Source organism: Pseudomonas frederiksbergensis (assembly GCF_001952935.1).
Classification (GTDB): Bacteria; Pseudomonadota; Gammaproteobacteria; order Pseudomonadales; family Pseudomonadaceae; genus Aquipseudomonas; species Aquipseudomonas frederiksbergensis.
In genome coordinates, this window is the sequence record NZ_CP018319.1 from 4220664 (window position 1) to 4451349 (window position 230686).

The 230686-nt window shown below is 58.3% G+C and carries 189 protein-coding genes, 1 tRNA gene, 7 pseudogenes and 1 riboswitch (2 of these 198 only partly in view); of the genes and pseudogenes, 126 read left to right on the forward strand and 71 right to left on the reverse strand.

Going from position 1 to position 230686, the window contains the following annotated elements; genetic code table 11:
• The 4 genes from hda to PFAS1_RS19755 all read left to right on the forward strand — a co-directional run.
• Positions 1 to 491, forward strand: partial view of a DnaA regulatory inactivator Hda gene (hda, locus tag PFAS1_RS19740; RefSeq protein WP_008148645.1) — the 3' portion only. Its footprint begins 214 nt before the window's first position; the window shows 491 of its 705 coding nt (coding positions 215–705); the start codon falls outside the window, past its left edge; the stop codon is at positions 489 to 491.
• A 214-nt stretch (positions 492 to 705) separates the two neighbouring features.
• The gene (locus PFAS1_RS19745) at positions 706 to 1353 is read left to right on the forward strand and encodes a C40 family peptidase (RefSeq protein WP_076030219.1); all 648 of its coding nucleotides are present in this window, start codon (positions 706 to 708) and stop codon (positions 1351 to 1353) included.
• A 164-nt stretch (positions 1354 to 1517) separates the two neighbouring features.
• A complete protein-coding gene (locus tag PFAS1_RS19750; protein ID WP_076031556.1) occupies positions 1518 to 2054 on the forward strand; it encodes a C40 family peptidase in 537 nt (178 codons plus the stop codon).
• Between the two features lie 15 nt (positions 2055 to 2069).
• Positions 2070 to 2723 carry an O-methyltransferase gene (locus PFAS1_RS19755; protein ID WP_076030220.1) on the forward strand — a complete coding sequence of 218 codons (654 nt, stop codon included), beginning with the start codon at positions 2070 to 2072 and terminating at the stop codon, positions 2721 to 2723.
• A 118-nt stretch (positions 2724 to 2841) separates the two neighbouring features.
• On the opposite strand, the gene PFAS1_RS19760 is transcribed toward PFAS1_RS19755, so the two are convergent.
• Together PFAS1_RS19760 and PFAS1_RS19765 are read right to left on the reverse strand one after the other, a co-directional pair.
• Positions 2842 to 4149, reverse strand: a complete 1308-nt coding sequence (locus tag PFAS1_RS19760; protein ID WP_074874697.1) for a PQQ-dependent sugar dehydrogenase — start codon at positions 4147 to 4149, stop codon at positions 2842 to 2844.
• Between the two features lie 67 nt (positions 4150 to 4216).
• On the reverse strand, positions 4217 to 4801 hold the full coding sequence (locus tag PFAS1_RS19765; RefSeq protein ID WP_076030221.1) for a hypothetical protein: 585 nt from the start codon (positions 4799 to 4801) through the stop codon (positions 4217 to 4219).
• Between the two features lie 154 nt (positions 4802 to 4955).
• Positions 4956 to 5186, forward strand: a riboswitch (cobalamin riboswitch).
• Between the two features lie 81 nt (positions 5187 to 5267).
• Here PFAS1_RS19765 and cobO point away from each other — a divergent pair.
• From cobO to PFAS1_RS19830, 14 genes are all read left to right on the forward strand, one after another.
• A complete protein-coding gene (gene cobO, locus PFAS1_RS19770; protein WP_074874701.1) occupies positions 5268 to 5879 on the forward strand; it encodes a cob(I)yrinic acid a,c-diamide adenosyltransferase in 612 nt (203 codons plus the stop codon).
• A 10-nt stretch (positions 5880 to 5889) separates the two neighbouring features.
• Positions 5890 to 7290 (forward strand): cobyrinate a,c-diamide synthase, encoded by a 1401-nt coding sequence (locus tag PFAS1_RS19775; protein WP_076030222.1) that lies wholly within the window; start codon positions 5890 to 5892, stop codon positions 7288 to 7290.
• Positions 7287 to 7937, forward strand: a complete 651-nt coding sequence (gene bluB / locus PFAS1_RS19780) for a 5,6-dimethylbenzimidazole synthase (protein ID WP_076030223.1) — start codon at positions 7287 to 7289, stop codon at positions 7935 to 7937. The genes PFAS1_RS19775 and bluB overlap by 4 nt, the downstream gene beginning before the upstream one ends.
• On the forward strand, positions 7934 to 8842 hold the full coding sequence (cbiB, locus tag PFAS1_RS19785) for an adenosylcobinamide-phosphate synthase CbiB (RefSeq protein ID WP_076030224.1): 909 nt from the start codon (positions 7934 to 7936) through the stop codon (positions 8840 to 8842). Before bluB ends, cbiB begins: the two co-directional genes overlap by 4 nt.
• A complete protein-coding gene (gene cobD, locus PFAS1_RS19790; protein WP_076030225.1) occupies positions 8835 to 9827 on the forward strand; it encodes a threonine-phosphate decarboxylase CobD in 993 nt (330 codons plus the stop codon). The genes cbiB and cobD overlap by 8 nt, the downstream gene beginning before the upstream one ends.
• Positions 9824 to 11275, forward strand: a complete 1452-nt coding sequence (locus PFAS1_RS19795) for a cobyric acid synthase (RefSeq protein WP_076030226.1) — start codon at positions 9824 to 9826, stop codon at positions 11273 to 11275. The genes cobD and PFAS1_RS19795 overlap by 4 nt, the downstream gene beginning before the upstream one ends.
• A gap of 135 nt (positions 11276 to 11410) precedes the next feature.
• The gene (gene cobU / locus PFAS1_RS19800; RefSeq protein WP_076030227.1) at positions 11411 to 11932 is read left to right on the forward strand and encodes a bifunctional adenosylcobinamide kinase/adenosylcobinamide-phosphate guanylyltransferase; all 522 of its coding nucleotides are present in this window, start codon (positions 11411 to 11413) and stop codon (positions 11930 to 11932) included.
• Positions 11929 to 12984: a nicotinate-nucleotide--dimethylbenzimidazole phosphoribosyltransferase gene (gene cobT, locus PFAS1_RS19805; protein WP_076030228.1), complete on the forward strand. Its 1056-nt coding sequence runs from the start codon at positions 11929 to 11931 to the stop codon at positions 12982 to 12984. The genes cobU and cobT overlap by 4 nt, the downstream gene beginning before the upstream one ends.
• On the forward strand, positions 12981 to 13556 hold the full coding sequence (gene cobC, locus PFAS1_RS19810) for an alpha-ribazole phosphatase family protein (RefSeq protein WP_076030229.1): 576 nt from the start codon (positions 12981 to 12983) through the stop codon (positions 13554 to 13556). Before cobT ends, cobC begins: the two co-directional genes overlap by 4 nt.
• Positions 13557 to 13558: 2 nt before the next feature.
• Entirely contained in the window at positions 13559 to 14293 is a 735-nt protein-coding gene (locus tag PFAS1_RS19815; protein ID WP_076030230.1) for an adenosylcobinamide-GDP ribazoletransferase, read from the forward strand.
• Positions 14294 to 14431: 138 nt separating this feature from the next.
• Positions 14432 to 14836: a MarR family winged helix-turn-helix transcriptional regulator gene (locus PFAS1_RS19820; protein ID WP_076030231.1), complete on the forward strand. Its 405-nt coding sequence runs from the start codon at positions 14432 to 14434 to the stop codon at positions 14834 to 14836.
• Between the two features lie 52 nt (positions 14837 to 14888).
• On the forward strand, positions 14889 to 16097 hold the full coding sequence (locus PFAS1_RS19825; protein ID WP_076030232.1) for an MFS transporter: 1209 nt from the start codon (positions 14889 to 14891) through the stop codon (positions 16095 to 16097).
• Positions 16094 to 16216 carry a hypothetical protein gene (locus PFAS1_RS30175; RefSeq protein WP_256581131.1) on the forward strand — a complete coding sequence of 41 codons (123 nt, stop codon included), beginning with the start codon at positions 16094 to 16096 and terminating at the stop codon, positions 16214 to 16216. Before PFAS1_RS19825 ends, PFAS1_RS30175 begins: the two co-directional genes overlap by 4 nt.
• Positions 16217 to 16270: 54 nt before the next feature.
• Positions 16271 to 16822 carry a glutathione peroxidase gene (locus tag PFAS1_RS19830; protein WP_074874723.1) on the forward strand — a complete coding sequence of 184 codons (552 nt, stop codon included), beginning with the start codon at positions 16271 to 16273 and terminating at the stop codon, positions 16820 to 16822.
• 89 nt (positions 16823 to 16911) lie between these two features.
• Here PFAS1_RS19830 and PFAS1_RS19835 read toward each other — a convergent pair whose 3' ends face one another.
• The 3 genes from PFAS1_RS19835 to PFAS1_RS19845 form a co-directional block, all read right to left on the reverse strand.
• Complete coding sequence (locus tag PFAS1_RS19835; RefSeq protein WP_076030233.1) at positions 16912 to 18183, reverse strand: OmpP1/FadL family transporter; 1272 nt, start codon at positions 18181 to 18183, stop codon at positions 16912 to 16914.
• 145 nt (positions 18184 to 18328) lie between these two features.
• Complete coding sequence (locus PFAS1_RS19840; protein WP_074874727.1) at positions 18329 to 18811, reverse strand: hypothetical protein; 483 nt, start codon at positions 18809 to 18811, stop codon at positions 18329 to 18331.
• A gap of 273 nt (positions 18812 to 19084) precedes the next feature.
• The gene (locus PFAS1_RS19845; protein WP_007898912.1) at positions 19085 to 19309 is read right to left on the reverse strand and encodes a hypothetical protein; all 225 of its coding nucleotides are present in this window, start codon (positions 19307 to 19309) and stop codon (positions 19085 to 19087) included.
• A 999-nt stretch (positions 19310 to 20308) separates the two neighbouring features.
• Here PFAS1_RS19845 and PFAS1_RS19855 point away from each other — a divergent pair.
• Positions 20309 to 20632 carry an SEL1-like repeat protein gene (locus PFAS1_RS19855; protein ID WP_076030234.1) on the forward strand — a complete coding sequence of 108 codons (324 nt, stop codon included), beginning with the start codon at positions 20309 to 20311 and terminating at the stop codon, positions 20630 to 20632.
• A 175-nt stretch (positions 20633 to 20807) separates the two neighbouring features.
• On the forward strand, positions 20808 to 22172 hold the full coding sequence (locus tag PFAS1_RS19860; protein ID WP_162842870.1) for a DNA recombination protein RmuC: 1365 nt from the start codon (positions 20808 to 20810) through the stop codon (positions 22170 to 22172).
• Positions 22173 to 22301: 129 nt separating this feature from the next.
• Here PFAS1_RS19860 and PFAS1_RS19865 read toward each other — a convergent pair whose 3' ends face one another.
• The gene (locus PFAS1_RS19865) at positions 22302 to 25772 is read right to left on the reverse strand and encodes a hybrid sensor histidine kinase/response regulator (RefSeq protein WP_076030236.1); all 3471 of its coding nucleotides are present in this window, start codon (positions 25770 to 25772) and stop codon (positions 22302 to 22304) included.
• Between the two features lie 232 nt (positions 25773 to 26004).
• Entirely contained in the window at positions 26005 to 26544 is a 540-nt protein-coding gene (locus PFAS1_RS19870) for a TetR/AcrR family transcriptional regulator (protein WP_076030237.1), read from the reverse strand.
• A gap of 90 nt (positions 26545 to 26634) precedes the next feature.
• Here PFAS1_RS19870 and PFAS1_RS19875 point away from each other — a divergent pair, with 90 nt between their 5' ends.
• The 4 genes from PFAS1_RS19875 to PFAS1_RS19890 all read left to right on the forward strand — a co-directional run bounded on the left by PFAS1_RS19875 (position 26635) and on the right by PFAS1_RS19890 (position 31412).
• Positions 26635 to 27828 carry an MFS transporter gene (locus PFAS1_RS19875; RefSeq protein WP_076030238.1) on the forward strand — a complete coding sequence of 398 codons (1194 nt, stop codon included), beginning with the start codon at positions 26635 to 26637 and terminating at the stop codon, positions 27826 to 27828.
• A gap of 42 nt (positions 27829 to 27870) precedes the next feature.
• Complete coding sequence (locus PFAS1_RS19880) at positions 27871 to 28182, forward strand: cupin domain-containing protein (protein ID WP_076030239.1); 312 nt, start codon at positions 27871 to 27873, stop codon at positions 28180 to 28182.
• Between the two features lie 105 nt (positions 28183 to 28287).
• The gene (locus tag PFAS1_RS19885; protein WP_076030240.1) at positions 28288 to 29439 is read left to right on the forward strand and encodes a TDT family transporter; all 1152 of its coding nucleotides are present in this window, start codon (positions 28288 to 28290) and stop codon (positions 29437 to 29439) included.
• 98 nt (positions 29440 to 29537) lie between these two features.
• Positions 29538 to 31412 (forward strand): MFS transporter, encoded by a 1875-nt coding sequence (locus PFAS1_RS19890; RefSeq protein ID WP_076030241.1) that lies wholly within the window; start codon positions 29538 to 29540, stop codon positions 31410 to 31412.
• Between the two features lie 46 nt (positions 31413 to 31458).
• Here the strand turns inward: PFAS1_RS19890 and PFAS1_RS19895 are convergent, their stop codons facing one another.
• The 5 genes from PFAS1_RS19895 to PFAS1_RS19915 form a co-directional block, all read right to left on the reverse strand.
• Positions 31459 to 32385, reverse strand: a complete 927-nt coding sequence (locus tag PFAS1_RS19895; protein WP_076030242.1) for a GGDEF domain-containing protein — start codon at positions 32383 to 32385, stop codon at positions 31459 to 31461.
• A 373-nt stretch (positions 32386 to 32758) separates the two neighbouring features.
• A complete protein-coding gene (locus PFAS1_RS19900) occupies positions 32759 to 33499 on the reverse strand; it encodes a YciK family oxidoreductase (RefSeq protein ID WP_074874751.1) in 741 nt (246 codons plus the stop codon).
• 217 nt (positions 33500 to 33716) lie between these two features.
• Positions 33717 to 34388 carry an N-acetylmuramic acid 6-phosphate phosphatase MupP gene (mupP, locus tag PFAS1_RS19905; RefSeq protein WP_076030243.1) on the reverse strand — a complete coding sequence of 224 codons (672 nt, stop codon included), beginning with the start codon at positions 34386 to 34388 and terminating at the stop codon, positions 33717 to 33719.
• A 4-nt stretch (positions 34389 to 34392) separates the two neighbouring features.
• Positions 34393 to 35091 (reverse strand): bifunctional 2-polyprenyl-6-hydroxyphenol methylase/3-demethylubiquinol 3-O-methyltransferase UbiG, encoded by a 699-nt coding sequence (gene ubiG / locus PFAS1_RS19910; RefSeq protein ID WP_076030244.1) that lies wholly within the window; start codon positions 35089 to 35091, stop codon positions 34393 to 34395.
• A gap of 57 nt (positions 35092 to 35148) precedes the next feature.
• The gene (locus PFAS1_RS19915) at positions 35149 to 36483 is read right to left on the reverse strand and encodes a TRZ/ATZ family hydrolase (RefSeq protein WP_076030245.1); all 1335 of its coding nucleotides are present in this window, start codon (positions 36481 to 36483) and stop codon (positions 35149 to 35151) included.
• A gap of 107 nt (positions 36484 to 36590) precedes the next feature.
• On the opposite strand from PFAS1_RS19915, the gene mtnA reads away from it, so the two are divergent.
• The 23 genes and pseudogenes from mtnA (at position 36591) to PFAS1_RS20025 (ending at position 65143) form a co-directional block, all read left to right on the forward strand.
• Positions 36591 to 37667, forward strand: coding sequence for an S-methyl-5-thioribose-1-phosphate isomerase (gene mtnA / locus PFAS1_RS19920; RefSeq protein WP_076030246.1), 1077 nt, complete (start codon positions 36591 to 36593; stop codon positions 37665 to 37667).
• Positions 37668 to 38085: 418 nt separating this feature from the next.
• The gene (gene gyrA / locus PFAS1_RS19925) at positions 38086 to 40749 is read left to right on the forward strand and encodes a DNA gyrase subunit A (protein ID WP_076030247.1); all 2664 of its coding nucleotides are present in this window, start codon (positions 38086 to 38088) and stop codon (positions 40747 to 40749) included.
• Between the two features lie 303 nt (positions 40750 to 41052).
• Entirely contained in the window at positions 41053 to 42138 is a 1086-nt protein-coding gene (gene serC / locus PFAS1_RS19930) for a 3-phosphoserine/phosphohydroxythreonine transaminase (RefSeq protein WP_076030248.1), read from the forward strand.
• Positions 42138 to 43232, forward strand: coding sequence for a prephenate dehydratase (gene pheA, locus PFAS1_RS19935; RefSeq protein WP_074874765.1), 1095 nt, complete (start codon positions 42138 to 42140; stop codon positions 43230 to 43232). The genes serC and pheA overlap by 1 nt, the downstream gene beginning before the upstream one ends.
• Before the next feature lie 12 nt (positions 43233 to 43244).
• A complete protein-coding gene (gene hisC, locus PFAS1_RS19940; RefSeq protein ID WP_076030249.1) occupies positions 43245 to 44357 on the forward strand; it encodes a histidinol-phosphate transaminase in 1113 nt (370 codons plus the stop codon).
• 28 nt (positions 44358 to 44385) lie between these two features.
• Positions 44386 to 46593, forward strand: coding sequence for a bifunctional prephenate dehydrogenase/3-phosphoshikimate 1-carboxyvinyltransferase (locus PFAS1_RS19945; protein WP_232252272.1), 2208 nt, complete (start codon positions 44386 to 44388; stop codon positions 46591 to 46593).
• Positions 46590 to 47279, forward strand: a complete 690-nt coding sequence (gene cmk / locus PFAS1_RS19950; protein WP_008148720.1) for a (d)CMP kinase — start codon at positions 46590 to 46592, stop codon at positions 47277 to 47279. The genes PFAS1_RS19945 and cmk overlap by 4 nt, the downstream gene beginning before the upstream one ends.
• A gap of 120 nt (positions 47280 to 47399) precedes the next feature.
• Positions 47400 to 49091 (forward strand): 30S ribosomal protein S1, encoded by a 1692-nt coding sequence (rpsA, locus tag PFAS1_RS19955; RefSeq protein ID WP_008148721.1) that lies wholly within the window; start codon positions 47400 to 47402, stop codon positions 49089 to 49091.
• A gap of 218 nt (positions 49092 to 49309) precedes the next feature.
• A complete protein-coding gene (locus PFAS1_RS19960; RefSeq protein WP_076030251.1) occupies positions 49310 to 49588 on the forward strand; it encodes a hypothetical protein in 279 nt (92 codons plus the stop codon).
• Between the two features lie 151 nt (positions 49589 to 49739).
• A complete protein-coding gene (gene ihfB / locus PFAS1_RS19965; protein WP_003369729.1) occupies positions 49740 to 50036 on the forward strand; it encodes an integration host factor subunit beta in 297 nt (98 codons plus the stop codon).
• A 27-nt stretch (positions 50037 to 50063) separates the two neighbouring features.
• Complete coding sequence (locus PFAS1_RS19970) at positions 50064 to 50303, forward strand: LapA family protein (protein WP_076030252.1); 240 nt, start codon at positions 50064 to 50066, stop codon at positions 50301 to 50303.
• A 165-nt stretch (positions 50304 to 50468) separates the two neighbouring features.
• Positions 50469 to 51545: a dTDP-glucose 4,6-dehydratase gene (gene rfbB, locus PFAS1_RS19975; protein ID WP_076030253.1), complete on the forward strand. Its 1077-nt coding sequence runs from the start codon at positions 50469 to 50471 to the stop codon at positions 51543 to 51545.
• Complete coding sequence (gene rfbD / locus PFAS1_RS19980) at positions 51542 to 52435, forward strand: dTDP-4-dehydrorhamnose reductase (protein WP_076030254.1); 894 nt, start codon at positions 51542 to 51544, stop codon at positions 52433 to 52435. The genes rfbB (PFAS1_RS19975) and rfbD (PFAS1_RS19980) overlap by 4 nt, the downstream gene beginning before the upstream one ends.
• A pseudogene (locus PFAS1_RS29310) lies at positions 52432 to 52628 on the forward strand (sugar phosphate nucleotidyltransferase); the annotation flags it as partial. The gene rfbD (PFAS1_RS19980) and the pseudogene PFAS1_RS29310, both read left to right, overlap by 4 nt.
• A gap of 443 nt (positions 52629 to 53071) precedes the next feature.
• The gene (locus tag PFAS1_RS19985; RefSeq protein ID WP_076030255.1) at positions 53072 to 54514 is read left to right on the forward strand and encodes a mannose-1-phosphate guanylyltransferase/mannose-6-phosphate isomerase; all 1443 of its coding nucleotides are present in this window, start codon (positions 53072 to 53074) and stop codon (positions 54512 to 54514) included.
• Between the two features lie 127 nt (positions 54515 to 54641).
• Entirely contained in the window at positions 54642 to 56003 is a 1362-nt protein-coding gene (locus PFAS1_RS19990; RefSeq protein WP_076030256.1) for a phosphohexomutase domain-containing protein, read from the forward strand.
• A gap of 258 nt (positions 56004 to 56261) precedes the next feature.
• Positions 56262 to 57056, forward strand: a complete 795-nt coding sequence (locus PFAS1_RS19995) for an ABC transporter permease (protein WP_076030257.1) — start codon at positions 56262 to 56264, stop codon at positions 57054 to 57056.
• Positions 57053 to 58267: an ABC transporter ATP-binding protein gene (locus PFAS1_RS20000; RefSeq protein WP_076030258.1), complete on the forward strand. Its 1215-nt coding sequence runs from the start codon at positions 57053 to 57055 to the stop codon at positions 58265 to 58267. The genes PFAS1_RS19995 and PFAS1_RS20000 overlap by 4 nt, the downstream gene beginning before the upstream one ends.
• On the forward strand, positions 58267 to 59592 hold the full coding sequence (locus PFAS1_RS20005; protein WP_076030259.1) for a methyltransferase domain-containing protein: 1326 nt from the start codon (positions 58267 to 58269) through the stop codon (positions 59590 to 59592). The genes PFAS1_RS20000 and PFAS1_RS20005 overlap by 1 nt, the downstream gene beginning before the upstream one ends.
• Positions 59592 to 62126 (forward strand): glycosyltransferase family 4 protein, encoded by a 2535-nt coding sequence (locus PFAS1_RS20010; protein WP_076030260.1) that lies wholly within the window; start codon positions 59592 to 59594, stop codon positions 62124 to 62126. The genes PFAS1_RS20005 and PFAS1_RS20010 overlap by 1 nt, the downstream gene beginning before the upstream one ends.
• A 43-nt stretch (positions 62127 to 62169) precedes the next feature.
• Complete coding sequence (locus PFAS1_RS20015) at positions 62170 to 63810, forward strand: DUF6311 domain-containing protein (RefSeq protein ID WP_076030261.1); 1641 nt, start codon at positions 62170 to 62172, stop codon at positions 63808 to 63810.
• Positions 63807 to 64751: a glycosyltransferase family 2 protein gene (locus tag PFAS1_RS20020; protein ID WP_076030262.1), complete on the forward strand. Its 945-nt coding sequence runs from the start codon at positions 63807 to 63809 to the stop codon at positions 64749 to 64751. The genes PFAS1_RS20015 and PFAS1_RS20020 overlap by 4 nt, the downstream gene beginning before the upstream one ends.
• A 5-nt stretch (positions 64752 to 64756) precedes the next feature.
• Positions 64757 to 65143 carry a GtrA family protein gene (locus tag PFAS1_RS20025; protein ID WP_076030263.1) on the forward strand — a complete coding sequence of 129 codons (387 nt, stop codon included), beginning with the start codon at positions 64757 to 64759 and terminating at the stop codon, positions 65141 to 65143.
• 46 nt (positions 65144 to 65189) lie between these two features.
• Here PFAS1_RS20025 and PFAS1_RS20030 read toward each other — a convergent pair whose 3' ends face one another.
• From PFAS1_RS20030 to rfbB (PFAS1_RS20050), 5 genes are all read right to left on the reverse strand, one after another.
• Positions 65190 to 66284 carry an FkbM family methyltransferase gene (locus PFAS1_RS20030; RefSeq protein ID WP_076030264.1) on the reverse strand — a complete coding sequence of 365 codons (1095 nt, stop codon included), beginning with the start codon at positions 66282 to 66284 and terminating at the stop codon, positions 65190 to 65192.
• Between the two features lie 363 nt (positions 66285 to 66647).
• Positions 66648 to 67196 carry a dTDP-4-dehydrorhamnose 3,5-epimerase gene (gene rfbC, locus PFAS1_RS20035; protein ID WP_076030265.1) on the reverse strand — a complete coding sequence of 183 codons (549 nt, stop codon included), beginning with the start codon at positions 67194 to 67196 and terminating at the stop codon, positions 66648 to 66650.
• The gene (gene rfbA, locus PFAS1_RS20040) at positions 67196 to 68077 is read right to left on the reverse strand and encodes a glucose-1-phosphate thymidylyltransferase RfbA (RefSeq protein WP_076030266.1); all 882 of its coding nucleotides are present in this window, start codon (positions 68075 to 68077) and stop codon (positions 67196 to 67198) included. The genes rfbC and rfbA overlap by 1 nt, the downstream gene beginning before the upstream one ends.
• Positions 68078 to 68084: 7 nt before the next feature.
• Positions 68085 to 68990, reverse strand: coding sequence for a dTDP-4-dehydrorhamnose reductase (rfbD, locus tag PFAS1_RS20045; RefSeq protein ID WP_076030267.1), 906 nt, complete (start codon positions 68988 to 68990; stop codon positions 68085 to 68087).
• Entirely contained in the window at positions 68987 to 70087 is a 1101-nt protein-coding gene (gene rfbB / locus PFAS1_RS20050; protein ID WP_076030268.1) for a dTDP-glucose 4,6-dehydratase, read from the reverse strand. The genes rfbD (PFAS1_RS20045) and rfbB (PFAS1_RS20050) overlap by 4 nt, the downstream gene beginning before the upstream one ends.
• Before the next feature lie 499 nt (positions 70088 to 70586).
• Between rfbB (PFAS1_RS20050) and PFAS1_RS20055 the strand changes: the two genes are divergently transcribed.
• The gene (locus PFAS1_RS20055; protein ID WP_076030269.1) at positions 70587 to 71318 is read left to right on the forward strand and encodes an acyltransferase; all 732 of its coding nucleotides are present in this window, start codon (positions 70587 to 70589) and stop codon (positions 71316 to 71318) included.
• Positions 71319 to 71388: 70 nt separating this feature from the next.
• Here PFAS1_RS20055 and PFAS1_RS20060 read toward each other — a convergent pair whose 3' ends face one another.
• From PFAS1_RS20060 to PFAS1_RS20095, 8 genes are all read right to left on the reverse strand, one after another.
• On the reverse strand, positions 71389 to 72555 hold the full coding sequence (locus PFAS1_RS20060) for a nucleotide sugar dehydrogenase (protein ID WP_076030270.1): 1167 nt from the start codon (positions 72553 to 72555) through the stop codon (positions 71389 to 71391).
• A 56-nt stretch (positions 72556 to 72611) separates the two neighbouring features.
• The gene (locus PFAS1_RS20065) at positions 72612 to 73958 is read right to left on the reverse strand and encodes an alginate O-acetyltransferase AlgX-related protein (protein ID WP_083671751.1); all 1347 of its coding nucleotides are present in this window, start codon (positions 73956 to 73958) and stop codon (positions 72612 to 72614) included.
• A complete protein-coding gene (locus PFAS1_RS20070) occupies positions 73949 to 77776 on the reverse strand; it encodes a glycosyltransferase (RefSeq protein WP_076030272.1) in 3828 nt (1275 codons plus the stop codon). Before PFAS1_RS20070 ends, PFAS1_RS20065 begins: the two co-directional genes overlap by 10 nt.
• Positions 77777 to 77905: 129 nt before the next feature.
• Positions 77906 to 79930 (reverse strand): hypothetical protein, encoded by a 2025-nt coding sequence (locus PFAS1_RS20075; protein ID WP_156886734.1) that lies wholly within the window; start codon positions 79928 to 79930, stop codon positions 77906 to 77908.
• 184 nt (positions 79931 to 80114) lie between these two features.
• Positions 80115 to 82532, reverse strand: a complete 2418-nt coding sequence (locus tag PFAS1_RS20080) for a glycosyltransferase family 2 protein (protein WP_076030274.1) — start codon at positions 82530 to 82532, stop codon at positions 80115 to 80117.
• Positions 82532 to 85003: a glycosyltransferase family 2 protein gene (locus PFAS1_RS20085; protein WP_076030275.1), complete on the reverse strand. Its 2472-nt coding sequence runs from the start codon at positions 85001 to 85003 to the stop codon at positions 82532 to 82534. The genes PFAS1_RS20080 and PFAS1_RS20085 overlap by 1 nt, the downstream gene beginning before the upstream one ends.
• A gap of 149 nt (positions 85004 to 85152) precedes the next feature.
• On the reverse strand, positions 85153 to 86559 hold the full coding sequence (locus PFAS1_RS20090; RefSeq protein ID WP_076030276.1) for a DUF4214 domain-containing protein: 1407 nt from the start codon (positions 86557 to 86559) through the stop codon (positions 85153 to 85155).
• Positions 86560 to 86576: 17 nt separating this feature from the next.
• Positions 86577 to 87395, reverse strand: a complete 819-nt coding sequence (locus tag PFAS1_RS20095; RefSeq protein WP_076030277.1) for a hypothetical protein — start codon at positions 87393 to 87395, stop codon at positions 86577 to 86579.
• A 934-nt stretch (positions 87396 to 88329) separates the two neighbouring features.
• On the opposite strand from PFAS1_RS20095, the gene PFAS1_RS20100 reads away from it, so the two are divergent.
• From PFAS1_RS20100 to fabF, 13 genes are all read left to right on the forward strand, one after another.
• On the forward strand, positions 88330 to 90075 hold the full coding sequence (locus PFAS1_RS20100; protein ID WP_076030278.1) for a type I secretion system permease/ATPase: 1746 nt from the start codon (positions 88330 to 88332) through the stop codon (positions 90073 to 90075).
• A gap of 14 nt (positions 90076 to 90089) precedes the next feature.
• Positions 90090 to 91415, forward strand: coding sequence for an HlyD family type I secretion periplasmic adaptor subunit (locus PFAS1_RS20105; protein WP_076030279.1), 1326 nt, complete (start codon positions 90090 to 90092; stop codon positions 91413 to 91415).
• The gene (locus tag PFAS1_RS20110) at positions 91412 to 92812 is read left to right on the forward strand and encodes a TolC family outer membrane protein (RefSeq protein ID WP_076030280.1); all 1401 of its coding nucleotides are present in this window, start codon (positions 91412 to 91414) and stop codon (positions 92810 to 92812) included. Before PFAS1_RS20105 ends, PFAS1_RS20110 begins: the two co-directional genes overlap by 4 nt.
• 466 nt (positions 92813 to 93278) lie before the next feature.
• Positions 93279 to 94310 (forward strand): GDP-mannose 4,6-dehydratase, encoded by a 1032-nt coding sequence (gene gmd / locus PFAS1_RS20115; RefSeq protein ID WP_076030281.1) that lies wholly within the window; start codon positions 93279 to 93281, stop codon positions 94308 to 94310.
• Positions 94310 to 95206, forward strand: coding sequence for a GDP-mannose 4,6-dehydratase (locus PFAS1_RS20120; protein WP_076030282.1), 897 nt, complete (start codon positions 94310 to 94312; stop codon positions 95204 to 95206). The genes gmd and PFAS1_RS20120 overlap by 1 nt, the downstream gene beginning before the upstream one ends.
• A complete protein-coding gene (locus tag PFAS1_RS20125; protein WP_076030283.1) occupies positions 95207 to 96352 on the forward strand; it encodes a glycosyltransferase family 4 protein in 1146 nt (381 codons plus the stop codon).
• The gene (locus PFAS1_RS20130) at positions 96349 to 97458 is read left to right on the forward strand and encodes a glycosyltransferase family 4 protein (protein WP_083671752.1); all 1110 of its coding nucleotides are present in this window, start codon (positions 96349 to 96351) and stop codon (positions 97456 to 97458) included. Before PFAS1_RS20125 ends, PFAS1_RS20130 begins: the two co-directional genes overlap by 4 nt.
• Before the next feature lie 57 nt (positions 97459 to 97515).
• The gene (locus tag PFAS1_RS20135) at positions 97516 to 98487 is read left to right on the forward strand and encodes a UDP-glucose 4-epimerase family protein (protein ID WP_076031558.1); all 972 of its coding nucleotides are present in this window, start codon (positions 97516 to 97518) and stop codon (positions 98485 to 98487) included.
• Positions 98484 to 99512, forward strand: a complete 1029-nt coding sequence (locus PFAS1_RS20140) for an MraY family glycosyltransferase (protein ID WP_076030284.1) — start codon at positions 98484 to 98486, stop codon at positions 99510 to 99512. The genes PFAS1_RS20135 and PFAS1_RS20140 overlap by 4 nt, the downstream gene beginning before the upstream one ends.
• Before the next feature lie 107 nt (positions 99513 to 99619).
• Complete coding sequence (locus PFAS1_RS20145) at positions 99620 to 101614, forward strand: polysaccharide biosynthesis protein (RefSeq protein WP_076031559.1); 1995 nt, start codon at positions 99620 to 99622, stop codon at positions 101612 to 101614.
• Between the two features lie 112 nt (positions 101615 to 101726).
• Positions 101727 to 102062 (forward strand): ComEA family DNA-binding protein, encoded by a 336-nt coding sequence (locus tag PFAS1_RS20150; protein ID WP_076030285.1) that lies wholly within the window; start codon positions 101727 to 101729, stop codon positions 102060 to 102062.
• A gap of 251 nt (positions 102063 to 102313) precedes the next feature.
• Positions 102314 to 103108: an SDR family NAD(P)-dependent oxidoreductase gene (locus tag PFAS1_RS20155; protein ID WP_076030286.1), complete on the forward strand. Its 795-nt coding sequence runs from the start codon at positions 102314 to 102316 to the stop codon at positions 103106 to 103108.
• A 32-nt stretch (positions 103109 to 103140) separates the two neighbouring features.
• Positions 103141 to 104415 carry a beta-ketoacyl-ACP synthase II gene (gene fabF, locus PFAS1_RS20160; protein ID WP_076030287.1) on the forward strand — a complete coding sequence of 425 codons (1275 nt, stop codon included), beginning with the start codon at positions 103141 to 103143 and terminating at the stop codon, positions 104413 to 104415.
• On the opposite strand, the gene PFAS1_RS20165 is transcribed toward fabF, so the two are convergent.
• A complete protein-coding gene (locus PFAS1_RS20165; protein ID WP_076030288.1) occupies positions 104412 to 104969 on the reverse strand; it encodes a TetR/AcrR family transcriptional regulator in 558 nt (185 codons plus the stop codon). The two genes, fabF and PFAS1_RS20165, sit on opposite strands and share 4 nt — an antisense overlap.
• Before the next feature lie 176 nt (positions 104970 to 105145).
• Between PFAS1_RS20165 and PFAS1_RS20170 the strand changes: the two genes are divergently transcribed.
• Complete coding sequence (locus PFAS1_RS20170) at positions 105146 to 105799, forward strand: GntR family transcriptional regulator (protein ID WP_074874825.1); 654 nt, start codon at positions 105146 to 105148, stop codon at positions 105797 to 105799.
• A 15-nt stretch (positions 105800 to 105814) separates the two neighbouring features.
• Entirely contained in the window at positions 105815 to 106666 is an 852-nt protein-coding gene (locus tag PFAS1_RS20175) for an urea carboxylase-associated family protein (RefSeq protein ID WP_076030289.1), read from the forward strand.
• Between the two features lie 46 nt (positions 106667 to 106712).
• Here the strand turns inward: PFAS1_RS20175 and PFAS1_RS20180 are convergent, their stop codons facing one another.
• Positions 106713 to 106880, reverse strand: a complete 168-nt coding sequence (locus tag PFAS1_RS20180) for a DUF2897 family protein (RefSeq protein WP_008006000.1) — start codon at positions 106878 to 106880, stop codon at positions 106713 to 106715.
• A 124-nt stretch (positions 106881 to 107004) separates the two neighbouring features.
• Entirely contained in the window at positions 107005 to 108369 is a 1365-nt protein-coding gene (eat, locus tag PFAS1_RS20185) for an ethanolamine permease (protein WP_033055766.1), read from the reverse strand.
• A gap of 405 nt (positions 108370 to 108774) precedes the next feature.
• On the opposite strand from eat, the gene kdpF reads away from it, so the two are divergent.
• The 6 genes from kdpF to PFAS1_RS20215 all read left to right on the forward strand — a co-directional run bounded on the left by kdpF (position 108775) and on the right by PFAS1_RS20215 (position 116932).
• Entirely contained in the window at positions 108775 to 108864 is a 90-nt protein-coding gene (gene kdpF / locus PFAS1_RS20190) for a K(+)-transporting ATPase subunit F (RefSeq protein ID WP_007899818.1), read from the forward strand.
• A gap of 8 nt (positions 108865 to 108872) precedes the next feature.
• Complete coding sequence (gene kdpA / locus PFAS1_RS20195) at positions 108873 to 110567, forward strand: potassium-transporting ATPase subunit KdpA (protein WP_076030290.1); 1695 nt, start codon at positions 108873 to 108875, stop codon at positions 110565 to 110567.
• A 12-nt stretch (positions 110568 to 110579) separates the two neighbouring features.
• Entirely contained in the window at positions 110580 to 112637 is a 2058-nt protein-coding gene (gene kdpB / locus PFAS1_RS20200; protein ID WP_076030291.1) for a potassium-transporting ATPase subunit KdpB, read from the forward strand.
• A 200-nt stretch (positions 112638 to 112837) separates the two neighbouring features.
• Positions 112838 to 113383, forward strand: a complete 546-nt coding sequence (gene kdpC / locus PFAS1_RS20205; protein ID WP_076030292.1) for a potassium-transporting ATPase subunit KdpC — start codon at positions 112838 to 112840, stop codon at positions 113381 to 113383.
• Positions 113384 to 113519: 136 nt separating this feature from the next.
• Entirely contained in the window at positions 113520 to 116165 is a 2646-nt protein-coding gene (locus PFAS1_RS20210) for a sensor histidine kinase (protein WP_076030293.1), read from the forward strand.
• 68 nt (positions 116166 to 116233) lie between these two features.
• Entirely contained in the window at positions 116234 to 116932 is a 699-nt protein-coding gene (locus tag PFAS1_RS20215) for a response regulator (RefSeq protein WP_076030294.1), read from the forward strand.
• Positions 116933 to 117198: 266 nt separating this feature from the next.
• Here the strand turns inward: PFAS1_RS20215 and PFAS1_RS30440 are convergent.
• Both PFAS1_RS30440 and PFAS1_RS20225 read right to left on the reverse strand, forming a co-directional pair.
• Positions 117199 to 117297: pseudogene (locus PFAS1_RS30440) on the reverse strand (hypothetical protein); the annotation flags it as partial.
• 200 nt (positions 117298 to 117497) lie between these two features.
• Positions 117498 to 118538 (reverse strand): patatin-like phospholipase family protein, encoded by a 1041-nt coding sequence (locus PFAS1_RS20225; RefSeq protein WP_074874839.1) that lies wholly within the window; start codon positions 118536 to 118538, stop codon positions 117498 to 117500.
• A gap of 222 nt (positions 118539 to 118760) precedes the next feature.
• Here PFAS1_RS20225 and PFAS1_RS20230 point away from each other — a divergent pair, with 222 nt between their 5' ends.
• The 3 genes from PFAS1_RS20230 to PFAS1_RS20240 all read left to right on the forward strand — a co-directional run bounded on the left by PFAS1_RS20230 (position 118761) and on the right by PFAS1_RS20240 (position 120923).
• Complete coding sequence (locus PFAS1_RS20230) at positions 118761 to 119039, forward strand: hypothetical protein (protein ID WP_052964059.1); 279 nt, start codon at positions 118761 to 118763, stop codon at positions 119037 to 119039.
• Positions 119040 to 119127: 88 nt separating this feature from the next.
• Positions 119128 to 119886 (forward strand): CHAD domain-containing protein, encoded by a 759-nt coding sequence (locus PFAS1_RS20235; protein ID WP_076030295.1) that lies wholly within the window; start codon positions 119128 to 119130, stop codon positions 119884 to 119886.
• Positions 119887 to 120125: 239 nt separating this feature from the next.
• Positions 120126 to 120923: an acyl-CoA thioesterase gene (locus PFAS1_RS20240; RefSeq protein WP_074874843.1), complete on the forward strand. Its 798-nt coding sequence runs from the start codon at positions 120126 to 120128 to the stop codon at positions 120921 to 120923.
• Here PFAS1_RS20240 and PFAS1_RS20245 read toward each other — a convergent pair whose 3' ends face one another.
• Positions 120924 to 121271, reverse strand: a complete 348-nt coding sequence (locus PFAS1_RS20245) for an Mpo1-like protein (RefSeq protein WP_076030296.1) — start codon at positions 121269 to 121271, stop codon at positions 120924 to 120926.
• Positions 121272 to 121496: 225 nt separating this feature from the next.
• Positions 121497 to 122978, reverse strand: coding sequence for a methyl-accepting chemotaxis protein (locus PFAS1_RS20255; protein ID WP_076030298.1), 1482 nt, complete (start codon positions 122976 to 122978; stop codon positions 121497 to 121499).
• A gap of 178 nt (positions 122979 to 123156) precedes the next feature.
• Between PFAS1_RS20255 and PFAS1_RS20260 the strand changes: the two genes are divergently transcribed.
• The 7 genes from PFAS1_RS20260 to PFAS1_RS20290 all read left to right on the forward strand — a co-directional run bounded on the left by PFAS1_RS20260 (position 123157) and on the right by PFAS1_RS20290 (position 128485).
• Positions 123157 to 123687 carry a hypothetical protein gene (locus PFAS1_RS20260; protein ID WP_076030299.1) on the forward strand — a complete coding sequence of 177 codons (531 nt, stop codon included), beginning with the start codon at positions 123157 to 123159 and terminating at the stop codon, positions 123685 to 123687.
• 64 nt (positions 123688 to 123751) lie between these two features.
• Entirely contained in the window at positions 123752 to 123943 is a 192-nt protein-coding gene (locus tag PFAS1_RS20265) for a PLDc N-terminal domain-containing protein (protein ID WP_008148797.1), read from the forward strand.
• A gap of 172 nt (positions 123944 to 124115) precedes the next feature.
• On the forward strand, positions 124116 to 124349 hold the full coding sequence (locus PFAS1_RS20270) for a hypothetical protein (protein ID WP_008148802.1): 234 nt from the start codon (positions 124116 to 124118) through the stop codon (positions 124347 to 124349).
• A gap of 213 nt (positions 124350 to 124562) precedes the next feature.
• Positions 124563 to 124904 carry a ribonuclease E inhibitor RraB gene (locus tag PFAS1_RS20275; RefSeq protein ID WP_008148805.1) on the forward strand — a complete coding sequence of 114 codons (342 nt, stop codon included), beginning with the start codon at positions 124563 to 124565 and terminating at the stop codon, positions 124902 to 124904.
• A gap of 402 nt (positions 124905 to 125306) precedes the next feature.
• Positions 125307 to 126716, forward strand: a complete 1410-nt coding sequence (locus PFAS1_RS20280; RefSeq protein ID WP_007902187.1) for a circularly permuted type 2 ATP-grasp protein — start codon at positions 125307 to 125309, stop codon at positions 126714 to 126716.
• Positions 126717 to 126728: 12 nt separating this feature from the next.
• On the forward strand, positions 126729 to 127679 hold the full coding sequence (locus PFAS1_RS20285) for an alpha-E domain-containing protein (RefSeq protein WP_033055742.1): 951 nt from the start codon (positions 126729 to 126731) through the stop codon (positions 127677 to 127679).
• On the forward strand, positions 127676 to 128485 hold the full coding sequence (locus PFAS1_RS20290; RefSeq protein WP_074874856.1) for a transglutaminase family protein: 810 nt from the start codon (positions 127676 to 127678) through the stop codon (positions 128483 to 128485). The genes PFAS1_RS20285 and PFAS1_RS20290 overlap by 4 nt, the downstream gene beginning before the upstream one ends.
• 140 nt (positions 128486 to 128625) lie before the next feature.
• Here the strand turns inward: PFAS1_RS20290 and PFAS1_RS20295 are convergent, their stop codons facing one another.
• Positions 128626 to 129447 carry a c-type cytochrome gene (locus tag PFAS1_RS20295; RefSeq protein ID WP_076030300.1) on the reverse strand — a complete coding sequence of 274 codons (822 nt, stop codon included), beginning with the start codon at positions 129445 to 129447 and terminating at the stop codon, positions 128626 to 128628.
• A 599-nt stretch (positions 129448 to 130046) separates the two neighbouring features.
• Here PFAS1_RS20295 and PFAS1_RS20300 point away from each other — a divergent pair.
• From PFAS1_RS20300 to PFAS1_RS20310, 3 genes are all read left to right on the forward strand, one after another.
• Positions 130047 to 131252 (forward strand): acetyl-CoA C-acetyltransferase, encoded by a 1206-nt coding sequence (locus tag PFAS1_RS20300; protein ID WP_076030301.1) that lies wholly within the window; start codon positions 130047 to 130049, stop codon positions 131250 to 131252.
• A 28-nt stretch (positions 131253 to 131280) separates the two neighbouring features.
• Complete coding sequence (locus PFAS1_RS20305) at positions 131281 to 133425, forward strand: 3-hydroxyacyl-CoA dehydrogenase NAD-binding domain-containing protein (RefSeq protein WP_076030302.1); 2145 nt, start codon at positions 131281 to 131283, stop codon at positions 133423 to 133425.
• A 95-nt stretch (positions 133426 to 133520) separates the two neighbouring features.
• Positions 133521 to 134249 carry an amidotransferase gene (locus PFAS1_RS20310; protein WP_076030303.1) on the forward strand — a complete coding sequence of 243 codons (729 nt, stop codon included), beginning with the start codon at positions 133521 to 133523 and terminating at the stop codon, positions 134247 to 134249.
• Positions 134250 to 134367: 118 nt separating this feature from the next.
• Here PFAS1_RS20310 and PFAS1_RS20315 read toward each other — a convergent pair whose 3' ends face one another.
• The 3 genes from PFAS1_RS20315 to PFAS1_RS20325 form a co-directional block, all read right to left on the reverse strand.
• On the reverse strand, positions 134368 to 135339 hold the full coding sequence (locus PFAS1_RS20315; RefSeq protein WP_074874866.1) for a magnesium and cobalt transport protein CorA: 972 nt from the start codon (positions 135337 to 135339) through the stop codon (positions 134368 to 134370).
• A gap of 162 nt (positions 135340 to 135501) precedes the next feature.
• A complete protein-coding gene (locus PFAS1_RS20320) occupies positions 135502 to 136224 on the reverse strand; it encodes a 1-acylglycerol-3-phosphate O-acyltransferase (RefSeq protein ID WP_076030304.1) in 723 nt (240 codons plus the stop codon).
• Between the two features lie 214 nt (positions 136225 to 136438).
• The gene (locus PFAS1_RS20325; RefSeq protein ID WP_074874870.1) at positions 136439 to 137128 is read right to left on the reverse strand and encodes a crotonase/enoyl-CoA hydratase family protein; all 690 of its coding nucleotides are present in this window, start codon (positions 137126 to 137128) and stop codon (positions 136439 to 136441) included.
• Between the two features lie 64 nt (positions 137129 to 137192).
• Here PFAS1_RS20325 and PFAS1_RS29560 point away from each other — a divergent pair, with 64 nt between their 5' ends.
• Both PFAS1_RS29560 and PFAS1_RS20330 read left to right on the forward strand, forming a co-directional pair.
• Positions 137193 to 137342: a hypothetical protein gene (locus PFAS1_RS29560; protein ID WP_156886736.1), complete on the forward strand. Its 150-nt coding sequence runs from the start codon at positions 137193 to 137195 to the stop codon at positions 137340 to 137342.
• Between the two features lie 93 nt (positions 137343 to 137435).
• A tRNA-Ser gene (locus tag PFAS1_RS20330) sits at positions 137436 to 137525 on the forward strand.
• 166 nt (positions 137526 to 137691) lie between these two features.
• On the opposite strand, the pseudogene PFAS1_RS20335 reads toward PFAS1_RS20330, so the two are convergent.
• The 4 genes and pseudogenes from PFAS1_RS20335 to PFAS1_RS20350 form a co-directional block, all read right to left on the reverse strand.
• Positions 137692 to 137892: pseudogene (locus PFAS1_RS20335) on the reverse strand (integrase domain-containing protein); the annotation flags it as partial.
• A gap of 1032 nt (positions 137893 to 138924) precedes the next feature.
• Positions 138925 to 139176, reverse strand: a complete 252-nt coding sequence (locus tag PFAS1_RS29945; RefSeq protein WP_232252145.1) for a type II toxin-antitoxin system Phd/YefM family antitoxin — start codon at positions 139174 to 139176, stop codon at positions 138925 to 138927.
• 49 nt (positions 139177 to 139225) lie between these two features.
• Entirely contained in the window at positions 139226 to 140527 is a 1302-nt protein-coding gene (locus tag PFAS1_RS20345) for an OprD family porin (protein WP_083671754.1), read from the reverse strand.
• A gap of 190 nt (positions 140528 to 140717) precedes the next feature.
• A complete protein-coding gene (locus tag PFAS1_RS20350) occupies positions 140718 to 141440 on the reverse strand; it encodes a pirin family protein (protein ID WP_076030306.1) in 723 nt (240 codons plus the stop codon).
• Between the two features lie 244 nt (positions 141441 to 141684).
• Here PFAS1_RS20350 and PFAS1_RS20355 point away from each other — a divergent pair, with 244 nt between their 5' ends.
• Together PFAS1_RS20355 and PFAS1_RS20360 are read left to right on the forward strand one after the other, a co-directional pair.
• The gene (locus PFAS1_RS20355) at positions 141685 to 142635 is read left to right on the forward strand and encodes a GlxA family transcriptional regulator (protein ID WP_076030307.1); all 951 of its coding nucleotides are present in this window, start codon (positions 141685 to 141687) and stop codon (positions 142633 to 142635) included.
• Positions 142636 to 142806: 171 nt separating this feature from the next.
• Complete coding sequence (locus PFAS1_RS20360; protein WP_076030308.1) at positions 142807 to 144303, forward strand: ATP-binding protein; 1497 nt, start codon at positions 142807 to 142809, stop codon at positions 144301 to 144303.
• Here the strand turns inward: PFAS1_RS20360 and PFAS1_RS20365 are convergent.
• Positions 144250 to 147045: an ATP-binding protein gene (locus tag PFAS1_RS20365; protein ID WP_076030309.1), complete on the reverse strand. Its 2796-nt coding sequence runs from the start codon at positions 147043 to 147045 to the stop codon at positions 144250 to 144252. The two genes, PFAS1_RS20360 and PFAS1_RS20365, sit on opposite strands and share 54 nt — an antisense overlap.
• A 44-nt stretch (positions 147046 to 147089) precedes the next feature.
• Here PFAS1_RS20365 and PFAS1_RS29565 point away from each other — a divergent pair, with 44 nt between their 5' ends.
• The 3 genes from PFAS1_RS29565 to PFAS1_RS20375 all read left to right on the forward strand — a co-directional run bounded on the left by PFAS1_RS29565 (position 147090) and on the right by PFAS1_RS20375 (position 148820).
• Positions 147090 to 147251, forward strand: a complete 162-nt coding sequence (locus PFAS1_RS29565; RefSeq protein WP_156886737.1) for a hypothetical protein — start codon at positions 147090 to 147092, stop codon at positions 147249 to 147251.
• 126 nt (positions 147252 to 147377) lie between these two features.
• Positions 147378 to 147953: a flavodoxin family protein gene (locus tag PFAS1_RS20370; RefSeq protein ID WP_076030310.1), complete on the forward strand. Its 576-nt coding sequence runs from the start codon at positions 147378 to 147380 to the stop codon at positions 147951 to 147953.
• Positions 147954 to 147995: 42 nt separating this feature from the next.
• The gene (locus tag PFAS1_RS20375) at positions 147996 to 148820 is read left to right on the forward strand and encodes an alpha/beta fold hydrolase (RefSeq protein ID WP_076030311.1); all 825 of its coding nucleotides are present in this window, start codon (positions 147996 to 147998) and stop codon (positions 148818 to 148820) included.
• 45 nt (positions 148821 to 148865) lie between these two features.
• Here PFAS1_RS20375 and PFAS1_RS20380 read toward each other — a convergent pair whose 3' ends face one another.
• Entirely contained in the window at positions 148866 to 149321 is a 456-nt protein-coding gene (locus PFAS1_RS20380; protein ID WP_076030312.1) for a helix-turn-helix domain-containing protein, read from the reverse strand.
• 293 nt (positions 149322 to 149614) lie between these two features.
• On the opposite strand from PFAS1_RS20380, the gene PFAS1_RS20385 reads away from it, so the two are divergent.
• From PFAS1_RS20385 to ycaC, 4 genes are all read left to right on the forward strand, one after another.
• Positions 149615 to 150538, forward strand: a complete 924-nt coding sequence (locus PFAS1_RS20385) for a LysR substrate-binding domain-containing protein (RefSeq protein ID WP_076030313.1) — start codon at positions 149615 to 149617, stop codon at positions 150536 to 150538.
• Between the two features lie 155 nt (positions 150539 to 150693).
• Positions 150694 to 151329, forward strand: coding sequence for an antibiotic biosynthesis monooxygenase (locus PFAS1_RS20390; protein ID WP_076030314.1), 636 nt, complete (start codon positions 150694 to 150696; stop codon positions 151327 to 151329).
• The gene (locus PFAS1_RS20395; protein ID WP_076030315.1) at positions 151326 to 153164 is read left to right on the forward strand and encodes an amidohydrolase; all 1839 of its coding nucleotides are present in this window, start codon (positions 151326 to 151328) and stop codon (positions 153162 to 153164) included. Before PFAS1_RS20390 ends, PFAS1_RS20395 begins: the two co-directional genes overlap by 4 nt.
• Positions 153165 to 153232: 68 nt before the next feature.
• A complete protein-coding gene (ycaC, locus tag PFAS1_RS20400; RefSeq protein WP_076030316.1) occupies positions 153233 to 153859 on the forward strand; it encodes an isochorismate family cysteine hydrolase YcaC in 627 nt (208 codons plus the stop codon).
• A gap of 65 nt (positions 153860 to 153924) precedes the next feature.
• Here the strand turns inward: ycaC and PFAS1_RS20405 are convergent, their stop codons facing one another.
• Positions 153925 to 155352: a mechanosensitive ion channel family protein gene (locus PFAS1_RS20405; RefSeq protein ID WP_076030317.1), complete on the reverse strand. Its 1428-nt coding sequence runs from the start codon at positions 155350 to 155352 to the stop codon at positions 153925 to 153927.
• A gap of 72 nt (positions 155353 to 155424) precedes the next feature.
• Positions 155425 to 156444 (reverse strand): alpha/beta hydrolase, encoded by a 1020-nt coding sequence (locus PFAS1_RS20410; RefSeq protein WP_076030318.1) that lies wholly within the window; start codon positions 156442 to 156444, stop codon positions 155425 to 155427.
• A gap of 158 nt (positions 156445 to 156602) precedes the next feature.
• Here PFAS1_RS20410 and PFAS1_RS20415 point away from each other — a divergent pair, with 158 nt between their 5' ends.
• From PFAS1_RS20415 to PFAS1_RS20435, 5 genes and pseudogenes are all read left to right on the forward strand, one after another.
• A complete protein-coding gene (locus tag PFAS1_RS20415) occupies positions 156603 to 157499 on the forward strand; it encodes a LysR family transcriptional regulator (protein ID WP_076030319.1) in 897 nt (298 codons plus the stop codon).
• 108 nt (positions 157500 to 157607) lie between these two features.
• The gene (locus PFAS1_RS20420; protein WP_076030320.1) at positions 157608 to 158261 is read left to right on the forward strand and encodes a hydrolase; all 654 of its coding nucleotides are present in this window, start codon (positions 157608 to 157610) and stop codon (positions 158259 to 158261) included.
• Between the two features lie 63 nt (positions 158262 to 158324).
• Entirely contained in the window at positions 158325 to 158753 is a 429-nt protein-coding gene (locus tag PFAS1_RS20425; RefSeq protein ID WP_076030321.1) for a DoxX family protein, read from the forward strand.
• Between the two features lie 19 nt (positions 158754 to 158772).
• Positions 158773 to 160350: an MFS transporter gene (locus PFAS1_RS20430; protein ID WP_076031561.1), complete on the forward strand. Its 1578-nt coding sequence runs from the start codon at positions 158773 to 158775 to the stop codon at positions 160348 to 160350.
• Positions 160351 to 160693: 343 nt separating this feature from the next.
• Positions 160694 to 161125, forward strand: a pseudogene (locus PFAS1_RS20435) (transposase); the annotation flags it as partial.
• A 20-nt stretch (positions 161126 to 161145) separates the two neighbouring features.
• Here PFAS1_RS20435 and PFAS1_RS29950 read toward each other — a convergent pair.
• The 3 genes and pseudogenes from PFAS1_RS29950 to PFAS1_RS20460 all read right to left on the reverse strand — a co-directional run.
• Positions 161146 to 161415, reverse strand: a pseudogene (locus PFAS1_RS29950) (hypothetical protein); the annotation flags it as partial.
• Positions 161412 to 162372 (reverse strand): annotated as a pseudogene (locus PFAS1_RS29955) (integrase domain-containing protein). The pseudogenes PFAS1_RS29955 and PFAS1_RS29950, both read right to left, overlap by 4 nt.
• Positions 162373 to 163387: 1015 nt before the next feature.
• Positions 163388 to 164632: a tyrosine-type recombinase/integrase gene (locus PFAS1_RS20460; RefSeq protein WP_076030323.1), complete on the reverse strand. Its 1245-nt coding sequence runs from the start codon at positions 164630 to 164632 to the stop codon at positions 163388 to 163390.
• Between the two features lie 400 nt (positions 164633 to 165032).
• On the opposite strand from PFAS1_RS20460, the gene PFAS1_RS20465 reads away from it, so the two are divergent.
• From PFAS1_RS20465 to PFAS1_RS20490, 5 genes are all read left to right on the forward strand, one after another.
• Entirely contained in the window at positions 165033 to 165353 is a 321-nt protein-coding gene (locus PFAS1_RS20465) for a YbjQ family protein (protein WP_076030324.1), read from the forward strand.
• A gap of 666 nt (positions 165354 to 166019) precedes the next feature.
• Complete coding sequence (locus PFAS1_RS20475) at positions 166020 to 166391, forward strand: hypothetical protein (RefSeq protein WP_059404653.1); 372 nt, start codon at positions 166020 to 166022, stop codon at positions 166389 to 166391.
• A 182-nt stretch (positions 166392 to 166573) separates the two neighbouring features.
• Positions 166574 to 167002, forward strand: coding sequence for a glycine zipper domain-containing protein (locus PFAS1_RS20480; protein ID WP_074874968.1), 429 nt, complete (start codon positions 166574 to 166576; stop codon positions 167000 to 167002).
• Positions 167003 to 167130: 128 nt separating this feature from the next.
• Entirely contained in the window at positions 167131 to 167325 is a 195-nt protein-coding gene (locus PFAS1_RS20485) for a hypothetical protein (RefSeq protein WP_076030326.1), read from the forward strand.
• Positions 167326 to 167432: 107 nt separating this feature from the next.
• The gene (locus PFAS1_RS20490; RefSeq protein ID WP_074874971.1) at positions 167433 to 167645 is read left to right on the forward strand and encodes a hypothetical protein; all 213 of its coding nucleotides are present in this window, start codon (positions 167433 to 167435) and stop codon (positions 167643 to 167645) included.
• A gap of 551 nt (positions 167646 to 168196) precedes the next feature.
• On the opposite strand, the gene PFAS1_RS20500 is transcribed toward PFAS1_RS20490, so the two are convergent.
• Both PFAS1_RS20500 and PFAS1_RS20505 read right to left on the reverse strand, forming a co-directional pair.
• Positions 168197 to 168628: a HEAT repeat domain-containing protein gene (locus tag PFAS1_RS20500; RefSeq protein WP_232252146.1), complete on the reverse strand. Its 432-nt coding sequence runs from the start codon at positions 168626 to 168628 to the stop codon at positions 168197 to 168199.
• Positions 168625 to 173511, reverse strand: a complete 4887-nt coding sequence (locus PFAS1_RS20505; RefSeq protein ID WP_076030328.1) for an RHS repeat-associated core domain-containing protein — start codon at positions 173509 to 173511, stop codon at positions 168625 to 168627. Before PFAS1_RS20505 ends, PFAS1_RS20500 begins: the two co-directional genes overlap by 4 nt.
• Before the next feature lie 263 nt (positions 173512 to 173774).
• Here PFAS1_RS20505 and PFAS1_RS20510 point away from each other — a divergent pair, with 263 nt between their 5' ends.
• Positions 173775 to 174470, forward strand: coding sequence for an HAD-IA family hydrolase (locus PFAS1_RS20510; protein ID WP_074874977.1), 696 nt, complete (start codon positions 173775 to 173777; stop codon positions 174468 to 174470).
• Positions 174471 to 174542: 72 nt separating this feature from the next.
• Here PFAS1_RS20510 and PFAS1_RS20515 read toward each other — a convergent pair whose 3' ends face one another.
• Positions 174543 to 175289 (reverse strand): 3-oxoacyl-ACP reductase family protein, encoded by a 747-nt coding sequence (locus tag PFAS1_RS20515; protein WP_076030329.1) that lies wholly within the window; start codon positions 175287 to 175289, stop codon positions 174543 to 174545.
• A gap of 125 nt (positions 175290 to 175414) precedes the next feature.
• Between PFAS1_RS20515 and PFAS1_RS20520 the strand changes: the two genes are divergently transcribed.
• The gene (locus PFAS1_RS20520) at positions 175415 to 176338 is read left to right on the forward strand and encodes a LysR family transcriptional regulator (RefSeq protein WP_076030330.1); all 924 of its coding nucleotides are present in this window, start codon (positions 175415 to 175417) and stop codon (positions 176336 to 176338) included.
• Positions 176339 to 176470: 132 nt separating this feature from the next.
• On the opposite strand, the gene PFAS1_RS20525 is transcribed toward PFAS1_RS20520, so the two are convergent.
• The 3 genes from PFAS1_RS20525 to PFAS1_RS20535 all read right to left on the reverse strand — a co-directional run bounded on the left by PFAS1_RS20525 (position 176471) and on the right by PFAS1_RS20535 (position 180111).
• On the reverse strand, positions 176471 to 177199 hold the full coding sequence (locus PFAS1_RS20525; RefSeq protein WP_074874983.1) for an aspartate/glutamate racemase family protein: 729 nt from the start codon (positions 177197 to 177199) through the stop codon (positions 176471 to 176473).
• A 56-nt stretch (positions 177200 to 177255) separates the two neighbouring features.
• Positions 177256 to 178797, reverse strand: coding sequence for an NCS1 family nucleobase:cation symporter-1 (locus tag PFAS1_RS20530; RefSeq protein ID WP_076030331.1), 1542 nt, complete (start codon positions 178795 to 178797; stop codon positions 177256 to 177258).
• A gap of 573 nt (positions 178798 to 179370) precedes the next feature.
• The gene (locus PFAS1_RS20535; protein ID WP_008145995.1) at positions 179371 to 180111 is read right to left on the reverse strand and encodes a phosphoadenylyl-sulfate reductase; all 741 of its coding nucleotides are present in this window, start codon (positions 180109 to 180111) and stop codon (positions 179371 to 179373) included.
• Positions 180112 to 180284: 173 nt separating this feature from the next.
• Here PFAS1_RS20535 and thrH point away from each other — a divergent pair, with 173 nt between their 5' ends.
• Positions 180285 to 180902: a bifunctional phosphoserine phosphatase/homoserine phosphotransferase ThrH gene (gene thrH / locus PFAS1_RS20540; protein WP_074874987.1), complete on the forward strand. Its 618-nt coding sequence runs from the start codon at positions 180285 to 180287 to the stop codon at positions 180900 to 180902.
• A gap of 133 nt (positions 180903 to 181035) precedes the next feature.
• Here thrH and pabB read toward each other — a convergent pair whose 3' ends face one another.
• The 4 genes from pabB to rloA form a co-directional block, all read right to left on the reverse strand.
• Positions 181036 to 182373 carry an aminodeoxychorismate synthase component I gene (gene pabB, locus PFAS1_RS20545; RefSeq protein ID WP_076030332.1) on the reverse strand — a complete coding sequence of 446 codons (1338 nt, stop codon included), beginning with the start codon at positions 182371 to 182373 and terminating at the stop codon, positions 181036 to 181038.
• Positions 182374 to 182591: 218 nt separating this feature from the next.
• Positions 182592 to 183578 (reverse strand): alpha-L-glutamate ligase-like protein, encoded by a 987-nt coding sequence (locus PFAS1_RS20550; protein WP_074874991.1) that lies wholly within the window; start codon positions 183576 to 183578, stop codon positions 182592 to 182594.
• Positions 183578 to 185113, reverse strand: a complete 1536-nt coding sequence (gene rloB / locus PFAS1_RS20555; RefSeq protein ID WP_074874994.1) for an osmotic stress tolerance membrane protein RloB — start codon at positions 185111 to 185113, stop codon at positions 183578 to 183580. Before rloB ends, PFAS1_RS20550 begins: the two co-directional genes overlap by 1 nt.
• A 5-nt stretch (positions 185114 to 185118) precedes the next feature.
• The gene (gene rloA, locus PFAS1_RS20560; RefSeq protein WP_074874996.1) at positions 185119 to 185655 is read right to left on the reverse strand and encodes a retropepsin-like aspartic peptidase RloA; all 537 of its coding nucleotides are present in this window, start codon (positions 185653 to 185655) and stop codon (positions 185119 to 185121) included.
• A gap of 302 nt (positions 185656 to 185957) precedes the next feature.
• Here rloA and PFAS1_RS20565 point away from each other — a divergent pair, with 302 nt between their 5' ends.
• The 6 genes from PFAS1_RS20565 (at position 185958) to prpD (ending at position 194562) form a co-directional block, all read left to right on the forward strand.
• A complete protein-coding gene (locus tag PFAS1_RS20565; protein WP_173860498.1) occupies positions 185958 to 186677 on the forward strand; it encodes a GntR family transcriptional regulator in 720 nt (239 codons plus the stop codon).
• On the forward strand, positions 186674 to 187564 hold the full coding sequence (gene prpB / locus PFAS1_RS20570; protein ID WP_008146328.1) for a methylisocitrate lyase: 891 nt from the start codon (positions 186674 to 186676) through the stop codon (positions 187562 to 187564). Before PFAS1_RS20565 ends, prpB begins: the two co-directional genes overlap by 4 nt.
• Positions 187565 to 187701: 137 nt before the next feature.
• Positions 187702 to 188829, forward strand: coding sequence for a bifunctional 2-methylcitrate synthase/citrate synthase (gene prpC, locus PFAS1_RS20575; protein WP_076030333.1), 1128 nt, complete (start codon positions 187702 to 187704; stop codon positions 188827 to 188829).
• A 207-nt stretch (positions 188830 to 189036) separates the two neighbouring features.
• A complete protein-coding gene (gene acnD, locus PFAS1_RS20580) occupies positions 189037 to 191631 on the forward strand; it encodes a Fe/S-dependent 2-methylisocitrate dehydratase AcnD (RefSeq protein ID WP_076030334.1) in 2595 nt (864 codons plus the stop codon).
• 54 nt (positions 191632 to 191685) lie between these two features.
• Positions 191686 to 192876 carry a 2-methylaconitate cis-trans isomerase PrpF gene (gene prpF, locus PFAS1_RS20585; protein ID WP_076030335.1) on the forward strand — a complete coding sequence of 397 codons (1191 nt, stop codon included), beginning with the start codon at positions 191686 to 191688 and terminating at the stop codon, positions 192874 to 192876.
• A 201-nt stretch (positions 192877 to 193077) separates the two neighbouring features.
• Positions 193078 to 194562 carry a 2-methylcitrate dehydratase gene (prpD, locus tag PFAS1_RS20590; protein WP_076030336.1) on the forward strand — a complete coding sequence of 495 codons (1485 nt, stop codon included), beginning with the start codon at positions 193078 to 193080 and terminating at the stop codon, positions 194560 to 194562.
• On the opposite strand, the pseudogene PFAS1_RS20595 reads toward prpD, so the two are convergent.
• Positions 194552 to 195439 (reverse strand): annotated as a pseudogene (locus tag PFAS1_RS20595) (DMT family transporter); the annotation flags it as partial. The gene prpD and the pseudogene PFAS1_RS20595 overlap by 11 nt on opposite strands.
• A gap of 137 nt (positions 195440 to 195576) precedes the next feature.
• Here PFAS1_RS20595 and PFAS1_RS20600 point away from each other — a divergent pair.
• Positions 195577 to 196986, forward strand: coding sequence for an aminotransferase-like domain-containing protein (locus tag PFAS1_RS20600; protein WP_076030337.1), 1410 nt, complete (start codon positions 195577 to 195579; stop codon positions 196984 to 196986).
• Between the two features lie 112 nt (positions 196987 to 197098).
• Here the strand turns inward: PFAS1_RS20600 and ppsR are convergent, their stop codons facing one another.
• Positions 197099 to 197917, reverse strand: coding sequence for a posphoenolpyruvate synthetase regulatory kinase/phosphorylase PpsR (gene ppsR / locus PFAS1_RS20605; protein ID WP_074875012.1), 819 nt, complete (start codon positions 197915 to 197917; stop codon positions 197099 to 197101).
• Positions 197918 to 198091: 174 nt separating this feature from the next.
• Between ppsR and ppsA the strand changes: the two genes are divergently transcribed.
• From ppsA to PFAS1_RS20645, 8 genes are all read left to right on the forward strand, one after another.
• Positions 198092 to 200467 (forward strand): phosphoenolpyruvate synthase, encoded by a 2376-nt coding sequence (gene ppsA / locus PFAS1_RS20610; protein WP_074875014.1) that lies wholly within the window; start codon positions 198092 to 198094, stop codon positions 200465 to 200467.
• Positions 200468 to 200631: 164 nt separating this feature from the next.
• Positions 200632 to 201621 (forward strand): alpha/beta fold hydrolase, encoded by a 990-nt coding sequence (locus PFAS1_RS20615; protein ID WP_076030338.1) that lies wholly within the window; start codon positions 200632 to 200634, stop codon positions 201619 to 201621.
• 121 nt (positions 201622 to 201742) lie between these two features.
• The gene (gene rraA, locus PFAS1_RS20620; protein WP_076030339.1) at positions 201743 to 202234 is read left to right on the forward strand and encodes a ribonuclease E activity regulator RraA; all 492 of its coding nucleotides are present in this window, start codon (positions 201743 to 201745) and stop codon (positions 202232 to 202234) included.
• Positions 202235 to 202272: 38 nt separating this feature from the next.
• The gene (locus PFAS1_RS20625; protein WP_076030340.1) at positions 202273 to 203268 is read left to right on the forward strand and encodes a zinc transporter ZntB; all 996 of its coding nucleotides are present in this window, start codon (positions 202273 to 202275) and stop codon (positions 203266 to 203268) included.
• A 63-nt stretch (positions 203269 to 203331) separates the two neighbouring features.
• Positions 203332 to 203580 (forward strand): hypothetical protein, encoded by a 249-nt coding sequence (locus PFAS1_RS20630; RefSeq protein WP_008146303.1) that lies wholly within the window; start codon positions 203332 to 203334, stop codon positions 203578 to 203580.
• A 2-nt stretch (positions 203581 to 203582) separates the two neighbouring features.
• Positions 203583 to 204407 (forward strand): mechanosensitive ion channel family protein, encoded by an 825-nt coding sequence (locus PFAS1_RS20635; RefSeq protein WP_074875022.1) that lies wholly within the window; start codon positions 203583 to 203585, stop codon positions 204405 to 204407.
• 89 nt (positions 204408 to 204496) lie between these two features.
• Entirely contained in the window at positions 204497 to 205087 is a 591-nt protein-coding gene (gene sigX / locus PFAS1_RS20640; RefSeq protein ID WP_008146300.1) for an RNA polymerase sigma factor SigX, read from the forward strand.
• A 107-nt stretch (positions 205088 to 205194) separates the two neighbouring features.
• The gene (locus PFAS1_RS20645; RefSeq protein ID WP_076030341.1) at positions 205195 to 206229 is read left to right on the forward strand and encodes an OmpA family protein; all 1035 of its coding nucleotides are present in this window, start codon (positions 205195 to 205197) and stop codon (positions 206227 to 206229) included.
• Positions 206230 to 206315: 86 nt separating this feature from the next.
• Here PFAS1_RS20645 and cobA read toward each other — a convergent pair whose 3' ends face one another.
• From cobA to PFAS1_RS20685, 8 genes are all read right to left on the reverse strand, one after another.
• Positions 206316 to 207080 (reverse strand): uroporphyrinogen-III C-methyltransferase, encoded by a 765-nt coding sequence (gene cobA / locus PFAS1_RS20650; protein WP_074875027.1) that lies wholly within the window; start codon positions 207078 to 207080, stop codon positions 206316 to 206318.
• A 10-nt stretch (positions 207081 to 207090) separates the two neighbouring features.
• A complete protein-coding gene (locus PFAS1_RS20655) occupies positions 207091 to 209805 on the reverse strand; it encodes a nitrate reductase (RefSeq protein WP_076030342.1) in 2715 nt (904 codons plus the stop codon).
• The gene (nirD, locus tag PFAS1_RS20660; RefSeq protein WP_074875030.1) at positions 209805 to 210122 is read right to left on the reverse strand and encodes a nitrite reductase small subunit NirD; all 318 of its coding nucleotides are present in this window, start codon (positions 210120 to 210122) and stop codon (positions 209805 to 209807) included. Before nirD ends, PFAS1_RS20655 begins: the two co-directional genes overlap by 1 nt.
• Positions 210119 to 212572, reverse strand: coding sequence for a nitrite reductase large subunit NirB (gene nirB / locus PFAS1_RS20665; protein ID WP_074875032.1), 2454 nt, complete (start codon positions 212570 to 212572; stop codon positions 210119 to 210121). The genes nirD and nirB overlap by 4 nt, the downstream gene beginning before the upstream one ends.
• A 400-nt stretch (positions 212573 to 212972) precedes the next feature.
• Complete coding sequence (locus tag PFAS1_RS20670) at positions 212973 to 214643, reverse strand: bifunctional protein-serine/threonine kinase/phosphatase (protein WP_076030343.1); 1671 nt, start codon at positions 214641 to 214643, stop codon at positions 212973 to 212975.
• 7 nt (positions 214644 to 214650) lie between these two features.
• Positions 214651 to 215862 (reverse strand): nitrate/nitrite transporter, encoded by a 1212-nt coding sequence (locus PFAS1_RS20675; protein WP_074875036.1) that lies wholly within the window; start codon positions 215860 to 215862, stop codon positions 214651 to 214653.
• Positions 215863 to 216210: 348 nt separating this feature from the next.
• Positions 216211 to 216786 carry an ANTAR domain-containing response regulator gene (locus PFAS1_RS20680; RefSeq protein ID WP_074875038.1) on the reverse strand — a complete coding sequence of 192 codons (576 nt, stop codon included), beginning with the start codon at positions 216784 to 216786 and terminating at the stop codon, positions 216211 to 216213.
• Between the two features lie 15 nt (positions 216787 to 216801).
• Positions 216802 to 218013 carry a CmpA/NrtA family ABC transporter substrate-binding protein gene (locus tag PFAS1_RS20685; protein WP_074875039.1) on the reverse strand — a complete coding sequence of 404 codons (1212 nt, stop codon included), beginning with the start codon at positions 218011 to 218013 and terminating at the stop codon, positions 216802 to 216804.
• Positions 218014 to 218242: 229 nt separating this feature from the next.
• Here PFAS1_RS20685 and PFAS1_RS20690 point away from each other — a divergent pair, with 229 nt between their 5' ends.
• On the forward strand, positions 218243 to 219262 hold the full coding sequence (locus PFAS1_RS20690; RefSeq protein WP_076030344.1) for a quinone-dependent dihydroorotate dehydrogenase: 1020 nt from the start codon (positions 218243 to 218245) through the stop codon (positions 219260 to 219262).
• Positions 219263 to 219567: 305 nt separating this feature from the next.
• Here PFAS1_RS20690 and rmf read toward each other — a convergent pair whose 3' ends face one another.
• Positions 219568 to 219783, reverse strand: a complete 216-nt coding sequence (gene rmf / locus PFAS1_RS20695) for a ribosome modulation factor (protein WP_003223300.1) — start codon at positions 219781 to 219783, stop codon at positions 219568 to 219570.
• 531 nt (positions 219784 to 220314) lie between these two features.
• Between rmf and rlmKL the strand changes: the two genes are divergently transcribed.
• Positions 220315 to 222585, forward strand: a complete 2271-nt coding sequence (rlmKL, locus tag PFAS1_RS20705; RefSeq protein WP_076030345.1) for a bifunctional 23S rRNA (guanine(2069)-N(7))-methyltransferase RlmK/23S rRNA (guanine(2445)-N(2))-methyltransferase RlmL — start codon at positions 220315 to 220317, stop codon at positions 222583 to 222585.
• Positions 222586 to 222727: 142 nt separating this feature from the next.
• Complete coding sequence (locus PFAS1_RS20710) at positions 222728 to 225121, forward strand: sensor domain-containing diguanylate cyclase (protein ID WP_076030346.1); 2394 nt, start codon at positions 222728 to 222730, stop codon at positions 225119 to 225121.
• 141 nt (positions 225122 to 225262) lie between these two features.
• On the opposite strand, the gene dacB is transcribed toward PFAS1_RS20710, so the two are convergent.
• Positions 225263 to 226723: a D-alanyl-D-alanine carboxypeptidase/D-alanyl-D-alanine endopeptidase gene (dacB, locus tag PFAS1_RS20715; RefSeq protein WP_074875047.1), complete on the reverse strand. Its 1461-nt coding sequence runs from the start codon at positions 226721 to 226723 to the stop codon at positions 225263 to 225265.
• A gap of 232 nt (positions 226724 to 226955) precedes the next feature.
• Here dacB and PFAS1_RS20720 point away from each other — a divergent pair, with 232 nt between their 5' ends.
• On the forward strand, positions 226956 to 227300 hold the full coding sequence (locus PFAS1_RS20720; RefSeq protein ID WP_007896965.1) for a YggL family protein: 345 nt from the start codon (positions 226956 to 226958) through the stop codon (positions 227298 to 227300).
• Positions 227301 to 227338: 38 nt separating this feature from the next.
• On the opposite strand, the gene PFAS1_RS20725 is transcribed toward PFAS1_RS20720, so the two are convergent.
• Positions 227339 to 228529 carry a benzoate/H(+) symporter BenE family transporter gene (locus PFAS1_RS20725; RefSeq protein ID WP_076030347.1) on the reverse strand — a complete coding sequence of 397 codons (1191 nt, stop codon included), beginning with the start codon at positions 228527 to 228529 and terminating at the stop codon, positions 227339 to 227341.
• Positions 228530 to 228874: 345 nt separating this feature from the next.
• Between PFAS1_RS20725 and PFAS1_RS20730 the strand changes: the two genes are divergently transcribed.
• Positions 228875 to 229639: a GntR family transcriptional regulator gene (locus PFAS1_RS20730; protein WP_008146364.1), complete on the forward strand. Its 765-nt coding sequence runs from the start codon at positions 228875 to 228877 to the stop codon at positions 229637 to 229639.
• A gap of 172 nt (positions 229640 to 229811) precedes the next feature.
• Here PFAS1_RS20730 and guaD read toward each other — a convergent pair whose 3' ends face one another.
• Positions 229812 to 230686 carry the 3' portion of a guanine deaminase gene (gene guaD, locus PFAS1_RS20735; RefSeq protein WP_076030348.1) on the reverse strand. 430 nt of this gene lie beyond the right edge of the window, so the window shows 875 of its 1305 coding nt (coding positions 431–1305); the start codon falls outside the window, past its right edge — the gene reads right to left on this strand; the stop codon is at positions 229812 to 229814.

A 230686-nucleotide genomic window follows, 5' to 3' on the forward strand; every position in this document is an offset into this window, starting at 1 on the left:
TGGGAGAGCCGGCGGTGTATTTGCCGTTGGCCGAACTGCTCGATCGCGGTATCGCGATCCTTGACAACCTCGAACAGTACGAACTGGTCTGCCTGGATGATTTGCAGGCGGTGGCTGGTCGGGCGGATTGGGAAGAGGCGTTGTTTCATCTGTTCAATCGTCTGCGTGACAGCGGTCGGCGCCTGCTGATCGCCGCATCGACCTCCCCGCGTGAACTGCCAGTGAAGCTGGCGGACCTCAAATCCCGTCTGACCCTGGCGCTGATCTTTCAGATGCGTCCGCTCTCCGATGAAGACAAATTGCGTGCCTTGCAACTGCGCGCCTCGCGTCGTGGCCTGCACCTGACCGATGAAGTCGGGCATTTCATCTTGACCCGCGGTACGCGCAGCATGAGTGCGCTTTTCGAGCTGCTTGAACGTCTCGATCAGGCTTCCCTCCAGGCTCAACGCAAGCTGACCATCCCGTTCCTGAAAGAAACGCTAGGCTGGTGAAAACCAAGGCCTGTAGCGGGTTTCGGCAAATTTCAGGCGTCAAGAAATCCGCTTTCCTACAGGGTTGCAGGCTGCGCGAACGTCTAAAACGGGCTTAAGCGCTTAGATGTAAACGCGAAACCAAGAAGTCACATAAAGGTCGATTGAATTTGCAAATGAGTTTGATAGTAGGCATAGTCTCGGCTTCTTAGAACTATCAGCCACGGTCGTGCCCATGCTAAATCGCTTTGCACCCCTCGTGCCTCTCGCACTCGTCACCCTGTTGTTCGGTTGCGCTGCTCACTCTCCAGTGTCCCAGCAAGAGCAACAACAGCAGGTCAAAAACTCTGCTACCGCCCAATCTTCCGTTCTTTATCAACAAGCGCTTGAGCAGGAAGAAGCGGCCAGCGAAAAAGAACTGGCAGACTTCGCCGGCGGCAAGTCGTATCAGCTTCCGGTTCTGGCCGACAGCATCCTTGAACGCGGCATGTCCCTGATCGGTACCCGTTACCGTTTCGGCGGCACCTCCGAAGCAGGATTTGATTGCAGCGGCTTCATCGGTTACCTGTTTCGTGAAGAAGCCGGCCTGAACCTGCCACGTTCCACCCGCGAAATGATCAACGTCGACGCTCCGCTGGTTTCTCGCAGCAAACTGGAGCCGGGCGACTTGCTGTTTTTCGCCACCAATGGCCGTCGCGGCCGCGTCAGTCACGCCGGGATCTACCTGGGTGACAACCAGTTCATCCATTCCAGCAGCCGTCGTAGTGGTGGTGTGCGGATCGATAGCCTGGGCGACAGCTACTGGAGCAAGACTTTCATCGAAGCCAAACGCGCGCTCGCGATGGCACCGGCGACGGCCCCGATCGTCACGGCGCGCAAGTAAGCGGACAGTTTGTAAGGTGAACTTAAAGTCTTACTTGAAGTTTGCCCCGTAGCAGCTAGAATCCTGATCTATTATTGATGGCAAACCGCCTGCGTCCTGTGCAGGCGGTTTTCTTTTCTGCGCCCCTGCAGAAAAAGCCGCAGCCAGATCAGGATGTTCTGCCTATGTCGACGTCGGCCCGCCTCGCAATCATGTTCTTCGCAGCGCTGCTCAGTGCCTGCGCCAGCCGTACACCGCCACCTGCACCGGTGGTTCGCGCGCCGATTGTTTTCAGTTCCTCCCAAGCATTCTCCCCAGAGGCAGAAGACGTCTTGTTCCGCGCGCTCGGCCTGGTAGGCACGCCGTATCGCTGGGGTGGCAACACGCCGGATTCGGGTTTCGATTGCAGCGGGCTGATCGGTTATGTCTACCGTGATGTCACCGGCATTTCCCTGCCGCGGACCACGCGCGAGATGATCGGCATGCAGGCGGCCAGCGTGGGCAAGGAAGGCCTGCAAACCGGTGATCTGATCTTCTTCGCCACCAATGGCGGTTCTCAGGTCAGCCACGCCGGGATCTACGTCGGCGAAGGTCGCTTCGTCCATGCGCCAGCCACCGGCGGCACGGTGAAGCTCGACAGCTTGTCCAAAGCTTACTGGCAGAAAGCCTATCTGAGCGCCAAGCGCGTCTTGCAACCTGAGCACTTGGCACGCAATCCCTAAAGGGCAGAGGTTGTCATGACCGCTCGCACACTCAATCTCGACGATTCCCTGTATCAATACCTGCTCGACGTTTCCCTGCGCGAAACGCCGTTGCTCAAGCGTTTGCGTGACGAAACCCAGGCGCTGCCCATGGCTCGCTGGCAGGTGGCGCCGGAGCAGGGGCAATTCCTCGCGCTATTGGTGAAACTCATCGGTGCCAGGCGCCTGCTGGAAATCGGTACTTTCACCGGTTACAGCGCGTTGTGCATGGCGGCTGCGCTGCCGGATGACGGTTCGCTGATCTGCTGTGACATTCCCGGTGACTACAACGCCACCGCGCGCCGTTACTGGCAGGAAGCGGGACTTGCCGCGCGGATCGATCTGCGTTTGGCGCCCGCGCTGGAAACCCTGGCTCAGCTGGATCAGCCAGAGTCATTCGACCTGATCTTTATCGATGCCGACAAAGCCAACTACCCCCTTTACCTGGAGCATGCATTGCGTCTGCTGCGCGTCGGCGGGCTGGCGGTGTTTGATAACACGCTGTGGAGTGGTCGGGTGCTTGAGGACAATCCCGAGAGTGAAGACACCCGAGCCATCCAGGCGCTCAATTGCGCCTTGAAGGATGACTCGCGTGTGGATTTGTCGCTGTTGCCGTTGGGGGATGGGCTCACACTCTGCCGCAAGCGCTGAACGCGGTTCTTGTGGAAGCGGGCTTGCTCGCGAATAGCGGTGGGTCAGGCAAGTTCAATGTCGGGTGTACCGGCCTCATCGCGAGCAGGCTCGCTCCCACAGTTGATGTGTATTGCAGTTATTGAGCCGCCGACACGCGCCACACCTTGTTGCCCACGTCATCCGCCACCAACAAATCCCCCTGCTGATCAATCACTACACCCACCGGCCGGCCCATGGCTTTTTCCTCGTTATTGAGGAAGCCAGTGAGCACATCAATCGGCGGCCCGCTCGGTTTCCCTGCGCTGAACGGTACGAAAATCACTTTGTAGCCACTGTGCGGTTTACGGTTCCATGACCCATGCTGGCCGATGAATGCTCCTTCCTTGAATTGCGCCGGCAGTCTGTTGCCTTCAGCGAACGTCAGGCCCAACGAGGCGGTATGCGGGCCGACCGCGTAGTCCGGCGCAATGGCCTTGGCCACCAGGTCGGGGTTTTGCGGCTTGACGCGAACATCGACATGCTGACCGTAATAACTGTAAGGCCAGCCGTAAAACCCGCCGTCCTTCACTGAAGTGATGTAATCCGGCACCAAATCGCTGCCGATTTCGTCGCGCTCATTGACCGCTGTCCACAATGCGCCGCTGCGAGGTTCCCAGGCCAGGCCGTTTGGATTACGAATCCCCGAGGCGAAGATCCGATGATTACCGGTGGCGCGATCCACTTCCCAGATTGCCGCGCGACCTTCCTCCTGATCCATGCCGTTTTCACCGACGTTGCTGTTCGAGCCCACGGTGACGTACAGCTTGCTGCCGTCCTTGCTGGCGATAACGTTTTTGGTCCAGTGGTGATTCAGCGTCCCGCCCGGCAGGTCGATCACCTTCATCGGCTGTGACTTGATCGCCGTCTCGCCGTTTTCATAGTGGAAGCGCAGCAAGCGGTCCGTGTCGGCGACGTACAGGTCATTGCCGACCAGGGTCATGCCGAAGGGCGAGTTGAGGTTTTCCAGGAACACCGTACGGGTTTCGGCGATGCCGTCGTGGTCCTTGTCCCGCAGCAGCGTGATGCGGTTCGGGCTCGGTACGCCGGCGCCGGCACGGCCCATGACTTTGCCCATGATCCAGCCACGAATGCCGGCATCGGGTTTGGCGGGTGCGTTGGTTTCGGCGACCAGCACGTCGCCGTTGGGCAGCACGTAGAGCCAGCGCGGGTGATCGAGGCCTTCGGCAAAAGCCACCACCTGAGTTCCTGTCGCGGCGATAGGTTTTGCGCCGTCCGGCCAGCCGATCGCCGGGGCGATGTTCACCGTCGGGATCAGGGTCTTGTTCGGTTCTGGCAGCTTGGGCGATGGGCCGGTGCCGTCGGAGACTTGCAGCCTGGCGGTTTCACCACAGGCGGCAAGCCCTCCGGCGAGCACGATGACGAGAGCGAGCTGAGGCTTGCGCATGCTGATCTTCCCTATGAATGCAGTGAGCTAATCAATAGAGAAGTGCAGTGCGCGATGGTTCAACCGGTCAGCCGCGGGCTTCCTTGAACAGCACGGCGATGCCGGGGTGATAGTTGCCGGTTTCGTTGCGCAACTTGCGATAGGCATAGGGGAAGTACCAGGCCACTGCGCAGGTGTGTTCCTTTTGCAGGTCGTCGACCATGTCCTGGAGTTCTTCCGGGGTGGCGCTTTGTTGGGCTTTTTGCGGCGCAACGAACAGGCAGCCGAGTTTCAGGTCGCTGGCGTAACTGATGCGTTTGGCTTCGCTGGTGATGTCCTGCAACGCTTGAGTCAGGTTCAGGTTGTTGACCCGTGGCCAGCGCTGGGTCGCCTGAAGGTAAGTGCGTTCTTCGCTGCCCGAGATAAACAGATCGGCGCGGCTATTGCGTTCGCCTTCTTCGATCTGTTTACGAGTTGGTGTTTGCTGCAGCGTAACCATTTCCGCCATCCAGGCCGCGGCGGACAGCAAGCTCAGATTGGCTTTTTCGTCGAACCAGTAAGGCGTGTCGTTATCGCCGCGCACGGCGTTGTAGCGGTCGATACAGTCAAACCAGCGTTCCAGCACCGGTCGCAGGAATTCCAGCTTCGGATTGCTGATGATCATGCCTTGCATGTGGCTCACCCTTGTTATTGTGTTGTGAGATTGTGGCTCTTTGATATCACTGCTGGGAGTGTGGCACAAGATTGGCGTCAGATAATTGATCGACAGCAGTTATTCGCTCCCAGGCTGCCCGTCTTCAATTGACGCTCCATCCCCAACCCTCTAACCTTCGCGGCTTGTTTCAGGTGCTCTGTGACCTTGGTCGACAGAGTGAAACAGGGAAGCCGGTGAGTGACGCTCTTCAAGCGACGAAGAGCCATGATCCCGGCGCTGCCCCCGCAACGGTAAATGAGTAAAAACTGCGCCTTGAGCCACTGTGTCGTCGACATGGGAAGGCGCGCAGTCAGGCAAATCGCCGCTCATGAGCCCGGAGACCGGCCTGATCCATCCAGCGGCATCACGGTGGGCGATGCCAGGCTTGTTGCCGTCTATTCTTGTGCCTGCCCGCCGTTATCCAGCCTCAACGGAGAGCTCCCCCATGACTGATACCCCCGATCGTGACGAACGTCATCTGGCGCGCATGCTGCGCAAAAAAGCCGTGATCGACGAACGCATCGCCAATTCCCCGAATGAATGCGGCCTGCTGCTGGTGCTGACCGGCAACGGCAAAGGCAAAAGCAGTTCGGCCTTCGGCATGCTCGCCCGGTCCATGGGCCACGGCATGCAGTGTGGCGTGGTGCAGTTCATCAAGGGGCGCAACAGCACCGGCGAGGAGCTGTTCTTCCGGCGCTTCCCGGAGCAGGTGCGTTTTCATGTGATGGGTGAGGGCTTCACCTGGGAAACCCAGGATCGCCAGCGTGACATCGCCGCCGCTGAAGCTGCGTGGGCAGTGTCGCGCGAATTGCTGCGTGATCCGTCGATCGGCCTGGTGGTGCTGGACGAATTGAACATCGCGCTCAAGCACGGTTATCTGGATCTCGATCAGGTGCTCAGCGACTTGCAGGCCCGTCCGCCGATGCAGCATGTGGTGGTGACCGGTCGCGGCGCCAAGCCGGAGATGATCGAACTGGCCGACACCGTCACCGAAATGGGCGTGATCAAGCACGCGTTCCAGGCCGGGATCAAGGCGCAAAAAGGCGTCGAGTTGTGAGCTGCACTTTATGAATAGCCATCGTCAATGCCCGGCGGTATTGATTGCCGCGCCGGCCTCCGGTCAGGGCAAGACCACCGTCACCGCCGCGCTGGCCCGTTTGCATCGCAATCAGGGGCGCAAGGTGCGCGTGTTCAAATGCGGCCCGGACTTTCTCGACCCGATGATTCTCGAGCGCGCCAGCGGTGCGCCGGTGTATCAACTGGACATGTGGATGGTCGGCGAGCAGGAAAGTCGTCGACTGTTGTGGGAAGCGGCCGGCGAAGCCGATCTGATCCTCATCGAAGGCGTCATGGGGCTGTTCGACGGTACGCCGTCCAGCGCTGATCTGGCGCGACACTTCGGTGTGCCAGTGCTCGGCGTGATCGACGGCACTGCCATGGCCCAGACGTTTGGCGCCCTGGCGTTGGGGCTGGCGAAGTATCAACCGGACTTGCCGTTTGCCGGTGTGCTGGCCAATCGCGTCGGCACCGTGCGCCATGCGCAGTTGCTCGAAGGCAGCCTGACTGAAGGCTTGCGCTGGTATGGCGCGCTGTCCCGGGAAACCGGTATCGAATTGCCGAGTCGGCACCTCGGGCTGGTTCAGGCCAGTGAGTTGAACGATCTCGACCTGCGCCTCGATGCAGCCGCCGAGTCATTGGCCAGCAGTTGCGATGTCGCTCTTCCACCGGCTGTAGAATTCGCCGCGCCGGAAATCATCGCAGCAGAACCCTTGCTGGCCGGTGTGCGAATTGCCGTAGCCCGGGACGAAGCTTTCGCGTTTACCTACGGCGCGAGCCTGGATCTGCTGCGGGCCATGGGCGCCGAATTGTCGTTTTTCTCGCCGATCCGTGACACGCAATTGCCGGAGGCAGACAGTCTTTATCTGCCGGGCGGTTATCCCGAATTGCACCATGTGGCGCTGTCACAGAACACCTCGATGCTGGCCGCAATCCGCGCTCACCATGCGGCGGGTAAACCGTTGTTGGCCGAGTGCGGCGGCATGCTGTATCTGCTTGATTCGTTGACCGATGTCGAGGGCACTCGCGCTGAACTGGTCGGCTTGCTGACGGGGGATGCGGTGATGCAAAAGCGTCTGGCCGCGTTGGCGTTGCAGGCAGTCGAATTGCCGGAAGGTTTGTTGCGCGGGCACACGTATCACCACTCGTTGACCAGCACTGCACTTGAGCCGATTGCTCGTGGGCTGAGCCCGAATGGTGGGCGAGGGGCGGAGGCGGTTTATCGTGAGGGGCGGATGACGGCTTCTTATGTGCACTTTTATTTTCCGTCCAATCCTTCGGCGATTGCCGCGCTGTTTGTGCCTGACCATAAGGACGCCATCGCGAGCAGGCTCACTCCCACAGGGGACCGCGTTTCTTCAGATAGCACACCTTCCACTGTGGGAGCGGGCTTGCTCGCGAAGAGGCCATGACCGACAACGCATTTTCCGAAGCCGAACGCGCGGCGGTCTACCGAGCCATCGGCGAACGCCGCGACATGCGTCATTTCAGCGGCGGCACCGTCGAGCCCGAGTTACTGCAGCGCCTGCTCGAAGCCGCACACCAGGCGCCGAGCGTCGGCCTGATGCAGCCCTGGCGGTTCATCCGCATCAGCGATCGAGCCCTGCGCGGCAAGATCCAGTCACTGGTGGAAGAAGAACGCATCCGCACCGCCGAAGCCCTCGGCGAGCGCACCGACGAATTCATGAAGCTGAAAGTCGAAGGCATCAACGACTGCGCCGAGGTGCTGGTCGCCGCGCTGATGGACGATCGCGAGCGTCACATCTTCGGCCGGCGCACGATGCCGGAAATGGACATGGCGTCGCTCTCCTGCGCGATCCAGAACCTGTGGCTGGCCTCCCGCGCTGAAGGATTGGGCATGGGCTGGGTCTCGCTGTTCGAGCCGCAAGCCCTGGCGAACCTGTTGGGTTTTCCCGCGGGTGCCAAACCCTTGGCCGTTCTTTGCCTGGGGCCGGTCACGGAGTTCTATCCGGCGCCGATGCTGGTACTCGAAGGCTGGGCGCAGGCGCGTCCGCTCAGTGAACTGCTGTATGAAAATTATTGGGGAGTGAGTCAATGAGTGTGGCGTTGTTGAGTGTCGCCGCGGTTGCGCTGGATGCGCTGCTGGGTGAACCCAAACGCTGGCATCCGCTGGTGGCGTTCGGCCGTTTTGCCGACCGTATCGAGCAACGTTTCAATGGTGAAGGTCGCGGCTGGCGCAACCATGGCGTCACTGCCTGGGTGATCGCGGTGTTGCCGCTGACCCTGCTGGCCACTGCATTTTCCTGGGCACCCTACATCGGCTGGATCGTCGAGATTCTCCTGCTCTATTGCGCCCTCGGCATGCGCAGCCTCGGTGAACACGTCGAGCCGGTGGCCAAGGCGCTGCGCAGTGATGATCTGGACGAGGCGCGCACACGGGTCAGTTATCTGGTCAGCCGCCAGACCAGCGAACTGGACAAGACCGAAGTCGCCCGCGCCGCCACCGAATCGGTGCTGGAGAACGGCAGCGATGCGGTATTCGCTGCGCTGTTCTGGTTTGCCGTGGCCGGCGCGCCAGGCGTGGTGCTCTACCGTTTGAGCAACACGCTGGATGCGATGTGGGGTTACCGCAATGAACGCTTCGAGCGTTTTGGCTGGGCCGCGGCAAAGATCGACGATGTCCTCAACTATATTCCTGCACGCCTGGTGGCCCTGACCTACGCGCTGCTGGGCAAAACCCGCCTGGCGCTGAAATGCTGGCGCACCCAGGGCCGAACCTGGGACAGCCCGAATGCGGGTCCGGTGATGGCGGCCGGTGCCGGTGCGCTCGGCGTCGAGTTGGGCGGGGCGGCGATTTATCACGGCGAACTGCATCAGCGTCCGCCATTGGGCGAAGGCGAACCGGCAGACGCCGACTCCATCGACCGCGGCTGGCAATTGGTCCAGCGCGGGGTATGGTTATGGTTGCTGATCCTCTGCGTGGGGGCTGAATTTTATGCTTGAACACGGTGGTCGGTTACGCAAGGCGGCGCTCGAGTACGGCATCGCCGAAGCCGATTGGCTCGACCTGTCCAGCGGCCTTGCGCCCTGGCCGTTTCCGGTCCCGCCGATCCCGTTGCGGGCCTGGGCGCGGTTGCCGGAAACCGATGACGGTCTGGAGCAGGCGGCCTGTGAATATTACGGCGCTGCCCAGGTGCTGCCGGTGGCCGGCTCGCAAATGGCGATCCAGTTGCTGCCGCGTTTGCGCCGGGCCGGCAAGGTCGGCGTGCTCTCGCCGTGTTACGCCGAACATGCCGAAGCGTGGCGCCGCAATGGCTACATCGTGCGTGAAGTGCTGGAGCAGGAAGTCGACTTCTTTCTCGACAGCCTTGATGTGCTGGTGGTGGTCAATCCGAACAATCCTACCGGCCTGAGCCTGACACCCAGTCGCTTGCTCGACTGGCACTCGCGGCTGGCCCAGCGCGGTGGCTGGCTGGTGGTGGACGAGGCATTCATGGACAACACGCCGCAGCTGAGCCTGGCACCTTTTGCCAATCAGGTCGGGTTGATCGTGCTGCGTTCCTTCGGCAAGTTTTTCGGCCTGGCCGGTGTGCGCCTGGGTTTCGTTCTGGCTGAGCGCAAGGTGCTCAAGTTGCTGGCCGAGCAAGTGGGGCCTTGGGCGGTCAGCGGGCCAACGCGGGTACTGGGTCAGGCCTGCCTGCTGGATACCGAAGGGCATATCCGGCAACGGGTTCGCACAGAAGAGGCCAGCAAGCGTCTGGCGCTGTTGCTTGAACACCAAGGCTTCGAACCACAGGGCGGCTGCGCCTTGTTCCAATGGCTGATCACCGAACGCGCCGAAGAGCTGCATGCCTTCATGGCCCGGCGCGGCATTCTGCTGCGAATGTTCACGCACAACAGCAGCCTGCGTTTCGGCTTGCCCGCCGATGAAGCCGACTGGACACGTCTCGCGCAAGCGTTCGAAGCCTACGCTGAGGAAACCCAATGACTACCTTGATGGTTCAAGGCACCACTTCCGACGCCGGTAAAAGCACGCTGGTAACGGCGTTGTGCCGCTGGGTCACGCGTCAGGGTGTCAGCGTCGTACCGTTCAAGCCACAGAATATGGCGCTCAACAGTGCCGTGACCGCCGACGGTGGCGAAATCGGTCGTGCGCAAGCCGTGCAGGCCCAGGCCGCCAATCTTGAGCCGCACACCGACATGAACCCGGTGCTGCTCAAGCCCAACAGCGACACCGGCGCCCAAGTGATCATCCATGGCCGCGCGGTCACGACGATGAACGCTGTCGCGTATCACGACTACAAAGCCATCGCCATGCAAGCAGTGCTTGCCTCTCATGAACGACTGAGCGCGGCGTATCCAGTGGTCATGGTCGAAGGCGCGGGCTCGCCAGCCGAGATCAATCTGCGTGCTGGCGACATCGCCAACATGGGCTTTGCCGAAGCGGTGGATTGTCCGGTGGTGTTGATCGCTGACATCAATCGCGGCGGGGTTTTTGCGCATCTGGTGGGTACGCTGGAACTGCTGTCGCCCAGCGAGCAAGCGCGGATCAAAGGCTTCATCATCAATCGGTTTCGCGGCGATATCGCTTTGCTGCAACCGGGGCTGGACTGGCTGGAAGCGCGCACCGGCAAACCGGTGATCGGCGTTCTGCCTTACGTGATGGACTTGCACCTGGAAGCCGAGGACGGCATTGATCAGCGTCAGACCGACAAGGCCGACCACGTCCTGAAAGTAGTGGTGCCGGTGCTGCCGCGCATTAGCAACCACACCGATTTCGATCCGTTGCGCCTGCATCCGCAGGTGGATCTGCAATTTGTCGGCCCCGGTCAGGCGATTCCACCGGCCGACCTGATAATTCTTCCCGGCTCGAAAAGCGTGCGCAATGACCTCGCGTATCTGCGGGCCAACGGCTGGGACACTGCGATCAGTCGTCATCTGCGTTATGGCGGCAAAGTGCTGGGGATTTGCGGCGGTCTGCAAATGCTCGGCGAGCAGGTCCACGACCCGCTGGGCCTCGAAGGCGCCCCGGGTTCCAGCGCCGGTCTGGGCTTGTTGGCATTCGAAACCCGGCTCGAAGAAGAGAAGCAATTGCGCAATGTGCGCGGGCGTCTGGCGCTGGAAGATGCGCCGGTCAGCGGCTATGAAATTCATGCCGGGGTCACCACCGGACCGGCGCTGGAAAACGCCGCGGTGCTGCTGGACGACGGTCGCTGCGACGGTGCGCAAAGTGTGGACGGGCAGATTTTCGGTACCTATTTGCATGGCCTGTTTGAATCGCCTGCGGCGTGCAGTGCGCTGTTGCGCTGGGCCGGTTTGCAGGCGGTGCAGGACGTGGATTATCACGCCTTGCGTGAGCGCGATATCGAGCGGCTGGCGGATCTGGTGGAGAAGCATCTGGATACCCGACTGTTGCGTGAGCTCTGTGGGATTTGAGGGGATTTGATGGCCTCTTCGCGAGCAGGCTCGCTCCCACAGGTGATCGCATTCCAATGTGGGAGCGGCGGTGCGACGATTCGACTTGCTCGCGAAGAGGACAGTGGCCTCACCGATGATTTGAAGGAATGAACCATGCTGCAACTGATCCTCGGCGGCGCCCGCTCCGGCAAAAGCCGCCTGGCTGAAAAACTGGCGACAGACAGTCAGCTCCAAGTCACCTACATCGCCACCAGCCAACCCCTGGACGGTGAAATGAACGAGCGAGTGGCCCATCATCGCGCCCGTCGTCCAGCCGAATGGGCATTGATTGAAGAACCTCTGCAACTCGCCCGCATCCTGCGCGAAACCGCCAGCGCCGAACGTTGCCTGCTGGTGGATTGCCTGACCCTATGGCTGACCAACCTGCTGATGCTCGACGACACCGAGCGACTGTCGGCCGAGCGTGATGCGCTGCTGGACTGCCTGGCGTCGTTGCCGGGTGAAATCATTTTTGTCAGCAACGAGACCGGAATGGGTGTCGTGCCGCTGGGCGAATTGACTCGCCGCTATGTCGATGAAGCCGGTTGGTTGCATCAAGCCTTGGCCGAGCGCTGCCAGCGAGTCGTCCTGACCGTCGCCGGCCTGCCCCTGACTTTGAAAGGAACTGCGTTATGACTCAATCCTGGTGGCTGAACCCGTGCAAGCCGATCGATGCTCAAGCGGTCGAGCAGGCGCAGGCCCGTCAACAGCAGCTGACCAAACCGGCCGGCTCCCTCGGTCGGCTGGAGTCGGTGGCGGTGCAATTGGCCGGGCTGCAAGGGCAGGTCAAGCCGAGTCTGGATCAACTGTGGATTGCCATTTTTGCCGGTGACCATGGCGTGGTCGCTGAAGGGGTGTCGGCATTTCCCCAGGAAGTCACCGGGCAGATGCTGCTCAACTTCGTCAGCGGCGGGGCGGCGATCAGCGTGTTGGCGCGGCAACTCGGGGCCTCTCTGGAAGTCGTCGACCTCGGCACGGTGACGCCGTCGTTGAATTTGCCGGGCGTGCGACACGTGAACATCGGCTTGGGCACGGCGAATTTCGTCGAAGGTCCGGCGATGACGCCGGCTCAGGGCGAACTCGCTTTGCAGGCCGGTCGCGACAGCGTGCAGCGCGCCATCGCGGCGGGTGCGCAGTTGTTTATCGGTGGCGAGATGGGCATCGGCAACACCACCGCGGCCAGCGCATTGGCCTGTGCCTTGCTCGATTGCCCGGTGGTGCATCTGGCCGGGCCGGGCACGGGTTTGAATGCGGCGGGTGTCAGCCATAAAGCGCAGGTGATCGAACGCGCTTTGGCGTTGCACAGCGCTCAACGTGGCGATGCGCTGCAAACCCTGTTCAACCTCGGCGGTTTTGAAATCGCGGCACTGGTCGGCGCGTATCTGGCGTGTGCCCAGGAAGGCGTCGCGGTGCTGGTCGACGGTTTCATTTGCAGCGTCGCGGCGTTGGTCGCGGTGCGCTTGAATCCTGAATGCCGTCAGTGGCTGTTGTTCGGTCACCGCGGCGCCGAGCCGGGCCATCGTCATGTATTGGAAACCCTGAACGCTGAACCGCTGCTGGACCTTGGCCTGCGTCTGGGCGAGGGCAGTGGCGCGGCATTGGCCGTGCCGTTGCTGCGTCTGGCGTGCGAACTTCACGGGCAGATGGCGACGTTCGCCGAGGCCGCCGTGGCGGATCGCCCGGCATGACCTTGCGTCTGGACCTGTTGCGCCACGGTGAAACCGAACTCGGCGGCGGTTTGCGCGGCAGCCTTGACGATGCGCTTACCGACAAGGGCTGGGCGCAGATGCGCGCGGCGGTAATCGAGCAGGGGCCTTGGGATCGTTTGGTCAGTTCGCCACTGCAGCGGTGTGCGCGGTTCGCCGAAGAACTCGGCGCACAGTTGGGTTTGCCGGTGCAGTTGGATAAAGACCTGCAGGAGCTGCACTTCGGCGCCTGGGAAGGGCAGAGCGCCGCCGCGCTGATGGAAACCGATGCCGAGGCGTTGGGATTGTTCTGGGCCGATCCTTACTCATTTACGCCGCCTCAGGGTGAACCGGTGGTGGATTTTTCGACGCGAGTGTTGGCAGCCGTTGAGCGCTTGCAGGCTACCTGCGCAGGCGAGCGGGTGTTGCTGATCAGTCACGGCGGGGTCATGCGCTTGTTGCTGGCTCAGGCGCGGGGATTGCCTCGTGAACAGTTGCTTAACGTCGAAGTCGGGCATGGCGCAGTGTTTTCGCTGACGGTCGAATCCGGCCTGTTGTTAAAGGAAGCGATCTGACCATGTTGCCGTTCTGGATCGCCCTGCAATTTTTGAGCAGTCTGCCGATTCGTCTGCCGGGCATGCCGGAACCACAGGAGCTGGGGCGGTCGCTGCTGTTTTATCCGCTGGTCGGCCTGCTGTTCGGCGGTATTTTATGGGCGTTCAACTGGCTGCTGCTTGGCACCCCGTTGTTGCTTCACGCCGCGCTGCTGCTGACGGTTTGGGTATTGCTCAGCGGCGCCTTGCACCTGGATGGCCTGGCGGACAGCGCCGATGCATGGCTCGGTGGATTCGGCGACCGCGAGCGCACGTTGACGATCATGAAGGACCCGCGCAGCGGACCGATTGCGGTGGTGACGCTGGTATTGGTGTTGCTGCTCAAGTTCGCCGCGTTGCTGGCATTGATCGAGCAGCAACACGCCGTTGTCCTGATCATTGTCCCATTGATCGGGCGCAGCGCGATGTTGGGGTTGTTCCTGACCACGCCTTATGTGCGCGCCGGTGGCTTGGGGCAAGCGCTGGCCGATCATCTGCCACGTCTGTCGGGCAAACAGGTGTTGGCGGTGAGTGCGTTGGCTTGCGTTTTGATTGCCGGTCTCAGCGGCGTATTGGCAGTGGTGCTGGCGGCGCTGGTGTTTGTCTGGCTGCGGCAAGTGATGCTGCGCCGATTGGGCGGCACGACGGGCGATACCGCGGGGGCACTGCTGGAATTGCTGGAAATGATTTTGCTGGTCGGCCTCGCATTGTTCCCGTAGGAGCAAAGCTTGCTCGCGATGGCCGCGAGTGTTCTTTCAGGGAAACCGCGATAACGTTCATCGCGGGCAAGCCTTGCTCCTACGGTAATTTGTATCAAAAAATTTGCATTCATTTAACCGCGGGTATATACACGCACCATGCTCGAATCCCAATGTTTATGCATCAACCTGCGTCGCGCCGCCCGTGGCGTCAGCAGGCACTACGACGGCGCTCTCGATGGCTTCGGGATCAACGTCGCCCAGTATTCTCTGCTGTGTAATCTGCAGCGTCTGGATAAACCGAGTATTTCCACGTTGGCCGAGGCCATGGGGCTGGATCGCAGCACCTTGGGGCGCAATCTGCGGGTGCTGGAAGGCGAAGGCCTGCTGATGCTGGTCGAGGGCGAAGACATGCGTAACCGCATCGTCATGCTCACCGAGGCCGGTGTTGAGCGCCTGAAAGCGGCCTTGCCCGCGTGGGAAGCGGCGCAGCAGCGGTTGATCGACCGCTTGGGCGCCGAAAAACGAGAAACCTTGCTGCGACTGCTGGACGAACTGGCGTGATGCCGGTTTTTCCGATCTTAAGCGGGTATATACCCGCTACCGGAGAACAAGAATGACATCGATGTGGCGTACGTGCGGTTGGGTTTTGTTGGGGAGTGCGCTGATTCTCGCGTTGTCCTTGGGGGTAAGACACGGCTTCGGGCTGTTTCTGGCGCCAATGAGTGCCGAATTCGGCTGGGGGCGTGAAACATTTGCCTTCGCCATTGCCTTGCAAAACCTGATCTGGGGCCTGGCGCAGCCCTTCACCGGCGCGCTGGCCGACCGCTTTGGCGCCGCGAAAGTGGTGTTGGTCGGCGGCGTCCTGTATGCATTGGGCCTGGTGTTCATGGGCCTGTCGGATTCGGCCGTGACCTTGTCCCTGAGTGCCGGCCTGTTGATCGGCATCGGTCTGTCCGGCACTTCGTTCTCGGTGATCCTCGGCGTGGTCGGCCGCGCAGTGCCGCCGGAGAAACGCAGCATGGGCATGGGCATTGCCAGTGCTGCCGGCTCTTTCGGCCAGTTCGCCATGTTGCCCGGCACACTGGGGTTGATCGGCTGGCTTGGCTGGTCCGCGGCATTGCTGGTGCTGGGCCTGCTGGTGGCGCTGATTGTGCCGCTGGTGAGTATGCTCAAGGACAAACCGCTGCCGGTGTTCGGCCATGAACAAACACTGTCCGAAGCCTTGCACGAGGCCTGTTCCCATTCGGGCTTCTGGCTGCTGGCATTCGGCTTTTTTGTCTGCGGTTTTCAGGTGGTATTCATCGGTGTGCATTTGCCGGCGTATCTGGTGGATCAGCACCTCCCGGCGAGCGTCGGCACGACGGTGCTGGCGCTGATCGGGCTGTTCAATATATTCGGGACCTACACGGCGGGCTGGCTCGGCGGCCGGATGTCCAAGCCGCGTTTGCTCACCGGCCTGTATCTGCTGCGCGCAGTGGTGATCGGGTTGTTCCTGTGGGCGCCGGTCACGACGACCACCGCGTACCTGTTCGGCATGGCGATGGGCTTTCTGTGGCTGTCGACGGTGCCCTTGACCAACGGCACCGTGGCGACCTTGTTCGGCGTGCGAAATCTGTCCATGCTCGGTGGGATTGTTTTCCTGTTTCACCAGCTCGGATCGTTCCTCGGCGGCTGGTTGGGCGGGGTGGTGTACGACCGAACCGGGAGCTACGACTTGATCTGGCAAGTGGCGATTCTCTTGAGCCTGTTGGCCGCCGCCCTGAACTGGCCGGTGCGTGAACAGCCGGTGGCGCGCCTGCAAACACAGATGAGTGCGATATGAACAGTCTCTGGCCGCGGATTGCTGTCCTCGCTGTCTGCGCCTTGCTGCTGGCCCTGTCGTGGTGGGGCTGGCATCAGGGCGGGCTGGCGTTGATGCAACTGGGCATGGGTGCTTGCTAGCAGGATGTGAGGGCGAGTAACTTCGGTCTTGACGATTCTCAAGGATGCACCGACATGTTGAAACGTTGGCTGGCAGTTCCCGCGTTACTGGTAGCGTTTGGTGGATTGGCCCAAGCGGCCGAATGCCCGGAGCTTTTGCAAGGTTCGTTGCCCAAGCTGCGCGCCAAGGAATCCATCGACCTGTGCCAGCGCTTCGCTGGCAAACCGCTGGTGGTGGTCAATACCGCGAGCTTCTGTGGTTTCGCCCCGCAGTTCAAAAGCCTTGAGGCGCTGAATCAGCGCTACAAGGATCAGGGGCTGGAAGTAATCGGTGTTCCGTCCAACGACTTCAAGCAAGAGTCCAAGGATGGCGAAGAGACTGCCAAGGTCTGCTACGTGAACTACGGCGTGACGTTCACCATGACGGAACCGCAGAAAGTCCGCGGCAATGACGCGACGCACTTGTTCAAGGTCATCGCCAGGCAGAGCGTCGCGCCGAAGTGGAACTTCTACAAGTACGTGGTCGATCGCCAGGGCAAGGTGATCGCCAGTTTCTCCAGCCTGACCAAGCCCGATGATCCCGAACTCATCGCGGCGGTGGAGAAGGCATTGGCCTCGCAACCCTGATCGGCGCCCATTAAAAAGCCCCGCCTCTGCACAAGAGAGCGGGGCTTTTTCAATTCAGGCGGCCAGAGATTCAGGCTCGCCGTGAATCATCAGAAGCGGTAGGTTGCGCCAACACCGAAGCCGTTCGCATAGTTTTCATACTCTGCGCTGTAGTTCTGACGGCCGTTGCTGTTGTTGACCTTGACCGACTCTTCGCGCAGGTACGAATACGCTACGTCGATGGTCAGGTCGTCGGTCGGGCTCCAGCCAGCGCCCAGGCTGAAAATCTTGCGATCGCCAGTCGGAATGCGTGGTGAGCGGTTTTCGTTATTGGTCGGCGACTGGTCAACCGACAGGCCGGTACGCAGCACCCACTGTTTGTTCAGCTGGTACGAAGCACCGATGGCGTGAGCCCAGGTGTCGTGCCAGTTCTGTTCTTCGGTGATGGTGCCAAAACCGCGGGCAGCCAGGGCGGCAGGAACGCCTTCGTTATCGACGGAGATCTCTTTCAGGCGGCTCCAGCGAGTCCAGGTGCTGCCTGCGTAGAGGGTCCACTGGTCGTTCAACTGGTGAGTGACCGAGAAGTCCACCGACTCAGGCGTAGTGATGTCCAGCGAAGCGTCGAACTTCTGGTTCGGGTTCTGGCCCAGCGCCGCGAGCACGCCGTAGTTGACCTTGGTGTCACCTTCGAGCTTGTACTTCACTTTCGAGTGGTAGGTCAGGCCGAGGCGAGTGCTTTCGAGGGCTTGAACCATGATGCCGATGTTGTAACCCAGCGCGGTGTCGTCACCCTTGATCTTGACGGTGCCGTCTGCCGCGCGCGGGTTCAGCGACAGGTTCGATTCCAGTGTACCGTCGATGCGGTTGATGGTCGGACCGAAACCGATCGACACCTTGTCGTTGAAGGCGTAGCTGACAGTTGGCTGGAGAGTCACGATGGTGACTTCGCTCTTGCTGCCGAAGTATTTGCCGGCGAAGCCGTTCTCGTAGTCGGTCACCAGGCCGAACGGAGCGTAGACGCCGAAACCGACTGCCCACTGGTCATCGATTGGCTTGACGTAGTAACCCATGGGCACGCCCATGAAAGGGACCATGTCACCTTTGTTGGTACCACTATTCGGGCTGGAGCTCGCATCGCTGATATCAGCGTGCGCGTCGATGAATGCAACACCACCGGTTACTTGTTCGCGCTTGAGGCGAGACATGCCGGCAGGGTTGCCAAAAACTGTGGATGCGTCGTCGGCAGCTGAAGATCGCCCGGCAAAACCTGTCCCCATCCCGCTGATGCTTTGTTCGTTGAGGGCAAAACCACTGGCGAAGATTTGGGTGGATGCCATGGCAACGGCGAGGCTAATGGTGGTTTTGAGCATTACTTTTTTCATTATTAGAACTCCTGGTGATCACCGGGGCGAAAATTACCAACATTTTCGTCCCAGCGCCATAGGCTGTATCGCTTGATTTAGAGCGGTTTTGTAGGACAATCCGACCAAAATCGCAGCAGTTGAGCGATCTTGTGGAAACAGCCGATCAGCAGGCGACCTGATTCAGCGGTGAAACACAGGTTTGCCAGGCGCAGGTGAAGTCTCTCAGGCGTCCTTGAGGCTGGAAGGTCTGGCGCCAGATGCGCGCCATTCCCAGTAGGTCGTCTGCTTCGGGGAGGGGGGTGTTCTGTTCTTCTACCAGCAGCCAGGCGATGGCTGTGGCGTAACGCAGGTTGACGGTCAATTCGAGATGCGGACCACTCAGGAACGCATGTTGGCTGGCTAGGCCGCGAACCAGGCTGGCGCGTTCGGGGTCAAGTGCCAGGTAGTGGTCCCAAAGTGCCTGGTGGCGGGGTTCGGCGATTCGGTACAAGCCGTGTCCACGGCGGTCATGCAGGGCAGTTCCAAGGGCTGACTGGCTGGCGGCGACGCCCAGCAGCAGGGATTCGGCAGTTGCGCTATGGCGCCCGAGATAAATCAAGGTCGGGCGGATCACATAACGGCACAGTTCGCTGGCAGCGATACCCATAAAACCCTCGAAACATGAAATGGTCGGCGATACCTGAAGGCCTTGGCAGCGGTGAATCGACTCAGGCTCGCCGGAAGCGGTTCAAGCCGCTTGAGTTGAAGTGTAGTGTCATATTCGCGCCGTAAAGGCCTGTTTTTAAAATATTTCCGGCCGCGAGTTATAACCGTTATATCGGTTTGTACTTAGGCGGCAGCGGCGAAAAGAGAAATATCAGGCAATAAAAAGCCCCGCTTTTTAAGCGAGGCTTTTGAGGTTTTCAGTCTTTCTGGCGTATCAGGCAACCAGTGCCTGACGGGTACGCTCGATCACGGCCTGCAGCGGCTCGGCGCTGGAGTATTGATCGGGGTACAGGCGTTCGCTGTGACGAGCGATGCCGTGTTCGTTGACCAGAGTGAAGCTGAAGCAGCCTTTGCGAGCAGCCATGATCAGGCAGTTCATTGGTGCAAAAGCGTTGGTTAGGGTGCGAATGGCATCCTGGGTGTGGATTTGAGTAGACATAGTCATTGGGTGTTCCTACAAGCGACACGGATAAGAACCGTGCAAAGTTAAAACGTTCCAGTGACGACGACCACCATTGGTCGAACGAAGAACCCGACTGGAACAAAGCAGCCAGTTTGAAGCGCTGATAAATTGGCGCGCTTGGGCTGGCAGGTAGGTACTTAGGAGGGCAGGCAACACATCAAGGGCAAAGGTTCTGGGCCCGGGGTGAAGATCCTGATCAATTTGCAGGTTGGTTCGGTCAGAGTAAGTGAGCTTCGCAACACCCTTTGCTTTCGATTCAAAGGCAGTGTTGACGCAAGGTTTACCTGGAAACCATCGAGGTGGTCGATCCCGCTTTGTCGGTAGAGGCTTCCGTTGGGAAGGCTGACCGGGGGGATTTGTTCGACCAGAATTGACTTTCAGCTTGGTACTAACGCCGCGGATACTAACGGATTGAATGGCTCAAGGGAAGCGTGTTGGCAAAAAAGTTCTTTGAACGCCCCCATTCAACGTTCGGATTGGCGCTCGGACAAGGCTCTTGAATCGTTGACGCGCCCTGTAATAGCACAAATTCCGACCATTGGTAGTCACGGCTCATCGGCCCAGGACCAGTCTGGATCATGGGTTTGCCGAGGTTTATCCCCAGGCGCAGGCAAAAAATGCGCCGAAAAAGCGCATCGATATAACTGCCTCGAAGGGACTTGTGCACATAAGTTGCGAAGAGTGTCACGCCGCTGTCATCTTCCCTTCAAACGCAGTGGGTGCCTGTAACCAAAATTTAAGTCAATGAAAAACATCGCTTTTTTTTACTGGTGAAAAAATCGTCAGTTTGACTGCGAGCCCCATTCCACAGGGCTTTGCGAGAGTTCAAGGGCGGTTGTCCACTGAGTTATCCACAGCTTCTGTGGATTGTCCCGAGCGCTTGCTCTAGGACGGGCGTGCCGGGTTTTTTTGGGCTTTACCTGTAAGAAAAAAAGAGTAGAGTGGCGCGCCTTCCGATCTGCCCCACAGTGCTTTATGAAGTTTCGCTCAGTATCAGTCTCTGCAACCTCCACACCTCCCGGCATCACCCCGCCTAAACGCTTTTCGATGCGTGTGGCCGAGTGGCTGCTGGACAGCCCGCGCCTGGGCGAAAACCCCAACGTCAAACACCTCGCCGGACGTTTGCTCAAGCAGCCAGCCCGTGAGGGAGTGGTGGCTGCGCAAAGCCGTCTCGGTCTGCTGATGTGCCGTGAATGCGGGAATGCCCGGGATCGCCGTATCGGCCAGGATCTTCTACGTTCGGCCGCGCGGGCAGGGGATCGACGCGCCCAGCAGGAACTGGGGCTGATCGAAGACTGAGCTGTCCAAGACCTGACGCCTTGGTTAACCTTCAAGCTTTATTTCATTGGCAGGAGTGGCTATGGCTATGGACTTGACCAGCGCATTGCTCGGTCTGGCGGGCGCTGCGCTGCCGTTACTGGTACTGGCCTGGCAACTTCAGCGGCGAGCGAGTGCCACGCAGTCAGAGGCTGCGCTGCTGGAAGAGCGTCTGGCCATGGCCCTACTGGCTCAAGATGGATTGAACGCCCAACTCGAAGCCTGTCGCGATGAAATCGGTGATCTGGGCCAGGCCAACGCTGCCAAACAAGCAGATCTGGCCGCCGTACGCCGTGAAGTCGAACTGCTGCAGATCGAACGTGACGACGCACGCGACGCCGCCCATGCCTGGAATCTGGAACGCGCCGGCAAAGAGGCTGAGTTGCGCCGTCTGGCCGCCCAGGCCGCTTCGCTCAACGCTGAGCTGCGCGAGCAGCAGGAAAGCCATCAGCAACGCCTCAATGACCTGCAGGGCTCGCGAGACGAGCTGCGAGCGCAGTTCGCGGAGCTGGCTGGCAAGATCTTCGACGAACGCGAGCAGCGCTTTGCCGAAACCAGTCAACAACGCCTCGGTCAGTTGCTCGATCCGTTGAAGGAACGCATCCAGTCCTTCGAAAAACGTGTCGAAGAAAGTTATCAGGCAGAAGCCCGCGAACGTTTTTCCCTGGCCAAGGAACTGGAGCGGCTGCAACAGCTGAACCTGCGCCTGAGCGACGAAGCCACTAACCTGACCCGCGCCTTGAAAGGGCAGAAAACCCAAGGCAACTGGGGTGAGCTGATTCTTGAGCGAGTGCTTGAACACGCGGGGCTGGAGAAGGGGCGCGAGTATCAGACCCAGGTCAACCTCAAGGGGCCGGACGGTGAGCGTTTCCAGCCGGACGTGATCATTTATCTGCCGGGCGACAAGCAGGTGGTGGTCGACTCCAAGGTCAGCCTCACGGCCTATCAGCAATACGTCGCGGCCGAAGACGATGCCATTGGCCAGATCGCCATCAAGCAACACGTGCTGTCCTTGCGCACTCACGTCAAAGGGCTGGCCGGCAAGGATTACAAGCGTCTCGATGGATTGCACAGCCTGGATTTCGTCCTGCTCTTCGTACCGATCGAAGCGGCGTTTTCCGCCGCGTTGCAGGCTGAACCGACACTGTTTCAGGAGGCCTTCGATCGCAACATCGTGATCGTCAGCCCGACCACGTTGCTGGCGACCCTGCGCGTGATCGACAGCCTGTGGAAGCAGGAGCGCCAGAGCCAGAACGCTCGGGAAATCGCCGAGCGGGCCGGGTGGCTGTACGACAAGTTCGTGTTATTCATCCAGGATCTGGATGAAGTCGGCAATCGCTTACAGCAGCTGGATAAAGCCTACAGCTCGGCGCGCAATAAGCTGACAGAAGGCCGCGGCAATCTCGTCAGCCGCGCCGAGCAACTCAAGTTGCTTGGCGCGCGGGCGAGCAAGAGCCTGCCGGCAGACTTGCTGGAACGGGCGATGACCGATGTGGATGGGTTGGCCGAATTGCCGGAGTAAATGATCGTTCCCACGCTCTGCGTGGGAATGTATCCAGTGACGCTCTGCGTCACAGCTACCGAAGCGGACGCGGAGCGTCCGTGGCTGCATTCCCACGCAGAGCGTGGGAACGATCTGAAACCTGCCGCGCTACAACGGCAAATGCCGACTCAACAATGCCCGCAACGCCGCCGGTTTCACCGGTTTAGCCAGGTAATCCAGCCCCGCCGCATGCACCTGGGCCACCGTCTCCGGTCGCCCATCGGCGCTGATCACAACCCCCGGCACAGGCTCACCCAATCGGGTGCGCAGCCATGCCATCAGTTCGGTTCCGGTCTCGCCATCGTCCAGGTGGTAATCCACCAAGGCCAATTGCGGTCGCATCCCGTCGCTGAGCAGCGCCGCACATTCATCGCGGTTGCGCGCGGTCCAGACCTGACAACCCCAGCGCGTCAGCAAACTGTTCATCCCGATCAGGATGCTGTCTTCGTTGTCGATGCACAGCACTTGCGAGCCGCTCAGCAATTTGCCATTGAGCTCGGCGACCTTGGGTGGGATCGCGGTTTGCGCCCGAGCCAACGGCACGCTGACGCTGAACACGCTGCCGCGCCCCGGCCAGGAGCGTACGCGCAAGGTATGACCGAGCACGCGGCACAACCCGTCGGCGATCGCCAGGCCCAGCCCGAGGCCTTTTTCAGCGCGCGTCTGGTGGCTGTCGAGGCGTTTGAATTCTTCGAAAATGACCTGCTGTTTATCCAGCGGAATGCCCGGGCCACGGTCCCAGACTTCCAGGCACAGCTCGCCCTTGCGTCGGCGAACCCCCAGCAGCACTGGGCCTTTGGCATAGCGGAAGGCATTGGTCAGGAAGTTCTGCAGGATTCGTCGCAACAGTTTGATGTCGCTTTCGACGCGCAACGTACTGCCCCTGACCCGGAATTTCAGCCCTTGGTCGTGGGCCAGCGCCTTGAACTCGGCACCGAGTACGTCGAACATCTCATTGAGCACGAACGGCTTGGGATCGGGGTTGATCTTGCCGTTTTCCAGGCGGGAAATGTCCAGCAGGTCGCTGATCAAATCCTCCGCCGAGCGTAGTGACGTGTCCAGATGATGGACCAGTTTTTGCGCCTCGCCGGAGAGACCGTCCTCCTGGTGGGACAGGGCGGCCGAGAACAGTCGCGCAGCGTTCAACGGTTGCATCAAGTCGTGGCTGACCGCCGCCAGGAATCGGGTTTTCGACTGGTTGGCCAGCTCCGCGGTGCCTTTCGCTTCGGTCAGGGCGAGGTTGAGTTGCGACAGTTCGTGGGTCCGCTCGGTGACCCGTCGCTCCAGGCCCTCGTTGGCTTCGGTCAGCGCTTGTTCAGCCTCGCGGAACGCGGTGATGTCGGTGAAACTCATGACAAAACCACCGCCCGGCATCGGGTTGCCGATCAGCTCGATCACACGACCATTGGGGAAAAGTCTTTCAGAGGTGTGGGCGCGGCCCTGACGCATCCAGTGCAGGCGCCGGGCAACGTGCACTTCGGCTTCACCGGGACCGCATAGTCCGCGCTCGGCGTTGTAGCGAATGATGTCGGCAATTGGGCGGCCCAGCCTGATCAGTCCATCGGGGTAGTTGAACAGCTCCAGATAGCGCCGGTTCCAGGCCACCAGTTTCAGCGACTGGTCGACCACGCTGATGCCTTGGGTGATGTTCTCGATCGCGCCTTGCAGCAGCGCGCGGTTGAATTGCAGCACTTCCGAAGCTTCGTCGGCGATTCGCACGACGTCCTCGAGTTGCATTTCCCGGCCTTCGATGGCGGCTTTTACCACCGCTCGGGTCGAGGAAGCGCCGAGTACACCGGCCAGCAAGCGTTCAGTGTGGGCGATCCATTCCCCGTCGGCATTCTGGTTCGGGTTGAAGCCTTTGCCCTGACGGTAGGCGAAGCGGATAAAGCTCTGACGGGCGCGTTCTTCGCCGACGAAGCGTGCGGCCAGCTGCAACAAATCATCGATCTGCACCGACAGCATCGAACGGGCGTTGGGACGGGCGCTGATTTCCTGACCAATGAAGCGACCCGCCTGCCAATGTTCCGAAACCCTCGTACGCGATAGCACCGACACCCAGGCGAACAGCGTGAAGTTGCCCGCAAGCGACAGCACCACGCCTTGGGTCAGCGGGGTAATCGGCAGGTTCAACGGGTTGCTGTGCAGCCAGGCCAGCCCCGGGAAGCTGTTCAACGACAAACCGAGGCTGTTGGCGGCAATCGGCAGGACCAAGGTGTAGAACCACAGGAACGTCCCGGCGGCGAGACCGGCGAACACCCCGCGACGATTGGCCTGTTTCCAGTACAGGGCGCCGAGCATGGCGGGGGCCAGCTGGGTCACGGCGGCGAAGGCGATCTGGCCGATGGTCGCCAGGCTCGCCGTCGAGCCGAGCAGGCGATAACTGACATAGGCCAGCAGCAGAATCACCACAATGCTCACTCGGCGCACCGAGAGCATCCACTGGCGGAAAACTTCGAACGGCCGCTCGGCGTTGTTGCGCCGCAGCAGCCATGGCAACAGCATGTCGTTGGAAACCATGGTCGACAGCGCGACGCTGGCGACAATCACCATGCCGGTCGCCGCCGAGGCGCCGCCGATAAAAGCCAGCATCGCCAGGGCAGGATGGGCTTGAGCCAGCGGCAGGCTGATGACGAACGAGTCCGGCAGCACTGAACTCGGCAACATCATCTGGCCGGCGAGGGCGATGGGAACGACGAACAACGCCGCCAACGCCAGATAGGCTGGAAACACCCATTTGGCCAGGCGCAGATCCTGAGGGTCGATGTTTTCCACCACGGTCACATGGAACTGCCGGGGCAGGCAGATGATTGCCATCATCGCCACGCCGGTCTGTACCACCATCGATGGCCAGTTGATGGTTTCCTTCCAATACTCTTCAAGGCGCGGGGCGAGCATGGCCTGGTCGAACAGGTCCTCGAAACCGTCGTACAGGCCGTAGGTCACGAACGCGCCGACCGCGAGAAAGGCGAACAGCTTGACCAGCGATTCGAACGCAATCGCCAGCACCATGCCGCGGTGGTGTTCCGTAGCGTCGAGGTTGCGGGTACCGAAGACGATGGTGAACAGCGCCAGTACCAGCGACACGATCAACGCCGTGTCCTGGGCGCGCGTGCCCATGGCGTCGGCACCGGCGCCGATCAGCAGGTTCACCCCGAGCACAATGCCCTTGAGTTGCAGCGCGATGTAGGGCAACACGCCGACCAGGCAGATCAGCGCCACCACCACCGCCAGCGACTGGGATTTGCCATAACGCGCGGCGATGAAGTCGGCAATGGAGGTGATGTTCTCCTGTTTGCTGATCATCACCATTTTTTGCAGGACCCACGGTGCGCACACCAGCAGCAGGATCGGCCCGAGGTAGATCGGCAGGAAAGACCAGAGTTGTTCGGCGGCCTGGCCCACGGCGCCAAAGAAGGTCCAGCTGGTGCAATAGACGGCCAGCGACAGGCTGTACACCCAGGCGCGCACTCGCGGCGGCAACGGTGTGCTGCGACGGTCGCCGTAGAAGGCGATGGCGAACATGATGGCCATATAGGCCAGGGCGACGACGGCGATCAGCCCGCTGGACAGCGACATGGGAACTCCAGACAAAAGACACCCGGGACTCCCGCCCGGACAGACAGTCTCGCACGATGGCAGGGGTTAGTCAGTGTCGACCAAGGTCGCGGCGTGGCGGGGTGTCGCAGGCAGTGTGTCAGTGGGATCTTGGTTGTTTTTTCTGGCCCCTTCGCGGGCAAGCCCGCTCCCACATTGGATCTGTGTCGTCCACAAATCCCCTGTGGGAGCGGGCTTGCTCGCGAAGGCGGCCTCACTGATTCAAAGCAATTTCGATCAACCGATGCAATTCCTCAACCTCCAGCGGCGCCGCTGAAAACAGGATGCGAAACACCGTCGGCGCTGCCACCAGGTTGATCAGCCGATCGACGTTCGGCTTCGGCTGATCGGGGTAACGATCCAGGATCGTCTGCAACTGCCCGCCAATGATCGTCGCGCAAAGGGCCGGCGTGGTGCTGCATTGCACGTCGCGCAACATGTTGCGGCCGGGTTCGGAGCTCATTTCGTCCAGGTATTGCTCGGCCCAGGCGCGCACGTCGCCGCGCAGGCTGCCGGTATTGGCCGGCTCGTTCTCGGGGCGCATGCGGGCGAGGGCGACGTCCGCCAACAACACCGACAGGTCGCCCCAGCGCCGATAGATGGTCGACGGCGTGACGCCCGCGCGGGCGGCGATTTGCGGGACGGTCACGGTGGTGCGGTCCTGCTCTTCGAGGAGATCGCGCACTGCCGAGTGAACCGACTCTTGCACCCGGGCGCTTCTGCCGCCGGGGCGTAAACCTTCTTTTATAGCCATGCATCGGACCTTAACACAAAGAATTTGCTTTAAGCCCTAGCCAGTCGCACACTCCGCAAAAGCAAAAAGTTAGCTTTACGGAGCGTGCGCATGTCCAGTTCAACGTCTAATCGTTCAAGCCTGTGGTTCCTGGCGATCACCTTACTCAGTTTTCTGGCGGCGTCCACGGCGCCGACGCCGTTGTACCACCTGTACCAGGAACACCTGCAATTCTCGGCAGCGACCCTGACCCTGATTTTCGGCGTGTACGCCATCAGCTTGCTGGCGGCGTTGCTCACGGTTGGTTCGCTCTCGGATTACCTGGGGCGCAAACCGGTGATCTTTACCGCCGTGATGCTGAACATGCTGGCGATGCTGCTGTTTATCAATGCAGACAGTGTCGCCTGGTTGATCAGTGCGCGAGTGCTTCAAGGTTTTGCTACGGGGATGGCCACCGCCGTATTGAGTGCGGCGCTGTTGGACACCGATCGCCAGCAAGGGCCGTTGGTCAACAGTGTCGCGCCGTTGCTGGGCATGGCGGTGGGCGCCATGGGCTGTGGCTTGTTGGCCGAGTTTGCACCGCTGCCGTTGCAGTTGACCTATTGGGTGCTGTTCGCGCTGTTTGTGATGCAAGCGCTGTACGTCTGGCGATTGCCGGAAAGCGTCAGCCGCCAACCGGGAGCCTGGGCTTCGCTGCGCCCGACACTGCATGTGCCGATCCAGGCGCGACGTGCGTTGTGGCTGGTGCTGCCGATCAATATCGCGGTGTGGGCGCTCGGTGGTTTTTACGCTTCCTTGGCGCCGTCTCTGGTGCGCACAGCGACGGGATCGACCTCGAATCTGATTGGCGGTGCGACGGTGGCGGCGTTGACGGTGACCGGCGCGCTGATGATCTACACCTTGCGCGATCGGCCGGCCGACAAGGTTTTGCGCTTGGGCGGCAGCCTGCTGCCCATCGGCGTCGCGCTGATTCTGATGGCGGTGCACAGCGCCAGCCTTACGCTGTTTTTCATCGGGACGCTGGTGGCCGGATGCGGTTTCGGCGCCGGTTTCCTCGGTGCATTGCGCAGCGTCGTGCCGCTGGCCTTACCCCATGAGCGGGCAGGGTTGATGTCGGCTTACTACGTGCTCAGTTATCTGGCGTTCTGCTTGCCGTCGTTGCTGGCGGGGAACTTGACCCGGACCTTCGGGTTGGTGGCCACGACCGATGGTTACGGCGCGGTGCTGATTATTCTTTCGGCTGGCGCTCTATTCGCGTTGATGCGTCAGCAGTCGATGAAAGTCTGTGGCGTCGATGTTCGATGACCGTTAGCCTTGGCACCGCCCTGCCTTTCGACGGACCGACCCATGAAGATCATCCGCAGCAAATCCTTCACCGCTGACCGTGCCTGGGGCGCTTTGGATATCGCCAACATGAACGGCATCACCACGCGTTTGCACTGGACCGATCAGCCCTATAAATGGCACATCAATGATGGGCAGGAAGTGTTTGTGGTGCTGGATGGCGTTGTGCAGATGCGTTATCGCGAAGCAGGACAGGAGCAAGAAGTGATGTTGGGTGTAGGCGATATCTTCTATGCCGACGTCGGTACCGAACACGTTGCCCATCCGCAAGGTGCGGCAAGAATCCTGGTGATCGAGACTGAAGGCAGCGTCTGACGCTATATCTGCAAAACAGATAACAGTTAGAGATATTACCCGTTATATCGATATTCGATTTGGATCTACCATGGACTCCACCTCAACAGAGGACAGGAGTTCACCATGACATGCCCCAACACTGCCGCAGCCGGTTTCAAACCCTTCAGTCATTTGCAGCACCCGCGTGAAGTCATCCGCCAGTTCACGCCGAACTGGTTCGCCGCCACCATGGGCACCGGCGTGCTGGCGTTGGCGCTGGCGCAGCTGCCTGGCGCAAATGCCGGTTTGTACGCGATTGCCGAAACCCTATGGCTGTTCAATATCGCGCTGTTCGTTTTGTTCACTGCGCTATACGCGGCGCGTTGGGCATTGTTTTTCGATGAGGCGCGGCGGATTTTCGGTCACTCCACGGTCTCGATGTTTTTCGGCACCATCCCCATGGGCCTGGCGACCATCATTAATGGTTTCTTGCTGTTTGGTCTGCCGCGTTGGGGCGAGGGCGTGATTCACCTCGCCGAGGCGCTGTGGTGGCTGGATGTGGCGATGTCTGTGGCGTGCGGCGTGCTGATTCCCTACCTGATGTTCACCCGTCAGGAGCACAGCATCGACCAGATGACCGCCGTCTGGCTGTTGCCGGTGGTGGCGGCAGAAGTGGCGGCCGCCAGCGGTGGCCTGTTGGCGCCGCACCTGGCCGATGCCCATTCGCAACTGGTGGTGCTGGTGACCAGCTACGTGCTCTGGGCCTTTTCCCTACCGGTGGCGTTCAGCATTCTGACCATTCTGTTGCTGCGCATGGCGCTGCATAAATTACCCCACGAAAACATGGCCGCCTCCAGCTGGCTGGCGCTCGGTCCGATTGGCACCGGGGCGCTGGGCATGTTGCTGTTGGGCGCCGACGCGCCGGCGATCTTTGCGGCCAATGGTCTGCCGGGCATGGGTGAAATCGCCGCCGGGCTGGGTTTAGTGGCCGGGATTACCCTGTGGGGCTTGGGTCTGTGGTGGATGCTGATCGCGGTGCTCATTACCCTGCGTTACCTGCGCGAAGGCATCCCTTTCAATCTCGGCTGGTGGGGTTTTACCTTCCCGCTGGGCGTCTATTCCCTGGCGACATTGAAACTGGCCAGTACCTTGAACCTGACGTTTTTCAGCGTTTTTGGCTGCGTGCTGGTGGTGTTGCTGGCGGTGATGTGGCTGATCGTCGCCAAACGGACAGTGCAGGGCGCCTGGCGGGGGGAGTTATTTGTCTCGCCGTGCATTGCAGGATTAAACAAATAACCTGCAAAGTTTAGGTAATGTGTGGCCTGGATCGTCGTTGGATATTCCAATAACTGCATCCACGCCACTCTCTACCCAACATCAGGGACACATGGAAGATGAGTCACCCCTCACAGTTCACCTTGCTTCGCACCCGGCGCTTCCTGCCGTTCTTCGTCACGCAGTCGCTCGGGGCGTTCAACGACAACATCTTCAAGCAGTCGCTGATTCTCGCCATTCTCTACAAGTTGACGATCGACGGTGACCGCTCGATCTGGGTCAACCTGTGTGCGCTGCTGTTCATCCTGCCGTTCTTCCTGTTCTCGGCACTGGCCGGGCAGTTCGGGGAAAAGTTCGCCAAGGACGCGCTGATTCGTCTGATCAAGCTCGGGGAAATCGCCATCATGGCGGTCGGCGCGGTCGGTTTCATGTTCGATCACCTGTGGCTGATGCTGGTGGCGCTGTTTGCCATGGGCACTCACTCAGCGCTGTTCGGGCCGGTGAAATACTCGATCCTGCCCCAGGCCTTGCGTGACGAAGAGCTGGTAGGCGGCAATGGCCTGGTGGAAATGGGCACCTTCCTGGCGATCCTCGCCGGGACCATAGGCGCCGGGATCATGATGTCCTCCAGTCATTACGCGCCGATCGTCTCCACGGCGATCCTCGGTGTGGCGGTGCTCGGCTATCTGGCCAGTCGCAGCATTCCGCGGGCTGCGGCCGCCTCCCCGGAAATGCGCCTGAACTGGAACATTTTCAGCCAGTCCTGGGCCACCTTGAAGCTGGGCTTGGGGCAGACGCCTGCGGTGTCGCGTTCGATTGTCGGCAACTCGTGGTTCTGGTTTGTCGGGGCGATTTATCTGACGCAAATCCCGGCTTACGCCAAGGAGTGGATGCACGGCGACGAAACCGTGGTGACGCTGATTCTTACGGTGTTCTCGGTCGGTATCGCACTCGGTTCGATGCTTTGCGAGAAATTGTCCGGGCGCAAAGTCGAAATCGGTCTGGTGCCGTTCGGCTCTTTCGGTCTGACCGTGTTTGGTTTGCTGCTGTGGTGGCATTCCGGTGGAATTCCGGACAGCGTTGCCGGCCATGGCTGGATCGAAGTCCTGGGTTTTGGCCATGCCTGGCTGGTGTTGATCGACATTCTCGGGCTTGGGGTGTTCGGCGGTTTCTACATCGTGCCGCTGTATGCGCTGATTCAGTCGCGGACCCCGGAGAACGAGCGGGCGCGGGTGATTGCCGCCAACAATATTCTCAACGCGCTGTTCATGGTGGTCTCGGCGATTGTCTCGATCGTCTTGCTGAGCATGGTCGAGCTGTCGATTCCGCAGCTGTTCCTGGTGGTGTCGCTGCTGAACATCGGCGTCAATGCCTACATCTTCAGCATCGTCCCCGAATTCAGCATGCGCTTCCTGATCTGGCTGCTCAGCCACTCCATGTACCGCGTGGAGCATCGCAATCTGCAGCTGATTCCCGATGAAGGCGCGGCATTGCTGGTGTGCAATCACGTGTCCTTCGTCGACGCCTTGCTGATTGGCGGCGCGGTGCGTCGGCCGATTCGCTTTGTGATGTATTACAAGATCTACAACCTGCCGGTGCTGAACTTCATCTTTCGCACGGCCGGGACCATTCCTATCGCGGGACGTCAGGAAGACATTCAGATCTACGAAAAAGCCTTCACGCGCATTGCTCAATATCTGAAGGACGGCGAGTTGGTGTGCATCTTCCCGGAGGGAAAATTGACCGCCGATGGCGAGATCAACGAGTTCAAGGGCGGGCTGACGCGGATTCTCGAAGAGACGCCGGTGCCGGTGATTCCCTTGGCGTTGCAGGGTTTGTGGGGGAGCTTCTTCAGTCGCGATCCGCAAAAGGGCGTGTTTCGCCGGTTGTGGTCACGGGTGACCCTGGTGGCAGGGCCTGCGGTGTCGGTCGAAGTGGCAGAGCCAGCCCGGTTGCAAGGGTTGGTGGGGGAATTGCGCGGCGCTATGCGCTGACTCCTTTCGTTGCGGGCCGCTAACCCAGCGTGCCCGCGCCGCGCATTCAACCCGCCATCGCCAAGCGGTTACGTCCTTCGCGCTTGGCCACATACAACGCGCTGTCGGCCCGTCGCAACAGGCTTTCGGCCGACTCGCCGGGCAATAGCGTCGAGCAACCAAGGCTGACCGTCAGCTCGATCGCATGGCCGTCGGCCAGATACTTCTCGGCCTGCAACGCAAATCGCAGGCGTTCGCCGATCATGGCTGCCGCCTCACGGCTCGTGTTGGAAAGCAGGATCAAGAACTCTTCGCCACCAAAACGGAACACCATGTCCACATTGCGCAACTGGTTTTTGATCGAGGCTGCAACAGCCTTGAGCACGTCATCGCCAGCGCTGTGTCCGTGGTTGTCGTTGATGAGTTTGAAGTGATCGATGTCCAGCATCAGCAGCGACAAGGGTTGCAGATGCCGACGCGACATCTCGATTTCCCGTTTCAGGGTCTGATCCATGGCGATGCGGTTGCCGGTATTCGTGAGCGGATCGCGCAAGGCGCTTTGGGTGGCCGCGCGGTAGAGCAAGGCATTGCGCATCGGGTACAGCAATGCGGACAGCAGTGACTCGAGGTCGCCTTGTTCCTGCTCACTGAAACGCTGGTTGCGGCGGAAAACCAGTTCACCCAGATTCTCGCCTTCATGACTGAGGCTGTAGCTGATCGAGTGATGGCCGCGCAGGCCGAACTCCAGGCGCAAGTCGCTGGACAGGTGCTCGTACGTCATGGCGTCAAGCGGTACAAGTCGCTGAATCTCACGGAAGAAGAGCCCGAGAATGCGTTGCGGCTCAAGACTGGTTTGCAGCTGCAGGCCCAGTTGCTGTCGCCTTTGTGCAAGGCTGACCGGCCTCTCGATGAGGGTAGGCTGCTGACCAAAGCCCAGGCGTTGCAATTTGGCGCTATCGAAGTCAATTGCGTTGGTCTGGGAAGGTGATTTCATATGGCGTGCGCCCCTAAGCAGTAAGGCTGTCTTACAGGCTGGGTGAGAGCGGCTTTGGGCTGCGCGTCATACTGGTCCATCAGTCCCGTAGGACATCTGGCCCAAGTTTAGTCCGCTTTGCCGACGATAAGTAACCTGTCGGCTCAGGCGTCCGCCCGTTTGCTTTCACACTGCGTGTCTGAGCAAATTTAGAGCGAAAGTCGTGCCATTCAGTTCAGTCGGAAAAAAATCGTTAAAAATCAACGTATTGAAGCTGTTGGTGATGCGGGGTGGCGGGTTTTGTGACAGTTGCTTGACGTGTGTGGGGATGGTTACGACGTGCTTTGAGTGCCACGACGGGAAGCCGCCGCGGCACAAAAGCGACGCGCGGGCGTTATTGAGCGTTGAACGCCTGGCCGTTGATGCCGGTGCTGTCCGGACCCATCAGGTAGAGGTAGACCGGCATGATCTCCTCGGGCGTCGGGTTGTTCAGCGGGTTTTCACCCGGGTAAGCCTGGGCGCGCATGCTGGTGCGCGTGGCGCCCGGGTTGATGCTGTTGGAGCGCACCGGAGCCACGGTGTCGACTTCGTCGGCGAGGGTTTGCATCAAGCCTTCGGTGGCAAACTTGGACACGCCGTAAGCGCCCCAATATGCACGACCCTTGCGGCCGACGCTGCTGGAGGTGAACACCACCGAGGCGTCCTGGGACAGCTTGAGCAGCGGCAGCAGGGTGCTGGTGAGCATGAACATGGCGTTGACGTTGACTTGCATGACACGCATGAAGTTTTCGCCGGACAACTGCTCGATCGGTGTGCGCGGGCCAATGATCGACGCGTTGTGCAGCAAACCGTCGAGGTGGCCGAATTCGGTCTCGATCATCGCTGCCAACTCATCGTATTGATGGGGCAGGGCGGTTTCCAGGTTGAACGGGATAACGGCCGGTTGTGGATGGCCGGCGGCTTCGATTTCGTCGTAGACCTGAGTCAGGTTGGCTTCGGTCTTGCCCAGCAACAGCACGGTGGCGCCGTGTGCGGCAAAGGTTTTTGCGGCGGCAGCGCCGATGCCACGGCCAGCGCCGGTGACCAGGATGACCCGGTCCTTGAGCAATTCTGGGCGGGCGGAATAATCAAACATGAAAAACCTCACAACAATTCAATAGGCAGGCATCGCACTTGTGGCGAGTGAGCTTCTGTGGCGAGGGGGCTTGCCCCCGTTGGGGCGCGAAGCGGCCCCATCCCGTATCTTCAGCCAGATCCAGCTCTCAGGTTTTACGACTGCTTCGCAGCCGAACGGGGCGATGCGGCGTTCCGACAAGCCCCCTCGCCACAAAAGCATCCTGCAGCCAATCAGGTCAGCAACTGCACAGCGCGCTATCAAGCACTTTGCGCAACTCCAGCGGATGATCGACCACCACATCCGCCCCCCAATGCCGCGGGTTATCGTCTGGATGAATGTAGCCATAGGTCACGGCGGCCGTCCTGGTGCCGGCGTCGCGACCGGATTCGATATCGCGCAAGTCATCACCCACGAACAACACGCTGGCCGGATCGAGGTCGAGCATCTTGCACGCCAGGATCAACGGCTCCGGGTCCGGTTTGCTGTTCTTCACATGGTCCGGGCAGATCAACAACGCCGAGCGCTCGGCCAGGCCAAGCTGCTGCATGATCGGCTCGGCGAAGCGCAGCGGCTTGTTGGTGACCACGCCCCAGATCAGGTTGGCCTTTTCGATGTCGGCCAGCAGTTCGCCCATGCCGTCGAAGAGTTTGCTGTGAACCGCGCAACCGGCGAGGTAACGCTCCAGGAACTCCAGGCGCAATTCCTCGAAACCCGGTGATTCCGGGTCCATGGAGAAGGTCACGGCGACCATCGCCTTGGCGCCGCCGGAGATCTCGTCGCGAATGTGTTTGTTGTTCATCGGCGGCAAGCCGCGGTCGGCACGCATCGCCTGACAGATCGCAATGAAGTCCGGCGCGGTGTCGAGCAGGGTGCCGTCCATGTCGAAAAGAACTGCTCTGATACGCATGGGCTTACTCCTCGCGCAGGGTCTGGATCATGTAGTTGACGTCCACGTCGGAGGCCAGTTTGTAGTGCTTGGTCAGTGGGTTGTACGTCAGGCCGATGATGTCCTTGACGGTCAAGCCGGCCATGCGGCTCCAGGCACCCAACTCGGATGGGCGGATGAATTTCTTGAAATCGTGGGTGCCGCGCGGCAGCAGCTTCATGATGTATTCCGCGCCGACGATGGCGAACAGGTACGCCTTCGGATTGCGGTTGATGGTGGAGAAGAACACCTGGCCGCCGGGCTTGACCATGCGGAAGCAAGCGCGGATCACCGAGGACGGGTCCGGCACGTGCTCGAGCATTTCCAGGCAGGTGACCACGTCGAACTGCTCGGGCATTTCCTCAGCCAGGGCTTCGGCGGTGATCTGCCGGTATTCGACGCTCACGCCGGATTCCAGTTGATGCAGTTGCGCGACCGCCAGCGGCGCTTCGCCCATGTCGATGCCCATCACGGTAGCGCCGCGCTGGGCCATGGCTTCGCTGAGAATGCCGCCGCCGCAACCGATGTCGAGGACTTTCTTGCCGGCCAGTTTGACCCGCTCGTCAATCCAGTTGACCCGCAGCGGGTTGATGTCGTGCAGCGGTTTGAATTCGCTTTCGCGGTCCCACCAGCGATGGGCCAGGGCTTCGAATTTGGCGATTTCGGCGTAGTCGACGTTGCTCATGGTTAAGTCCTCTAAAACTTGAAAAATCCTGTTGCCCCGGTGATGAGCCCGGGGTGCTTACGATTCGGTTTGGCCGCTGATGCACTGGCCCCAGGCCTTGGCGGTGGCGCAGAGTTGTTCTTCATCCAGGCGAGTCAGGCGACGGTCGTCGAGCAATTGCTTGCCGGCGACCCAAAGGTGTCTCGCGCAGTCACGGCCGGTGGCATATATAAGCTGCGAAACCGGGTCGTAGACCGGTTGCTGCGCCAGGCCGGAGAGGTCGAACGCGACGATATCTGCCGCTTTGCCGACTTCCAGCGAGCCCGTTTCGGATTCAATGCCCAGCGCGCGGGCGCCATTGAGCGTGGCCATGCGCAGGGCGCGATGGGCATCCAGCGCAGTGGCCGAGCCAGCGACGGCTTTGGCCAGCAAGGCGGCGGAGCGGGTTTCTCCGAGCAAGTCCAGGTCATTGTTACTGGCCGCGCCATCGGTGCCGATCGCGACATTGACGCCAGCCTGCCACAAACGCTCCACCGGGCAGAACCCGCTGGCCAGCTTCAGGTTCGACTCCGGGCAATGAATCACGTTGGTGTTGCTTTCTACCAGCAACATCAGGTCTTCGTCGCTGATCTGAGTCATGTGGACGGTCTGGAAGCGCGGCCCCAACAAACCCAGGCGACCGAGGCGGGCCAACGGGCGCTCGCCGCGCTGCTCGACGGACTGTTGCACTTCAAAAGCCGTTTCATGCACGTGCATGTGGATCGAGGCGTCCAGTTCCTCGGTGATCACCCGGATTTTCTCCAGGTTCTCGTCGCCCACGGTGTAGGGTGCATGGGGGCCGAAGGTGACTTTGATACGCTCGTGGTGCTTGAGATCGTTGAACAGTTCGACGCCCTGACGAATGGCTTCGTCCGCCGTGCTGGCGCCCGGGATCGGGAAGTCGAGGATCGGAATGGCGATTTGCGCGCGAATGCCGCTGTTATGGACGCGCTCGCTGGCAACCTTCGGGAAGAAATACATATCGGAGAAGCAGGTGATGCCACCTTTGATCTGTTCGGCAATCGCCAAATCAGTGCCATCGCGCACGAATGCCTCGTCGACCCACTTGGCTTCGGCCGGCCAGATGTGGTTTTCCAGCCAGGTCATCAGGGGCAGATCATCCGCCAGGCCGCGGAACAGTGTCATCGCCGCATGCCCATGGGCATTGATCAAGCCAGGGCAGAGCAACATGTCCGGCAGTTCACGGACTTCAGTTGCGTTAAGCTTCAGCGCAGCCGAACGTGGGCCAATGAATACGATGCGTCCGTCGCGGATGCCCAGGGCGTGCTCTTTGAGGACAACGCCAGCGGGTTCGACGGGTACCAGCCAGGTCGGCAGCAATAGCAAGTCGAGCGCAGCGGCAGTGTTCGGCATCGAGAATCGGTTCCAGAGCTTTTGTAAAGATGGCGAAGTATACCCGAGCGTCTTCGCAGGGGGATCGCTATAATCGACGGCTTTTGTTCATGTGTGCGGGGTGAGGGATGCGCGATCGACTGTTGGCTGCGGAGAAAGTAAAGGCCATCGATTGGCGTGATGGCGCCCTTTACCTGCTGGATCAGCGTGTTTTGCCGTTCGAGGAAACCTGGATCGCCTACACCAGTGCTGCTGGCGTAGCCGAGGCCATTCGTTCGATGGTGGTGCGCGGTGCGCCGGCGATTGGCATCAGCACCGCCTATGGCGTTGTGCTGGCGGCCCGCGCGCGGTTTGCCGAGGGCGGTGACTGGCAGGCAGCGCTGGAAGAGGATTTTGCGCTGCTCGCCGATTCCCGTCCGACCGCGGTCAACCTGTTCTGGGCCCTGGGCCGCATGCGCGACCGGCTTGAGCGTCTGAAGGATCACGCCGACCCGCTGGCGGTGTTGGAGGCAGAGGCGATCGCCATTCATGAGAGTGATCGCGAAGCCAACCTGACCATGGCGCAACTGGGCGTGGACCTGATCCGCAAGCACCAGGGCAACGCCCAGGCGATCCTGACCCACTGCAACACCGGCGCACTGGCCACTGGCGGCTTTGGCACGGCGCTTGGCGTCATTCGTGGCGCGTTCATTGAGGGTATGGTCGAACGCGTCTACGCCAACGAAACCCGTCCGTGGCTGCAAGGTTCGCGGCTGACCGCATGGGAACTGGCCAACGAAGGCATTCCCGTGACCGTCAATGCCGACTCCGCCGCTGCTCACATCATGAAGACCAAGGGCATTACCTGGGTGATCGTCGGCGCTGACCGGATCACCGCCAATGGCGACGTGGCCAACAAGATCGGCACCTATCAGTTGGCAGTGAACGCCATGCACCACGGCGTGCGCTTCATGGTGGTGGCGCCGAGTTCGACCATCGACATGAACCTGGCCAGCGGCGATGACATTCCGATTGAAGAGCGCGATGGTCGCGAGTTGCTGGAAGTCGGCGGCAAGCGGGTCGGGGCGGATGTGGATGCGTTCAACCCGGTGTTCGACGTGACGCCTGCGGATTTGATCGACGCGATCATCACCGAAAAAGGCATCGTCGAGCGCCCGGACACCGCGAAAATGGCGCAGTTGATGTGCCGCAAGCGTCTGCATTAAAGATATTTGGCGCCTGATAGGCCGCTATCGCGAGCAGGCTCGCTCCCACAGGGGATTTGTGACCGTCCCAGATCCAGTGTGGGAGCGAGCCTGCTCGCGATGGGGCCCTGATAGTCAACAAATATGCTTCATTCACCCCTGATATTTTCCTCTGAGCCTCTCTCGTCCCCTTTCAGCCTGCCACCAGTCAACTAACTACACTCCATGCGCATCAGGGGGATAGGTGCGTGGCGGCTCTTGTGATAACATCCGGCGGTTTCCAAGGTAGCCCGATGTGGCTGCCTTTACTGCGCAGATCCATGGCATAACTCGTTGATTTGTCGTAAGTCGGTGCATGGCACTCAGCCTGCAGCGGCGAGCTTCGTTCGTCCCATATGGATGTGACGAAGTTTCACCAGAAAAAGGAATCAGGCTTCTCATGGGCGAACTGGCCAAAGAAATCCTCCCGGTCAATATCGAAGACGAGCTGAAGCAGTCCTACCTCGACTACGCGATGAGCGTAATTGTCGGGCGGGCACTGCCGGATGCGCGCGATGGCTTGAAGCCCGTGCACCGGCGTGTGCTGTTCGCGATGAGCGAGCTGGGCAACGACTTCAACAAGCCGTACAAGAAATCTGCCCGTGTTGTCGGTGACGTGATCGGTAAGTATCACCCTCACGGTGATACCGCGGTGTACGACACCATCGTTCGGATGGCGCAGCCATTCTCGCTGCGTTACCTGCTGGTAGACGGTCAGGGCAACTTCGGTTCCGTGGACGGCGACAACGCCGCCGCCATGCGATACACCGAAGTGCGTATGACCAAGCTGGCGCACGAGCTGCTGGCTGACCTGCACAAAGAAACCGTGGACTGGGTGCCGAACTACGACGGCACCGAAATGATCCCGGCGGTCATGCCGACCCGTATTCCCAACCTGTTGGTCAACGGCTCCAGCGGTATCGCCGTGGGCATGGCGACCAACATCCCGCCGCACAACCTCGGTGAAGTCATCGACGGTTGCCTGGCACTCATCGACAACCCAGAGTTGACCATCGATGAGCTGATGCAATACATCCCTGGTCCGGACTTCCCGACCGCCGCGATCATCAACGGTCGCGCCGGCATCATCGAAGCCTACCGCACCGGTCGTGGCCGCATTTACATGCGCGCCCGCTCGATGATCGAAGACATCGACAAGGTCGGTGGTCGCCAGCAGATCGTCATCACCGAACTCCCTTACCAGCTGAACAAGGCCCGTCTGATCGAGAAGATCGCCGAGCTGGTAAAAGAGAAGAAGCTCGAAGGCATCACCGAACTGCGCGACGAGTCCGACAAGGACGGTATGCGCGTCGTGATCGAACTGCGTCGCGGCGAAGTGCCTGAGGTGATCCTCAACAACCTCTACGCCCAGACCCAGCTGCAAGCGGTGTTCGGTATCAACATCGTCGCGCTGATCGACGGCCGTCCGCGGATCCTGAACCTCAAGGACCTGCTGGAAGCCTTCGTTCGTCACCGTCGCGAAGTCGTTACCCGTCGCACCGTGTTCGAACTGCGCAAAGCCCGCGAACGTGGTCACATTCTGGAAGGTCAAGCGGTTGCCCTGTCGAACATCGACCCGGTCATCGCCCTGATCAAAGCCTCGCCAACACCGTCGGAAGCCAAGGAAGCGCTGATCAAGACGGCGTGGGAATCTTCCGCGGTGGTCGCGATGGTTGAGCGTGCCGGTGCCGACTCGTGCCGTCCAGAAACCCTGGACCCGCAATACGGTCTGCGTGAAGGCAAGTACTTCCTGTCGCCAGAACAGGCGCAAGCCATTCTGGAACTGCGTCTGCACCGCCTGACCGGTCTGGAACACGAGAAGCTGCTGGCCGAGTATCAAGAGATCCTCAACCAGATCGGCGAACTGATCCGCATCCTCAGCAGCGCCACGCGCCTGATGGAAGTGATCCGCGAAGAGCTGGAAGTGATCCGCGCCGAATACGGCGACGTGCGCCGCACCGAGATTCTCGATGCCCGTCTCGACCTGACCCTGGGTGACATGATCCCGGAAGAAGAGCGCGTCGTGACCATTTCCCACGGTGGCTACGCCAAGACCCAGCCATTGGCTGCGTACCAGGCTCAGCGCCGTGGCGGTAAAGGCAAATCGGCTACCGGCGTCAAGGATGAGGACTACATCGCTCACCTGCTGGTCGCCAACAGCCACACCACGCTGCTGCTGTTCTCCAGCAAAGGCAAAGTGTACTGGCTGAAAACCTACGAAATTCCGGAAGCCTCCCGCGCTGCCCGTGGTCGTCCGCTGGTCAACCTGCTGCCGCTGGACAGTGATGAATACATCACCACCATGCTGCCGGTCGACGAATACACCGAAGGTCACTTCATCTTCATGGCGACCGCCAAAGGCACCGTGAAGAAGACCCCGCTGGAATCCTTCAGCCGCCAACGCAGCGTCGGCCTGATCGCGCTGGAGCTGGATGAAGGCGATGTGCTGATTTCTGCTTCCATTACCGATGGCAGTCGCGAAGTCATGCTGTTCTCCGACGGTGGCAAGGTGACTCGCTTCAAGGAAACCGACGTTCGCGCCATGGGCCGTACCGCTCGCGGTGTTCGCGGCATGCGTCTGCCGGAAGGCCAGAAGCTGATTTCCATGCTGATCCCGGAAGAAGGCAGCCAGATCCTGACTGCTTCGGCCCGTGGTTTCGGCAAGCGCACGGCGATCACCGAGTTCCCTGAGTACAAGCGTGGCGGCCAAGGCGTTATCGCCATGGTCAGCAACGACCGTAACGGCCGTCTGGTCGGTGCAGTCCAGGTACTCGACGGCGAGGAAATCATGCTGATTTCCGACCAGGGCACCCTGGTGCGTACGCGTGTCGACGAAGTCTCCAGCCTGGGTCGTAACACCCAGGGCGTGACCCTCATCAAACTGGCCAGCGATGAAACGCTGGTAGGTCTGGAGCGGGTTCAGGAGCCGTCGGAAGTCGAGGGTGAAGAGCTCGAAGGTGAAGAGGGCGAAGAAGGTGCAGTGTTCGACGGCGAAGTCGTGATCGACGATGTTGTTGAAGACCAGCAACTCGACGCCGCAGCCGACGAAGAACCGCAGGAATAAGCGGACAATCAGGGGGCGGATGAGAATTCGCCCCCTTGTTGTTTGTCCGTAAAGAAATATCGACACCCATGGAGATCCGTGTGGGTGCCGGGCTTTTGTGGCGAGGGGGCTTGCCCCCGTTGGGGTGCGAAGCGCCCCTGAAACCAGTCGCCGTTATCTTGCATGAGAGCGTGGTGACCGGTTTGCGATTGCTTCGCAATCGAACGGGGGCAAGCCCCCTCGCCACAGGCAAGCCCGCTCCCACATTGGATCTGTGTCGACTGATGTGTTTGTACGATCCACCAAATCAGAGCGAGATTGGATGTGAGCAAGAGAGCCTATAACTTCTGTGCCGGTCCTGCGGCACTTCCCGAAGCTGTCCTGCAGCGCGCCCAGGGTGAACTCCTTGATTGGCACGGCAAGGGCCTGTCGGTCATGGAAATGAGCCATCGCAGCGATGAGTTCGTGTCCATCGCCACCAAGGCCGAGCAGGATCTGCGTGATCTGCTGAATATCCCCTCGAACTATAAAGTGCTGTTTCTGCAAGGTGGTGCCAGCCAGCAATTCGCTCAGATTCCTCTGAACCTGTTGCCGGAAAGCGGCACCGCCGACTATATCGACACCGGTATCTGGTCGCAGAAAGCCATCGAAGAAGCTTCGCGCTACGGAAACGTCAACGTTGCCGCTACCGCCAAGCCTTACGACTATTTCGCTATTCCCGGTCAGAACGAATGGAACCTGTCGAAAGACGCGGCCTACGTTCACTACGCACCGAACGAAACCATCGGCGGCCTGGAATTCAACTGGGTGCCGGAAACCGGTGACGTCCCGCTGGTCGCCGACATGTCTTCCGACATTCTCTCGCGTCCGATCGATGTTTCGCGCTTCGGCATGATCTACGCCGGCGCCCAGAAAAACATCGGCCCGAGCGGCATCGTCGTCAACATCGTTCGCGAAGACCTGCTGGGTCGCGCCCGTTCCATTTGCCCGACCATGCTCAACTACAAGGTCGCGGCCGACAACGGCTCGATGTACAACACCCCGCCGACCCTGGCCTGGTACTTGTCCGGCCTGGTGTTCGAGTGGCTGAAAGAGCAGGGTGGCGTTGAAGCCATCGGCAAGCTCAATGAAGTTAAACAGCGCACGCTGTACGACTTCATCGACGCCAGCGGCTTGTACAGCAACCCGATCAACAAGTCGGATCGCTCGTGGATGAACGTGCCGTTCCGCCTGGCTGACGACCGTCTCGACAAGCCATTCCTGGCTGGTGCCGAAGCACGTGGACTGTTGAACCTCAAGGGTCACCGTTCCGTGGGTGGCATGCGTGCCTCCATCTATAACGCCGTCGACATCGTTGCGGTCAACGCACTGATTTCGTACATGGCAGAGTTCGAGAAGGAACACGGTTAATGTCTGAGCAAGAACTCAAGGCACTGCGCCTGCGCATCGATGCCCTGGACGAGAAAGTCCTGGAGCTGATCAGTGAGCGCGCACGCTGCGCCCAGGAAGTTGCGCGAGTAAAGATGGCCTCGCTGGCCGAAGGCGAAGTGCCGGTGTTCTATCGTCCTGAGCGTGAAGCTCAGGTGCTCAAGCGCGTGATGGAGCGTAACCAGGGGCCGCTGGGCAACGAAGAGATGGCGCGGCTGTTCCGCGAAATCATGTCCTCGTGCCTGGCCCTCGAGCAGCCGCTGAAAGTGGCTTACCTCGGCCCTGAAGGTACCTTCACCCAAGCTGCAGCCATGAAGCACTTCGGCCACGCCGTGATCAGCAAGCCGATGGCGGCGATCGACGAAGTGTTCCGTGAAGTGGCCGCCGGTGCGGTGAACTTTGGCGTGGTCCCGGTGGAAAACTCCACCGAGGGCGCGGTCAACCACACCCTCGACAGCTTCCTCGAACACGACATGGTGATCTGTGGCGAAGTCGAGCTGCGGATTCACCACCACCTGTTGGTCGGTGAAAACACCAAGACCGACAGCATCAGCCGCATCTATTCCCACGCCCAGTCCCTGGCCCAGTGCCGCAAGTGGCTGGACGCCCATTACCCGAATGTCGAGCGCGTGGCGGTGTCCAGCAACGCCGAAGCGGCCAAGCGGGTCAAGGGTGAGTGGAATTCGGCGGCGATTGCCGGCGACATGGCCGCCGGTCTGTACGGGTTGACTCGTCTGGCCGAAAAAATCGAGGATCGTCCGGACAACTCCACGCGATTCCTGATCATTGGCAGCCAGGAAGTACCGCCGACCGGCGACGACAAGACCTCGGTCATCGTCTCCATGAGCAACAAGCCTGGCGCACTTCACGAGTTGCTGGTGCCGTTCCACGACAACGGCATCGACCTGACGCGCATCGAGACCCGTCCGTCGCGCAGCGGTAAATGGACCTACGTGTTCTTCATCGACTTCGTCGGCCACCACCGCGACCCACTGGTCAAAGGTGTGCTGGAAAAGATCAGTCAGGAAGCAGTGGCACTCAAAGTGCTGGGTTCCTACCCGAAAGCAGTTCTCTAAGGGCGGTAGCAAATGAGTGGTGACTTCCTCGCTCTGGCACAGCCGGGCGTGCAACAACTTTCGCCTTACGTTCCGGGCAAACCCGTGGACGAACTGGCGCGCGAGCTGGATATCGATCCGGCCAGCATCGTCAAGCTGGCCAGCAACGAAAACCCGTTGGGCGCCAGTCCCAAGGCGCTGGCGGCAATTCGCGAAGCATTGGCCGAGCTGACCCGTTATCCGGACGGCAACGGTTTTGCGCTCAAGACCCTGCTGGCCGATCAGTGCCGCGTCGAGCTCAATCAGGTGACGCTGGGCAACGGTTCCAACGACATTCTGGAACTGGTCGCCCGTGCCTATCTGGCGCCGGGCCTGAACGCCGTGTTCAGCGAGCACGCATTTGCGGTTTATCCCATCGTGACCCAGGCCGTTGGCGCCACGGCCAAAGTGATCCCGGCCAAAAACTGGGGTCACGATCTGCCGGCCATGCTGGCTGCAATCGATGCCGATACCCGCGTGGTGTTCATCGCCAACCCGAACAACCCGACCGGAACCTGGTTCGGCGCCGAGGCGCTGGACGAGTTCCTGCAGGACGTGCCGGAGCACGTGCTGGTGGTGCTGGACGAGGCCTACATCGAATACGCCGAAGGCAGCGACTTGCCGGATGGCCTGGATTTCCTGGCGGCGTACCCGAACCTGCTGGTGTCGCGCACCTTCTCCAAGGCCTATGGCCTGGCGGCATTGCGGGTCGGCTATGGCTTGTCCACCGCCGTGGTCGCCGATGTGCTGAACCGAGTGCGTCAGCCGTTCAACGTCAACAGCCTGGCCCTGGCCGCTGCGTGCGCTGCGCTGCAAGACGTCGAATACCTGGCCGAAAGCCGTCGCCTGAACGAATCCGGCATGCAGCAGCTGGAAGCGGGTTTCCGTGAGCTGGGGTTGAGCTGGATTCCGTCCAAGGGCAACTTCATCTGCGTCGATCTGGGCCGTGTTGCGGCGCCGGTCTTCCAGGGCTTGCTGCGCGAAGGCGTGATCGTGCGTCCGGTGGCCAATTACGGCATGCCGAACCACTTGCGCATCACCATCGGTCTGCCGGCGGAAAACAGCCGCTTCCTCGAAGCGCTGACCAAGGTTCTGGCTCGTGGTTGATGTCACTGCACTGCAATCTGCTGAACCTATGATCGGTCGCCTGGTGGTGGTCGGTCTGGGGCTGATCGGCGGTTCGTTTGCCAAGGGTTTGCGTGAAAGTGGCCTGTGCCGCGAAGTGGTCGGGGTCGACCTCGACCCGCAGTCGCGCAAGCTGGCGGTTGAGTTGGGTGTGGTGGATCGCTGCGAGGAAGACTTGGCCGCTGCCTGCCAGGGCGCCGACGTGATTCAACTGGCCGTGCCGATCCTCGCCATGGAAAAAATGCTCGGCCAATTGGCCGGCATGGACCTGGGGCAAGCGATTCTCACCGACGTCGGCAGCGCCAAAGGCAATGTGGTGCGCGCGGCAACCGAGGCGTTTGGCGGCATGCCGACGCGTTTCGTGCCGGGTCACCCGATTGCCGGTTCCGAGCAGAGCGGGGTGGAAGCCTCTAACTCAGAGCTGTTCCGTCGCCATAAAGTGATTCTGACGCCGCTGGATCAAACCGATCCGGCAGCGCTGGCAGTGGTCGACCGGTTGTGGCGCGAATTGGGCGCCGATGTCGAGCACATGCAGGTCGAGCGTCATGACGAAGTGTTGGCGGCGACCAGCCATTTGCCACACTTGCTGGCGTTCGGTTTGGTCGATTCGTTGGCCAAGCGCAATGAAAACCTTGAGATCTTCCGTTACGCTGCGGGCGGTTTCCGTGATTTCACAAGAATCGCGGGTAGCGACCCGGTCATGTGGCACGACATCTTCCTCGCCAACCGCGAAGCTGTCCTGCGCACACTCGATACATTTCGCAGCGACCTCGACGCCTTGCGCGACGCGGTCGATGCAGGGGATGGGCACCAATTGTTGGGCGTGTTCACTCGCGCCCGGGTTGCCCGCGAACATTTCAGTAAAATCCTTGCCCGCCGGGCTTATGTGGACGCTATGAATTCCAACGACCTGATTTTCCTGGCACAACCTGGTGGCCGCCTGACTGGGCGGATTCGAGTACCGGGCGACAAATCGATTTCCCACCGTTCGATCATGCTTGGCTCCCTGGCTGAAGGCGTCACCGAAGTGGAAGGTTTCCTCGAGGGCGAAGACGCCCTGGCAACCTTGCAAGCCTTCCGCGACATGGGCGTCGTGATCGAAGGTCCGCACCACGGTCGCGTGACCATTCACGGTGTTGGCCTGCATGGCTTGAAGCCTGCGCCGGGCCCGATCTATCTGGGCAACTCCGGCACGTCGATGCGTCTGCTGTCTGGCCTGCTGGCTGCGCAGAACTTCGACAGCACCCTCACCGGTGACGCTTCGCTGTCCAAGCGTCCGATGAATCGCGTGGCCAATCCGCTGCGTGAAATGGGCGCCGTGATCGAGACCGCTGCTGAAGGTCGTCCGCCGATGATCATTCGCGGCGGCAACAAACTCAAAGGCCTGACCTACACCATGCCGATGGCCAGCGCCCAGGTTAAATCCTGCCTGCTGCTGGCGGGTCTGTACGCCGAAGGCAAGACCACCGTCACCGAGCCGGCGCCAACCCGCGACCACACCGAGCGCATGTTGCGTGGCTTCGGCTACCCGGTCACCGTTAACGGTGCTACCGCTTCGGTCGAATCCGGCCACAAGCTGACCGCGACCCACATTGAAGTGCCGGGCGACATCTCGTCCTCCGCGTTCTTCCTGGTGGCCGCGTCGATCGCCGAGGGTTCGGAGCTGGTGCTTGAGCACGTAGGCATCAACCCGACCCGTACCGGTGTGATCGACATCCTGCGTCTGATGGGCGCTGATATCTCTCTGGAAAACCAGCGTGAAGTCGGCGGTGAGCCGGTTGCGGATCTTCGCGTGCGTGCAGCTAAACTCAAAGGTATCGAGATTCCCGAAGCGCTGGTTCCACTGGCCATCGACGAATTCCCGGTGCTGTTCGTGGCTGCCGCCTGTGCCGAAGGGCGCACCATCCTGCGTGGCGCCGAAGAGCTGCGGGTCAAGGAGTCGGACCGTATTCAGGTCATGGCGGACGGCTTGCTGGCGCTGGGCGTAAAATGTGAACCGACCCCGGACGGCATCATCATCGACGGCGGCCAGATCGGCGGCGGCGAAGTGCACGGGCACGGCGATCACCGGATTGCCATGGCCTTCAGCGTGGCTTCGCTGCGCGCCACTGCGCCGATCCGCATCCATGATTGCGCCAACGTCGCGACGTCGTTCCCGAACTTCCTAGCGCTGTGCGCGCAGGTCGGTATCCGTGTTGCACAAGAGGCTCAGTCGTGATTATCAAGCCACCGGTCATCACCATCGACGGGCCCAGCGGTTCGGGCAAAGGCACTATTGCCGGGATTCTGGCCAAGCGCCTGGGTTGGTGCCTGCTGGATTCCGGTGCGCTGTACCGTCTGCTGGCATTTGCCGCGCGTAATCATGGCGTCGATTTGACCAATGAAGAGTCTCTGAAGCTGCTGGCCGCTCATCTGGACGTGCAGTTCGTCGGTGCGACCGAAGGTCATCCGCAGCGGATCATTCTCGAAGGTGACGATGTCACTGATGATCTGCGCAACGAGCAAGTTGGCGCCTGGGCTTCCCAGGTCGCTGCGCTGCCGGCGGTGCGTGACGCGCTGCTCCAGCGCCAGCGGGCGTTCCAGGAGGCTCCGGGCCTGGTGGCCGATGGTCGCGACATGGGCACGGTGGTTTTTCCCGATGCGCCGCTGAAGATATTCCTCACTGCCAGTGCCGAGGAGCGTGCGCGCCGTCGATACTTGCAGTTGAAGGGCAAAGTCGATGGTGTTAGTCTGTCGAGTCTGCTAGATGAGATACGTGTCCGCGATGAGCGTGACACCCAGCGAGCGGTAGCCCCGCTCAAACCGGCGGCTGACGCCATACAGCTGGATTCCACGGAATTATCCATCGATCAGGTGCTGGAACGCATCATGAGCGAGATCGCCATTCGCGATATCGCCGGGTGACCAAGAAGCGACTCAGGGGACCAGTCATAGTCCTGCGCCGTTTCTTCAAATGAACATAACCCACGTCGTCTGGGATGTGGAGATGGGCGTATCCTTCGCCCTTATTCAACAGGAATTAAAATGAGCGAAAGCTTTGCGGAACTCTTTGAAGAAAGCCTAAAAACCCTGAACCTTCAGGCAGGCTCCATCATCACCGGTGTTATCGTTGATATCGATTACCAGGCTCGCTGGGTAACCGTTCACGCTGGCCTGAAGTCTGAAGCACTCATCCCGCTTGAGCAGTTCTACAACGATGCTGGCGAACTGACTATCAACGTCGGTGACGAAGTTCACGTTGCTCTGGACTCGGTTGAAGACGGCTTTGGTGAAACCAAGCTGTCCCGTGAAAAAGCCAAGCGCGCTGAATGCTGGATTGTTCTGGAAGCAGCCTTCGCAGCCGAAGAAGTGGTCAAGGGCGTTATCAACGGTAAGGTTAAAGGCGGCTTCACTGTCGACGTTAACGGCATCCGTGCGTTCCTGCCAGGTTCTCTGGTTGACGTCCGTCCTGTGCGCGACACCACGCACCTGGAAGGCAAAGAGCTGGAATTCAAGGTCATCAAGCTTGACCAGAAACGCAACAACGTTGTCGTTTCCCGTCGTAGCGTCCTCGAAGCCGAGAACTCCGCTGAGCGTGAAGCTCTGCTGGAATCCCTGCAGGAAGGCCAACAAGTCAAAGGTATCGTTAAAAACCTCACCGATTACGGTGCATTCGTCGATCTGGGTGGCGTCGATGGCCTGCTGCACATTACCGACATGGCTTGGAAGCGTATCAAGCATCCTTCCGAAATCGTCAACGTTGGCGACGAGATCGATGTCAAGGTTCTGAAGTACGATCGCGAACGCAATCGTGTTTCCCTGGGCCTCAAGCAACTGGGCGAAGATCCATGGGTTGCTATCAAAGCCCGTTACCCAGAAAGCACTCGCGTTACCGCTCGTGTAACCAACCTGACCGACTACGGCTGCTTCGCTGAGCTGGAAGAAGGCGTTGAAGGCCTGGTACACGTTTCCGAAATGGACTGGACCAACAAGAACATCCACCCTTCGAAAGTCGTACAAGTCGGCGACGAAGTGGAAGTTATGGTTCTGGACATCGACGAAGAGCGTCGTCGTATCTCCCTCGGCATCAAACAGTGCAAATCTAACCCATGGGAAGATTTCTCTGGCCAGTTCAACAAGGGCGATAAAATCTCCGGCACCATCAAGTCGATCACCGATTTCGGTATCTTCATTGGTCTGGACGGCGGCATCGACGGTCTGGTTCACCTGTCCGACATCTCCTGGAACGAAGTGGGCGAAGAAGCCGTTCGCCGCTTCAAGAAGGGCGACGAGCTGGACACCGTTATCCTGTCGGTTGACCCAGAGCGCGAGCGCATCTCCCTGGGTATCAAGCAGCTGGAAAGCGATCCGTTCTCCGAGTACGTTCAAGAGAACGACAAAGGCGCAATCGTTAAAGGCATCGTGAAAGAAGTTGACGCTAAAGGCGCCATCATCACTCTGGCCGACGATATCGAAGCGACTCTGAAAGCCTCCGAAATCAGCCGTGACCGCGTTGAAGACGCGCGTAACGTTCTGAAAGAAGGCCAGGAAGTAGAAGCCAAGATCATCAGCGTTGACCGCAAGAGCCGTGTAATCCAGCTCTCCATCAAGTCGAAAGACGATGCTGAAGAGAAAGAAGCAATCCAGAGCTTGAAAGACAAGCCTTCGGATAGCATCGCTGCTGGTCCTACCACTCTGGGCGACCTGTTGCGTGCACAAATGGAAAAACAGAACTAAGTTCTGTCAGACCATAGAAAAAGGGCGACTTCGGTCGCCCTTTTTTGTGCCTGGAATTTGGTGATTCTGATAGTTTCGCGGCGCTACGATTGTTTGCCGTGAAACCAATCGTCCCGGCAAGTTGTCTCTTTCTTTAATCGGATCAATCGTTTATTTACGGCTAGTCTTTAGCTTGAAGCGAACGACCGTCGGGCGACGTGTCCGGCCTAAGGAAGTGAATGAACAAGCTCATTGTCGTCATAGCAGTGCTGGCACTGGCGGGCTGTACCACTAATGCCAAGACTCACGCGGTGCGTGGGGTCAGTGGTATCGAGATCGATTGTTCCGGGTTGGGCTCGGGCTGGGAGAAGTGTCGCAAGCGAGCGAACAAAGAGTGCAAGGCGGCGGGCTACAAAATTGTGGCCAGGTCCGATGATGCCAAAGATGAGGATGAATACCTCTTTGGCTTCAATCCCGCGGGCTATCTGACGCGCACCATGCTGGTTATCTGCAGGTGAGCCCGCAAGGGCGTGACAGCGTTCCAGTGATCTGAAATCGTGCATCTCTTTATGGGTCAAGATATGTCAAAACTCGGGCTGTTCAAATTCACCGGGGCGTGCTAAAACCTTTGAAGCGCTGATCTAGCTGCTTGAAAAAGAAGGGAAAAATATGACGAAGTCGGAGTTGATCGAACGAATTGTCACCCATCAAGGGCTGCTCTCATCCAAGGATGTGGAGCTGGCCATCAAGACCATGCTTGAACAAATGTCCCAATGTCTGGCCACCGGTGATCGCATCGAGATCCGTGGGTTTGGCAGCTTCTCCTTGCACTACCGCGCACCGCGCGTAGGGCGCAATCCAAAAACCGGTCAGTCCGTCAGCCTCGACGGCAAGTTCGTGCCGCATTTCAAGCCAGGCAAAGAATTGCGTGACCGTGTGAACGAGGATGAGGAGGAAGGGCTTTGACGGCGTCTGTTATACAAGGAACCGCTCATGCGTAACCTCAAGCGCGTACTGCTCGCCGTATTCGTCCTGTTGCTGGTTTTGGCGATCCTGGCGTTCGTTCTCGAGAATCAGCAATCGGTTTCCTTGCTGTTCCTGGGTTGGGCGGGGCCGCAACTACCGGTATCGCTGGTCATGGTCATTGCGTTGCTGATCGGGATGGTGATCGGGCCGATTCTTGGCTGGTTTCTGGGGCGTACATCCAGAACTTCCCGCAAGCGCCTTGTCTGATTGTGACAATGGCGTAGCGCACGTCGAATTTACACCTATGCTCGTCCATACCCATTAGTGGAATCTTTATGAAGCTGTAATATGCTGCCCTGGTTGAAATGGTGGCGTATTGCCGATTCGGTTCACACTGACTCTCTGTCAGTAACTCCATAGGTATGGTTTGGCGTGAAAATTCTAGTAACCGGCGGCGCGGGATTTATCGGTTCGGCAGTCATTCGACACATCATCTCCAGCACTACTGACTCTGTCGTTAACCTCGATAAGCTTACTTACGCCGGTAACCTTGAGTCATTGGCCGAAGTAAGCCAGAACTCACGTTACGTATTCGAGCGTGTCGACATCTGCGATCGCGATCAGGTCGATCGCGTCCTGCGTGAGCATCAACCGGATGCGATCATGCACCTGGCCGCTGAGTCTCACGTCGATCGCTCGATCTCTGGCCCGTCTGAGTTCATCCAGACCAACATTATCGGCACTTACACCCTGCTGGAAGCTGCACGCCACTATTGGTCTGCGCTGGATGATGCGCGTAAAGCCAACTTCCGCTTTCACCATATTTCGACTGACGAAGTTTACGGAGACCTCGAAGGTCCGGAAGATCTCTTCACCGAAACCACACCGTATCAGCCAAGCTCGCCATACTCCGCCAGCAAGGCCAGTTCCGATCACCTGGTTCGCGCCTGGAGCCGTACTTATGGCTTGCCGACCCTGGTCACCAACTGCTCGAACAACTACGGCCCGTGCCACTTCCCTGAGAAGTTGATCCCGCTGATCATTCTCAATGCACTGGAAGGCAAGCCACTGCCGGTCTACGGAAAAGGCAATCAGGTCCGCGATTGGCTCTACGTCGAAGACCACGCCCGCGCTCTATACAAAGTCGTGACCGAAGGCGTTATCGGCGAGACGTACAACATCGGTGGCCATAACGAAAAGCAAAACATCGAAGTGGTGCATACCCTATGCGCACTGCTCGATGAGCTGCGCCCCGATTCCGCTCACCGTCCACATGCCAGCCTGATCACCTACGTTCAGGATCGCCCCGGTCATGATCTGCGCTACGCGATCGACGCCAGCAAGATCCAGCGTGAACTGGGTTGGACACCGGAAGAAACCTTTGAAACCGGTATCCGCAAAACAGTCGAGTGGTACCTCAAGAACACTGACTGGGTCGCTCACGTGAAGAGCGGTAGCTATCAGCAGTGGATCGACCAGAACTACGCAAACCGTTCGAACAAGGCATGAAAATCCTCCTGCTGGGAAAAAACGGCCAGGTAGGCTGGGAACTGCAGCGCTCCCTCGCACCACTGGGTGAGTTAATCGCCCTGGATCGCCATTCGGTCGGTGGATTGTGTGGTGATCTGTCTGATCTCGACACCTTGCGTGCAACGATCCGCCAGCTTAAACCCGACGTCATCGTCAATGCAGCGGCCTATACAGCTGTCGATAAAGCCGAGTCCGAGACTGAGTTAGCCAGCCGTGTAAACGGTCAGGCAAGCCAGGTCATGGCCGAAGAGGCCGCGATTCTGGGTGCCTGGCTGATCCACTACTCGACTGACTACGTCTTCAGCGGCCAAGGTTCTGCACCGTGGCAAGAGTCGGATGCAGTCGCCCCGGTGAATCACTACGGCGCCACTAAACTGGCCGGCGAACAGGCGATTACCGCCTCAGGCTGCAAGCATCTGATCTTCCGCACCAGTTGGGTCTATGGCGCTCGGGGCAACAACTTCGCCAAGACCATGCTGCGTCTGGCCAAGGATCGTGAAACCTTGAGCGTCATCGCCGACCAGATCGGAGCTCCGACGGGGGCAGACCTGATTGCCGACGTGACTGCGTTGGCCATTCAACAAGTTATGCACCGTCCCGAGTTGTCGGGCTTGTATCACTTGGCGGCCAGTGGCGAAGTGTCGTGGCACGGCTATGCTAGCCATGTGATCGGTTTCGCCCAAGACAACGGCGAGCAGCTCGCCGTAACGGCGATCAAACCGATTGAAACGACGGCTTATCCAACCCCGGCGCGCCGCCCTCTGAATTCGCGTTTGAATACTCAGAAGCTGCGTGACAATTTTTCTCTGCACTTGCCGGATTGGCAAAGTGGCGTAACCCGAATGCTTAGTGAGATTCTGAATAAATGACCACGGCAAATCGTAAAGGAATCATCCTCGCTGGTGGTTCGGGTACGCGTCTGCATTCGTTGGCCCTCGTGTGTCCAAAAAGATGCTTCCGATCTACGACATCATCGGCAGTGACCCTTGCTGTCTGATCTTGGGCGACAATATCTTCTATGGTCAGCGCTTCTCGGGCAACCTACGTTCTGCGAGCCATCAAAATGACATCAAATCCAAATATTGATGGCTCGCGCTAGAAGCGCACATTTGATTTCAAATGATTTTTTGAATCCGGCCTTCCGCATGAGTTATTAATTCCCCGGTACTACCTGTAGAATGGCGGGCAGAATTATCTGATCCCGTTCAGCATTGCAGCTCAATCTCAATTGACCCGCTTTACCTTTCAAAGAAAGGACTCCATTGTCGAGATTTCCGCCCATAAAAAGCGTTAGCAGGCAGTAAGATCCGATAAGTGGTAAAGGGCGTCAATTCGGGAGGTATCAGGCATAAACGCCGATGGGTTTGGATCGAAGTCGAGCCGTCACCCTTGCAATCGCTTCGAGCAAAGAATTTGCATCGATTACGATGCAGGAATGACCGGAAACATAACTGAGCCCCGCTTTCTGGACGTACCTGCCAGAAGGGGGATTAAGGATTTAGAGCATGGAACTGATTCCCGTAATTTTGTCTGGCGGAGTGGGCAGCCGGTTGTGGCCTGTTTCTCGAGAAGCCCATCCAAAGCCGTTCATGGAGCTGCCAGATGGCCAGAATCTGATCCAGAAAACCTTCCTCCGCGCCTCGCGCCTGGAAGGTGTTGTGGAAGTTCTGACGGTGACCAATCGCGAACTCCTGTTCAAGACCGAAGACGAGTACGGCGCAGTCAATACAGCCAAGCATGCTCAAGGTTTCATCCTGGAACCTTTTGGTCGTAACACCGCTGCTGCCGTCGCCGCTGCTGCGCTTCAGCTGGAAACGACCCATGGTCCTGATGCCCAGATGCTGGTGCTGGCTGCTGACCATTTGATACAAGATGAAAAAGCCTTTGCTGCGGCCGTAGCCAGCGCCATGACACTGGCCGCCGAAGGTTGGCTGGTTACCTTCGGGATCCAGCCGACGTACCCTGAAACAGGGTTTGGCTACATCGAAGCGCAAAAAGATGCACCGCTGAAGGGCGGCCTGAAAGTGGCGCGCTTTGTCGAGAAGCCTAATCTTGAAACCGCTCAAAATTATGTCAGTGCAGGCAACTACTACTGGAACTCCGGGATGTTCTGCTTCCGGGTGGGCACTGTCCTCGAAGAGCTTCGTCAACATGCTCCGGACGTAGTGGAAGCGGTCAGCAGGACAATTGAAGCATCGCGCCTTACTTCATCCGCCAAGTACCGTTGCCTGGCGCTTGATGCTGATGCGTTCGCAGAGGTTCCGGATATCTCCATCGACTACGCTTTGATGGAGCGTTCCTCTAAAGTTGCGACCGTTCCCTGCGACATCGGCTGGAGTGACATCGGCTCCTGGAACGCTGTCAGTGAGCTGACCGAGCCTGACGAGAACGGTAACCGCTTCGAAGGCGAAGTGCTGTCTCACAACTCGCGCAATAACTACGTTAACAGCGAAGGTCGGCTTACCGCACTGGTCGGTGTCGAAGACTTGCTGGTAATCGACACCCCGGATGCGGTGATGATTGCCCACAAGGACCACGCTCAAGACGTAAAACATATCGTCAATCAGCTCAAGGCCTGCAGTCATACAGTTCATTTGCTTCACCGTACGGTGCATCGCCCTTGGGGCACCTACACGACGCTGGAAAATGGCGAGCGCTTCAAGATCAAGCGCATTGTGGTGAAGCCCAAGGCTTCGTTGTCCTTGCAGATGCACCATCACAGAAGCGAGCACTGGATCGTTGTCAGCGGGATGGCAGTGGTGGTCAACGACCAGCAAGAGCTGATGTTGAACACTAATGAGTCCACCTTTATTCGTGCTGGTCATCAGCACCGTTTGATGAACCCGGGTGTAATCGATCTGGTGATGATTGAAGTGCAGAGCGGTGACTATCTGGGCGAAGATGACATCGTGCGTTTCGAAGACAACTACGGTCGCGTCGACAAGTAACAACACTGAACCCGAAGCCGAGCCCCGCGTCTTGCGGGGTCAGCGCGCCAGTGGCATCAGGCCCTGGCGGTCCATTCTTGCCGTTGCCGCCTCAGGGCGGCATCGGACATTTCAGTTAGTGAGTAGAATGTTTCCTCCTATCGTGACGCAATGCTTCAAAGCCTATGACATTCGTGGTCAGGTTCCCGCTCAACTCAACGAAGACATCGCCTACCGCATAGGTCGCGCGCTCGTGGCCGAGTTGCAGGGGAAAACCTTCGTGGTCGGCCAGGACATGAGGCTGGAAAGCCCACCTCTGGCGGCAGCGCTGATGCGCGGCATTGCCGAGGCGGGCGCCGATGTGATCGACATCGGGCTGTGTGGCACCGAGGAAGTCTACTTCGCCACCAGTCACTACAAGGTTGATGGCGGCGTAATGATCACTGCCAGTCACAACCCCAAAGGCTACAACGGCATGAAACTCGTCAAGGCCGAGTCTCGCCCTATCAGCGGCGACACTGGCCTCGACGCCATCCGCCAGCGTGTCGATCAGGGTGACCTGGGCACCGTCGCAGCAGAAAAGGGCGCGGTTCGCCAAGCGTTCGACAAGACTGCCTACATCGACCATTTGCTCACCTATGTCGATGTTAGCGCCTTGAAACCCCTCAAGGTTCTCGCAGACCCGGGCAACGGCGCTGCCGGTCCCGTGCTGCAGGCGCTGGCTGCGCGGCTGCCGCTGCAATGGGTATTCATCAACGAAGTGCCTGATGGCCACTTTCCGAACGGCGTACCCAATCCACTGCTGCCCGAGAACCGCGAACTGACTCGTCAGGCGCTGCTGGCCAACCAGTGCGACATGGGCCTGGCCTGGGACGGTGACTTCGATCGATGCTTCTTCTTCGATGCCGATGGTCGGTTCATCGAAGGCTATTACCTCGTCGGCCTGCTGGCGGAAGTGCTGCTCAAGCAACACCCCGGCAGCAAAATCATCCACGACCCGCGTCTGACCTGGAACACTATCGAACAGGTCGAGCGGGCGGGTGGCATCGCTGTTCAAAGCAAAACCGGACATGCGTTCATCAAGGAGCGTATGCGCGAGGAAGATGCAGTGTATGGCGGGGAGATGAGCGCTCACCACTACTTCCGCGATTTTGCGTATTGCGACAGTGGGATGATTCCGTGGTTGTTGGTGGCGGCGTTGATTTCTGAAACAGGAGAAACGCTTGCTCAGCTGGTCGCGAAGCGAATTGAAGCGTTTCCTTGTAGTGGCGAGATTAACTATCGTGTGACGGATGTGAATGAGACTTTAAAAAAGGTGCTCGAACACTTCCTGCCGAGCAACCCGCTTATCGATGAAACAGACGGGATCAGCTTGGAGTTTGGCGATTGGCGCTTCAGCCTGCGAGGATCCAATACGGAACCATTGCTACGGTTGAATGTGGAGAGCCGCGCGAATGAAGAAACTGTTGTGCGCTATGTGGCGGAAATTGCCGGTTTGATCCGGGGATAAGTACGTTCAGTAGGACGAAGGGATGTGGAGCGATGGAAGCCCTGAAAAAGACTTCTATCCCTGGTGAAATGTCCGCCTGCCTAAGCAGAAACTATATAGTGCACCTCAAAGAAATCCACCGAGGGTTTGGTCTGGATTCTCGTCTCTGGGAGCGCAAACATATCGTTTGCCGGAGACTTTGAGACTCAGCTGTAAATCGCACGATTCAGAATCGTCAAGAGTGAAGCAACTTGGCTTCACTTTTACCAGGAGTCAGGAATGTTGGAGCTGTTCAAAAGCCTTTGGGATTACCGGGGATTCGTTTTTTCATCCATCCATAATGAATTTTCTGCCCGTTTTGCTCGTAGCCGTTTAGGCGGTCTGTGGATGATCATCAATCCTCTGGCCCAAGTCGCCATTTATGCTCTGGTGCTCTCCAACGTGCTGGCAGCAAAGCTGCCCGGGATCGACAACAAGTACGCGTACGCGCTCTATTTGATGGCCGGTATATTGGCCTGGAGCCTTTTCTCGGAAATTATCGGCCGTTGCCTGACCCTGTTCATCGACCAAGGCAACCTGATGAAAAAAATGCGCTTTCCGCGCATCACCTTGCCGGTAATTGTCGTGGGATCGTGCCTGCTCAATTATGTGCTGCTGTTTTTCGCGCTGTTGGTGGTCTTTGCGTTGCTGGGTCAATGGCCGCATTTGCAGATGCTATGGCTCATTCCGTTGACGGTTGCCGTCACCGCTCTGGCTGTCGGCATAGGCTTGATTCTTGGCGTCCTCAACGTTTTTGTTCGGGATGTTGGCCAGGTTGTACCCATTCTGCTGCAGGTCTGGTTCTGGTTTACCCCTGTGGTGTACCCCGCCAATATCATTCCCGAGCGTTTCAGAAGCTACATGGACATGAACCCCGTATATCCGATCGTCACGGCCTACCATGACATTCTGGTATATGCCAAATCTCCGGATATCCAGCAAATTGCCGTGACTACGGTTATTGCCATGGGCTTGCTGTTGCTGGGCCTGTTTATGTTCCGCCGCGCGGCGCCGGAAATGGTGGACGTGCTATGAGCCTGCTGATTGCAAATAACCTGGGCAAGGCTTACCGAGTCTATGCCTCTGAATTCCAGCGCATCGGTCGTTGGTTCGGTTTGCCAACCAAGCCTAGCGAAGAGCACTGGGTACTCAAGCACATCAGTTTCTCTATAAATCCAGGGGAAGCCATCGGGATTGTCGGCCAGAACGGTGCTGGAAAATCCACGCTGCTGAAGATGATCACCGGGACCCTTCAGCCCACGGAAGGGAGTGTTCAGGTTAATGGTCGAATCGCTGCCATTCTTGAATTGGGCATGGGTTTTACCCCGGATTTGACTGGCCGTCAGAACGTCTTCCACGCCGCCGGCTTGATGGGATTCAGCGCTGAAAAAATCAGTGAAGTCATCGATGATATTGAGGCTTTTGCTGAAATCGGCGAGTATTTCGACGAGCCTGTGCGTACCTATTCCAGTGGCATGCAGATGCGTGTTGCTTTTGCCGTGGCCACGGCAATTCGTCCTGAGATTCTCATCGTGGACGAAGCGCTCTCAGTGGGTGACAGCTACTTTCAGCACAAAAGCTTCGACCGTATTCGTGAGTTCCAGCAGCAAGGCACCACACTGCTGATCGTCTCCCATGACCGTGGCGCGATCCAAGCGCTGTGCAATCGCGCAATCCTGCTGGAAAAAGGCACAGTCATAAAGGACGGAAAACCTGAAGAAGTCATGGACTTCTACAACGCCTTGATTGCCGAGAAAGAGAACGCAACGGTACAAGTCCGCGAGCTGCAGGACGGCTCCATCCAGACCCGATCTGGTAGCGGAGAGGCGAGTATCGAGTCCGTTACTTTGCACAACGCAGTCGGCGACCCGATTGAGTATGTATCGGTCGGGGAAAACGTCTCCTTGCGCATCAGTACGAAGGTCAACAGCGCCATTCCAGAATTGGTTGTTGGTTATCTGATCAAGGACAGACTGGGGCAACCAGTGTTTGGCACCAATACGCATCACTTGGGCTGCAAAACTGATGGCCTGGAAGCGGGTCAGGTATTGAATTATTCATTCAGCTTTGCTGCGAATCTGGGTGTGGGATCGTATTCCGTGGCCGTCGCACTACATGCAGCCGACAGTCATTTATCACGTAATTATGAATGGGTGGATTTAACCCTGGTGTTCAACGTAGTCAATATTTCTCAAAGCGAGTTTGTCGGTCTGGCCTGGATACCTCCGACCGTGGAGTGCAACTGATGGCAGATGGTTTTTACAGAGCTTTCGAAGACCGGTATCGCGGTTCCAGGGAACTGATCACCCAACGGCTTGAAGCATATCTACCATTTCTTGCGCCATTGAAAGAACTGTATCAGGACTACCCCATGCTAGACCTGGGGTGTGGACGAGGCGAGTGGCTCGAGCTGCTTGGCCGCGAAGGCTATGCGCCTTCAGGGGTGGATCTCGACGACGGTATGCTTGAAGCGTGTCGCATGCTGGAACTGCCAGCGCACAAGGATGACGCGCTCAGCGCTCTGCAGAAGCTGCCGGATAACAGTCTTGTAGCCGTAACCGGCTTCCATATCGCTGAGCATGTTCCATTCCCTGTCCTGCAACAGCTGGTCGCTGAAGCATTGAGAGTGCTGCGCCCTGCCGGGTTGTTGATCCTTGAAACCCCCAACGCTGAAAGCGTCGTGGTTGGTACCAACAGTTTCTACTTGGACCCGACCCACGAGCGCCCGTTGCCGAACCTGCTGCTGTCGTTTCTAACTGAGTACAGCGGCTTTGCCAAATTCAAGATCGTGCGTCTTCAGGAAGTACCTGCGCTGCGGGACGAAAGCAGCAAGGTTGGTTTGTGGGAAGTGTTGTCAGGTACCAGCCCTGACTATTCCGTCGTGGCTCAAAAGCAAGCACCGCCCGAACTGCTCGCCGGGTTCGACCCTGTGTTTAACGCAGCTTATGGTGTATCGCTTGATCAGTTGGCCGTTCGCTACGACCGTGTTTTAGAAAGCCGACTTTCAGAAATAGAGGATGAAATGGCGAAAGGCCGTGCGGATTACCTAAAAGCATTGGAGAGCATTCAGAGTCTGCAAGCCGAACAACTATTGGTTATGCAGCGCTACAACAACAGAATGGATGTATTGCAAGCCGAGCTCAATATATCGCTTGGCAATGCACACAACTGGCATCAGCGCGCCACTGCGTACGAGCAGCAACTGGAAGCAATGCGCAGCAGCACATCGTGGCGCATCACCGCGCCACTTCGCCTCATCGTCCGAGCCATCTACTGGCCGTTTCGTTCCACCAGATCACCGCTGAGCCAGGTGTTTCGCCGTGGAGTTCCGCATGCACGGCTCTGGCTGGCTCGCAGGCCTCTGATCCAGCGTCCGCTCATGGCGATCTTGAACCGCTGCCCATGGCTGCTGGCCAAGCTGCGTAGTCTGCAACAGAGCACTCTTAACCCTGATGCGGCGGCGACTGCCAGCGATCCTCAGCACGGCGTGATTGATCACGCACCACTGACCCAACGAGGCCGCACTATCGAGAGTGCGCTCAGGGAAGCCATGATGAAGGGCCAGAAATAATGCGTATAGTAATTGACATGCAGGGCGCGCAAACCGAAAGCCGCTTTCGGGGGATTGGCCGCTACAGCCTGTCGCTGGCCCAGGGCATTGTTCGCAACTGCGCTGAGCATGAAGTCTACCTGGTGCTTAACGGCATGCTCAGCGACAGCATCGACAGCATTCGCAGCGCGTTCATCGATCTGCTGCCACAGAGCCATATTCGTGTCTGGTACGCAGAGGGGCCCGTTGCCGACCGCAATCCGGCCAACCTGTGCAGAAAGCAAGTAGCCGAACGCATTCGCCAGGCCTGCATCGATGAGCTCAAACCCGATGTGGTCCATGTCACCAGCGCGGTCGAGGGCTACATGGACGATGCGGTCATCGGCAGTCCACTGCTGGACACTCACGCACTGGTCAGCGCCACACTCTATGACTTGATTCCGCTGATCAGCCCCAAGCAGTACCTGGACAGCAATCCCGGCTACAAGAAGCACTACCTGGAAAAGGTCGAGGCTTTCAAGAACTATGGTCTGCTGCTATCCATATCCGAATTCGCCAGGCAAGAAGCCCTGTCGTTGTTGCCGCTGGACGATACCAGGCTGGTCAACGTCTCGACCGCGGCGGATGATGTCTTCCGCCCGGTGTCCTTGAGCCCGGATGAGCGTGATGCCCTGACGAACAAATTCGGCCTGCGCGAGACCTTCGTGCTGTATTCCGGCGGGGCAGACGACCGCAAGAACCTGCCACAACTGATCACGGCGTTTGCCGCCATCAAGCCGCAGCTGGGTGAGCTGCAGTTGGTCTTTGCCGGCAAGATGCCGCAATGGCACATCGACAAGTATCGCGAGCTCGCCTTGAGCAAGGGCCTGAGTCAGACAGACCTGGTATTCACTGGTTTCATCACCGACGCGGAACTGGTGGCGCTATACAACACCTGCCGGGTTTATGTATTCCCGTCGTGGCATGAAGGATTTGGCTTGCCACCGCTCGAGGCCATGAAGTGCGGGGCACCGGTGATTGGTGCCAATACGTCCAGCGTGCCCGAGGTGATCGGCTGGGAAGACGCGACCTTCGACCCGTTTGATATCCACGCGATGTCCGGAAAACTTCGCCAGGCACTGACGGACGATAATTTCCGCGCTGCACTGGCAACACATGGTCTGCAGCGCGCAAAACAGTTCTCTTGGGACCGTACCGGCAAGGCCTCTGTGGCGGCGTTCGAGCAAGCCTTGGCCAAATTCGAGCGACCAGCGAAGCGCACGGATACCCCTCACTCATCAGGAGACGGTACACAAACGCTGATCAACGCATTGGCTGGCACCGGACACCTGCACACAGGCGCTGTAGACATCCAGCGGCTGGCGAAGGCTATCGACTATTCGCTGCAAGGCCCGGCCGGCAAGCCGACCCTGTTTGTCGACATCTCAGAGTTGTGCAAGCACGACGGCAAAAGTGGGATTCAGCGGGTAGTGCGCAGCATTTTAGTGGAGTGGTTGAACCATCCGCCCGAAGGCTATGAAGTCAAGCCGGTGTACACCATAGTGGGCGAGCCCTTTTACCGCTATGCGGCGCAGTTCACCACAATGTTCCTGGGTAAGGAAGCTAGCGAAGCGGACCAGGACGAGGCCATCACCTACCGCGCTGGAGACGTTTACTTGTGTCTGGATCTGCTCATGGACGTGCTGCCACACAAGCAAACCTACCTCGATACAATGCGCGCCCACGGGGTCAGCATTTTCTTCGTGGTCTATGATCTTCTAATCCTGCAACTGCCTCATTGTTTTATTGAAAGCCTGCAAGCGCACTACGTGAAATGGATTCATGCCGTAGCCCAGTATGACGGCGCGATGTGTATCTCCCATGCAGTTGCTGACGAGTTACGCGAGTGGCTGGACAAAAATGTGCCGCCACGCAAGCGCCCATTCCGTATCGGGGCATTTCACCTTGGCGCCGATATTGATCAGTCAATGCCATCCACGGGTTTGCCGGAAAACCCGGCGTTGCGGATAGAGTCGCTGGAGGCGTTCCCGAACTTTCTGATGGTCGGCACATTGGAACCCCGCAAAGGGCATGCGCAGACCCTTGATGCTTTCGAGCGACTTTGGGCGGCTGGCGTTCAGGCAAACCTGATCATCGTAGGCAAGCACGGCTGGCTGGTGGATGAGCTTGCAGCCAGGCTTTTAAGTCATCCAGAACTGGGGAGACGGCTGCTCTGGCTCGAAGGGGTAAGCGATGAATACCTGGAGCATCTCTATAACCACTGCGACTGCCTGATAGCTGCCTCATATGGCGAAGGCTTCGGCCTGCCATTGATCGAAGCGGCACAGTACAAGCTGCCGATTATCGCGAGGGATCTGCCCGTATTCCGAGAAGTGGCGGGCGAGTTCGCCTGGTACTTCAACGGCGCCACTGCGCAGGACATTGCTGAGAGCCTGACCGAATGGCTGAAGCTGTATGAATACAAGCTGCATCCGCAATCCGGGGAAATGCCTTGGCTTACCTGGAAAGGCAGTGCACAGCAGCTCATTGGCGAGATTGATAAATGCGCGTTCTAACGCGCCAGCCATTATCTAATATGAATTTCAGGGTGTTTTGATTATGGGTTTCAAGCTTGACTCGACGGGGAGGGCCGGCTTTGCGGTGGCTTTGGCAATTGGATTGCTATTTGTCTGGCGATATTTCCCCGCCGGGTTCGTCGCAGGTACATCTTCTTATTGGTTGACTGAAGTTGACGACGTCACTCAATACTTTGCTGGTTTCAATGCGTTTTTCAGCTCACCGTTCAGCTACCCCCTACTGGCCTTCGATAGCATCAATTATCCCCAAGGCACTCGTGCAACGTTTGTCGACGCAATCCCCATGTATGCGTTGTTGCTCAAGCTCTTTGTGCCGTCCAGTTTTGCCCCATTCAACCCCTTCGGAGTCTGGGTAGCCCTGGCATTTGTCGGCCAAGCGGTATGCGGCTGGTGGATACTCCGGGAACTGCAGATAAAGTCATGGCTTGCCTTGCTGGCGCTGATCGTGTGCTTGTTGACGTTTCCAGCACTCACTACGCGGTTAGGCCATATATCACTGATGTCGCACTGGATCATATTGTGCTCCCTAGCACTGTACATCCGGTGTAGAAGGACCAGTCAACCGCAGCGTTGGGCTTGGTCACTGCTGCTGGTGGCTGCGTTTTACATCAACATCTATTTATGTGTAATGGCAAGCGCCGTTTATATGGTCAGCTGTCTGTACAACCGTGCGAAGTTTCAGCCCGCCGAACTAGGCCGGGCGCTTATACCATTCCTGATAATCGGCGCGAGTTTATTCCTGACCATATTCCCGATGGAGCAAGTGGCAGTCGCGGCAGAGACAGGGTTCGGCACGTACTCGATGAACCTGCTATCACCTTTTCATGGCGGCAATTACCTGATATTTCCTAACCCGGAAATGACGGGCCAGTATGAAGGCTTCAACTACCTGGGCCTTGGCGTACTCCTGGCATTTGCATTGAGTCTCGTACTGAACCGCAAGGCCGCAGTGGGCAGTTTTTCAAAGCATGGGGCACTGGCCGCGCTGATGTTACTGTTTACGGCCTATGCGTTATCTAACATCGTTTATTACGGTATCCACCAAATAGTTTCCATCAACTATCCGTCGTTCATGGACCGAATCACTTCGCAGTTCCGTGCTTCTGGCCGTTTCTTCTGGCCTGTCGGATACTGCGTCACCATTTTTGCCATCGCGACCCTGTACAAGAGACTCAGCACAGTTGTGTTTGCAGGGTGCATGGTTGCATTGGTGCTGTTGCAAGTGTCTGACCTGTCGAACCTGCGCCATCGACTTGTCGACACTGCCAAGCGTCCAGCTGCTGCAGTATTGACGCAGTCTGCATGGGATCAGCAAGCTACCAGCGACATTCAGTATCTGTATTTCTATCCGAAATTCCGCTGCGGACGTTCTGACCTGATTCTTAATACGTTGATGCCCACCATGCGCTATGCCGCTGTGCACAACCTCAAGATTAACACTGGCTATGTCGCGCGCGCGAACTCCAACTGTAGCGCCGAGAGCACCAAGGCTGAAATCGCTGCATCGGTGCTGGACCATTCCTTATATGTGTTTGTGAAGGGCGATCTTCCGCAAGTGGAGCAGGTGAAAGCCCTGTTTCCGGCCGATCAGCAACCTACATGTAAAGACGTCGACTTTGCCCATATCTGCCGTATCAATCAATCGGGGCGTGAAGCACAATGACCCTCTTAATAAAGCGCAAGATTTCCCTTGTTTCACCTTTCTATAACGAAGAAAAGGGTGTACAGGCGTTCTTCAATAGACTCAATGAAGTGTTCGCGCCCTTGGCCGACCGATACGACCTTGAAGTCATCGCCATTAACGACGGCAGCCGTGATCAGACCTACGTGGAGTTGGTCAAGGCCAAGGCAGATAACGATTACTTAGTCATTGTCGACCTGTCGCGCAACTTCGGCAAGGAGGCGGCCATTTCTGCGGGGCTTGATTTCGCAACTGGCGATGCGGTGATTCCAATTGACTCCGATCTTCAGCATCCACCCGAAGTGGTTATCGAGCTCATTGAAAAATGGGAAGAGGGTGCTGAGGTGGTGCTAGCCAAGCGAGTTGACCGTGAAACAGACCGACCTATTCAAAAGCTGACTGCCAACTACTTCTACAAGCTGCATAACCGTATTTCAGATATCGATATCCCTGCTGACGTCGGTGATTTTCGCCTGATGGATCGCAAGGTAGTCGAAGCACTGAAAACCTTGCCGGAGACTCGCCGTTTCATGAAGGGACTGTTTGCCTGGGTGGGTTTCCGCACCACCACGGTGGAATATAAAGTAGCGCCCCGTGAACATGGCACTACTAGCTTCAATACCTGGAAACTGTGGAACTTCGCGCTCGAAGGCATCACCAGTTTCAGCTCTGCACCTCTTAGAGTATGGACCTACCTCGGTGGTGCGATATCGACGCTGTCGTTCGTCTACGCCGCCTATCTGTTGATCAAGACCCTGTTCTTTGGCATCGACACTCCCGGCTACGCCTCGATCATGATCACCGTGTTGTTCGCCAGCGGTGTGCAACTGATCGGGATCGGCGTGCTGGGTGAATACGTGGGCAGGATCTTTGCTGAGTCCAAGAAGCGGCCGGTGTATATCGTCCGTGACGTGATCAGGTAGTCAGCATGATCATTCCCGCGAAATACCATGAATTCATACGCTTCGGTCTGGTAGGCGTAGCGAACACGATGGTACATGCTGGCATCGTCATTGCGCTGATGGAGGCCTTGGCACCTCCTGCCTTTCTGGCGAACGGCGTTGCGTTTGTGTTTGCCAACCTGATGTCTTACTCGCTCAACAGCCGGTTCACTTTCAAGACTCCCGTGAGCTTCTTGGGCTACAGGCGTTTCCTGCTGGTTTCCCTGGTGTCCTTGACCCTCACGTTATTGATCACCTTGGTAGTTGAATACCTGGGGTGGCATTACGGTGTTGGCTTGATCATGGTGATACTGGTGGTGCCGGTACTAAACTATATGGTCATGAAGGTCTGGGCATTTGCCCCCGTGCATTGACGGGGGCGGTTTGCTCGCGGGATTCGCAGAACCCAAGGGCGCGTGCCTACCTCGCTATTCGGGTTTTCAGCCAGCGTAGCGGCGCGGTAATACGCCAGCTGGTAGACCGATAGACTGCCTCAAGGGTTTGCTCATGATGGGACTGCATGCTTAGCAGTTCTGCCGTAGGTTGAGCCTGCGTGGCCGGGCTGCCGAAACGGGTATTAATCCATACCTGCGTCCCATCCAGATAGGTCAATGCCGTCAACTCAGCATCGCTGCCCGGTGTGAACTTACACGGCTTTTCATAAAGCAACTTCCAGCCGTTGTTATGCAGCAGGTCGATAATGCCGCCCTCCAACGCCCGGCTATGAGTGGCCACCAGCAGCACCCGCACCTTACGCTGCAATGCATCCAGGGACGCACGGATGGATTTCAACTCAAAACCCTGTATATCCATGTGCATGAAGTCCACGGCAGGCACGTCCTCCAGCACGGCTTCAATAGTGTAGGTGTCAATCTCCTCAGCCTTTACTGTGATGCCGCGATAATCCTCGCTGCCACAGCCCTCGATAGGCGACGCGCCCCAGTCCAGCACACTCTGCGAGCCGAATGAAACCTTGCCGATCTGGTCCGAAATCGCCCCATGTATGCAGCGCACCTGAACCCCGCTGCTGGTCTGTCCAGCACCAGGTTGCGTGTGGCTTTGTGGAAGGGGAAGCCCGTTATCGGCAAGGTTGGTATAAAAGAGTTGATGGCGTTGCAGGTCCGCTTCCACCGCGATGAGGTTGATGTTGGAAATCCCTCGGCGTAAGGCCGCTTTCGCTCCGAACACCAACCAAGGGCCATAACCAGCACCCAACTCAACCACCGTGAAGCTACCTTTTGCCTGTTCAAGGGCAACGATTGCGGCGAGATACTCGATAGCCTCGGCATGCAACGCGTCATCGGGAAAGGGGATGGCTCCTATTTGCTGCTCTGCGGGGTGGCTGTCGATACCAAAATAGGACAGCCTGGTTCTGACACCGGAAAAATCGGTATAGAACCCTGAGCAGGGCTGTACCTCGGGAGCGGAGTACTTATCGAACAGCTGCAGATCACTTAACTGAACGCCCAGATAAACCTGGTTCTCTGAGATTGCGTTGCGTAGGTTTTTTTCCATGTGAGGTCCGCCTGCAATGATAGTCCTATTCATCCACTCGCATCGAGGCGAGAAAGCTGGAGTGGGGAATTGTCTGTGCAGTTACGGTGAAAATCAATGAATCAATGACCGTACCGCAGATGGCCCAATCACGTTCAGTGGCTGTGTATAACCACCGATTGTTAAAGCGGTGACTATAGGCTCGCTACCTGAGAAAGGGCGTTGGCCTCGAAGTACCCAAGCCTTAGGTCGACTTTAGTTCCGTAGCCACTTGATTTCCCACGAGTGAAGCGACATTTCAGGGCGAGATAATACGAAATTGGATGACTTGCAACGCAAGTGCGAGGTAGCAGCCTACTTCAGCCACCCCGCCTTGCAAACTGATCAATCGAAGAGATCAGCCTCACTCAACGCCAAACCTTTCTTATCTTTGTCAGACAGCAAAGGCGTGCAATCCATAGGCCATTCAATGCCGATGGCGGGATCGTTCCAGGCAATGCAACGTTCGCTTTTTGTGGAGTAGAAGTCAGTCGTTTTGTACTGGAACTCGGCAGTTTCGCTCAGGGTGATGAAGCCATGAGCGAAGCCTGCAGGAATCCAGAGCTGGTTACGGTTTTCCGCTGACAGCACGGCCCCTACCCATTTGCCGAAGGTCGGCGATGAGCGGCGAATGTCGACCGCTACATCAAAGACTTCGCCCTGGGTAACCCGGACCAATTTGCCCTGTGTGTGGGGCGACAACTGGTAGTGCAGACCGCGTAGAACGCCTTTCACGGAGCGTGAATGGTTGTCCTGGCAAAAGTCCGGCTGCAAGCCGGTCACTTCCGAAAACACCCGAGCGTTGAAGCTTTCATAAAAGAAGCCACGGTCATCGCCGAAGAGCTTTGCTGTAAACAGCACGACTTCTGGAATTTCCAACTTCAGGGCTTGCATCAAAACACCTTTTCTTTGAGCACGTTTTTCAGGTACTGGCCATAACCGTTCTTGGACAACGGTTGCGCAAGGCGTTCGAGCTGGGCGGCGTCGATCCAGCCAGCGCGGTAGCAAATCTCTTCAGGACAGGCGACTTTCAAACCCTGACGCCTTTCCAGAGTCGCGATGTACTGCCCAGCTTCCAGAAGGCTGTCGTGAGTACCGGTATCCAGCCACGCATAGCCGCGGCCCATGATCTCGACATTCAATTGCTGTTGTTTCAGATACAGCATGTTCAGGTCGGTGATTTCCAGCTCCCCGCGCGGGGAGGGCTTGAGTTCCCGGGCCAGATCGACGACTTGACGGTCATAGAAATACAGACCTGTGACCGCGTAGTTGGATTTTGGAACCTTCGGCTTTTCTTCCAGCGACAATACTCGACCAGCATCGTCAAACTCGGCAACGCCATAACGCTCCGGGTCTTGTACGTGGTAAGCAAATACCGTCGCGCCAGACTCGCGATTATTTGCGTTGCTCAGCAGAGACTGGAAGTCATGACCGTAAAAGATGTTGTCGCCCAACACCAATGCCGATTGATCATTACCGATAAAGTCCGCACCAATGGTGAACGCTTGGGCCAAACCATCCGGGCTCGCCTGCACGGCGTAAGACAGGTTCAGACCCCACTGGCTGCCGTCACCCAGCAACTGGGAAAAGCGCGGCGTATCTTGCGGCGTCGAGATAATCAGAATGTCGCGAATCCCTGCCAACAGCAGCGTGCTCAACGGGTAGTAAATCATCGGTTTGTCATAAACCGGCAATAACTGTTTAGAGACTGAAAGCGTTGCCGGGTGCAAACGGGTACCGGAACCGCCAGCCAGGATTATTCCTTTGCGTGCCATAAAAACCTCAGTGCTGAACTTCATCCAACATGCGTTGTACGCCTTGTTCCCAAGACGGCATTTTTAATTGAAAAGCGTGTTCGAGTTTGCCAAGTGCCAGTCGCGAGTTACGCGGGCGTGGAGCCGGCAGCGGATAAGCTTCAGTGGCGATTGCACCGAGCTGATCCGAAGATACTTTGAGCGTGACCCCGTTCTGTTCGGCATGTTGCAGTACATAGCGGGCAAAGCCGTGCCAGGACGTTTCACCCGCCGCGGCCAAGTGATAAGTTCCGGCCAGATCCGCCGAGTCTTTCGTGCGCAACACCTGGCATAGCATCAACGCCGTCACGTCGGCAATCAGCTCTGCGCCGGTCGGTGCGCCAAACTGGTCGGCGACCACGTTTAGCGAGTCGCGCTCGGTCGCCAAACGCAACATGGTCTTGGCGAAGTTATGACCGCGAGCGGCATAAACCCAACTGGTGCGCAATATCAAAGCCTTGGCCCCGTTCGCACGGATCGCGTCTTCGCCAGCTAGCTTGCTGCGGCCGTATGAAGACAACGGGCCGGTGGGCGCGTCGGTTTCCCAGCGCTGCTCACCGCTGCCGTCGAACACATAGTCCGTGGAGTAATGCACCAGCCAGGCACCCAGCGCCGAAGCCTCGCGGGCCAGTACACCTGGGGCTTCGCTGTTGATCAGTGCTGCCAGCGCCTCCTCGGACTCCGCCTTGTCTACAGCAGTATAGGCAGCTGCGTTGACGATGACGTCAGGGGCCAGCTTGCGAACAGTCGCGGCCAACCCGTCAAGATCGGCGAGATCGCCACACAAGCCTTCGCCGCCCGAGCGATCCAGCGCAATCACTTCGCCCAAAGGCGCTAGCGATCGCTGCAACTCCCAACCCACCTGACCGTTTTTACCCAACAGCAAGATCTTCACGCAGGAGTAACCTCGTACTGTTGTTGAACCCAGTCGCGATAGCTGCCGTCCATGACGCCAGTCACCCATTCTTGATTGGCCAGGTACCACTGCACGGTTTTACGAATACCGGTATCGAAGGTTTCCGCAGGCTTCCAACCCAGTTCGCGCTCAATCTTGCGAGCATCGATTGCATAACGACGGTCATGGCCTGGGCGATCAGTGACGTAACTGATCAGCTCAGCGTACTGCTGAACAGGTACCCCCGTCACCGTATTGATTACACCGCGCGAATCGGCCGGGGCCAGCTCATCGAGCAAGGCACAAACTGTATGGACGATGTCGATGTTAGCCTTTTCGTTCCAGCCACCAATGTTGTAAGTCTCGCCCAGGGTGCCGGCTTCCAGTACACGACGAATCCCTGAGCAGTGATCCTCGACATACAGCCAGTCGCGGATCTGCTGGCCATCGCCATAGACAGGCAACGCCTTGCCGGCGAGCGCGTTGACGATCATCAGCGGAATCAGCTTTTCCGGAAAGTGAAACGGGCCGTAGTTGTTCGAGCAATTGGTGGTCAGCACCGGCATGCCGTAGGTGTGATGGTAAGAACGCACCAGGTGATCACTGGCTGCCTTGCTCGCGGAGTACGGACTGTTCGGCGCGTAAGGCGTCGTCTCGGTAAAGGCCGGGTCATTGGCGCTCAGCGTTCCGTAGACCTCGTCAGTGGACACATGCAGGAAGCGAAACGCTGCCTTGTCAGTATCATCCAGGCCATTCCAATACGCGCGGGCCGCTTCCAGCAAACGGAACGTGCCCATTACGTTGGTCTCAACGAACGCTTCCGGCCCTGTAATGGAACGGTCCACATGGGACTCCGCAGCAAAATGCAAAACGGCGCGCGGCTTGTACTCGGCAAACAGTTGCCCTAGCAACGCCGCATCGCCAATGTCTCCCTGCACAAAAAGATGCTGCTCATTGCCCTCCAGCGCCTGCAGATTCGCCAGATTCCCGGCGTACGTCAGCGCATCAAGGTTCAAAACAGGCTCGTCATTGCGAGCACACCATTGCAGAACGAAATTGGAGCCGATGAAACCGGCTCCGCCTGTTACTAGGATCATTGGGGGGTCTCTGAGGGAATAGGGTTCTGCACATCGGGGCTGCGACCAATTATGTAATGTCCAGTAGGCATTTATATTGATCCTGAATGCCCCGGATTATCGCTTCATACTCAGCGATTCGAAAGGGCTGAGGTCAAAAACTTGCCCACATTATTGAGTACACAGTGGTTAGGGAAGTCCCGGACGCAACCGCCGCGATTAGCGCCTAACGAATCGCGGCGCTCACTGATTTTTTTGACATCGCCTTGGGTTCAACAACATAGTCAGTACGCTAGGCACCTTATGCAAGCGAGGATCTCCGAAGTCGCATATGGCAACGTTTTTCTTAGCCTTATAGAGTTGTCTCCATGTCAAACGCTAAGAAAGGTGCTTGTCAGAGGAGCTTTTAGGAATATTTATAATTCGACTTACACATGAACAAATTATTGAAATAGGTTGGCGAAACTGTAGACTATATGATACATGCATTTTCTGGCTGATGATCAATAGCAGGTGTGGAATGAAAGAGTTATTTACCTTCGGCCCGCGCAGGGTCCATAAAATCAAAGGTAATTATATATATAACTACAGTAATATAGATTCAGCTTCAACGAAGCTAAAGTTTAGAGGGGAGAATAATGTAGTAGTCGTTGCTGACGGGGCGGAAATTAAAAATTCGATTTTTGACTTTCGAGCTAGTAATGCGGTTATATATATAGGGACATCCTTTCTAAGGGCCTATATATTACTCGGGCACGGTGTATCAATTAGCATTGGAAAAGGAAGCACCTTCACAAATACTTGTAATATTACTGCGGCGGAAGGTCATGATATCTGTATAGGTGAAGATTGCATGATCGCTGAAGAAGTCTATATTACAAATACAGATGGTCACCCCGTGTTTGATAAGTCTGGTCATCGAATCAACTCAGGGAAAAGCATATATATCGGAGACCATGTGTGGATTGGCCGGGGGGCTGAGATACTTAAAGGGGTAAAAGTCCACTCGGGGAGCATTGTTGGAGCAAAGACTGTAGTGACGAAAGATATTCCGTCAAACAGCGTGAGTGTTGGAAACCCTAATCGGATACTTCGAAACGATGTGAGCTTCGGAAGATACACCGTAGTGACCCTGCCGGAGGAACGGTACCAGGAAATAGAGCCGCCCAAAATGTATGCAGAAAACTGCCTAGGTGATGCGGCTCTCTTGCAACAGCTTGAGCAGCTTAAGATGAAAATTCTAGCCAGCTGATTCAGGTGTTAAAAGATTAAGGCGCTAGGCAACAGTATATAGAGTAATGTTGCCTGGCTTTTTGCAATGACTAGTCTCGTCCAAACAAATCTCTGGTGTAAACCTTTTCTATGCAGTCGCTTAGTTCTTCAGACATTCTATTAGCAACTACTATGTCGGATTTGGCCTTGAATTCCTCCAGGCAAGTGATAACTTTTGAGTTGAAGAAGAGACCTTCAGTCAGTACGGGTTCATACACAATTACTTCAATTCCCTTTGCCTTCAACCGTTTCATAATCCCTTGAATAGAAGACGTTCTAAAGTTGTCCGAGTTGTGTTTCATTATTAATCTATAGATGCCGACTATCTTCGGAGCCTTAGAAATTATGGATTCTGCAATAAAGTCCTTTCGAACTGTGTTGGAGTCCACGATAGCCTTGATAAGGATACTAGGGACTTCAGCATAATTTGCCAGTAATTGTTTGGTGTCTTTTGGAAGGCAGTAGCCACCATATCCAAATGAAGGATTGTGGTAGTGATTTCCTATGCGTGGGTCCAAGCCAACGCCATCAATTATTTGTCGGGAGTCAAGGTTGTGAACTTCCGCATAAGTGTCCAGTTCGTTGAAGTAAGCCACACGCATCGCTAGGAAGGTATTCGAGAATAGTTTGATAGCTTCCGCTTCAGTTGACTCCGTGAAAAGTAACGAGATCTCAGATTTTGCAGCGCCATTAGAAAGTAGGCCAGCGAAACGCTCAGCACGTTCAGAGCGTTCGCCTACGATTATTCTGGACGGATGTAAGTTATCGTGGAGCGCACGACCTTCTCTAAGGAATTCAGGTGAAAATATTATATTATCAACCTGAAACTTTGTACGCATTTTCGCAGTAAAGCCTACCGGGACGGTCGATTTAATTATTATCGTCGCATCGGGGTTGATTGAAATAATATCAGCGATTACCGACTCAACCGAGTCAGTATTGAAATAGTTTGTTATTGGGTCGTAATCTGTAGGGGTTGCAATTACGATGTAACTAGCTCCGTTATATGCATGATGTTTGTCTAATGTCGCGCAAAGATTAAGATTTTTATTTCTAAGATAATCTTCAAGCTCCGAATCGACGATAGGGGATATGCCGTTGTTGATTTTTTCAACTTTGTCGTCGCTAATATCAAGTGCTACGACTTCATTATGTTGAGATAATAATACCGCAATGGAAAGTCCAACATAGCCAGTACCAGCAACAGCAATTTTCATGCGACGGTTTCCTACGCATCTAAGTTATTTAGTTAAAATACCGTGAAATGCGTCTACTAATTTTTAGACGCTGATTCAAGCATGGTCAGCATTAACTCATAATAGAAATGATTTTCACAACGGGATCTAAGTGAGTCTTCAAATTTTCTAGTTAGCAATAGTCTTTTTTCATCACTGAAAAGTTTGAGCTTGGATATCATCGATTCCTTCAGATTACCCTCGATCTTGGGAGGGCTTATTATAAATCGGGAGTTGGTTTGAAATAAAACATGCGTTGGTTTCTCGAACTCAAGTAAGTCTAAGTCGAGCGCAGCCGCAGAATGTACATAGATCAGTCGGCCGAAATAGGGTACCAACCACGGGATCAGATTTACAGAAAAAGAATCCCCAAAGCAGATACATGTCGAGCTCGGATATTTTGGCGCGGTGTATTGATAAATCCGGATTCTTCCATGATTATGAATTTCATTGTCAAACACTAGGTGGCGATTTATCGCGGAAAAATCTGCTGTAGCGACAGCAAACTTTTTAGGTGGGCTTAACTTGCCGCCCAAGTCGCCAGCTCGTCTAAGCATTGCATATGGTGGAAGTTGTTCACAAGGGTCAGTGTTTAACTCAAGACCTTTTAAGGCGAGTAATGCTGTAACATACGCGCCATAATCGCTCCAGTGAGTGTCGCCTTTCCAGTATGTTTGCTCTTTGTCCTGTGCTAGTTCGTCGCGCGGCCACAAGATCTGATTTTGATTCTTGAACAAAGCTAGGAACTGGTCAACAGTGTTTTTCTCGCCCCGTTGAACGGGATAGTGCTCAGGAACGCAGAATTCCTTGGCCGGGGCCAAAACGAAGCTGTACTTAAACGCTCTAGCCTTACTGAGGTCTCTAACTGAATTAAAGTACTGATCCCAAAGCCCTAACTCCTCATCCGTTAATAAGCGCTTACCTGAAAATTGCTCCATGCTTCGATTGGTATCGTTCCCCAAGAAAAGCCAACCGTCTGAGCCTTCCTCAACCTTGAGTGTCACGACAACATCAATTGACGCGCCCCAAACTATCACGTCGTCGAATTTGAAACCTATTCTAAATTTTCCTCTTTCGATATTTAGTTTGAAGTTAAACCCGCATCTGGGTGAGGTTGCGTCGGGCATCCCGAGGCTTTCAAAGCGGCGGGCCACATCCATGCGTTTTTCTGTTAACTTGAACTCAAATGTATTATCGCCATGCTGTAGTACGACAGATGCTACGGTGCAGCCGGGCTGCGGAACAACCCAGCCGCGGACCTTAACGCTTTTTTCTGCCGACGAGTCTAAGGATCCAGGCTTGGGATCATCCAAATACCAATGTTTCAAGAGTGCACTATTGATAACGCCAGGGGCCTGCGAAACCACTATGGTTGTCATTGGCATGGATCAGCCCCCGCTTTGAAAGTAGTGCTCGCAGGGCTGACTAGGCGTGACTTATCTGCATAGCTTCGTTCAAGTTGTGATGAAACCACTAAGTCGAAAGCCGCAAGCCAAGGACGCGTGATGATGTTGATTTCTGCACGACGCATGCATTCTGCAAGAGCCTCTTCACGGATTGTCATCTGAAGGGCCTCATCTGACAACAATTTTTCTATAGCGTGTATCCAGTTTTCTATAGAGTTTTCGGCCAATAATCCAGTCCTATTATTTTCAATGGACAAGGCATAGGGGCCAACGTTGCTGTATACCGCGGGTACCCCTGCAAACCCGTAATCAAGGGCTTTGATATCGGATTTAGCAGAGTTAAATAAGGTGTCCTCCAGTGGAGCTAATGCGATAGTGACCTGGCAGCAGACAGATCTAAACCATAGTACGAATTCGGGGTAGGTCCGAATTTCGACTGGAACTACCAGTTCCCGAGCGTATGGTAGCGCAACCCCTCCACCGATCTGAATTATCTCCGTGTCAGGATTTCTGCGGACAATCTCCTCTATTGCCGGAATAATAATGGCAAGATCTGTCGCATGGGACTTAGTGCCCATATACAAAATGCGCTGACGCTTTCCTCCCAAGCCGTTTTCTTCGTGGACGCGATTTAAGTACGCGAGGGCTATGGGCTCTTGCCATAGCGATCGGTTATGCGAATTTGGAATCACGAGGATATTGGAGTTAAATTGTTTTAGATTTTCGGAGAGAGTCTCGGTAGAAGTTGTTACCAATGCAGCGTTTCCTGCCAGTTTTTTAATGGCCTTCTTTTGAGCTGTGTCAATTGAATGGTCGCCGTGGCTGACGGGCAGGTTCCAAAGCATGTCGTCAATTTCGTAGATGTAGGGAATATGGGCTTCTTTGAGTTTAGTTATCACACCATCAGCATGTTTGGCCGGGATTGCGTCGCGCTGGATTATCAAGGCATCCAGCTTTTCCGCACCACCAGCGAGTATCCATGCTGTATCGACCTGTCGGATGTCGACTTTATTGAGACAGTTCTCCAGTTCCCGGAGAGGCTGAAGTACCCTTATGTATGCTGTCGCAGGATGGGTTTGCTTGCCTTTGATAAGCAGACCTATCCGAGCACCCATTGTCGCCGTTTCATGCAACAGATTCTGATAAATGAGCCTGTACTCGGCCGCCATCGTTGAGGTGTTATTCCATACGCCTTCGGTGGCTTGCCATTTTCTCAATGCTATTGCCCGCTGAGTAAAACCGGATCTGTTGGTTACCTCTTTTATAATTTCGTCGTAGATTTCACGGGCAGTGCTGTTAGGGGAGATTAGCCAGCCAGCATTTGACTCGCGAATACGGTCACCGACAGCTCCCACATCGATACCGAAAACAGGAATACCACATGCCCACATCTCTGTAAGTGTATGGCAGTAAGTTTCCGGCCAGATGGATAATACCATACCGACTGTAGGAGCTATTTGCTTGACTTTATCTTTAAACTCGGCTCTTTCATATTGGCCGTGGTGCACGCCAACTTTACTCAAGATACCAGCCACGTTCCCAAGGAAATTAAATTCGAGTAGCCCTTCCTCATCCAGCTCTGAAATCTCCTTGATAAGGTGGGCACCCTTTGAACGAGATATATTTCCTGGTACCAACACCTTAATTTTGCCTGGTTGAACCAAATCACTGGGCTGCTCGAAGCCTTCAAAGTCACGCCCATGAGGGATAACCACGAACTTCTCAGTAGTTTCAGGGAATGAATTTAAGAATATTTCTCTCGCTGAAGGAGCCGTGCTAATGATTACGTCACAATAGCTAAAGAACTTAGAGAACATTTCCCGCCAGCGATGAATGAATGCGTCTTTTAGCGGAGGGAGCTGATGTGGCTCCCATAGGCCAATTTGACAGGTGCCGGATCCCTTTGTACAACTTCCACCGCAGTATTTAAGACTTTCATCCAGCAAATTCAATGAGGGGCAGACAGCGTAAAAATCGTGGGACGAGTAAATGACTGGAAGGTTGATAGATTTTGCGGCCTCTGCAAGTCCCATTCCGTGCCATGCGATATGCCTGATATGCACCATATCAATGGAGTAGCGATATAAAATGTCTAGCGCAACACGATCATATTCCTCTGATACATGTGTTGTTGGCTCGATGGGCTTTGTAAGAGTATGCGTCTCTTGTACAAATAGTACGTTACCGATCAGCTGGGACAGCGTGATCACCTTCGAGTCACAGCGAAGCAGAAAGCACTCATATCGACCGACCATAGAGCGCATTAAGTCTAGGTTCGTTTGGGGGGTGCCCCCGGTCTGAGTCGAGATAACATATAGGATCCGCGGCCTAGCATTATCTCTATTTTTAGTGGCGATTCCGGTTCGGGCTTTATGTCGAACATATGTGAACTCCACATCGCGGAACCTTTTGGTTAGGTGCTTATAATCAGGGTAGTCCAATCCTAACTGAGCGGCTCCGGATGCCATAAGCTTGACCTTCTCTCCCTGGAAACTTTGAGATCGCTTATGATATACGTATGCTTTGTTGCAAACGAGATTCTTCCACCCTTGCCTAAGTGCTCGCATGCAAAAATCATTTTCCTCACCGTATCCGCGTGGAAATTTTTTCTCATCAAATAAGCCAAGAGTCTCCATTGCTGCCCTGCGAATAAACATGCAGAAGCCATTACCGGTAGGCACTTGTAGCGATCTGCCGTCAGCTGAATTTGTGATGATTCTGGCATATGAAGAAGTATCTAAATGCGGTGGGATAGGATTGAATACGCCGATCTCAGGTGCAGAAAACGCCCCCGCGTTATCCGACATTGCTGTAACCGTAGCAACCAAGGCTTGGGAATATGCAGCGTAGCGCAGATTATCTAGCCAGCGGTTTGTAACGACAGTATCGCTGTTGAGTAGAACTACATCGTCGGCCTGACAGGCTTTAATCGCTTTATTGATGGTGCAGGTATAACCGAGATTGCTAGCGTTTCTGATAATTACGAATTGATCATTGTGCTCATATTTTGAAAGCAGTGCTCCAATCCTGGAGTCCGTGCTACAGTCGTCGATGAGCAATATCTTTACATCTATTGACGTGTGATCAATCAGTGATGAAATGCACTCACTTACAGCATCATATGCGTTGTATATTGGTACGATGACCGTGGTGTAGCGTATTAGCCCGCTTCTAAGCTCATCCAAATAGCGAGTGCTATTAGTCGCGGCTGAAGCTGCCTCGCCGGGGAAACTTTTTGGACTCTTTGACAGTGATTTTTCGTTATTTTTGAATCTTACATCGAAGTCAGTGCCATTGTTGAACAAACCGCTCGGCCAATTTATTTGAAAACCTGCTTTCGCACCTTGAATATTTTTTGAAATTAAATCTTTGCGAGGTTCGGAACTCTGAATATCTAGAAAATGAATGCCGTCAACAAATATACTTAGTTCAACCGGTGTGTTCGGCTCTTTTTCATTGATTGCCCAGCCAGAAAGTCCTGTTTCATCAAGGCGATCGAAATATCCTCTCATGACACGCTTTTGTCTTTTTTCTGGCTCCGTTTGAGTCTTTTGTTTCGGACTACTAGAAGTGAAAACGGCAGGTGGCGAGGTAGCTGAATGGGACTCTATACTATTAATTTCTAGTGCTTCACCCAGATACTGTTGGGTCAGCGAAATATTAAATTCGATTGCGGATGTCAGTTCGGGTAACTCAATCAAAGCCTGCTTGTATTTTTCAAGGGCGATAGAATATTTTTTCTCTCTCAGGGCAGCATTACCTTCCCTAAGTGCTGTACCGCTTGATTTGTTTTCCATGGTTCACGCCCCTCATCTTGAAACTGGCAAAAATTTATGGCTCGTCAATACACACTCGGACGCCCTACGAGTAACGTGTAGCTAACTGCCTGGTTAGGCGAGGATTTAGTTGCACGTTCATTTTTTAGATCATGCTTGGGTTGTCATTCGGCGTGGGGCCGTATTCTGTTTAAGAATCATCCGGATGTTGGCTGCTAGTGAATTCCATTTTGTCATATCGGTAGTACTAATGTTTTTTAGCGATGTTAATTGTCGAGGAAGGTTGCTGACTATGCCGCTAATCAAGAGGTGGTCCAGTTCGGTGAGTTTACTCCAAACGTGGATATCTAATAGGTCTGGTAGTGCGAATCGAAGTTCTAACCGGGCGCCCCGATCAATGTCATCGCTTTCAGCAAACCACCCTTGTATCGCTTGTCGTGTACTAGGCAGGAATTCTAAACGAGGGTTAACTCCAAACTCGCCATCAACTTCATCGACCGTCGACAACCGATAATCAATTGCAGACCATGTCGTCTGCCCGATGCTCAAGTTGGTCATCTTAAATTCCAGTGAGCTATAACTTTCACGTGTCCGGAGTCCAGAACATTCACTGGAATCGTAACGAAGCATCAACGGCCAGTTTTTCAGGGTTATTTCTAGGGCAAATAATGATTTAACAATCTTTTCTCTGTCGCTTGACTTGACAACTTCTGTTGTGTCATTTTCGATACGGTCTTTTACCACTTCTGCGATAGCTAATAAAAGTGTCCAGTCACTAGCGCCTAGTGAGCTAAGAATCTTGTTATCTCCTACTAGAGGAGACCCCTCCGCCGGCATGCACTTAAGTTCCAGCGCTTCGGACTGCTCAAAGGGCCAAACTTGTAGAGGGGTAGAGGTTTCAGTCCTTTCTCGAAGGAAAACTATCCCCGCCATGGTATCCGTGTACTGGATTTCAATGTTTAATTGAGGTGTCAATACTCCGTTGATGAACAGGTTTTTCAGGCTGCAACGAAGTTTGCTCAAGCGTTTTTTGCCGTACTTGGCGTGCTTAATAATATTGAAGCTTTCTAGAAGCCAAGGTTTGGACTGTTTATTAACTGTCGATACTGCCAGGTCCCTATAGTCCGACAACAACTCCTTTGTGACTCTGAGTTCCAAGACTTGGTTTTCGAGGAGCTCTTGTGTTTGATGAAGATTTGTCAATAAGTGATCGTTTACTTTGAGTTCTTTGTTGCCTGGCGTTTTTTGCTTGCTTGACGGTAATGTCGTATCAATCTGTTTGTTCTGTTTGTTCTGTTTGTTCTTAGTTACTAATTGGCTATACTTCAACGAAATATCTTCGAAGCTGTCCTGTAAGGATAGGAGCTGGTCAACGTATTTCTGTTGTGAGTTGGTGATAGATTTGGCTGGTACATTCAAGTTTTTTTTATAGCAAGCCACAGATGCGTTCAATCTGGTTTTCTGATTGGTTGCCGCTAGATCTACAATCTTTAGTTTCATAGACAAAACTTCGCATTTTAAGCGTAGCAGGTTGGGAAATGCGTTAGAAAGCTCTGAACATAGGTAGTAATATGAAGTCTCTACAGGTTTTTCGACTGTGCTACTTATTTTTGAAACGTCCAGCGATAATCTCCAAGCCCCCGAGAGCAAGTTAAGATATGCTTCAGGAATTAAACGGTAGTCGTTGACGTCTATGATCTCACACTTGTCAATGTTCTGTTTTTTGAACGAAAGAATTCGTTCAGTCTTAGTGATCCATTCCTTGGTTATCGCTTCAATGCTGTCGGCAGTTAATGGGGCGGATTCAAATGTCTGCTGAAGCAAAAGCTCCAGCGGGGTGTGCGCGATTAAAAAATAAATATTTGGATCAAAGTCCGCCCAAAAGCTCAGCAACTCAAAGCTTTTCTCTTCATCCCAGTACCAAAGATTTTCTTGATGATTGCTATAAAATATATCTCCCGCTAGTTGCTCCCATACACGTCCAATTTTGATACTGTTTTCATCATTTTCTTTGAGGTCACGGATTGTTGGCATCACTTTGGCGTGCCACTCACCCATTGTAATTTCTGGTTTGCGTTGAGCTGCCAAAGCAGGCTTTGCACCGGCGGCCTCGACATGGCGCGCGATTTCTCTAAGCGCTGATGCAGTACTTCCTGTGATGCACAAACTTTTCATGATGACTTGCCAGTTGTTATATGTCTGTGACTGTTTACGAGCAGTGGTTGTCTTGCGGAAGAGGCAAGGCTCGTAAGGCGTTTTGTTTGAGTTAGGCTATGCTGCGCGGTAATGTCCGTGCACTGAAGTGCGAGGCGGCTGGAGCGCAGCAAACTTCTAATTGTCCGGCCAACCCCCTTTTGTTTCATAGCGCAGACTTTTCCTTGCCCGCGCGGCTTGATGTTATCGGTCTTGATAGACCGTCGCGAGGCGGCATCGCCAATCCCCCATAAGGCCCACTCAAATAATCCAGACTCAGCGCCGGGTGATAGTGCGGATCGCTTTGGCCTGCCTTGGACCATCGGTCAATAAACCCCTGCTGTTCTCGCACAGCCCTGGCGCGTTTTTCCGGGGTTTGGTCTTTGCCGCGGCTCGCGGATTCGGCGTGGATCAATTTAGCGAACGGGGTCCAGATCAGGTTCAGGCCGCGTTGCTGGATACGCAGGCACAGGTCCACGTCGTTGAACGCCACCGGGAAGGCGTGTTCATCGAGGCCGTTGACGGTTTCGAACACTGACTTGCGTACCAGCAGGCAGGCGGCGGTGACGGAGCTTTGGCGGCGGGTGATCTGATTGAAGGCCAGGTAGCCAGCGTCGTGTTCTTCCCAGGTGTTGCCGGTGTGCGCAGCGAGTCCGTTGACACCCACGACGACGCCTGCGTGTTGCACCATGCGGTTGGGCCACAGCAGTTTGGCGCCGACGGCTCCCACGTAAGGGCGCAGCAGTTGGCTGAGCATTTCCTTGAGCCAGCCCGATTCGATGATTTCGATATCGTTATTGACCAGGCCGATCACTTCACCAGTGGCATGGGCAGCAGCACGGTTATTGATGGTCGAGTAATTGAATGGGTAAGGATGCGGCAGCACCTTCACGCCCCGACTTGGGAGTTCGGCGAGGTAGGCCAGGGTTTGCGGGTCGCTGGACTGGTTGTCGACGATGATGATTTCCAGCTCTGGATAGTCAGTGTTGTTCAGCAGCCCTTCGATGCAGGTGTGCAGCAATGCGTACTGATCGCGGGTCGGGACAATCAGACTGACCCGGGGCAGGATTTCTGGCAGCGGCCATTGGGCACGCAGCAGAGCCGGGAAGTCGGGCAGGGCGCTGACCGTCGCGCCCGGCGCCAGGCAATCGCACAGCCAGGCGATGGCTTGAAGGCGGTCGCTGGAAGGCGAGGCCTGTTCGGGGCTGGCCGGTGACTGCTGGTTCCGGTGATACAGCACCTGTGGCAAATGCGCGACAGTGGCCTGGTTTTTCTCGGTGGCTAACGCAATACCCGCGATCAGGTAATGCCAGCTCAGCGATTGCAGTTCGTCTGCAGGCGAGAGCAGGGCCAGCGCTTCGTTAATGATTGCTGTACTGAAAATTGCCCCGGCGCTAAACAGGTCCGCGCCAATGAACAGGTCAATGTCCCAGACCGTTTTGAGCCAGGGCAAACTGCGTTCACCTTGCGGGCCATCCCGGTCGCAGTCGGCGTAACCCCAGGCGGTGGCATCGCTCAACAACCCGCTCAGGTGATCCAGCGCGTGCGGCGCCAGGCGGTCGCCTGCCATCAGCGGCACAACGCAGTCACAGCTGGACTCGAGCAATTGCTTGAGCGCCGGCAGCAGGTTATCGGCAGAGGCCTTGGCCATCTGGGCCGGCGCTGAACGGTTTTCGGCAAGGCTGATCAGGCTGGATTCTTCCAGCGTCTTGTCGCCTTCGCCAATCAACAGCAGGCCGATTCGGGCCTGTGGCTGCTGATGGGCGTCCGGAGCTCCGCGCTGGAAACACTCGAACCACTGCGGGTAATGATGGAAACCGACGCTCTTAGGCAAGCGCATTGTCTGTTCCCGGGTGACTTCGGTCAGCAGCGCCAGTGTCTGCTCGTCGGGCGCGTGGTTGTGTTGTTTGAGCAAACCTTCCAGGCCTTCGGGCCAGCAACACAGTTGAATCGGGCTGCCGGACAGCGGTTGGCCGAGGTCATTTTCCACATGCAGCGTGTGCAGCTTGCCGTCGGCCAATTCCCATGGGAGGTCAACGCTGAAGCCGTGATCACTGGTTGCACGATAGACAAGGGCTTGATGATGCGTATCGCAGGTCGCTTGAGCCAATGTGCGACCGTCTTCCCGAACGGTGATCTGGACATGTCGCCGTGGGGCTTGCGCGTCCCAGGACCAGCCGCTGATGCGCAGCCCGCCGGTATGCCAGACTTGCGAGGCAATCGGGGCCGGCTCCTTGCTTGGCGCGGCAGGCAACTGTAAATCGCCTTCGAGCGAGTAATCCTGATTGGCGATCCGGGCGCTGATGTGGCGCGCTTCGTCCAGCCAGCTTTGGTGCAGTTGTACGCCAAAGCCATGGAACTGATCGCCCATTTTGGCGTTGGGCTGAAACTGGTCGGCCCGGGCCAGGGTTACGCAGGCACCGTCAATGCAGATTTCGACGACCAAGCGCTGGTCCGGTCGTGCAGTATCCAGCGCCCAGCCCTGGAGCACATCGCCGTAAAGACCGGTGATGGCGCCCTTCAGGGTTGACTCGACGACCAGTCGTTCATTCGCGATGAGCTTATCCAATACTTCTTCTGACATCAGGCCCGGCTCGGTGAAATAGGTAACAGGTTAATGGACAGCGCGCCTGCCTCGGTGGCGATCGCGCCTGGTATGGCGTACAGCGGCAGGCCCAGTTCAGCGGCCAGGTTTGGTGCATTCCAGCTGGCCCCTGGGTTCATTTCCAGGCTCAGGGCACCTTTACAACCTGCCAGCAAAACGCGGTCTGCGAGATCCAGACTTTGCACTTTGGGTAACGCATGAACTGCGCCAGTGGCGAGCAGGGATTTGAACCACGGGCCGCTACCATGAGAGAGCAACAGGACGGGTAGTTTTTCCCGAGTGATGCGCCTTCCCAGCTCCAGCCATTGTCCGGCGATTTTTGCGTCGCTCAGGCTGTCTGCGATTAGCAGGGTGCGAGGAGCGGTTTCGTTTGCCTGCAGGGATTCACGTTGCTGTTCGATGACGATTGTTGCGCTTGGCAGAGCGGCTGCATAACGCTCGTGCAGTGCGCACCAGGGCAATTGAACGCTGAGTGCCTGTGCGGCGAAAGCTGGCCAGTTGGCGGCACTGTTCTGCTGCAGCAAAGTGTCGTCACGGCAGACGATGCGATATGGTTTGGCAAGGCTGGCCGGCAGTTGATAAAGCTCGGCAGGGCAGGCGGCCAGTTGCTGGTAGATCAATTCATCCAGCGGCAGGCTTTGCAGGTCTTCGAGCAAGCGATGGCTGTCGGTCGGCAGCTCGTAGTCGAGACTGAATGCCAACGGTTGCAGCTGAGCGTGCAAGGTGACGTGGGTGCGTTGACCCAGGTTACGCCAGGTCAGGCTCAGCGGTACTTCACGCGCTGCCGAGGTCTGGATGTGCAGTTGTTTCATGTCTTGGGCGGGCCATAGGCGCGTCGGGCAGGCGGTCATTTGCTTGGCCAACTGCGCCAGGCGTGCGCGTTGCAGGGCTTCGCGCGCCGGCTTGATTGGATCGAGCTGGCAAAAGTCCTGAAAACGCGCCGATGCGTCCGGGTAGCGACGCCTGAGAATGGCATTGTTGTGGGCCACTCGCAGGGCCTTTTCATCACCGAAGGAAATTCCGCCTTGATGCGCGACGAAGACGCTTGGCGCTCCCATGTGTCGCCAGCCTAAAGCGCGTGCACGCAGGCACCAGTCGGTTTCTTCGCCGTAACCGCGCAGCAGATGAACGTCATCGAGGTAGCCAACACTGTCGATGGCGCTGCGCTTGATGTACAGGCAGAAGCCACAGCCGGTTTCGATTTCCATTGCAGGGCTGCCGGTGAGTTTCGCCAGTTCGTCCAGCTGCGCCTGATCTGTTGCGCTCGGCATCGGCTGGCTGACACGGCTGACCGGGAAGCTCATCAATTCGCCGTTATTGGTGAACGGCGTGACCGAGGCGATATCTTCGGCGCTGTAAGCCACCGTGCGCAGGCGATCAAGCCAGTCGCCATGCACCCGGGTGTCGGCGTTGAGCCAGACCACATCCTGCTTTGGGCTCAAGGCCATGCCGCGGTTCATGCTGCGGATGAAACCCAGATTGACCGGGTTTTGCACCAACGTGATCCTGCCTTTGCTGGCCAGTACCTTGAGGGCTTTGCGTAAAGCGGGAATCGGTGTCGCATCCTCAATCACTACCACGCGATGAGGCGTACGGTTGAGCTTGCGGGCACTTAGTGCGCTGTTGATGCACTCCAGTGTTTCTTCCAAACCGTTGAACACCGGAATCAGCACATCCACCGGTTGTTTCTCGCCGACGTGCGCGACGGGCGGCGGCGGCAGAAAACCCGGCGTGGCGACAACTGGACTGCCCAGCAGGGTGTGGCCCGTTACGAAACGCACATGCACCGCGGGCGTGGCGTTGGGAACCCTGATACGAATACCACCGTGCGTTGCCGGCAACCCGGCAGCCGTGAGCAGCGGGTTTGGCGCGCTGGCGGTCATGCTGATCACGTGCCCGTTGGCCTCCAGTTGCAACGCGGCCGGAGTCTGCAGATTGCGCAGGTCAATGGCCCAGCCATGAATTTCCTGAAGTTCTGGCAAATACCGCACAACGCCTACTGTGCCTGGCGTGTCCTGTTGTGCCGCCAGAAGTTTAAGCACGAACGCCAATTCATTGGCCGCCGTGATGTCGGGCAGTTGGGCGAGGATGATACGGCGCAGTTTTTCAGGTGTTTCGGACTGGCTGCGCGCCTGCCAGAGCATCATGCGCAGTGCGGGTTCGTCAGGCAGTTTCTCCCAGGCAGCTGTCAGATAGCGGCTGGCGAGTGCGGGTTGATTCTGGGCAAGAATGCTGCGCCCGATCAGGGCGTGAACATCCGCGCGTTGCGGGAATGCATGGATGGCGTTACTAAAAAAAACAAAGGCAAGCCTGGCGTCCTGAGACAGGGCGTCGATACCTTTCCAGAGCAGGGCTTCTGGTTGGTATTCAGACGTCTGCAAGGCACGCTCGAGTGCGGCATCCGCAAGACCACGCTCATCGGCGAGGCGATGGCCGTGGAAGAGGTCCATGAGCGTTTCCCGCCCACGGTCGAGGTGTCTGGACATAGCTGGCGTGTTCACTGAGGAAAATAAAAGAGGGGCGACCCGAAAGTCGCCCCTTTTCGCATACTACCCAGCCTTGCGGCCGGGCGTATTTATCGCTACGACAGGGCTAGTAGTTACACTGCGCCGTGAAGAACAACGACGTTGTCGTTGTGTACGATTGCTTCAGCCGAACCAACGATACCGATAGCGACGTCAGCGTGAGTGCCGCCGTTAGCCAGCAATTCAGTCCAGCCAGCTTTGCCAGCTGTATCAGCTGCGCGGCCGGTAGCAGATTGGTACAGACCGTCGATGAAGTCGCTGTCGATTTTGGCAGCGGCTTCAGCCGAACCAACAATACCTGCAGCCACTTCGCCACGGCTGGTGCCGTTGAACAGTTGGTTTACCCAGGCGTCCAGACCAGCGTCGTCTACAGGGCGACCCAGTGCGTTGGTGTACAGCTCACGGACGAAATCACCGTTCGACTGATCCAGCGCTTGTGCTTCAGCAGAACCGGCGATGCCAGCAGCTACATCGGCCAGCGAACCGCCGTTAGCGATGATCGCTTCCCAGCTGTCCGAGCCAGCGGTATCAGCACCACGACCCAACAGGGAGGTGTACAGACTGTCGATGGAGGCTTCAGTTGCTGCGCCGCCAAATTCGGCAGAGTTCAAGAACTCGTTGGCGATGTCGGTCAGCGAAGTGCCAGCCTCTACCAAACCGGTGAAAGCTTGAGCGCCGCCCAGATCAGCGTCGCGACCCAGGATGCCTTCGTACAGACGCAGAGCAGAAGCTTCAGCTTCGCTTTGTGCCAGGGCAACGGTGCTGCCGTCGGCGAAGGTCAGGAACTCAGCGCCAGTGATCGCGGCAGTTTGAGCGCCGGTCAGGGTGACGTTGTTGCTGTTGCCAGCGGTGAAAGTGTAGTCAGCAGCCGAACCGTCCAGCTGTACTACGTCGTAGCCAGCGCCAGTGTTGACGATATCGGTGTGAGCAGCACCGCTCAGGATGATAGTGTCGTTACCGGTACCGGTAGTGACGTTGTTGTTACCAGCGCCAGCCACAACGGTGTTGTTGCCGTTGCCGGTTACGATGGTGTCGTTGCCGTTGCCAGCGTCGATGTAGGAGTTCTGATCGCCATTAACAGTGATGACGTCATTGCCGGCACCAGTGGTAACCAGGAGCTCGATGCCAGTGGCAGCGTCAGCAGTAGCAAAAGCAGCGGCGACAGGAGCGTCGAAGGTCACAGCCAGGCTAGCGTTGCTATCGAAGATAAATGCCTTGGCCGAGTCCAGGGAATCAGGAATCTGCACGGAAACCAGGTCAGTGGCCACACCAGGAACGTTAACGATGACTACGTCAGCAGCGCCTTCCTGACCGGTTGGGATTTCTGGAGCATTTACGCCGTCCCAGCTGGCCAGGTTGACGGTTTCAGCAGTTTCCAGGTTCAGCAAGGTGCTGATCGCGGCGGCGGTGTCGTCGGAAATGCTGGAGGTGGTCAGAAAAGTTTGGAACTCGGTATTCGTAATCGGGCTGTCGTATTGCATGTGGGATTCCTGTTACTTCAAGCCATCTGGCCTGTGCTACTAATATTCTGCTTCATTGCAGAGTTTTCCCACGGAGACTTATAGCGGGCAGCGTTCATCTTCGTAACGGGTGTAATGGAGATGTGCAGGGCCACCAGAGGCTCGGTGCCGGTGGGGCCATGCATCATCTGGTTGGCGACAACGAGCTGCGGCGTGACGCCGCTGAACACGATGTGGCCAGACAATTCGTAAAAATGGCGGTTTGGTCCTACCAGGCTGAAACCTGCAGATACCAGAGGTAGAGATTTGCCGCGGGTGCCGGTAAAGGCACCGGTGGCTACATTCGGACTAGGGCCTGAGCCGGCTACTGTAGAGGTGTAAAGCAGGTCCACGCCTGCCGGCTTGTCATCCCATACGACAGCAAAGCCTTCAAGGCGCTTGGTGCTGTCATGCTCGCCAGCCCAGCCTTCTGCGGACTCCACATCGCCAGCGCCTTGCATATGCGCAGTGAGTTTCAACGCCACAGGCATTTCGCTTGGCGCGATGACCAGGGCTGGCTCAGGCGTGGTTATGACGTTGTAGTTGCGCATGATGGCCGGGGAGGTATCGATACGGTCGATGCGCAGGTCAATAGGGGCGATGACTTCATCGAACATATGGTATTCGGTAATCAGAACGGTCGTGATCCCGCCTTTTACGCGAGCTACGATGGTATCGCCGAGCTTGGCCAGCATATTCTTGCTGACGCCTTCGCCCGGGAAAAAATCAATGGCGCCTTTACCAAGCGGCGCTTGCTGCAACGCGATACAAACAGGTTTGTCTGCTGGGGGTTGCGATGCATAGCGGAAAATGTACATCCCTGGCTCAAGCAGAGTCACACGGGAGGTAATTTTCAAGCCATCTAGTTTTTGCGACTGCACTCAATAAGCTTCCTTCTTATCCTGAGTTGTACAGCGATCAGTCATTCAACGTGACTTATCCAACTATTCCCAGGTACTACCCAATAACTTGATGGCGCTATGGTGGCTACCGAAGGCGGAGATTAATCTATCTGTGGGAAAAGTCAATTGGGTCTATGGGGAATTTCCTTTTGAAGAGTAGGGGGGAAATTTCACCAAAAGTATGTTGCTTTTTATTGATGTCCGGGATAGCGCCGGTAAGCTCCAAGGTCTGGGCTGGAACGTTGAAAACCTTTTCGAAAGGACATGGTACATGGCGAGGCGATTCGCCCTTTGAAAGCGCGAAGTGGGCGGTAATTTCTGCAGTAATCTGCAGCGAGCGGCTGGCTGCAATCGGTTTGCGCGTGGCTAGGCAGCGGCTTTCAGGGGTGTCACACAAATCCCTTCTGTTTGGAAGCAGTGTTGTGGTCAGATACCGGCCACGCTAGGCGTCGGAAATTTTGGCCGCTATGTAGTGGCGTTACGGCATTTCTGGTAGGGGTGAATCTTCCCGGTTTCAGGGGCTGAAACTTTTCAGGAATGCGAAAGCATGCCGTGTTTTTCTGGCGTGACTCAGAACTTGGGTGATGCGGAAAAGTAACGCGAGCAGGGGGGGAATAGAATGCATGACGCTTGTTACAGTTCGTCGGCATAGATCAGTTCAAATTTAACTTATTGACCATAAGTACATGCAGTGTCGGAGATGTTGATTGCGCCCATAGCCTTTCTTAAAACATGTTCATGCGCGAACGGCGCCGCGATGTTTAAAATTGATGGCTCTTTAATGCTATCTGGCACAAACCGAGTGGTACACTGCCGCGCTTTCACGCCCCCTCTCATCAGTACGGATTCTATGAGTCGTTCACACGAAAATAATTTGCAAGCGGCCCTGAAGGCTTGCAAAGGCAGTTTTCTCTCGGTTGGTTTCTTCAGCTTGTTTGTAAACGCCTTGATGCTAGCCCCCACCTTTTACATGATCCAGGTTTCTGGGCGGGTGGTGCCCAGTAGCAGCACCTCGACCCTGATCATGTTGACCCTGATCCTGACGGTAATGATGCTGACCCTTGGCTCGCTAGAGTGGGTTCGCTCGAGAATCATGGTCCGCATCAGCAACCGGCTGGATGTTTTACTCAGTCGTGATGTGTACCGCGCCAGCTTCAAGAAAGCGCTCAGCAGTGGCGGCATGGACGCATCTGCACAGTCACTCAATGATTTGACGTCCTTGCGTCAGTTCTTGACCGGCAATGGCCTGTTTGCGTTTTTCGACGCGCCTTGGTTGCCTATCTATACCGCGGTGATGTTTCTGTTCCATCCCTGGTTTGGCTGGATGACCGTAGGTAGTGCAATCGTGCTGGTGGTGTTGGCATTTTTGAACCACCGCTACACCGGCAAGGCCTTGAGTGAAGCGAACCAGCAAAGCGTCACCGCCAACCTGCAAACCACCAAGAACCTGCGTAATGCCGAGGTGATTGAGTCCATGGGGATGCTGGACACCCTGATGGCGCGCTGGGCGGTGCGTCAACGTCGCGTTTTGGTCCTGCAATCGCAGGCCAGTGACAACGGCGGCATCATTACGTCCATTTCCAAGACGTTCAGGAATTGGGCGCAATCGATCATGCTCGCTTTGGGTGCTTATCTTGTCATCACTCACGAGGTCAATCCTGGCTTGATGATGGCCGGTTCCCTGCTGCTTGGCCGCGCATTATCGCCTATCGATCAAATGATCGGCAGCTGGAAGGGCTTTGTAGCCGCCCGTGTTCAATACGGCCGCCTGAACGACACCCTGGAAAAACTCAATGCCGAGCCACAGCGCATGGCGTTGCCTGATCCGGAAGGGCATATACAGGTCGAGAATCTGGTGGTCGCCCCACCGGGAGCCAAAGCCGCTGTTATTCGCAACATCAGTTTTGTAACGCCAGCTGGTTCTATCGTGGGTATCGTCGGTCCGAGCGCTGCAGGCAAGTCGACGCTGGCCCGTGCCTTGCTAGGTATCTGGCCGCCGCAGCACGGAACTGTGCGTCTGGACGGTGCCGATATCGCTGCTTGGGACAAGCAGAAGCTGGGCCCGCATCTGGGCTATCTGCCGCAGGATATCGAGTTGTTCGAAGGCACCATCAGTGACAACGTGGCCCGATTCGCCAAGGTTGATCCTGAGAAAGTCGTATTGGCAGCCCGGATTGCGGGTGTCCATGAAATGATCCTGCAATTGCCCGATGGTTACGACACCGTCATTGGCAGCGAGGGGATCAACCTGTCCGGAGGACAGCGCCAACGCATAGGCCTGGCCCGCGCCATTTATGGCAGCCCGCGTTTGATCGTGCTGGATGAACCCAACTCCAACCTGGATGACGCCGGTGAGAAAGCGTTGGCCGTGGCCTTGCAGAAGATCAAGGAAACCGGGGCAACGGTATTTATCATTTCCCACCGTCCAAGCATCCTCTCGCGGCTTGACCGAGTGATGGTCATGGCTGGCGGCACCATTAGTATGTATGGCGCGAGGGACCAGGTCATCGCCGAACTGGCCCAGCAGCAGGCCAAAGCCCAGAAAAGGGTTACTCCAGCTTCCACTGACGTTGCGCTCGCGCAACCTAGCGCGTGAAAAGGAATTCGTAAATGAGCAGTAATGCGCTGACTGTGCTCGACGAGCCATCTGATGACATGCCCACTTCCGACCGCGGCATACGCCGGATCGGCATGACAATTGTTTTTGTGACATTCGGTCTGTTTGGAACATGGGCGGCCTTCGCACCGCTGGGTAACGCGGTGTATGGCACGGGTGTGGTGACGGTGCAGACTTACCGCAAGACTGTACAGCACCTGGAGGGCGGTATCGTCAAAGAGCTGCTGGCCCGCGACGGCGACACGGTTCACAAGGGGGATCCGTTGATCGTGCTGGATGAAGCCCAGCTTAGCGCCGAATACGAATCGACTCGCAACCAGTTAATTTCCGCCAAGGCCAAGGAAGCGCGTCTTCGAGCCGAGCGCGACGAGCTGCCGACTATCCCTGCGTTGACTATCAGCGGTACGGACAGTCAGCGTGCCCAGGAAGCGATTGATGGCGAGTCCCAGGTTTTCAAAGCCCGGCATGACTCCCGACTGGGCGAAATCTCCGTCCAGCAGGAGCGTGTAGGTCAGTTGAAGCAACAGATTCAGGGCCTCAAGGACATGATCCACTCCAAGCAGAGCCTGGGGAAATCCTATAGCGGTGAAATCACCGACCTTAAGGATCTTCTGGCCCAAGGCTTTGTTGATAAGCAACGTCTGCTTGAGCAAGAGCGCAAGCTGGGCATGCTCAAATCCGAAGTGGCCGACCATGAGTCCAACATCACCAAGACGCGCTTGCAGATTAATGAAACCGAATTGCAGATTGTTCAACTGAACAAGAACTTCAGTTCGGACGTGGTGAAAGAGTTGAGTGATGTGCAGGCCAACGTCTTTGACCTTCAGGAGAAGGCTGCGGCCCTTGAAGATCGTCTGTCGCGCGTGGTGATTCGTGCTCCGGAAGACGGCATGGTGCTGGATATGAAAGTCCACACCATTGGGGGGGTGGTCAGTGCCGGAACGCCGTTGCTGGATATCGTGCCGGAATCTTCGGAGCTGGTAGTTGAAGCCCACGTATCGACCAATGACATCGACCGGATTGCTTTGGGCAAGCTCACGGATATCCGTTTTAGTGCGTTCAACAGCGCGACGACGCCGGTTATTCAGGGTCAGGTCACTCGGGTTTCCGCCGACCGCCTTACCGATGACAAGTCAGGCGAGCCGTACTATCTGGTCCGTGTCAAGGTTACTGACGAAGGTTTGAAGCGTCTTGGCGCTAACAAGCTCCAGCCCGGCATGCCCGCCGAAGTCTTGATCAACGCCGGCGATCGCACCATGTTGCAGTACCTGATGAAGCCTGCACGTAACGTCCTCGCCAAGTCGATGATCGAGGAATGATTGTGCTGCGTTTCTTATCCGTAGTGGTTGTTCTGGGGCTGGTTACACTGCATGTCGACGCCGCTCAGCCGGTGGCGCCGCAAGTCACGAGCGCCTCGGCTTACACCGCCGACCTTATGGCGTTGTTTCGCGAGTCCCGTCTTGAAGATCCGAGGATATTGGCGTCTTACTTGCGAGCCCGGTCTGCTCGTGAGCAAGAACGCGAGGCGTTTGGCACCTTGCTGCCTCAGGTTTCGGTGGACACCAGTTCCAACCGGATCTTGCGCAAGGACGAAAACACGCGGGAAATCTATGACAACTCCAGTTATTCCCTGAACGTTACCCAGTACCTGTACAACAAGTCGGCCTGGGAAAGGTATCAGAAGGCCAAGAGCGCCACGCTTCAAAAAGCCTCACAGGCCGAAGACACTCAGGCAGAGGCGACGGTTGATCTGGCCAAGCGTTATTTCCAGGCTTTGTCCGCTGATGATGAACTCGAACTACTGATGGCTGAACGTCGCGCCACGCAAAACAGTCTTGATCGTGTGACTGTTATGTACGACAAGCAGATGGCTATGGTCACCGACCTGCTGGATCTCAAAGCGCGGGTTGATTTACTGGCTGCGCAAGAAGTCGAAGCACGTAATCAGGTGCGTGTGACTCGGGCGGCGCTTTCGGAAATCGTTGGTCGGCCGATCACTGAGCCTCTGAGTCGGATCCGCAATGATATCGCTTTGCAGGCCCCGGATAAGCCTTTGGAGACCTGGATTGTCGAGGCCATGGACAGCAATCCGCGGCTCAAGGCCCGCGAAAACCAGTTGGAAGTAGCCAATGCGGCGGTGCGTGAGGGCAAGGGCGGTCACTATCCCTCGTTGACCTTTACTTTGGGTACACAGCGCAGCGACGTGGGTTACGATAATACCGTGTCACCCCGTAGCGACAGTTACGTTGCCACGATTGGCCTGAAAGTGCCGATCTACAGCGGTGGTTCGACGTCTGCGCGGGTGCGCGGACTGTATGACGAACAGCTGGCCGTCGAGCAGGAAGTGGAAGAGGTTCGCCGACAGGTGGTCAAGGAAACAACCAACTCGTACCTGACCTCCGTATCCAGCGTGGAAAAGATTCGCGCCAACAAAACCGCCTTGTCCTCGGCAGAGCAATCGAGCATTGCCTCGCAGAAGGCTTTCACTTATGGCGTCAAGAACTCTGTCGATGTATTAACCGCCGTGCAGGCCGAGTTCAAGGCGCGTCGTGACCTGCTAAAGGCCCAGTATGACTTCATCACCAATCTGTTCATCTTGAACCGATGGGCAGGCAAGCTGCCTGAGGAAAGTGTCGACAGCGTCAACGTATGGTTGGGTGGTGTGGATGCAGTAGCGCAACAGTCAGCCAGTATCGACTCAAGCAAAAAACGCTGACCGCCCCCGTCTCGGCTCCCGCGGTTGCATTGCATTGCATTGCATTGCAATTGCGGGAGCGAATGTGATTCCTGTGGGATGGAGCTTGCTCACGAAGGTTTTCTCAAAGCTGGCTGATTCTGTGTAGCAGCTGACCCTCCAGAAATATTCAGCGTAACCGCTCCGCGAACCCTACATCCAAAGCTGCTATTTAATCCCCCGATGCTGTGCTCCTGATTTTCATCAGGAGCCAGCAATCAGGCTTCAACCGGCGGCTTTGAATGTGTGCACGGTGGATCGCTTACTCTCAATGGCTAAAGACGTACAGCGGTGGGTTTGATACGCCTCCCTTGTGGGCTCGTCACATTGCGCTGTGCCCTGTATCATCGGCGATGATCGGAGCTGCGTGGGCTTTCTTTGTAGCACCGCGAAATTTTTTCGATCGTTAATCTTAGAGCGCGTTACAAATGGAGTTTAGAGGATTCGCATGAAAGCAATCGTTACCGGCATCACTGGTCAAGACGGCGCCTACCTGGCGGAACTGCTGCTGGAGAAGGGGTACACCGTTTACGGGACCTACCGTCGTACCAGTTCTGTCAATTTCTGGCGTATCGAGGAGCTGGGCATCCAGTCCAACCCTAATCTGCATTTGGTCGAATACGATCTGACCGATCTGTCTGCCAGCATTCGTTTGCTGCAGAACACCGAAGCCACCGAGGTCTACAACCTTGCGGCGCAGAGCTTCGTGGGTGTTTCGTTCGAGCAGCCGATCACGACTGCGGAGATTACCGGCCTTGGTGCGGTAAACCTTCTCGAAGCGATTCGGATCGTTAATCCGAAGGTTCGTTTCTACCAGGCATCGACCTCCGAGATGTTCGGTAAGGTACAAGCTATCCCGCAGATCGAAAGCACGCCTTTCTATCCGCGCAGCCCATACGGTGTCGCCAAGCTCTACGCTCACTGGATGACCATCAATTACCGTGAGTCGTACGGCATTTTTGCCACCAGCGGTATCTTGTTCAACCACGAATCGCCACTGCGTGGCCGTGAGTTTGTGACCCGCAAAATCACCGACTCCGTTGCCAAGATCAAACTGGGTCTGTTGGACAAGATGGAACTGGGCAACCTCGACGCCAAGCGCGACTGGGGTTTTGCCAAGGAATACGTGGAAGGTATGTGGCGCATGCTGCAGGCCGATGAACCGGATACTTTCGTGTTGGCGACTAACCGCACCGAGACCGTTCGCGACTTTGTCTCCATGGCGTTCAAGGCTGTTGGTATCACTATTTCGTGGGCGGGTACTGCCGAGGCCGAGCAAGGTACTGATACTGCCACCGGTAAAGTGCTGATCACCATCAATCCGAAATTCTACCGCCCAACCGAGGTTGAGTTGTTGATCGGAAACCCGGCCAAAGCCAAGGAAGTTCTGGGTTGGGAGCCGAAGACTTCGCTGGAAGAGCTGTGCCGCATGATGGTAGAAGCTGACTTGCGTCGTAATGAACAAGGATTTTCGTTCTGATGACCATTGCCGGCAAACGCGCGCTGATTACAGGTATTCAAGGTTTCACCGGTCGTTACATGGCGGATGAACTTCGGGCTCATGGCTACGAGGTTATCGGGTTGGGCAGTCAGCCTTCCGATGATCGCAATTACCACCAGGTGGACTTGGCCGATGGCCCTGGTCTGCGTACGTTGCTGGCAAAGATTCAGCCGGATGTTGTGGTTCATCTCGCGGCACTGGCGTTTGTCGGGCATGGCGCAGCGGACGCGTTCTATCAGGTCAACTTGATAGGCACGCGTAATCTGCTGGAAGCCGTCGCGGCCAGTGGTAAATCCCTGGATTGTGTACTGATCGCCAGTAGCGCCAATGTCTATGGCAATGCATCGGGTGGCCTGTTGTCGGAGACCACAACGCCGGCACCGGCCAATGACTATGCCGTTAGCAAGTTGGCCATGGAGTACATGGCCAACCTTTGGCATGAACGTCTGCCTATCGTCATCACTCGTCCTTTCAACTACACCGGCGTGGGCCAAGCCGAGAACTTCCTGTTGCCGAAAATTGTTTCTCATTTTCGTCGCAGGGCGCCAAAGATCGAATTGGGTAATCTCGATGTTTGGCGTGATTTCAGCGATGTTCGCGCTTTGGTAAAGGCATATCGAGGGCTTATCGAGGCGAAGCCACTGGGGCAGACTATCAATGTCAGCTCTGGCAATACCCATTCGCTTCGCGAAGTCATCGAAATGTGCAAAGGCATCACCGGGCATGATATCGAGGTCGAAGTGAATCCCGCCTTTGTGCGAGCCAATGAGGTGAAAACCTTGTGCGGGGACAACTCGAGATTGCGGGCGCTGGTACCAGGCTGGACAACACCGACCTTGGGCGAAACCCTTGGCTGGATGCTGACGGCTGAATAAATGAAGTTAATTCTTTCTGTTGAACCGGTCCGCTTCCCGTTGACCGGTATTGGTCGCTACACCTACGAATTGGCGCTGCGACTGCAGCAGAATCCGGAAATCACCGACCTGCAATTTTTTGCCGGTCGGCGGTTTCTTCCGGCCTTGCCCACGGCTGCCGAGGAGTCGGGTAATGGATACGGCCTGAAACGAGCCGTACAAAAAAACTTCCTGGCGGTTGAAGCGTATCGACTTCTTATGCCGTTGCTCAGGAAGCGCGCACTAAAAGGCCATGGTGATTTTCTTTACCACAGCCCGAATTATTATCTGCCGCCCTTTGCTGGCCGCAGTGTTGCTACCTTCCACGATCTGTCTCCGTTCACTTGGTCTCACTGCCATGCGCCGCAACTTGTGCGTTATTTACAGAAAGAGCTTAAAGCCACACTGGTAAGAGCTGATGCGCTGATTACGGACTCGGAGTACACGCGCAAAGAGTTGGCGGAGTACTTCTCCTGGCCTATTGAGCGAATCCATACGGTGCCGCTGGCCAGTTCTGCCGAGTTTCATCCTCGTAGCGCGGATGAACTCAGAAGCACGCTTTCACGCCACGGTCTTACGGTTGATGGTTACAGCCTGTTTGTCGGGACGATCGAGCCTCGCAAGAATATCGAGACGTTGCTTGACGCCTATTCCCGACTGCCTATCGAAGTCCGCAAGCGCTGGCCTTTGGTGTTGACTGGCTATCATGGCTGGCGCAACGAAAGCATTCACCAGCGGCTCGAAAGTGCCCGGCGTGAGGGCTGGGCTTTTTATCTGGGTTTTGTACCCAGTGAAGACCTACCCCTGCTGTTTGCCGGGGCTCGTCTTTTTACCTTCCCTTCGCTGTATGAAGGATTTGGTTTACCTGTTCTGGAGGCCATGAGTTCTGGTATCCCGGCCGTTTGTTCAAACAGCTCATCACTCCCAGAGGTTGCCGGTGATGCGGCCCTGATGTGCGAGGCCAAAGACACCGAGACATTGACTGGACTCATCCAGCGAGGTCTGGAAGATGAGGCGTGGCGCTCCAGCGCCGTTGAGCAAGGCTTGCTACATGCCGCGAGATTTTCGTGGGAGCGCTGCGCAATGGAAACGCTTGAGGTTTATCAGAAGGTGGTCAAAGGACAATGATCAAGGTTCTGCACTTCTTCAAGACCTACTACCCAGAGACGATGGGCGGTATTGAGCAGGTCATTTTTCAAATTGCTGAAGGTGGCACAAAGCACGGCTTTGAATCCGAAGTGCTTTATCTCAGTAAGCGAGGTGCGGCGCGCAATGAACAGGTAGGACACCACCTGACTCATCGCTCCAAACTCGACCTGCACATAGCATCCACCGGTTTCTCGCTATCGGCGTTCAAGGATTTTGCTGAGCTGGCGAAGAAAGCGGACATTGTTCACTATCACTTTCCGTGGCCCTACATGGATCTTTTGCACTTCGCCAGTCGAATCCACAAGCCCGCCGTGGTCAGTTATCACTCTGATATCGTCAAGCAAAAGACACTTCTCAAGCTTTATCAGCCATTGATGAACCGCTTCCTGTCTAGCGTCGACTGTATCGTTGCTTCATCACCCAACTACGCTGAAAGCAGTCCGGTTTTGACGCGCTTTAAAGACAAAGTCCGCGTTGTTCCCTATGGGCTGGACCGGCAAACCTACCCGACGCCTTCTGCTGAAAAACTGGATTTCTGGCGAGCGCGTCTGGGGGAGCGTTTTTTCCTGTTTGTGGGGGCTCTGCGCTACTACAAGGGACTGGACTATCTGCTTGAAGCTGCAAAAACCACTCAGCTGCCCGTCGTCATTCTTGGGGGCGGACACCTTGAGATGGAGCTCAAGGCTCAGGCAAATCAATTGGGGCTGTCGAATGTACATTTTCTCGGTGGCTTACCTGATGAAGATAAAGCCGCTCTGCTAACGCTGTGCTATGCGTTCGTTTTCCCGTCGCACCTGAGGTCCGAGTCTTTCGGTATTTCGCTGCTTGAGGGGGCGATGTACGGAAAGCCGATGATTTCTTGTGAGATTGGCTCCGGCACTACTTACATCAACATCGCAGGTGAGACAGGGCTTGTCGTTCCTCCCCGCGATTCTGTTGCGCTGGCAGGCGCTATGAACCAGCTCTGGAATCAGCCAGCAGTTGCTGCTTCGATGGGAGAGGCGGCTGCACGGCGTTTCGAAGAGGTGTTTTCAGCTGATTCGATGGCGAAATCCTATGCTGAGATTTATCGATCTCTGCTTTGAAGTGTTGCGACACAGTGCCCGAGCATTGATGTTCTTATGTATTTCCAAGGGCCACCCATGAGTTCGAAAACATTCCTGGTTACCGGTGGCAGTGGTTTTCTAGGGCGCGCGCTGATTGAACGATTGGTGCAGTTGCCTGACTGTTCTGTTGTGGCGCCGGTCCGAGCCACGTCGGCTGTGCTCCCAGCGGGTGTGCGCCTGTTACCTCTGACGAGTCTCAACGGTACAAACGATTGGAGTGAAGCACTCACCGACGTCGACGTTGTTGTCCATGCGGCTGCTCGCGTTCACGTGATGAAAGAAGTCTCTTCCGATCCGCTGGCGGCGTTTCGTGAAGTCAATGTCGAGGCTACGTTGAACCTCGCTCGCGCGGCCGCGGCGTCCGGAGTGAAACGTTTTATCTACATCAGCTCGATCAAGGTAAATGGTGAGAGGACTCCACCTGACACTGCGTACCGTGCAGATGATGTACCTGCTCCAATTGACCCTTATGGGATCTCGAAGCTTGAGGCAGAGCAAGGCTTGAAGGTGCTTGCCGCAGACACGGGCATGGAAGTGGTCATCATCCGTCCTGTGCTGGTCTACGGTCCCGGGGTCAAAGCCAACTTTCTCAGCATGATGCGCTGGTTATACCGTGGCGTTCCCTTGCCGTTTGGCGCTGTCCACAATCACCGCAGTCTCGTCGCCATAGACAATCTGGTGGACCTTATCGTGACCTGTTCCGACCACCCAGCGGCCGCCAATCAAGTGTTCCTGGCCAGCGATGGCGAGGACGTGTCGACCACGCAGTTACTACGCAAGCTGGCGGGCGCCTTGGGCAAACCTGCCATATTGTTGCCAATACCTGCCCGGCTCTTGAGCGGTGCGGCAACATTACTGGGCCAGCGAGCGTTGTCGGATCGTATTCTCGGGTCCTTGCAGGTTGATATCAGTAAAAACCGACAACTATTAGGCTGGACTCCTCCGGTCACCCTCGATAAAGCGTTGAGCCTGACGGCGCAACATTTTCTGGATTCCCGTAAATCATGAGTTATGGCTGGTTTATCCCTGTCATCGTTGCTGTGTCTTTTTTCCTCACCTGGGCGCTGCGTCGTTACGCTCTGTCTCGAAGCCTGATGGATATTCCCAATGCCCGAAGCTCTCATTCGGTCCCCACTCCTCGAGGAGGCGGGGTTGCAATTGTCCTGGCGTTTACATTGGCGCTGGGAATGCTGTTATTCGCAGGGTTGATGTCTTCCTCGGCGTTTTTTGCGATTGCCGGTGGGGGAGCACTGATCGCCGTTATCGGATTTATGGATGACCACGGACACATCGCGGCCCGTTGGCGTTTGTTGGGGCATTTCGCTGCATCGACGTGGTTGCTGTTCTGGATCGGTGGGTTACCCGTTGTTGAAATCGGCGGGGGGACTTTCGACCTCGGTTGGTTTGGCCATGTGTTAGCAGCGTTTTATCTGGTGTGGCTACTTAATCTTTACAACTTCATGGACGGTATCGACGGCATTGCCAGCGTCGAGGCGATTTGCGTTTGCCTTGGGGCTTGTCTTCTGTACTGGGTGAGTGGTGCGACGGACTTAGTCTGGGCACCATTATTGTTGGCCGTGTCCGTAGCCGGATTTCTCTTTTGGAATTTCCCTCCTGCTAGAATTTTCATGGGGGACGCCGGGAGTGGATTTCTGGGTATTGTCCTTGGCGGGCTTTCACTTCAAGCGGCCTGGGTCTCCGCTGACTTGCTATGGGGTTGGCTGATTCTGCTTGGCGTATTTATTGTCGATGCGACTTTTACCCTGTTTCGCCGTTTGCTCAGGGGGGACAAGGTCTATGAAGCGCACCGCAGCCATGCCTATCAGTTTGCCTCCCGTCGGTTTGGCAACCATTTACCGGTTACTGTGGCGGTGGGCGCGATCAATTTGCTTTGGTTGTTGCCTATCGCACTAGGCGTTACGCAATTTGGCCTGAACTCAAGCCTCGGTTTGATTCTGGCCTATGCTCCACTGGTCGTGCTGGCGATCAAGTTTCACGCTGGAGAGCTTGAAAGGCCATCTATGAAGGACTAAGTAACAGTTCTGTCATTTAGGTTTCAAAATAAATGAGATGCGCCTATAAGGTTTCACTACGGTGATGCGGCAGTTGAAGGGAGAAGGCTGAGGTGTTTGAAGAGTTTTTGGATAGGCTTAGAGCGCGCCTTGTAGGACTTCCCAGGCGCCAGAAGCGACTGATTCAGGTCGGCACAGACATTTTTCTGGTCTGGGGCGCTCTGTGGTTGGCGTTCATCGTGCGTTTGGGTATCGATGATATGTACAACCCCTTTCGAGTCCATTTTTGGCTTTTCGCGTGCGCTCCCGTTATTGCAATTCCGCTTTTTATCCGATTCGGCATGTACCGCGCTGTCATGCGTTATTTCGGAAATGATGCGCTCATTGCCATCATCAAAGCTGTCACCCTCTCATCGCTGATACTGGCGCTCGTCGTTTACTGGTACAGCAACCATGAGGCCGTGGTACCGCGCTCCATTGTCTTCAACTACTGGTGGTTAAGTCTCGTCATCATTGGCGGTCTGCGCCTTTGCATGCGTCAATACTTCATGGGCGACTGGTTCCATGCCTCCCAACACGTACCGTTCACCAATCGCGACGATGGCCTCACCAAAGTTGCCATTTATGGTGCAGGCGTAGCGGGTAATCAGCTTGTCGCAGCACTGCGTATGGGGCGGGTCATGCGTCCTGTGGCATTTATCGACGATGATTCGAGCATCGCTGATCGCTCTATTTCAGGCCTCCACGTCTACAAACCCAAACACATCCAACAGATGATCGACGAAACCGGCGCTCAGGAAATCCTTCTGGCGCTGCCGTCATCTACTCGCGCACGACGTCGGGAAATTCTCACTATTCTGGAGCGTTTCCCCCTCCACATCCGAAGCGTACCCAACTTCACCGATCTGGCCAGCGGCCGGGTAAAGGTCGAAGACATCCAGGAAGTGGATATCGCCGACCTTCTGGGACGCGACTCGGTACCCGCACAGTCAGACCTGCTCGAACGCTGTATCAAAGGCAAGACAGTCATGGTCACTGGCGCCGGTGGATCGATCGGTGCGGAGCTTTGTCGGCAGATTTTCTTGCTTGGCCCGACGACGCTTCTGTTGTTCGAACACAGCGAATTCAACCTCTACAGCATTCTGTCGGAGCTGGAGCAGCGCGCCTGCAGGGAGTCGGTTCCTGTCCGCCTGCTCCCGATCCTGGGTTCCATCCGCCACCAGGACAAACTTCTGGATGTGATGAAGACCTGGAGCGTGGACACCGTCTACCACGCTGCCGCTTATAAACACGTCCCGATGGTCGAGCACAACATTGCCGAAGGCGTGCTTAACAACGTCATCGGCACGCTCAACACTGCTCAGGCTGCGTTGCAGTCGGGTGTGTCCAACTTTGTGTTGATCTCCACCGACAAGGCCGTACGCCCCACGAATGTCATGGGCAGTACCAAGCGTCTCGCCGAAATGACGCTTCAAGCGTTGAGTCGTGAAATTGCCCCGGTGATGTTCGGCGACAAGGCCAACGTATCCCAGGTCAACAAGACCCGGTTCACCATGGTGCGCTTTGGCAATGTGCTGGGTTCCTCCGGTTCAGTGATCCCGTTGTTCCACAGCCAGATCAAATCCGGTGGCCCGTTGACGGTCACCCACCCGAAAATCACTCGCTATTTCATGACCATCCCTGAGGCCGCGCAACTGGTGATCCAGGCGGGTTCCATGGGGCAGGGCGGTGATGTGTTTGTTCTGGACATGGGCGAGCCGGTGAAGATTGTCGAGCTGGCGGAGAAGATGATTCACCTGTCCGGTTTGAGCGTTCGTTCGGACAAGAATTTGCAAGGCGACATCTCCATCGAATTCACCGGGCTGCGTCCCGGTGAGAAGCTTTACGAGGAGTTGCTGATTGGCGACAACGTGGCAGCGACACAACATCCGATGATCATGAGCGCCAACGAAGAACATCAGCCCTGGGATGTACTCAAGGGCCGTTTGAGGGAGTTGCTGATTGCTGTCGATCATGACGATTACAGTCGTGTCCGTCAGCTCCTGCGCGAAACCGTCAGCGGCTACACCCCTGATGGCGATATCGTCGACTGGATCTACCAGCAACGTCGCCTCGAACCCTGATTGTTTCACATCCTGTAACGGACACATTTTTGACAGGCTCCAGACATCGCCTAAGTTTGGAAGGCGGCTTCGGAAAAGCTGCTTTCTCAATCGATGTCATGGAGCTTCATTTATGCGTACTGGCTATTTCTACTCTCTGGTTTTTGCCCTGCTCACCAGCGCCTCTATTGCGGCCATTGCTGCGCCGACGGTTAAACCCGAGGCTGGCAATGCACCCTTGGTGCTGGAAGTTGCTCCCAAAGCACAGTCCGGCAAGGTCGATCTGAATCAGGCTGATGCGCCAACCCTTCAGCGCGAGTTGTCTGGTGTGGGCGAGGCCAAGGCCAAGGCGATTGTTGCCTATCGTGAGGGTAATGGGCCGTTTGCGTCCGTGGACGAATTGCTCGAAGTGAAGGGAATCGGTAAAGCGATTCTGGATAAGAATCGCGAGAAGCTTGAGGTGAACTAAGCTTATACGTCAGCGCCAGGGGCCGGTCATTGATCGGCCTTTTTTTTCATTTCTGACGAGATGAATTCATCAGAAGATCAAGAGATCGCAGCCTCCGGCAGCTCCTACAAGGGCAGACCTTTCGTCGAAGCGGGAAAAATTACGTCTATCATATACGGTTTGGATTATGCCTATAATAAAAGACTTTCCGCCAAAGCGTTCTGAGCCTCAGGCGCTTGTCTTTCCCTTAGGCATCTCTCAGGAGCACAGTCATGAATTCTGTCCAGTCCCAAGGTACGGCCCTCGTCACCGGTGCTTCTTCCGGTATCGGTGCGATTTACGCCGAGCGGTTGGCGGCGCGTGGTTTTGATTTGTTATTGGTCGCCCGTGATCAAGAGCGGCTGGAAGCTGCTGCGAGCAAGTTGCGCGCCGAGCATGGCGTTCAGGTCGAGGTGCTCAAGGCGGATCTGACGCAAAAGGATGATGTGCTGAAGCTTGAACAGCGTCTTCGCAGCGATTCGAGTATCAGCCTGCTGCTGAACAACGCCGGGGTTGCAACGGATGGTTTGTTGGCCAATGCCGACATGGATCAGCTGGAACGATTGATTCAATTAAACGTTACGACGGTCACGCGGTTGGCATCGGCCGCGGCCGCCAGTTTTTCCAAAGCGGGTCGGGGGACGATCATCAATATCGGGTCAGTGGTCGCCTTGTTTCCTGAGCGCTTCAATGCGACTTACAGTGCCAGCAAGGCTTATGTGTTAAGTCTGACGCAGTCGTTGAACGCCGAACTGGAGGGCTCCGGGGTCAAGGTGCAGGCCGTGCTGCCAGGCGTCACACGCACTGAAATCTGGGAACGCTCCGGTGTCGATGCGACCCAGATTCCGGCGGATATGGTCATGGAAGCCGATGATATGGTCGATGCCGCGTTGTCGGGTCTGGACCAGGGTGAGTTGATCACCATTCCTTCGTTGCCGGATGCGGCCGACTGGGATGCCTTCGTTGCGGCGCGTCATGTACTGGCGCCGAATCTTTCCAAAAGTAAGGCTGCCGCGCGTTACACGTGAGGCGTCATGAATCGGATCGAGGTATTTGCGGTATGAGTGATCGTCGAGTAGTTGTCACGGGCATGGGTTTGGTATCGCCATTGGGTTCTGGCGTCGAAGCCGTCTGGGCGCGTCTGTTGGTCGGGCGTTCCGGGTTGCGCAATTTGCCGGACGAGGTGGTGGCCGATTTGCCGGCCAAGGTCGGAGGCGCAGTGCCGACGCTGGCTGACGATCCCGAGGCGGGTTTTGACCCAGATCGGGCGACGGCGCCTAAAGAGCAGAAGAAGATGGACCGCTTCATTATGTTCGCCATGGAAGCGGCGCGTCAGGCGCTGGAGCAGGCTGGTTGGCAAGCGGCGGACGCCAATGCCCAGGAGCGTACGGCAACCATTATCGGTTCCGGCGTGGGTGGTTTCGGTGCGATAGCCGATGCGGTGCGCACCACCGACAGCCGTGGGCCGCGACGCCTGTCGCCGTTCACCATTCCTTCATTTCTGGTCAACCTCGCTGCGGGTCATGTGTCGATCCAGCACGGTTTCAAGGGGCCGTTGGGTGCGCCGGTGACAGCTTGTGCGGCCGGGGTCCAGGCGATCGGTGATGCGGCGCGGTTGATTCGTTGTGGCGAGGCAGACATCGCGGTATGTGGCGGCGCGGAAGCGGCGATCGATCGCGTCAGCCTCGCCGGGTTTGCCGCCGCTCGCGCCTTGTCCAGCGGTTACAACGACACCCCGGAACGCGCCTCGCGGCCGTTCGACAGTGGCCGCGATGGCTTCGTCATGGGGGAGGGCGCAGGCCTTCTGGTGATTGAATCCCTGGAACATGCTTTGGCTCGTGGTGCTCAACCGCTGGCGGAATTGGTTGGTTATGGCACCAGCGCTGACGCCTATCACCTGACGGCAGGTCCCGAGGATGGCAGCGGTGCGCAACGAGCGATGTCGCTGGCATTGTCCCAGGCAGGCATTTCGCCGGGGCAGGTTCAGCATCTCAATGCTCACGCTACCTCGACTCCGGTCGGGGACTTGGGAGAGTTAGCCGCCATCAAGGCGTTGTTCGGCGCGGATAACAAAATCGCCGTGACATCGACCAAATCGGCCACCGGGCATTTGCTCGGCGCAGCGGGCGGTATCGAGGCGATTTTCACGCTGTTGGCCATTCGCGACCAGGTTGTGCCGGCCACTCTCAACTTCGATTCCCCGGACCCCGCCGCCCAAGGCGTGGATATCGTCCACGGTCAGGCGCGGCCGATGGCTATCGAATACGCGCTGTCCAACGGCTTCGGGTTTGGTGGGGTGAATGCCAGCGTGCTGTTCAAGCGTTGGGAGGGTTAGTCCCGGGGTTGTTTGAGATAGGCGCGAGTCACGTCGAGAATCCGCTGCGCCAGCTCGGGGTTCTCGACACTGCGTGACAGCAGTAAAGCCCCGACCAGTGTCGACATGATGACGATGCTTTGGTCGGCGGCGTCCTCGTCTTCAAGGGTGCCCTGCACTTGTTCGAGCCGTGCGTTGAGCACCACGTCAGTGGTCGGGCTTTGCTGCCCGCGCAGGCCGAGTTCCGATGACATGGTTGGCAGCGGGCAACCTTCATCGGGTGAAGTCTGGTGCCATTCGGACAAATAGGCGTCGATGAACGCTTCCAGCGGACGATCCTGGGCGAAGAGCTCGGCGCAAATCCCATCGACCTGCTCACCCGCGGCTTGCAAAGCCTTTTCTACCAGTTCGTCCTTGGATTTGAAGTGCGAGTAGAAACCACCGTGAGTCAGGCCCAGTGCTTTCATCAGCGGTTGCAGACCTGTCGCGCCAATGCCATCGCGGCGAAAGCGCGCTGACGCTTCCTTGATGATGCGTTGGTGGGTCTGGGCTTTATGGTCCTGCGAATAGCGCATCGGGTATCTCCGCAACAATGCGCCATATTAACCAATGAAAATGGGATGGTGATTGTACTTCTACTTCTAAAAAGCATGCAGATGCGTCGATCTTGGTAGAACGGCGTTTAAACACATGGCACGAATAGTGACTACTCATTAACTGACGATTGTTGAACAATCATGAGGCAATGAGCATGAACAGCGGACTGTCCCTGGCCGACCACATCACCCTTGAATTGCGCGCCGACATCATTGGCGGCCGGTTGCTGCCCGGCATGGCGTTGGTGGAAAACGATCTGGTGTCGGCCTACAACGCCTCCCGCAATACCATCCGCGAAGCGCTGCATCGACTGGGGCAGGAAGGGCTGACCCGTTATGTGCGCAACAAGGGAGTTATGGTGCGCAGGCTCGGCGTCGAGGACGTGCGGGATCTGTTCAAGGTCAGGCGCACGTTGGAGTTGCAGGCGATCAGCGCGAGTCAGCCGCTGCGTGACTATCAATCTGACCGGATGCTCGAAGCCCTGGAAGCCACCGAGCTTGCCCGGGAGCGCGAAGACTGGCGCGCCGTCGGCACCCACAGCCTGGCCTTTCATCAACACATCGTCGGATTGCTGCGCAGTCCGTTGTTCGACGAGTTCTTCACCAACGTTGTCGCACAGTTGCGCCTGGTGTTCTGCACCGCTCCCGATGAATCACGTTTTCAAGCGCCCTGGCTGGCGCGTGACCGGCAGATTCATGAGTTGTTGGCCGAGGGCGATAAACCCGCGGCCGAGGACGCCATGAGCCGGTATCTCGACGATTCCGAACACCTCTTGTTGCAGATGCTTACCCGTTCTTCCCATCACTGATCGAGGATTCGTGTCATGTACAAAGACTATCCGGCGGCCTATCAAGTCAGCAAAGGTTCGGCCTTGCAGGTGGACAAAGCCTTCTACGAACGGATCCGCGACAAGAAGGACGGGCGCACGCTGATCGAGGCATTCGAGGTGCCGATCCGCACCGGTCGCGCCTGGAAAGTGCCGGCCGGGCATGTGTTCCGGGTGACCACGCCTGTTGGCCCGCAAGTCGGGGATTTCAACGTCTGGAATGCCAACGATCCACGGGAGCGTTTGTGGGCGGCGCGGACCCGGCAGTTACAGGGTGCTCACGTCAGCACCCATGACCGGCTCTGGTCGAACCTGCCTTTTCTGCGGCCGCTGGTCACCATTACCGATGACAGCCTGGCCGGTTACGGCATCGACGAACATGGCGGTCGCTTGCACGATTTGCTCGGCACTCGCTGCGATCCTTATGTGAACAAAATGCTCACTGGTGAAGACTTCCACCATCACTGCCATTCGAACCTGACCCGCGCAGTGCTACCTCATGGGCTGACCGAGTTCGACGTGCATGACGTGCTGAACATTTTCCAGTGCACGGGCCTGAACCATGACGACATGTACTTCATGAAAGCCTGTCCGGCGCAGAAGGGCGATTACCTGGAGTTTTTTGCTGAAATCGATCTGCTGTGTGCGCTCTCGACCTGCCCGGGTGGCGATCTGTCGCTGGCCATGTGGGGGCCGGATGCGCAGGACCCGCTCAGCGTGTGCCGCCCGCTCGGGGTGGAGATTTATCGGTTGGAGGATTCGCTGCTCGAGGGCTGGAGCCAGCCGGAACGGGCGGCATACAAAGGGCTGCATGACCTGCACATCGCCAAGGCCGATTGGGAGAAGTAGAAACGCAAAACCCCGTCATTTGATGAGAATGACGGGGTTTGTTTAGTTAGCGGTCCTGCGCATCCTTGGCGTCCGCTTCCGCGTTGCGTTCAGCGACGCGTTTGCGTTGCTCCTCGGTCAGTTCGACCTTGTTGGCGGTGTCACGCAACATCATCAAACCACCAACGATCGAGCCAATTGCAACGATCAGAATCAACCAGGCATACCAGGGCATAGGGCTCTCCTTGAGGGCAGGCCGATTGGCGGGTTTCGCCAACCGATCGTGCATACCACTTTGAGCGATTAGTTTTCGCAGTGGTTCCATTCTATGCCTGTTCTGACAGCCGCACGTGGCCTGTTTAGAGCCCGGTCAGCATCGCGTCCGCCGGCGCATCGGCACGCAGTTGCGCCGTCAGCATGAAGTACACGAACCCCACCGCCATGAAGCCCAGGAAAATCAACCCGATCAACGTGTTGAACCAGGCCATCGCCACCAGGCAGACCACCGCTAGCACCAGTGCAATGAACGGCACCAATGGATAGCACGGCGCGCGAAAGGTGCGTTCCAGATTCGGTTCGGTTTTGCGCAGTTTGAACAGGCTGAGCATGCTCATGATGTACATCACGATCGCCCCGAAGACCGCCATCGTGATCATCGCCGCCGTCAGCGTCATGCCACCCAGGTTGATCAAACCATCGCTATAAATTGCGGCAATGCCGATCACGCCACCGGCGATGATTGCCCGGTGCGGAGTCTGGAAACGTGACAATTTCGCCAGCGACGCCGGCAGGTAACCGGCCCGGGCGAGTGCGAAGAACTGCCGCGAGTAGCCGAGGATTATCCCGTGGAAACTCGCCACCAGGCCGAACAGGCCGATCCACACCAGCATGTGCAACCACCCCGAACTTTCGCCCACCACGGTTTTCATCGCTTGCGGCAGCGGGTCGTTGATGTTCGACAAGGTGCGCCAGTCACCGACGCCGCCGGCAAAGAACATTACGCCCATCGCCAGCAAAACCAGGGTCAGAATGCCGCTGATGTAGGCCTTCGGAATCGTGCGTTTCGGATCCTTGGCTTCTTCGGCGGCCATGGCGGCGCCTTCGATGGCCAGGAAAAACCAGATAGCGAACGGAATCGCCGCGAACATCCCGGCAATCGCCGGCGCGCCAAACACATCGGAACCGGCCCAGCCATTGAGTGCGAAATTGCTGAAGCTGAACGCCGGGGCGACCACGCCCATGAACACCAGCAGTTCGGCCACAGCGAGAACGCAGACCACCAGTTCGAAAGTTGCGGCCAGTTTCACCCCGAGGATGTTCAGGCCCATGAACACGATGTAGGCACCGACCGCTGCGTGTTTCGGATCGAGTGCGGGGAATTGCACGTTGAGGTAGGCACCGATTGCCAAGGCAATGGCCGGTGGGGCGAAGACAAATTCAATCAGTGTCGCCAGCCCGGCGATCAATCCGCCTTTCTCGCCAAAGGCGCGGCGGCTGTAGGCAAAGGGACCACCCGCGTGAGGAATCGCGGTGGTCAGCTCGGTGAAACTGAAGATGAAGCAGGTGTACATCGTGGCGACCATAAAGGACGTCACCAGAAAACCGAGTGTGCCGGCCACGCCCCAGCCGTAACTCCAGCCGAAGTATTCACCGGAAATCACCAGCCCGACCGCAATGCCCCACAGATGCAGCGTGCCCAGCGTGGGTTTGAGTTGTGTGTTCATGCGTTGCTCCCTGAATGGTTTGGAAAGCTCGGGGGAGGGCGTCTGCAGTGGGCGTGCCAGTGTTGTCAGAGCGGTCGTAAAGTGCAGAAAGGCGTCGTATCGGGGATGTTCGCTATTGGATGCAGGCATTTTGGTGCGCCAGTTGAGGGCAGCGGTGTTTGTTATGCCGCCATCGCGAGCAGGCTCGCTCCCACATTGGAATGCCGTCGTCCATACAACGCCGAACTCCTGTGGGAGCGAGCCTGCTCGCGATGAGGCCGGCCGGAACACCGCTGTAACAAAGCTATAAACCCACTCTTTACGCATTCTTTATTCTCCGCCACACCCCTCGCTCTCGTTCCTTTACAGCCTCCCTGCCGACAATGGATCCACACGCGGCAATACGCCGTAACACGGAGAATTTCCATGAGCGTTCTGGACGGAGTGTCGCTGCTATTGGCAGTGGGGCTGTTCATTTATCTGTTGGTTGCGCTGTTGCGCGCGGACCGGAACTAGGAGCGGCTATGCACAGTTATGACTATTGGCTGATCCTCGCCTTCTTCGCCCTGGTGCTGATTCCGGCACCGTTTCTGGGGCGCTTCTACTACAAGGTCATGGAAGGTCAGCGCACCTGGCTTTCGCCGATTCTCGGACCGGTGGAGCGTGGATGTTACCGGGTGGCCGGCGTTGATCCGCAGGCCGAACAGAGCTGGCAGAAATACACCCTGGCCTTGCTCGCCTTCAACCTCGCGGGCTTTTTGCTGTTGTTCACGATCCTGTTGTTTCAGGATCATTTGCCACTGAATCCGCAAAACCTGCCGGGCCAGGAGTGGACGCAAGCGTTCAACACCGCCGTCAGCTTCATGACCAACACCAACTGGCAGTCTTACAGCGGCGAAGCGACTCTCAGCTACCTGAGTCAAATGGTCGGCCTCACCGTGCAGAACTTCGTCAGCGCCGCCACCGGCCTCGCCGTGCTGGTCGCCCTGTGTCGCGGGATCGGTCGCAAGTCGAGCAAAACCCTCGGCAACTTCTGGGTCGACATGACCCGCGCCACCCTCTACGGCTTGTTGCCGCTGTGCTTGCTGCTGGCGCTGTTTCTGGTCTGGCAGGGCGTGCCGCAAGCCTTCGCTCAGTACGTGAATGCCGTGACGATGCAAGGCATCGATCAGGTGATCCCGCTCGGCCCGGCCGCCAGCCAGATTGCGATCAAGCAACTGGGCACCAACGGCGGTGGCTTCTTCGGCGTCAACTCGGCGCACCCGTTCGAGAACCCGACGGCGTGGAGCAACCTGTTTGAAGTCGGCTCGATCATTCTGATCCCGGTGGCGTTGGTGTTCACCTTCGGCCACTACGTGAAAGACCTGCGTCAGAGCCGCGCGATCATCGCCTGCATGCTGGCGCTGTTCCTGATCGGCGGCGCGACGTCGCTGTGGGCTGAATACCAGCCGAACCCGACCCTGAACAATGTCTCCGTCGAACAGGCCGCGCCACTGGAAGGCAAGGAAGCGCGTTTTGGCACCACCGCCACGGTGTTGTGGTCGGTGACTACCACGGCGGCATCCAATGGTTCGGTCAACGGCATGCACGACAGCCTCAACCCGCTGAGCGGCATGGTCGCGATGGTCAACATGATGGTCGGCGAAGTGATCTTCGGCGGCGTCGGTGCCGGGCTCTACGGCATGTTGCTGAACGTGTTGATCGCGGTGTTCCTCGCCGGCCTGATGATCGGCCGCACGCCGGAATACCTCGGCAAGAAACTGCAGGCGAAGGAAGTCCAGTTGCTGGTCGTGACCTTGCTGGTGATGCCGGTCGGCGTGCTGGTGCTCGGCGCGATTGCCGCGAGCTTGCCCGGCCCGGTCGCGGCGGTGAGCAACCCTGGCCCGCACGGTTTCAGTCAGCTGCTTTATGCCTACACCTCGGCCAGTGCCAACAACGGTTCGGCGTTTGCCGGATTTGGCGCGAACACCGCGTTCCACAACCTGATGCTGGGCCTGGGCATGTTGATCGGTCGCTTCGGTTACATCCTCCCGGTACTGGCATTGGCCGGCAGCCTGGCGATGAAGAAAAGCGCACCGATCGGCCAGAACAGCTTCCCGACCCATGGCCCGCTGTTCGTGACTCTGCTGACCGTGACCATTTTGCTGGTGGGTGGTTTGACCTTCTTGCCGTCATTGGCGCTGGGTCCAATCGCTGAACATTTGAGCCTGGGCTTCTAAGGGGAATCAATGATGAATATGCCCGCAACTAAAGCCGCCACCGTCAAGGCGCCGGAACAACCGAAAACCGCGATCTCGGCCCTCTGGCGTCCGGCGCTGGTGCAAGCCTTCGTCAAGCTCGACCCTCGGCAATTGCAACGTGCGCCGGTGATGCTGGTGGTCGAACTGACCGCGATCCTGACCACCGTGCTGTGCTTCATTCCCGACAGCACCGTGCCGACTTTTGTCGCTGCCCAAATCGCGTTGTGGCTGTGGTTCACCGTGCTGTTCGCCAACTTTGCCGAAGCACTGGCCGAAGGTCGCGGCAAGGCTCGCGCCGACAGCCTCAAGGCCGGTAGCGAGGGCCTGAGTGCCCGACGCAAAACCAGCAACGGCGTCTTTCAAGTCGTGCCGGCGACCAGCCTGCGCAAGGGCGATGTGGTCCGCGTTGAAGCGGGGGAAATGATCCCCGGTGACGGCGAGGTGATCGAAGGTATCGCCGCGGTCAACGAAGCGGCGATTACCGGTGAATCGGCGCCGGTGATTCGCGAGTCCGGCGGCGACCGTTCGGCCGTTACCGGCAACACTCGACTGGTGTCCGACTGGCTGTTGGTGCGCATCACCGCCAACCCGGGCGAGTCGACACTGGACCGCATGATCGCTTTGGTCGAAGGCGCCAAACGCCAGAAAACCCCGAACGAAGTGGCGCTCGACATCCTGCTGATCGGCCTGACCCTGATCTTCCTGCTGGTGGTCGTCACCCTGCAACCGTTCGCCCACTTTGCCAACGGCAGCCTGCCGCTGGTGTTCCTGGTGGCGTTGTTGGTCACGTTGATTCCGACCACCATTGGCGGCCTGTTGTCGGCCATCGGTATCGCCGGGATGGACCGTCTGGTGCGCCTGAATGTGATCGCCAAATCCGGTCGTGCGGTGGAAGCGGCGGGGGACGTACACGTCCTGCTGCTGGACAAGACCGGCACCATTACCTTCGGTAACCGTCGTTGCACCGCGGTGTACGCCGCGCCGGGTGTCACTGCCAAGGAACTGGCCGAGGGCGCGTTGTTTGCCTCCTTGGCCGATGACACGGCTGAAGGCAAATCCATCGTCGAGTACCTGCGCGGTCTTCACCCGCAACCTGAGCCGGCTCCCGAGGTGCTGACTGCCGTGCCGTTCAGCGCTGAAACCCGCTTGTCTGGCGTTGACTATCAGGGCCGGGTCTATCGCAAAGGCGCGGTGGATTCGCTGCTGGCCTTCGTCGACCTGAAACGCGCCGATCTGGCCGCGCCGCTGTCCCGGGAAATCGACAAGATCGCCCAGAGCGGCGGCACCCCGTTGCTGGTTTGCGCCGACGGTAAATTGCTCGGTGTTATCCACCTGAAAGACGTGGTCAAACCCGGCATCCGCGAGCGTTTCGCCGAACTGCGCAAACTGGGGATCCGCACCGTCATGGTGACCGGCGACAACCCGCTGACCGCAGCAGCGATTGCGGCCGAAGCGGGCGTCGATGATGTGCTGGCTGAAGCCACGCCGGAGAAAAAACTGGCGCGCATTCGCCACGAGCAGAACGACGGGCGCCTGGTCGCCATGTGCGGCGACGGCGCCAACGACGCCCCGGCCCTGGCCCAAGCGGACGTGGGCATGGCGATGAACGACGGCACGCAAGCGGCACGCGAGGCGGCGAACATGGTCGACCTCGACAGCGATCCGACCAAGCTGCTGGACGTGGTGCAGATCGGCAAGGAATTGCTGGTGACCCGCGGTGCGCTGACGACGTTTTCCATCGCCAACGACGTGGCCAAATACTTCGCGATCTTGCCGGCGCTGTTCGCCTCGATCTACCCGCAACTGGGCGTGCTGAACGTCATGCACCTGAACAGTCCGCAAAGCGCGATTCTCTCGGCGATCGTGTTTAACGCCTTGATCATCGTGGTGCTGATTCCTTTGGCATTGCGCGGCGTGCGCGTGCAGGCGGCGAGTGCGGCGGCGTTGCTGCGACGCAATCTGTTGATCTATGGATTGGGCGGGATTGTGGTGCCGTTTGTGGGGATCAAGGCGATCGACATGCTGTTGACGGCGTTGCATCTGGTTTAGCGGTTGGTGCTTGAGGCTGGGGCTTTTGTGGCGAGGGAGCTTGCTCCCGCTGGGCTGCGAAGCGGCCCCCCCTCAGGCCAAAGTGTTTATTCAGGCACACTGCATTCACCGGGTTTACGACTGCTGCGCAGCCGAGCGGGAGCGAGCTCCCTCGCCACAGGTGATGTGTGTGCCTTCCTAGTCGAATCGAGGATTTTGAAATGTCCACAATGATCCGCCCGGCCCTGAGCCTGCTTGTCCTGATGACCCTGATCACCGGCGTCGCCTATCCACTGGTGGTCACCGGTGTCGCCCAGGTCGCATTCCCCGATCAAGCCAACGGCAGCCTGGTCCACGACGCCGATGGCAAGGTCCGCGGCTCGTCGCTGATCGCGCAGGATTTCGTCGGCGATACCTGGTTCCATCCACGGCCATCGGCCGGTGCCTTTGCCACGGTGTCGAGCAGTGCCAGCAACTTTTCACCGAGTAACCCGGCCCTGGCCACTCGGGTGATCGACGATGCCAACAAACTTCTGGTGCCGGGCCAGGGGCCGGTGCCATTGGCGATGGTCACCACCTCCGGCAGCGGTCTCGATCCACACTTGCCACCGGCCGCGATTGCCTATCAACTGGCGCGTGTTGCAGCGGCGCGCCATCTGCCGGTATCTACGCTTCAACAGTTGATGGATGCGCACATCGAGCAGCCCTTGGTGGGGCCGCCGGTGGTGAATGTGCTGGCGCTGAATATCGCGCTGGAAAATTTGTAGTAGACGATCGTTCCCACGCTCTGCGTGGGAATGCTTCAACGGACGCTCCGCGTTCGGCTCTGAAAGGGACGCGGAGCGTCCCGGGCTGCATTCCCACGCGGAGCGTGGGAACGATCAATGAGAGAGAACTTCAAGCATGAGTGACTCCGGCCGCGCCGACGCGCTGTTAGCAGACCTGCCCCGCGACGGCCGTGGCCGGCTCAAGGTTTTTCTCGGTGCCGCGCCCGGTGTCGGCAAGACCTACGCCATGTTGCAAGCGGCCCACACCCAACTGCGTCAGGGCGTGAAAGTCATTGCCGGCGTGGTTGAAACCCACGGTCGCGCCGAGACCGAAGCGCTGCTCGGCGGCTTGCCGCAGCAGCCGTTGGTGCGCTCGGAATACCGTGGCGTGATGCTCGAAGAAATGGACCTCGACGGCTTGCTCGCTGCCAAACCGAAACTGGTGCTGGTGGACGAACTGGCGCACAGCAACGCCCCCGGCAGTCGCCACACCAAACGTTGGCAAGACATCCAGGAACTGCTCGCGGCAGGCATCGACGTGTACACCACGGTCAACGTCCAGCACCTGGAAAGTCTTAATGACAAAGTGCGTGGCATCACCGGTGTGCAGGTTCGCGAAACCCTGCCGGACTGGGTGCTGCAAGAAGCCTACGAACTGCTGCTGATTGACCTGCCACCGCGCGAACTGCTCGAGCGTTTGCGCGATGGCAAGGTCTACGTGCCGGAGCAGGCGAGGGCGGCCATCGACGCGTTCTTCACCCAGACCAACCTCACGGCCCTGCGCGAACTGGCGATGCAAACTGCTGCCGCTCAGGTCGATGATGATTTGACTCAGGGCTATCGCCAGCTCGGCCAAGCGGCGCCCGCGGTGCGCGGTCGCCTGTTGGTCGGCGTCGATGGCGATGCACAGGCCGAGCGTCTGGTGCGTCATGCCAGTCGCGTCGCCCAGCGTCGGCATTTGCCGTGGAGCCTGGTGCATGTGGACAACGGCAGCGTGCGTGACGAGCAGTCACGGCTGCGTCTGCAAAGTGCCCAGCAATTGGCTGAACGCCTCGGCGGTGACGTGGTGCTGCTGCGTGCCGGCGAAGTGGCGAAAACCCTGATCCAGCACGCCTCCGAACGCCGCGCGAGCCTCGTGCTGGTCGGTCAGTCCCGACAACGTTTGCGCCGCCGGTTGTTCGGCGGCGGCCTGGCGTCACGGCTGCTGCGCGATGCGCGCGGACTGGAAATCAACGTCCTCGACAGCGATCACGAACGGCATCAGCCGCGTCAGCGTTCGGCGCAGGCGCTGGTGTGGTTCGACTACGCACTGGCGCTGGTGGCGACGGTGCTCGCCACCGCATTGGCCTGGGCGGTGGCGAGTGTCTTGCCGCTGCCCAATATTTCGCTGGTGTTCCTCGCCGCGGTGTTGCTGGTGGCGGTGCGCAGCAGCCTCGGCCCGGCGCTGGCCTGTGCGGCGCTATCGTTTCTTACCTATGACTTTCTGTTCATCCCGCCGAATTTCTCGTTCGCCATCCAACGCGAAGAAGACGTGCTGACCTTGCTGTTCTTCCTGCTGATGGCGGCGCTCACCGGTAACCTCGCGGCCCGCCAACGGCGGCAATTGCAGGCGCTGCGCGACACCCAGGAAGAGACCACCGAACTGCTCGACCTGTCGCGCAAACTCACCGCTGCCACCGACCGCCAGGCAGTGGTCAGCGCAGCGGCCCAGCACCTCGATGGCTGGAGTGATCTGCAACTGTGCCTGCTCAATCGAGACGGCCAGGGCGGCTGGAAAGTCGAAACCGGTGGCCCGCTGGAGTTTTCCGAAGCCGAGCGTGCTGCTGCCGATTGGGCCTGGCAACACGATCAACCGGCCGGCGCGGGCACCGGCACGTTGCCGTTCGGGCGTTGGTGGTGGTGGCCGTTGTCGGTGGAAGACGGGCCGCTGGCATTGCTCGGTGTGTGCGCCAAAGAGGGCCAGACCTTGAGCGGCCAGCGTCGGCGTTTGTTGACCGCGCTGAGCCAGCCACTGGCCCAGGCGCTGGCCCGCGCGCAATTGGCCGAAGACCTGGAAGCCGCCCGGCTGCACGGCGAAACCGAGCAACTGCGCAGTGCCTTGCTGGCCTCGGTGTCCCACGATTTGCGCACGCCGCTGACCTCCATGCGCGGCAGCATCGACAGCCTGTTGGCCCTCGGTGAGGCGATCCCGCTGGAGGATCGCCGCGAACTGCTTGAAGGCACTCGCGATGAAGCCGAGCGCCTCGATCGCTACATCCAGAACCTGCTGGACATGACCCGCCTCGGGCACGGCGCCCTGAAGCTGGCGCGGGACTGGGTGTCGCCGGCCGACATCGTCGGCAGTTCGCTCAATCGTCTGCGCGCCGTGCTGGCGCCGTTGCAGGTGACCACCGAAGTGCCGCCGCAGTTGCCGCTGCTGTACGTCCACGCCGCGCTGATCGAACAGGCACTGGTCAACGTGCTGGAAAACGCCGCGCGGTTTTCACCGCCTCACGGTCGCCTGCAATTGCGCGCCGGGGCCGACGACAGTGAGCTGTTTTTTTCGGTGAGCGATGAAGGGCCGGGGATTCCTCCGGAGGATCGGGAGAAGATTTTCGACATGTTCTACACCGCCGCGCGCGGTGATCGTGGCGGGCAGGGGACCGGGCTGGGGCTGGCGATCTGTCAGGGCATGGTCGGTGCCCATGGCGGGCGGATCAGCGTCGCCGATGGCATCGAAGGGCGGGGCACCTGCATCACTTTGCACCTGCCGTTGCAGGCTCAGCCGAACTTTGAAAATTAAGAACCGAAAGTGAAGCCTGATCGCGCTTGCGTTACTCTCTTGCCACTTCTTTGTGTTGATGTGAACTCATGAGCCAGACCGCGACCATTTTGGTCATCGACGACGAACCGCAGATCCGTAAATTCCTGCGCATCAGCCTTGTTTCCCAAGGCTACAAAGTGCTGGAAGCCGGCACCGGCACCGAAGGCCTGGCCCAGGCGGCGCTGAATAAACCGGACTTGCTGGTGCTCGACCTCGGTTTGCCGGACATGGACGGCCAACAGGTGCTGCGCGAGTTTCGCGAGTGGTCGACGGTGCCGGTGTTGGTGCTCTCGGTGCGCGCCAGTGAAAGGCAGAAAGTCGAAGCGCTCGACAACGGCGCCAACGACTACGTGACCAAGCCGTTTGGCATTCAGGAGTTCCTGGCCCGGGTTCGTGCGTTGTTGCGTCAGGCTCCGGCGGGAGAAGCGCAGCAAGCGGCGCTGGCGTTCGGCCCGTTGACCGTGGATCTGGCGTATCGCCGGGTGTTGCTCGACGGCACCGAAGTCGCGCTGACCCGCAAGGAATACGCGGTGCTGGCGCAACTGGCGCGGCATCCAGGGCGGGTCATCACCCAGCAGCAATTGCTCAAGGATATCTGGGGGCCGACCCATACCGAAGACAGTCACTACCTGCGGATTGTGGTTGGGCACCTGCGCCAGAAACTGGCGGATGACCCGACTCAGCCGCGATTCATCGTCACCGAGGCTGGGGTCGGGTATCGGTTGTTGAGTGAGGACAGCCTTTAGATTTTGTGTTGAATGATCCGGCCCCATCGCGATCAATTCCGGTGTCTTGTAAAACTCGAAAAACCGGCCTTACCTGATCGTTCCCACGCTCTGCGTGGGAATGCCGCCATGGACGCTCTGCGTCCGCTTTGGAAGTCGTGACGCAGAGCGTCACAGGATGCATTCCCACGCAGAGCGTGGGAACGATCATCGGATCGCGCGAACGACTCAGATTTTGTAGGAGCAAGGCTTGCCCGCGATGAGGCCAGATGCTTCACCCGAGAACCTCAGGAATCCCGCTCATTCTCATACCGATCCAACGTATCCCGCGCAATCTCCCGCCCCAGCGCGATCAATTCCGGCGCCTCGTGAAACTCGAAAAACCGGCTTTACCTGATCGTTCCCACGCTCTGCGTGGGAATGCCGCCATGGACGCTCTGCGTCCGCTTTGGAAGTCGTGACGCGGAGCGTCACAGGATGCATTCCCACGCAGAGCGTGGGAACGATCATCGGATCGCGCGATCGATTCAGATTCTGTAGGAGCAAGGCTTGCCCGCGATGAGGCCAGATGTTTCACCCGAGAACCTCAGGAATCCCGCTCATTCTCATACCGGTCCAGCGTATCCCGCGCAATCTCCCGCCCCAGCGCGATTAGTTCCGGCGCCTTGTAAAACTCGAAAAACCGACACACTCGCTTTGGCACGTTGATCAAAATGTCCGGCGGATAACCGGCGATCTTGTACTGCGCCAATGAGGTCTGCATCACCTCGAAACTCTGGTTGATCAGGTCCAGCAAAGACGCCGGGCCGACGTTGTCGATGATGAACGAACCGGTAGCGGACTTCGGTGCGCCGTCGCGTTCGGGGGCGGCGGCCGGTTGCTGGGCTTCGGGTTCGGCGGACTCGATCCACGGGTTGATATCGGCTGCTTCTGCCATCAACGCTTCCTTTTCCAGCAGCAGCAATTGTTCCGCCTGTTTGCGGCGGAAAGGCAATTTTGAACCGAGCGAGTTGATCAGGCTGTCGAAACGGGTCTTGAATGCCGCCGGACGCTGGATCACCGGCAGTTGATAGTGGCGCTGGTTGGTGGAGTTGAGGTTGACCGCGATGATCAGGTCGCAATGACTCGACACCACCGGCACGATCGGTAAAGGGTTGAGGATGCCGCCGTCCACCAGCATGCGGTTGCCCTGCATCACCGGGGTGAACAGGCTGGGAATCGCCGCCGAGGCGCGCATGGCCTGGTGCAGGCAGCCCTCCTGAAACCAGATTTCCTGCTGGTTGGTCAGGTCGGTGGCCACCGCCGTGTAGGGGATGCGCAAGTCTTCGATATTGATCTCGCCGACGATCTTGCGGATCTGCCCGAAAACCTTCTCCCCGCGAATCGCACCCAGACGAAAACTGACGTCCACCAGACGCAAGACGTCGAGATAATCCAGGCTTTCGATCCAGTTACGGTAATCGTCGAGTTTGCCGGCGGCATAGATCCCGCCGACCACTGCGCCCATGGAACATCCAGCGATACAGGCAATGTCGTAGCCACGCCGTTCGATTTCTTCAATGACCCCGATATGGGCGTAGCCCCGGGCTCCACCTGAGCCCAGCACCAGCGCGACACGCTTTTTCATGAATCGCCCTCGTCTGACAAGGTTCAACAATGCACCCATCGAGGCCCGCGCTTCAATCGCTAAGGTCGTTCGGCGAGGCGAGGGCGTCGTTTTTTCGACACTCTTTGGCGGCAGATGGGTATTCTCGCGAGCGCTAGAGTTTCCGAGGCGGGGCCAAGGCACTTTTCACGTGCCAGACCGTCTTAACTGCACGACTGTTTACCTATCTTTGAGGTGTGAAAAATGAAAGTCTGGATCTGTGTGCCGTTGATTGCCCTGGCACTCGCCGGTTGTGCCGGTAAAACCGCTTACCGTGACAGCTGCGGTAGCCAGCTCGACGCCGCCTGGCATGAACTGGACCTGGCCAAAGTCGAAGGCTTTGCCGGGACCGTCAGCTACTCCAAGGCGCTGTCGTTGTTGACCGGTGCCAAGACCCAGCAGCAATTCGAAGCCTATGAGGGCTGTACCAAGAAGGCCGAGAAAGCACGTTTTTACATTCGTGAGTCGCGCGCGGGACGCTGAAAACCGCTCTAAGCTCTAAGCTGCTTGCGATAAGTCAGTCGCCCCGGATTTCGGCTGGCGGCTGGCAGCTGTTTACGGAGTAACTCCCATGATTAACCGGTTGGTGGCTCATGTCCTGGGCCTGGAAGTCCGTTTGCTGGCCTGTCAGGCACGCTTGAGTGCGCGCACCGACCCTGAAGCGCTGCACGATCTGCGCACCACGGTTCGCCGTTTGCGCAGTCTGCTGCGACCATTGCGTGGTTTGCCCGGGGTCGAACAGCTGGAAGCGGCGGCGTCCCGGGTCGGCGACCTGACCACGCCATTGCGTGATCGCGAAGTGCTGGCGGCCTACCTGCTCGAGCATGATCAACCCGAGGCTGCCCATCGGCGTATGGCGCAAATGGCCGAGGCTTATCCGGCGGTCGCGACGAGTCCTGAAGTGGCGCAGGTGCTGATGATCCTCGATGCCTTTCCGCGTTTTTTGCGGGCCGCCCAACGTCAGGGCCTGGTCAAGGGCTTGCGTCAGCGCATCGAAAAACGCTTGGCCAAGCAGTGGAAAAAACTCGACGAAGCCCTGCACGATCCGGCACATGATCGCCACCGATTGCGCCTGCTGATCAAGCGCGTGCGCTATGGCATCGACGCCTATCCTGAACTGGATCGACTGCCGAAAGCGGCGATGCCGCGCTTGAAGTCCGCGCAAGGTGCCTTGGGCGATTGGCACGATTGCTTGCAATGGCTGGCCATGGCCGAGCAGGAAACCGATTTGCAGCCCTGCGTCGCAGCCTGGAAAACGGCCATGGCCAAGGCCGAAGACCGCGCCGACCGCGTCCTCGACAAACTCAGCGCTGCCTGTTTCAAATCCTGAAACCACCACATACCCCTGTGGGAGCGGGCTTGCTCGCGAAGACGCCAGCACATTCAAAACAGATGTGACTGACAGACCGCTTTCGCGAGCAAGCCCGCTCCCACAGTTGATCACTGTTGAATGTTGAATCGATGTCCGGCATGCGGCCTATCTGTCAGTCTCTTTGGCCGGAATAAGCGCTGTGCCATCCCCGCTGGCTGGTTAAGATCCCTTCGTCCTTTTCCCATACCGAGGTTTCCATGCGCTTTTCCGATCTGCTCGACGCTGTCCGCAGCCAGCCGCTGGAGCTGTCTATTCCGGCCAAATGGGCTCAGGGGCGTGCCAGTTTCGGTGGCCTGGTGGCCGCCTTGCAGTACGAAGCCATGCGCGCGAAGGTCCCGGCGGATCGTCCGGTGCGCTCGCTGTCGATCACCTTTGTCGGTCCGGTCGAGCCTGAGGTGCCGGTCAGCTTTGAAGTCGATGTGTTGCGCGAAGGGAAGGCTGTCAGCCAGGTGCTGGGTCGGGCGATGCAGAACGGCCAAGTGGTGACGTTGGTCCAGGGCAGCTTCGGCGCCTCGCGACTGTCGGAAGTGGCGGTGATCGCCGAACCGGCACCCGAGATGAAGCACTGGGACGATTGTCAGGAACTGCCGTTCATCAAAGGGGTACTCCCGGAGTTCATGCAGCATCTGGCGATGCGCTGGAGTGTCGGCGGTCTGCCGTTCACGGGCAACAAATCCCGCGAGATGGGCGGCTGGGTGCGCTTGCGCGGGGACGTGAAGGAAGAAGCGGTCAGCGAAGCGCATATTTTAGCGCTGGTTGACGCCTGGCCACCGGCCCTGATGCCGCACCTGAGTAAACCGGCGATGGGCAGCACGCAGACCTGGACCATCGAATTCGTTCAGCCGTTGCTGGAACTGAGCACGCTGGACTGGTGCAAATACCTGGTTGAAACCGAACATGCCGCTGACGGCTACGGTCATGCGGCCGCGAAATTGTGGAACGCGGATGGTCAGTTGATTGCCATGAGCCGGCAGACGGTGACGATTTTTGCCTGATCAGTGACGACGGTGGCGCTCACGCCAGGCGCGCCACCAGCCGCCGCTCAGGAAGAACCGCGGAAAGGTCAGAAATTGCTCGACCAGCAAGCGCGACACGGCATCCTTGCGATCACTGAACGGCTCGGAGGCTTGCGCCTCCAGGCGGTGACCGTGGCGTTGCAGGCCGATAAAGCCAATCGCGACATTGGTAAAACTCAGACTGAACACGCCCGAGACAATCAGCAGAAACGCCACGATGAACAGCGGCACGGCAATCAGGTGCAGCACCAGATTGGTCGGGTGCTGGTGATTGTTCGGGTACGCGCGCCATTGCCAGGCGGGAAGGTTGGGATGACGTTTGCCCATGATGCTAATCCTTGGTTCGTTGAGGCTCTTGAACAAAGAATAGGCCGGGGCAAACCAGTCGGCGAATCAAGGCTGGCTATCGAAGTGATAGGTGTCATGTTCGCAATTGATGTTGACCGGGCTGGCGCCTTCGCGAGCAAGCCCGCTTCCACAGTAAATCTCTTTTGTACCAAAAATTAATGGCCACTGAAGATCACCTGTGGGAGCCTGCTCGCGATGGGGCTCTTACAGTTTCAGCTGCCCGATAGCCTTGCTCAGTTCCCCCGCCAACGCCGCCAGCTCATTGCTGGTAGTCGCCGAATCCACGGTCTGCTGCACGGTGTTCTCGGTCACATCCCGAATGCTCACCACTGCGCGATTCATTTCTTCGGCCACGTGGCTCTGCTGCTCGGCCGCCACCGCGATCTGCGTGTTGCTTTCACGCATCTGCGCCACGGCGCTGGTGATTTCTGCCAGCGCTGCACCGGCCTCCTGAGCCTGTTGCACGCAATCGTCGGCCTTGAACGAGCTTTCCTGCATGAAATCCACCGCGTCCCGAGTCCCGGCCTGCAACGCCGAAACCATGATCGTGATCTCGTCAGTGGAGGTCTGGACACGTTTGGCCAAGTTGCGCACTTCATCGGCGACCACCGCAAAACCGCGACCCATTTCACCGGCTCGGGCCGCTTCAATCGCGGCGTTCAGCGCCAGCAGATTGGTCTGTTCGGCAATGCTGTGAATCACACTGACCACGCCGTTGATCTTCTGACTGTCCTCGGCCAGGCGCTGGATCATCTCGGCAGTTTGTTGCACTCCGCTGGACAGGCCGGCAATCGATTTCTGCACCCGACTGACCACTTCCTGCCCGCTGCCGGCCAGGGTGTCAGCGGTTTGCGAGAGGTCGCGGGTGGCGCCGGCGTGCTGGGCAATGTGATAGACCGTGGCGGTCATTTCGTTGATCGCCGTGGCGGCCTGATCGGTTTCGCTTTGCTGGCCGAGCATGCCGTGACGTACCTCGTTCATGCTCGACGCCAGCCGCGCCGCGCCGACATCCAGTTGCCGGGCGGTGCTGGCGACGGTGTTGACCACCCGCTGGTAACCGGCCTGCATGGCGTTGAAGGCATTGGCCATCTGCCCGACTTCGTCAGTGCAGGCCAGCGGCACACGGGCCGACAAGTCGCCGGTTTTCTCGACGTGGAGCATCACGTCCTTCAGCGTATTGAGTTGGCTGAGCAGGAAGCGGATCAACAATTGCGAAGCGCCGAGCATAGCCAGCATCAGGACCGCCACCGCCACGGCGTAGTTGGGAAAACGCTCGCCAAATACCTGGGCCAGGCTCGGGCCTTGGGCAATCACCGCGACCTGGTTACCCTCCGTGCGCGTAAATACTTCAGCGCCCATCAACGGGTTGTCGCCGAACAGCGGCATGGCATTGATGGCGACCCAGCCGTTGGTATCGGCCAGTTCCAGGACCGGTTGCCCGTTCAGCAACGGCGCCTGCCCGCGACTGAACGTCAGCACGTTATCGGCTTTGGGGAGCGGCTGCCCCGCGGGCCAGGCGTTGAGCAGTCGCGCCTGGGCTTGTGCCGATGCCTGAAGAGCATGGCTGCGAGCCTGTTGTTCGAGCTGTACGGCGTACAACACCAGCAGCAAGGTCGTGACGAAGGCGACGGCGTTGACCGCCCAGAATTTGTATTTCAGCGAGATATTGCTAAGCCAGGCACCCATGGAGGTCTTCTCTGATAGCGGAAACAGTTTTGGCAAGGTGCCAGTATTGTGCCGCTACTGAGGGGGCTGGATCTTGATGTGTGTCAACAATCCCGGCCCTGCTCGCGCGCAGGAATTGCCTGGCGTAATGCGCTATCCTTCGCGCCTTCAAAATTCCCTCGCTACAGGATTCCGCCCCATGAAAGCCGCACTCGTCGAACTCATCAGCAAAATAAGCTCCGGCTGCATGAGCGATGACGAAATCCTCAAAGTCGCTGACGAAGCGGCCCAGGCCTACGCCGATCCCGAGGCTTTTCTGACGGCCAATCCGGATATCAATTACGACGAAACCTTCCCGATTCCGCTGGGCGAGTGGGTCATCGTCGGCAGTCTTCCAGAGACCGTGCTGTTCCAGGCCGACACCTATGTGGACCTGTTCGCCCAGATCGTTTCCTCGTTCGGGCCCGGGGTCGATTTCAATATCAAGCCCAAGCAACTGGCCAAGACCGAAGCGCTGACCGCGCTCAATCGTATTCAGGTGCAGATGGGCAGCATGAACAAGGAAAACGGCGGTTACACGCTGATGAACTTCAGTCAGTTGCTCGACGACGAACTGCAAGTGGTGCTGGTCTACGGCAACGACGTGCCCCGCGTACTCGAGTTGTGCGCCCAAGTCGGCATCGCTGCCGCACCCTCGCTCGAAGCCCTGAAAATCGCCGTCCACGTTTAAAACACGGAACCCTCGCAAGGCCCGGCTATCCTAAGAGTGCAAACCACTCTTAGGGAGCGACACCATGGGTTCCACGTTCAACGGTCTGATTGGCCTGATTATTCTTGCCCTGGATATCTGGGCAATCATCAACGTGCTCAAAAGTGGTGCCGACACAGGGATGAAAATCATCTGGGTGCTGCTGATCCTGCTGCTGCCAGTGCTGGGCCTGATCATCTGGGCCATCGCCGGGCCACGAGGCAACGTCCGGATCTGACGGCGTCTTCAGGCGCCAAGCCAGAAAGGGCTCTCTCAGGTTGTGTGAAAACACACCGCGGACGGCCCTTTTTTCATGCTTCACTTATAGAAGGTCCCGGTTGAACGATTGGCCGGGGAAGGATGTCGAGATACATGTAAGCCCATCCATGGGTTTTATCGAGGAGGCACTGATGCAAAAGTGGAAAGTCACTTTCGTTGATGATCACGGTGAACAAGTTGACGAGGTGTTCGAGAGCGATGAATGCCCGAACAACGAACAAGCCGCGAAGCTCATTCGCGCCCGCTGTCTGCCTGTGGCTGCCGAACTGGACCTCAACGATCTGGAAGGGCGCGCCGATGATCCGACTGTCAAAAGTCTGAAAACCCAGAACAGCATTGAAATCCTCAGCATCACGCCAATCTGAACATCTCCTGTCACATTTCTAACCAGGCCTTGGCAGTGGCTCTATCTTGAGGCTACTCTGCAACCGAGATCAGCGAACGGATCGCTAAGGTCTGGTCTTGTCAGCTACATGCTTGCTTCCCACCGGCAACGTTGTTGCCGCATCGCTCGCCCCATTCGGTTGCGAGTGCCGGGATTACGGAAAGTCTATCCATCAGTCTGAGGGGGACGTTTCATGAGCACAGCCTATCAAGAAGACATCAGCACCAGCGTGTTGCGCCGCATGAAAGAAGGCGGCTTCGACTTTTCAAGATTCCATCCCATCGAGTTCTACGCCATTTTTCCGGACGAGGAGCGGGCGCGCAGGGCGGCAGGGCATTACTGTGGTGAATCCTTGAATGCACAAATCAGCGTGCGCGATGACGGCGCGTGGTACCTGGAACTGAGCAAAGTGATGTACGCCACTTATGACGGCATCGGCGATTTCGAGCAGGATTTCGAGGCGGTGGTTGAGCCTTTGGGCGGCATCATCGAAGGATGGGGCGTCAAGCAGGAGGTACGAGGGCGACTCGCATAACTTATGAACAGTGACAACACTCAGCAACGGCTGACCTTCGGGTTGGCCGTTTTCGTTTTCGCGGTTTGAAAGACAAAAGATCGTGTTTTTGATTCATAACGTTTCAACGACGCAAAAAAAAGCCGCCTAAACAGGCGGCCAAAGGGAAGTTCGTCAAGATTTCCAGCGAATGCGCGGATTATCCGCATCGCCTCCCGGGCAGTGAAATCAACTCTGGCTATGCTGGTGATAGGCAACAACATTGCTTCGCAATGAAGCGGGGGCGATCAGGTGGGGGCATTTACCGCACAGGATTGGTGCGGTGCGTGCGATGCGATTATTCAACTGATTGATATCAAAGCGTTTATGCCGATGGCACGGGCCTTGCGAAGGCCTGCATGTCCGGGTGACAAGGAGTACGGCATGATCCGCACCTATTTTGATGAGATGTACGATGCCGGCGGCCAGGTCCGCCCGCATTATCGGGAGTTTGCCCGTTGGCTGGCCGAAACGCCTGACGAGCTTTTGGCACAACGGCGACGCGAGGCCGATCTGTTGTTTCATCGCGCCGGGATTACATTCACGCTCTATGGTGATGAGCAAGGGACAGAGCGCCTGATTCCCTTCGACACCATTCCCCGCAGCATCCCCGCCAGTGAATGGCGAGTCGTCGAGCGCGGCTGCATTCAGCGGGTCAAGGCGTTGAACATGTTCCTCGCCGACCTCTATCACGAGCAGCGCATCATCAAGGCCGGCATCATTCCGGCCGAGCAAGTGCTGGCCAACGAGCAATATCAGTTGGCGATGCAAGGGCTGGATTTGCACCGCGATATCTATTCCCACATCTCCGGTGTCGATCTGGTGCGCGATGGCGACGGCACGTACTACGTGCTCGAAGACAATCTTCGTACACCGAGCGGCGTGAGCTACATGCTCGAAGACCGCAAGATGATGATGCGATTGTTCCCCGAATTGTTCGCGGCCCAGCGCATCGCACCGATCGACCACTATCCCAACCTGTTGCTCGATACCTTGAAAAGCTCCAGCCCGATCGACAACCCGAGCGTGGTGGTGCTGACGCCGGGGCGCTTCAACAGCGCGTTTTTCGAGCATGCGTTTCTGGCCCGGGAAATGGGCGTTGAGCTGGTGGAAGGCGCGGACCTGTTCGTGCGCGATGACAAGGTGTTCATGCGCACCACGGACGGGCCGAAAGCCGTCGACGTGATCTACCGTCGCCTCGACGATGCGTTCCTTGATCCGCTGGCGTTCAACCCGGACTCGATGCTTGGCGTTCCAGGGCTGCTGTCGTCATACCGCTCCGGCAATGTCGTGCTGGCAAATGCCATCGGCACCGGGGTCGCGGACGACAAGTCGGTGTATCCCTTCGTCACGGACATGATCCGTTTCTACCTGGATGAAGAGCCGATTCTGAAGAATGTGCCGACGTGGCAGTGTCGTAATCCCTCCGAACTGTCCCACGTACTGGCCAATCTTCCGGAACTGGTGGTCAAGGAAACCCAGGGCTCCGGCGGTTACGGAATGCTGGTGGGGCCGGCGGCGACGGCGGCGGAAATCGAGTCTTTCCGCGAGCGGATCAAAGCCAAGCCCCACGCGTACATCGCGCAACCGACGTTGTCCCTGTCGACCTGTCCGACCTTTGTCGAAAACGGCATTGCTCCACGCCACATCGACCTGCGTCCGTTTGTATTGTCTGGCCGCGAAACCCGGGTTGTGCCCGGCGGTTTGACCCGTGTCGCCCTGCGCGAAGGCTCCCTGGTGGTGAATTCATCCCAGGGCGGCGGAACCAAGGACACCTGGGTGGTCGAGGATTGAAGGAAGCCTGCCATGTTAAGTAGAACTGCCTCGGATTTGTATTGGATGTCGCGTTACCTGGAGCGGGCGGAAAACCTCGCACGGATGCTCGACATCAGTTATTCGCTGTCGCTGATGCCGCAAGATGGCCGTGGTGACGGTCTGCACGAACTCGCCATGCCGTTGTTGATCACCGGCACCCTGGACGATTACCTGGAGCGCCACGGCGATCTGCATGCTGAACGGCTGCTGCATTTTTTCGCCCTGGACGCTGCCAACCCGGCGAGCATCTACAGCTGCCTCGGCGCTGCGCGAGCCAGTGCCCATGCGGTGCGTGGGCGAATCACCGCCGACATGTGGGAAAACATCAACGCCACCTGGCTGGAAATTCGCGGGATTGCCGATCAAGGCTTGAGTCGCTACGGCATGAGCCGTTTCTGCGAGTGGATCAAGGAGCGTTCCCACCTGTTCCGCGGCGCGTCCTACGGCACGATCATGCGTAACGATGCGTTCCGCTTTATTCGCCTGGGGACGTTTATCGAAAGGGCCGACAACACGTTGCGCCTGCTCGACGCCCGTTACGAAATGGCTGGCGATCAGGCTGAGGCGGTCAGTGACGGCACCGCTCACGCCTATTACCAGTGGAGCGCCTTGCTGCGGGCATTGTCCTCGTTCGAGGCCTACACCGAGATCTACCGCGACGCACCCGGCGCCCGGCATGTGGCCGAGTTGCTGTTGCTGCGTGCCGACGTGCCGCGTTCATTGCGCGCCTGCACCGAAGAAATCGACCAGATCCTCGCCCAGCTGCCGGGGGCCAACGGCCGTCCCGCGCAACGCCTGGCGGCGGAAATGGACGCACGCCTGCGCTACACCGGCATCACCGAAATTCTCGACGAAGGCCTGCACGCCTGGCTGACCGAGTTCATCCCGCTGGTGCGCCAGTTGGGTAACGCCATACACAGTTCCTACCTGGAGGCTGCATGAGACTTTCCATTAGCCACGAGACCACCTATCACTATGAAGATCAGGTGCGGGCGAGCATCCAGTATCTGCGACTGACCCCCCACGACAGCGAGCGCCAGCACGTGCTCAGTTGGCAGCTCGACTTGCCGCGCCCGGTGCGCGCGCAACTCGATCCGTTCGGCAACATCCTGCACGTGCTGACCATGGACGAGCCCCACGAGGCGATCATCATCGGCGCCCGGGGCCAGGTGGACATCGACGAATTGCGCGAGGCGGAGCATGAGAGCCAGTCGGCGCTGCCGTTCCTGCGTTTCACGCGCCTGACCGAAGCCGACGAAGCCCTGCGTGCGTTCGCCGAGAAGGCGTGCAAGCAACGCCGGGATCGCACGGCGCTGATCGACTTGATGCATGGCCTCAACCAGCACATGACCTACACGCCGGGCTCCACCGAAGTGGATACCAGTGCCGCGCAGGCCTTCGCCGGGCGTTCGGGCGTCTGTCAGGACCATACCCACGCGTTTCTCGCCTGCGCTCGCAGCCTGGGCATTCCTTCGCGTTATGTGTCGGGCTATTTGTACAGCGAGAATAGCGAACACCTGGCCAGTCACGCCTGGGCGGAAGCCTGGCTGGATGACGCCTGGTACAGCTTCGACGTGACCAATGAACTGGCGCGGCCCGAGCGTCATCTGAAACTGGCGGTGGGCCTGGATTACCTGGATGCCTGCCCGGTGCGTGGCATGCGGCGTGGCGGTGGTTGCGAGCAGATGCATGCGAAGGTGTTTGTCTCGCCGACGCCAGCGCCGGTGATCTCCGTCCAACAGCAGTAACCTACCACCGATCGTTCCCACGCTCTGCGTGGGAATGCCTCCACGGACGCTCCGCGTTCGGCTTTGAATGTGACGCAGAGCGTCACGGGCTGCATTCCCACGCGGAGCGTGGGAACGATCACTGACAGGGAGGGATGTCTTCAGGGCTTCGTCTTGCGCCCAGCCATGTGCTTCAAATACCCCACCAACCTCTCCAGATCCTCGTCCGGCAACACCGACGCCGAGAACCCGGGCATCTTCGCCTGAGGCCACTGGCGCAAGCTCTGCGGATCACGAATGTAGCGCTTGAGGAAATCCGCGCCGAAGTACTCGGTCGGGTTAAACGGAATGTTCAGGTCAGGCCCAAACTGCGCATCCCCAGCGCCGTTCAATCGGTGACACGCCAGGCAATTCTTCTGAAACAGCGCAAAGCCCTTGTTCACCGGATCGTCAGCCTTCAACGCCGGATCGGGCCGCAGGGCAGGGAAGCGCTCGGCCACCGGCGCCATGCGCTTGATGCTCGTGACTTGAAAGGGCCATTGTTCGGGGCTGATGTCGCCCGCCTGCGGATCGGTCCAGACCAGATAGAACGGCCCGGCGCCGGGTTTGGCTTCCGACAGCGGTGGCCACGGCTTGGCGGGATCTTCAATCGCCAACCAGGCGCGCGCACCCTGGGAATTGAGCAACGGTGCGGCTGACAGTTCTGCGGCAAAACCATCCAGGGCTACCGCCTGTAAATGGTCTTCAGGCTTGATGCCCGTCAACAACGCAGCCACCGGAACAGCGCGATAGCTCATGTCCCGTTTGTAGGAAACGTCGTTGTTGATGGTGATGGTCTGAGCCTGAGGATGCTTGAGCAACTCCTCGGTTTGCCAGGTGCGACTGCTCGCGCCCAGCTCAAGGTTCAGCTGTGCGGCAGACAGGGGCGTGCTGAGCAGCAAGGCCCCGAACACAATGAGCGTTTTCAAATGATCGCCGTCCATGTCGTGGAAGTGCCGCAAAGGTTGGCACACTCACGCTGACCCGGGTAGCGAGCCAGTCACATTTTTAGAGGGCGATACAAAAACCTGGCGCCGTATTTTTTATTGACCGACTAACCGATCACCTTGGTCAGGTTCGGCAAAATCAATAACAGCGTAGTGGCGAAAAGAATGAGCCCGGCTTGACGTACTTTTGATTGTTTGAACATGGCTTGACCGCCTTTATTGTTATTTCCTGATGCCTGCCTGCATTTCTCCATGACGGCAGAGCGTTGCACTTCCTGTTTGACGAGCGCCTCGGCAAAACCCGACGACAACTTCGTACAAGTTCACCTTAGAGGCCGCGTCACGCTTGCTTTAGATCCATTTCGTATGGGCTTGGCATAAATTGCTCTTAAAAAGGCATGAGGCCTATTGCCAGCTTCTTGGGCGCCCGTTTGCTAGACAGCTTGCTGTCCTGAATCGGTTAATCCGCTGATTGCCTACCGTCCGTCTGAGCGTGACCGTCAACGTCTGTGAGCACTGCGGTCATTGAATCCCGGGCTGCTCGGGCTAAGAGTGGGGACTCTGAATTTACTCCCCTGCCCAGGTTCGAGAACGTCATGACCCAAGCTTTGATTTTCGACGCGTTACGCACGCCCCGCGGCAAAGGCAAGGCCAATGGCGCCTTGCACAGCGTCAAACCGGTGAACCTGGTAGCCGGGCTGCTCACCGCGCTGCAACGGCGCACCTCTCTCGATACCAGTCAGGTCGACGATGTGGTGCTTGGTTGCGTGACGCCCGTCGGCGATCAAGGCTCCGACATTGCCAAAGCCGCGACCCAGGTGGCGGATTGGGACGTCAGCGTGGCGGGTTTGCAGATCAACCGCTTCTGCGCTTCGGGGTTGGAGGCGGTGAACCTCGGCGCAATGAAAGTGCGTTCCGGCTTCGAAGACCTGGTGGTGGTCGGCGGCGTCGAGTCCATGTCCCGCGTGCCGATGGGCAGCGATGGTGGCGCTTGGGCACACGACCCGGAAACCAGTTTTCACAGCCATTTCGCCCCTCAAGGCGTGGGCGCTGACCTGATCGCCACGCTGGAAGGCTTCAGCCGTCAGGACGTCGATGCCTATGCGCTGCACTCCCAGCAAAAGGCTGCGCGGGCGAGGGCCGACGGTTCGTTCAACAAATCGTTGGTGCCAGTGCAGGACCAGAACGGCATCATCCTGCTCGATCACGATGAATTCATTCGCGCCGGATCGACCCTGGAAGGCTTGGGCCAGCTCAAGCCTAGCTTCGAGATGATCGGGCAAATGGGCTTCGATGCCACGGCACTTCGGGTCTACAGCCATGTCGAGCGGATCGACCACGTTCACACGGCGGGTAACAGTTCCGGGATCGTCGATGGCGCCGCGCTGATGCTGATCGGCTCCGAGGCCAAGGGCCGCGCGCTGGGTTTGCAGCCGCGGGCGCGAATCGTCGCCACCGCCGTCACCAGCACCGACCCGACCATCATGCTCACCGGCCCCGCGCCGGCCACCCGCAAGGCTCTGGCCAAGGCCGGGTTGCGGGTCGAAGACATCGACCTGTTCGAGGTCAACGAAGCGTTTGCCTCGGTGGTGCTGAAATTCATCAAGGACATGGCAATCGATCCGGACAAGGTCAACGTCAACGGCGGCTCCATCGCCATGGGCCACCCGCTGGGCGCCACCGGCTGCGCGATCCTCGGCACGCTGCTCGATGAACTGGAAACCCGGCGCCTGCGCTATGGCCTCGCGACGCTGTGTGTCGGCGGCGGCATGGGCATCGCCACCATCATCGAACGCCTCTGAGCCCGACCGACTTCAAGGAAACCCTTTCATGACCGAAGCCATCCGTTACGAAAAAGGTCAGGACCAGATCGTCGTCCTGACCATCGACATGCCGGGCCAGAGCGCCAACACCATGAACGCGGACTACCGCGAAGCCATGGCCGCGTGTGTCGCCAGACTGGTTGCCGAAAAAGACACTATCGCCGGCGTGATCATCACCTCGGCCAAGAAAACCTTCTTCGCCGGCGGCGATCTCAACGAACTGATCAAGGTCGGCAAGCCCGAAGCCAAAGCCTTTTACGACATGGTGCTGACAATCAAAGGGCAACTGCGCACCCTTGAGACCCTCGGTAAACCGGTGGTCGCCGCGATCAACGGCGCCGCGTTGGGTGGCGGTTGGGAAATCTGCCTGGCGTGCCATCACCGGGTTGCGCTGGACGATTCTTCGGTGCAACTCGGTCTGCCGGAAGTCACCCTCGGCCTGTTGCCGGGCGGCGGCGGGGTGGTGCGCATGGTGCGAATGCTCGGTATTGAAAAAGCCTTGCCCTATCTGCTCGAAGGCAAGAAGGTCCGGCCGCAGCAGGCGCTACGGGCAGGTTTGATTGATGAGTTGGCGGCGGATCGTGACGAACTGCTGGCCAAGGCGCGCGCCTGGATTATTGCCCATCCTGCGGCTGTGCAGCGTTGGGACGTGAAGGGTTACCAGATTCCCGGTGGCACGCCGTCGAACCCGAAAGTCGCGCAAATGCTGGCCATCGCGCCGTCGATCCTGCGCAGCAAAACCCAGGGCTGCCTGCCTGCGCCAGAGAAAATCCTCTGCGCGGCGGTAGAGGGTGCTCAGGTGGATTTCGACACCGCGCACTTGATCGAAACCCGTTACTTCACCGAATTGACCACCGGCCAGGTGTCGAAAAACCTGATTGGCACGTTCTGGTTCCAGCTCAACGAAATCAATGCCGGTGGCTCACGGCCCCAAGGCTTTGCACCCTACGTGACGCGTCGCGTGGGTGTGCTGGGCGCCGGCATGATGGGCGCCGGAATCGCCTTTGTCAGCGCATCGGCCGGCATCGAGGTGGTGCTCAAGGACATCAATCTTGCGGCGGCACAGAAGGGCAAGGCTCATTCGGCAGCGCTGCTGGACAAGAAGGTTGCGCGTGGCCAATTGAATGCCGATCAACGCGATGCCACGCTGGCGCGAATTCACCCCACTGAAAGCGATGCCGACCTGGCCGGCTGTGATCTGATCATTGAAGCGGTGTTTGAAGATCGCGATTTGAAAGCCAGCGTCTCTTCGGCGGCGCAAAAGATCGTTGGCCCGGAGGCGGTGATTGCATCCAACACGTCGACCTTGCCCATCAGCGGCCTCGCGACTGCGGTGCCGGATCAGAGCAAGTTCATCGGCCTGCATTTCTTCAGCCCCGTGGAGAAAATGCCCTTGGTGGAAATCATCAAAGGCACCCACACCAGCGACGAAACCCTGGCGCGCGGGTTCGATTTCGTACAGCAAATCAAGAAAACGCCGATTGTGGTCAACGACAGCCGTGGTTTCTTTACCTCGCGGGTGTTCGGCACCTTCACCAACGAAGGCATCGCCATGCTGGGCGAAGGCGTCAGCGCGCCGATGATCGAGACCGAAGCGCGCAAGGCCGGCATGCCGATCGGACCTCTGGCGATCTCCGACGAAGTTTCCCTCAGCCTGATGAGCCATATCCGCCAGCAAACCGCGAAAGACCTGCGAGCAGAAGGGAAACCGCTGATTGAGCACCCGGCATTCGCCGTGATTGACTTGCTGCTCAAGGAATACAAGCGTCCGGGCAAGGCTGCTGGCAGAGGGTTCTACGATTATCCGGCCCGTGGGCAGAAACATCTGTGGCCAGAGCTGAAAAGCCTTTTCGAGAAGGCTGACGGGCAGATTTCGCCGAAGGACGTGCGTGATCGGCTGCTGTTCGTGCAAGCCATCGAAACCGTGCGCTGTGTGGAGGAGGGGGTATTGACCTCGACGGCGGACGCCAACGTCGGCTCGATCTTCGGCATCGGCTTCGCCGCCTGGACTGGCGGTGCGCTGCAGTTCATCAACCAGTACGGCGTGAAAGATTTCGTCGCCCGTGCCCAGTACCTGGCAGAGCAGTATGGCGAGCGATTCGCGCCCCCTGCGCTATTGCTGGAGAAAGCGGCCAAAGGGGAGGCGTTCTAGGGGACGGATGACGCATTCCGGGGCTTGCCTTGCCACTGTGTTTCAAGGCAGGCTCTGGGGTGTGCATTATTCCCATCACGTGTCAGGTATTTTTTATGTCGTTACGCATCTGCATTCTGGAAACCGACATCCTGCGTCCGGAACTGGTCGATCAATATCAGGGTTACGGGCAGATGTTCCAGCGTCTGTTTTCGCAGCAACCCATCGCTGCCGAGTTCACTGTGTACAACGTGATGCAGGGCGAGTATCCCGGCGATGATCTGACCTTCGATGCCTACCTGGTCACCGGCAGCAAGGCCGATTCCTTCGGCACCGACCCGTGGATTGAAACTCTCAAGGCTTACCTGCTGACCCGCTACGAGCGTGGCGACAAACTGCTGGGCGTGTGCTTCGGCCATCAACTGCTGGCGCTGCTGCTGGGCGGCAAAAGCGAGCGCGCGACCCAAGGCTGGGGCGTCGGCACCCACAAGTACAAACTCGCCGCCAAGGCGCCGTGGATGAACCCGGTGAGGGAAGAGCTGACCTTGTTGATCAGCCATCAGGACCAGGTCACTGCACTACCGGAAAACGCTACGGTCATCGCTTCCAGCGATTTCTGCCCGTTCGCCGCGTACCACATCAACGATCAAGTGCTGTGCTTCCAGGGACATCCGGAGTTCATTCACGATTACTCGCGTGCCTTGTTGGATATTCGTCAGGAAGCGCTGGGCGAGCAGATTTACTCGAAAGGTATGGCGAGCCTAGAACACGACCATCACGGCACTACCGTTGCGGAGTGGATGATGCGGTTTGTTGCGCACAAGCCTGAATCCGGGTCGATTTAAAGGGCTGACAAAGAACCTGTGGCGAGGGAGCTTGCTCCCGTTGGACTGCGCAGCAGTCCCCTCTTTTTTGGGCCGCTACGCGACCCAGCGGGAGCAAGCTCCCTCGCCACAACGCTTGTCACAACCACCCGGATTTTTTGAAGCTCGCCCATAAACCCACACAACCGACCGCAATAAACCCCAACACCCCGAAATACCCGTAATGCCAACTCAACTCCGGCATGTTCTGGAAGTTCATCCCGTAAATCCCCGCCACTGCCGTCGGGAACGCCAGAATCGCCGCCCACGCCGCAAACTTGCGCTGCACTACGCTTTGGCGTGATGCCTCCAGCAATACCCCGACTTCGATGGTCTGGCTGGCAATGTCCGCCAGGGTCGTCAGGTCTTCCATCTGCCGCGTCACGTGGATCTGCACATCGCGAAAGTACGGGCGCATGTTCTTGTCGATGAACGGGAAGTTGAGCTTTTGCAGTTCCTCGCCAATCTCTACCATCGGCGCCGCATAACGACGCAAACGCAAAACATCCCGGCGCAGACTATGGAGTTTTTGAATGTCGCGCTCGTTCAGGGAACCACACATGACGTTGCGTTCCAGCTCATCGATCTCTGCGTGGATCGCCTCGCCCATTGGCTGGTAGTTTTCGATCACGAAGTCGAGGATGGCATAGAGTACGAAATCTTCCCCGTGCTCCAGCAACAGCGGACGCGCCTCACAGCGCTGTCGGACATAGGCGTAGGAAGCGGAGTGGCCGTTGCGTGCGGTAATGATGTAACCGTTGCCGGCAAAGATATGCGTTTCGATGAACTGCAGTTTGCCTTCATGGCGGATCGGCGAATACGTGACGATGAACAGCGCGTCGCCGAAGGTTTCCAGTTTCGGTCGACTGTGTTTTTCCAAGGCGTCTTCGATGGCCAGTTCGTGCAGGTTGAACTGGCGTTGCAGATTGAAAAGTTCCTGGGCGTTTGGCTCTTCAAGGCCGATCCAGACAAAGTGGCCAGGCTTTGCAGCCCAGGCAGCGCCTTCGTCGAGGGTGATATTGGTGACTTTCTTACCGGCGCTATAAACCGCAGCAGCAACAACTCTACCCATGATAGTGATTCACTTCTTATTGGCAGCTTTCAATTAGCAATGATGGCAGTGGCAGGCAGTCTCCAGCTTAGCCCTGTCTGCTGCTTGAGAGTCAGTGAAATCTGTTGAGTTCGCAGGCAAAAACTCGCAGGCAAAAGAAAACCCGCACCAGGCGGGTTTCCTTTAAGCGGCTTGCAGTTGCCGATCCATCGAAGCGATGCACTCGCGCATCTGCTCGCGGCACTGAGCAATCAGCAGCGGCATATCGTCCAGGCTCAATCCAGCCGTAGGAATCGCCGGTAACGAGCGGATCAGAATCTTCCCACTGCGCCAACGGTTCAATCTCATGTGTTTTACGTAACTGCTGACACATACCGGAACTATCGGTACCCCGGCGGCAATGGCCATTTGAAAGGCGCCTTTCTTGAACGGCAGCAACTCTTCACCCAGGTTGCGCGTGCCTTCCGGAAAAACCCAGATCGAAGTGTCTTCATTCTGCAGCGTGTGAGTCGTGGTCAGCATCGACTGGCGCGCTTTCTGCGCATTGCCGCGATCGATCAGCACATTGCCCGCCAGCCAGAACAACTGACCGAACAGCGGCACCCACTTCAGACTCTTCTTGCCGATACATACGGTGCGGCGGGGCACCACGTTACCGAACACAAACAGATCGTAGTTGGACTGGTGGTTGGCGATGATCACGCAGCTGTCGGGCTTATCCAGCAGCGGTCCGACCTCGGCCTTCACCCGCAAACGCAAAATGCACATCGCCGGCCATGCATAAAGGCGCGCGCACAATCGGCTGTTGTCCGGGTTGAACGGTCGGCACAGGCCGAGAATTACCCCAAGCACACCGGCCAGAATAAAGTGCAGGCCCATCAATAACATACGAAACACAAACAACATTTACAGGCCCCACCGGGACAAAAGGTGGCGCAGTGTACGGATGTGCACTGTTTTCGGCAATTGCCACTATAGAGGCGGGAGATAGACGATGTTTGAGCGCATGTTTCCGACTTATGGGTCAGATGCGATCTAGAGCGGTTGTCGGCTTTTCAACGGAGCACGTAAGAAAAAGCCCGACACGACGGTCGGGCTTTTTCGTGCAGCACGTTTGGGTTTAAACCGAAAAATCCTGATCCAGGATAATCGCGTTGTCCAGCCTCTCCAGCAGCGCCTTGCGCACTTTGAGCTTGGTGTTCTTGTGAGCAATCATGTTGATCTTCTTCAACTGACGAGCCGCCGCCAGCGCCGCGCCTTGCAGCTCTTCGGCCGATACCACCAGATCGAAGAACCCTGCATCCACGGCACTTTGCGGATTAAACATCTCAGCGTTGATCACCGCGCGGTGGAACGCCGACTTGCGCAGACGATCACGCGCCAGCTCGATACCGGCGTGGTGCATGGTCATGCCGATCTGCACTTCGTTCAAACCAATGGTGAACGGGCCGTCGACACCAATGCGGTAATCCACCGACAACAGCAGGAACGCGCCCTTGGCCACCGCATGCCCAGGGCACGCGACGATCACCGGGAACGGGTGCGACAACAGACGACGAGCCAGGGTCGAACCGGCAGTCACCAGCGCCACGGCTTCTTTAGGGCCGGAGGTCATCACCTTCAAGTCATAACCGCCCGACAGCATCCCCGGCGTACCGGTAATGATCACCACCGCACGATCAGTCACCGCCTGATCCAGCGCAGCGTTAAACGCAGCAATCACGTCCGGAGAGATGGCATTGACCTTGCCATTGCTCAAGGTCAGGGTCGCGATACCGTCTTCGAGATGGTAGGAAATCAACTCACTCATGACGCTATTCCTTTCAATAAAGTAGCGCAGACGTTACCCACCGCCGCAGGCCAGGTAAAGCGCCATGACTGACCGCCCAGTCACCCTTTCCCCGCCCGGCAAGCGTGGCCCGCCACGCCAACCGCGCATTCCCCTCTATATAGAGGAAGTCGCGAAGCCGGAGATTGGCGGGTTTGCCATGGACTGGAACCTGCTCGAACGACTGAAACGCTAAGCGCATGAAAATTCTGCAAAAAAAGTTTGCCATCGGAAAAGCTTTCGACTACATTAGCGCGCCTCGACAGACAGAACTTGTTTGACGAGATACGGTGAAGTGTCCGAGTGGCTTAAGGAGCACGCCTGGAAAGTGTGTATACAAGAAATTGTATCGAGAGTTCGAATCTCTCCTTCACCGCCATACTTATACGTTAGAGCCCTGATTATTCAGGGCTTTTTCGTTTCTGTGTTTCTGAAAAAAATCCCAGCCCATACTTTGGCCCATACCCTGAATGGCTCAGTGCTTTGCGACCAAAGGCTATTTTTCCCGACAGTTTCTAAGCGGTGTAGTCCAGCAGCGTCCGTCAATCGATCTGACTCGCATCGTTGTAACCGGGACCGTCCTCTGACCGACACCAATGCACGAACTCTTGCCAGCGATCGCTATGAGCTTTGACCGTGGCGAAGTGGCCGCCGGCAAATAGATCCTTTAGCGCTTGTGGGCCGGCGTAGCTCAGCTGGTGGCCATAGCCAAAGTTACGACCATCACTCCGACCGACCAAGGCCATCATCATCGCTTTCGTTTTCTTGCAGAAAGAGAAGCAGGGCGTTCCAGTGGGGGCTGATCCTGTCCACCTACCTGCTGCCGGTGCTTCGACCGGGTAGGGCAGTGACGCATGCCGGTATTCCAGCAACGGTTGTGGTGGCTCGAACGCTTCGTACAGTTGCATCGCTATGCTGCAGTTATTGACTTCGCCCTCACTCATCCCGCCACGGCTGTTGAGTGTTATCAGGGATCAAGGCTCCTGCGACCTGTGAGGTTTGTCCACTAACGCGGGACTGACGGCTCTTTACGACCGGGAGCTTGGGCATCTCATGATCTGGCCTCCTGAACACCGATAGCGGTGGGCGGGTGGAGGCTGCACTGGCTGATGAGACCGGCGCCGCGAGATCCTGAGTCGGGTGAAGGCAGTGATGCGATGACCGGGGCATGCCCGACTGTCAGTCAGGTGCAGTCCATTCCCCGGGCTGCGGCACCATCATCGGCATCGCTGTTGCTGGTGACTTTTCGGTGTTTGTCACGCCGATTGAACGACCTGGACTCGAATAGAAAATAAGCACCTGTTTTACAATGAAATTATGCTGATTTTTTAAAATTTATGTCCCTACGATTATCCTAATCAAGCCCGTATTTTATGCGAATTCTTTCGATACCCCATGAGCACGGCAGCAGCAAGCTGCCGAAGGTGGCGTATGCAGGCCATACTGTGCTGCGGAAGTGGTCATCCCGTTTGCAAATGCGTGGTTATATTGAATGCAATTGACTGGTCAATGAAAACGCAAAAACTGATGGTCAAGTACGGCGCAGTTTCTCACGATGCACGTCTGGCGCATGGTTAAGATGTGGACCGGCCTTTTGTGTCGCTTAGCCGAGCGACCAGAGCTTAGTCTTGTAGCAGTTCTTGAGTCCGTACAGCTTGTCGGCCGGGGCTCTCGAGTTAACCAGCCACTGATCAAGTTTTTTAACCGACAGCCCGCGTGTTTCGGCATCCAGCTTTTTCCAGGCTTTCTACGCCGCGCTATTGAAGTTCAGTTGATACTTACTTGGCATCGTCAAACCCCGACTCGCCCTTAACGAGCAGATCGCCGTTGACTATCTTGGCGGGAATCCGGGGCTCGTTGGCTTCTAGCTGCGCCTTCACTTCCTTCGCCAGCTTGAGATCATCAATCAAGTCGAGCATGGCTTCATACCGATCAGCTGGGACGCAATAGAAGGCCGGCTCATTGCGGTTGAGGATCGCCACGACATCGCCGCCACCCGCTTGGGCGGTCCGCGGCAAAGGCGTTTCCAAGCGGATGGTATGCCTGTTCAGATCCGTCACTTCCTCAAAGGGTAAGGGATCACAGCAGTTTGAAGTTGTACTCAACGACAAAGTAAATGCGGTCGATGTCCGGCCCGCCTTGTGCTTCATTCGCCCGATGAGAGACGTGGGTGAAATGCAGTAAAAGATCTTTCGCCGGCCCGAACTGGACGGTGTAGCTCAGATCAATGTCACGCTCCCAGTGCTTTCCGCCTTTGCCTTGCTGAGGGACAAAGTCCTGTTCGCTCGTATCAAAAGGGAAGTAGGCCCCTCCTTGCGGCGCATGAGTGCCGTCGATATCACGTCCAGTCACATACCGTGACATGAACTTGAGTCCAGGAAAGCCCATGGATGCAAAATCTAGGTCGTAGCGGGCTTGGTAGGAGCTCTCATGGGCGCCATTGAAATCGGCGAACTTGATGGAGTTGGCCAGGTATATGGAGTCGCCCCCTACGAAATCGAAAGGTGTGTCACCATGAATTTTTTGGGCCGCCAGGGTAAAGGCTTGGCTGCCAATGTTGTGTTTGGCAGAAAGGCTATAAGCTGTTGTGCTGATGGCTCCTGCGGCAGAGCGCCCGTAGTCAACCGTACGGTAGATGTTGAAATCTACAAACGTATCCCCGCGACGGGCGTACACGTTGGCGTAATACTGCCTCCAAGTGTCTGTTAGCTGGGAGGCATAGAGCCTGGCACCTAGGTTCTTGTTGGACGTGAAGTCAGCTCCAACGAAGCTGATTGAGCCCACATCGGTGTTAACGCCATACCCAGCAAAATCCCCTTTGGAAGAGGAGGAGTCCTGGTTTTTGAATGCTGTGAATTTGCCACCGACCAAGTGTATGCCGGCAAGCTCGTCACTTTGTAAGAGCCACCCGGTTGCGTATTCAGGTTGCAGGCGTTTGTCGGAGGTGTCGAAGACTGGGCTTTCTACTTCCATCTCACCGAACTTAATAACGGTCTGTGAGAGACGAGCCTTGATCACGCCGCCGCCGTCGCTGAAGTTTCGAGCGGACTCTCCATCACTGTCGACGGGTAAAAGCCCGGTTCCTGAGTGCCCCTTACCGCCATCAAGTTTTTGCCCGACAAAAGCATGCACATCCACACCAAAACCAAATGTTCCGGGCGTGAAGCCTGACTCAAACGTCGTGATGAAGCCTTGCGCCCATTCCCGCTGGTAATTTTTCGCAGCGTTCTGGGAGTGGTTATCATTGTTTAAGAAGAAATTTCGACTGAGAACGTTGAGCGTTGCGTCCTTTAGAAAGTCTGACGTTTCGGGCTCTGTCGAGTCTGCTGCCATAACCTTTCCTACACACAACAGGCAGAAGCAAAGCATCGGGCTCTTCATGGTGTACCTCCGAACGTAGGTACCTAGAGTTGCTTATACGGCGGTAACACGCCTGTATGTTTGTGCCTTTTTTTGCTAACGCACGATCTCAAGATTGCACTCGGTTTTCGCGGCCGCCCTACTTGTCGAAGCGTTTCCTCACACCCATTAGTGATGCCCGGAGGCGTTGAGGCCCCCAGGCTATTCACGGTCACGGCATTTCCGGTAATTCTTGAGGCCGCAGGTCGAACACCAGCACTTCGGCATCTACACCATTGGTCAGGGTCAGCGCCTGTTCATCCCTGACCCGCACGCCGTCGCCTTCCTGCAACTGCACGCCGTTGAGTTCGACGCTACCGCTAGCCACGTGGACGTAGGCGTAGCGGTTGGCGTCCAGCGCCAAAGTAGCGGTTTCCTTGCCATCGATCAGGCCGGCATAGACCCGGGCATCCTGACGCACCCGCAACGAACCGTTGGCCCCATCGGGGGATATGATCAGTTGCAGACGACCGCGTTTCTTCTGCGTGCTGAAGTGCTCTTGCTGATAACGCGGTTTGGCGCCGCTGACGTCCGGCACGATCCAGATTTGCAGGAAGTGCACCGGCCGGGTCGCCGAGTGATTGTATTCACTGTGGGCCACGCCGCTGCCGGCGCTCATCAACTGCACATCGCCGGGGCGGATCACCGAACCGGTGCCCAGGGTGTCCTTGTGTTCCAGGGCACCTTCGAGCACATAGGAGAAAATCTCCATGTCCCGGTGCGGGTGTTGGCCGAAGCCTTTACCGGCTGCCACGCGGTCATCGTTGATCACCAGCAGGTCGGAAAAACCCTGCTCCCGCGGATTGCGGTAGTTGGCAAAGGAAAAGGTATGGAACGACTTCAACCAGCCGTGATTGGCCGCGCCGCGATCAGAGGCTTTGCGAAGGGTCAGCATGATGAAACTCCTGTCAGGACGTGAATTCGTCCGAGTGAGGAGAAGGTTAATGTTTGCCGGCAAGTGCAATAAGTAGATGAAAATTGAAATACTGTCTCGTTTAGGTTGACAGTTATGGGAGCAGGTTCATGTATCCTTATTGTTACACTTGGCCATAATGCCGGGCGCCAGACCACAAGGGTTTGATGTTCGGCGCAATGAAATTAAGCCGTTCTCTTTTAGTGACCTCAGTGATTTTGAACCCATGAAAACCGTGGCAATGGTGCTGTTCCCAGACTTTCTCCTGCTCGACATGGCCGGCCCCATGGAGGTGTTCTCCATTGCCAATCGTTATCTGGAACAGGGCGAGGGCTATGAGCTGTCGACTATCGGCACCGAACACGGCGCGCTGCGCGCCTCCAATGGCGTCAGAGTCCAGGCCGATCTGCATATTGATCAGGCATGCGAGGGCTATGACCTGTTGCTGGTGCCGGGCGGGCCGGGGGCCTACAACGAAAAGCATCCACCGCTGCTCGGCTGGCTTCAGGGCGCCGTCAACCGGGCGAACCGTTATGGTTCGATCTGCACCGGCGCGTTCGTGCTAGGGCACGCCGGGTTGCTGGACGGCTATCGCGTGACCACCCACTGGCACTACACCGAACGGCTGATCAAAGGCTTCCCCAAGGCCACCGTCGAGACCGATCAGATTTTTGTGCAGGACCGCAATCTCATTACCTCCGGGGGTGTCACCGCCGGCATCGACCTAGCGCTGGCGGTGGTTGCCGAGGACCACGGCAAAAAAATCGCCCAGGACGTGGCCAAGGTGTTGCTGGTGGTGATGAAGCGCCAGGGCGGGCAGGCGCAGTTCAGTCCGTTGATGGTGGCGGTGGCACCCCAGGAAACGCCGATCACCCGGGTGCAGAACCATATGCTCGAACACCTCGACGAAGCCTTCAGCATCGAACGCATGGCCAGTCTGGCCAACATGAGTGCGCGTCATTTTGCCAGGGTGTTTGCCCGGGAAGTGAACATGACGCCGATGGAGTTTCTTCAAAGCGCGCGCATCGACTGCGCCAGAAACCTGCTGGAAACCAGCGACTTGCCGCTCAAGACCGTGGCCTATAAAAGTGGCTTCGGCAGCGTGCGGCACATGCGTTTTCTGTTCAGTGAAAAGCTTGGCTTGACCCCGACCCAGTACCGCGAGCAGTTTAGCTGACGGTTGATTGTCCGTTCCGCGCACCGCGATGGCCGTAATGCTCCTTGCGTGGCAGTTGTGCCATCATCCATGCCTGCCAAGATACCCGTGAACTCTTGACGATGGAGGTGCGGGAGCCTGGGCGAGCTCGCGCAATGGACGCCGGCCCAGGTTTTCAGCACGTGAACGTGTATGAACAGCCTCAGAGATTTAAACAGCGATGCGGTGCTGCGGTTCGGCCCCTACGCGTTCCACCCGCGTCAACGGCTGATTCTGGAAGGTGATCGGCCGCTGCGCATGGGTGGGCGGGCACTGGATATCCTCCAGGTGCTGGTCGAGCGCGCCGGCAACGTGGTCAGCAAGGACGAACTGATCGCCCACGTCTGGCCGACTTCGGTGGTCGAGGAAATCAACCTGCGCGTGCACATTGCTGCCCTGCGTCGGGCCCTCGGCGATGGCCAGAACGGACAGTGCTACATCGTTAATATTCCTCAGCGCGGTTATAGCTTCATCGCCCCAGTGCAGCGCGAGTTGGAAGGGACGCTGGTTTCGATTGAGACCGTTCAGAAGCACCAGCACAACTTGCCTGCGCGGCTCACGCCAGTGACCGGCCGAGATTCGGTCGTTGGCAGTGTGGTTCGGCAGTTACCGGTTCGCCGTTTCATGACCCTGATCGGCCCCGCCGGCATTGGCAAGACCACGGTGGCCTTGCGCGTGGCCGAGCTGCTGTTGCAGCACTATCGCGATGGCGTCTGGATCGTTGATCTGGCGGCAATCGATGACCCGGCGAGGCTCGTCGATCATCTGAGTCACACCCTTGAGCTGGACGTTGGCCTGGATGCACTGGCGCAACGGCATGCATTGCTGGTGCTCGACAATTGCGAGCACCTGCTCGAACGTTGCCGATCGGTGGTGGAGGGCCTATTGGTTTCGGCGCCACGGCTATCGATCCTGGCCACCAGCCGCGAACCGCTGCAGGTGGCGGGGGAAACGGTCCAGCGTTTGCCAGCCCTGGCGGTGCCGCCGATGTCGGCGCTGCATTGTGTTACCGAGGCCATGGGCTATTCGGCGGTGCAGTTGTTTGTCAGCCGTGCCCGTGCCCGTCAACAAGGGTTTGCTCTGCGCGAACAGGACCTCAAGGCCGTGCGTGAAATCTGTCGGCGCCTCGACGGTTTGCCCCTGGCCATCGAACTGGCAGCGGCGCAGATCGATGCGCTGGCGCTGGTGGGGCTGCAAGCGCAACTGGACAACTGTTTTCAGCTGCTGACCCAAGGCCGGCGCACAGCCGTGCCACGGCATCAGACGCTCAAGGCCGCGCTGGACTGGAGCTATGAGCGGCTGAGCCCGCTGGAGCAAACTGTATTGCAGCGTTTGGCGGTGTTCAAAATGGCTTTCACCCTGGACGCGGCCATTAGCGTGATCAGTTGTGCCGTGCTGCGGCCGACCAGCCTGGTGGAAGTGGTGGAGCGACTGGCGGTGAAATCACTGCTGTCGGTGGAGCAGGGCAGTGGCGTGGCGCGTTACCGCTTTCTCAACACCACCCGCGCTTACGCGCTGGAGAAGCTCGAACACAGTGGTGACTTGCGGGCCTTCGAAATGCGTTACGCCCGCTACATTAGCCGGGCACGCTGGGTTTCAGGCGGACCGCTGTCGTTGCAGCTCATCGAGCAGCTGATGGACGTTGGTTAAGTCTGGCGTGGCAAAGCCTTCGGTAAACCGGTTGTAGATCGGCGCCAGCAGGTCATGGGCTTGTTGGAAGTAGCCTTGACGCTGCCAAAGCCGGGCCAGTGACGTGGCAGTGCGCAGTTCCCAGGCCAGAGCACCCTGGGCTTTTGCCACCGCCAGCGCTTTGAGCAGAACGGTCTCGGCTACGCTCTGGCAGTTTTCTGCAAGCAGAGCATCCGCTCTGGCCCGAAGGATTTCCGCCGTGCTCCAGCCCGCCGCACCGTTTTCGGCCCGTGCCAGCAAGGCGTCATCGACGAAGCCGGTATCCAGGGTGACCATGATTTCCTTGATCAGCCCGGCGCCGGGTTGCAGGTTCGAATGTGCATCATTGCCATCGATCACCTGCGCATAGTGCCGGGCCCAGTTGTAGAACAGCAGCACCGAATGTTTTTGTGCTTGTTCGAGCAGCAGGCGCAAGAGTTCGCGGGCAGTTTGAGTGTCGCCGTTGTAGTGGGCGATCAGGCAACCGGACAGTGCCAGGGTGTAGCAGATGGACGTACCGTGATTGATCTGGATCGCGATGTCCAGCGCCTGACGGGCGGTGCGCCAGGCTTTTTCGGGATGGCCCTGCAACCAGAGGATCCGCGCCAGAATGGTCAGGGCGGCGACGCTCTGGTCGTACTGGACGCCAAAGCCGTGGGTGAAGCGATTGATGTGTCCGCTCTGGGCCATGTGCTGAATGACCCGTTCAGCATTCTCCCGTGCCAGTTGCTGATCCCCGGCAAAGTGCAGGGCCAGCACCTGCAAACGGTGAGTACTCAGGGACACAATGGCATCGTCTTGCAAACCCAGCCGATCGAATTGCAGACTCTGTTCCAGGGCCGCTTGGTAGTTGCCGCAACTGAGATTGACCGCCATGTGCCCGGACACGGCTCTAAGCTGACCGGCCACGTCGTTGCAGCGTTCGGCCAGGGTTCTGGCGGTCACAAAGGCTTCGACGGTTTCGGCGGTGCCACCTTGGGTGTGGTAGCAGGAGCTGCCGAGGGCAAGCTTGAGGGCCATTTTCAGACGAGGGCAGGGCTCGGGCGTCGATTCGAGCAGTGCCAGGGCCTTGCGCACGTATACGCCGTGTTCCTTGAGCAGCGATAGTTCCTGCCAGAGTGGCGTCGAAGCCGCAGCCAGTCGGATCGCCAGTGACTGCGGCCCTTGAGCGTTCAAGCCCCAATCGAGGACCGAGCGAATGTCTTCCAGACTGCGGGCATAACGCTCGATCCAAATACCGCTCTGGATGTGCTCCCAGTCGTTCTGGGCCTGCTGCATCAAGGCCAGGCAGCGTTCGGCGTGGCGTGCCCGGGTGTCTGGTAGATCAGCTGCCTGGTCGAGTTTTTCCAGGGCATAGCTGCGGGTGGTGTCGAGCAGACGGTAGAACACCTCTTCGTCGCCCACCTCCACGTTCAGCAGTGACTTGGCCACCAGTTGCATGATCGAGCCAAACACCTCTCGGGGTTCGATGTGTTCGCCGACAATCACGGCGGCCGCCGATTCCAGCGTGAAACCTCCCCTGAACACACCCAGTCGCTGCAGGCAGGTCTGTTCGCAGGCACTCAGCAGCTCGAAGCTCCAGTCGAGTGTTGCGCGCAGGGTCTGATGCCGGCCCAGCGTCGTCTGACAGCCCTGGGTGAGCAGACGAAAACTGCCTTGCAGTTGCGTCAGCAATCCACTCAGGCCAAGGCTGCTCACTTGCGCCGAGGCCAGTTCGATCGCTAAAGGAATGCCGTCCAGACGGCGGCAAATCTCGATCGCCAGAGGCAGCTCGTCATCCGTCAGTTCGAAACTGTCATGGCTGGCCATCGCCCGTTCGACGAACAATTGCAGAGCCGAAAAGGTCAAGGCTTGGGTGCGGTCCAGCACGGCGATCGGCGGTGGGCAGTCCAGAGACTCAAGGCGTTGAACGAATTCGCCTTCGGCCCGCAGGCTCTCGCGGCTGGTGGCCAGAATGTGCACATCGGGCGCGCCGCGAAGGATGCTTTCGCTGAGCAACGCAATGGCGTCGATCAGGTGTTCGCAGTTATCGATGACCAGCAGCATCTGCCGCTCGCGCAGGAAGGTCGCGAGACAGCTCATCGGTTCGGCGTCATGCAAGGACTGGTCGAGCAGCGTCGCCAGGTGGGTGGTGATCATCAAAGGGTCGTTGATCGGGGCCAGGTCCAGCAGGCGAATGCCGTCCCGGTAGCGACCGATCAGTTGTTCGGCGACGCGCAGCGCCACGGTGGTCTTGCCGATACCGCCAGGGCCTACGAGGGTGATGAAACGCTGGCGTGACAGCTGTGCCACAAGGCTATCGACCAAAGCCTGGCGACCAATCATGCGAGTCCGACGAATGGGCAGGTTATGGTCGCTCGGCCCGTGCCCCCCGCTCGCGGGACATTGCTCGACGTGTTCCAGGGAGTACGGCGCGACAAAGCTGTAACCACGCTGGGCCACGGTGACGATGTAGCGCTGGCCGACCTGACCGTCGCCGAGGGCTTTGCGCAGCGCCGCCATGTGCACTCGCAGGTTGATGTCTTCCACCACGCTTTTGGGCCACACCCGAGCGATCAGTTGCTGCTTGCTGACCACATTCCCGGGGTGCTCCAGCAGGATCAACAGAATGTCCATGGCGCGCCGACCCAGGCGCAGGGGCTGGTCGGCCTCCAGCACCAGACGTTGTCCGGGGTAGATCCGGTAAGGGCCGAAATGCACAGCCTGTTCGGGGGAAAGGGTCAACGGGTCACTCCTGCTTGCATCCGTCTATCACGCGGTATCCGAGCATGTTCCGCAGATTTTTTCGTCAGCGCAACGCGGTGGCCGAGCGACTATCCGGTGTGCGCATCGGCAGCAGCATTTCCGGCACCGTTCGCAGCTCCGTATTTGCTGGGCGCGGCGGTGGCAAAGGGGTGAGTCGGGTCTTTTGGCGCTCCGTTGAAAATTAACAACGTTTAACTCGTCCTGCGTCCGGTCTACGCCCAAAAATCCAATACTTCAAGTCTATCAACCGAAGGCGCCGGTCATTGTGCTTCGTACAGCAAAAAGGATGAACACTTCTGGAGGATGCCGGAATGAGTAACGTGGTGGTGGTCTATCACAGCGGCTACGGGCACACCCGCGTCATGGCCGAAGCTGTGGCCCAGGGCGTGGAACGGCACCTGGGCAGTACCTGCCGGCTGATTCCGGTCGGGGAAGTGGACGAGCACTGGGACTGCTTGCACCGCGCTGACGCGATCATCTTCGGCGCCCCGACCTATATGGGCAGCGCCTCGGCGCCGTTCAAAGGCTTCATGGAGGCTACTGCGTCGTTCTACCTGGCCCAGCCCTGGCGCGACAAATTGGCCGCCGGGTTCACCAACTCCGGCTGCCTGTGTGGCGACAAGCTCAACACCTTGCTGCAGATGGCGGTGTTCGCCGCTCAGCACTCGATGATCTGGGTCGGCCTCGACCTGCTGCCGGCGCGCTCCAGCGCTGGCGTGTTCGATGGGCAATTGAATCGCCTGGGCAGTTCCCTGGGGGCCATGGCCCAGTCGAATGTCGAACAGTCCCCGGACCATGCGCCACCTCCCGAAGATCGCTACACCGCTGCGCACCTGGGCGAGCGGGTAGCGCGCCTGGCCGAACGAATGAGCCATCCATCGGTTTGATTCACCCAAACACCCCGACCCCTTAATTAAGGAGCAATCGCCATGAGCACATTCACCACCCGCGACGGTACCGAGATTTACTACAAGGACTGGGGCACCGGTCAGCCCATCGTCTTCAGCCACGGTTGGCCGTTGAATGCCGACAGCTGGGAATCGCAGATGATCTTCCTGGCATCCAAGGGCTACCGGGTCATCGCCCATGACCGCCGTGGTCACGGCCGCTCCAGTCAGCCCTGGTTCGGCAATGAAATGGACACCTACGCCGACGACCTCGCGCAGTTGATCGAGCTGCTGGATCTGCAAAACGCGGTGCTGTTCGGTTTCTCCACCGGCGGCGGCGAAGTGGCGCGCTACATCGGCCGACACGGCACCGGACGGGTCGCCAAGGCCGGACTGATTTCCGCGGTGCCGCCACTGATGCTCAAGACCGAAGCCAATCCAGGCGGCCTGCCAATGGAAGTGTTTGACGGTCTGCGTCAGGCGTCCCTGGCGGACCGTTCGCAGCTGTACAAAGACGTCGCCAGCGGGCCGTTCTTTGGTTTCAACAAGCCTGACGCCAAGCCTTCTCAGGGCATGATCGATTGGTTCTGGATGCAAGGCATGACCGCCGGTCACAAGAGTGCTTATGACTGCATCAAGGCGTTCTCCGAAACCGACTTCACACAAGACCTGAAAAAGTTCGACGTGCCAACCCTGGTGGTGCATGGCGACGCTGACCAGATCGTACCGATCGAAGCCTCCGGCATCGCCTCGGCCAAACTGGTCAAGGGCTCGAAACTGCTCATCTACCCCGGCGCGCCCCATGGGCTGACTGATACTCACAAGGATCAGCTCAACGCCGACCTGCTGGCGTTCATCAAGGCCTGATTGGCGTCATCCCTGAAAGCCGAGCGGTCATGCCGCTCGGCGTTTTCATTGGGCGTGAATTTGAGTGGTATATGAGGGGGCGGCGAGTGCTGCGGTGGGCGGGGCAGATCGCACTGCCTGACAGCGCCAGGCGAAAGGCGTGATGCCTTCGCTGCGGGTGAAAATGTGGCAGAAGTGCGCCTGATCGCAGAAGCCGCATTCCAGACTGATTTGCGTCAGGGTCAGGTCGGTGTTCTGGATCAGTTGCTTGGCCCGGGCGATGCGCTGGCGACGAATCCAGTCCTGGGGTGACAGGCCAGTGCTGCACTTGAAGGTACGGGAGAAATGACTGCGGGACAGCGCGCAGGCCCGGGCCAGTTCGGTGACTTCCAGGGTTTCGCTGAGGTGGTCGAGGATCAATTGTTTGACCAGGCTTTCCCGCCAGGGAGTGAGGCCGCCAGTGGTGGTTTTTCGCGTTTGCGTGGCTGACGCGCGGGCGGCGTTGTGCTGAACGTGGACCATGACAAATATCCGTGTCGGTGGGAATGCGCTGGCGCACTGCACGGTGGGTCAGCACCATCCCTTTTGGAAAAAACAGGTATGCGCAGAGGGCTTCATTCTTGGTCGCAGGGCTTTGGCTTGCGAGTTAAACGTTGTTAATTCCTCCTGTTAACGGCGAGCGAAAATCTGCGCCTACTCAGCACATTGCTACAATTACGAGCGGGCAGGGCAGGGCAACATCGGGGGCCAAAGTGCCGAAGGTCGAGTAAAGTCTGGCAGACGTGTCTGGCTGAAAACACAATGAGACTGTGCCTATGAACCGTAACGATCTGCGCCGCGTCGACATGAACCTGCTGGTGATTTTCGAGGCTCTGATGTTCGAAAAGAACCTGACCCGGGTCGCCGAAAAACTCTTCATGGGTCAGCCGGCCGTGAGCGCTGCGTTGGGGCGGTTGCGTGATCTGTTCGACGATCCATTGCTGCTGCGCAACGGTCGCAGCATGGAGCCGACGGCGCGGGCGCTGGCGATTCTCAAGGAGCTGCAACCGGCGATGGACACTATCTCCGGGGCGGTCAGCCGGGCCAAGGAGTTTGATCCGGCTACCAGTTGTGATGTGTTTCGCATTGGTCTGTCGGACGACGCCGAGTTTGGCCTGTTTCCGCCGCTGTTGAGCCAACTGCAAAAGGAGGCGCCGGGGGTCATTGTGGTGGTGCGCCGGGCCAATTACCTGCTGATGCCGGCGTTGCTGGCGTCCGGGGAGATTTCAGTAGGGGTCAGTTACACCACCGAACTGCCGGCCAATGCCAAACGCAAAAAACTGCGGGATATCCCCTGCAAAGTGCTGCGCGGTGACAACCGGCCTGGTGAGCTGACGCTGGATGAATACTGCCGGCGACCCCACGCTATGGTGTCGTTCTCCGGCGATCTGAGCGGCAATATCGACCTCGACCTGGCCAAGGTCGGTCGTACCCGGCGCGTGGTGTTGGGGGTTCCGCAATTCAGTGGTTTGCGGGCGTTGCTCGCCGGCACCGAAATGATCGCCACGGTTCCCGACTACGCCGCCTGCGCGCTGGTCGAAGGCTGTGCCTTGAGAGCCGAAGATCCGCCGTTTCCCATCGATGAGGCGCAGTTGTCGATGGCCTGGAGCGGGGTACATGATAATGATCCAGCGGAGCGATGGTTGCGGTCGCGGATTAGTCAGTTCATGTCTGAGCCTCTGAATATTCCGGCTTCGTAGGGGAAAAAAATCCTGGCCGCACCTTGAGAGTACGCTCGTAAAGAGAGCACATACGTTCAATTTTTCCCTCCCTCACACCGGCACTATCGAATCAAGTCCCGGCGCATCAACGCCGGTGGTTTTTCATTCGTGCTGGTTCGCCGGAGCCTTCCGTTATGCCTGATTCCAATCGCCCCGACCCTGCAACCACCCGCCCGGTTCGGGGCTTCGAAGAAGTCGTGACCCTGGTCGTCAAACACCGGGTCAAAGCCGGTTTTGAAGTGCCCTATGAAGCCTGGCTGCGGCGGATAGTCAGTATTGCCGGGCAGAGCGAGGGGCATTTGGGGGTGGATGTGATTCGCGGCAAGAACGCCGGCCTGGACATGTTCACCTGCGTGCTGCGTTTCTGCTCAACCGAGGCGATGCAGCGCTGGCTCGATTCGCCGCAACGGCTGGAGCTGATCAACGAAGCCGCGCCGATGCTGGCGGATGGGGACCAGACCGAGGTTAATCCGGTCAAGGAATTCTGGTTCGCACCGCAGGCTGATGCCGGTTCGCCACCGCCGCGCTGGAAGCAGGCCGTGGTGACGTTGCTGGTGATCCTGCCGCATACCTTGCTGGTGCCGCTGATCTGGGGCCCGCTGCTCAAGCTCAATACCTTTCTGTCCAATTACGTGGTCGCCACTTTTCTGATCACCGTGACCATCGTGGTTTCGGTGGTGTACCTGTTCATGCCCTGGGCGACGCGCCTGTTCGCGCCGTGGCTAGAAGCCGGACAGCCTCATTCCACTCCACCTGAGGAAACGCGATGAACGCCGATCTGATTCTGTTCAATGGCCAATTTCATACCGTTGACCGTGAAAAACCCCTCGCCAGTGCGGTGGCGATCACCGACGGTCGCTTCGTCGCGGTTGGCACCGATGCCGAAGCCATGGCCCTGCGTGGTTCGGGCACCCAGGTCATTGACCTCAAGGGCCGCTGCGTCATCCCCGGGCTCAACGACTCGCACTTGCACCTGATTCGTGGCGGCTTGAACTACAACCTCGAACTGCGCTGGGAAGGCGTGCCGTCCCTGGCCGATGCCTTGCGCATGCTCAAGGACCAGGCCGATCGCACGCCAACGCCGCAATGGGTGCGGGTGGTCGGTGGCTGGAACGAATTCCAGTTCGCCGAAAAGCGCATGCCGACGATTGAAGAACTCAACCAGGCCGCGCCGGATACGCCGGTGTTCGTTCTGCACTTGTACGACCGTGCCTTGCTCAACCGCGCCGCGTTGAAGGTGGTCGGTTACACGCGCAACACGCCGAACCCGCCGGGTGGCGAGATTGTGCGCGACGCCAACGGCGATCCGACCGGCATGCTGGTGGCGCGTCCCAACGCGATGATTCTCTACTCGACCCTGGCCAAAGGGCCGAAGCTGCCGCTGGAGTATCAGATCAACTCGACCCGTCAGTTCATGCGCGAGCTCAACCGTCTCGGCCTGACCAGCGCTATCGACGCCGGCGGTGGTTTCCAGAATTATCCGGATGATTACCAAGTCATCGAGCAGTTGGCCAAGGACCAGCAACTGACGATTCGCATTGCTTATAACCTGTTCACCCAGAAGCCGAAGGAAGAGCTGACTGACTTCAAGAACTGGACCAGCAGCGTCACCCTGCACCAGGGCGACGATTACCTGCGACATAACGGGGCCGGTGAAATGCTGGTGTTCTCGGCGGCGGATTTCGAAGACTTCCTCGAACCGCGCCCGGACCTGCCGCAAACCATGGAAGACGAGCTGGAACCGGTGGTCCGCCACCTCGTCGAGCAGCGCTGGCCGTTTCGTTTGCACGCGACGTACAACGAATCCATCAGCCGCATGCTCGACGTGTTCGAGAAGGTCAATCGAGATATCCCGTTCAATGGCTTGCCGTGGTTTTTCGACCACGCCGAAACCATCACCCCGCAGAACATCGAGCGGGTGAGGGCGTTGGGCGGTGGCATTGCGATTCAGGATCGCATGGCGTTCCAGGGCGAGTATTTCGTCGAGCGTTACGGCGCCAAGGCGGCCGAAGCGACGCCGCCGATCAAGCGCATGTTGGCCGAAGGTGTACCGGTCGGCGCCGGCACCGACGCGACGCGGGTGTCCAGCTACAATCCATGGACCTCGCTGTACTGGATGGTCAGCGGCCGTACCGTTGGCGGTCTGGAGCTGCACGCCGAAGGCCTGTCCCGGCAGACCGCGCTGGAACTGTTCACCCACGGCAGCGCCTGGTTCTCGTCCGAACAGGGCAAGAAAGGCCAGATCAAGATCGGCCAACTGGCGGACGTTGTGGCCCTGACCGCAGACTTTTTCAGCGTCGAGGAAGAGGCCATCAAGTGGATCGAATCGGTGCTGACCGTGGTCGGCGGCAAGGTGGTGTACGCCGCCGGTGACTTCGAGAAACTCGGGCCGGCCAGTGTGCCGGTGCTGCCGGACTGGTCGCCGGTGATCAAGGTACCGGGTCATTGGCGTCCGACTTCGCCGATGCAGGCTCAGGTTCACCATTGCAGCGGGCCGTGCGCGGTGCATTCCCATAGCCATGAGCGGGCGCGCCTGTCGAATGCGCCGGTCAGCGATTTCGCTGGTTTCTGGGGCGCCTTTGGCTGCTCGTGTTTTGCCTTCTGACGATCAAAAAAAGCGCCGGCCAAGCGTACCGGCGTCATAAGCACCATCCAACTACCGAGGAGTTTCACATGAGCAACGTTCCGTACAAACGTCTGAACAAAGATGACGCCGTTGTATTGCTGGTTGACCACCAGACCGGCCTGATCTCGCTGGTCCAGGATTTCTCGCCCAACGAATTCAAGAACAACGTGCTAGCCCTCGCGGACCTGGCCAAGTTCTTCAAACTGCCGACCATCCTCACCACAAGCTTCGAAAACGGTCCGAACGGCCCGATGGTACCTGAGTTGAAAGAGCTGTTCCCGGATGCGCCGTACATTCCGCGTCCAGGCCAGATCAACGCCTGGGACAACGAAGATTTCGTCAAAGCCGTGAAGGCCACCGGCCGCAAGCAGTTGATCATCGCCGGTGTGGTGACCGACGTTTGCGTGACGTTCCCGACCTTGTCGGCGCTGGCTGAAGGCTTTGAAGTGTTTGTAGTTACCGACGCCTCGGGCACCTTCAACGAAACCGTGCAACAGGCTGCCTGGGCGCGCATGGCCACGGCCGGTGCGCAACTGGTGAACTGGTTCTCGGTGGCGTGCGAGCTGCAAGGCGACTGGCGCAACGACATGGAAGGCCTGGCGAACCTGCTGTCGCCGCGCATTCCGAACTATCGCAACCTGATGAACAGCTACTCGGCGCTGACGGCCAAGTAAGTCCCGTCGCAACGCTGATTCGAATGAATGCCCGCCATTGTGCGGGCATTTTTATGGGTCATTGCTCAACGCTTCTGCAACCACCCAAGCAAACCTCCTTTTTTGATCGGCACCGGTTTGGCCATCAACGCCAGTCGGCTGTTCTGTTGCCGAACCGCTTGCAGCTTGTTCAATGCCTGGCTGACTTCGCTGCGTTGTTCCATGCAGCTGCGTATCAGGGACTTGTCGATGCGGTAAATGATGCAGGAAGTCAGTGTGGTGAAAGTGGCCTGGGACGGTGTGTCGGTGAGGATGCTCTGTTCGCCCATGACTTCGCTCGGTCCCATGCGACCTGCTTCAGTTTGCCCGGTGTCGTCGGGCACTGTGGCGCTGATCACCCCAGTGGCGATCACGAACAGACTGTCAGGCACTTCACCCAATGCCAGCACCACTTGGCCCGCCGCGTATTGTTGCGGGGTCATAGCCTGAGCCAGCCGATCGCGCTCGTCCTCGCCCAGGGAACGGAAGATTTTCACCTCGTCCAGCAACGCTCGCGCTCGAGTCGTGGGTTCAATCACACCATCCAGTTGCCGGGAAATACCCGCTGCTTCCAGGTGCCGATGGGCCAGGTCGAACAGTTGATTGCGCACTTCACTTTTTTTGCCCAGCTCGGCGATAAAACCGCTGGCCACGTATTCGGACATGGTTTCGCCGGCCTCCTTGAGCAGCGCTTTAGGCGCCGGGGAAAGCAGCAGGCTGCTGCTGCCTTGCAAGGTGCGATCCAGTGCGTCCAGCACCCGACGCGGGCGGATGTGGTTGGGCACCTGAATGCTGATGGATACTCCGTGCATGTTGCTCGGCCGGCTCAGGTTGACGATCTTCGCCTTGGCCGCCACCGAGTTCGGTACCACCGCGGTACTGCCGGCGCTGGTGAGCAGGTGGGTGGCGCGCCAGTCGATGTCCAGCACCTTGCCTTCGGTGCCGTCGATCACGATCCAGTCATCCACCTGATAGGGTTTGGTGGTGTTGAGCACGATGCCGGAAAACACGTCGCTCAACGTGCTCTGCAACGCCAGACCGACGACGATCGCCACGATCCCGGAGGTCGCCAGCAGGCCTTTGACTGGCAGCTCCAGCACATAGCCGGCCGCGGCGACGATCGCGATCAAAAACACCAGCGCGCCGATGACATCCTGCAGCAACCGCCCACTGTGACCAATGCGTCGCATCAGCACCAGACCGATGACTTCGGTGAGCACCCGCGCGGCGTACAGCCACCAGAGAATCCCCAGGGCCGTTGCGCCCAGTTGCGCAACGCGGTCGTCGGCAAACACCGGAGCCTGCAACGGGCTGACGCCGGCATTGATGATGATCGCACTGAAGATCAGGAACAGACCCAGACGCAACCCGACCCGGGTGACACGATGCTTGAACGGCGCAAGATGCCAGATCAGCGCATCGATCACCAGCAGCAGGGCACTCCACGACAAGGGATGACCGTAGACAATGGACATGGGGAACTCCGGGCGAAAAAAGGGACGGCAGACAGGAAAAAGCCTGCCAGAGGGCAGGCTTCTTGGCGGGACTCAGTTCAAATGAGTCTTGAGTTCCGCGGCGGCCTGACGAACCGCAGCCTTCACTTCGGGGATCTGGCTCAGAGGGTTGAGCAGGCCGAAATCGTGAATCATGCCGTTGTAGCGCACGGCGGTGACTGGCACACCGGCGGCATCCAGGTGGCGGGCATAGGCTTCGCCTTCGTCACGCAGCACGTCGAACTCGGCGGTCTGCACCAGGGCGGCGGGCAAGCCGCGAAGTTGTTCGGTGCTGGCCTGCAACGGCGAGGCATGGATCTGCGCTCGCTGGCCGGCGTCGGTTGTGTAGCTGTCCCAGAACCAGTTCATCATGCCCTTGGTCAGGAAGTGGCCTTCGGCAAATTGCTGGTACGACCCAGTGTCGAACTGTGCGTTGGTCACCGGCCACATCAACAGCTGGAAGCGCAGCGCCGGGGTTTTCTGTTCCTTGGCCATCAAGGCCACCACCGCCGCCATATTGCCGCCGACGCTATTGCCGGCCACTGCCAGGCGTTTGCCATCGACGCCAATGTCCTTGCCATGCTCGGCCACCCAACGGGTCGCGGTGTAGGCCTGGTTGATCGCCATCGGGTAGTGCGCTTCCGGCGACGGCGTGTAATCGACATACACCGCGACAGCACCGGAGCCGACCACCAGGTCGTGGATCAGACGCTGGTGAGTCGGGTAATCGCCCAACACCCAGCCGCCACCGTGGAAGAACATGAACACCGGCAATTCACCTCTGACCTTGGCCGGCCGCACGATTTTCAGGTTGATGGTTTGCCCGTCGACGTTGATCGCACGGTCGCTGACGTCCACACCCGACAGATCAACCTTCACCGAATTTTGCGCGCCGGTCAGTACTGCACGGGCCTCTTTCGGGCTCAGTTGCTCAAGCGGCTTGCCACCGCCGGCAGCGAGGGCTTCGAGGAAGGCTTGCGTGTTGTGTTCGACACCCGGGCTGTCAGCGGCAAAGGCGTTGCCTACGGCGAGGGCGAGGAGGGAAGCGGTCAGGGATTTTTTGACGATGTTCATGGGGTAAATCCTTTTTAGTTAGACGTTGATTACCTAAGGTTCAGGTTGCTGCTGGCGCTGTGGTTCAGGCCTCAGCAACACCGTGGACACAGATTAATAAGGTGTCTAATAAGGAAAAAGCGGCTATAAAATGTTTGACTGTCAACCAAGGCGTGACAATGAACCCTTTCGAAGATATGCGTATTTTTTGCCAGGTCATGGATTCCGGCAGCTTCACCGCGGCGGCCGATCAATTGGGCCTGTCCAAGCAGTTCGTCAGCCGGCGCTTGATGCAACTGGAAGAGCGTCTGGGTGTGCGGCTGCTCAATCGCTCGACCCGGCGGCTGGACGTCACGCCCTTGGGGCAGAGTTATTACGAGTCGGCCTTGCGCCTGCTCAGCGATGTCGAGCAAGTGGAGCAGGGCATCGCCGGCCAGACCAGCGAGCCTCGCGGCACCATTCGCTTGAGCGCGCCGCTGTCGTTCGCGGTGGCGCACTTGGGTTGCCTGCTGCCGGTGTTTTTGCAGCGCTATCGCGACGTCACGGTGGAAGTGGACTTGAGTGATCGTCCGGTGGACTTGCTCAATGAGGGCTACGACCTGGCATTGCGCATCGGCATGCTGGAAGACTCGACGCTGATCGCCCGACGCCTCGCCTCCATCCAGCGGGTGTACTGTGCCAGCCCGGCCTACCTGGCCGAGCGCGGTACGCCGGTCAAGCCCGAAGACCTGCACAGTCATGACTGCCTGCCTTACGGCCACGGTCGTCAGGTGCAATGGCGTTTCGAAGGGCAGGGCAAACCATTGGCCGTGAACGTCTCCGGAAGGATGCGGGTCAACAACGGTGAATTGCTCAAGGATGCGGCCATCGCCGACATGGGCATTACTTATTTGCCGACCTTCATTGTCGGTTCGGCTTTGAAGGACGGGCGGCTGGTGCAGGTGCTGGACAACTTCCGCCCTGAGCCATTGACGTTATCGGCGGTCTATCCGCAGCATCGTCAGGGCTCGCGACCGGTGCAGGCGCTGATCGAATTCTTGCGTGAACGGCTGGATCGGACCGAGGACGGACTTTAAATACAGCAGCGCCATCAGTACAAATTTTCCAGATTCGCACATCCATACAATCGCTCTGCTCCAACGAAGCCGAAAATAGCGCCTCTCAAACGTATCTGGAGAAGTGTTATGGCAACCGCAAAAGCAGCACCGGGTAAAGGCCTGATTGATCCGGGCAACCACGCTCTGATCCTGATCGACTTTCAGTCACAGATGGCATTTGCGACTAAATCCATAGACGCCGTCTCACTCCGTAATAACGCTGCACTGATCTCGAAAGCAGCGAAGGAGTTTGGCGTTCCTTCCATTCTTACCACCGTCGCCGAAAAAAGTTTTTCGGGCCCCATGTTTGAAGAGATTACCTCGGTCTTCGCCGGCCAGGAGCTGATTGATCGGACCAGCATGAATACCTGGGAGGACGAGCGTATAGCCGTCGCCGTGAATAAGATCGGTCGCAGCAGAATCGTTCTTGCCGGTCTCTGGACCTCGGTCTGCATTGTTGGACCCGCGATCTCGGCTCTTGACCAAGGGTTTGAGGTATACGTCATTTGTGATGCGTGTGGCGACGTTTCAGATGAGGCTCATGAGCGCGCTATCGAGCGTATGATTCAAGCAGGTGCGCGTCCAATGACCTCGCTTCAATACCTCCTGGAACTGCAGCGTGACTGGGCTCGCGGCGACACCTATAACGAAACGGTGAAAACCTCTATCGCTCACGGTGGCGCTTATGGTCTTGGTTTGATTTATGCCAAAACCATGTTTAACGCATCGGAAGGTCACTGATCTGTATTGCGCCTCTTCCCTGATGGGGGATGAGGCGCACTCCTTGAGAGGAAGCAATGGAGCATGTCTACATCTGATGTGAATACGACGACTGCACCGGATGTGGCGCTGTGTTGGCTACGAATCACAGGTGTACTGATGCTGTTGCTGGTGCACGGATTGCCTAAGCTTTTCAATTTTGAGCACGAACTGGGGTTGATCGAAGACCCGTTTGGCATGGGGGCTCGGTTGACCTTGTCTCTGGCAATTTTCGCGGAAGTGTTTTGTCCGATATTCATCGCATTGGGACTTCTGACGCGCCTTGCGACACTGCCTGTACTATTTTTACTGGTTGTATCGGTTATCTGGGTTCATCCCGATTGGAGCCTGGCCGAGGGCCAGTTCGCCTGGCTGCTGCTGATCATATTCTCGACGATTCTTGTCGGAGGATCTGGAAAATTGGCATTGGGTACGAGTCTGTCGCATCGCTGGCCACTCCTGAGCAAACTGTAGGGAGAAGAAGGTGACTAATGTGCTGGCACCGACAACTTCGGCTTGGCAACCGCTTCGCCATGGACTGTTTCGCAGTCTGTGGCTCGCCAGCATTGCATCCAGCATAGGGACGTGGATGCATGAAGTCGGTGCTGGCTGGCTGATGACCTCCTTGTCGGCCAGTCCTTTTATGGTGTCTCTGGTACAAGTAGCTGGTGCCGCTCCTATGTTCCTTCTAGCGCTACCCGCTGGCGCGCTGGCCGATATCATCGACAAACGACGTTACCTGTTGGCTGTCCAGGCAGGGATGGCCGTCATTGCACTTGCGCTCGCCGTGATCACCTTTGCGGACCTGATGAGCGCTACGCTTTTACTCCTGTTTACGCTGGCCATGGGAGTTGGAACAGCGCTGACCATGCCAGCATGGTCAGCGTTGACACCTGAGTTGGTTCCAGCCAGTGATCTGCCCGCCGCGATATCGCTTAGCAGCGTGGGGGTCAACGTTGCCCGGGCACTCGGACCGGCCATCGCTGGCATCATCATCAGCCTGGTAGGGCCATGGGCGACATTTGCCGTCAACGCCCTGTCTTTCTTTGGCGTTATCGCGGTGCTCGCCTTGTGGCATCGTACGCCACAACAGACCGTATTGCCGGCAGAACGCCTGTTTGGCGCTATACGTGTGGGTTGGCGCTATGCCCGTAGTTCACGAGACCTGCAGCGAGTTCTGGTGCGCGCCCTCGCTTTCTTTCTGGGCGCAAGCGCCGGAATGTCCTTGCTTCCACTGATTGTGCGAAGTGAGCTGAAGGGCAGCGCTGAGCAATTTGGGATCTTGCTCGGTTGCGTCGGGATCGGGGCGGTCGCGGGAGCAATGTTTCTGCCCGGAATTCGTCGTCATGTTGCTGTCAATCTGCTGGTGGCATCGGCCAGTCTTATCTATGCGGCAGTATTGCTGGCTTTGGCATGGATTCAAGATTTCTATCTGCTTATCCCAGTGATGCTCCTCAGTGGTGCTGCCTGGATCGCAGTATTGTCCAGCCTTCAGGTGTCTGCGCAAACATCGGTACCTGCGTGGGTAAGGGCCAGGGCGTTGGCGGTCTACATTCTGACTTTCTTTGGCAGCATGGCCATGGGCGGTGTGATATGGGGGCTGATCGCCAGCTGGCTTTCGATCTCGATATCGCTGAGTTTTGCCGCCGTAATCATGGTGGTGGGAGTTGCGGTGGGCTGGTGGGTCAAACTGCCCGCGCTGAGCGCAGAAGACCTGGCCCCTTCTCTGCATTGGCCTCAACCATTGATGAGTGTCGACGTTGATGGTGAACGTGGGCCAGTCATGATTACGGTCGAGTATGAGATTGACACGGCGGATGCCGATGCCTTCAAAGAGGCCATGGAAGAAGTGCGCAGAATGCGGCACCGCAATGGTTCTTTTTCCTGGCAATTGATGCAGGACACCGAAAATCCGCAACTGTGGATAGAGCTGTTTTTTGACGAGTCCTGGCACGATCATCTACGTCATCACAATAGAGTCACTCGCGCAGAGTTGAAAATCGAATCAGCCGCTCGGCACTTTCATATCGCTGGAAAGCCTGTACGTATTCGGCACCTGCTCAAAGGCTGACGGGTTAGTCTCACTCAGTTGCAATAGATTCTTGAGTGCCACTCATGCATTTTTGAATAGTCTCGAAGCAACGAAATCCAGTGAATGCGGGCGTTTCACCTCCGTTGCCGTTAATACCCCAGCACAATTGTCGTATGGATCAAGGCGCAGGCTCCAGGCATAGTGTTCTGTCGGAGTGGTCCGATTCCTTCGTCGAGGGGAAGCGACCTAGATAGCTACTGAAACGGGGGGCAGGGAATTCACGAACGCATATGCCGCTGTTCGTTTCCCCGATTCGACCCTTCTCATGCGCGAAAGGTTTAGGGCAAAAATAGGGCAAAATCGGGGCCGCAATAAACCGCCCGACCTGCGCCATTATCTCGCCGATTTCTATAGCCCAATTGGGCGTCCGTCGATTGATCCTGAACTGATGATTCGCATGCTGATCGTGGGCTATTGCTATGGCATTCGCTCAGAGCGGCGGTTGTGCGAAGAGGCCCATTTGAACCTGGCATATCGTTGGTTTTGCCGGTTGAGCCTTGAAGATGAAGTACCCAATCACTCGACGTTTTCCAAAAATCGACACGGCCGTTTTCGGGACAGTGATCTGTTTCGCTGGTTGTTCAATGAAGTGCTGCGTTGTTGCATGGACGCAGGCCTGGTCAAAGGCGAAGGATTTGCCGTGGACGCCAGCATCATCAACGCGGATGCAAGTCGGCAGCGCGGCGTATCGGGTGATGAACAGGTCAACTGGAGCGATCCGTCCCTGAACACCCGCGCCGTGCGTGAGTGCCTGTTGTTGACCTTCGCCTGGCGGTTGAACTGCCAGGACTTTCCTAGGCGATGAGCAAGCAAGTGCACGGTCAGCAGATAGTAATAGCGCGTCGATTCAGCGTGCTGGCTCACATGGTGATTTAGGAACCATGCGAGCTGCTTTTGCTGCCAAGTCCATGGATTGTCGCGTTGCCAGCGATCAGCTATTGCTGTTTGGATAGCCTTCGCCTGACGCAGGTGGCGTTGGCGTGTGGTATGAGATCCAGTCAGGACGCCCGTCAGGAACAGCTCCATATCGAATGCTTTACTCATGCTCTGCCCCCGATGTAAGCCGAAACTACGTCGATACGACCGTGCCCCAGCTCATAGCTGATTTGTGCTCGGGCCTCCTGATCGAGGTGTCGGTCGAGCTGGTAGCAACTGCCACCGTTGATGGGCGCAGGATGCTGGGTGATTTGCTCATAGCGTTCGCATGCAAAGGCCGCCCGTAGTTCATGAAAGCCTTTGAGGTTGTGCGTATGGAGAATCTCCCGTGTGGGGCGAACGAGTACCTGTTGGAAATCGCGGTAGCGTTCATTCGCTGCAAGCAGGTTGCGGCTACCGTCAGGCGAGACTTGAAAGGCGAATGCCAGTGCGTCGCGGATGTGCTCATCCACCGTTATCCACCGAGGGGCCACCTTTGGTGCCGTCCTGGATGTTGATCTTGCCGTAGTGTTCGGCTTCACGTTTGAGACGCGGCAGGTCGGCCAGTATGGCCTCGCGCAAGCGCATACAGGTGACGCGTGCCAAGTGCGCGATGGCAGCGGCGCGGGGATGCTGTTCGCGGAGCGCTTCGACTATGTGCATGACCTGATCACGATCCTGACCTTGCGGAGTCATTGTGCGAATGGTGGTGCGCTGCAATCCTAACGCCTTGCTGGGGGGCGGCACTTTCACATACTGATCACCGCGAAGCGCAGCCATAGTACTGTTCACACTGGACAGCCGGTTTTGCGCGGTGGCGATGGCAAGCTAACCATGTTCAACTTGCTGCCGAAGATGTCCGGCATAGTCCAGCAAGGTCTGCCGATCTATCTGCCGCGCATCGTTAAACCCCGGCCCATCCTCCGACCGACACCAGCGCACAAACGCCTGCCACCGATCACTGTGTGCTTTGACGGTCCCGTAATGCCCACCGCCAAACAGATCTTTGAGAGCCTGCGGCCCGGCATAACTCAGTTGCCGTCCATACCCAAAATTCCGCCCGTCCCGTCTACCGACCAATGCCATGATCAAACTCCTCTCGAAGCCAAACCTTTGAAGCCTTCCCCACGTCATCCCGCCATGGATGTTGAGTGTTATCAGGGATCAAGGCCCCTGCGACCTGTGAGGGTTGTCCACTAACGTGGGACTGACGGCTCTTTACGACCGGGAGCTTGGGCATCTCATGATCTGACCTCCTGAGCACTTCCGAGGAAGTGGGCGGGTGGAGACTGCGCTGGCTGACGAGACCAGCGCCGCGAGATCCTGAGTCGGGTGAAGGCAGTGAAGCGATGACCGGGGCGTACCTGACTGTCAGTCAGGTACAGTCCATTCCCTGGGCTGCGGCACCATCATCTGCCTCGCTGTAGTTGGTGACTTGTCGGTGTTTGTCACACCGATTGTCACGAGGGGGAATGCCGCAAAGCCTTGTACGGGGTGGGCTGCAGCAGCGGTAGGAGCGCCCGTCTCTTTCCGGAAGAAAGAGACGGGCGCAGGTTGGCGCAAGAAATGGCCAAGTGGATAAGTTGCTGCAGAACAGCTAGGACGGGGTGTGAATTGCCGCAGTGGGCACTCTGGTAGAAGTGGGCATCCATCACATCGTTGTGACCGTGCGAGCCGCCGGATGCTAATCGCACTTGGGGGAGAACCGCCACGATGTGGCGTAGCCTTAAAGGTTCTGGCTACCGGTGCTGTCGAGGACAGCGCCTGTACGGTTCTGGTTTAGCGCTCGTTCTGCTCGCGGTCAACAGCATTTTTTGGGCAACTATTGCGCCAATTGGTAGTGCTGGAGGATCTTGGAAGTCGGTGGTATTACATGGCCGGGTGGTCGTTCGTCGGTTTTTAATGTGAGCCCACGAGGACGGGAATGCGGAGCCTTCCCGCCCGCGTGGGCTTGGCCGAAAAAGCCCCAAGAGCGAAGCTTGCAAAGGCGACAGTCGCCACGTCGCAGGCTAAGTACCGCGCGGGTTGTCGCCAGTGTCGCCGCTGTCGCCATCCTCCACTCGATAAACGAGGTGAGATGATGGCTTGAACATCTCGCTCCTCATTCAACAGCATTTGCTACCGCATGCCCTGTGGCATATCGCGCCCAATCCTCCATCAATATTCGCCGCTTTTCAAAAAGATCGCCACGGCGATAAGCCGCCTCTACCGCATTCTCCACTGTGTGCGCGAGCGCCTGCTCACAGACCTCTCGAGGATAGTGAGTAACTTCACTAGCCCAATCCCTGAAAGTCGAGCGGAATCCATGCGTCGTGAGATTGTCCCGCTTCATCCGACGCAATGCCATCAACATCGCCATATTGCTCAGAGGCCGCTTTTTGCGAACCCCCGCAAATAGGTGATTGTTTCCTTCAACACGAGGAAGCCCTGTGAGTAAATCCAATGCCGCTTTTGATAGAGGCACCCGGTGTTCCTTCCCTGCTTTCATCCTCGGCGCAGGAATGGTCCATACTCTTGCTGCCACATCAATCTCTGCCCACGTCGATTCAAGCACCTCACTGGTTCGGCAGGCAGTCAGGATGGTAAAGCGCAATGCTTTAGAGCTCAGATCATCTGCTTTCTCAAGGGGCACCATGAAGGCGGGAAGCTCTGTCCACGACATTGCTGCGTGATGCTTCACAGCACGCACTTTTGAGCGAGGTGGTAGCAGTTTGTCCAGGTGTCCACGCCATCGAGCGGGGTTTTCTCCATCACGCAGCCCTCTGGCCTTTGCTGCATCGAGTACCAGTTCGATACGGTTTCGCAAACGGCTGGCGGTTTCGGGTATTACTGTCCAAATCGGCTTGAGGATTTTCAGCACATGCTCAATGCCTATTTCCTGCGTGGGAAGATCGCCTATGACCTTGAATGCATAAGTAGTCAGAGTATTCTCCCACTGCTGAGCATGCTTGGCATTTCTCCACCCCGCTCTGTGGGCAGCGATGTAGTCGAGAGCAACTTCTTTGAAAGTGGTTGCTTTGACCATAGCTGCATCCTGAGCTAAACGTTCAGTTTCTTTTTCCAGCCGTTGCCGTTCCATCTCCTCATCCCGACTGGTAAGCGGATCGACGCCTGACTTACTCAGCTTTCTGGCTTCTGCTGCTTTCTCACGAGCTGCCGCAAGACTTACTTCGGGGTGCCTGCCCAGTCCCATGTCTCGGCTCTTGCCAGCAAGCTTGTAGCGGAAGATCCAACTTGCGCCACCTGTACGGCCGAGTTTCAAGTAGAGGCCGTCACCATCGTTGGTCATTCCTGGTAACCCAGATCTGACTATTTTTTCTACCGCTTTCGTCGTCAGAGATGCCATCAGTCACTTCCTATTTGAAAGGATGATGACTCAATCTAAATGAATTCCAGCCCATACTCCAGCCCATACCTTGGACCTTGGCTTCCCATAGTTACGCTTGGACCACAAAAGAAAAAATATACCCCAACTATATGTTTTTATAGAGTTTTTATAGAAAGGATTAAACGTCTATGGGCTTCTAAAAACACTAAAATGGCGGACTCCTTCACCGCCAAATTCGATGTAACCAGAACCCCTGATTTCGAAAGAAGTCAGGGGTTTTGTGGTTTCTGGCGTCTGGATTTTGTGGATGGCAATGTTATTGATCCACGCTCATCTCCCTCGTGCCGCCGCCACCGTATCTAGACTAAGCGCCAGGTGCCTTGAGTAATCATCCCCAGGCCATGAAAAAGGAAATTTAATGATCACCACCACAACCCACTCCATCGAAGGCCGACAAATCACCGCCTATCTGGACATCGTCAGTGCTGAGTCGGTGCAGGGGGTAAACGTTATCCGCGATTTGTTCGCCGGGATGCGGGATTTTTTCGGTGGGCGCTCTCAGACACTGGAGCGGGCGTTGAAGGAGGCACGGATTCAGGCAACCGACGAGTTGAAGGAGCGGGCCCGGGCACTTCAGGCTGATGCGGTGGTGGGGCTTGATTATGAGATCAGCATGCCGGCCGGGAAGGGCGGGATGGTGGTGGTGTTCGTGACCGGGACGGCGGTCAAGTTGAGGTGAATGTGTCACGAGGCCGTTCGTCGGGCACGCAACAAACCGAACTACAAGTCCGGTAATGACTGGCTAGTCTCAAAAGCGTTGAAGGTCGATATTTTTCAGGCAAATAGGGCTTGCCGGTGTCGACCCTTTTTTGAGAGGGGAAAGGTATGGCTGATTCGTATATCGAAGACGACGGATCTGAGTTTCCAATCAACAATTGCGTGCAGTGTGGTCAAGCGGAGTATATGGCGGGCTTTGGTGAAAACCGGGTCCGGGTCGCCAAATTGAAATCCAAGGTGCCCCGATCCGAAAAGGCGAATTTCTTGCCCAAGAGGATGCCGTCTTCCAGGAAGTAACCGTCAACCGGATAGCCCCCGCCATTGAGCGGGGTTTTTATTTTCACAAAATCGGCTGTTGCGATTTTGACTACAGCTACAAAACCCGCTGTTGGTATTTTTTTTCACAAACTTTTCACACCTACCTACGTAGTCTCAACTCATCCGTTAGAAAGCAGTACCTGGCCCGTTCCCCAGCGGGCTTTTTTTTGCCTGTCATAAAACCTTTTCTGAAAACGCTGTCCAACCGTCGCCTATTGCGAGGTTGTACCCGTGCGTGTCTGGACTTTGTCTCCTCTAAAGCATTCAATCTCGCCCCTTTTCGGTTACCCCCTTTTTTGAGGTTTTTGTCATGCGTTTAACACTGCCTGCTTTGGTTCTGGGGCTTTTGGTTGCTCAAGGTGCGATGGCTGCGGGTGATGGCACTGCCGCCATCGGTGGTGGTTTGGGCGGCGCGCTGGGTAATGTGGTCGGTCAGAGCATGGGCGGCAGCACCGGTGCAGCGATTGGTGCAGGTGTCGCGGGCGCAGCCGGCAGTGCTGTTGCAGCACGCAAAGGCAGCCGCACTAAAGCCGCCATCGGTGGTGGTGTCGGCGCGGCCGGCGGTTCGGTGATCGGCAACAGCCTGGGCGGCAAGACCGGTTCCACCATCGGCGCAGGCTTGGGCGGCGCATTGGGCGGCGGCGTGGGCAGCAACCTGGCCAAAGGTCACAAGCGTCACTGATCCTCGTCGATCTGTTCAAAAGCCCGGCTTGATGCCGGGCTTTCTGTATCTGGATATTTCTTCTTCGCGCTCTTTGAATTAATAGCTGTCCAACGATCAGCGCTGGTGTGATGAAAAAGCTAGACTCACGCCATCCGTAACGCGTTCTCTTACCCCCGATACGGAATTTAGAGGTTCATATCATGCGTTTGACATTGTCCACGTTGGTTCTGGGACTTTTGGTCGCTCAAGGTGCAATGGCCGCCGGTGACGGCACCGCTGCAGTTGGCGGTGGTATTGGCGGTGCGCTAGGTAACGTGGTCGGCCAGCAAATGGGCGGCAGCACGGGTGCCGCGATTGGCGCCGGTGTAGGCGGTGCGGCAGGTAGCGCGGTCGGCGCCAACAAAGGCAGTCGCACAGAAGCGGCTATTGGTGGTGGTCTGGGATCGGCTGGTGGCTCGGTGATCGGCAATAGCCTGGGCGGCAAGACCGGTTCGACCATTGGCGCAGGCCTGGGTGGCGCGGCGGGTGGTGCGGTAGGCAACAACTTGGGTAACGATAGCGGCAGTTCGCATTCCGGTAGCGGCCACAACCATAAGCATAAAAACAAGCACAAGAACAAACATCACTGATTCGACATCGAGCTACAGTAGAAACCCGGCCCCGCGCCGGGTTTTTCACGTCTGGGAGTAGGACTCTGGAACGTTTGATCGTGGGCCGCCTCGAACTTCATACACCCCCAATTGTTGTGAGGCATGCCATGACTCCTGAAACCGAAGGCAAGGAAGAAAAAGGCCCGAGCGGGCTTCCGTTCATTAACGATCCAGGAAACGAAGACCCAGGCTCACTGATAGATGACGCAACAGTGCCGCTCAATGATTCCGATGATGCGGGCGACGTCGGAAATATTGAGTTCGAAGACGAGGAAGAGGACGAAGACGAAGACGAAGATTGAGCCGGCTGTGCGACGGACGCGACCGATCGTCTCCTTGATCGAACGCAATGCGCGGCACCATCCTCGAAATTTAAGGGCCTGCTTTTCAGGCCCACGCGAGGTGCTTTATGAACGCTGATCCGAAAGACTCCGACATTGACGATACCCCCGAATATCCGCTGCCTTCACCAACCGATTCCCTGAGTCGTGATCAACGTCCGCCTGATGACGACACCGCTGTCGAGCAGTTGCCGTCGGATGAAGTGAAACGCGGGGACGTTGAAGGTCACCCTCACGACCCTGACATTGCCGATGAAGATGGCTCAAACGAACCGAGCTGAACATACCCTGTTGCACAGCGCCACTCATCGATCGTGCGGCACCTTTAAAAAGCGATGACGGCCAGAAATCAGGTACGCACCTTTTAAAGGAGAGACACCATGATCAGGTCAAAATTGACCGCCCTGACGGTGATCGGCGTGTTGTCGGCCGGCTCAATGTCGGCGTTTGCCCAGTCTTCCGGCAACGATGCACCTGTGGATAAGGGCGGGATGCCGCCGTACTCTGAAATGAACGCGGGCTCAGCGGACGGGAATGCGTTGCCGCCTGGCGCCATTGAAGGTGGGAACGCTGGTGATGCAAATGGAAGTAGCACCAGCCCGAAGACTGGAAGTGGGGCGATGAATGGTGGCGGTTCGATGGGGAGCGGTTCTGGGGGTGGGTCTGGAGGATCCGGTAGTTCTGGGATGAGTGGCAGTGGGAGTGGTGGGAGTTCTGGGGCTGCGGGAGGAGGTACGGGTGGTGCTGGTGGTGGTACGAGTGGTTCGGGTGGTTAAGTAACTCAATGTTGCAATTGAATGCCCAGTAAACTGCTGGGCATTTTTGGCTCACCCTAATCCGTTGAAGCTTGAGATTTCGCTAATAGCGATTTGAGCTCAGGTTCAACATCCTCGTATGGGGTCGAGTTTATAATTTCAATTATCGCAGGCGTATATTTGCTTTCTATTGCGACCTCCGCCCAATCAAGCTCGTAAATTGCGATTGTGCGGGCATCAAAATATGAAGACTGCATGAGGATAAGCTTAATTATTTCAATCGCTTCTGGCGAGCGGTTTTCTCCTAAGGAAACGATACAACGCTGCTGCCAGTATTCAGCTTTGCTTAACACTGTTGCTGCAAGTTTTATCCAATCATCGGCTGAAAAATCACACAACACCACTTTGGCCACAAGCTCGCTGGAATAGGCAGTCCAGTTGGAGTTTTCTGAATCACCCATCCAAGCCTCAAACTTTTGGAAAATGTCGTTCTTATCTTCTGGCCTCACGGCTTACCTCCCGTTGGATAGGATGAGGTGATCTGATCGTTCTCTTTAATCACTTGCCATCCGACGCCATCAATGACTTTTGTGTGTTGGGTGATTTTCATTCCAGCCTCATCGCGAATGATTACACCCGGAGCAAGTGCTACCTCATCTGTAGCTCTTAGGATCTTTTCGTCACTCCAGTTCTCAGGCGCAAACGTATGTCGATTCGGTGATTTAGCGGCCGACCATCCTACTGTTCCATCTTTACGTTCCAGAATCATCTTGAAGTTTTTTGCGCTGATGGTGCCATCTCTGTTCGTCTGAAGTACATCCACTTGATACTTCGGGGAGTTAAGTAATTTTGCGGAGTGCCCACCAATAGGGCTGTTATGCCTAGGGCTCCGAATCCCGTACAGAATCTTGTTCTGCATTGCGGCCGAGATAGTTCCTGAATAGGGAAGGTCAGGCTCTCCATCATTTACTTGAGTGTTGCCTATCTTATCCGGAGGTAGGCAATTTCCTGTTCCCGCCTGCGGGCAATTCTCACTCAACCCCAGCGGATCAACCCACCCCGTCGGATTGCGCGTGTACTGATACCCGTTTAACCCCCCCGCCAACTTGCTCGGATCCGGCGTCAAATACCGTCCAACATCCGGATTGTAGTAGCGATGCCGGTTGTAATGCAGGCCAGTCTCCGCATCGAAGTACTGCCCCTGAAACCTCAACGGCTGATCCAGCACCTGATGGGTGTCGCGGTTGAGGCGAGTCAGGCGGCCATAGGCTGTGTATCGGGCGGCCCAGACGATATCGCCGCTGTAATCGGTAAGCTCTTGCGGGGTGCCGAGGTGGTCGAGCTGGTAGTAGAACGGGCAAGCCTGGTCCGGGCCTTTGCCGTCGAGCATGGCCAGTGGGCGGAAAGTGCCGGGTTCGTAGACGTAGCTGCGGTAGTGCTCGCGGCTGCTTTCGGCGATGAGGTGGTCGCCTTGCCAGAAGAATTCGGTGGTCTTGCCGTCGACGGTTTTGCTGATGCGGCGGCCGAAGGCGTCGTAGCGGTAGCTGGCGCTGCGGCCGTCCGCGGTGGTGACGCCGACCAAGCGGTGCTGGCCGTCGTAGCGGTATTCGGTGACGCGTTTTTGCCCGGTGCCGCGGCGTTCGCGGATCAGGTTGCCGAAGGCGTCGTAGTCGTAGTGGCGGTCGCCTTGGATCAGCAGGCGGTTGCCTTTGACGGTGGACGGGCCGGGACGATCGTGCATCAGCAGGTTGCCGGCCGGGTCGTGGGCGAAGCTTTCCGGGGGTTGATCGCGGGTGTGGCGGACGCCGATCAGGCGGTTGAGCGGGTCGTAGTGGTAACTGCGTTGACCGTGTCGCGTGTCGGCAATGTAGTCAAGGTTGCCGTTGGCGCTGTAGGCATAGTCACGGCGATACAGCTGACTGACCGCGTGGGCCTTCAACCGGCCCTGATCGTCGTAGGCATATTCGCTGAGCAGCTGCCCCTGCTGGCGTTGCTGTTCGCGGCCGAAGGCGAACTGGTGATCGCTGAGCCGCGCGCCGTTGAGGTCGATCGCGGTCAGCGCGCCGCCCCGGGCGTGGTGGTAATCGAGTTTGCTGCCGTCCGGCAGGCGCAGGCGATTCAGTTGGCCGCAGGCGTCGTAGCCATAACGCAGCGTGCCCCAGCCCTGATGCTCGGTGATCAGCCGGTCCTGCGAGTCGTATTCGAACTCCAGCGGATGGTCGTGGCCGTCGTCGACGCTGACCAGTCGGCCAAGGCGGTCGTAGCGGTATTCAACCTGGCTGCCGTCGGGCAGGGTTTTGACCCGCAGGCGGCCGGCCGAATCCCGCTGGTAAGCGGTCACCCGCTGCGAGCCGTCCTCGCCGAACTCGGTTTTCTCCAGCAACTGGCCATTGAGGTCGTAGGCGTACGCCGTGCGTTGGCCATCGAAGCCGGTTTCCTGTCGGATCAAGCCGTTGGGCGTGTAGTCCAGGCGATAGGTTTCGCCGGATTCGTTTTCGATTGCCGTGAGCAACAGCTGGGCGTTGTCGTAGCGGTAGCGCAGCTGGGTGCCGTCGGGATTGAGGCGGCGGCTGACCAGGTGCAGGTCGTCGACGTATTCGTAGCGGGTGACGCGGCCCAGTTCATCGCGCTCGGCGGTGATCTTGCCGTAGGCGTTGTAGCTGAAGGCGCGGCTGGCGCCGGTAGGCAGTGTGGTCTGGATCAGTCGGCCGACGGCATCCCAGTGGTACTGGGTAACGGCACCGTGTTCATCCTGACGGGTAATCTGCCGCCCCAACGCATCGTAGGAAAAGCGCCGCTGGCCGCCGTCCGGCAAGGTCTCTTCGAGCAGTTGCCCCAAGGCGTTCCAGACGAACACATGCCGGCTGGTGTCCGGGTAGCGGATCGACAGCAGTTGCCCTTTGTCGTCGTAGTAATAGTGGCTGACCTGGCCGTCGGGGTCGGTCGCTTCGGTGATGTCGCCTTGCGCATTGCGCTGATATTTCCACACCGCTTGGCCGCGATACCGCGCGTGCAGGAAACCGTTGCGATACTCGTAGGCTGTCGGCTCGTCTTCCGGCGGAATCAGCGCGATCAGCCGTCCGACTTCGTCGTAACGGTATTCGGTGACGGCGCCAAGCGGGTCCTGCTCCGCCAGCAGCCGACCGTGGTGGTCGTAGGCCTTGAGGTGTTCGCCACCGTCCAGCCCGACCTTGCGCACCAGCCGCGCGCGCTCGTCGTGCTCGTAAACCTCTTCGCTGCCGTCGGCGTTTTTAACCCGCACACGGCCGTTGTCATCCCAGACATACCGCGCGTCCATTTGTGCAAACGACGCCCAATGCCGGACACATCGGGCCGCCTTACCGGACCTTTCCCACTCCCAGAAGAAACTCGCCCCACCGGCCAACTGCCGCTGCAGGATGACGTGCTGATCGTCGTAGTCGTAGCGCTCGCTTTCGCCGGCGGCATTGGTGGCGGCGATCAAGCGATGACGAGCGTCGTAGCGGTAGGCAACCAGTGTTTGTTCGGTACGCCAGGCGTCTTCCAGGGTGTCGGCGGGCTGAAAACGCTGATAGTCGACGGCGAGCAAATGGCGGCGGTCATAGCGCAACAAAAGGGAGCGCCCGGCGCCGTTGTCGAGGCGTTTGATCCTGTCAGAAATGTCCCGTTGCACCGTCAGCCGATTGCCGTAGGCATCGCTGATCGCCGTCAGACGCCCGGCACGGAAATGGAAAAACCGCGATTTTTCCCCCGCCTGGGCGAGAATCAGTTCTTCCGGCTCGTCACCCAGATAAATCGCCGCCCGCGACAGACTGTTGTGAATCGCCGGGCGTTCACTGGTTGGCAGCGGGAAGGTGGTGCGGCGGTTTTCGTGGTCGATCCAGATAACGCTGTCGCCGTCGATTTCCAGTCGATGCGACAGCGAATGACTCCAGCCAAACCCCAGCCCGCAATCGATCTCCACTGCACTGGTGCGATAGAGCCGGGTGAACTCGAACGGCAAAATCCCGTCCAGCGCACCGTCGGTCAGGGTCAGCAGTTCTTCGCCGGTGACCATCGACACCGGGCATTTGTTGGTGGCGGTTTTATCAACGGAATCGGCGCTGTCGCCGTTGGGGTTTTTCGCTTGATCGGGCGCATCGTCGCGATGTTCCTGCCGACCAATCCTGGTCAGGGCTTGAGACTTGTCGCGCGCGATGGCCACTGGATTCTTCACCGACAGAACTGGCGCAACACCTGGGGTGATTTGCAACGGCACGGCGGGCGCAGGTTTGATCGGTGCATGCCGGCTGTGGACCATCAGCGGTTTTAGCGTGCCCGCGTGGGCTGTCAGGTCAGACCTGGCGGTGAGCTCAGCCAGTCGCAAACTGGCGCCCGCCAGCCATTTCCGGGTTCGCGGGGACTTGATTCTGGACAGCACCTTCTCACTCAGGTGCAATTTCAGTCCCGCAGGACTGGTAAGGCACATGAGCAGGAAACTGATCAAAATCTCCGTACGAATTTCCGCCACGACCTCGGCGATGTACTGCGGCGGCAGCATCCTCAGCCAACTGGTGAACGCCGCGAGATGAATGAACATCAACGGCTCGTCGCTCAGCATCAGCAACACCTTGGCGATGGATTCCGCCGAAGCGTTCAGCAGCGTTTCAAGCTCGGATCGGGTCAGGTATTCAAGGAGTTTTTCGCTGTTGGCCTGCAGGTCGGCGATCAGGGCGTAAACCTGTTTTACGTCATCCCACAAACCGTTCAGCGAGTTCTCGAAGCCGCGCCAATCGGCCTGTTGCAGCATGCCGTAGCGCTCGATGAAAGCGGCCTGGGAGAACCCGGCCCACGCCGGTTCGAACTCGCTCGTCCACTCGTTGCGCAACCAGCCTTCCAGCTCGTCGATGACGCCCTGATAGGAGGCGTAAAGTGCTTTGACGTGATCGGCGGATACATCGGGAAAGAAAGTGATGCGATAACGCTGGCCGCGCTGGCAATCGGGGATTTCCAGAATGCCGCTGGGGCCGATCTCGTCGTAGATCGGCTTGCCGAATGTCTGCTTACCCACCACGTCGGAAAGCAAAGGTTCAAGCATCACCGGCGTATTGCCGATCGGCACGAAGCGCGCCGCCTCAAACATATGCACCAGGGTCAACGGGCCGCTGGCCGGGCACGCGGCGACTGTCGCGCTGACAGGCGTAGTGGAATTCTTCGGCGCGCTAAGCCGGACTTCGTTGCCGACCTTGAATACTTGCTCGACATCCAGGGCCTTGCCGGTCCAGAAACTTTCAGCCCAGGCGTCGTAGTCGTTCAGGCACAGTCGAAAATCACCCAATACCGCTTCGACATTCGGCTGCTCAGGGTCCATGGCGGCGACCACCAGCAGCCCGATGGTGTTGTTCAAGGCCAGGAGGTTGTCAGGTATGAACATTCGCTGTCCCTCGCGCGGATCAATTCAGAGCGCGAGACTTTGCGTGGGATCGGCGAGGAAAGAAGTCAGGAAAGTAAGTGTTTGGTGTAGGGGAAATCGTTAAATGACCAACAGCACTTCGGCGCAGGTTTCAATACCGATCAGGTATTGCCCGTTGCTCTATGCCCGCTGCGCTCGCTATGCTGCTGAATCCTTTAATCGATCGCGGACCCGGCCGTACCTGAGCCGCCTCTGGGATGTCATTAGAAAACGGATCAGATGCGATGAATGCACCGCTAAATGAATTCGGCCCGATCAAGGCCGTGATTTTCGATATGGATGGCTTGTTGCTGGACACCGAGGGCATTTACACCGAAGTCACGTCGATAATTGCCGCGCGTTACGGGCGGGTCTTCGACTGGAGCATCAAGCAGAACATCATCGGCCGTGGCGCGGGCGATCTGGCGCGTTATGTGGTCGAGGCGCTGGACCTGCCGATTACCGCCGAAGAGTTTCTGGTGATCCGCGAACCGCTGATGCGCGAGCGTTTTCCTACAGCACTGGCGATGCCTGGCGCACAGGAGCTGGTTCGGCATCTGAAGGCCAATAACATTCCGATTGCGGTGGGCACCAGCTCTTCGCGTCAGTCGTTCGGCCAGAAAACCACCTTGCACCGCGACTGGTTCGCGCTGTTCGATTTCATCGTGACGGCCGATGATCCGGAGGTCGGCGCGGCCAAACCGGCGCCGGACATCTTCCTCACGGCGGCGCGGCGCCTGGGTGTCGCGCCTGAGGATTGCCTGGTGTTCGAGGATTCGCCGTTCGGTGTCACGGCGGCGAAAGCGGCGGGAATGACCGCGATTGCGATCCCGGATGCGGCGATGGCTGACGAAAAATACGCACACGCCGACGGCATTCTTCGTACGCTGAAAGCGTTCAAGCCGAGTGCTTGCGGATTGCCGGCGCTCGAATGGGCTTAAGGCCGGGTACATGAAAAAACGCCGGCAACCTGATCAGGGTTACCGGCGTTTTTTTATGCGTGATTCAGAACATCAGGCGCCGAAACCACCATCGATGGTCAGGCTGGCACCGGTGATGTAGCCAGCTTCGGGACCGACGAGGTAGGCGACGAAGCTGGCGATTTCTTCCGCTTTGCCGTAACGACCCACCGCCATCAACGGGATCAGGCTTTCGGCGAAGTCACCGGTGGCCGGGTTCATGTCAGTGTCGACCGGGCCCGGTTGCACGTTGTTGATGGTGATGCCGCGCGGGCCGAGGTCGCGCGCCAGGCCTTTGGTCAGGCCGACCAGCGCCGACTTGCTCATGGCGTACGGGCCTCCACCGGCGAAGGGCATGCGGTCGGCGTTGGTGCTGCCGATGTTGATGATGCGACCGCCTTCGGTCATGTGTTTGGCGGCGGCCTGGGTGGCGATGAATACACTGCGCACGTTGATCGCGAGGGTCTGGTCGAAGTCTTCGAGTTTGAAATCTTCCAAGGGGGCAACGGCCAGTACGCCTGCGTTGTTGACCAGAATGTCCAGGCGGCCAAAGGCGTTTACGGTGGCGGTCACGGCGTCGCGAATGGCCTCGGCGTCGGCGCTGTCAGCCTTGATGGCGAGGGCTTTGCCGCCGTTACCGGTGATGCTGTGTTGCAATTCTTCGGCCTTGGCCGTGGAGCTGACGTAGGTGAAGGCCACTGTCGCGCCTTCAGCGGCCAGGCGTTTGACAATGGCGGCACCGATACCGCGGGATCCGCCTTGAATCAAAGCCACTTTGCCGCTGAGGTTCTGAGTAGTCATATCGATCTCCAAAGTCCCGAGGCGAGATGTCTCGGTTGATGGAGCCTAGTATCGATTCAGTGTTACCAGCTGTGTAGACGGTAATTGCGATAGTCTGTGTAAACCAAAAGTTTATAGTGGCGCTTATGGAAACCTTCAGCAGTATCGAATGCTTCGTGCGCAGTGCCGAGGTCGGCAGCTTCGCCGAGGCCGCACGTCGCTTGAGCCTGACCCCGGCGGCGGTGGGCAAGAGCGTCGCCAAGCTTGAAGCGCGGCTGGGTGTGCGGCTGTTTCAGCGCAGCACTCGCAGCCTGACGCTCACTGAAGCGGGTCATCGGTTTCTCGGCGAAGTGAGTTCCAGTCTTCACACGATCCAGAATGCCGTGGCCAATCTGGCCAGCGCCGAGGGGCTACCCGCGGGGACGTTGAAGGTCAGCATGGGCACGGTGTTCGGGCGTTTGTACATCGTGCCGTTGCTCGGGGAGTTTCTGCGGCGCTTTCCGGCGATCAACCCGGACTGGCATTTCGATAACCGTCAGGTCGATTTGATCGCTCAGGGTTTCGATGCGGCGATTGGTGGGGGATTCGAGCTGCCGCAGGGGGTAGTGGCGCGCAAGCTGACACCGGCCCATCGGGTGTTGGTCGCGTCAGCCGACTATCTTGCAGGGCGTGAGGTGATTGCCGAGCCCGATAATCTCAAACATCACGATGGCATCCTGATTCGATCGCCACAGACGGGTCGTGTGCGTTCCTGGCAATTGACCAGTCGCACCCAGCAACACAGCCCGCTGACGCTCAAGGCGCGGATGACCATGAGCGATTCGGAGGCAGCCTGCGCCACCGCCGTCCAAGGGTTGGGCATTGCGCTGGTGAGCATGCCGTTTGCCGTGGGCTATCTGGAGGCCGGGACCTTGCAGCGGGTGCTGCCGGAATGGTTTGTCGATGATGGCAACATTTCCATTTATTACGCTGAACACAAACTGCTGCCGGGCAAGACCCGGGCGTTTGTGGATTTCATCATTGAGCAGTTTGCGGAGCAGGGGCTGGGGCAGCGTTTTAGTGCGCTCTGAGTCAGGCTCAAAACCGAGGCGCGGCCATCGCGGGCAAGCCACGCTCCCACAAGATCTGCGTCGTTTACATTATTGAGATACGACACAGAACCTGTGGGAGCGTGGCTTGCCCGCGAAGAACGATAACGCGGTCTACTGCCCGAAACGCCCGGGCCAGCCAATAATTTTCTTCGGTCGCGGCGTCGCATAGGTCCGCACCTTGGACGTCGACAATCCCAACCGCACCAACGACTCGGCAATCGTCACCGCCGCCGTCACACCATCCACCACCGGTACGCCAGTGCGCCGGCGAATCTGTTCATCCAGCCCGGCCATGCCGCCGCAGCCCAGGCAAATCACCTCGGCCTTGTCTTCAAGCACGGCCAGTTCCGCCTGACGAATAATCGCCTCCAGCGCACGCTCAGGATCGGATTCCAGTTCCAGCACCGCCAAACCGCTGGCCCGCACCGACGCGCAACGGTCCCAGAGTCCGGACAGTTTGAGGCGGTCCTCGATCAGCGGCACAGTGCGGTCCAGCGTGGTGACCACCGAGTAGGCATGGCCGAGGAACATGGCAGTGCTGGCCGCCGCATCGGTGATGTCCACCACCGGCACGTTGAGCAACTCCTGCAAACCCTCGCGGCCGTGCTCGCCGTAACCGGCCTGGATTACGGCGTCGAAGGGTTGGTCGTAGGACATTACCCGGTCCATCACCGCGATGGCGGCCAGATAACTTTCGAAATTGCCTTCGATGGAGTCAGCACCGAAGTAGGGCGTCAGGCCGATGATTTCCGTGCCCGGCGCGGCCACGGACTGAGCCGAACGCGCGATGGCCTGGGTGATGGATTCGGTGGTGTTGACGTTGACCACGAGAATTCGCATGGGAAGTCCTTATAGCGGGTGGTTCTGCGGCCCGACGGTGCCGGGCCGCCAAGGGATTAATGGCTGACGTTATCGACGGCGATGGCTTCGCCGCTGACGTCGGCGTAATGGGGCTGCCGTTTGGCGATGATCAGGTAGAGCATTCCGGCAATCCCGGCACCGATCAGCCAGGAGAAAGGCGATACGCTGTCGAAGCCGGGTACCAGCGCCAGGACAATGGCGATCAGCGCGGCAGGAATGAACGCCGCGACGGCGCGTAAATTGACTCCCCGGCTGTAGTAATAAGGACCGTTGGGGTCTTCGCTGTACAACTGCGGCACGTTGACCTGACCTTTTCGTACGAGCCAGTAGTCAACCATGATCACCCCGTACAACGGGCCGAGCAGGGCGCCAAGGCCGGACAGGAAATACACGATCACCAGCGGACTGTTGTAGAGATTCCACGGCAGGATCAGCACCGCGATGGTTGCGCTGATCAGCCCGGCGCGGCGGAACGTCAGGTATTTGGGCGCCAGGTTGCTCAGCACGAAGGCCGGGGCGACGAAGTTGGCCATGATGTTCACCGCCACGGTGACGATCAGGAACGCCAGGCAACCGAGCACCAGAAAGAAGGTGTCGGGAATCGAGGCGATGATCTCGGTCGGGCTTTCAATGATCCGGCCATTGATCTGAAATTGCGCACCGCAGAGCAGGACGGTGATGCTGGCGAACACCAGGATATTCACCGGCAGGCCCCAGAAATTACCGACCTTGATGGTCTTGCGGCACGGCGAAGAACGGGCGAAGTCGCAGAAATTGAGGATCAGCGTGCCGTAGATCGACAGCCACAACGCGCCACCGGCAAAGATGTTGCGCCACATCTCGCCGCCGGTCAGTGGTTCGCGGATCGACCAGGCGATGGTCGCGTTGGCCTGAAAGTACATCCACGCGGCGAGGGCGGCGACGGTCAGCAGAATCACTGGCCCGGCGAATGCTTCGTAGCGCCGCACCATTTCCATGCCATAGGCAAGAATCACCAGTTGCACGAACCAGATCGCCACGAAACACACCCAGCCCAGGCTCGATAGGCCGAGGATCGAGTTGTGGTCGTAGTCGGCGAAGCCTGGATGAATGGCGGTCAGCAGTACCCGAAAGACCACCGAGGCCAGGTACGTCTGAATCCCGAACCAGGCGATGGCGATAACGGCACGGATCAATGCAGGAATCTGTGCCCCGTGAATGCCGAAACTGATCCGGCTGATGACAGGAAACGGCACGCCGGTCTTCTGTCCCATGTAGCCGGAGAGGTTCATGAAGCAATACACCAGCGCCGCGCCGATCCCCAGGGACAGCAGGATTTGCCAGCCGCCCAGTCCGAGGGCGTACAGCCCGATGGCGAATGAGTAATTGGCGATGTTGTGAACGTCGTTGGTCCACAGGGCGAAGATGCTGTAGCGGCCCCAGCGTCGACCTTCGGCCTTGGTCGGCGCCAGGTCCTGGTTGTGCAGGCGAGGGCTGAGTACGACGGGTTCTTGAATCGTTTGGTCGTGAGGGGGTGAAGCGGGTGGGAAAGAGGGAAGATCCAGCGCGATGTTGTTGTTGGAGAGGCTAGTACGCATTCCGGCAGGCTCCGAGCTTGGCGTCGCGATGACTGTGCATGAGCGTTGGCTCGACAAATCTTCGTCGCGGGCAGTCAGCATCATTGGTTACGGGGCATCTGCAGCCTGTACGGGATAGGGCGCTTCAGGCTTGCGGATCTAAAGTGTGTGTATGTTTTGAAATGATTGTATACAAAACATGTATGCACTTAAGCCAGATCCATGCCAGTCAGCGATCTATGAATTTCGGCGCTAATTTCGTTTTGTTATCAGTAGGCGATAAGTGACTGAAATAAAGGCGATATAAATTGACTGTTTGAACAGGTATTTATTTTTCAGTGGGATTTGCAGGAAATGTCGACTGAGGAAGTCAGGGCAGGGGCGTGTAACTTTTTGGGGCGCTGAAATGAAAAGTGCACACACAAATGGCACCTATGGTGACATTCCTGTGTACACATTTTTGGAGTCGATCATAGAACCTGTGGGAGCGGGCTTGCTCGCGAAAGCGGACTGACATTCAACATAGATGTCGAATGTGGAGGCCTCTTCGCGAGCAAGCCCGCTCCCACATTTGGATCTGACAAGACCGAGAGGTTATTCCTTGGATTTGCTGATGATATTGCCCGCATGCAACCCGCATTCTTTCTGCGTCGCTTCTTCCCACCACCAACGACCTTCGCGCTCGTGCTGGTTCGGTAACACCGGGCGGGTGCAGGGCTCGCAGCCGATGCTGATGAACCCGCGTTCATGCAGGCTGTTGTACGGCAGCTCCAGCATGCGGATGTAGCCCCAGATCTCTTCACTGGTCATTTGTGCCAGCGGGTTGAATTTGTACAAGGTGCGTTCCGGGGTGGAGAACGCTGTGTCGATTTCCAGCACCGCGACGGCGCTGCGAGTTCCAGGACTCTGATCCCGACGCTGCCCGGTGGCCCAGGCCGTCACTCCCGAGAGCTTGCGACGTAGCGGCTCGATCTTGCGGATGCCGCAGCATTCGCCATGGCCGTCCTTGTAGAAACTGAACAGGCCTTTTTCCTTCACGAAGGGTTCGAGCTTGGTGTAGTCCGGCGACACCAGTTCGATGTCGATCTTGTAGTGCTCGCGCACCTGATCGATGAAGCGATAGGTCTCGGGGTGCAGACGGCCAGTGTCGAGGCTGAACACTTTGACGTTCTTGTTCAGCTTCCAGGCCATGTCTACCAGCACCACGTCTTCGGCGCCGCTGAAAGATATCCACAGGTCATCGCCAAACTCGGCGAACGCGAGTTTCAGGATGTCCTGGGCGGATTTGTTGGCATAGGTCGTGGCGAGTTCCACGACGTCGAACGTTGGGCTCATCAGGGCGGCTTCCTACAGGTCGGTGGCGCTGGGCGCTCTATATGGGGCTGATGGTAACAAAATCCTGCGGCCGCTGGCGCGCCCTCTGCGTTGCGCAGGCTTGCTTGAATCGCTAGAGTTCGGCAGTCCTTTTGCTCGCTCGACTCAATAATCAATACAAATGGGAGTGTCTTGTGGAAATTGCCTGTCTGGATCTTGAAGGTGTATTGGTCCCGGAAATCTGGATCGCCTTCGCCGAAAAAACCGGGATCGAGTCCCTCAGGGCCACCACCCGGGACATCCCCGACTACGACGTGCTGATGAAGCAGCGTCTGCGGATTCTCGACGAGCACGGCTTGAAACTCTCCGACATCCAGGAAGTGATTGCCACGCTCCAGCCGCTGGACGGCGCCATCGAGTTCGTCAACTGGCTGCGTGAGCGCTTTCAGGTGGTGATTCTGTCGGACACGTTCTACGAGTTCTCCCAGCCGCTGATGCGTCAACTGGGCTTCCCGACCTTGCTCTGCCATCGTCTGATTACGGACGATTCCGGTCGGGTGACGAGCTATCAATTGCGTCAGAAAGATCCCAAGCGCCAGTCGGTTTTGGCCTTCAAGAGCCTTTACTACCGGGTGATCGCGGCGGGGGATTCCTACAACGACACCACGATGCTGGGCGAGGCGGATGCGGGAATTCTGTTCCATGCGCCGGACAATGTGATTCGCGAGTTTCCGCAGTTCCCGGCGGTGCACAGTTTTGAGGAGCTGAAGCAGGAATTCATCAAGGCTTCCAACCGGGCTTTGAGTTTGTAACTACCGTAGTTGACGGTGATCGTTCCCACGCTCCGCGTGGGAATGCAGCCCGGGACGCTCCGCGTCCCAAAGCGGACGCGGAGCGTCCATTGAGGCATTCCCACGCAGAGCGTGGGAACGATTAAGTGTGGTGTCAGAGGTTTTGCAGGGTATCGAGCAGGACTTTCACCTTGGTAATCGATTCCTGATATTCGGCCTGCCACTCCGAGTCCGCGACGATCCCGCCACCGCCCCAGCAACACACCTGCCCATCTTTCACCAACAAGCTGCGAATCGCGATCGAACTGTCCATCTCGCCGCGCACGTCCAGATAGAGCAATGACCCGCAGTACAGCCCACGACGCGTGGGCTCCAGTTCGTCGATGATTTGCATCGCGCGAATTTTCGGTGCGCCGGTAATCGAGCCGCCCGGGAAGCTGCCAGCGATCAGGTCCAAGGCGTCCCGGTCATCCGCCAGCTCACCGGTTACGCTGCTCACCAAGTGATGCACGTTCGGGTAGCTTTCCAGGCTGAACAACTCCGGCACCCGCACCGACCCGATACGGCAAGTCCGGCCGAGGTCATTGCGCAGCAGGTCGACGATCATCAGGTTTTCCGCGCGGTCCTTGGGGCTGGCCAGCAGTTCGGCGGCGTTCGCCGCATCTTCGGCAGCGGTCAGTCCGCGAGGGCGGGTGCCTTTGATCGGGCGGGTTTCCACATGGCGTTCGCTGACTTTGACGAAGCGTTCTGGCGACAGGCTCAGTACCGCACCGCCGTCGGGCAAACTTTGGAAACCGGAAAACGGCGTCGGGCACGCCGCCCGCAGCGCGCAATACGCCGCCCATGGATCGCCCTGGCACTGCGCGCGGAAACGCTGGGCGAAGTTGACCTGGTAACAGTCGCCGGCCTGGATGTACTGCTGAATGCGTTCTAGCGCGTGGCGATATTCGTCAGCGCTCAGGTCGGCCTTCATCGGCGCTTTCAACGTGAAAGGCTCGACCGCTTCAACCGACAGCTCACTGAATAGCGTGATCAGACGCTGACGTTCGCTGTCGATCAGCGACGGGTGGAAAACCAACTGACTTGTATTCAGTTGGTGATCGGTGATCAGTGCCCAGTCATACAGCCCGAAACGTGCGTCGGGTAGTTGCAGATCGTCCTGCGCCTGACTCGGCAGGTTTTCCAAACGCCGGCCGAAGTCGTAGCTCAGGTAACCGATCAGGCCGCCAGCGAAGGGCAAATCGTAAGGAACAGCCGCTTCACCGAGTCGTGTCAGATTGTCGCGAAGGCGTTGCAGGAAATCGCTGCCACTTTCGTCAGGCAATACCGCTATTTGCTCCAGCGGCCAGGCACTGAGCAAGTCATAACGTCCACGCTCGGCACTCGGCCGGCCACTGTCGAGCAGCACGGCACCGGGGGCGTGACGAATCGCCGCGAAGTACTCGGCGGGGTTGGCGCAATAGGGCAGCGGGTGTACGGAACAGGTCAACATGGGCGGGGCAGATCAGCCATCGAGGCGGGGTGGCGATTGTAGTCTCCTCGGGGAATTGCTCCTAGAGGGGATGTCGGGGATTGCTAGATAGAAGGCTGTTTGATCGTTCCCACGCTCTGCGTGGGAATGCATCCCGTGACGCTCCGCGTCACAGGCGGACGCAGAGCGTCCGTGGCGGCATTTCCACGCGGAGCGTGGGAACGATCGATGTAAGGGTTTCAGCCCTCAACCGCAGGAATATGCCCAAACATTTCCTGAACGAACTCAACCCGTTCCTCCACCGTCTCAACAACCCCGCGAGCCTTCAACTCTTCCAGCCGCGCTTCAACCGCATGGGTGCGCAACGTCAGCCCGCAATCATTGGCAATCTGAATGTTCAACCCTGGCCGGGCGTTGAGTTCGAGAATCAGCGGCCCCTTTTCCTGGTCCAGCACCATGTCGACACCGATATAACCCAGCCCGCACAGCTCATAGCAGCCCGCGGCAAGTTTCATGAAACCGTCCCAGTAGGGCAGTTGCACGCCGTCCACTGCGTTGGTGGTGTCAGGGTGTTTGGTGATGATGTTGTTTAGCCAGGTGCCGCGCAGGGTCAGGCCGGTGGCGAGGTCTACACCGACGCCGATGGCGCCCTGGTGCAGGTTGGCCTTGCCGCCGGACTGGCGGGTGGGCAGCCGCAGCATGGCCATCACCGGGTAACCCATCAGCACGATAATCCGAATGTCCGGCACGCCTTCATAGCTGATGCTCTTGAAGATCTGGTCCGGGGTCACGCGGTACTCGATCAGCGCCCGATCCCGATGACCGCCCAGGGAGTAGAGGCCGGTCAGGATGCTGGAGATATGGTGCTCGATTTCCTCATGGCTGATGATCTTGCCGGACACCGTGCGATAGCGGCCCTCGAAACGGTCGGCAATCACAATGATGCCGTCACCGCCCGCGCCCTGGGCCGGTTTGATCACGAAGTCGTTGCGCCCGCCGATGATGGCGTCGAGGTTGTCGATTTCTTTCTCGGTGGAAATCACGCCATACAGCTCCGGCACATGAATGCCGGCGGCGATGGCGCGTTCCTTGGTGATGATCTTGTCGTCGACAATCGGGTACAGACTGCGCTTGTTGTACTTGAGCACGTAGTCTGCGTTACGCCGATTGATCCCCATGATGCCCCGGGCTTCCAGGGCCTTCCAGGTCTTCCAGAAGCCGAACATCAGGCGTCAGCCTTCTTCAGGAAGGCCTTGAAACGCACCAGTTCGGTCAGGCGGTAGCCGCGATAACGCCCCATGGCCAGCATGAAGCCCACCAGGATCAACAGGATCGCCGGGAAGGTGAACACGAAGTAAACCAGTTCCGGAACGCTCATGATCAGGTGCGCCAGCGACGCGGCGAACAGCGTACCGATCGCCACTTTCATGGCGTGGCCGGAACCGCGTTCTTCCCAGGTAATCGACAGGCGTTCGATGGTCATGGTCAGAATCACCATCGGGAACAGTGCCACCGACAAACCGCGCTCCAGGCCGAGTTTGTGGCTGAACAGGCTGATCGCCGCGATCAGCACCACCACGAAAGTCAGCACCACCGACAGCCTCGGCAGCATTTGCAGCTTCAAGTGTTCAAGGTAGGAGCGTAGCGACAGGCCCAGCGCCGTGATGACCGTAAACAGCATGATGCCGAAGCCGAGCTGGGTTTCCCGGAATGCCAGGGCGATCAGCACCGGCGTAAAGGTGCCGAGGGTCTGAATGCCGATCAGGTTGCGCAGGATCAGGATCACCAGCACGCCGATCGGGATCATCACCATGATCATGAAGGTCTGCTGGGTTTGCAGCGGCAGGCCGTACAGCGAGTATTCGAGAAAGTTGGCGTCGGTGTTTTCGTCGGTCAGCTTGGCCAGGCGAATCGCGTTCATTTCGCTGTTGTTCAGGCTGAAGGTCACGTTGGCCTTCTTGCCGCCATCGACGGTGATCAGGTTTTCGTCACCGGTCCACCATAGCAGGCGATCGGTCGGCAGGCCCTGTTCACCGGTTTCCGGGTTGAAGTACAGCCAGTCGGTGCCGTTGAAACTGCGCAACCAGAGTTCCGGCATTTGCGGCTGGTCGGCCACCAGACGAATGGTGTGGACCTTTTCCACCGGCACGTGCGCGATGGACAGCACCAATTCGACGATTTTCGCCTTGTGCCCGGGGGACGGATCGCCGGCCAGCAACAGCTTCACATTGTCGTCGTTGAGATTGTTGACACGCTTGATGGCTTCGCCGATGAAGGTTTCGACGTCGGCCGAGTGCTGGCGGATCGGCGCGAGCAGGGCTTCGGCGGCGACTTTTTCCGCGCCTTCGACGGCGATGCTGTCACGGAAGGTCGGCCCTTTGACCTTGGATTTTTCACCGGTGTAGCGCTTGGTCAATACCAGGCGGTAATAAAGCGTTTGATTGCCCTTGGCCCGACGTGCCGACCAGGTGACTTTGCGGTTGCCGTCGACACGGTTCACGGCCACGCCGTAGTTATTGGAAATGAAACTCTCGTTGAGGCTGACGTAATCGCGGCTCAATGGCGGCACGAACATCTGGATCTTGACCGGGTCCTTGGTACTGGCGACGAACTCGACTTTGGCGTCGATGTTCCACAAGTCGTCGGTAGCGTCTTCGGTCACGGGGATGCCGAGCACGAAGATCTGATAGGCCGTGACTGAAATACCCAGCACCACCAGGATGGCGATCAGGAATTTCAGATGAAGGGTAAGAGAGCGCATTGGAATTACTCTGCGGTATGAGCGTCGGTGGCGCAGGCGGGTTTGCCAGCAGCGTATTTAAGACTGGGGTCGACCAGCGCATCGAAGCGTTTCAGCGCTTCGGAGCCGATCAGGAGCGGGTATTGGAAGGCGCTGCGGTCGGTCAAGTTCACTTCGATACTGCGTAAAGCCGAACCCATGCAGATATTCAGCTCGATCACCGGACGGGCGGTGTACTTCTTGCCTTCCTCCGGGTCGTAGTCGCCGGCCCGGCGCTTGATCTTGCTGACGCGGGCCAGTGGCCGTTCGATCGGGTGTGAGTGCGCAGCGTCAATGGCCAGATAGAAGCGCACCCAGGACTCGCCATTGCGTTTGAAGCGTTTGATGTCTCGGGCGCTCAGGGACGCGGTTTTCGCCCCGGTGTCGAGTTTGGCGGCGACTTCCAGGTTGATGCCGTCCAGGGAGGCGTACTCGTTGAGGCCGTAGACAGTCTTTTCCCCTGCCGCGGCAAAACCGGGCAGGCAAAGAAGATAAAGGAAGGTGGGGAAGGGCTTGAGTCTCATAAATCCTGGTGCGCAGCGGTCCGTATTTCGATTCAAGGCCCTGGCATCGCTGCGCAAGCTCCCTCGTATGCCTATCAACTGTTTATGACAAGCAGTGCAGATGTCACAAACAAATGCGGCCGGCATTCTAGCACGGTGGTTTTATGGCGCCAGCGCTGGCGGGTGGCTATAAACCACAGTACTGCTTTGTTATGGTGCGGCCGGTTATTAGACGATTGTCGACAATACCGATTTTCTCTTTGACTAGTCGGCCTGTATTCGCTAGTTTTTGCGGCATCCGCTTTCAAGGTGTCGACAATATGCTGGATCAACTCGATCCCCCGGTCATTGCCCAAGACGATTCAGAGACGCTTTCCGAGAACGTCTTCCGGCGCATTCAGGCGGCCATCGTCAAGGGCGAGATCGCCCCGGGCAGCAAGATCTCCGAGCCGGAACTGGCGCGCACTTATGGCATCAGCCGCGGGCCGCTGCGTGAGGCGATCCACCGTCTGGAAGGCCAGCGCCTGCTGGTTCGCGTACCGCACGTCGGGGCGCGGGTGGTTTCGTTGAGCCATGCCGAGCTGCTGGAACTCTACGAAATCCGCGAATCCCTCGAAGGCATGGCCTGCCGTCTGGCGGCCGAACGCATGACGCTCGAAGAAATCGACGAACTGCGCCGGGTCCTCGAAACCCATGAGCGCGATGCGGCGTTTCAGGCCGGTGTCGGCTACTACCAGCAGGAAGGCGATTTCGACTTCCATTACCGAATCATCCAGGGCAGCGGCAACCGCACCCTGACGCAGATGCTCTGCGGCGAGCTCTATCAACTGGTGCGCATGTACCGCATCCAGTTTTCCACCACGCCCAATCGTCCGCGTCAGGCCTTTGCCGAGCACCACCGAATTCTCGACGCCATCGCCGACCGTGACGGTGAGCTCGCCGAGTTGTTGATGCGCCGCCACATCGGCGCCTCCAAACGCAATATCGCTCGTCACTACCAGGACGGCGCCAACCAGACAGCCACTCAACGAGGTGAGTCATGAGTTCCAACAAGAGCACTCCAGGCCAGCGATTCCGCGATGCGGTCGCCAGCGAACATCCGCTGCAAGTGGTCGGCGCGATCAACGCCAATCACGCGCTGCTGGCCAAGCGCGCCGGTTTCAAGGCTATTTATCTGTCGGGTGGCGGGGTGGCTGCCGGTTCTCTCGGCGTGCCGGACCTGGGCATCACCGGCCTGGACGACGTGCTGACCGACGTGCGTCGCATCACCGACGTTTGCGATTTGCCGCTGCTGGTGGACGTGGACACCGGTTTCGGTTCGTCGGCGTTCAACGTGGCGCGTACCGTGAAGTCGATGATCAAGTTCGGCGCGGCGGCGATTCACATCGAAGACCAGGTCGGCGCCAAGCGCTGCGGTCACCGTCCTAATAAAGAGATCGTCTCGCTGCAGGAAATGGTTGACCGGATCAAGGCTGCTGTTGATGCGCGCACCGACGACAGCTTCGTGATCATGGCCCGTACCGACGCCCTCGCAGTGGAAGGTCTGGAATCCGCTTTGGATCGCGCCGCCGCATGCATCGAGGCCGGCGCCGACATGATTTTCCCGGAAGCCATCACCGAACTGGACATGTACAAGCTGTTCGCCAGTCGCGTGAAAGCGCCGATCCTGGCCAACATCACCGAGTTCGGCGCGACGCCGCTGTACACCACCGAGCAACTCGCCGCTGCCGATGTGTCGCTGGTGCTGTACCCGCTGTCGGCGTTCCGCGCGATGAACAAGGCTGCGGAAAACGTCTACACCGCGATCCGCCGTGACGGCACGCAACAGAACGTGATCGACACCATGCAGACCCGCATGGAGCTTTACGATCGCATCGACTACCACACCTTCGAGCAGAAGCTCGATGCGTTGTTTGCTGCGAAGAAGTAATTGTAGGAGCGAGCCTGCTCGCGATGGACGCCAACGATAACGCGGTGTCCGTGATGCACCGAGGTGTTCCGTCCACCTTCGCGAGCAGGCTCGCTGCTACAGGTTTCCCCTAACAAATTCAAAAACTGGAGACAGCAATGGCCGAAGCAAAAGTACTCAGTGGCGCCGGGCTCCGTGGCCAGGTTGCCGGGCAAACCGCACTGTCCACCGTGGGCCAGTCGGGCGCAGGCCTGACCTATCGTGGCTACGACGTTCGCGAACTGGCGGCTGACGCACAGTTCGAAGAAGTGGCCTACCTGCTGCTTTACGGCGAACTGCCGACCAAAACCCAACTCGCCGCTTACATCAGCAAACTGGGCAAGCTGCGCGACCTGCCGCAAGCGCTGAAAGAAGTGCTGGAGCGCATCCCCGCCGACGCCCACCCGATGGACGTGATGCGCACCGGTTGCTCGTTCCTGGGCAACATCGAACCGGAGAAAGACTTCTCTGAACAACACGATGTGACTGACCGTTTGCTCGCCGCGTTCCCGGCGATCATGTGCTACTGGTATCGCTTCAGCCATGACGGCAAGCGCATCAGTTGCGTGAGTGACGAACAATCCATTGGCGGCCACTTCCTGCACCTGCTGCACGACAAGAAGCCGAGCGAGTTGCACGTCAAAGTGATGAACGTTTCGCTGATCCTCTACGCGGAGCACGAGTTCAACGCCTCGACGTTCACCGCGCGGGTTTGCGCCTCGACGCTGTCGGACATGTATTCGTGCATCACGGCGGCCATCGGCTCGCTGCGCGGTCCGCTGCATGGCGGCGCCAACGAAGCGGCGATGGAAATGATCGAGCGCTTCAGCTCGCCGCAAGAGGCCGTCGAAGGCACCCTCGGCATGCTTGCGCGCAAGGACAAGATCATGGGCTTCGGTCACGCGATCTATAAGGACAACGATCCGCGCAACGAGGTGATCAAGGGCTGGTCGAAAAAACTCGCCGAGGAAGTGGGCGACACCGTGTTGTTCCCGGTGTCCGAAGCCATCGACGCAACCATGTGGGAGCAGAAGAAACTGTTCCCGAACGCCGACTTCTACCATGCGTCGACGTACCACTTCATGGGCATCCCGACCAAGTTGTTCACCCCGATTTTCGTCTGCTCGCGCCTGACCGGCTGGGCGGCGCACGTGTTCGAACAACGTGCCAACAACCGCATCATCCGCCCGAGCGCCGAATACGTCGGCGTCGAACAGCGCAAGTTCGTGCCAATCGAACAACGCTGAATGGTGAAGGCCTGAGCATCGGCAACTGAAGGAACCGAGAACCCCCTGTGGGAGCGGGCTTGCTCGCGAAGACGGACTGACATTCAACATCTATGTCGACTGATACACCGCATTCGCGAGCAAGCCCGCTCCCACAAGGGGCCGGTGTGAGCTTCCAGACCTGTGCCAGGCCCCACCTTTTGAAACTACCGTGACCGAGTCTTGACGATGAACACAAAATTCCGCAAACCGCTACCCGGCAGCCATCTGGATTACTTCGACGTCCGCGCGGCTGTCGAGGCCATCCAGCCCGGCGCCTACGACACTCTGCCGTACACCTCCCGCGTGCTGGCGGAAAACCTGGTGCGTCGCTGCGACCCGGCCACGCTCACTGAATCCCTGAAGCAATTCATCGAGCGCAAACGCGACCTCGACTTCCCATGGTTCCCGGCCCGCGTGGTGTGCCACGACATTCTCGGCCAGACCGCGCTGGTCGATCTCGCCGGCCTGCGTGACGCCATTGCCCTGCAAGGTGGCGACCCGGCGCAAGTGAACCCGGTGGTGCCGACGCAATTGATCGTCGATCACTCCCTGGCCGTCGAACGCGGTGGTTTCGATCCGGAGGCGTTCGAGAAGAACCGCGCCATCGAAGACCGTCGCAACGAAGACCGTTTCCACTTCATCAACTGGACCAAAAAGGCCTTCAAGAACGTTGATGTGATCCCGCCGGGCAACGGCATCATGCACCAGATCAACCTGGAGAAAATGTCTCCGGTAATCCAGGTGCGCGACGGCGTGGCGTTCCCCGATACCTGCGTCGGCACCGACAGCCACACTCCACACGTCGATGCACTGGGCGTGATCGCCATCGGTGTCGGCGGCCTGGAAGCTGAAAGCGTGATGCTCGGTCGCGCGTCGTGGATGCGTCTGCCGGAAAGCGTCGGCGTCGAATTGACGGGCAAGCTGCAACCGGGCATCACCGCCACCGACATGGTGCTGGCGCTGACGGAGTTCCTGCGTCAGCAAAAAGTCGTTGGCGCATGGCTGGAATTTTTCGGCGAAGGCGCCTCCGCGCTGACCCTCGGCGACCGTGCGACCATCTCCAACATGGCCCCGGAATACGGCGCCACCGCCGCGATGTTCTACATCGACCAGCAGACCATCGACTACCTGAAACTCACCGGCCGTGAAGACGAGCAAGTGCAGTTGGTCGAGAACTACGCCAAGACCACAGGCCTGTGGGCTGACAGCTTGAAGAATGCGCAATACGAGCGTGGGTTGACCTTCAACCTGTCCTCGGTAGTGCGCAACATGGCCGGCCCGAGCAACCCGCACGCCCGCGTCGCCACCTCGGACCTCGCCGCCCAAGGCATCTCCGGTCAGTGGACCGAAGTGCCCGGCCAGATGCCGGATGGCGCGGTGATCATCGCCGCCATCACCAGTTGCACCAACACCAGCAACCCGCGCAACGTGATCGCCGCCGGCCTGCTGGCGCGCAATGCCAACAAGCTCGGCCTGACCCGCAAGCCGTGGGTCAAATCGTCCCTGGCGCCGGGTTCGAAAACCGTGGCGCTGTACCTGGACGAAGCCGGCCTGACCACCGAACTGGAGCAACTCGGCTTCGGCATCGTGGCCTTCGCTTGCACCACCTGCAACGGCATGTCCGGCGCGCTGGACCCGGTGATCCAGCAAGAGATCATCGACCGCGACCTGTACGCCACCGCTGTGCTGTCCGGCAACCGCAACTTCGATGGCCGGATCCACCCATACGCCAAGAACGCCTTCCTGGCTTCGCCGCCATTGGTCGTGGCTTACGCCATCGCCGGGACCATCCGTTTCGACATCGAAAAAGATGTGCTGGGTGTGGTCGACGGCAAGGAAATCCGCCTGAAAGACATCTGGCCGAGCGACGAAGAAATCGACGCGGTGGTCAAGGCTTCGGTCAAGCCGGAGCAGTTCCGTCAGGTCTACATCCCGATGTTCGCCATCCATGAAGACACCGGTCCGAAAGTGACGCCGCTGTACGACTGGCGCGAGATGAGCACCTACATCCGCCGTCCGCCGTACTGGGAAGGCGCGCTGGCCGGGGCTCGTCCGCTCAAGGGCATGCGCCCGCTGGCGGTGCTGCCGGACAACATCACCACTGATCACCTGTCGCCTTCGAACGCGATCATGTTGGACAGTGCCGCCGGCGAATACCTGGCGAAAATGGGTTTGCCGGAAGAGGATTTCAACTCTTACGCAACGCACCGCGGTGACCACTTGACCGCGCAACGCGCCACCTTCGCCAACCCGAAACTGTTCAATGAAATGGTTCTGGAAAACGGCAAGGTCAAACAGGGCTCGCTGGCTCGTGTCGAGCCGGAAGGCAAAGTGATGCGCATGTGGGAAGCCATCGAAACCTACATGGAACGCAAGCAGCCGCTGATCATCATCGCCGGCGCCGACTACGGTCAGGGTTCGTCCCGCGACTGGGCGGCCAAAGGCGTGCGTCTGGCGGGTGTGGAAGCGATTGCCGCCGAAGGCTTCGAGCGCATTCACCGCACCAACCTGGTGGGCATGGGCGTGTTGCCGCTGGAGTTCAAACCGGGCACCGACCGCAAGACCTTGGGCATCGATGGCAGCGAAACCTACGACGTGATTGGTGAGCGCACCCCGCGTGCCGAGCTGACGCTGGTGATCAACCGCAAGAACGGCGAACGCGTCGAAGTGCCGGTGACCTGCCGTCTCGACACCGCCGAAGAAGTGTCGATCTATGAGGCCGGCGGCGTGCTGCAACGCTTCGCTCAGGACTTCCTCGAAGAATCGGCGGTTGCCGTTTAACACGATGAGTTCGGGCGGGGCCATGCGGCCTCGCCCGATCCTAAAAGGAACATCATGGCTCACGCACCTCAAATCAGAATCCCTGCCACCTACATGCGCGGCGGCACCAGCAAAGGCGTGTTCTTCAGCCTGAAAGACCTGCCTGAAGCGGCACAGGTTCCAGGCCCGGCGCGCGATGCCTTGTTGCTGCGCGTGATCGGCAGCCCCGACCCGTACGACAAGCAAATCGACGGCATGGGCGGCGCGACCTCCAGTACCAGCAAAACCGTGATCCTGTCGAAAAGCACCAAGGCCGATCACGACGTCGATTACCTGTTCGGTCAGGTGTCCATCGACAAGCCTTTCGTCGACTGGAGCGGCAATTGCGGCAACCTGTCGGCGGCGGTCGGTTCGTTTGCCATCAGCAATGGTCTGGTGGACGCCAGCCGCATCCCGCACAACGGCGTTGCCGTGGTTCGCGTGTGGCAGGCCAACATCGGCAAGACCATCATCGCCCACGTGCCGATCACCAACGGTGAAGTGCAGGAGACCGGTGATTTCGAACTCGACGGCGTGACCTTTCCAGCCGCTGAAGTGCAGGTCGAATTCATGGACCCGGCAGCGGAAGAAGAGGGCGGCGGCGGTTCGATGTTTCCTACCGGCAACCTGGTCGATGACCTCGAAGTGCCTGGCGTCGGGACCTTCAAGGCGACCATGATCAATGCCGGTATTCCGACGATTTTCGTCAATGCCGAAGACATCGGTTACACCGGCACCGAGCTGCAAGGTGCGATCAACAGCGATCCGAAAGCGTTGCTGATGTTTGAAACCATTCGGGCTTACGGCGCATTGCGCATGGGCCTGATCAAGGATCTGGACGAAGCGGCCAAGCGTCAGCACACACCCAAGGTTGCCTTTGTGGCCAAGCCTGCGGACTACGTTGCTTCGAGTGGCAAAGCGATAGCGGCGGCTGATGTCGATCTGCTGGTGCGGGCGCTGTCCATGGGCAAATTGCACCACGCGATGATGGGCACGGCGGCTGTGGCGATTGGTACGGCGGCAGCGATTTCCGGCACGCTGGTGAACCTCGCCGCGGGCGGTATCGAACGTAATGCCGTGCGCTTTGGGCATCCGTCCGGCACCTTGCGTGTGGGCGCTGAAGCCAGCCTGGTGAACGGCGAGTGGACCGTGAACAAAGCCATCATGAGCCGCAGTGCGCGGGTGTTGATGGAAGGTTACGTCCGCGTGCCGGGTGATTCCTTCTAATCCCGACACCGAACCCATGTGGGAGCGGGCTTGCTCGCGAAGGCGGTCTGACATTCAGGATTGATGTCGAATGATCCACCGCTTTCGCGAGCAAGCCCGCTCCCACACTAGATCGCATTCCAGAATAAGAAAGTAGTAACTGACTGAGATTTACCCTGAACCGAGGTCCCATCAACGAACCACTTCAAGAGTGAATCGAACATGAGCACCAACGTCGACCAGAACAACCGCCCCGACTACGACACGGTCCTGCAGGACATTGCCGACTACGTCCTCAACTTCAAGATTCAGTCCGCCGAAGCCCTCGACACCGCCCGCAACTGCCTGATGGACACGTTGGGTTGCGGCCTGCTGGCCTTGCGCTTCCCTGAGTGCACCAAACACCTCGGCCCCATGGTGGAAGACACCGTTGTCCCGTTTGGCGCGCGCGTCCCCGGCACCCGTTATCGCCTCGACCCGGTCAAGGCCGCCTGGGACATCGGCTGCATCGTCCGCTGGCTCGACTACAACGACACCTGGCTCGCGGCCGAATGGGGCCATCCGTCCGATAACCTCGGCGGCATTCTCGCGGTGGCGGACCACTTGTCGCAAAAACGCCTGGCCAATGGCGAAGCGCCGCTGACCGTTCGCGCGGTGCTCGAAGCCATGATCATGGCTCACGAAATCCAGGGCGTGATCGCGCTGGAAAACTCCTTCAATCGTGTAGGCCTGGATCACGTCATTCTGGTGAAAGTCGCCTCGACCGCGGTCACCGCCAAGCTGATGGGCGCCAATCGTGAGCAGTTGTTGTCGGCGCTGTCCCATGCGTTCGCCGACGGCCAGGCGTTGCGCACTTACCGTCATGCGCCGAATGCCGGATCGCGTAAATCCTGGGCGGCCGGCGATGCATCCAGCCGTGGCGTGCGTCTGGCAGACATCGCGATGCGTGGCGAAATGGGCATCCCCGGCGTACTCACCGCGAAACAATGGGGCTTCTACGACGTGCTGTTCAGCCACACCAACAGCGACCTGGCGCTCAAGCCTGAAGACAAACGCGCGTTTAGCTTCTCCCGGAAGTACGGCAGCTACGTGATGGAAAACGTGCTGTTCAAGATCAGCTTCCCGGCCGAGTTCCACGCGCAAACGGCCTGCGAAGCGGCTGTGACGTTGCATCCGCAAGTCAGAAATCGCCTGCACGAAATCGACAAAATCGTCATCACCACTCACGAATCGGCGATCCGCATCATCTCCAAGGTCGGCCCGCTGGCCAATGCGGCGGACCGTGACCATTGCATCCAGTACATGACAGCCGTACCGCTGGCGTTCGGCAATCTGGTGGCCGAGCAGTACGAGGACGTCTTTCACGCGGCGCATCCGATCATCGATGTGCTGCGCGACAAGATGGTCATCGTCGAAGACCCGCGCTACACCCGCGAATACCTGGAGGCCGATAAGCGCTCCATCGCCAATGCGATACAGGTGTTTTTCAAGGACGGCACCAGCACCGAAAACGTGTTGGTGGAGTACCCGATCGGCCATCGCCGTCGCCGCACCGACGGCATCCCGCTGCTAGAGGACAAGTTCAAGGCGAACCTGGCGACGCGCTTCACCGCCCAGCGCAGCGCCGAGATCTTTGCGTTGTGCAAGGATCAGGCGAAGCTTGAAGCGACACCGGTGAATCGGTTTGTGGACCTCTTCGTAATCTAAGCCACTTCTCCACAGGCAATTTGGTGATCGCAAACCCTGTCAGCAAAATCGCCGAGTAGATCATCAGTTCCTGGGACAAGGTTTGCCCTTCGTACCAGGCTCCGATGATCACCGCGAACACCGGAAAAATGATGAACACAAACGACAGAATGATCGGGCTCAGCCGCTTGAGCAGCAGGAAGTAAACGATAAACCCGCCCACCGACGCCACCAGCCCCAGGTAGAGCAGGGCGCTCCACGAACGCGCGGTGATGGCATCGAACACCGGTGCTTCGACACTCAACCCGGCGACAAACAGCATCAGCCCGGCGATGCCGATTGGCAGCGTGTTGTAGGTAATCACGCTGATCGCCGTGCCGTGTTTTTTCGTCACCACGTAACACAGCGCATGCATCACCGCCGCGCAGAGGATCGCCAACACCCCGAGCATTTCGGCATGGTCAAGATGCAGCCCCTGGCTGCGGATGATCATGAACAGGCTGCTGAAGCCGATGGCGATGCCCAGCACTTGCGAGGGGTAGATTTTCTCCCGCAGAAACAGCGAGGAAAACAGCAGGATGAACACCGGCATGCAGCTGAACAGCAGCGCCGTCAGGCCGGACGAAACGTGCATCTCGCCGTAGTTGAGCAAGTAGTACGGCAGGCTGAAATACGACAGCGTGACAAAGATAAAAAACCAGCGACTTTCCTTGGGAAACAGCAGCGGCTCACGACGTATCAGGGCGAAGCCGAGAAAGAGCGGGAAGGCAATGAGGAACCGCAGGCCGGCGGCGGTCAGCGGCGGCACGCTTTCAACGGCAATCTTGATCCCGAGCCACGTGGTGCCCCAACTCAGGCACACGATCAAAAACAACACGCTGGTGACCAAGGCGGCCAGCCAGGGTTTCGCTGTACGTGGAGGGGCGCTGAGGGCGATGGACATGATCGAACTCCTTTTATCGTCGGAATTGACCTCCTTCTGCAAAAGGTCTATCCCTGATTGAGCCTGTTTCAAGCACGCTATTCGGGGCTGCAATGACTGTCAAAACAAGTATTGCCATGGTGTCAATCCTGCGCGACGGCCTGGCGAACGGTCGGGGTGTGAAATACAAGCGCCTCGCCGACGCCGTTGAGAAAGGCATTGCTGAAGGGGTTATAGAGTCCGGCTGCAAATTGCCGCCGCATCGCCTGTTGGCGGATAGCCTTGGTGTGACCATCGGTACCATCAGCCGCGCTTACGGTGAACTCGAACGGGTGGGATTGGTGGTCGCTCGCGTAGGAGACGGCACCTATGTGCGTCAGCGCGGAATGGAGCGACCGCGGGACGGTGGCTTTCGCAATGTCAGCAATGAGCCTCGTGCGTTTTTTGACATGAGCCGCAATCAACCGATTCCGGGGCAGGAAGCGCTTTTTCTGAGTCGGAGCCTGCAAGCGTTGTCCCTTGATGCTGAGGCGTTGCAACACATCAGCGGCTACACCGTCGACGTCGGTTTGCCACGCTATCGTGCGGCGGGCGCGCATTGGCTCAGGCATAAAGAATTTGTCCCGAATGCCGAGCAGATCGTTTGCGTGAACGGCGGCCAGCACGGCCTGTTGTGTGCCTTGATGGGGCTGCTCAAGGCGGGCGATACGTTGGTGACGGAACACCTGACCTATCCGGGGTTGATCAGAGTCGCGCGCCAGCTCGGGATAAAACTCATCGGCGTCGGGATCAATGATGAAGGCCTGGTGCCCGATGCCCTGGATGAGGTTTGCCGCAATCATCGTGTGTCGGCGTTGTATTGCACACCGACAATCCAGAATCCTACGGCTGCGGTGATGTCCGTCGCACGGCGGGAGGCGATTGCAGAGGTCTGTCGGCAGCACAATCTGTTGATCTTTGAAGACGAAGCCCACGCGGTATTGGCTCAACAGCGACCGTTACCCTTGAGCCATTTCGCCCCGGAGCGTTCGGTGCTGATCGGCAGTCTGAGCAAGGCGGTTTCGGCGGGTTTGCGGGTCGGTTACCTGCATGCGCCGCAACCGTTGATCGGACGCTTGAGCGCAGCCGTACGCGGGACGTGCTGGATGGCCAGCCCGTTGTCATTGGAGGTGGCGAGTCTGTGGATAGAAAACGGCATGGCCGAGCAGTTGCTGGGCCAGCAGATTGCCGAGATCGGTCGGCGCAAGGCGTTGGTCAGTGGTTTGCTGGAAGGTTTGCCGTACAAAACCCATCCGCATAGCCCGCACTTCTGGATCGAAGTGCCCGAGCCTTGGCGGGCCTCGCAGATTGCTGAGGAGCTCAAGGCGAATAATTATCTGGTGGCGACGGCTGAATCGTTTGCGGTCGGGCAGGGGGCGGTGCCGCAGTTTATCAGGGCGAGTGTGTGTAATTCGACGGGGGATGATCGGTTGTTGCTGCAAGGGTTTGAAGCGTTGGCGGGGGCTCTGGCAGAGACCGTGTAATCGTTCTTCGCGAGCAAGCCCGCTCCCACATTTGACCGCGTACGTTTGCCGCGACTCGGTCAAATGTGGGAGCGGGCTTGCTCGCGAAGGCGGCCTGACAGGCGCTAAAGAACTACTTGAACCGCCGCTCCACACCTTTCTCCACCAGAATCTTCGCCGAAATCTCTTCCACCGAAAAATGCGTGGAATTGATGTGCGGAATGTTCTCCCGACGGAACAGATTCTCCACCTCGCGCACTTCGAATTCGCACTGGGCGTAGCTCGAATAGCGACTGTTGGGCTTGCGCTCGTTTCGGATCGCGGTGAGGCGGTCCGGGTCGATGGTCAGGCCGAACAGTTTGTGCTGGTGGGCACGCAGGGTTGCTGGCAGTTGCAGGCGTTCCATGTCGTCTTCGGTCAGCGGATAGTTGGCCGCGCGAATGCCGAATTGCATGGCCATGTACAGGCACGTCGGCGTCTTACCACAACGCGACACGCCCACTAGAATCAGGTCCGCCTTGTCGTAATAATGCGTGCGCGCACCGTCATCGTTGTCGAGGGCGAAGTTGACCGCCTCGATGCGCTCCATGTAATTGGAGTTGCTGCCGATCGAGTGGGACTTGCCGACGGTGTAGGAAGAATGCTCGGTCAATTCCTGTTCAAGAGGCGCCAGGAAGGTCGAGAAAATGTCGATCATGAAACCATTGGACGTTGCGAGGATCTCACGGATGTCCTGGTTGACAATGGTGTCGAAGATGATCGGCCGAAAGCCGTCGGTTTCGGCGGCTTTGTTGATTTGTTGTACCATGGCCCGCGCTTTATCCGCGTTGTCGATGTATGGCCGCGTGAATTTGCTGAAGGTAATGTTTTCGAACTGCGCCAGGAGGCTTTGGCCGAGGGTCTCGGCTGTGATGCCGGTGCCGTCGGAAATAAAGAAAGCAGATCGTTTCATTTGCACCTTGGGCCTTAAGCTAGTGACGAATCTTGGATATGATAGGCGCGATTTGCCGGCCGCCAGTGGCCCGCATTCTCACTTATTTTCCAGGTCCAGGCCATACAGCTGGCAAACGCTCCTTAGAGCAGCCGGCTTCTGAGCTTTTCCAACACAGTTAGTGGAGAGATCACCTTGGTAGAGTACGTAGTTTCCCTCGATAAGCTCGGCGTCCATGATGTAGAGCACGTAGGGGGCAAGAACGCATCCCTGGGCGAGATGATCAGTAACCTTGCAGGTGCCGGTGTATCGGTGCCCGGTGGCTTCGCCACGACAGCTCAGGCTTATCGTGATTTTCTCGAGCTGAGCGGCCTGAACGATCAGATCCATGCCGCCCTCGACGCCCTGGACGTCGATGATGTCAATGCCCTGGCCAAGACCGGCGCCCAGATCCGTCAATGGATCATGGAAGCCGAATTCCCCGAAAAGCTCAACGCCGAGATCCGCACCGCGTTCGCCACGCTGTCGGCCGGCAACCCTGACATGGCCGTAGCCGTGCGCTCTTCCGCTACCGCCGAAGACCTGCCGGACGCTTCCTTCGCCGGTCAGCAGGAAACCTTCCTGAACATCCGTGGTGTCGAAAACGTCATTCGCGCCGCCAAAGAGGTGTTCGCTTCGCTGTTCAACGATCGCGCGATCTCCTACCGCGTCCACCAGGGCTTCGACCACAAGCTGGTTGCCCTGTCGGCTGGCGTGCAGCGCATGGTCCGCTCCGAAACCGGCACCGCCGGCGTGATGTTCACCCTCGATACCGAATCGGGCTTCCGTGACGTGGTGTTCATCACCGGCGCCTACGGCCTGGGTGAAACCGTCGTACAAGGCGCGGTGAACCCGGATGAGTTCTACGTCCACAAAGGCACGCTGGAAGCCGGTCGTCCGGCCATCCTGCGTCGCAACCTGGGCAGCAAAGCCATCAAGATGATCTACGGCGAAGTCGCCACGGCCGGTAAATCGGTCAAGACCATCGACGTCGACAAGGCCGATCGCGCACGCTTCTGCCTGACTGACGCCGAAGTCAGCGAACTGGCCAAGCAAGCGATGATCATCGAGAAGCACTACAAGTGCCCGATGGACATCGAATGGGCCAAAGACGGCGACGACGGCAAGCTCTACATCGTTCAGGCCCGTCCTGAAACCGTGAAGAGCCGCACTTCGGCCAATGTCATGGAACGCTACCTGTTGAAAGAAACCGGCACCGTGCTGGTTGAAGGTCGCGCCATCGGCCAGCGCATCGGCGCCGGCAAGGTCCGCATCATCAAGGACGTGTCCGAGATGGACAAAGTCCAGCCCGGCGACGTACTGGTCTCCGACATGACCGACCCGGACTGGGAACCGGTCATGAAGCGCGCCAGCGCCATCGTCACCAACCGTGGCGGCCGTACCTGCCATGCGGCGATCATCGCTCGCGAGCTGGGCATCCCGGCCGTGGTCGGTTGCGGCAACGCCACCCAGCTGTTGCAAGACGGCCAGGGCGTGACCGTTTCCTGTGCCGAAGGCGACACCGGCTACATCTTCGAAGGCGAACTGGGCTTCGACATCAAGAAAAACTCCGTGGACGCCATGCCTGATCTGCCGTTCAAGATCATGATGAACGTCGGCAACCCGGACCGCGCCTTCGATTTCGCTCAGTTGCCGAACGCCGGTGTGGGCCTGGCCCGTCTGGAGTTCATCATCAACCGCATGATCGGTGTTCACCCAAAAGCGCTGCTGAACTACGACGGTCTGCCGCAGGACATCAAGGACAGTGTCGACAAGCGCATCGCCGGCTACGACGATCCGGTCGGTTTCTATGTCGAGAAGCTGGTTGAAGGCATCAGCACCCTGGCCGCTGCGTTCACCCCGAAAAAGGTCATCGTGCGTCTGTCGGACTTCAAGTCCAACGAATACGCCAACCTGATCGGCGGCAAGCTCTATGAGCCGGAAGAAGAAAACCCGATGCTGGGCTTCCGCGGCGCTTCGCGTTACATCAGCGAATCGTTCCGTGACTGCTTCGAACTCGAATGCCGTGCCCTCAAGCGCGTGCGCAACGAGATGGGCCTGACCAACGTTGAAATCATGGTGCCGTTCGTCCGTACACTGGGCGAAGCCAGCCAGGTCATCGACCTGTTGGCGGAGAACGGTCTGAAGCGCGGCGAAAACGGTCTGCGCATCATCATGATGTGCGAGCTGCCGTCCAACGCGATCCTTGCTGAAGAGTTCCTCGAGTTCTTCGACGGCTTCTCCATCGGTTCCAACGACCTGACCCAGCTGACCCTGGGCCTGGATCGTGACTCCGGGATCATCGCGCACCTGTTTGACGAGCGTAATCCGGCGGTCAAGAAGCTGCTGGCCAACGCGATTCAGGCCTGCAACAAGGCTGGCAAGTACATCGGTATTTGCGGTCAGGGCCCTTCGGACCACCCTGATCTGGCCAAATGGCTGATGGAACAGGGCATCGAAAGCGTTTCGCTGAACCCCGATTCCGTACTGGAAACCTGGTTCTTCCTGGCTGAAGGTCAAGCTTCGGCTTGATGGTGTGTGAACGGACCGCTCACTGTAGTAGCAAGGCTTGCCCGCGATGGCGTCTTCAAAATCGCCATCGCCAGCAAGCTGTGCTCCTACAGGGAGTAGTCGTTTTCTGAGATTGAAGTAGGGCGGGCTCCTCTGGATGCCGCCCTTTTTTGTGCAAGAGCATTATGCAAAGCAGCAGCAACCTATTTCCTGTCGCCCTGATCAGCGCCGAGCGGCGCGGCGATCTGAGCGAAGACGTCTATCGTCTGAAACCCGGCAACAGCCCTGACGGCACCGTCGAACTGGCTGTGACGCGCCTGGGCATGGCGGATGGCTCCGACGCGCGCGGCGTTCCGGTTATTCTGCTTCACGGCAGCTTTTCCAATCGTCGGTTCTGGTTTTCCCCGAAGGGGCTTGGACTGGGCGCCTATCTGACGCGTCTGGGATTCGATGTTTGGATTCCCGAAATGCGTGGCCACGGCTTGTCCCAGCGTAACCAGAACTACCGCAAGAACCGTGTTGCCGACTACGCCCGTTACGATTTGCCGGCCATTGGCGCGTTCGTGCGCGAGCAGAGCGGCCAGATCCCGCACTGGATCGGTCACTCGCTGGGTGGGATTACCCTGGCGGCGGCATTGGGTGGTGAGTACATCGGCGAGCCGGTGGTGGCTTCCGCCGCTTTTTTCGGTACTCAAATCAGCCGCACCTACTGGCCGTTGAAAATTCCGCCGGTGGAGTGGAGCGGGCGCTTCATTCTCAAGCGTTTCGCCCAGTTGTCCGGCTCACGGCTCAAGCGCGGCCCGGAGGACGAGCCCATTGGCCTGGCCCTGGAAAGCATGCGCTGGCATGGCTTGTTTGGGCGCTTCGGCGATGCCGACAAGGATTGGTGGGCCGGATTGGCCGGCGTTCAGTTGCCGGTATTGGCCGTGAGTGCCGCCGGTGACCATCAGGACCCGACCTGGGCTTGTCGCAAGCTGTTTGATCAGGTGGGTTCCGAGCATAAGCAATTCATCAGCCTGGGTCGCGAGCAGGGCTTTGGCGATAATTTCGGTCACGTAGAGATGCTTGTCAGCAAAGCCGCGCAGACTGAAGTCTGGCCGCTGGTGGCGCGCTGGTTGGCGGATCAACAGACTCCCTTGCTGGGTGAAAAGCCGGATCTTGCTACGGCAAGCTGAGTCAGATGCTCTAACAAGGGCATTTCGCTCCGTTCGGCTTGCGGCTAAGATATGACGCATTGAGCTTTTCTGGTCACTTTGCGACATCCTCGATTGTCTTCCTCTCTACAGGAGTTTCTCGATGAACCATTACATCACGCCTGACCTTTGCGACGCCTATCCAGAACTGGTGCAGGTGCTGGAACCGATGTTCAGCAATTTCGGTGGCCGTGATTCTTTCGGCGGCGAAATCGTGACCATCAAATGTTTCGAAGACAATTCGCGGGTCAAGGAGCAGGTCGAGCTCAAGGGGGATGGCAAGGTGCTGGTGGTCGACGGTGGCGGTTCCCTGCGTCATGCATTGCTGGGTGACATGCTGGCCGAGAAAGCCGCGAAAAACGGGTGGGAAGGGCTGGTGATCTACGGTTGCATCCGCGACGTGGATATCCTCGCGCAGACCGATCTGGGCGTTCAGGCCCTGGCCAGTCACCCGCGCAAATCCGACCGGCGCGGGCTCGGCGATCTCAACGTTGCGGTCACTTTTGCCGGTGTGACGTTCCACCCGGGGCATTACATCTATGCGGACAACAACGGCGTGATCATTTCGCCAAGCCCGCTGAAAATGCCTGAATAAAGAACTGCTGACTTTTTGTTTCAAGAATAGGGATGAGGATGTTCGAGGAAGAAAACGCGCAGTGGGGGCTGGTGCATGCCCTGGTGCTGGACGGTAAAGGCAGTGCGCGTTCGATAGCCCGGACTGAACTCGATGACTTGCAGCTGCAAGCCCATGAAAGCCTGTGGCTGCACTGGGATCGCAGTCATCCGCAAACCCGGACCTGGTTACGAAAATCCAGCGGTCTGAGCGAATTCAGCTGTGATCTCTTACTTGAAGAAAACACCCGTCCGCGTCTTTTACAGCTTCCGGACAGCGAACTGCTGCTATTTTTGCGTGGGGTCAACCTGAACCCAGGGGCCGAGCCGGAAGACATGGTCTCGGTGCGGATTTTTGGCTCGGCCCAGCGGGTTATTTCCCTGCGTTTGCGTCCGTTGCGTGCCACCGATGAGTTGCTGGTGCAGCTCGCCGAAGGCAAAGGACCGAAAACCGCGTCGGAACTCATCCTTTATATGGCGCAGTACCTCACCAACAAGGTGCAGGATCTGGTCAGTTGCCTCTCGGAAGTGGTCGATGAGGAAGAAGAAAAGCTGGATACCGACGAACGGTATACACCCGAGCACGGAGCCGTTTTGCAGATCCGGCGCAGGGCCGCTGCCTTGAAACGTTTTCTTGCGCCGCAGCGGGAAATATTCGGACAGCTGACACGGATAAAACTGCCTTGGTTCGTCGAAGACGACGGTGATTACTGGAACGAATTGAACAACAGCCTGACCCGCTATCTCGAGGAGCTGGAATTGACCCGGGAGCGGGTGGGGTTGGTCCTCGAGGCCGAAGATAGACGTTTGAGCGTGCGAATGAACCGCACGATGTACCGCTTCGGGATCATCACCGGGATCTTTTTGCCGATGAGTTTTCTGGCGGGTCTTCTGGGCATCAATGTTGGCGGAGTTCCGTTCTCTGCAAGCCCTTATGGCTTCCTGATTGCGTGTCTGATGATGGTCTCGGTGGCGCTGGGGCAGTGGTGGTTATTCCGCCGTTTGCGCTGGTTCTGACGGTGAGCCATGTGACCCGGGCAAATTTGATCGCGTCTTTCACAGACATCACGAGAGGTGCGTATGCACGATCCGTTTGAACAGTCTTTGCGTGACATGCTCAAGGCATCACCGTCCACCCGGGACGACGATGCGTGCCTTGGGCGTGTACTGAAAACCGCCAACCGCCAGGTCGGCGCCGGTGATCTGTTCAGCTTGCTGGGCCGCTGGCTGCCCGCGCTGATGATTGCCTTGAATAACGGATCGGCCCATGTCGCTCCGGTTTCCCGTCACCGTAAACCTACCGTTCGCACTGCTGATAAGGCTGATTGAATATGGAACTTGATCTCTGGACTCAGAGCCTCGTCACTGCAATGACTGCGTTATGGACCAAGATTGCAAATTTCATCCCGAACCTGTTCGGCGCACTGGTTGTGCTGCTGTTGGGTTTCGTCGTTGCGAAACTTTTGGACACTTTGCTGTCGAAGTTGCTCGCCAAGCTGGGGCTCGATCGCCTGATGGGCGGCACCGGGCTGACCAAATTGCTGTCCCGGGCCGGCCTTCAAGTGCCGATCTCGACCTTGATCGGCAAGATTGTCTATTGGTTCGTTCTGCTGATTTTTCTGGTTTCTGCCGCAGAATCCCTTGGACTTGAGCGAGTTTCGGCTACGCTTGACATGCTTGCGCTGTATTTGCCGAAAGTATTTGGCGCCGCGCTGGTGTTGCTGGTGGGTGTTTTGCTCGCGCAATTGGCCAATGGGCTGGTGCGTGGTGCGGCAGAGGGCGTAGGGCTGGACTACGCTGCGGGCTTGGGGAGAATTGCCCAGGGCCTGGTGATTATCATCAGTATTTCGGTCGCAATCAGCCAGTTGGAGGTCAAGACTGACCTGCTCAACCACGTGATTGTGATTGTATTGATTACCGTTGGTCTGGCGGTTGCGCTGGCCATGGGGTTGGGAAGCCGGGAAATTGCCGGTCAGATTCTTGCGGGAATCTATGTGCGTGAGTTGTATCAGGTTGGGCAACAAGTGCGTGTTGGCGAGGTCGAAGGTCAGATCGAAGAGATCGGCACGGTTAAAACCACATTGCTGACCGATGAGGGTGAGCTAGTCTCTCTCTCCAATCGGATCCTCCTGGAACAGCATGTGAGTAGCCGCTAACCCGGCAAACCCTGCTAATGTATGCCGCCGCAAAAATGCCCTGAAAAGGGTTGCGGCGGACATTGACCTGACTGTCGGCCCGACTTGTTTTGAATAAAGCTCAATCGCTGTCTACGCGCTACGACCCCCGCGAGCTCTCTGATGAGGAGTTGGTCGCGCGCTCGCATACCGAGCTGTTTCACGTAACGCGCGCCTATGAAGAACTGATGCGGCGTTACCAGCGAACATTATTTAACGTCTGCGCACGGTATCTTGGGAACGATCGCGACGCAGACGATGTCTGTCAGGAAGTGATGTTGAAGGTGTTGTATGGCCTGAAGAACTTCGAGGGTAAATCGAAGTTCAAGACGTGGCTGTACAGCATCACGTATAACGAGTGCATCACGCAGTATCGGAAAGAACGGCGAAAGCGTCGCTTGATGGATGCTTTGAGTCTGGACCCCCTTGAGGAAGCGTCTGAAGAAAAGGCGCCGAAACCCGAGGATAAGGGTGGACTCGATCGCTGGTTAGTGTATGTGAACCCGATTGACCGTGAAATTCTGGTGCTACGATTTGTCGCAGAGCTGGAATTTCAAGAGATCGCGGATATCATGCACATGGGTTTGAGTGCAACAAAAATGCGTTACAAACGTGCTCTAGATAAATTGCGTGAGAAATTTGCAGGCATTGCTGAAACTTAGTTCGGCGCAAATATCTCTTACGTGTAGGCAAGTTCTGATAGACTTGCCGCCGAGTTGTCCCCCGGTTTGCGGGACTGCTTCACAATCACCAGATGGGGATTTAACGGATGAAACTGAAAAACACCTTGGGCTTGGCCATTGGTTCTCTTATTGCTGCCACTTCGTTCGGCGCTCTGGCACAAGGCCAAGGCGCAGTTGAAATCGAAGGCTTCGCTAAGAAAGAAATGTTCGATAGCGCTCGTGACTTCAAGAACAACGGCAACCTGTTCGGCGGTTCGATCGGTTACTTCCTGACCGACGACGTTGAACTGCGTCTGGCCTACGACGAAGTGCACAACGCACGTGCCGAAGATGGCCGTAACATCAAGGGCTCCAACACCGCTCTGGATGCTCTGTACCACTTCAACAACCCGGGCGACATGCTGCGTCCGTACGTATCGGCTGGCTTCTCCGACCAGAGCATCGGTCAGAACGGTTCCGGTGGTCGTAACGGTTCCACCTTCGCCAACGTTGGCGGCGGTGCCAAGCTGTACTTCACCGACAACTTCTACGCCCGTGCTGGCGTTGAAGCTCAGTACAACATCGACCAGGGCGACACCGAGTGGGCTCCAAGCGTCGGTATCGGTGTGAACTTCGGTGGCGGCTCCAAGCCTGCTGCTGCTCCAGTTCCAGCACCAGCTGAAGTCTGCGCCGACAGCGACAACGATGGCGTTTGCGACAACGTTGACAAGTGCCCGGACACCCCAGCCAACGTAACTGTTGACGCTGATGGCTGCCCAGCAGTTGCTGAAGTTGTTCGTGTTGAGCTGGACGTGAAGTTCGACTTCGACAAGTCGGTAGTCAAGCCTAACAGCTACGGCGACATCAAAAACCTCGCTGACTTCATGAAGCAGTACCCATCGACCAGCACTACTGTTGAAGGTCACACTGACTCCGTCGGTCCTGACGCTTACAACCAGAAACTGTCCGAGCGTCGTGCAAACGCCGTTAAGAACGTTCTGACCAACCAGTATGGTGTTGAATCGTCCCGCGTTCAGTCTGTTGGCTACGGCGAATCCCGCCCAGTTGCTGACAACGCTACTAAAGCTGGCCAAGCTGTAAACCGTCGCGTAGAAGCGCAGGTTGAAGCTCAAGCTAAGTAATTAGCTCGCAGCTCTGAAAAGCCCGGCTTAGGCCGGGCTTTTCTTTGTCTGCGATTTGATGAGGGGAGGGGTGAAGCGGGGGGAAGTCAGGTTGACTGATTGACTGCAATCGAAGAGAAATCAGATACCGACAGGGATACTTCTGCACTGGCCGCGACCGCTCCGATCACCAGGATGGCCGGGCTTTTCAACTCAAAAGCGTAGGCATCTTCTTCCATCGCAGTCAGGTCGCTCCGACATTCCCGTTGGTGTGGCAGGGAAGCGTTTTCAATCATCGCCACCGGGGTATCCGCCGCCATTCCTCCGGCGAGCAACTGCTCACGGATCTCGCTCAGTTTTGCGACACCCATATACACCACCAGCGTCGTGCCACCTTGGGCCAGGGCTTGCCAGTTCAGGCTGCTGCCATCCTGAGTGTGGGCGGTGACCAGTGTTACGCCACGCGCAACACCCCGCAGCGTCAACGGAATATCGCATTGCGTTGCACCGGCAAGCCCGGCAGTGATGCCGTTGACCAGTTCCACTTCGACTCCACGTTCACGCAGCCACTGCGCCTCTTCGCCGCCCCGGCCGAAAATGCACGGATCACCGCCCTTGAGGCGCACCACGCATTTTCCGTGGCGGGCATAACGCAGCATCAGGCGATGAATGAATGCCTGAGGTGTGGAGCGACAGCCGCCGCGCTTGCCCACGGGAATGATCCGCGCCTGCGGGCAATGTTCCAGCACCGCATCGTTGACCAGGTCATCGATCAGCACCACATCCGCTTCGCTCAACGCCCGCACGGCCTTGAGGGTCAACAATTCCGGATCGCCAGGGCCCGCGCCCACCAGCCAGACTTTTGCGCTCATAGTGTTTTCCTCACGAGGTGACGGCGACCGGCTGCGCAGTGGCGGCCAGCAAACGCTTGATTTCCGGGACGCACGAGCCACATTGCGTGCCACAGCCCAATTCTTGTTTCAAACCCTGCAAGTCCAGGCCACGGCTAATGCCGGCGCAGACGGCGCTTTGGCTGACGTTTTTGCAGTTGCACAGGGTTTTGTTCCCAGCGGCCGGTGCATTGGCGTTGCCCGGCGGTGCGCTCAGCGGTGCCAGCAGCCAGCGCCGCAGCTGTTCGTCGGCGCGACCTTCCAGCCACAGGTTTTGCAGCCAGTGTTGGGCAAGGGTTTCACCCGCCAGGCGAATGGCAGTGATCCGGCCGTTCTCGATCCGCACCCGTTTACCGATAGAGCGCCGTGGGTCGTCATAGGCCAAAACCGGGCCATCGTTGAGTCTCAGGCATTGATCGATGTCACGCAGCAGTTGCGGGTCGGGCGCGACGGCGCTGGCAGCGCGTATCAGCAGCGCGGGGCGTTCACGCCCAGCGAGGCTGAGGCTGACGTAGGAAAACGCCTCACAGAGTGGTCGTAGCGTCTCAAAATTCTGTTGAACATCGCCCTCGATCAGGGCGAATAGTTGCCATGGGAGATTTACAGGTTCGAGACGCACGCCGCTGTGTTTGAGTTCGGGCTGTTTCGATAGCGGGTCGAAGGCGGGAAGAGTGAGGGTATTTACGCCGCCCTTGAGGAAGCGATCACCCCAATGCATAGGCAGAAAGGCCTGGCCGGGGCGCACGCTGTCGTCGCCTCCAACGGCGACAATCACCGCACCACGGCGACTTTTCAGGCTGACCAGGTCGCCCGGTTGCAACCGATGCCGACGCAGTTCATCCGGGTGCAAGCTCAACACCGCTTCGCTGACGTGGCCAAATAGCTGGGCGGCGGTGCCGGTGCGGCTCATGCCGTGCCATTGATCGCGCAGGCGACCGGTGATCAGGGTCAGCGGGAAGCGCGCGTCGCGTTGTTCCTTGGCGGCGCGGTACGGGTCGGCCACGAATTGTGCGCGCCCAGTGGCCGTCGGGAAAATCCCGTCCAGGTACAGACGGGCTGTGCCTTCGCTGGCTCCCGCGGGGAAAGGCCATTGCTGCGGGCCTAGGCGGTCGATCAACGCATGACTGATGCCGGACAAGTCCAGATCACGCCCGCGGGTCAATTGCTTGTACTCGTCGAAGATCTGCGCCGGGTTTTCAAAGGCAAACAGACTGGTTTGTCCGGGATGCAGATATTTCTCCAGGCGCTGTGCGAAATCCACGGTGATCGCCCAGTCAGAGCGGGCTTCGCCAGGTGCGACGATGGCTCGACGAACATGGGAAATGCGCCGTTCGGAGTTGGTTACCGTGCCGTCCTTTTCACCCCAACTGGCCGCAGGCAGCAGCAGGTCCGCGAACGCTGCGGTTTCGGTGGTGCGGAAGGCCTCCTGCAACACCACGAACGGACAGGCTTGCAGCGCCTCGCGCACGGCGGTTTGATCCGGCATTGATTGCGCGGGGTTGGTGCAAGCGATCCACAGTGCCTTGATTTTCCCGCTGCGCACCTGCTCAAACAACTCGATAGCGGTGAGCCCGGTGTTTGCAGGCAGTTGATCCACGCCCCAATACGCTGCCACTTCCGCGCGATGTTCAGCATTGGCGGCTTCACGATGGCCGGGCAGCAGGTTCGACAGGCTACCGGTTTCGCGGCCGCCCATGGCGTTTGGCTGACCGGTCAGGGAGAAAGGTCCTGCGCCGGGGCGGCCGATTTGCCCGGTGGCCAGGTGCAGGTTGATCAGTGCGCTGTTTTTCGCGCTGCCGGCGGTGGACTGGTTCAGTCCCATGCACCACAGCGACAGAAAACTGGGGGAAGTGCCAACCCATTCTGCGCATTGATGCAGTTGATCAATGCTGATCCCACAGAGCTGCGAAACCATCTGCGGCGTGTAATCGCGCACCAGGTTCTTCAGTTCGGCCAGGCCTTCGGTGTGGGCCTTGATGAAGTCGCGGTCGACCCAGTCTTCCCACAGCAGCAGGTGCAAAATCCCATGGAACAAGGCGACATCGGTGCCTGGCAGAATCGCCAGGTGCAGGTCAGCCAGATCGCAGGTGTCGGTACGACGCGGGTCGATGACGATGACTTTCATCTGCGGCCGGCGGGATTTCGCTTCTTCCAGGCGACGGAAAAGTACCGGGTGGGCGTAGGCCATGTTGCTGCCGACGATCATCACGCAGTCGCTCAGTTCCAGGTCTTCGTAGCTGCACGGCGGTGCGTCGGCGCCCAGGCTGCGCTTGTAACCAACTACTGCCGAAGACATGCACAGGCGCGAATTGCTGTCGATGTTGTTGGTGCCCACCAGCGCGCGCGCCAGTTTGTTGAAGGCGTAGTAATCCTCGGTCAGCAATTGCCCGGAAATGTAGAACGCCACGCTGTCCGGGCCGTGTTCGGCGATAGTCTCGGCAAAAACGCTGGCGGCATGGTCAAGGGCGGTGTCCCAGTCGGTGCGGCTGCGGGCCAGGCCTTTGCCCAGGCGCAGTTCGGGATACAAGGCCCGGGCCGCAAGGTCGCCGGTCAGATGCAGGGTAGAGCCTTTGCTGCACAATTTGCCGAAGTTGGCCGGGTGGGCCGGATCGCCGCTGACGCCGAGAATGCGCTCGCCGTCATGCTCGATCAGCACGCCGCAGCCGACCCCGCAGTAGCAGCAGGTGGAAGCGGTGATCTGGTTCATCAGTTTGCTTCCCGCAGAGCCAGCAACACCCGGCCGTTCTCGACCCGTGCTGAGTGGTGGTGAGCGCAACCGATGTCCGGGGCCTGGGCTTCGCCAGTCTCAAGATCGATCTGCCAGTTGTGCAGCGGGCAGGCGACTCGTTTGCCGTAGATCAGACCTTGGGACAGTGGCCCGCCCTTGTGTGGGCAGCGGTCATCGAGTGCGAAAACCTCATCGTCGCTGGTACGAAAAATCGCGATGTCGCCTTTCGGGCCGGCAATGATCCGCGAGCCCAGGGCATTGATTTCTTCCAGTGCGCAGATATCCAGCCAGTTCATGCCGGCACCTCCAGATTCTTCACTGTGATGACGTCGAATTCTTTCTTCAGCAGCGGTTGTTCCAGGCGTTCCTTCCACGGGTCCTGTTCGAACGACAAGGAGAATTGCAAGCGCTCGTTGAGCGCCTTGCGCCGCTCCGGGTCTTCCAGCACGGCTTTCTTGATGTGTTCCATGCCGACCCGTTGCAGGTAGTGCACGGTGCGTTCGAGGTAGAAAGCTTCTTCGCGATAAAGCTGCAGGAACGCGCCGTTGTATTCACGCACTTCTTCGGCGGTTTTCAATTTGACGAAGAATTCCGCGACCTCGGTTTTGATCCCGCCGTTGCCGCCGATGTACATTTCCCAGCCCGAATCCACGCCGATAATTCCGACATCCTTGATCCCCGCTTCCGAACAGTTGCGTGGGCAACCGGAGACGGCGAGTTTCACTTTATGTGGCGACCACATGTTGAACAGGTCGTGCTCCAGCTCGATGCCCAGTTGCGTGGAATTCTGCGTACCAAAGCGGCAGAACTCGCTGCCGACGCAGGTCTTCACCGTGCGGATGGATTTGCCGTAGGCGTGGCCGGACGGCATGTCGAGATCTTTCCAGACGCCGGGCAGGTCCTGCTTCTTGATCCCCAGCAAATCGATACGCTGGCCGCCGGTCACCTTGACCATCGGCACGTTGTATTTGTCGGCCACGTCGGCAATGCGCCGCAGTTCCGAAGGATTGGTCACACCGCCCCACATCCGCGGGACTACAGAGTAAGTGCCGTCTTTCTGAATGTTGGCGTGGGCCCGTTCGTTGATCAGGCGCGATTGCGGGTCGTCCTTGGCTTCGCCCGGCCAGGTGGAAATCAGGTAGTAGTTGAGCGCCGGGCGGCATGTGGCGCAGCCGTTCGGCGTGCGCCAGTTCAGGTAGCTCATGGTGCCAGCGATGGTCAGCAGGTGCTGGTCGCGGATGGCCTGGCGGATTTGCCCGTGGTTCAGGTCGCTGCAACCGCAAATGGCTTTTTCGCTTTTCGGTTTGACGTCTGCTGCGCCGCCCACGGTGTTAATCAGGATCTGTTCCACCAACCCTGCGCAGGAGCCGCAGGAGCTGGCAGCCTTGGTGTGTTTTTTCACGTCATCGACGCTGAACAGCCCGTGCTCCTGAATTGCCTTGACGATGGTGCCTTTGCACACACCGTTGCAGCCGCAGACTTCGGCGGTGTCGGCCATGCTCATGGCTTTGTCCTGGCCTTGATGTCCTACATCGCCCAGGGCGTTTTCGCCGAACATCAGGTGATCGCGGATCTCATCGATGGCGTGGTTCTCACGGATCTGCCGGAAATACCAGCCGCCGTCTGCCGTATCGCCGTACAGACAGGCCCCGACCAGCACGTCATCCTTGATCACCAGTTTTTTGTAGACCCCGCCGATAGGGTCGGAGAGGGTGATGGTTTCAGTGCCTTCGCCGCCCATGAAGTCGCCAGCGGAGAACAGGTCGATGCCGGTGACTTTCAATTTGGTCGACGTCACCGAACCCTTGTAGGTGGCGAAGCCCAGTTGGGCGAGATGGTTGGCGCAGACCTTGGCCTGTTCGAACAGCGGCGCCACCAGGCCGTAGGCGATGCCACGGTGGCTGGCGCATTCGCCTATTGCGTAGACCCGAGGGTCGTAGGTTTGCATCGTGTCATTGACCAGAATCCCGCGGTTGCAGGGGATGCCGGATTTTTCCGCGAGTTCGGTGTTGGGGCGAATACCGGCGGCCATCACCACCAGGTCGGCGGGGATGATGTCGCCATTCTTGAACTCGACCGAGCCGACCCGGCCATTGCCGGCATCGTGCAGGGCCTGGGTCTGCTCGCACAGGCGAAAGTGCAGGCCACGGGCTTCCAGGGCGGTTTGCAGGAGTTGGCCGCTGGTTTTGTCCAGTTGCCGTTCCAGCAGCCATTCACCGATGTGCACCACGGTGACGTGCATGCCGCGCAGCATCAGGCCGTTGGCCGCTTCCAGGCCGAGCAGGCCGCCACCGATTACAACGGCGTGCTTGTGGGTTTTCGCCGTGTCGATCATGGCCTGGGTGTCGGCGATGTCGCGGTAGCCGATTACGCCGTCCAAAGTGTTGCCGGGAATCGGCAGGATGAAGGGGGTCGAACCGGTGGCGATCAGCAGGCGATCGTATTCCGCCTCGCTGCCGTCTTCAGCGATCACGCGGCGTTTGACCCGGTCGATCTCCACCACTTTGCGGTTGAGCAGCAGCTTGATGTTGTTGTCCAGGTACCAGTCCAGATCGTTGAGCACGATCTCTTCGAAGGTCTGTTCGCCGGCCAGCACGGGCGAGAGCAGGATGCGGTTGTAGTTGGTATGAGGTTCGGCACCGAAGACCGTGATGTCGTACAGCTCATTGCTCAACTTGAGCAGTTCTTCCAGGGTGCGAACCCCGGCCATGCCGTTGCCGATCATCACCAGTTTTAGTTTTTTCATCAGGATCTCCGGGAGCTCAGACTCGCCTCAACAGGGCTTTCAGGTCTTGCTCGACAAATGTGCGCAAACAAAAAAAGGCGTCCCGCTAGTTGCCTAGCGAGGACGCCTTTGTCCTGGTCCCGTTCTCTCGGGCAGCGCACCCTTCATCGTTGAAGGTTGGGCTTTATGTATGGTGAGAGAGGTAATGCAGTGGTTGTGCCAACTCTCGTAAAAGCAGGATTTATGGGCTTTCGTCACGGGTGGCGGGTGTTTTCGTGCACCGGTTCAATGCGCTATGCCCGGTTTTGAAGCAGAAAAGTCAAAAGATCGCAGCCTGCGTCAACGCCTACAGGAGATCGTGGGCACCGATGGGAGCTGCCGCAGGCTGCGATCTTTTGATCTTTTGGGTGCAGTGAAAAACTCAGCCATGAAACAGCAAAACCAGCAGCACCAGGTTCACCAGCAACGACACCAGCGCCAAGGTCCGCCAGACCTTCAACGGTTCGCGCTCCAGCAGCGGCCTGGGGCGCACGCTCAAACTGCGCCGCTCGCCCTGTTCCAGCAGCAGTAACCATTCTTCCGCCGTTTCAAAGCGTTGATCCGGATCCACCGCTACTGCGTGCTCCAGACTTTTCGCAATCCATTCCGGCAGGTCGGGTCGATAGCGACTGGCGCTGACAGGAACCCCGAACCGTGGGCGCTGGAAAGCTTCGATTTCACCGTAGGGATAATGCCCGGTGAGCAGGAAATACAAGGTCACGCCGACGGCATACAGGTCCTGTTGCGGTGTCGGTGCGTCCCCGCGAAAGGCTTCCGGCGCGATATAGCTGGGGGTTCCGGGCAGGGCAGAAGGCTGGTCTTCGGACAGGCCCGGGCAATAGGCGAGGCCGAAATCCAGCAGGCGCAATTCGCCGTCGTCCCCCAGCAGCAGGTTCTCCGGTTTGATATCGCGATGGAGAATCTGCCGTCGGTGCAGCATGCCAACCGCTCGCAGCAGGCGTTCGGCCAGATCCTGCCATTGGGGCAGCGGCAGCGGTCCGACATCGGCGTGCAACTGCGCCAAGGTAGATCCGGAATATTCCCGCATCACGTAGTACAAATGCTGACGCTGACTGGCGGCATGGACTTCAGGGAAGTGCCGCCCGGCCACGCGCTTGAGAAACCATTCTTCCGACAGCAACGCCTGCCCTGCGAGGTGATCGTCACGCAGCGCGCCCGGCAAGGTTTTCAGTAGCCAGGGCTGTTGTTGCCCATCGCGCACCCGATAAAGCAGCGACTGCTGGCTCTGGCCGAGTATCCCTTCGACCTGCCAGCCTTCGAAAGTCTGGCCCGGTTTCAGCGCTGGCGGCAGCGGCCACTGCTGCAAATGAATCAACGCATCGCCGATGCTGGTTTCACCGAGGGCATCGACCCGCACCAACAGGGCGCTGGCGTTGTCCTGGCTGCCGGCCAGATGCGCCGCACTGACCAAGGTCTGCGCCGCGCTGTTCAAATCCGGTTGATCGCGCAGAATTGCCGCGATCGCAGTGTCGCCCAGCACCGCCCAAATGCCGTCGCTGAGCAGTACGAAACTTTCGTTCAAGCGCAGTTCGCCATCGAGAAAATCCAGCACCAAATGCTGATCGAGCCCAAGTGCCCGTTTGAGCACATGCTGCATGCCCGGCTGGTCCCAGACGTGATCCTCGCTGACCCGTTGCAAGGTGTCGGCGTGCCAGCGATAAACCCGGCAATCGCCGACATGGGCCAAGGTAAATCGCCTGCCGCGCATGACCAAGGCACTGACAGTGGTGAGCAACGGTTGCCCACCGCCATTGGCCTGCAACCAGCGATTTTGTGCCAGTAGCAGGCGGTCCAAGGCCTGTGCGACGCCCCAGGTTTCCGGCGTGGCGTAGTAATCCAGCGCCAGGGCCTGCAACGTCGAACGGGCGGCGAGGCCACCATCGGCGCACTGGCTGACGCCATCGGCGATGGCGAACAGGTAACCCTTGCTCGCCGCCAGCGCCGGGGCCGGAGTCACCAGGCGCAGGGCGTCCTGATTCTCCTCGCGAGGGCCGATGGCGCTCGCTTCGGCAAAACTCAGTTGCAGGCTCATTGAAGCCTCAGACCCGTGCAGCGGTCACGGCCGCCGAACCCCACGTGGTTCTCCAGCGACGTTTCACACCGTGCAGACCGAACCAGGCCAGAACGCCAAGGCTGGCGAACAACCACAAGGCCAGTTGATAACTGCCGGTGCTTTGCTTGATCGCGCCCATGCCCGCTGCCAGCGCAAATCCACCAATACCGCCGGCCATGCCGATCAAACCGGTCATTACACCGATCTCGCGACGAAAACGCTGCGGCACCAATTGGAAAACGGCGCCGTTACCGGCACCCAAACCGAGCATGGTGCAGACGAAAAGTGCCAGCGCTGCGTAGGAACTCGGCAGGTTGAAACCCACCGCTGCGATGCAGAGCGCCGCCACCGTGTACATCCCCAGAAGGGTGCGAATGCCACCGAAACGATCCGCCAGAGCGCCACCCAACGGACGCATCAAGCTGCCACCGAACACGCAGGCGGCGGTGTAGTAGCCGGCGGTCACCGGGCTGAGGCCATATTGGTCGTTGAAATAACCGGGCAGGGCGCTGGCCAGGCCGATGAAGCCGCCGAAGGTCACGCTATAGAAAAACATGAACCACCAGCTGTCGCGGTCGCCCAAGGCCTTGAAATAGTCGGACACGGACTTGGCTTTTGGCCGCTCAGGCGCGTTTTTGGCCAGCCAGGCGAAGACGATGATGGTCAGGATCAGCGGGATCAGCGCGAAGCCGAACACGTTGCTCCAGCCAAACGCAGCTGCCAGCACCGGGGCGATCAGTGCGGCGAGCACAGTGCCCGAGTTACCGGCACCGGCGATGCCCATGGCTTTGCCTTGGTGCTGAGGGGGATACCATTGCGAGGCCAGCGGCAGGGCGACGGCAAAGGACGCGCCAGCCATGCCGAGGAACAGGCCTAGCACCAGCGCTTGTTCGTAGCTGTGGATGCCGTGTTTCCAGGCAACGAACAGGGCGCAGATGACGATCACCTGGCCAATCAGCCCGGCGGTTTTCGGCGACAGGCGATCAGCCAGCAGGCCCATTACAAAGCGCAGTACCGCCCCGGCCAGAATCGGCGTGGCCACCACCAGCCCGCGCTGCTGGGTGGTCAGGTGCAGGTCGGCGGCGATCTGCACCGCCAGTGGGCCGAGCAGGTACCAGACCATAAAACTCAGGTCGAAATAGAGGAAGGCCGCGAACAATGTCGGGGTATGGCCAGATTTCCAGAAGCTTGAATTCATCGCGCACCTCAGCTGTTAGGAGTCTCGAGAAGGAGTCATGAGCTTGCAGGTGGGGCGCCGCATCGGCCGCACCACCGGCCCCGGTCTGTGGGGCCAAAACAAAAAAACGCCGCCACCGGATTCGCCAAAGGGCAAATGAGGTGAGCGACGTCTTTGTCGTAGGTGGGGCAACCGCCGTTGGTTGCCTGTAGTGATTACTTTGCGAGATCTGTGCCACATTCACGCTGATCGTTCCCACGCTCTGCGTGGGAACGCATCCCGTGACGCTCTGCGTCACAGCTCGAAGCGGACGCAGAGCGTCCATGGCGGCATTCCCACGCGGAGCGTGGGAACGATCGTTTGGGGGAGTCAGCCGAGCAACTCACTCATGGCAATGATCTGCTCCGCCACCTGAATCAGCTTCTGCTGGCGGCTCATGGCCTGGCGGCGCATCAGGGTGTAGGCCTCTTCCTCGTTGCAGTCCTTCATTTTCATCAGCAACCCCTTGGCCAGCTCGATGCGCTTGCGCTCGGCCAGTTGCTGGTCGCGGGCATTGAGTTGGGCGCGCAGGGCCTGGTCGCTTTCAAAACGCGCCATGGCGACGTCGAGAATCGGCTGCAAGCGCTGTGCGTGGATGCCTTCGACGATGTAGGCACTGACCCCGGACTTGATCGCCTGACGCATCACATTGGGGTCATGTTCATCGGTAAACATCACGATCGGCCGCGGTTGGTCGCGGCTCACCAGCACCACTTGTTCCATGACATCGCGGCTCGGTGACTCGGTATCGATCAAAATCACGTCCGGACGCACCGTTTCGACGCGCGCAGGCAGGTCGATGGTCAAGCCTGACTCGTCAATCACCTCGAACCCGGCTTCGGTCAGGGCCGCCTTCAGGCGTCCGACTTTCTTTGCAGTGTCGTTGATCAGCAGGATACGCAACATATTCGCAGTCTCCTGTCAGCGGCTGGCGAGAAGGGGCGAGCTGTCGCTCATGGCGTGCAGCTTGAAACTGCGGGCATAACCGGCAGGGTCCAGGCCATCCCAGACCTTGCCGTCGATCAACTGGCTGCTGCGCATTGGCTGATCACTCGCGGCCACACCGACAGCGGTGGCGGCCTCTCGATACAAGTCTAGTTGCTGGACCTGACGGGCCACGCCCAGGTAGTCCGGGTCGTCGCGCAACAAACCCCAGCGGCGGAACTGAGTCATGAACCACATGCCATCGGACAAATACGGCAGATTGACCTCGCCATTGTCGTGGAAGCGCAGGGCGTGCGGGTCTTGCCAGCGATTACCCAGGCCATCGGCATAGTCACCGAGCAATCGCGGTTCGATGCAATCGAGTGGCGCATCAAGGTATTGCGGGGCGCTCAACAGCTTTGCGGTGCTGCGGCGATTCTCGGTGCTTTCTTCGATGAAACGGCTGGCCTCCAGAATCGCCATCACCAGCGCCCGTGCGGTGTTGGGGTATTGCTCGACAAAGGCGCGGGTGCAGCCGAGGACTTTTTCCGGGTGATCGGGCCAGATGGTCTGGGTGGTGGCCATCGTGAACCCCAGATTTTGCTGCACCGCACTGGCGGACCATGGTTCGCCGACGCAGAAGCCGTCGATGCGCCCGGCTTGCAGGTGCGCGACCATCTGCGGCGGCGGTACGACCACACTGTCGACGTCCTGCAACGGATGGATGCCCTGGCTCGCGAGCCAGTAATACAGCCACATGGCGTGGCTGCCCGTAGGAAATGTCTGAGCGAAGGTGAGTTTTGGGCGACTTTGGTGCACGTGCCGCTCCAGTGCTTCAGGACTGGTCACGTCCAGCGCCTGCAAGCCATGGGAGAGGTTGATGCTCTGGCCATTCTGATTCAGGCCCATGAGCACCGCCATGTCGGTCGACGCGACACCGCCGATGCCCAAATGCACGGCGTAGATCAGACCGTACAAACTGTGGGCGGCGTCGAGTTCGCCGCTGACCAGTTTGTCCCGTAGGTTGGCCCAGGACGACTGGCGCTTGAGGTTCAGGGTCAGGCCATACGGTTGGGCAAAGCCCTGCGTGGCCGCGACCACTACCGAGGCGCAGTCGCTCAGGGCCATGAAGCCGAGGTTGATTTCGGTCTTTTCCGGGGCGTCGCTGCCGTTGACCCAGGCCAGAGGGTTGGCTGGAACTTCAATCATCTGTAAACACCTTTCATAAAAAAGCGCCGGACCGGGCTGCTTGCCAGGGCAAGGCCAAGTGACGACGCCTTTGTCTTTCGACTCATCCCGCCGTTGGCATGAGTGCTGATGTGAGTGGCGGTGCAAGGCATATGCCATCGCTCGCTGATTTTCTCGCGCGCCTCGCCTGCAACCCCGATGCCCGGCTATAATCGCCGCCACTTTTCGTAGCCCAGAGTCAAACCTGCCCATGTACACCCTGGCCCGTCAGCTGTTGTTCAAACTTTCCCCGGAAACCTCCCACGATCTGTCCCTGGACCTGATCGGCGCGGGCGGGCGTTTGGGCCTCAACGGCTTGCTGTGCAAGGCGCCGGCGAAATTGCCGGTGACCGTCATGGGCCTGGACTTCCCGAACCCGGTGGGTCTGGCGGCCGGTCTGGACAAGAACGGCGCGGCCATCGACGGTTTTGCGCAACTGGGTTTCGGGTTTGTCGAAATCGGCACCATCACTCCGCGTCCGCAGCCGGGCAACCCCAAGCCACGGATTTTCCGTCTGCCGGATGCCGAGGCGATCATTAACCGCATGGGGTTCAACAACCTCGGCGTCGATCACCTGCTGGCTCGAGTGGCGGCGGCAAAGTTCAAGGGTGTGCTGGGCATCAATATCGGCAAAAACTTCGATACCCCGGTTGAGCGGGCGGTCGATGACTACCTGATCTGCCTGGACAAGGTCTACGCCCACGCCAGCTACGTGACAGTCAACGTCAGCTCGCCGAACACCCCGGGCCTGCGCAGCCTGCAATTCGGTGATTCGCTGAAGCAATTGTTGGCCGACCTGGCGACGCGCCGTGCAGAACTGGCGCTGCGCCACGGCAAACATGTACCGCTGGCGATCAAGATTGCGCCGGACATGACCGACGAAGAAACCGTTCAGGTCGCGCAAGCGCTGATCGAAACCGGTATGGACGCGGTGATCGCCACCAACACCACCTTGAGCCGCGTTGGTGTAGAAGGCATGGAACATGGTGACGAGGCGGGCGGCCTGTCCGGCGCACCGGTTCGCGACAAGAGCACCCACACCGTGAAGGTGCTGGCGGCCGAGTTGGCCGGTCGCTTGCCGATCATCGCCGTGGGCGGCATCACCGAAGGCAAGCACGCGGCTGAGAAAATCGCTGCAGGGGCGAGCCTGGTGCAGCTCTATTCCGGCTTCATCTATAAAGGCCCGGCGCTGATCCGGGAATCCGTCGACGCCATCGCCGCGCTGCGCTGAAGAATCATCTGCGGCGATGGGGATTAACTGTGGCGAGGGAGCTTGCTCCCGCTGGGCTGCGAAGCGGCCCAAAAACCAGTCAATCAGGTGTGTCAGGTAAAACACAGTTGCAGGGTTTACGACTGCTTCGCAGCCGAGCGGGAGCAAGCTCCCTCGCCACAAAAGCGACATCACCAACGCAATATTTACAGGCATAAAAAAGGGCTCCTCGAAGGAGCCCCTGGGCCGAAGCCCGCCGCCCGGATGGGGCGTGCGTGGTAAGTCGTTACGTAATCAGATTGTCGTGTCGGAGTGTGTGCCCTGTATTAGCCGACGGCGTGAAGTTCGTTGAGTCTATGGATTCCCGCAGTGCCGGTCATACCGTCCCAGTTGTCGCCGCGTCCTTCTCGCCAGCCGTTAATCCAGGCTTGGCGTACCGACGGTAGAGTAAATGGGCAAAGCTCGCGGGATTTGCCACCAACGCCATATTGATATCCGCGCAAAAATGCTCTTTCCAACGGATCACGCTTAAGTCTTCTCATAGGGTGTTGCCCTCACTTGTTGACTGTATTTATCGCGTTGACCTCAATCGAGGTCTGGCAGAAAAAACTCCTGCCGTTGGGGCTCGCTGCCGGCGTCGCGAGCCAAGGTGTTGACGTCATTGCGGCGTCAACCTGTGTTGAGTTCTAACCAATGCGTCACATCGAGGGAATGATCGTTTTGTCATAAGGACGTAACGATAAAGATGGTATGGCGATAAGTAACACCATGTTGTCCCGTGTTTATTGGCAAAACCCCGGTATGATCAGCCCCACGCTGGATGATGGGGTTAATCCTTTGCTGAGAATGGCTCGCGTTGCAGTGAGGCATTATTCGACGAAGGGTCGACTTATGACATTTTATTGCATCAACTTTTTTATCTGTCTTTGCATCTAAGCTCTTTTAACCCGAGCTTGCAGGGATGGGACGGCACACCTTCGTGCCACGCGGGCGCTCTTTTAGAAAAGCGCCTGATTGAAAACCGGGCCGGCAATGCGTTGCCGGTTCACTTAGCGAAAGGCTCTGAAATTCCAATGTCCGATCAATTCGAAATCTTCCTCACTTGCCCTAAAGGCCTTGAAGGCCTGCTCATCGAGGAAGCCGTCGGGCTTGGCCTTGAAGAAGCGCGTGAGCACACCTCTGCCGTGCGCGGCATGGCCACCATGGAAACCGCTTATCGCCTGTGCCTGTGGTCGCGTCTGGCGAACCGGGTGCTGCTGGTACTCAAGCGGTTCCCGATGAAGGACGCCGAAGACCTGTACCACGGCGTGCTGGATATCGAGTGGCAAGACCACATGCTCAATGACGGCACTCTGGCCGTTGAGTTCAGCGGTCACGGCTCGGGCATCGACAACACTCACTTCGGCGCCTTGAAGGTCAAGGACGCCATCGTCGACAAACTGCGCACGCCACAGGGCGATCGTCCGTCCATCGACAAGCTCAACCCGGACCTGCGCATTCACCTGCGTCTGGACCGCGGCGAAGCGATCCTGTCCCTCGACCTCTCCGGCCACAGCCTGCACCAGCGTGGCTATCGCTTGCAGCAGGGCGCAGCGCCGCTGAAGGAAAACCTCGCGGCAGCAATTCTTATCCGTTCCGGCTGGCCACGTATTGCGGCCGAGGGCGGCGCGCTGGCTGACCCGATGTGCGGTGTCGGTACGTTCCTCGTCGAAGCCGCGATGATCGCCGCCGACATGGCGCCGAACCTGCGTCGCGAGCAGTGGGGCTTCACCGCCTGGCTCGGTCACGTCCCGGCGCTGTGGAAAAAGCTTCACGAAGAAGCCACTGAGCGTTGCGCGGCCGGTCTGGCCAAGCCACCGCTGTGGATTCGCGGTTACGAAGCCGATCCGCGCCTGATTCAACCGGGCCGCAACAACGTTGAACGTGCCGGCCTGAGCGAGTGGATCAAGATCTACCAGGGCGAAGTCGGGACGTTCGAGCCACGTCCGGACCAGAACCAGAAAGGCCTGGTGATCTGCAACCCGCCGTACGGCGAACGTCTGGGTGATGAAGCGAGCTTGCTCTATCTCTACCAGAACCTCGGCGAACGTCTACGACAGGCCTGCTTGAACTGGGAAGCCGCGGTATTCACCGGCGCCCCGGACCTGGGCAAGCGCATGGGCATCCGCAGCCACAAACAGTATTCGTTCTGGAACGGTGCGTTGCCGTGCAAGTTGTTGCTGATCAAAGTCACGCCGGACCAGTTCGTCACTGGCGAACGTCGCACTCCGGAACAGCGTCAGGTCGAGCGCGAGCAAGCCGAAGTCGAAGTCGCAGACAACGACGTGGCACCGGGCAAGTACGAGAAGTACAACAAGAACGGCAACCCGATCAAACCGGCCCCGGTGGTGATCGAGCAGCCGCGCTTGAGTGAAGGCGGGCAGATGTTTGCCAACCGCCTGCAAAAGAACCTCAAGGCCCTGGGCAAATGGGTCAAGCGTGAAGGCATCGACTGCTACCGCGTCTACGATGCCGACATGCCGGAATACTCGATGGCCATCGACCTGTATCAGGATTGGGTCCACGTCCAGGAATACGCCGCGCCGAAATCCATCGATCCGGAAAAAGCCTCGGCGCGCATGTTCGATGCCCTGGCCGCCATTCCGCAGGCCCTGAACATCGACAAGAGCCGTGTGGTGGTCAAGCGTCGCGAGCGTCAGAGCGGCACCAAGCAGTACGAACGCCAAGCGGCACAGGGCAAGTTCGTCGAGGTCAATGAAGGCGGCGTGAAGCTGCTGGTCAACCTCACCGATTACCTCGACACCGGGCTGTTCCTCGATCACCGGCCAATGCGCATGCGGATTCAGAAAGAGGCCGCCGGCAAGCGCTTCCTCAACCTGTACAGCTACACCGCAACCGCCAGTGTTCATGCAGCCAAGGGCGGCGCGCGCAGCACCACCAGCGTCGACCTGTCGAAAACCTATCTGGACTGGGCGCGTCGCAACCTGTCGCTGAACGGTTTCTCCGAGAAGAACCGTCTGGAGCAGGGCGACGTGATGGCCTGGCTCGATGCCTGCCGTGACGAATTCGACCTGATCTTCATCGATCCGCCGACGTTCTCCAACTCCAAGCGCATGGAAGGGATCTTTGATGTGCAGCGTGACCAGGTGCAATTGATCGACCTGGCCATGGCGCGCCTGGCCCCGGGCGGGGTGTTGTATTTCTCCAACAACTTCCGCAAGTTCCAGCTCGAGGAAAACCTCACCGAGCGTTATGCGGTCGAGGAAATCACCGCCCAGACCATCGATCCGGATTTCGCCCGTAATGGCAAAATCCACCGTGCCTGGAAAATCACGGCTCGTTGACACTTGAAGGAATTGGATCCACAGAGCCTTGATTTTTAAAGGCTCTTGGCTTCTTTCTGGGCTGGTCAAATTGATGGCTAATAGCTATAACTCAATCCATGGCCAATGGGCTTTCCCGCACCTGGCGTTTTGAGTTGCGTCTATGTCGTTACACGCCGTGCGCCCGAAAATCCTGGGTTTTATCAGTGAAGATGCCTCGGCCTGGCTGGTCGCACTGCTGGTATTGGTTGTCGGCGGGATTCTCACCGGATTGCTGGCGTGGTCGACGCTGAATCTGTTCCACCATCAATTGCGGCAACGTTTCCAACTGCTGGCCAGTGAACGTTACAGCCGTATCGAAGAACGCTTCGAAGATCAGGAGCAGCGCCTCGATGGCCTGCGCCGGTTCTTTGCCAATTCCGATTCGGTCTCCCGCGCGGAGTTCGACGGCTACACCCAACCGCTGCTGCACCGGACCCAGGCATATTCCTTCGCCAAGCGGATAACCGGTGCCGAACGGGCGGAATTTGAACGCCAGGTGCGGGCCGAGGGTTTACCCGACTTCACTCTGCGCGAACTCAATGCCGACGGCCAACTGCAACTGGCGGCCGAACGGGATGAGTACGTGGCGGTGCTGTATAGCCAGACCCAAAGTAAACTCGGCTCGCCGCTGGGCTACGACTTGTGGGCTCAACCCTTGCGCCGTGCCACCCTTGAACGGGCCGGTCAGCACGGCGGCATGGCGGTATCGCAACCAATGCATCTGGTCAGTATCGAACCGGCCTATGCCCGCGGCGTATTGCTGGTCGCACCGGTGTTGATGCGCAATAGTCCGGCGGGGTCGAAACCTTACGGCTATGTCATGGCCGTGATCAGCATGCATCAGTTGTTGGCGGACGGGCTGCCGGAGGCTGGCCGTGACTATCTTTCGGTGCGCATTCTCGACTTATCCACAGACGATCAGCACGAAGTGCTTTATGAGTCCCCCAACACGTCGCCCCCCAGTGAGTTGGCCGCGACCCGGCTGCTGCGGCTTGCCGACCATGACTATCAAGTCGACATTCAGCCCAGCGATGCCTTCCTGAAAGCCAATCACTCTTCGGTGTCCTCTCTGGTGGTGCTGGGTGGTTTACTCAGTCTGTTGCTCAGTGCCTTGCTCTATGTGCTGGTCAGTCAGCGTCAACGGGCGCTGAAAATGGTCGAGCAACGGACCCAGGAACTGCACGCCCGCGAGCAGGAGCTACGCGGCACCCATGGGCAGTTGCGTGGCGTGCTGAATGCCGCGACCCAAGTGGCGATCATCGCCACTGACCTGCGCGGGGTTATCAGTACTTTTAATGCCGGGGCCGAACAAATGCTTGGCTACACCAGCACCGAGGTGGTCGGCCACATGACCCTGGAAAACCTGCACCTGCCCCGAGAGCTCGTGGCACGTTCGGCGGAGTTGAGCGCGCGCTATGGCAAGCCGATTCCGACCTGTCAGGCGATGTTGGTAGAGGGCGGCGAGGAGGGCGGACATGAAGCACGAGAATGGACGCTGCTGCGTAGCGATGGCAGCCATTTGACGGTGAACATGCTGGCGACCCCGGTCCTCGACGAGCAAGGCTTGTGGGTCGGGCACCTGGCGATCTGTATTGACATCACCGAGCGCAAGCGGGTCCACGAGGCCCTGGCGGCACGGGACCTGTTGTTGAAGAAACTCAGCGCTCATGTGCCTGGCGGGATCTACCAATTCAAGATGGAGTTCGATGGGCGTTTCAGCGTGATCTACGCCAGCGACGGTATTCGCGAGATCTACGAACTCGAGCCCGACGTGCTGTTGCTCAACGCCGAAGCGATTTTCACGCGGATTCATCCGCAGGACAGCACCCGGGTCCGCGCTTCGATCCGGGCGTCGGCGGATACCCTCAGCCCCTGGCGCGAGGAATACCGCGTGCAATTACCCCTGCGCGGCCTGCGTTGGGTTCGTGGCGAGGCGACACCGGAGGAATTGCCCGGTGGCGGCGTGCTCTGGCACGGCTACATCTCGGACATCTCCGACTTGAAACGGGTGGAAGAAGAACTGCGGGCGCTATCGATCACCGACTCTCTGACCGGCATCCACAACCGTCGCTATTTCCAGGAGCGCCTGACCACGGAAATGGTCCGGGTCGAACGCGGTGGCGGCGAATTGTCGGTGATCATGCTCGATATCGACCACTTCAAACGCATCAATGACCAGCATGGCCATGCGGTCGGCGATCGGGTGTTGCAGATTGTGTGCGAACGCATCAGCCATCGGCTGCGACGCACCGACGTGTTCTGTCGCCTGGGTGGCGAGGAATTCATGGTGCTGTGCCCGGACATCAGCGGCGAGCATGCCCATGTCCTGGCCTTGCAGCTGTGGCAAGGTTTGCGCGGTTCGCCGATCGAAGGCGTCGGGACAGTGACCGCCAGTTTCGGGATTGCCAGTTGGCGAGTCGGGGAGGGCGCGGATGCCCTGCTGCTGCGGGCGGATTCGGGGGTTTATGCGGCGAAACAGGCCGGACGGGATCGGGTAGAAGGAGAGATGAACTAACGGGCTGGATGCACACGATCAATGTGGGAGCGGGCTTGCTCGCGAAGGCGATGTGTCAGTCAACATAGATGTTGAATCTGATGGCCCCTTCGCGAGCAAGCCCGCTCCCACAATTGGTTCTGTGGTGTTTTGTAGATCGGGTTAGAGCACCGAAGCCGTTTGCGGCAGTTTCGGTTGGCGATACAGGTCCAGCAGCACCTGATCCAGTACCGACGACGCGCCAAACGGTGCCTTGTCGTTGAGGATCGCCACGACCGCCCAGGTATTGCCGTTGATGTCGCGGCTGAAACCGGCAATCGCCCGCACGGTATTGAGGGTGCCGGTCTTGATGTGCGCTTCACCACGCATCGCCGTGGTCTTCAGGCGTTTGCGCATGGTGCCGTCGGTGCCGGCAATCGGCATCGAACTGATGAACTCGGCCGAATACGGGCTTTTCCAGGCCGCTTGCAGCATGCCGGCCAACTCACGCGCACTCACGCGTTCGGCACGGGACAGGCCGGAACCGTTCTCCATCACCAGGTGCGGCGCGGTGATGCCTTTCTTCGCCAGCCACTGACGCACGACACGCTGTGCAGCCTTGGCATCGTCACCGTCGGCCTCGGTGCGGTACTGCGCACCCAGGCTCAGGAACAGTTGCTGGGCCATGGTGTTGTTACTGTATTTGTTGATGTCGCGGATGATTTCCGCCAGGTCCGGCGAGAAAGCCCGAGCCAGGACCTTGGCGCCTTTGGGTGTTGGCGCCATACGGTCCACGCCCTGAATGCTGCCGCCCAGTTCCTTCCAGATCGCTCGTACGGCGCCTGCGGTGTAAGTCGCGTGGTCGAGCAGCGACAGGTAAGTCTGGGAGCTGCAACCCTCGCCCAACTGGCCGCCAACCGTCACGGTCACGCTGCCATCGGGCTGGGTCACCGGGTTGTAACGCACGCCACCGGTGCATTGCTTGGAATTGACGGCTTTGACCTGGTTTTCGATGCGAATGCTGGCAATCGGCGGTTCCACCGACACCAGCACCCGGCCGTTGTCGTTGCGCGCCACAAAGCGCAGGGCCTTGAGATTGACCATCAGCGCGTCAGGTTTGACCAGGAACGGCTTGTTATCGTCATTGCCGTCGTCGTTGAACTGCGGCAATTGCGGTTGTGCGAAGAAATTGCGGTCCAGCACCAGATCGCCGGTGATTTGCGTCACCCCGTTGGCGCGCAGGTCACGCATCAGCAACCAGAGTTTTTCCATGTTCAGCTTCGGATCGCCGCCACCCTTGAGGTAGAGGTTGCCGTTGAGGATGCCGCCGCTGAGCGTACCGTCGGTGTAGAACTCGGTTTTCCACTGGTGGTTCGGGCCAAGCATTTCCAGTGCCGCGTACGTGGTGACCAGTTTCATGGTCGAGGCCGGATTGACGGAGACGTCAGCGTTGAAAATCGTCGGGGTGCCAGGGCCGTTGAGCGGGATCATCACCAGCGACAGGGCGTTGTCCTGCATTTTGCTGGCCTTGAGGGCTTTTTCAACGTTGGGCGACAGCGCGGTATTGATCTGGGCGGCGGAAACAGAGAAGGCCAGTGGGAGCAGAAAACCGGCCAGTAACAGTGGACGCAAAGATTTGATCATCTGAAATAAAACCCTACAGCCGAGGGGAAAAAGACGAGGGCATGAAGATAAATTCCCTCAGTGGTCATGAAAGTGTCGGCATTATGCCCCAAGGTGTAGCGGCTTGTGCCGTGCGCTGGCCTTCCAATCCGCTATTTTTTACCGACGGTAGGGCTTGCAGCCCAGAGAAACGGGCAATCGGCGCCTTAAACTGCTAAAGTGCCGCCCGTTATTACTTATGAGGATTGTTCCAATGGCGACTAACCGTTCCCAGCGTCTGCGCAAAAAACTGTGCGTCGATGAATTTCAAGAGCTGGGTTTCGAACTGAACCTGGATTTCAAAGAAGATTTGGCTGATGAAGCCATTGATGCTTTCCTCGACGCGTTCCTCAAAGAAGCCATGGAAGCCAACGGTCTGGGCTATGTTGGCGGCGACGACTTCGGTCTGGTTTGCCTGCAGAAGCGTGGCTCTGTGTCCGAAGAGCAGCGTGCCGCTGTTGAAGCCTGGCTCAAAGGCCGCAGCGAATTGACCGAAGCGACTGTCAGCCCGCTGATCGACGTCTGGTACCCGGAAAAGCCGATCAATCCGGTAGCTTGATGTTGTAAGAAAACGGCGACCCAAGGGTCGCCGTTTTTTTATGCCTTGCGCCAATTCAGAATCACCATCGTTAGAACCCCCGCCACAATCCCCCAGAACGCCGAACCGATGGAAAACAGCGTCAGCCCCGACGCCGTGACCATAAAGGTAATCAGCGCCGCTTCACGTTCCTTCACTTCGCTCATGGCGATGCTCAAGCCATTGATGATCGAGCCAAACAACGCCAGTGCCGCTATCGACAGCACCAGTTCTTTCGGCAGCGCGGCAAACAGTGCCGCCAGTGTCGCGCCGAACACCCCGGCAATCCCGTAGAAAATCCCGCACCACACGGCCGCCGTATAGCGTTTGTTGCGATCCTCATGGGCATGCGGCCCGGTGCAAATTGCCGCGCTGATGGCTGCCAGGTTGATCCCGTGGGAACCGAACGGTGCCAGCAGCAATGAAGCGATGCCTGTGGTGGTGATCAGCGGTGAAGCCGGTACGGTATAACCGTCGGCGCGCAATACGGCGATGCCGGGCATGTTCTGCGAGGTCATTGCTACGACAAACAGCGGAATACCGATGCTGATGGTCGCGGCGAAGGAGAAGTGTGGCGTGGTCCAGACCGGCGTCGCCACTTCCAGATGAAAACCGCTGAAATCCAGCAGGCCCATGAGCCCGGAAAGTGCCGTCCCGATCAATAGCGCGGCGAGAACGGCATAACGCGGCGACAGGCGTTTGACCACCAGATAAGTGAAGAACATGCCCAGCACCAGTGCGGTGCGGTGCTGCGCGGCGACGAAGATTTCGCTGCCGATCTTGAACAGAATTCCCGCCAGCAGGGCCGCGGCCAATGACGCTGGAATCTTTTTCATCAGCCGTTCGAAGCTGCCGGTCAGGCCACAAATCGTTACCAGCACTGCGCAGGTAATGTAGGCGCCGATGGCTTCGCCGTAGCTCACGCCGCCCAGACTGGTGATCAGCAACGCCGCGCCGGGTGTCGACCAGGCGATGGTGATCGGTGTGCGATAACGCAGAGACAGGCCGATCGAACACACCGCCATGCCAATCGAGATCGCCCAGATCCACGAGGAAATCTGCCCGCTGGTCAGCCCCGCCGCTTGCCCGGCCTGGAACATCAGGACCAGCGAGCTGGTGTAACCGGTCATCATCGCAATGAAGCCGGCGACGATCGCAGAAGGCGACGTATCGGCAAAAGGGCGGATCTGCGTGTGCGTGGCGTCGTTCATGACAGCGGTGTTCCTTATACAGATGAAGATAGCCGCCACAACACAGAACCATGGTGGGAGCGGGCTTGCTCGCGAAAGCGGTGGGTCTGTAGAAGCAGATGTCGACTGACACACCGCTTTCGCGAGCAAGCCCGCTCCCACAGGGCGGCGGATTCTGCGTTCAAGCCTAAACTCAAACGTAAGGAATCGTTGCAATACAGCGGAAGTGACAAACAGCCGTACAGTCGTGTTGCCACTGTCCATTGTGTACAATCGCGGTGTTTTTTACGCGATACTTGCCAGCGACCCACTGTGCCGTATTACAGTCACGGTCAATTCGCCGCAGTTCTTCCGACTCGAGTGCCCATGAACGAACAGTTGCAACCCCTCAAGAAACAACCGCGAGCAGGCAAAGCCGGCCGCAGCGGTACCCAGGACGATATCGTCTACGCGCATATTTTCGAGGCCATCCTCGAACAGCGTCTGGCGCCCGGTACCAAGTTGAGCGAAGAAGCGCTGGGGGAAATTTTCGGGGTCAGTCGCACCATCATTCGCCGCGCGCTGTCGCGCCTGGCCCATGAAGGCGTCGTGCTGTTGCGGCCGAACCGTGGCGCTGTCGTGGCCAGCCCGAGTGTCGAAGAGGCTCGCCAGGTGTTCATGGCCCGGCGTCTGGTGGAGCGTGCGATCACTGAATTGGCGGTGCAGCACGCCACTGCCGAGCAGATTGCCGAGTTGCGCCAGATGGTCAACGACGAACGCGACAGCTTCTCACGTGGCGATCGCGGCGCCGGTATTCGTCTATCGGGCGAGTTTCACTTGAAGTTGGCCGAAGCGGCGAAAAACGCGCCGTTGATCAGCTTCCAGCGCAGCCTGGTGTCCCAGACGTCGTTGATCATCGCCCAGTATGAAAGCGGCAATCGCTCCCACTGTTCCTACGACGAGCACACCCAGCTGATCGACGCCATCGAAGCGCGCAACGCTGAGCTGGCGGTGGACCTGATGATGCATCACATGGATCACATCGACAGCAAACTCAACCTCGACGAAGAGAGCGCGTCGGATGATTTGCATGCGGTGTTCTCGCATTTGTTGCAGACCAAGAAGCCAGGGCGGCCTGCTGCGAAACTCTGACTTCCTGACACTGATCGTTCCCACGCTCTGCGTGGGAATGCCTCAACGGACGCTCTGCGTTCGGTTCTGGATTGGGACGCGGAGCGTCCCGGGCTGCATTCCCACGCGGAGCGTGGGAACGATCAATCCCCCGGACTGAAGAGAACGGGGGATTTTTTATGCCCGAAGAAAACTAGCGCTGATGCACCTGATTCCCCGCCGCATAGGTCTGCAACACCGTCCGGTCATCCCCCAGCGTCATCAACACAAACAACGTCTCGGCAATGTTATTGGCCTGCTTCAAGCGATAGCTCAGCAGTGGTGTGGCGTTGTAGTCCAACACCAGGAAGTCCGCATCAGTGCCCGGTTGCAGGGTGCCGATCTTGTCTTCCAGACGCAGCGCACGAGCACCGCCGAGGGTTGCCAGGTACAGCGATTTGAACGGGCTCAGTCGCGCACCTTGCAGCTGCATCACCTTGTACGCTTCGTTCAGCGTTTGCAGCAGCGAGAAACTGGTGCCGCCACCGACGTCCGTACCGATGCCGACATTCAACTTGTGCTTCTCTGCCATCGGCAGGTTGAACAGACCGCTGCCGAGGAAGAAGTTCGACGTCGGGCAGAAAGCGATCGCCGAGCCGGTTTCCGCCAGTCGCGCGCATTCGTCATCGCACAGGTGCACGCCGTGGGCGAATACCGAACGTTCGCCGAGCAGTTTGTAGTGGTCATAGACGTCCAGGTAGCCCTTGCGCTCCGGGAACAGTTCCTTGACCCACTCGATTTCCTTGAGGTTTTCGCTGATGTGGGTCTGCATGTACAGGTCTGGGAATTCGCTGAGCAACTGGCCGGCGAGGGTCAGCTGTTCCGGGGTGCTGGTCGGGGCGAAGCGCGGGGTGACTGCGTAGTGCAGGCGACCCTTGCCGTGCCAGCGTTCGATCAGCGCCTTGCTTTCGAAGTAGCTGGATTCGGCGGTGTCGGTCAGGTAGTCCGGCGCGTTGCGGTCCATCATCACCTTGCCGGCAATCATCCGCAGGTCCAGCTGTTCGGCGGCTTCAAAGAACGAGTTCACCG

Bases quoted from the DNA above. Each gene is read 5' to 3' on its own strand.
- PFAS1_RS20425 (WP_076030321.1), top strand. From the start codon at position 158,325: ATGTCTACATCTGATGTGAATACGACGACTGCACCGGATGTGGCGCTG.
- PFAS1_RS20405 (WP_076030317.1), bottom strand. From the start codon at position 155,352: ATGTCCATTGTCTACGGTCATCCCTTGTCGTGGAGTGCCCTGCTGCTG.
- PFAS1_RS19960 (WP_076030251.1), top strand. From the start codon at position 49,310: ATGAACAAGCTCATTGTCGTCATAGCAGTGCTGGCACTGGCGGGCTGT.
- nirB (WP_074875032.1), bottom strand. From the start codon at position 212,572: ATGAAAAAACTAAAACTGGTGATGATCGGCAACGGCATGGCCGGGGTT.
- PFAS1_RS20710 (WP_076030346.1), top strand. From the start codon at position 222,728: ATGTCGTTACACGCCGTGCGCCCGAAAATCCTGGGTTTTATCAGTGAA.
- PFAS1_RS20305 (WP_076030302.1), top strand. From the start codon at position 131,281: ATGACCGAAGCCATCCGTTACGAAAAAGGTCAGGACCAGATCGTCGTC.
- PFAS1_RS20215 (WP_076030294.1), top strand. From the start codon at position 116,234: ATGAGCCAGACCGCGACCATTTTGGTCATCGACGACGAACCGCAGATC.
- PFAS1_RS19855 (WP_076030234.1), top strand. From the start codon at position 20,309: ATGAAGTTTCGCTCAGTATCAGTCTCTGCAACCTCCACACCTCCCGGC.
- PFAS1_RS19845 (WP_007898912.1), bottom strand. From the start codon at position 19,309: ATGTCTACTCAAATCCACACCCAGGATGCCATTCGCACCCTAACCAAC.
- PFAS1_RS19755 (WP_076030220.1), top strand. From the start codon at position 2,070: ATGACCGCTCGCACACTCAATCTCGACGATTCCCTGTATCAATACCTG.
- PFAS1_RS20100 (WP_076030278.1), top strand. From the start codon at position 88,330: ATGAGTCGTTCACACGAAAATAATTTGCAAGCGGCCCTGAAGGCTTGC.
- PFAS1_RS19765 (WP_076030221.1), bottom strand. From the start codon at position 4,801: ATGCAAGGCATGATCATCAGCAATCCGAAGCTGGAATTCCTGCGACCG.
- PFAS1_RS19830 (WP_074874723.1), top strand. From the start codon at position 16,271: ATGTTGAAACGTTGGCTGGCAGTTCCCGCGTTACTGGTAGCGTTTGGT.
- kdpF (WP_007899818.1), top strand. From the start codon at position 108,775: ATGAGCGTTCTGGACGGAGTGTCGCTGCTATTGGCAGTGGGGCTGTTC.
- PFAS1_RS29560 (WP_156886736.1), top strand. From the start codon at position 137,193: ATGACTGACCGCCCAGTCACCCTTTCCCCGCCCGGCAAGCGTGGCCCG.
- PFAS1_RS20350 (WP_076030306.1), bottom strand. From the start codon at position 141,440: ATGCTGACCCTTCGCAAAGCCTCTGATCGCGGCGCGGCCAATCACGGC.
- PFAS1_RS20080 (WP_076030274.1), bottom strand. From the start codon at position 82,532: ATGTCAGAAGAAGTATTGGATAAGCTCATCGCGAATGAACGACTGGTC.
- PFAS1_RS20170 (WP_074874825.1), top strand. From the start codon at position 105,146: ATGAACAGCGGACTGTCCCTGGCCGACCACATCACCCTTGAATTGCGC.
- PFAS1_RS20505 (WP_076030328.1), bottom strand. From the start codon at position 173,511: ATGTTCATACCTGACAACCTCCTGGCCTTGAACAACACCATCGGGCTG.
- PFAS1_RS20680 (WP_074875038.1), bottom strand. From the start codon at position 216,786: ATGTTGCGTATCCTGCTGATCAACGACACTGCAAAGAAAGTCGGACGC.
- acnD (WP_076030334.1), top strand. From the start codon at position 189,037: ATGAACACAAAATTCCGCAAACCGCTACCCGGCAGCCATCTGGATTAC.
- PFAS1_RS20685 (WP_074875039.1), bottom strand. From the start codon at position 218,013: ATGATTGAAGTTCCAGCCAACCCTCTGGCCTGGGTCAACGGCAGCGAC.
- PFAS1_RS20015 (WP_076030261.1), top strand. From the start codon at position 62,170: ATGGGTTTCAAGCTTGACTCGACGGGGAGGGCCGGCTTTGCGGTGGCT.
- PFAS1_RS29565 (WP_156886737.1), top strand. From the start codon at position 147,090: ATGTTCCGCAGATTTTTTCGTCAGCGCAACGCGGTGGCCGAGCGACTA.
- gmd (WP_076030281.1), top strand. From the start codon at position 93,279: ATGAAAGCAATCGTTACCGGCATCACTGGTCAAGACGGCGCCTACCTG.
- PFAS1_RS20105 (WP_076030279.1), top strand. From the start codon at position 90,090: ATGAGCAGTAATGCGCTGACTGTGCTCGACGAGCCATCTGATGACATG.
- PFAS1_RS20355 (WP_076030307.1), top strand. From the start codon at position 141,685: ATGAAAACCGTGGCAATGGTGCTGTTCCCAGACTTTCTCCTGCTCGAC.
- PFAS1_RS20550 (WP_074874991.1), bottom strand. From the start codon at position 183,578: ATGTTCGGCTTCTGGAAGACCTGGAAGGCCCTGGAAGCCCGGGGCATC.
- kdpA (WP_076030290.1), top strand. From the start codon at position 108,873: ATGCACAGTTATGACTATTGGCTGATCCTCGCCTTCTTCGCCCTGGTG.
- rfbB (WP_076030268.1), bottom strand. From the start codon at position 70,087: ATGATCCTAGTAACAGGCGGAGCCGGTTTCATCGGCTCCAATTTCGTT.
- PFAS1_RS20520 (WP_076030330.1), top strand. From the start codon at position 175,415: ATGGAAACCTTCAGCAGTATCGAATGCTTCGTGCGCAGTGCCGAGGTC.
- PFAS1_RS20085 (WP_076030275.1), bottom strand. From the start codon at position 85,003: ATGGACCTCTTCCACGGCCATCGCCTCGCCGATGAGCGTGGTCTTGCG.
- PFAS1_RS20720 (WP_007896965.1), top strand. From the start codon at position 226,956: ATGGCGACTAACCGTTCCCAGCGTCTGCGCAAAAAACTGTGCGTCGAT.
- hisC (WP_076030249.1), top strand. From the start codon at position 43,245: ATGAGTGGTGACTTCCTCGCTCTGGCACAGCCGGGCGTGCAACAACTT.
- kdpB (WP_076030291.1), top strand. From the start codon at position 110,580: ATGAATATGCCCGCAACTAAAGCCGCCACCGTCAAGGCGCCGGAACAA.
- PFAS1_RS20010 (WP_076030260.1), top strand. From the start codon at position 59,592: ATGCGTATAGTAATTGACATGCAGGGCGCGCAAACCGAAAGCCGCTTT.
- rfbC (WP_076030265.1), bottom strand. From the start codon at position 67,196: ATGCAAGCCCTGAAGTTGGAAATTCCAGAAGTCGTGCTGTTTACAGCA.
- prpB (WP_008146328.1), top strand. From the start codon at position 186,674: ATGAGTTCCAACAAGAGCACTCCAGGCCAGCGATTCCGCGATGCGGTC.
- PFAS1_RS20210 (WP_076030293.1), top strand. From the start codon at position 113,520: ATGAGTGACTCCGGCCGCGCCGACGCGCTGTTAGCAGACCTGCCCCGC.
- PFAS1_RS20345 (WP_083671754.1), bottom strand. From the start codon at position 140,527: ATGAAGAGCCCGATGCTTTGCTTCTGCCTGTTGTGTGTAGGAAAGGTT.
- PFAS1_RS20000 (WP_076030258.1), top strand. From the start codon at position 57,053: ATGAGCCTGCTGATTGCAAATAACCTGGGCAAGGCTTACCGAGTCTAT.
- PFAS1_RS20155 (WP_076030286.1), top strand. From the start codon at position 102,314: ATGAATTCTGTCCAGTCCCAAGGTACGGCCCTCGTCACCGGTGCTTCT.
- PFAS1_RS20300 (WP_076030301.1), top strand. From the start codon at position 130,047: ATGACCCAAGCTTTGATTTTCGACGCGTTACGCACGCCCCGCGGCAAA.
- PFAS1_RS20360 (WP_076030308.1), top strand. From the start codon at position 142,807: ATGAACAGCCTCAGAGATTTAAACAGCGATGCGGTGCTGCGGTTCGGC.
- PFAS1_RS30175 (WP_256581131.1), top strand. From the start codon at position 16,094: ATGAACAGTCTCTGGCCGCGGATTGCTGTCCTCGCTGTCTGCGCCTTG.
- rraA (WP_076030339.1), top strand. From the start codon at position 201,743: ATGAACCATTACATCACGCCTGACCTTTGCGACGCCTATCCAGAACTG.
- PFAS1_RS20090 (WP_076030276.1), bottom strand. From the start codon at position 86,559: ATGCAATACGACAGCCCGATTACGAATACCGAGTTCCAAACTTTTCTG.
- PFAS1_RS20420 (WP_076030320.1), top strand. From the start codon at position 157,608: ATGGCAACCGCAAAAGCAGCACCGGGTAAAGGCCTGATTGATCCGGGC.
- dacB (WP_074875047.1), bottom strand. From the start codon at position 226,723: ATGATCAAATCTTTGCGTCCACTGTTACTGGCCGGTTTTCTGCTCCCA.
- prpD (WP_076030336.1), top strand. From the start codon at position 193,078: ATGAGCACCAACGTCGACCAGAACAACCGCCCCGACTACGACACGGTC.
- PFAS1_RS20095 (WP_076030277.1), bottom strand. From the start codon at position 87,395: ATGTACATTTTCCGCTATGCATCGCAACCCCCAGCAGACAAACCTGTT.
- PFAS1_RS20255 (WP_076030298.1), bottom strand. From the start codon at position 122,978: ATGGGTGCCTGGCTTAGCAATATCTCGCTGAAATACAAATTCTGGGCG.
- fabF (WP_076030287.1), top strand. From the start codon at position 103,141: ATGAGTGATCGTCGAGTAGTTGTCACGGGCATGGGTTTGGTATCGCCA.
- cobC (WP_076030229.1), top strand. From the start codon at position 12,981: ATGACCTTGCGTCTGGACCTGTTGCGCCACGGTGAAACCGAACTCGGC.
- PFAS1_RS20275 (WP_008148805.1), top strand. From the start codon at position 124,563: ATGAGCACAGCCTATCAAGAAGACATCAGCACCAGCGTGTTGCGCCGC.
- PFAS1_RS19990 (WP_076030256.1), top strand. From the start codon at position 54,642: ATGTTTCCTCCTATCGTGACGCAATGCTTCAAAGCCTATGACATTCGT.
- PFAS1_RS20490 (WP_074874971.1), top strand. From the start codon at position 167,433: ATGAACGCTGATCCGAAAGACTCCGACATTGACGATACCCCCGAATAT.
- PFAS1_RS19825 (WP_076030232.1), top strand. From the start codon at position 14,889: ATGACATCGATGTGGCGTACGTGCGGTTGGGTTTTGTTGGGGAGTGCG.
- PFAS1_RS20070 (WP_076030272.1), bottom strand. From the start codon at position 77,776: ATGGAAAACAAATCAAGCGGTACAGCACTTAGGGAAGGTAATGCTGCC.
- PFAS1_RS20315 (WP_074874866.1), bottom strand. From the start codon at position 135,339: ATGGGTAGAGTTGTTGCTGCTGCGGTTTATAGCGCCGGTAAGAAAGTC.
- PFAS1_RS20055 (WP_076030269.1), top strand. From the start codon at position 70,587: ATGAAAGAGTTATTTACCTTCGGCCCGCGCAGGGTCCATAAAATCAAA.
- gyrA (WP_076030247.1), top strand. From the start codon at position 38,086: ATGGGCGAACTGGCCAAAGAAATCCTCCCGGTCAATATCGAAGACGAG.
- PFAS1_RS20410 (WP_076030318.1), bottom strand. From the start codon at position 156,444: ATGAACATCGTCAAAAAATCCCTGACCGCTTCCCTCCTCGCCCTCGCC.
- PFAS1_RS19880 (WP_076030239.1), top strand. From the start codon at position 27,871: ATGAAGATCATCCGCAGCAAATCCTTCACCGCTGACCGTGCCTGGGGC.
- PFAS1_RS20260 (WP_076030299.1), top strand. From the start codon at position 123,157: ATGAAAGCCGCACTCGTCGAACTCATCAGCAAAATAAGCTCCGGCTGC.
- PFAS1_RS19985 (WP_076030255.1), top strand. From the start codon at position 53,072: ATGGAACTGATTCCCGTAATTTTGTCTGGCGGAGTGGGCAGCCGGTTG.
- PFAS1_RS20730 (WP_008146364.1), top strand. From the start codon at position 228,875: ATGAACGAACAGTTGCAACCCCTCAAGAAACAACCGCGAGCAGGCAAA.
- PFAS1_RS19815 (WP_076030230.1), top strand. From the start codon at position 13,559: ATGTTGCCGTTCTGGATCGCCCTGCAATTTTTGAGCAGTCTGCCGATT.
- PFAS1_RS20225 (WP_074874839.1), bottom strand. From the start codon at position 118,538: ATGAAAAAGCGTGTCGCGCTGGTGCTGGGCTCAGGTGGAGCCCGGGGC.
- PFAS1_RS20310 (WP_076030303.1), top strand. From the start codon at position 133,521: ATGTCGTTACGCATCTGCATTCTGGAAACCGACATCCTGCGTCCGGAA.
- PFAS1_RS19995 (WP_076030257.1), top strand. From the start codon at position 56,262: ATGTTGGAGCTGTTCAAAAGCCTTTGGGATTACCGGGGATTCGTTTTT.
- PFAS1_RS20645 (WP_076030341.1), top strand. From the start codon at position 205,195: ATGAAACTGAAAAACACCTTGGGCTTGGCCATTGGTTCTCTTATTGCT.
- kdpC (WP_076030292.1), top strand. From the start codon at position 112,838: ATGTCCACAATGATCCGCCCGGCCCTGAGCCTGCTTGTCCTGATGACC.
- PFAS1_RS20320 (WP_076030304.1), bottom strand. From the start codon at position 136,224: ATGTTGTTTGTGTTTCGTATGTTATTGATGGGCCTGCACTTTATTCTG.
- PFAS1_RS20230 (WP_052964059.1), top strand. From the start codon at position 118,761: ATGAAAGTCTGGATCTGTGTGCCGTTGATTGCCCTGGCACTCGCCGGT.
- PFAS1_RS20725 (WP_076030347.1), bottom strand. From the start codon at position 228,529: ATGAACGACGCCACGCACACGCAGATCCGCCCTTTTGCCGATACGTCG.
- PFAS1_RS20165 (WP_076030288.1), bottom strand. From the start codon at position 104,969: ATGCGCTATTCGCAGGACCATAAAGCCCAGACCCACCAACGCATCATC.
- PFAS1_RS20125 (WP_076030283.1), top strand. From the start codon at position 95,207: ATGAAGTTAATTCTTTCTGTTGAACCGGTCCGCTTCCCGTTGACCGGT.
- PFAS1_RS20390 (WP_076030314.1), top strand. From the start codon at position 150,694: ATGCCTGATTCCAATCGCCCCGACCCTGCAACCACCCGCCCGGTTCGG.
- PFAS1_RS20075 (WP_156886734.1), bottom strand. From the start codon at position 79,930: ATGAAAAGTTTGTGCATCACAGGAAGTACTGCATCAGCGCTTAGAGAA.
- PFAS1_RS20290 (WP_074874856.1), top strand. From the start codon at position 127,676: ATGAGACTTTCCATTAGCCACGAGACCACCTATCACTATGAAGATCAG.
- PFAS1_RS20395 (WP_076030315.1), top strand. From the start codon at position 151,326: ATGAACGCCGATCTGATTCTGTTCAATGGCCAATTTCATACCGTTGAC.
- PFAS1_RS20655 (WP_076030342.1), bottom strand. From the start codon at position 209,805: ATGAACCAGATCACCGCTTCCACCTGCTGCTACTGCGGGGTCGGCTGC.
- PFAS1_RS19745 (WP_076030219.1), top strand. From the start codon at position 706: ATGCTAAATCGCTTTGCACCCCTCGTGCCTCTCGCACTCGTCACCCTG.
- bluB (WP_076030223.1), top strand. From the start codon at position 7,287: ATGACCGACAACGCATTTTCCGAAGCCGAACGCGCGGCGGTCTACCGA.
- PFAS1_RS20005 (WP_076030259.1), top strand. From the start codon at position 58,267: ATGGCAGATGGTTTTTACAGAGCTTTCGAAGACCGGTATCGCGGTTCC.
- PFAS1_RS20110 (WP_076030280.1), top strand. From the start codon at position 91,412: ATGATTGTGCTGCGTTTCTTATCCGTAGTGGTTGTTCTGGGGCTGGTT.
- mupP (WP_076030243.1), bottom strand. From the start codon at position 34,388: ATGCGTATCAGAGCAGTTCTTTTCGACATGGACGGCACCCTGCTCGAC.
- PFAS1_RS19970 (WP_076030252.1), top strand. From the start codon at position 50,064: ATGCGTAACCTCAAGCGCGTACTGCTCGCCGTATTCGTCCTGTTGCTG.
- PFAS1_RS20485 (WP_076030326.1), top strand. From the start codon at position 167,131: ATGACTCCTGAAACCGAAGGCAAGGAAGAAAAAGGCCCGAGCGGGCTT.
- PFAS1_RS19900 (WP_074874751.1), bottom strand. From the start codon at position 33,499: ATGTTTGATTATTCCGCCCGCCCAGAATTGCTCAAGGACCGGGTCATC.
- pabB (WP_076030332.1), bottom strand. From the start codon at position 182,373: ATGTTGACCTGTTCCGTACACCCGCTGCCCTATTGCGCCAACCCCGCC.
- PFAS1_RS20370 (WP_076030310.1), top strand. From the start codon at position 147,378: ATGAGTAACGTGGTGGTGGTCTATCACAGCGGCTACGGGCACACCCGC.
- rpsA (WP_008148721.1), top strand. From the start codon at position 47,400: ATGAGCGAAAGCTTTGCGGAACTCTTTGAAGAAAGCCTAAAAACCCTG.
- ycaC (WP_076030316.1), top strand. From the start codon at position 153,233: ATGAGCAACGTTCCGTACAAACGTCTGAACAAAGATGACGCCGTTGTA.
- PFAS1_RS20265 (WP_008148797.1), top strand. From the start codon at position 123,752: ATGGGTTCCACGTTCAACGGTCTGATTGGCCTGATTATTCTTGCCCTG.
- rfbD (WP_076030254.1), top strand. From the start codon at position 51,542: ATGAAAATCCTCCTGCTGGGAAAAAACGGCCAGGTAGGCTGGGAACTG.
- eat (WP_033055766.1), bottom strand. From the start codon at position 108,369: ATGAACACACAACTCAAACCCACGCTGGGCACGCTGCATCTGTGGGGC.
- ihfB (WP_003369729.1), top strand. From the start codon at position 49,740: ATGACGAAGTCGGAGTTGATCGAACGAATTGTCACCCATCAAGGGCTG.
- PFAS1_RS19895 (WP_076030242.1), bottom strand. From the start codon at position 32,385: ATGAAATCACCTTCCCAGACCAACGCAATTGACTTCGATAGCGCCAAA.
- PFAS1_RS20240 (WP_074874843.1), top strand. From the start codon at position 120,126: ATGCGCTTTTCCGATCTGCTCGACGCTGTCCGCAGCCAGCCGCTGGAG.
- PFAS1_RS19795 (WP_076030226.1), top strand. From the start codon at position 9,824: ATGACTACCTTGATGGTTCAAGGCACCACTTCCGACGCCGGTAAAAGC.
- ppsR (WP_074875012.1), bottom strand. From the start codon at position 197,917: ATGAAACGATCTGCTTTCTTTATTTCCGACGGCACCGGCATCACAGCC.
- PFAS1_RS20280 (WP_007902187.1), top strand. From the start codon at position 125,307: ATGATCCGCACCTATTTTGATGAGATGTACGATGCCGGCGGCCAGGTC.
- PFAS1_RS20460 (WP_076030323.1), bottom strand. From the start codon at position 164,632: ATGGCATCTCTGACGACGAAAGCGGTAGAAAAAATAGTCAGATCTGGG.
- PFAS1_RS19775 (WP_076030222.1), top strand. From the start codon at position 5,890: ATGAATAGCCATCGTCAATGCCCGGCGGTATTGATTGCCGCGCCGGCC.
- PFAS1_RS20675 (WP_074875036.1), bottom strand. From the start codon at position 215,862: ATGAATTCAAGCTTCTGGAAATCTGGCCATACCCCGACATTGTTCGCG.
- PFAS1_RS20600 (WP_076030337.1), top strand. From the start codon at position 195,577: ATGACTGTCAAAACAAGTATTGCCATGGTGTCAATCCTGCGCGACGGC.
- PFAS1_RS19885 (WP_076030240.1), top strand. From the start codon at position 28,288: ATGACATGCCCCAACACTGCCGCAGCCGGTTTCAAACCCTTCAGTCAT.
- PFAS1_RS20130 (WP_083671752.1), top strand. From the start codon at position 96,349: ATGATCAAGGTTCTGCACTTCTTCAAGACCTACTACCCAGAGACGATG.
- PFAS1_RS20020 (WP_076030262.1), top strand. From the start codon at position 63,807: ATGACCCTCTTAATAAAGCGCAAGATTTCCCTTGTTTCACCTTTCTAT.
- cobD (WP_076030225.1), top strand. From the start codon at position 8,835: ATGCTTGAACACGGTGGTCGGTTACGCAAGGCGGCGCTCGAGTACGGC.
- PFAS1_RS20510 (WP_074874977.1), top strand. From the start codon at position 173,775: ATGAATGCACCGCTAAATGAATTCGGCCCGATCAAGGCCGTGATTTTC.
- PFAS1_RS20515 (WP_076030329.1), bottom strand. From the start codon at position 175,289: ATGACTACTCAGAACCTCAGCGGCAAAGTGGCTTTGATTCAAGGCGGA.
- PFAS1_RS20670 (WP_076030343.1), bottom strand. From the start codon at position 214,643: ATGAGCCTGCAACTGAGTTTTGCCGAAGCGAGCGCCATCGGCCCTCGC.
- rloB (WP_074874994.1), bottom strand. From the start codon at position 185,113: ATGCGCTCTCTTACCCTTCATCTGAAATTCCTGATCGCCATCCTGGTG.
- nirD (WP_074875030.1), bottom strand. From the start codon at position 210,122: ATGAACTGGCTGGATATCTGCGCACTGGAAGAAATCAATGCCCTGGGC.
- PFAS1_RS20615 (WP_076030338.1), top strand. From the start codon at position 200,632: ATGCAAAGCAGCAGCAACCTATTTCCTGTCGCCCTGATCAGCGCCGAG.
- PFAS1_RS20065 (WP_083671751.1), bottom strand. From the start codon at position 73,958: ATGCCAATGACAACCATAGTGGTTTCGCAGGCCCCTGGCGTTATCAAT.
- PFAS1_RS20030 (WP_076030264.1), bottom strand. From the start codon at position 66,284: ATGGAAAAAAACCTACGCAACGCAATCTCAGAGAACCAGGTTTATCTG.
- PFAS1_RS20285 (WP_033055742.1), top strand. From the start codon at position 126,729: ATGTTAAGTAGAACTGCCTCGGATTTGTATTGGATGTCGCGTTACCTG.
- PFAS1_RS20380 (WP_076030312.1), bottom strand. From the start codon at position 149,321: ATGGTCCACGTTCAGCACAACGCCGCCCGCGCGTCAGCCACGCAAACG.
- PFAS1_RS20625 (WP_076030340.1), top strand. From the start codon at position 202,273: ATGTTCGAGGAAGAAAACGCGCAGTGGGGGCTGGTGCATGCCCTGGTG.
- rfbA (WP_076030266.1), bottom strand. From the start codon at position 68,077: ATGGCACGCAAAGGAATAATCCTGGCTGGCGGTTCCGGTACCCGTTTG.
- cobO (WP_074874701.1), top strand. From the start codon at position 5,268: ATGACTGATACCCCCGATCGTGACGAACGTCATCTGGCGCGCATGCTG.
- PFAS1_RS20415 (WP_076030319.1), top strand. From the start codon at position 156,603: ATGAACCCTTTCGAAGATATGCGTATTTTTTGCCAGGTCATGGATTCC.
- mtnA (WP_076030246.1), top strand. From the start codon at position 36,591: ATGCGCGATCGACTGTTGGCTGCGGAGAAAGTAAAGGCCATCGATTGG.
- ubiG (WP_076030244.1), bottom strand. From the start codon at position 35,091: ATGAGCAACGTCGACTACGCCGAAATCGCCAAATTCGAAGCCCTGGCC.
- PFAS1_RS19915 (WP_076030245.1), bottom strand. From the start codon at position 36,483: ATGCCGAACACTGCCGCTGCGCTCGACTTGCTATTGCTGCCGACCTGG.
- PFAS1_RS19840 (WP_074874727.1), bottom strand. From the start codon at position 18,811: ATGGGTATCGCTGCCAGCGAACTGTGCCGTTATGTGATCCGCCCGACC.
- prpC (WP_076030333.1), top strand. From the start codon at position 187,702: ATGGCCGAAGCAAAAGTACTCAGTGGCGCCGGGCTCCGTGGCCAGGTT.
- PFAS1_RS19890 (WP_076030241.1), top strand. From the start codon at position 29,538: ATGAGTCACCCCTCACAGTTCACCTTGCTTCGCACCCGGCGCTTCCTG.
- prpF (WP_076030335.1), top strand. From the start codon at position 191,686: ATGGCTCACGCACCTCAAATCAGAATCCCTGCCACCTACATGCGCGGC.
- PFAS1_RS20175 (WP_076030289.1), top strand. From the start codon at position 105,815: ATGTACAAAGACTATCCGGCGGCCTATCAAGTCAGCAAAGGTTCGGCC.
- PFAS1_RS20140 (WP_076030284.1), top strand. From the start codon at position 98,484: ATGAGTTATGGCTGGTTTATCCCTGTCATCGTTGCTGTGTCTTTTTTC.
- rloA (WP_074874996.1), bottom strand. From the start codon at position 185,655: ATGAGACTCAAGCCCTTCCCCACCTTCCTTTATCTTCTTTGCCTGCCC.
- PFAS1_RS20245 (WP_076030296.1), bottom strand. From the start codon at position 121,271: ATGGGCAAACGTCATCCCAACCTTCCCGCCTGGCAATGGCGCGCGTAC.
- PFAS1_RS19945 (WP_232252272.1), top strand. From the start codon at position 44,386: ATGATCGGTCGCCTGGTGGTGGTCGGTCTGGGGCTGATCGGCGGTTCG.
- PFAS1_RS20375 (WP_076030311.1), top strand. From the start codon at position 147,996: ATGAGCACATTCACCACCCGCGACGGTACCGAGATTTACTACAAGGAC.
- PFAS1_RS20150 (WP_076030285.1), top strand. From the start codon at position 101,727: ATGCGTACTGGCTATTTCTACTCTCTGGTTTTTGCCCTGCTCACCAGC.
- PFAS1_RS20385 (WP_076030313.1), top strand. From the start codon at position 149,615: ATGAACCGTAACGATCTGCGCCGCGTCGACATGAACCTGCTGGTGATT.
- PFAS1_RS19760 (WP_074874697.1), bottom strand. From the start codon at position 4,149: ATGCGCAAGCCTCAGCTCGCTCTCGTCATCGTGCTCGCCGGAGGGCTT.
- PFAS1_RS20630 (WP_008146303.1), top strand. From the start codon at position 203,332: ATGCACGATCCGTTTGAACAGTCTTTGCGTGACATGCTCAAGGCATCA.
- cbiB (WP_076030224.1), top strand. From the start codon at position 7,934: ATGAGTGTGGCGTTGTTGAGTGTCGCCGCGGTTGCGCTGGATGCGCTG.
- PFAS1_RS20635 (WP_074875022.1), top strand. From the start codon at position 203,583: ATGGAACTTGATCTCTGGACTCAGAGCCTCGTCACTGCAATGACTGCG.
- PFAS1_RS20025 (WP_076030263.1), top strand. From the start codon at position 64,757: ATGATCATTCCCGCGAAATACCATGAATTCATACGCTTCGGTCTGGTA.
- PFAS1_RS20535 (WP_008145995.1), bottom strand. From the start codon at position 180,111: ATGAGCCCAACGTTCGACGTCGTGGAACTCGCCACGACCTATGCCAAC.
- PFAS1_RS20060 (WP_076030270.1), bottom strand. From the start codon at position 72,555: ATGAAAATTGCTGTTGCTGGTACTGGCTATGTTGGACTTTCCATTGCG.
- PFAS1_RS19820 (WP_076030231.1), top strand. From the start codon at position 14,432: ATGCTCGAATCCCAATGTTTATGCATCAACCTGCGTCGCGCCGCCCGT.
- PFAS1_RS20480 (WP_074874968.1), top strand. From the start codon at position 166,574: ATGCGTTTGACATTGTCCACGTTGGTTCTGGGACTTTTGGTCGCTCAA.
- PFAS1_RS19865 (WP_076030236.1), bottom strand. From the start codon at position 25,772: ATGTCGCTGTCCAGCGGGCTGATCGCCGTCGTCGCCCTGGCCTATATG.
- PFAS1_RS19750 (WP_076031556.1), top strand. From the start codon at position 1,518: ATGTCGACGTCGGCCCGCCTCGCAATCATGTTCTTCGCAGCGCTGCTC.
- PFAS1_RS20235 (WP_076030295.1), top strand. From the start codon at position 119,128: ATGATTAACCGGTTGGTGGCTCATGTCCTGGGCCTGGAAGTCCGTTTG.
- pheA (WP_074874765.1), top strand. From the start codon at position 42,138: ATGTCTGAGCAAGAACTCAAGGCACTGCGCCTGCGCATCGATGCCCTG.
- PFAS1_RS20465 (WP_076030324.1), top strand. From the start codon at position 165,033: ATGATCACCACCACAACCCACTCCATCGAAGGCCGACAAATCACCGCC.
- PFAS1_RS19870 (WP_076030237.1), bottom strand. From the start codon at position 26,544: ATGGCTATAAAAGAAGGTTTACGCCCCGGCGGCAGAAGCGCCCGGGTG.
- PFAS1_RS20530 (WP_076030331.1), bottom strand. From the start codon at position 178,797: ATGCGTACTAGCCTCTCCAACAACAACATCGCGCTGGATCTTCCCTCT.
- PFAS1_RS20525 (WP_074874983.1), bottom strand. From the start codon at position 177,199: ATGCGAATTCTCGTGGTCAACGTCAACACCACCGAATCCATCACCCAG.
- PFAS1_RS20135 (WP_076031558.1), top strand. From the start codon at position 97,516: ATGAGTTCGAAAACATTCCTGGTTACCGGTGGCAGTGGTTTTCTAGGG.
- PFAS1_RS20180 (WP_008006000.1), bottom strand. From the start codon at position 106,880: ATGCCCTGGTATGCCTGGTTGATTCTGATCGTTGCAATTGGCTCGATC.
- PFAS1_RS20295 (WP_076030300.1), bottom strand. From the start codon at position 129,447: ATGGACGGCGATCATTTGAAAACGCTCATTGTGTTCGGGGCCTTGCTG.
- PFAS1_RS20475 (WP_059404653.1), top strand. From the start codon at position 166,020: ATGCGTTTAACACTGCCTGCTTTGGTTCTGGGGCTTTTGGTTGCTCAA.
- PFAS1_RS20690 (WP_076030344.1), top strand. From the start codon at position 218,243: ATGTACACCCTGGCCCGTCAGCTGTTGTTCAAACTTTCCCCGGAAACC.
- PFAS1_RS20325 (WP_074874870.1), bottom strand. From the start codon at position 137,128: ATGAGTGAGTTGATTTCCTACCATCTCGAAGACGGTATCGCGACCCTG.
- PFAS1_RS19835 (WP_076030233.1), bottom strand. From the start codon at position 18,183: ATGAAAAAAGTAATGCTCAAAACCACCATTAGCCTCGCCGTTGCCATG.
- PFAS1_RS20120 (WP_076030282.1), top strand. From the start codon at position 94,310: ATGACCATTGCCGGCAAACGCGCGCTGATTACAGGTATTCAAGGTTTC.
- cobU (WP_076030227.1), top strand. From the start codon at position 11,411: ATGCTGCAACTGATCCTCGGCGGCGCCCGCTCCGGCAAAAGCCGCCTG.
- cobA (WP_074875027.1), bottom strand. From the start codon at position 207,080: ATGAGCGCAAAAGTCTGGCTGGTGGGCGCGGGCCCTGGCGATCCGGAA.
- rlmKL (WP_076030345.1), top strand. From the start codon at position 220,315: ATGTCCGATCAATTCGAAATCTTCCTCACTTGCCCTAAAGGCCTTGAA.
- PFAS1_RS20270 (WP_008148802.1), top strand. From the start codon at position 124,116: ATGCAAAAGTGGAAAGTCACTTTCGTTGATGATCACGGTGAACAAGTT.
- cobT (WP_076030228.1), top strand. From the start codon at position 11,929: ATGACTCAATCCTGGTGGCTGAACCCGTGCAAGCCGATCGATGCTCAA.
- PFAS1_RS19875 (WP_076030238.1), top strand. From the start codon at position 26,635: ATGTCCAGTTCAACGTCTAATCGTTCAAGCCTGTGGTTCCTGGCGATC.
- rmf (WP_003223300.1), bottom strand. From the start codon at position 219,783: ATGAGAAGACTTAAGCGTGATCCGTTGGAAAGAGCATTTTTGCGCGGA.